The 230686-nt window shown below is 40.2% G+C and carries 190 protein-coding genes, 7 pseudogenes and 3 riboswitches (1 of these 200 running past the window's edge); of the genes and pseudogenes, 83 read left to right on the top strand and 114 right to left on the bottom strand.

Annotation, left to right across the window (positions count from 1 at the left end; genetic code table 11):
* From BQ5321_RS01975 to BQ5321_RS01935, 9 genes are all read right to left on the bottom strand, one after another.
* A protein-coding gene (locus BQ5321_RS01975; protein ID WP_071392946.1) for a TRAP transporter small permease crosses the window boundary here: on the bottom strand, positions 1-540 show its 5' portion. The gene continues 42 nt to the left of window position 1, outside the view; 540 of the gene's 582 nt are visible here — the first part of the coding sequence; it begins with the start codon at positions 538-540; its stop codon lies beyond the left edge, outside the window.
* 62 nt (positions 541-602) lie between these two features.
* A complete protein-coding gene (dctP, locus tag BQ5321_RS01970; protein WP_071392945.1) occupies positions 603-1628 on the bottom strand; it encodes a TRAP transporter substrate-binding protein DctP in 1026 nt (341 codons plus the stop codon).
* Between the two features lie 58 nt (positions 1629-1686).
* On the bottom strand, positions 1687-2961 hold the full coding sequence (locus BQ5321_RS01965) for a Rieske 2Fe-2S domain-containing protein (protein ID WP_071392944.1): 1275 nt from the start codon (positions 2959-2961) through the stop codon (positions 1687-1689).
* A gap of 192 nt (positions 2962-3153) precedes the next feature.
* Positions 3154-4389 (bottom strand): dipeptidase, encoded by a 1236-nt coding sequence (locus tag BQ5321_RS01960; RefSeq protein ID WP_234978344.1) that lies wholly within the window; start codon positions 4387-4389, stop codon positions 3154-3156.
* 251 nt (positions 4390-4640) lie between these two features.
* Complete coding sequence (locus BQ5321_RS01955; RefSeq protein WP_234978343.1) at positions 4641-6017, bottom strand: hypothetical protein; 1377 nt, start codon at positions 6015-6017, stop codon at positions 4641-4643.
* A 107-nt stretch (positions 6018-6124) separates the two neighbouring features.
* Positions 6125-7339 (bottom strand): CaiB/BaiF CoA transferase family protein, encoded by a 1215-nt coding sequence (locus tag BQ5321_RS01950; RefSeq protein WP_084786603.1) that lies wholly within the window; start codon positions 7337-7339, stop codon positions 6125-6127.
* A gap of 15 nt (positions 7340-7354) precedes the next feature.
* Entirely contained in the window at positions 7355-8683 is a 1329-nt protein-coding gene (locus BQ5321_RS01945) for a CaiB/BaiF CoA transferase family protein (RefSeq protein WP_071392942.1), read from the bottom strand.
* A gap of 1 nt (position 8684) precedes the next feature.
* On the bottom strand, positions 8685-9137 hold the full coding sequence (locus BQ5321_RS01940) for a Zn-ribbon domain-containing OB-fold protein (RefSeq protein ID WP_071392941.1): 453 nt from the start codon (positions 9135-9137) through the stop codon (positions 8685-8687).
* Between the two features lie 33 nt (positions 9138-9170).
* Complete coding sequence (locus BQ5321_RS01935) at positions 9171-10349, bottom strand: thiolase family protein (RefSeq protein ID WP_071392940.1); 1179 nt, start codon at positions 10347-10349, stop codon at positions 9171-9173.
* Between the two features lie 251 nt (positions 10350-10600).
* Between BQ5321_RS01935 and BQ5321_RS01930 the strand changes: the two genes are divergently transcribed.
* The gene (locus BQ5321_RS01930; RefSeq protein ID WP_071392939.1) at positions 10601-12562 is read left to right on the top strand and encodes a XylR N-terminal domain-containing protein; all 1962 of its coding nucleotides are present in this window, start codon (positions 10601-10603) and stop codon (positions 12560-12562) included.
* An 82-nt stretch (positions 12563-12644) separates the two neighbouring features.
* On the opposite strand, the gene BQ5321_RS01925 is transcribed toward BQ5321_RS01930, so the two are convergent.
* Positions 12645-13997: an MFS transporter gene (locus BQ5321_RS01925; protein ID WP_071392938.1), complete on the bottom strand. Its 1353-nt coding sequence runs from the start codon at positions 13995-13997 to the stop codon at positions 12645-12647.
* A gap of 704 nt (positions 13998-14701) precedes the next feature.
* On the opposite strand from BQ5321_RS01925, the gene BQ5321_RS01920 reads away from it, so the two are divergent.
* Both BQ5321_RS01920 and BQ5321_RS01915 read left to right on the top strand, forming a co-directional pair.
* Positions 14702-15289, top strand: a complete 588-nt coding sequence (locus tag BQ5321_RS01920; protein WP_071392937.1) for a competence protein ComK — start codon at positions 14702-14704, stop codon at positions 15287-15289.
* 269 nt (positions 15290-15558) lie between these two features.
* Positions 15559-16455 (top strand): oxidoreductase, encoded by an 897-nt coding sequence (locus BQ5321_RS01915; protein ID WP_139187745.1) that lies wholly within the window; start codon positions 15559-15561, stop codon positions 16453-16455.
* A 192-nt stretch (positions 16456-16647) separates the two neighbouring features.
* Here BQ5321_RS01915 and BQ5321_RS01910 read toward each other — a convergent pair whose 3' ends face one another.
* The 5 genes from BQ5321_RS01910 to BQ5321_RS01890 all read right to left on the bottom strand — a co-directional run bounded on the left by BQ5321_RS01910 (position 16648) and on the right by BQ5321_RS01890 (position 19966).
* Positions 16648-16959 (bottom strand): BC1872 family protein, encoded by a 312-nt coding sequence (locus tag BQ5321_RS01910; protein ID WP_071392935.1) that lies wholly within the window; start codon positions 16957-16959, stop codon positions 16648-16650.
* 292 nt (positions 16960-17251) lie between these two features.
* On the bottom strand, positions 17252-17431 hold the full coding sequence (locus BQ5321_RS01905) for an aspartyl-phosphate phosphatase Spo0E family protein (protein ID WP_071392934.1): 180 nt from the start codon (positions 17429-17431) through the stop codon (positions 17252-17254).
* Between the two features lie 305 nt (positions 17432-17736).
* On the bottom strand, positions 17737-18921 hold the full coding sequence (locus BQ5321_RS01900; protein ID WP_071392933.1) for an MFS transporter: 1185 nt from the start codon (positions 18919-18921) through the stop codon (positions 17737-17739).
* Entirely contained in the window at positions 18908-19345 is a 438-nt protein-coding gene (locus BQ5321_RS01895; RefSeq protein WP_071392932.1) for a MarR family winged helix-turn-helix transcriptional regulator, read from the bottom strand. The genes BQ5321_RS01900 and BQ5321_RS01895 overlap by 14 nt, the downstream gene beginning before the upstream one ends.
* Positions 19346-19726: 381 nt before the next feature.
* Positions 19727-19966, bottom strand: coding sequence for a glutaredoxin family protein (locus tag BQ5321_RS01890; protein ID WP_071392931.1), 240 nt, complete (start codon positions 19964-19966; stop codon positions 19727-19729).
* A gap of 86 nt (positions 19967-20052) precedes the next feature.
* On the opposite strand from BQ5321_RS01890, the gene BQ5321_RS01885 reads away from it, so the two are divergent.
* Positions 20053-21000, top strand: a complete 948-nt coding sequence (locus BQ5321_RS01885) for a hypothetical protein (RefSeq protein WP_084786600.1) — start codon at positions 20053-20055, stop codon at positions 20998-21000.
* A gap of 63 nt (positions 21001-21063) precedes the next feature.
* Here BQ5321_RS01885 and BQ5321_RS01880 read toward each other — a convergent pair whose 3' ends face one another.
* The 4 genes from BQ5321_RS01880 to BQ5321_RS01865 all read right to left on the bottom strand — a co-directional run bounded on the left by BQ5321_RS01880 (position 21064) and on the right by BQ5321_RS01865 (position 26348).
* Positions 21064-23295, bottom strand: coding sequence for an FAD-binding protein (locus BQ5321_RS01880; RefSeq protein WP_084786599.1), 2232 nt, complete (start codon positions 23293-23295; stop codon positions 21064-21066).
* Positions 23296-23945: 650 nt separating this feature from the next.
* A complete protein-coding gene (locus tag BQ5321_RS01875) occupies positions 23946-24440 on the bottom strand; it encodes a spore coat protein (RefSeq protein WP_071392929.1) in 495 nt (164 codons plus the stop codon).
* A 2-nt stretch (positions 24441-24442) separates the two neighbouring features.
* Positions 24443-24676 carry a hypothetical protein gene (locus tag BQ5321_RS01870; protein ID WP_071392928.1) on the bottom strand — a complete coding sequence of 78 codons (234 nt, stop codon included), beginning with the start codon at positions 24674-24676 and terminating at the stop codon, positions 24443-24445.
* 442 nt (positions 24677-25118) lie between these two features.
* Positions 25119-26348 carry a CynX/NimT family MFS transporter gene (locus tag BQ5321_RS01865; RefSeq protein ID WP_071392927.1) on the bottom strand — a complete coding sequence of 410 codons (1230 nt, stop codon included), beginning with the start codon at positions 26346-26348 and terminating at the stop codon, positions 25119-25121.
* A gap of 254 nt (positions 26349-26602) precedes the next feature.
* Here BQ5321_RS01865 and BQ5321_RS01860 point away from each other — a divergent pair, with 254 nt between their 5' ends.
* A complete protein-coding gene (locus BQ5321_RS01860) occupies positions 26603-26962 on the top strand; it encodes a Lin0512 family protein (protein ID WP_071392926.1) in 360 nt (119 codons plus the stop codon).
* Positions 26963-27130: 168 nt separating this feature from the next.
* Here BQ5321_RS01860 and BQ5321_RS01855 read toward each other — a convergent pair whose 3' ends face one another.
* The 6 genes from BQ5321_RS01855 to BQ5321_RS01830 all read right to left on the bottom strand — a co-directional run bounded on the left by BQ5321_RS01855 (position 27131) and on the right by BQ5321_RS01830 (position 33140).
* Positions 27131-28183: a two-component system sensor histidine kinase NtrB gene (locus tag BQ5321_RS01855; RefSeq protein WP_071392925.1), complete on the bottom strand. Its 1053-nt coding sequence runs from the start codon at positions 28181-28183 to the stop codon at positions 27131-27133.
* A gap of 336 nt (positions 28184-28519) precedes the next feature.
* The gene (locus tag BQ5321_RS01850; RefSeq protein WP_071392924.1) at positions 28520-29203 is read right to left on the bottom strand and encodes a phosphoribosylaminoimidazolesuccinocarboxamide synthase; all 684 of its coding nucleotides are present in this window, start codon (positions 29201-29203) and stop codon (positions 28520-28522) included.
* 168 nt (positions 29204-29371) lie between these two features.
* On the bottom strand, positions 29372-30112 hold the full coding sequence (locus tag BQ5321_RS01845) for a rhodanese-like domain-containing protein (protein ID WP_071392923.1): 741 nt from the start codon (positions 30110-30112) through the stop codon (positions 29372-29374).
* 217 nt (positions 30113-30329) lie between these two features.
* Positions 30330-31103, bottom strand: coding sequence for a YibE/F family protein (locus tag BQ5321_RS01840; protein WP_071392922.1), 774 nt, complete (start codon positions 31101-31103; stop codon positions 30330-30332).
* Positions 31100-32230, bottom strand: coding sequence for a YibE/F family protein (locus BQ5321_RS01835; protein ID WP_071392921.1), 1131 nt, complete (start codon positions 32228-32230; stop codon positions 31100-31102). The genes BQ5321_RS01840 and BQ5321_RS01835 overlap by 4 nt, the downstream gene beginning before the upstream one ends.
* A gap of 235 nt (positions 32231-32465) precedes the next feature.
* Positions 32466-33140 (bottom strand): metal-dependent hydrolase, encoded by a 675-nt coding sequence (locus BQ5321_RS01830; RefSeq protein WP_071392920.1) that lies wholly within the window; start codon positions 33138-33140, stop codon positions 32466-32468.
* Positions 33141-33563: 423 nt separating this feature from the next.
* Here BQ5321_RS01830 and glsA point away from each other — a divergent pair, with 423 nt between their 5' ends.
* Positions 33564-34493, top strand: a complete 930-nt coding sequence (glsA, locus tag BQ5321_RS01825) for a glutaminase A (protein WP_071392919.1) — start codon at positions 33564-33566, stop codon at positions 34491-34493.
* 94 nt (positions 34494-34587) lie between these two features.
* Here the strand turns inward: glsA and BQ5321_RS01820 are convergent, their stop codons facing one another.
* Entirely contained in the window at positions 34588-35073 is a 486-nt protein-coding gene (locus tag BQ5321_RS01820; protein ID WP_071392918.1) for a nitroreductase family protein, read from the bottom strand.
* A gap of 430 nt (positions 35074-35503) precedes the next feature.
* Between BQ5321_RS01820 and BQ5321_RS01815 the strand changes: the two genes are divergently transcribed.
* Complete coding sequence (locus tag BQ5321_RS01815) at positions 35504-36523, top strand: ornithine cyclodeaminase family protein (protein ID WP_071392917.1); 1020 nt, start codon at positions 35504-35506, stop codon at positions 36521-36523.
* Positions 36524-36610: 87 nt separating this feature from the next.
* On the opposite strand, the gene brnQ is transcribed toward BQ5321_RS01815, so the two are convergent.
* Positions 36611-37954, bottom strand: a complete 1344-nt coding sequence (brnQ, locus tag BQ5321_RS01810; RefSeq protein WP_315970070.1) for a branched-chain amino acid transport system II carrier protein — start codon at positions 37952-37954, stop codon at positions 36611-36613.
* Between the two features lie 540 nt (positions 37955-38494).
* Here brnQ and BQ5321_RS01805 point away from each other — a divergent pair.
* Positions 38495-39715: a hemolysin family protein gene (locus tag BQ5321_RS01805; protein WP_071392916.1), complete on the top strand. Its 1221-nt coding sequence runs from the start codon at positions 38495-38497 to the stop codon at positions 39713-39715.
* 108 nt (positions 39716-39823) lie between these two features.
* On the opposite strand, the gene BQ5321_RS01800 is transcribed toward BQ5321_RS01805, so the two are convergent.
* Together BQ5321_RS01800 and BQ5321_RS23920 are read right to left on the bottom strand one after the other, a co-directional pair.
* On the bottom strand, positions 39824-40054 hold the full coding sequence (locus tag BQ5321_RS01800; protein WP_071392915.1) for a glutaredoxin family protein: 231 nt from the start codon (positions 40052-40054) through the stop codon (positions 39824-39826).
* Positions 40055-40266: 212 nt separating this feature from the next.
* Positions 40267-41007 (bottom strand): hypothetical protein, encoded by a 741-nt coding sequence (locus BQ5321_RS23920; protein ID WP_071392913.1) that lies wholly within the window; start codon positions 41005-41007, stop codon positions 40267-40269.
* A 235-nt stretch (positions 41008-41242) separates the two neighbouring features.
* Here BQ5321_RS23920 and BQ5321_RS01785 point away from each other — a divergent pair, with 235 nt between their 5' ends.
* The 8 genes and pseudogenes from BQ5321_RS01785 to BQ5321_RS01750 all read left to right on the top strand — a co-directional run bounded on the left by BQ5321_RS01785 (position 41243) and on the right by BQ5321_RS01750 (position 51263).
* Positions 41243-43990, top strand: coding sequence for a hybrid sensor histidine kinase/response regulator (locus BQ5321_RS01785; RefSeq protein ID WP_071392912.1), 2748 nt, complete (start codon positions 41243-41245; stop codon positions 43988-43990).
* A 25-nt stretch (positions 43991-44015) separates the two neighbouring features.
* A pseudogene (locus BQ5321_RS01780) lies at positions 44016-45551 on the top strand (response regulator); the annotation flags it as partial.
* A gap of 310 nt (positions 45552-45861) precedes the next feature.
* The gene (locus BQ5321_RS01775; RefSeq protein WP_071392910.1) at positions 45862-46236 is read left to right on the top strand and encodes a GntR family transcriptional regulator; all 375 of its coding nucleotides are present in this window, start codon (positions 45862-45864) and stop codon (positions 46234-46236) included.
* Positions 46237-46249: 13 nt separating this feature from the next.
* Complete coding sequence (locus BQ5321_RS01770; protein WP_071392909.1) at positions 46250-46939, top strand: ABC transporter ATP-binding protein; 690 nt, start codon at positions 46250-46252, stop codon at positions 46937-46939.
* The gene (locus BQ5321_RS01765; protein WP_071392908.1) at positions 46936-47766 is read left to right on the top strand and encodes a hypothetical protein; all 831 of its coding nucleotides are present in this window, start codon (positions 46936-46938) and stop codon (positions 47764-47766) included. Before BQ5321_RS01770 ends, BQ5321_RS01765 begins: the two co-directional genes overlap by 4 nt.
* Positions 47767-47783: 17 nt before the next feature.
* The gene (locus BQ5321_RS01760) at positions 47784-48989 is read left to right on the top strand and encodes a hypothetical protein (RefSeq protein WP_071392907.1); all 1206 of its coding nucleotides are present in this window, start codon (positions 47784-47786) and stop codon (positions 48987-48989) included.
* A 477-nt stretch (positions 48990-49466) separates the two neighbouring features.
* Entirely contained in the window at positions 49467-50750 is a 1284-nt protein-coding gene (locus tag BQ5321_RS01755) for an aromatic ring-hydroxylating oxygenase subunit alpha (protein ID WP_071392906.1), read from the top strand.
* Positions 50751-50768: 18 nt separating this feature from the next.
* A complete protein-coding gene (locus BQ5321_RS01750) occupies positions 50769-51263 on the top strand; it encodes an aromatic-ring-hydroxylating dioxygenase subunit beta (RefSeq protein ID WP_071392905.1) in 495 nt (164 codons plus the stop codon).
* A 124-nt stretch (positions 51264-51387) separates the two neighbouring features.
* Here the strand turns inward: BQ5321_RS01750 and BQ5321_RS01745 are convergent, their stop codons facing one another.
* From BQ5321_RS01745 to BQ5321_RS01735, 3 genes are all read right to left on the bottom strand, one after another.
* The gene (locus BQ5321_RS01745; protein WP_071392904.1) at positions 51388-52554 is read right to left on the bottom strand and encodes a macrolide family glycosyltransferase; all 1167 of its coding nucleotides are present in this window, start codon (positions 52552-52554) and stop codon (positions 51388-51390) included.
* Positions 52551-52991, bottom strand: coding sequence for a helix-turn-helix domain-containing protein (locus BQ5321_RS01740; RefSeq protein WP_071392903.1), 441 nt, complete (start codon positions 52989-52991; stop codon positions 52551-52553). The genes BQ5321_RS01745 and BQ5321_RS01740 overlap by 4 nt, the downstream gene beginning before the upstream one ends.
* Before the next feature lie 200 nt (positions 52992-53191).
* Positions 53192-55741 (bottom strand): S-layer homology domain-containing protein, encoded by a 2550-nt coding sequence (locus BQ5321_RS01735; RefSeq protein ID WP_084786598.1) that lies wholly within the window; start codon positions 55739-55741, stop codon positions 53192-53194.
* Between the two features lie 453 nt (positions 55742-56194).
* Between BQ5321_RS01735 and BQ5321_RS01730 the strand changes: the two genes are divergently transcribed.
* The gene (locus BQ5321_RS01730) at positions 56195-57430 is read left to right on the top strand and encodes an extracellular catalytic domain type 1 short-chain-length polyhydroxyalkanoate depolymerase (protein WP_071392901.1); all 1236 of its coding nucleotides are present in this window, start codon (positions 56195-56197) and stop codon (positions 57428-57430) included.
* 55 nt (positions 57431-57485) lie between these two features.
* Here BQ5321_RS01730 and BQ5321_RS01725 read toward each other — a convergent pair whose 3' ends face one another.
* Positions 57486-58403: an L-lactate dehydrogenase gene (locus tag BQ5321_RS01725; protein ID WP_071392900.1), complete on the bottom strand. Its 918-nt coding sequence runs from the start codon at positions 58401-58403 to the stop codon at positions 57486-57488.
* Positions 58404-58431: 28 nt separating this feature from the next.
* Positions 58432-59211, bottom strand: coding sequence for a formate/nitrite transporter family protein (locus BQ5321_RS01720; RefSeq protein ID WP_071392899.1), 780 nt, complete (start codon positions 59209-59211; stop codon positions 58432-58434).
* Between the two features lie 210 nt (positions 59212-59421).
* Between BQ5321_RS01720 and BQ5321_RS01715 the strand changes: the two genes are divergently transcribed.
* The gene (locus BQ5321_RS01715) at positions 59422-59889 is read left to right on the top strand and encodes a CinA family protein (protein ID WP_071392898.1); all 468 of its coding nucleotides are present in this window, start codon (positions 59422-59424) and stop codon (positions 59887-59889) included.
* Positions 59890-60109: 220 nt separating this feature from the next.
* On the opposite strand, the gene BQ5321_RS01710 is transcribed toward BQ5321_RS01715, so the two are convergent.
* Both BQ5321_RS01710 and BQ5321_RS01705 read right to left on the bottom strand, forming a co-directional pair.
* Entirely contained in the window at positions 60110-60604 is a 495-nt protein-coding gene (locus tag BQ5321_RS01710) for a PTS sugar transporter subunit IIA (protein WP_071392897.1), read from the bottom strand.
* A 185-nt stretch (positions 60605-60789) separates the two neighbouring features.
* Complete coding sequence (locus BQ5321_RS01705; RefSeq protein WP_071392896.1) at positions 60790-61551, bottom strand: MurR/RpiR family transcriptional regulator; 762 nt, start codon at positions 61549-61551, stop codon at positions 60790-60792.
* A gap of 555 nt (positions 61552-62106) precedes the next feature.
* On the opposite strand from BQ5321_RS01705, the gene BQ5321_RS01700 reads away from it, so the two are divergent.
* The 3 genes from BQ5321_RS01700 (at position 62107) to BQ5321_RS01690 (ending at position 66008) form a co-directional block, all read left to right on the top strand.
* A complete protein-coding gene (locus BQ5321_RS01700) occupies positions 62107-63465 on the top strand; it encodes a 6-phospho-alpha-glucosidase (RefSeq protein ID WP_071392895.1) in 1359 nt (452 codons plus the stop codon).
* A 502-nt stretch (positions 63466-63967) separates the two neighbouring features.
* Positions 63968-64939 (top strand): carbohydrate kinase family protein, encoded by a 972-nt coding sequence (locus BQ5321_RS01695; protein WP_071392894.1) that lies wholly within the window; start codon positions 63968-63970, stop codon positions 64937-64939.
* 73 nt (positions 64940-65012) lie between these two features.
* Positions 65013-66008 carry a zinc-dependent alcohol dehydrogenase family protein gene (locus BQ5321_RS01690; RefSeq protein ID WP_071392893.1) on the top strand — a complete coding sequence of 332 codons (996 nt, stop codon included), beginning with the start codon at positions 65013-65015 and terminating at the stop codon, positions 66006-66008.
* A 185-nt stretch (positions 66009-66193) separates the two neighbouring features.
* Here the strand turns inward: BQ5321_RS01690 and BQ5321_RS01685 are convergent, their stop codons facing one another.
* Entirely contained in the window at positions 66194-66685 is a 492-nt protein-coding gene (locus tag BQ5321_RS01685) for a hypothetical protein (RefSeq protein WP_071392892.1), read from the bottom strand.
* A gap of 102 nt (positions 66686-66787) precedes the next feature.
* The gene (locus BQ5321_RS01680) at positions 66788-68386 is read right to left on the bottom strand and encodes an alpha-glucoside-specific PTS transporter subunit IIBC (protein WP_071393032.1); all 1599 of its coding nucleotides are present in this window, start codon (positions 68384-68386) and stop codon (positions 66788-66790) included.
* 681 nt (positions 68387-69067) lie between these two features.
* Between BQ5321_RS01680 and BQ5321_RS01675 the strand changes: the two genes are divergently transcribed.
* Positions 69068-69520, top strand: coding sequence for a DUF2269 family protein (locus BQ5321_RS01675; protein ID WP_071392891.1), 453 nt, complete (start codon positions 69068-69070; stop codon positions 69518-69520).
* Positions 69521-69600: 80 nt separating this feature from the next.
* Here BQ5321_RS01675 and BQ5321_RS01670 read toward each other — a convergent pair whose 3' ends face one another.
* A complete protein-coding gene (locus BQ5321_RS01670; RefSeq protein ID WP_071392890.1) occupies positions 69601-70338 on the bottom strand; it encodes a DUF2161 domain-containing phosphodiesterase in 738 nt (245 codons plus the stop codon).
* A 618-nt stretch (positions 70339-70956) separates the two neighbouring features.
* On the opposite strand from BQ5321_RS01670, the gene BQ5321_RS01665 reads away from it, so the two are divergent.
* Entirely contained in the window at positions 70957-71157 is a 201-nt protein-coding gene (locus BQ5321_RS01665) for a Fur-regulated basic protein FbpA (RefSeq protein WP_071392889.1), read from the top strand.
* A 128-nt stretch (positions 71158-71285) separates the two neighbouring features.
* Here the strand turns inward: BQ5321_RS01665 and BQ5321_RS01660 are convergent, their stop codons facing one another.
* From BQ5321_RS01660 to BQ5321_RS01645, 4 genes are all read right to left on the bottom strand, one after another.
* Positions 71286-72404 carry a GerAB/ArcD/ProY family transporter gene (locus BQ5321_RS01660; protein ID WP_071392888.1) on the bottom strand — a complete coding sequence of 373 codons (1119 nt, stop codon included), beginning with the start codon at positions 72402-72404 and terminating at the stop codon, positions 71286-71288.
* A 19-nt stretch (positions 72405-72423) separates the two neighbouring features.
* Positions 72424-73515: a Ger(x)C family spore germination protein gene (locus tag BQ5321_RS01655; protein WP_084786595.1), complete on the bottom strand. Its 1092-nt coding sequence runs from the start codon at positions 73513-73515 to the stop codon at positions 72424-72426.
* A gap of 29 nt (positions 73516-73544) precedes the next feature.
* A complete protein-coding gene (locus BQ5321_RS01650) occupies positions 73545-75071 on the bottom strand; it encodes a spore germination protein (protein WP_084786594.1) in 1527 nt (508 codons plus the stop codon).
* A 545-nt stretch (positions 75072-75616) separates the two neighbouring features.
* Positions 75617-76495 carry a LysR family transcriptional regulator gene (locus tag BQ5321_RS01645; RefSeq protein WP_071392885.1) on the bottom strand — a complete coding sequence of 293 codons (879 nt, stop codon included), beginning with the start codon at positions 76493-76495 and terminating at the stop codon, positions 75617-75619.
* A gap of 142 nt (positions 76496-76637) precedes the next feature.
* Between BQ5321_RS01645 and BQ5321_RS01640 the strand changes: the two genes are divergently transcribed.
* Entirely contained in the window at positions 76638-77606 is a 969-nt protein-coding gene (locus BQ5321_RS01640; protein WP_071392884.1) for a DMT family transporter, read from the top strand.
* Positions 77607-77822: 216 nt separating this feature from the next.
* Here BQ5321_RS01640 and BQ5321_RS01635 read toward each other — a convergent pair whose 3' ends face one another.
* The 3 genes from BQ5321_RS01635 to BQ5321_RS01625 form a co-directional block, all read right to left on the bottom strand.
* Positions 77823-78584, bottom strand: a complete 762-nt coding sequence (locus BQ5321_RS01635) for an isoprenyl transferase (RefSeq protein ID WP_071392883.1) — start codon at positions 78582-78584, stop codon at positions 77823-77825.
* 142 nt (positions 78585-78726) lie between these two features.
* A complete protein-coding gene (locus BQ5321_RS01630; RefSeq protein ID WP_071392882.1) occupies positions 78727-78942 on the bottom strand; it encodes a helix-turn-helix domain-containing protein in 216 nt (71 codons plus the stop codon).
* A 10-nt stretch (positions 78943-78952) separates the two neighbouring features.
* Positions 78953-79444 (bottom strand): DUF2975 domain-containing protein, encoded by a 492-nt coding sequence (locus tag BQ5321_RS01625; protein WP_071392881.1) that lies wholly within the window; start codon positions 79442-79444, stop codon positions 78953-78955.
* 443 nt (positions 79445-79887) lie between these two features.
* Between BQ5321_RS01625 and vanR the strand changes: the two genes are divergently transcribed.
* From vanR to BQ5321_RS01605, 4 genes are all read left to right on the top strand, one after another.
* Positions 79888-80589: a vancomycin resistance response regulator transcription factor, VanR-F/VanR-M family gene (gene vanR / locus BQ5321_RS01620; RefSeq protein ID WP_071392880.1), complete on the top strand. Its 702-nt coding sequence runs from the start codon at positions 79888-79890 to the stop codon at positions 80587-80589.
* Complete coding sequence (locus BQ5321_RS01615; RefSeq protein ID WP_071392879.1) at positions 80582-81685, top strand: sensor histidine kinase; 1104 nt, start codon at positions 80582-80584, stop codon at positions 81683-81685. Before vanR ends, BQ5321_RS01615 begins: the two co-directional genes overlap by 8 nt.
* A gap of 97 nt (positions 81686-81782) precedes the next feature.
* Complete coding sequence (gene vanY, locus BQ5321_RS01610; RefSeq protein WP_071392878.1) at positions 81783-82637, top strand: VanY-A/VanY-F/VanY-M family D-Ala-D-Ala carboxypeptidase; 855 nt, start codon at positions 81783-81785, stop codon at positions 82635-82637.
* Between the two features lie 479 nt (positions 82638-83116).
* Complete coding sequence (locus tag BQ5321_RS01605) at positions 83117-84193, top strand: YkvI family membrane protein (RefSeq protein ID WP_071392877.1); 1077 nt, start codon at positions 83117-83119, stop codon at positions 84191-84193.
* A gap of 195 nt (positions 84194-84388) precedes the next feature.
* Here the strand turns inward: BQ5321_RS01605 and BQ5321_RS23570 are convergent, their stop codons facing one another.
* The gene (locus tag BQ5321_RS23570) at positions 84389-85540 is read right to left on the bottom strand and encodes a TcaA second domain-containing protein (RefSeq protein ID WP_084786593.1); all 1152 of its coding nucleotides are present in this window, start codon (positions 85538-85540) and stop codon (positions 84389-84391) included.
* Positions 85541-85552: 12 nt separating this feature from the next.
* On the bottom strand, positions 85553-86611 hold the full coding sequence (locus BQ5321_RS01595) for a DUF5105 domain-containing protein (protein WP_071393030.1): 1059 nt from the start codon (positions 86609-86611) through the stop codon (positions 85553-85555).
* Between the two features lie 957 nt (positions 86612-87568).
* Between BQ5321_RS01595 and BQ5321_RS01590 the strand changes: the two genes are divergently transcribed.
* The 8 genes and pseudogenes from BQ5321_RS01590 to BQ5321_RS01560 all read left to right on the top strand — a co-directional run bounded on the left by BQ5321_RS01590 (position 87569) and on the right by BQ5321_RS01560 (position 93495).
* Positions 87569-87811 carry a hypothetical protein gene (locus BQ5321_RS01590; RefSeq protein WP_071392876.1) on the top strand — a complete coding sequence of 81 codons (243 nt, stop codon included), beginning with the start codon at positions 87569-87571 and terminating at the stop codon, positions 87809-87811.
* Positions 87812-88021: 210 nt separating this feature from the next.
* The gene (locus BQ5321_RS01585; RefSeq protein WP_071392875.1) at positions 88022-88768 is read left to right on the top strand and encodes a DUF2087 domain-containing protein; all 747 of its coding nucleotides are present in this window, start codon (positions 88022-88024) and stop codon (positions 88766-88768) included.
* 24 nt (positions 88769-88792) lie between these two features.
* Positions 88793-89143: a GIY-YIG nuclease family protein gene (locus tag BQ5321_RS01580; protein ID WP_071392874.1), complete on the top strand. Its 351-nt coding sequence runs from the start codon at positions 88793-88795 to the stop codon at positions 89141-89143.
* A 548-nt stretch (positions 89144-89691) separates the two neighbouring features.
* Complete coding sequence (locus BQ5321_RS01575) at positions 89692-90261, top strand: TetR/AcrR family transcriptional regulator (RefSeq protein WP_071392873.1); 570 nt, start codon at positions 89692-89694, stop codon at positions 90259-90261.
* A gap of 68 nt (positions 90262-90329) precedes the next feature.
* Entirely contained in the window at positions 90330-91742 is a 1413-nt protein-coding gene (locus BQ5321_RS01570; protein WP_071392872.1) for a serine hydrolase domain-containing protein, read from the top strand.
* 149 nt (positions 91743-91891) lie between these two features.
* Complete coding sequence (locus BQ5321_RS01565; protein ID WP_071392871.1) at positions 91892-92578, top strand: MBL fold metallo-hydrolase; 687 nt, start codon at positions 91892-91894, stop codon at positions 92576-92578.
* A 94-nt stretch (positions 92579-92672) separates the two neighbouring features.
* A pseudogene (locus BQ5321_RS24575) lies at positions 92673-92837 on the top strand (streptogramin B lyase Vgb(A)); the annotation flags it as partial.
* Between the two features lie 13 nt (positions 92838-92850).
* Positions 92851-93495 carry a Vat family streptogramin A O-acetyltransferase gene (locus BQ5321_RS01560; RefSeq protein WP_071392870.1) on the top strand — a complete coding sequence of 215 codons (645 nt, stop codon included), beginning with the start codon at positions 92851-92853 and terminating at the stop codon, positions 93493-93495.
* A gap of 242 nt (positions 93496-93737) precedes the next feature.
* Here the strand turns inward: BQ5321_RS01560 and BQ5321_RS01555 are convergent, their stop codons facing one another.
* Positions 93738-94790 (bottom strand): alpha/beta fold hydrolase, encoded by a 1053-nt coding sequence (locus BQ5321_RS01555; protein ID WP_071392869.1) that lies wholly within the window; start codon positions 94788-94790, stop codon positions 93738-93740.
* 352 nt (positions 94791-95142) lie between these two features.
* Here BQ5321_RS01555 and BQ5321_RS01550 point away from each other — a divergent pair, with 352 nt between their 5' ends.
* Positions 95143-96363, top strand: coding sequence for an MFS transporter (locus tag BQ5321_RS01550; protein ID WP_071392868.1), 1221 nt, complete (start codon positions 95143-95145; stop codon positions 96361-96363).
* Between the two features lie 13 nt (positions 96364-96376).
* On the opposite strand, the gene BQ5321_RS01545 is transcribed toward BQ5321_RS01550, so the two are convergent.
* The 4 genes from BQ5321_RS01545 to BQ5321_RS01530 all read right to left on the bottom strand — a co-directional run bounded on the left by BQ5321_RS01545 (position 96377) and on the right by BQ5321_RS01530 (position 101056).
* Positions 96377-96958 (bottom strand): ArsR/SmtB family transcription factor, encoded by a 582-nt coding sequence (locus BQ5321_RS01545; RefSeq protein WP_071392867.1) that lies wholly within the window; start codon positions 96956-96958, stop codon positions 96377-96379.
* Between the two features lie 210 nt (positions 96959-97168).
* Complete coding sequence (locus BQ5321_RS01540; protein WP_071392866.1) at positions 97169-98494, bottom strand: 6-phospho-alpha-glucosidase; 1326 nt, start codon at positions 98492-98494, stop codon at positions 97169-97171.
* Between the two features lie 69 nt (positions 98495-98563).
* Positions 98564-100165, bottom strand: a complete 1602-nt coding sequence (locus BQ5321_RS01535; RefSeq protein ID WP_071392865.1) for a PTS transporter subunit EIIC — start codon at positions 100163-100165, stop codon at positions 98564-98566.
* A gap of 120 nt (positions 100166-100285) precedes the next feature.
* Entirely contained in the window at positions 100286-101056 is a 771-nt protein-coding gene (locus BQ5321_RS01530; RefSeq protein ID WP_084786590.1) for a MurR/RpiR family transcriptional regulator, read from the bottom strand.
* 1171 nt (positions 101057-102227) lie between these two features.
* Between BQ5321_RS01530 and BQ5321_RS01525 the strand changes: the two genes are divergently transcribed.
* From BQ5321_RS01525 to BQ5321_RS01490, 9 genes and pseudogenes are all read left to right on the top strand, one after another.
* Complete coding sequence (locus tag BQ5321_RS01525) at positions 102228-102605, top strand: GntR family transcriptional regulator (protein ID WP_071392864.1); 378 nt, start codon at positions 102228-102230, stop codon at positions 102603-102605.
* Positions 102602-103468 carry an ATP-binding cassette domain-containing protein gene (locus BQ5321_RS01520; RefSeq protein ID WP_187143709.1) on the top strand — a complete coding sequence of 289 codons (867 nt, stop codon included), beginning with the start codon at positions 102602-102604 and terminating at the stop codon, positions 103466-103468. The genes BQ5321_RS01525 and BQ5321_RS01520 overlap by 4 nt, the downstream gene beginning before the upstream one ends.
* A 1-nt stretch (position 103469) precedes the next feature.
* Positions 103470-104246, top strand: a complete 777-nt coding sequence (locus tag BQ5321_RS01515; RefSeq protein WP_071392862.1) for a hypothetical protein — start codon at positions 103470-103472, stop codon at positions 104244-104246.
* Between the two features lie 754 nt (positions 104247-105000).
* A complete protein-coding gene (locus BQ5321_RS01510; RefSeq protein WP_071392861.1) occupies positions 105001-107052 on the top strand; it encodes a chemotaxis protein CheA in 2052 nt (683 codons plus the stop codon).
* A 517-nt stretch (positions 107053-107569) separates the two neighbouring features.
* Positions 107570-108055, top strand: a complete 486-nt coding sequence (locus BQ5321_RS01505; protein ID WP_071392860.1) for a chemotaxis protein CheW — start codon at positions 107570-107572, stop codon at positions 108053-108055.
* A pseudogene (locus tag BQ5321_RS25045) lies at positions 108018-109475 on the top strand (HAMP domain-containing protein); the annotation flags it as partial. The gene BQ5321_RS01505 and the pseudogene BQ5321_RS25045, both read left to right, overlap by 38 nt.
* Positions 109476-109490: 15 nt before the next feature.
* Positions 109491-110441 carry a methyl-accepting chemotaxis protein gene (locus tag BQ5321_RS25040; RefSeq protein ID WP_390622129.1) on the top strand — a complete coding sequence of 317 codons (951 nt, stop codon included), beginning with the start codon at positions 109491-109493 and terminating at the stop codon, positions 110439-110441.
* A gap of 70 nt (positions 110442-110511) precedes the next feature.
* Positions 110512-111327: a CheR family methyltransferase gene (locus BQ5321_RS01495; RefSeq protein ID WP_071392858.1), complete on the top strand. Its 816-nt coding sequence runs from the start codon at positions 110512-110514 to the stop codon at positions 111325-111327.
* Positions 111327-112376: a protein-glutamate methylesterase/protein-glutamine glutaminase gene (locus tag BQ5321_RS01490; protein WP_234978342.1), complete on the top strand. Its 1050-nt coding sequence runs from the start codon at positions 111327-111329 to the stop codon at positions 112374-112376. Before BQ5321_RS01495 ends, BQ5321_RS01490 begins: the two co-directional genes overlap by 1 nt.
* A 65-nt stretch (positions 112377-112441) precedes the next feature.
* On the opposite strand, the gene BQ5321_RS01485 is transcribed toward BQ5321_RS01490, so the two are convergent.
* From BQ5321_RS01485 to BQ5321_RS01465, 4 genes are all read right to left on the bottom strand, one after another.
* The gene (locus BQ5321_RS01485; protein ID WP_071392857.1) at positions 112442-112996 is read right to left on the bottom strand and encodes a transposase; all 555 of its coding nucleotides are present in this window, start codon (positions 112994-112996) and stop codon (positions 112442-112444) included.
* Positions 112997-113538: 542 nt separating this feature from the next.
* A complete protein-coding gene (locus tag BQ5321_RS01475; RefSeq protein WP_071393027.1) occupies positions 113539-113925 on the bottom strand; it encodes a YkvA family protein in 387 nt (128 codons plus the stop codon).
* Between the two features lie 355 nt (positions 113926-114280).
* The gene (locus BQ5321_RS01470; RefSeq protein WP_071392855.1) at positions 114281-115480 is read right to left on the bottom strand and encodes a glycosyltransferase; all 1200 of its coding nucleotides are present in this window, start codon (positions 115478-115480) and stop codon (positions 114281-114283) included.
* Between the two features lie 172 nt (positions 115481-115652).
* The gene (locus BQ5321_RS01465; protein ID WP_084786589.1) at positions 115653-116111 is read right to left on the bottom strand and encodes a KdsC family phosphatase; all 459 of its coding nucleotides are present in this window, start codon (positions 116109-116111) and stop codon (positions 115653-115655) included.
* 334 nt (positions 116112-116445) lie between these two features.
* Here BQ5321_RS01465 and BQ5321_RS01460 point away from each other — a divergent pair, with 334 nt between their 5' ends.
* The 8 genes from BQ5321_RS01460 (at position 116446) to BQ5321_RS01425 (ending at position 125174) form a co-directional block, all read left to right on the top strand.
* Positions 116446-117528 carry a GerAB/ArcD/ProY family transporter gene (locus BQ5321_RS01460; RefSeq protein WP_071392853.1) on the top strand — a complete coding sequence of 361 codons (1083 nt, stop codon included), beginning with the start codon at positions 116446-116448 and terminating at the stop codon, positions 117526-117528.
* A gap of 150 nt (positions 117529-117678) precedes the next feature.
* Positions 117679-119115 carry a spore germination protein gene (locus BQ5321_RS01455; protein ID WP_071392852.1) on the top strand — a complete coding sequence of 479 codons (1437 nt, stop codon included), beginning with the start codon at positions 117679-117681 and terminating at the stop codon, positions 119113-119115.
* A 1-nt stretch (position 119116) separates the two neighbouring features.
* Positions 119117-120292 carry a Ger(x)C family spore germination protein gene (locus BQ5321_RS01450; RefSeq protein ID WP_071392851.1) on the top strand — a complete coding sequence of 392 codons (1176 nt, stop codon included), beginning with the start codon at positions 119117-119119 and terminating at the stop codon, positions 120290-120292.
* A 199-nt stretch (positions 120293-120491) separates the two neighbouring features.
* Positions 120492-122030, top strand: a complete 1539-nt coding sequence (locus tag BQ5321_RS01445; protein WP_071392850.1) for a spore germination protein — start codon at positions 120492-120494, stop codon at positions 122028-122030.
* A 7-nt stretch (positions 122031-122037) separates the two neighbouring features.
* A complete protein-coding gene (locus BQ5321_RS01440; RefSeq protein WP_071392849.1) occupies positions 122038-123171 on the top strand; it encodes a Ger(x)C family spore germination protein in 1134 nt (377 codons plus the stop codon).
* Position 123172: 1 nt separating this feature from the next.
* Positions 123173-123376 (top strand): hypothetical protein, encoded by a 204-nt coding sequence (locus tag BQ5321_RS01435; RefSeq protein WP_071392848.1) that lies wholly within the window; start codon positions 123173-123175, stop codon positions 123374-123376.
* Between the two features lie 15 nt (positions 123377-123391).
* Complete coding sequence (locus BQ5321_RS01430; RefSeq protein WP_071392847.1) at positions 123392-124471, top strand: GerAB/ArcD/ProY family transporter; 1080 nt, start codon at positions 123392-123394, stop codon at positions 124469-124471.
* Between the two features lie 235 nt (positions 124472-124706).
* Positions 124707-125174 carry a GNAT family N-acetyltransferase gene (locus tag BQ5321_RS01425; RefSeq protein WP_071392846.1) on the top strand — a complete coding sequence of 156 codons (468 nt, stop codon included), beginning with the start codon at positions 124707-124709 and terminating at the stop codon, positions 125172-125174.
* A gap of 133 nt (positions 125175-125307) precedes the next feature.
* Here the strand turns inward: BQ5321_RS01425 and BQ5321_RS01420 are convergent, their stop codons facing one another.
* The 4 genes from BQ5321_RS01420 to BQ5321_RS01405 all read right to left on the bottom strand — a co-directional run bounded on the left by BQ5321_RS01420 (position 125308) and on the right by BQ5321_RS01405 (position 128452).
* A complete protein-coding gene (locus tag BQ5321_RS01420; RefSeq protein WP_071392845.1) occupies positions 125308-125949 on the bottom strand; it encodes an S-layer homology domain-containing protein in 642 nt (213 codons plus the stop codon).
* Positions 125950-125967: 18 nt separating this feature from the next.
* Positions 125968-126606 carry an Ig-like domain-containing domain gene (locus BQ5321_RS01415; RefSeq protein ID WP_071392844.1) on the bottom strand — a complete coding sequence of 213 codons (639 nt, stop codon included), beginning with the start codon at positions 126604-126606 and terminating at the stop codon, positions 125968-125970.
* Positions 126603-127691 (bottom strand): hypothetical protein, encoded by a 1089-nt coding sequence (locus tag BQ5321_RS01410; RefSeq protein WP_071392843.1) that lies wholly within the window; start codon positions 127689-127691, stop codon positions 126603-126605. Before BQ5321_RS01410 ends, BQ5321_RS01415 begins: the two co-directional genes overlap by 4 nt.
* A gap of 422 nt (positions 127692-128113) precedes the next feature.
* On the bottom strand, positions 128114-128452 hold the full coding sequence (locus tag BQ5321_RS01405; protein ID WP_071392842.1) for a DsrE family protein: 339 nt from the start codon (positions 128450-128452) through the stop codon (positions 128114-128116).
* 340 nt (positions 128453-128792) lie between these two features.
* Here BQ5321_RS01405 and psiE point away from each other — a divergent pair, with 340 nt between their 5' ends.
* Positions 128793-129248, top strand: a complete 456-nt coding sequence (gene psiE, locus BQ5321_RS01400; protein ID WP_071392841.1) for a phosphate-starvation-inducible protein PsiE — start codon at positions 128793-128795, stop codon at positions 129246-129248.
* A gap of 227 nt (positions 129249-129475) precedes the next feature.
* Here the strand turns inward: psiE and BQ5321_RS01395 are convergent, their stop codons facing one another.
* The 3 genes from BQ5321_RS01395 to BQ5321_RS01385 all read right to left on the bottom strand — a co-directional run bounded on the left by BQ5321_RS01395 (position 129476) and on the right by BQ5321_RS01385 (position 132466).
* A complete protein-coding gene (locus tag BQ5321_RS01395) occupies positions 129476-129631 on the bottom strand; it encodes a DUF1540 domain-containing protein (RefSeq protein ID WP_071392840.1) in 156 nt (51 codons plus the stop codon).
* Between the two features lie 155 nt (positions 129632-129786).
* Positions 129787-131712 (bottom strand): ABC transporter permease, encoded by a 1926-nt coding sequence (locus BQ5321_RS01390; RefSeq protein ID WP_071392839.1) that lies wholly within the window; start codon positions 131710-131712, stop codon positions 129787-129789.
* On the bottom strand, positions 131699-132466 hold the full coding sequence (locus BQ5321_RS01385; protein WP_071392838.1) for an ABC transporter ATP-binding protein: 768 nt from the start codon (positions 132464-132466) through the stop codon (positions 131699-131701). Before BQ5321_RS01385 ends, BQ5321_RS01390 begins: the two co-directional genes overlap by 14 nt.
* 200 nt (positions 132467-132666) lie before the next feature.
* Here BQ5321_RS01385 and BQ5321_RS01380 point away from each other — a divergent pair, with 200 nt between their 5' ends.
* Positions 132667-133338 carry a response regulator transcription factor gene (locus BQ5321_RS01380; protein WP_071392837.1) on the top strand — a complete coding sequence of 224 codons (672 nt, stop codon included), beginning with the start codon at positions 132667-132669 and terminating at the stop codon, positions 133336-133338.
* The gene (locus BQ5321_RS01375; RefSeq protein ID WP_071392836.1) at positions 133335-134363 is read left to right on the top strand and encodes a sensor histidine kinase; all 1029 of its coding nucleotides are present in this window, start codon (positions 133335-133337) and stop codon (positions 134361-134363) included. The genes BQ5321_RS01380 and BQ5321_RS01375 overlap by 4 nt, the downstream gene beginning before the upstream one ends.
* Positions 134364-134549: 186 nt before the next feature.
* Here BQ5321_RS01375 and BQ5321_RS25035 read toward each other — a convergent pair.
* Both BQ5321_RS25035 and codY read right to left on the bottom strand, forming a co-directional pair.
* A pseudogene (locus tag BQ5321_RS25035) lies at positions 134550-134879 on the bottom strand (methyl-accepting chemotaxis protein); the annotation flags it as partial.
* 691 nt (positions 134880-135570) lie between these two features.
* Positions 135571-136380, bottom strand: coding sequence for a GTP-sensing pleiotropic transcriptional regulator CodY (codY, locus tag BQ5321_RS01365; RefSeq protein WP_071392834.1), 810 nt, complete (start codon positions 136378-136380; stop codon positions 135571-135573).
* Between the two features lie 654 nt (positions 136381-137034).
* Positions 137035-137120: riboswitch (cyclic di-GMP riboswitch) on the top strand.
* 97 nt (positions 137121-137217) lie between these two features.
* Between codY and BQ5321_RS01360 the strand changes: the two genes are divergently transcribed.
* Positions 137218-139086, top strand: a complete 1869-nt coding sequence (locus BQ5321_RS01360) for a diguanylate cyclase domain-containing protein (protein WP_071392833.1) — start codon at positions 137218-137220, stop codon at positions 139084-139086.
* 50 nt (positions 139087-139136) lie between these two features.
* Here BQ5321_RS01360 and BQ5321_RS01355 read toward each other — a convergent pair whose 3' ends face one another.
* Positions 139137-140372 (bottom strand): IS110 family RNA-guided transposase, encoded by a 1236-nt coding sequence (locus BQ5321_RS01355; RefSeq protein WP_071392731.1) that lies wholly within the window; start codon positions 140370-140372, stop codon positions 139137-139139.
* 209 nt (positions 140373-140581) lie between these two features.
* Here BQ5321_RS01355 and BQ5321_RS01350 point away from each other — a divergent pair, with 209 nt between their 5' ends.
* The gene (locus BQ5321_RS01350) at positions 140582-141769 is read left to right on the top strand and encodes an EAL domain-containing protein (RefSeq protein WP_315970073.1); all 1188 of its coding nucleotides are present in this window, start codon (positions 140582-140584) and stop codon (positions 141767-141769) included.
* Between the two features lie 314 nt (positions 141770-142083).
* On the top strand, positions 142084-143310 hold the full coding sequence (locus BQ5321_RS01345; RefSeq protein ID WP_071392831.1) for a sensor domain-containing diguanylate cyclase: 1227 nt from the start codon (positions 142084-142086) through the stop codon (positions 143308-143310).
* A gap of 125 nt (positions 143311-143435) precedes the next feature.
* On the opposite strand, the gene BQ5321_RS01340 is transcribed toward BQ5321_RS01345, so the two are convergent.
* The 3 genes from BQ5321_RS01340 to BQ5321_RS01330 all read right to left on the bottom strand — a co-directional run bounded on the left by BQ5321_RS01340 (position 143436) and on the right by BQ5321_RS01330 (position 147404).
* Positions 143436-144659 carry an L-lactate MFS transporter gene (locus BQ5321_RS01340; RefSeq protein WP_071392830.1) on the bottom strand — a complete coding sequence of 408 codons (1224 nt, stop codon included), beginning with the start codon at positions 144657-144659 and terminating at the stop codon, positions 143436-143438.
* A gap of 334 nt (positions 144660-144993) precedes the next feature.
* Entirely contained in the window at positions 144994-145764 is a 771-nt protein-coding gene (locus tag BQ5321_RS01335; RefSeq protein WP_071392829.1) for a LytR/AlgR family response regulator transcription factor, read from the bottom strand.
* Positions 145761-147404: a sensor histidine kinase gene (locus tag BQ5321_RS01330; RefSeq protein WP_084786586.1), complete on the bottom strand. Its 1644-nt coding sequence runs from the start codon at positions 147402-147404 to the stop codon at positions 145761-145763. The genes BQ5321_RS01335 and BQ5321_RS01330 overlap by 4 nt, the downstream gene beginning before the upstream one ends.
* A 218-nt stretch (positions 147405-147622) precedes the next feature.
* Between BQ5321_RS01330 and BQ5321_RS01325 the strand changes: the two genes are divergently transcribed.
* Positions 147623-147979, top strand: a complete 357-nt coding sequence (locus tag BQ5321_RS01325) for a DUF6773 family protein (protein ID WP_315970072.1) — start codon at positions 147623-147625, stop codon at positions 147977-147979.
* Positions 147980-148376: 397 nt separating this feature from the next.
* On the opposite strand, the gene BQ5321_RS25030 is transcribed toward BQ5321_RS01325, so the two are convergent.
* From BQ5321_RS25030 to rluF, 4 genes and pseudogenes are all read right to left on the bottom strand, one after another.
* Positions 148377-149324, bottom strand: a complete 948-nt coding sequence (locus BQ5321_RS25030; RefSeq protein WP_390622128.1) for a methyl-accepting chemotaxis protein — start codon at positions 149322-149324, stop codon at positions 148377-148379.
* Positions 149319-150218 (bottom strand): annotated as a pseudogene (locus tag BQ5321_RS25025) (HAMP domain-containing protein); the annotation flags it as partial. The gene BQ5321_RS25030 and the pseudogene BQ5321_RS25025, both read right to left, overlap by 6 nt.
* Before the next feature lie 205 nt (positions 150219-150423).
* Entirely contained in the window at positions 150424-150768 is a 345-nt protein-coding gene (locus tag BQ5321_RS01315; protein ID WP_071392827.1) for a hypothetical protein, read from the bottom strand.
* Between the two features lie 297 nt (positions 150769-151065).
* Positions 151066-151773 carry a 23S rRNA pseudouridine(2604) synthase RluF gene (gene rluF, locus BQ5321_RS01310; protein ID WP_071392826.1) on the bottom strand — a complete coding sequence of 236 codons (708 nt, stop codon included), beginning with the start codon at positions 151771-151773 and terminating at the stop codon, positions 151066-151068.
* Between the two features lie 311 nt (positions 151774-152084).
* On the opposite strand from rluF, the gene BQ5321_RS01305 reads away from it, so the two are divergent.
* Complete coding sequence (locus BQ5321_RS01305; protein ID WP_071392825.1) at positions 152085-153470, top strand: L-cystine transporter; 1386 nt, start codon at positions 152085-152087, stop codon at positions 153468-153470.
* 156 nt (positions 153471-153626) lie between these two features.
* Here BQ5321_RS01305 and BQ5321_RS01300 read toward each other — a convergent pair whose 3' ends face one another.
* The 5 genes from BQ5321_RS01300 to BQ5321_RS01280 all read right to left on the bottom strand — a co-directional run bounded on the left by BQ5321_RS01300 (position 153627) and on the right by BQ5321_RS01280 (position 157897).
* Positions 153627-153920, bottom strand: coding sequence for an alpha-helical endospore appendage domain-containing protein (locus tag BQ5321_RS01300; RefSeq protein ID WP_071392824.1), 294 nt, complete (start codon positions 153918-153920; stop codon positions 153627-153629).
* Between the two features lie 114 nt (positions 153921-154034).
* Entirely contained in the window at positions 154035-155111 is a 1077-nt protein-coding gene (locus BQ5321_RS01295) for a glycosyltransferase (RefSeq protein WP_071392823.1), read from the bottom strand.
* 12 nt (positions 155112-155123) lie between these two features.
* Positions 155124-155615: a hypothetical protein gene (locus BQ5321_RS01290; RefSeq protein ID WP_071392822.1), complete on the bottom strand. Its 492-nt coding sequence runs from the start codon at positions 155613-155615 to the stop codon at positions 155124-155126.
* Between the two features lie 98 nt (positions 155616-155713).
* Positions 155714-156058, bottom strand: a complete 345-nt coding sequence (locus BQ5321_RS01285; protein WP_139187740.1) for a hypothetical protein — start codon at positions 156056-156058, stop codon at positions 155714-155716.
* 513 nt (positions 156059-156571) lie between these two features.
* Positions 156572-157897 (bottom strand): exosporium glycoprotein BclB-related protein, encoded by a 1326-nt coding sequence (locus BQ5321_RS01280; protein ID WP_071392820.1) that lies wholly within the window; start codon positions 157895-157897, stop codon positions 156572-156574.
* A 701-nt stretch (positions 157898-158598) separates the two neighbouring features.
* Here BQ5321_RS01280 and BQ5321_RS01275 point away from each other — a divergent pair.
* The 3 genes from BQ5321_RS01275 to BQ5321_RS01265 all read left to right on the top strand — a co-directional run bounded on the left by BQ5321_RS01275 (position 158599) and on the right by BQ5321_RS01265 (position 161318).
* On the top strand, positions 158599-159942 hold the full coding sequence (locus BQ5321_RS01275) for an MFS transporter (RefSeq protein ID WP_071392819.1): 1344 nt from the start codon (positions 158599-158601) through the stop codon (positions 159940-159942).
* Positions 159943-160189: 247 nt separating this feature from the next.
* Entirely contained in the window at positions 160190-160801 is a 612-nt protein-coding gene (locus BQ5321_RS01270) for a TetR/AcrR family transcriptional regulator (RefSeq protein WP_071392818.1), read from the top strand.
* Positions 160794-161318: a hypothetical protein gene (locus BQ5321_RS01265; protein ID WP_071392817.1), complete on the top strand. Its 525-nt coding sequence runs from the start codon at positions 160794-160796 to the stop codon at positions 161316-161318. Before BQ5321_RS01270 ends, BQ5321_RS01265 begins: the two co-directional genes overlap by 8 nt.
* A 310-nt stretch (positions 161319-161628) precedes the next feature.
* Here BQ5321_RS01265 and BQ5321_RS01260 read toward each other — a convergent pair whose 3' ends face one another.
* Positions 161629-162123, bottom strand: coding sequence for a GyrI-like domain-containing protein (locus BQ5321_RS01260; protein ID WP_071392816.1), 495 nt, complete (start codon positions 162121-162123; stop codon positions 161629-161631).
* Between the two features lie 80 nt (positions 162124-162203).
* On the opposite strand from BQ5321_RS01260, the gene BQ5321_RS01255 reads away from it, so the two are divergent.
* Positions 162204-163121 carry a helix-turn-helix transcriptional regulator gene (locus tag BQ5321_RS01255; RefSeq protein WP_071392815.1) on the top strand — a complete coding sequence of 306 codons (918 nt, stop codon included), beginning with the start codon at positions 162204-162206 and terminating at the stop codon, positions 163119-163121.
* Positions 163122-163462: 341 nt separating this feature from the next.
* On the opposite strand, the gene BQ5321_RS01250 is transcribed toward BQ5321_RS01255, so the two are convergent.
* From BQ5321_RS01250 to BQ5321_RS25015, 5 genes and pseudogenes are all read right to left on the bottom strand, one after another.
* Positions 163463-166813 (bottom strand): S-layer homology domain-containing protein, encoded by a 3351-nt coding sequence (locus BQ5321_RS01250; protein WP_071392814.1) that lies wholly within the window; start codon positions 166811-166813, stop codon positions 163463-163465.
* 421 nt (positions 166814-167234) lie between these two features.
* Positions 167235-168059 (bottom strand): cell division site-positioning protein MapZ family protein, encoded by an 825-nt coding sequence (locus BQ5321_RS01245; protein WP_071392813.1) that lies wholly within the window; start codon positions 168057-168059, stop codon positions 167235-167237.
* Between the two features lie 56 nt (positions 168060-168115).
* Positions 168116-169039, bottom strand: a complete 924-nt coding sequence (locus BQ5321_RS01240; protein WP_071392812.1) for an outer membrane protein assembly factor BamD — start codon at positions 169037-169039, stop codon at positions 168116-168118.
* A gap of 406 nt (positions 169040-169445) precedes the next feature.
* Positions 169446-170393, bottom strand: a complete 948-nt coding sequence (locus BQ5321_RS25020) for a methyl-accepting chemotaxis protein (protein WP_390622125.1) — start codon at positions 170391-170393, stop codon at positions 169446-169448.
* Positions 170388-171407 (bottom strand): annotated as a pseudogene (locus tag BQ5321_RS25015) (HAMP domain-containing protein); the annotation flags it as partial. The pseudogene BQ5321_RS25015 and the gene BQ5321_RS25020, both read right to left, overlap by 6 nt.
* Positions 171408-172186: 779 nt before the next feature.
* On the opposite strand from BQ5321_RS25015, the gene BQ5321_RS01230 reads away from it, so the two are divergent.
* Positions 172187-174274 carry an FAD-dependent oxidoreductase gene (locus tag BQ5321_RS01230; protein ID WP_315970069.1) on the top strand — a complete coding sequence of 696 codons (2088 nt, stop codon included), beginning with the start codon at positions 172187-172189 and terminating at the stop codon, positions 174272-174274.
* Positions 174275-174515: 241 nt separating this feature from the next.
* Here the strand turns inward: BQ5321_RS01230 and BQ5321_RS01225 are convergent, their stop codons facing one another.
* From BQ5321_RS01225 to BQ5321_RS01190, 8 genes are all read right to left on the bottom strand, one after another.
* A complete protein-coding gene (locus tag BQ5321_RS01225; RefSeq protein ID WP_084786583.1) occupies positions 174516-176324 on the bottom strand; it encodes a flavocytochrome c in 1809 nt (602 codons plus the stop codon).
* A gap of 260 nt (positions 176325-176584) precedes the next feature.
* Entirely contained in the window at positions 176585-177736 is a 1152-nt protein-coding gene (locus tag BQ5321_RS01220; protein WP_187143713.1) for an iron-containing alcohol dehydrogenase, read from the bottom strand.
* A 113-nt stretch (positions 177737-177849) separates the two neighbouring features.
* Entirely contained in the window at positions 177850-178686 is an 837-nt protein-coding gene (gene rhaD / locus BQ5321_RS01215; RefSeq protein ID WP_071392809.1) for a rhamnulose-1-phosphate aldolase, read from the bottom strand.
* A 134-nt stretch (positions 178687-178820) separates the two neighbouring features.
* Positions 178821-180146: an MFS transporter gene (locus tag BQ5321_RS01210; RefSeq protein ID WP_071392808.1), complete on the bottom strand. Its 1326-nt coding sequence runs from the start codon at positions 180144-180146 to the stop codon at positions 178821-178823.
* Positions 180147-180171: 25 nt separating this feature from the next.
* Positions 180172-180486: an L-rhamnose mutarotase gene (gene rhaM, locus BQ5321_RS01205; protein ID WP_071392807.1), complete on the bottom strand. Its 315-nt coding sequence runs from the start codon at positions 180484-180486 to the stop codon at positions 180172-180174.
* Between the two features lie 121 nt (positions 180487-180607).
* The gene (gene rhaA, locus BQ5321_RS01200) at positions 180608-181891 is read right to left on the bottom strand and encodes an L-rhamnose isomerase (RefSeq protein WP_071392806.1); all 1284 of its coding nucleotides are present in this window, start codon (positions 181889-181891) and stop codon (positions 180608-180610) included.
* 17 nt (positions 181892-181908) lie between these two features.
* A complete protein-coding gene (gene rhaB, locus BQ5321_RS01195; RefSeq protein ID WP_071392805.1) occupies positions 181909-183327 on the bottom strand; it encodes a rhamnulokinase in 1419 nt (472 codons plus the stop codon).
* Positions 183328-183637: 310 nt separating this feature from the next.
* A complete protein-coding gene (locus BQ5321_RS01190) occupies positions 183638-184609 on the bottom strand; it encodes an AraC family transcriptional regulator (RefSeq protein WP_071393022.1) in 972 nt (323 codons plus the stop codon).
* A gap of 224 nt (positions 184610-184833) precedes the next feature.
* Between BQ5321_RS01190 and BQ5321_RS01185 the strand changes: the two genes are divergently transcribed.
* Positions 184834-185136, top strand: a complete 303-nt coding sequence (locus BQ5321_RS01185; protein ID WP_071392804.1) for a helix-turn-helix domain-containing protein — start codon at positions 184834-184836, stop codon at positions 185134-185136.
* Between the two features lie 26 nt (positions 185137-185162).
* Positions 185163-186008, top strand: a complete 846-nt coding sequence (locus tag BQ5321_RS01180) for an IS3 family transposase (protein WP_084786582.1) — start codon at positions 185163-185165, stop codon at positions 186006-186008.
* 43 nt (positions 186009-186051) lie between these two features.
* On the opposite strand, the gene BQ5321_RS01175 is transcribed toward BQ5321_RS01180, so the two are convergent.
* The 3 genes from BQ5321_RS01175 to BQ5321_RS01160 form a co-directional block, all read right to left on the bottom strand.
* Positions 186052-190623 (bottom strand): S-layer homology domain-containing protein, encoded by a 4572-nt coding sequence (locus BQ5321_RS01175; protein WP_071392802.1) that lies wholly within the window; start codon positions 190621-190623, stop codon positions 186052-186054.
* A gap of 332 nt (positions 190624-190955) precedes the next feature.
* The gene (locus BQ5321_RS01170; protein WP_084786580.1) at positions 190956-191369 is read right to left on the bottom strand and encodes a DUF4183 domain-containing protein; all 414 of its coding nucleotides are present in this window, start codon (positions 191367-191369) and stop codon (positions 190956-190958) included.
* Positions 191370-191609: 240 nt separating this feature from the next.
* A complete protein-coding gene (locus BQ5321_RS01160) occupies positions 191610-191993 on the bottom strand; it encodes a DUF4183 domain-containing protein (protein WP_071392799.1) in 384 nt (127 codons plus the stop codon).
* A gap of 202 nt (positions 191994-192195) precedes the next feature.
* Positions 192196-192310, top strand: a riboswitch (TPP riboswitch).
* A gap of 151 nt (positions 192311-192461) precedes the next feature.
* Between BQ5321_RS01160 and thiC the strand changes: the two genes are divergently transcribed.
* Together thiC and arcC are read left to right on the top strand one after the other, a co-directional pair.
* Positions 192462-194246: a phosphomethylpyrimidine synthase ThiC gene (gene thiC / locus BQ5321_RS01155; RefSeq protein WP_071393021.1), complete on the top strand. Its 1785-nt coding sequence runs from the start codon at positions 192462-192464 to the stop codon at positions 194244-194246.
* Between the two features lie 269 nt (positions 194247-194515).
* Positions 194516-195487, top strand: coding sequence for a carbamate kinase (gene arcC, locus BQ5321_RS01150; RefSeq protein ID WP_071392798.1), 972 nt, complete (start codon positions 194516-194518; stop codon positions 195485-195487).
* A gap of 52 nt (positions 195488-195539) precedes the next feature.
* Here the strand turns inward: arcC and BQ5321_RS01145 are convergent, their stop codons facing one another.
* Together BQ5321_RS01145 and BQ5321_RS01140 are read right to left on the bottom strand one after the other, a co-directional pair.
* Positions 195540-197165: a PucR family transcriptional regulator gene (locus BQ5321_RS01145; protein ID WP_071392797.1), complete on the bottom strand. Its 1626-nt coding sequence runs from the start codon at positions 197163-197165 to the stop codon at positions 195540-195542.
* A gap of 86 nt (positions 197166-197251) precedes the next feature.
* A complete protein-coding gene (locus BQ5321_RS01140; RefSeq protein WP_084786579.1) occupies positions 197252-198643 on the bottom strand; it encodes a YjiH family protein in 1392 nt (463 codons plus the stop codon).
* Positions 198644-198875: 232 nt separating this feature from the next.
* Here BQ5321_RS01140 and argF point away from each other — a divergent pair, with 232 nt between their 5' ends.
* The 4 genes from argF to BQ5321_RS01120 all read left to right on the top strand — a co-directional run bounded on the left by argF (position 198876) and on the right by BQ5321_RS01120 (position 203439).
* Positions 198876-199889, top strand: coding sequence for an ornithine carbamoyltransferase (gene argF, locus BQ5321_RS01135; RefSeq protein WP_071392796.1), 1014 nt, complete (start codon positions 198876-198878; stop codon positions 199887-199889).
* A 54-nt stretch (positions 199890-199943) separates the two neighbouring features.
* Entirely contained in the window at positions 199944-201488 is a 1545-nt protein-coding gene (locus BQ5321_RS01130) for a YfcC family protein (RefSeq protein WP_071392795.1), read from the top strand.
* A 99-nt stretch (positions 201489-201587) separates the two neighbouring features.
* Positions 201588-202442 (top strand): dimethylarginine dimethylaminohydrolase family protein, encoded by an 855-nt coding sequence (locus BQ5321_RS01125; protein WP_071392794.1) that lies wholly within the window; start codon positions 201588-201590, stop codon positions 202440-202442.
* Between the two features lie 13 nt (positions 202443-202455).
* The gene (locus BQ5321_RS01120; RefSeq protein WP_071392793.1) at positions 202456-203439 is read left to right on the top strand and encodes an NAD(P)-dependent oxidoreductase; all 984 of its coding nucleotides are present in this window, start codon (positions 202456-202458) and stop codon (positions 203437-203439) included.
* 185 nt (positions 203440-203624) lie between these two features.
* Here the strand turns inward: BQ5321_RS01120 and BQ5321_RS01115 are convergent, their stop codons facing one another.
* From BQ5321_RS01115 to sdaAB, 4 genes are all read right to left on the bottom strand, one after another.
* Positions 203625-205106 carry an L-serine ammonia-lyase, iron-sulfur-dependent, subunit alpha gene (locus BQ5321_RS01115; protein WP_071392792.1) on the bottom strand — a complete coding sequence of 494 codons (1482 nt, stop codon included), beginning with the start codon at positions 205104-205106 and terminating at the stop codon, positions 203625-203627.
* Positions 205107-205832: 726 nt separating this feature from the next.
* Positions 205833-207143 (bottom strand): aromatic amino acid transport family protein, encoded by a 1311-nt coding sequence (locus BQ5321_RS01110; RefSeq protein WP_071392791.1) that lies wholly within the window; start codon positions 207141-207143, stop codon positions 205833-205835.
* Positions 207144-207384: 241 nt separating this feature from the next.
* Complete coding sequence (gene sdaAA, locus BQ5321_RS01105; protein WP_071392790.1) at positions 207385-208281, bottom strand: L-serine ammonia-lyase, iron-sulfur-dependent, subunit alpha; 897 nt, start codon at positions 208279-208281, stop codon at positions 207385-207387.
* 209 nt (positions 208282-208490) lie between these two features.
* Entirely contained in the window at positions 208491-209189 is a 699-nt protein-coding gene (sdaAB, locus tag BQ5321_RS01100; protein WP_071392789.1) for an L-serine ammonia-lyase, iron-sulfur-dependent subunit beta, read from the bottom strand.
* 694 nt (positions 209190-209883) lie between these two features.
* Between sdaAB and BQ5321_RS01095 the strand changes: the two genes are divergently transcribed.
* Positions 209884-210561, top strand: coding sequence for a helix-turn-helix transcriptional regulator (locus BQ5321_RS01095; RefSeq protein WP_071392788.1), 678 nt, complete (start codon positions 209884-209886; stop codon positions 210559-210561).
* 200 nt (positions 210562-210761) lie between these two features.
* Here the strand turns inward: BQ5321_RS01095 and BQ5321_RS01085 are convergent, their stop codons facing one another.
* The 8 genes from BQ5321_RS01085 to BQ5321_RS01050 all read right to left on the bottom strand — a co-directional run bounded on the left by BQ5321_RS01085 (position 210762) and on the right by BQ5321_RS01050 (position 219173).
* Positions 210762-211919, bottom strand: a complete 1158-nt coding sequence (locus BQ5321_RS01085; RefSeq protein WP_071392786.1) for an iron-containing alcohol dehydrogenase — start codon at positions 211917-211919, stop codon at positions 210762-210764.
* 27 nt (positions 211920-211946) lie between these two features.
* Positions 211947-212372 (bottom strand): GlcG/HbpS family heme-binding protein, encoded by a 426-nt coding sequence (locus BQ5321_RS01080; RefSeq protein WP_071392785.1) that lies wholly within the window; start codon positions 212370-212372, stop codon positions 211947-211949.
* Between the two features lie 170 nt (positions 212373-212542).
* A complete protein-coding gene (locus BQ5321_RS01075) occupies positions 212543-212893 on the bottom strand; it encodes a glycerol dehydratase reactivase beta/small subunit family protein (protein ID WP_071392784.1) in 351 nt (116 codons plus the stop codon).
* Positions 212894-213059: 166 nt separating this feature from the next.
* Complete coding sequence (locus tag BQ5321_RS01070) at positions 213060-214919, bottom strand: diol dehydratase reactivase subunit alpha (RefSeq protein ID WP_071392783.1); 1860 nt, start codon at positions 214917-214919, stop codon at positions 213060-213062.
* 25 nt (positions 214920-214944) lie between these two features.
* Entirely contained in the window at positions 214945-215367 is a 423-nt protein-coding gene (locus tag BQ5321_RS01065) for a diol dehydratase small subunit (RefSeq protein ID WP_071392782.1), read from the bottom strand.
* A gap of 19 nt (positions 215368-215386) precedes the next feature.
* Positions 215387-215962 carry a propanediol/glycerol family dehydratase medium subunit gene (locus tag BQ5321_RS01060; RefSeq protein WP_071392781.1) on the bottom strand — a complete coding sequence of 192 codons (576 nt, stop codon included), beginning with the start codon at positions 215960-215962 and terminating at the stop codon, positions 215387-215389.
* 19 nt (positions 215963-215981) lie between these two features.
* Positions 215982-217646, bottom strand: a complete 1665-nt coding sequence (locus BQ5321_RS01055) for a propanediol/glycerol family dehydratase large subunit (protein ID WP_071392780.1) — start codon at positions 217644-217646, stop codon at positions 215982-215984.
* A 486-nt stretch (positions 217647-218132) separates the two neighbouring features.
* Complete coding sequence (locus BQ5321_RS01050) at positions 218133-219173, bottom strand: PocR ligand-binding domain-containing protein (protein ID WP_071392779.1); 1041 nt, start codon at positions 219171-219173, stop codon at positions 218133-218135.
* A gap of 359 nt (positions 219174-219532) precedes the next feature.
* On the opposite strand from BQ5321_RS01050, the gene BQ5321_RS01045 reads away from it, so the two are divergent.
* From BQ5321_RS01045 to BQ5321_RS01035, 3 genes are all read left to right on the top strand, one after another.
* Positions 219533-220669, top strand: coding sequence for a glycerol dehydrogenase (locus BQ5321_RS01045; protein WP_071392778.1), 1137 nt, complete (start codon positions 219533-219535; stop codon positions 220667-220669).
* Entirely contained in the window at positions 220666-222432 is a 1767-nt protein-coding gene (dhaK, locus tag BQ5321_RS01040; RefSeq protein ID WP_071392777.1) for a dihydroxyacetone kinase subunit DhaK, read from the top strand. The genes BQ5321_RS01045 and dhaK overlap by 4 nt, the downstream gene beginning before the upstream one ends.
* Before the next feature lie 152 nt (positions 222433-222584).
* Positions 222585-223424 carry an MIP/aquaporin family protein gene (locus BQ5321_RS01035; RefSeq protein ID WP_071392776.1) on the top strand — a complete coding sequence of 280 codons (840 nt, stop codon included), beginning with the start codon at positions 222585-222587 and terminating at the stop codon, positions 223422-223424.
* 219 nt (positions 223425-223643) lie between these two features.
* Here the strand turns inward: BQ5321_RS01035 and BQ5321_RS23560 are convergent, their stop codons facing one another.
* Complete coding sequence (locus tag BQ5321_RS23560) at positions 223644-223766, bottom strand: GapA-binding peptide SR1P (RefSeq protein WP_084786613.1); 123 nt, start codon at positions 223764-223766, stop codon at positions 223644-223646.
* A 413-nt stretch (positions 223767-224179) separates the two neighbouring features.
* On the opposite strand from BQ5321_RS23560, the gene BQ5321_RS01030 reads away from it, so the two are divergent.
* From BQ5321_RS01030 to BQ5321_RS01020, 3 genes and pseudogenes are all read left to right on the top strand, one after another.
* Complete coding sequence (locus BQ5321_RS01030; protein ID WP_071392775.1) at positions 224180-225535, top strand: rhodanese-like domain-containing protein; 1356 nt, start codon at positions 224180-224182, stop codon at positions 225533-225535.
* 85 nt (positions 225536-225620) lie between these two features.
* Entirely contained in the window at positions 225621-226040 is a 420-nt protein-coding gene (locus BQ5321_RS01025) for a hypothetical protein (protein ID WP_071392774.1), read from the top strand.
* Between the two features lie 98 nt (positions 226041-226138).
* Positions 226139-226989: pseudogene (locus tag BQ5321_RS01020) on the top strand (DegV family protein).
* 124 nt (positions 226990-227113) lie between these two features.
* Here BQ5321_RS01020 and BQ5321_RS01015 read toward each other — a convergent pair.
* Together BQ5321_RS01015 and BQ5321_RS01010 are read right to left on the bottom strand one after the other, a co-directional pair.
* Positions 227114-228181, bottom strand: a complete 1068-nt coding sequence (locus BQ5321_RS01015) for a WxL protein host-binding domain-containing protein (RefSeq protein ID WP_071392773.1) — start codon at positions 228179-228181, stop codon at positions 227114-227116.
* A 63-nt stretch (positions 228182-228244) separates the two neighbouring features.
* A complete protein-coding gene (locus BQ5321_RS01010; protein ID WP_071392772.1) occupies positions 228245-228898 on the bottom strand; it encodes a WxL domain-containing protein in 654 nt (217 codons plus the stop codon).
* Positions 228899-228980: 82 nt separating this feature from the next.
* A riboswitch (cyclic di-GMP riboswitch) is annotated at positions 228981-229069 on the bottom strand.
* A gap of 215 nt (positions 229070-229284) precedes the next feature.
* Here BQ5321_RS01010 and BQ5321_RS23915 point away from each other — a divergent pair.
* On the top strand, positions 229285-229452 hold the full coding sequence (locus BQ5321_RS23915) for a DUF4177 domain-containing protein (RefSeq protein ID WP_139187738.1): 168 nt from the start codon (positions 229285-229287) through the stop codon (positions 229450-229452).
* A gap of 46 nt (positions 229453-229498) precedes the next feature.
* Here the strand turns inward: BQ5321_RS23915 and BQ5321_RS01005 are convergent, their stop codons facing one another.
* Complete coding sequence (locus tag BQ5321_RS01005) at positions 229499-230530, bottom strand: acyltransferase (RefSeq protein ID WP_071392771.1); 1032 nt, start codon at positions 230528-230530, stop codon at positions 229499-229501.
* Positions 230531-230686 lie beyond the last annotated feature (156 nt).

Here is a 230686-nt window from a genome sequence, read left to right as displayed (position 1 = left end):
ATTAGTATTTGAATTGATATTGGCATTTGCTCTCACCTTATCTATATCTGCAGTCGGAACCTTAACGGTCACTAACAAATATCCTTTACGGAAAAATTCCAACAGCAATAACAGGCCCCCAATCGGAATAATCATTACTACATAGGCAAGCGGTGTTTTAACGACTGAGAGGCTCCTTGTATCGTTAATATACAAATCCCATGTAACTCCGATACCGTAATATACTAAGACAAGACTTAATAGGATTCCGGAAATAACAATGATGTAATCTAGAAATTTAAGACTTTTTGCTGGCAGATATTCTTCGAGTATGTTTACCGAAACATGACCGCCCTCACGTAACAACCATGCAGCACCTAGAAAGGCAATATATAACAGCGCATAGCTTGTGTAATCTATTGACCAGCTAAAAGAATAATTGAATAAATTACGTATGATGACTTCAAAGACAACTAGACCCATCATGAAAGCAATCACCCACATCCCAATAGCGGCGAATACATTTTCAATCTTATCTAACCACTTAAAGAATGTTTTCAAACTACCGCCTCCTTTTTATCCATTGAAAAGGGATATTGAATATCCCTTTTCATAGAGAGATGTTATTTATTTAAAAGCCCTTTTAATTCTTTGACAGTATCTTTATCAATATTCTTTTCTAGCGATTTCCATGTTTGTTCATTGATATGTTTTTGTAATAAATCACGATCTTTCTGACTAATATCAATTACTTTTACCCCGTCTTCTTTAAGGGCCTTCCATTCCTCTTCATTCTTCTCTATAAAATAATTTGCCATTTCCGTTTCAAATTTTGCTGTAACTTCAATCATTTTCTTCTGTGCTTCGGCAGATAAGCCGTTAAATGAATTAGGATTAATCATGATCATTGTATTTTGATTTAAGAATGGTTCATCAATTACGTATTTCGTAATTTCAGTCCATCCACTCTCCCTTGGGCCCAGCAATGTAAAGCCAAACCCCTCGACGAGATTTCTTTCGAGCGATGTATATACATCAGATGGGTGTACATCAACCTGTACCATTCCCAATTGATCCATCGTTCCATGATAAATCGGATTTGAACGGAATTTAGCACCCTTTAATTCTGCCAAACTAGAAACTTCTTTATTACTCCAAAAGTAGAATGGCTCTTCACTTAACCAGCGACCTAAATAGACGACACCATTCTTTTCAAATAATTGGCCTAAATAATCAAAGTATCCATTTTCTCTTTCTTCACCTAGTGTAAAGGGTGACATTAACATTGAATCTGATTCAGGCATCAAGTTTGAAAATTGGGATGAGGCATTGAAATTAATATCGACCAGGCCATTTTTCACGGCATTAAATTGTTCCGTTGCAGGGATGGATTCCGGACCGCCAATCCATTCAATTTTCACTTCACCGTCTAATTCTTTTTCAACCATATCGATCCACATCGGAATAATGTCTTTTGTCAGCATGTGATCCACTGATAAAAAGGAAATTAGCTTCAATGTTTGTGTCTCACCAGATTTAGTATTTTCACCGCTACTGCTTGCTTCTTTACTTGAACTTGATGAACAACCTGCAAGAATTGAAAATGTAAGCAGTATGATAGTAAGTATTGATATGGACCATTTTTTCATATTCCTTCTCCCCTGACGATTAAGTTTTGGTTAAAACCGAGAAATTACTAATGGATATTCACTTCATTACTTTAGAACTTTTATCAAATCTTTCTTTTAACGGAAATGCTTCTTGCCATGACTTCTCCTTTGGTGCGTATAGTCCTTCGCTTAATAAGGTTTGCAGTGATTGGTTTTCAAGTGCCAATGGCTCTTTACCTTCTTGTAACTCTTTAACAGAATCCAATAGCATTTTTCTCATATGAATAATAGGAAGATCGCTTGTCCCTAAATGTTCCGTAGAACGATCTACAACGGTTCCCATACTCTCTGTCGCAGCGTGGTCCTGTGTCGCAATACCGCGAATTCCACTGAAGTTAAGTGTCTTCATTAAGGTTTGATCTTGTTCATAGTCATTTTCTACATTCCGTAACTTTCGATGGTTTTCATCTACTAATAAACCCCTTCGAATATGTTGTGTTTCGACATCAATTGGATTGTGGTGGGCAAATTGGATATCCCAGCTCCAGGTACTTTCATCGTCACGAGGGATAAACGCATGGAACATTCCATCTTCTCCTGCAAATCGTGGTGGATAAGAATAAAACGGGAAAATAAAATGGATTTCCATATAAGCGTTATTCACCTCATCCCCAATCCCTACTGCCACACAACGTTTTCCGTAATTGGTATCCTGTACGGCCTGCTTTACTGGAGGATTTTTCACTAACGGATGATCAGGATTAATCCCTAAATCTGTACACAAAACATTTTCTTGTATGTCTTGATTAATGAGGGCTTTATGAAGAAAGGCCGCATGTACAAAATCTAAATCATTTTCTATTACCTGGAGATAATTACAGTCCTGCCACACTCGTTCAGCCATTAAATTTTCCTGTGGAAGCTTCATCCAATAAAAGTTGGGTACAGGTGGCATCTTTTCTTTAGGACCCATGTAAGTCCAAATAATACCGTTTTGCTCATGGGTTGGATATGACTTTAATTTTATTGATTTCTTTAATTTATCAGTTGGTTCTGACGGAATATCTATACAGCTACCATTCGTATCAAATTTCCACCCATGATACATACAGGTCAAACCGCAGCCATCATTTATCCCGTAGTAAAGCGATGTACCTCTGTGAGGGCAAGCTTCATCTATTAATCCCACTTTTCCATTTGTGTCTCTGAAAGCTACTAGATTTTCACCTAATAATTTTACACGTTTGGGCTTTCCGTCCTGCTTCAGTTCATTTGAACAAAGGGCCGGAATCCAATAACGACGGAAAAGTTCACCTGTAGGTGTACCAGGTCCCGTACGTGTTAATAATTCATTATCCTTTTTTGCTAGCATAAGCCCTCTCCTTATTTTAAGATTATTTTAAAAATTCAAACTACTATTTTATATTAATAAATTAATAGTCTATTAAACAATGTATGTTTAGGTCGAAAAATTTGTTTTTTCTAGCCGAATCATATAGTATTTACCCACAATTCATTTCTCTATTTATAGGATTTATACTTACAACTGAAGCAGTGTTTACAATTAATCAAGAATATCCTTCAGTACCCTAAGCGCATTCCCACCAATGATTTTTTGAATATCTTGAAATGGATAGCCATGTTTAATCATCCATCGAATCATATTCTTTGTTGCTTCTGTCGGATTTTCTAACCCTTTTACATAGGAAGATTCCTCGAAATGTTCTCCATGTGATTCACTAAGGGATAACATGTCATCAAATGCATGCTGTAACCCAACATGATCGCCAAAAAACGTATCAGGACCCAACCCAACATGGTCGATTCCAACAAGTTCAATTAAATACTCTAAATGCTCCATAACGGATTTAATGGTATGTTCATTTGGGTTCTTTGCTGAAAGAGTCGTATTGGGTGCTGCACAAACCCCAATAACGCCGCCCTTTTCTGCACAAGCCTTTAATACCTCATCCGACTTCATTCTAGGAGAGTTCCAAACCGCTCGTGCACCTGCATGTGTAATAAAGACCGGTGCCTCGCTTGCTTCAATTACGTCCAGACTTGTCTGATCCCCACAATGCGAGATATCAATCACCATTCCCAAGCGATTCATCCTTTCCACTACCCTATGGCCGAATCTTGTTAACCCGCCGTCCTGTTTTTCCATTAGGCCTGAACCAAGAGTATTCGCTTCATTGTAGGTGATCCCCAGACATCGAATCCCTAGACCATATAAAACATCGACACGGTCCACTTCATTTTCTAAAATACTTGCGGCCTCCAATGATGGCAGAATGGCCATTTTATTTGACCCTTTTGCCTCCAATAAATCATGATAATTCCGAGCAATATAAACCGTATCTTGTTTTGCAATATCACAATAGCGAATTCCTAATGTTAAAATGACATCATCCCACTTTAAGCCATTTGATGAGGTCAAAAGAGAGATTCCATCCATAAAGTTTTCGAATAACACGTCTACTCCGGATAGGGCCAACCCTTCATAGTCAAATGCTGTATGGAGCTGGCGGCAGTAAGCAATAATATCCTCTTGGTTCTTAGGGACCACAAAACCATGATCTCTAAGAGATACAATAGGGTAATATTTTAATAGGGTCTCAAAAATCCTCTCCTGATCGTCTCTAAGCTCTATCTCTTCTGTCTGCCGATATTTCTCTGACTGTGGCAGCTGAAAAGGTTTATAATCCTTTCCAGGAGTTAAGTACTGAAAGGATTGATATCCATCAAATTTCTTTACAAGTCTATTTTTCACTTCACTTTTTTGCGACATCATAACCATTTTTCTACCTCCCAAAATTATCAAATTCGCCCGTCGAATTTGCGTCCGGATGTTTATCGAGCTCGCTCGATAAACTACCATTAAAAAATCCGTGACATCCGCCGGAGGCTTAACTTCATTCAGCCGGGGTTTGTACCCCCACTGAATCGAAGTACCATTTGCCTTCATCCCCCACTTGTAGAAGTGGAGGACTTCTGTACCTGTCGCAAGCTTTCGGTACAAAAAAGCATTTGCTGAATGAAGTTAAAAAGTCATAAAAGAAAATAGCCGATTGATATGCCGATGGCACCGAAAAGCAGGGAAAAAGGTAAATTATTTAACGTAATCCGGTAGGGGTTTTGCTGGGTTGCCACAGAAGTCATGGTAACCGTAACTCCATAAGCTCCAACTGTTGCAGTAGCCAATGCACTTGTGATGACCACGATCCCAATACTAAGTGGATTTATCATTCCGTATAAAGGCTGGATCACTTCAAATAAAACACCAATCGTGGCGATTGCATGTATACCAATTAATCCGCCTAATAAAAAAACAACCTGAATAAAAATTAAAATGATTATAGGATATTCACTAAAGGCAAGAAACGGCTCCTTTATCACATCATGAAAGGAAGTCTTGCTTATACTGTTGGAAAAAAGCGAAAGAGAAAGAAACAGGACAATAAAATTCTGCATTTTATTTGTACGCTCCCTCCAATTCCTCCAACCAATTACCTTAAAACTCTTCCATCTCTTCAAAAGAAGCGCCCAGCATAAAGAAAACACCGGAATTACAATGGCTACTGATAAAATAAAACTTAATTGCAAAAGGCTCCCTGCCAGCACAACAACGAATAAAAAAATGGCTAAAGCCATCACTAATTTGATGATTTGAATGATCATTTTCTTAGCATTTATCTTCTGATTTACTCCTTCATCGTGTTCAATAGTTATCGAACGAAAACTTCTTTTCCCGATGATCCAATCAAGAGAAATGACAATCAAGGAGCAAAGTAACAGCCATGGTAATAGAGATAAATAACTGATACCTGTTGAATCCACTGTTATAGCCACTATAATTTCTGTCGGGCTCCAGATTAAGGCAACAGCTAATGCTCGAAGTGTCGTTTTGCTAATAAATATTTTCCTTATTTTTTGCGGGATATTTTGTAGGGTTGATTGTAATACCTCCTGCGATAATGTTAAAGCCGATATATTAATAAATCCTGTTAATAGATAGGTTGTCATCGAACTCCTGACATATAGATTTCCTAAATCCCCTACTTTACCTTTCATTAATTCATTGAGTCTTCGATCAAATCTACCTGCATGTACAACACTTGTCATTAATGGAAGAACCGTTAACAATGTCAACAATGACATGTTTGAAGACATATAAAGCGGAAGATGATCAAAAGGCAGGCCCGCATCTATATAAAATAGGATTCCTGTAAAACTAAAAATCAGACATAAAATTTTAAATAGTTTACTTGCCCCTTTGAACGAGATCAAAATAAGCAGAATGGCCATAACGCCAATCCAATACTGGATGTTTTCATTCGGTACAAAAATAGTAAACATATATATGGTAAAGGTAAGGGAATACAGAATATATAAATGCCGATTCATCCATGAAATCGCTGTACCCATGTAGTTACACCTCTTTTTTTCAAACAACAAACATGAACAAAGACTCCCTTTTAACAGTAAAAGAGTTGACAGATTCATCAACTCATTTACTGAATAGAATTCCACTATTAGTTAGAAAGATTAGTAGTTTTTAGATTAATTGAGTATTCTTTATTGTGTTCCCCTAATAAAGGAGGTCTTTTACTGATACTCCAAGGAGTTTCATGGAATTTATACGGTGCGCCTGGATAGGTAAACGTTTCATTTACCTCAGGGTGATACACGGATGCAAAGACCTTTCGATCTTCACTTAAATGTTTATCATGAATCATATCTTCTGGTGCACGGACTGGTGCCCACGGCAGGCCGATACTTTGTGCCATATGGTAAATATATTCTGAGTCAAATTGAATGCAGAAACGTTCTAATACATCTGTTACATGCTCCATTCGTTGTGCACGGTATTTATCATCCACATATCTTTCGTCCGCCAAATCCTCTTCAAGCTGATAGGAGGATAGCCAAGAAACCAAACTCTTCCAACGCTTTGCGTCTAAATAAGTATTTAAAACGAGAATGTACTTGTCATCCTTACATTTAAGATTCCATCGTACAGAACGATTTGGTAAAGCATGCCGTCCGGTTTGGCGGATGACATGTTCCTTTTGATAAATCCAATATGGAAGAGACATCTCAGTAGAAACCGTCACACAATCATGAACGGATATATCAATGAATTGGCCTTCCTTTTTAAAATCACGATGCAAGAGGGCACTCACAATTCCCATCGCAGCAAAATAACCTGCTAGATGGTAGGATTGTCCACCGGTTGGGCCAATAGGAGGTGCGTCAGGAACATCATCATAACCGGTGACGGCCATAATACCGCCCAGAGCTAATTGGGCAATGTCAGATGATTGGTATTGACTCCATGGTCCATCCTGGCCGAAAGGTGTAATAGAACAATAGACGAGTGTTGAAAATCGCCTTGACAAAGTGACGTAATCCAAACCCCATTCCTTCATTTGACCTGGTTTATTTCCTTCAAGGATAACATCTGCTTTATTCAGCAGCTGGATGACTTTTTCCTGCCCCTCTATAGTCTCGATTTGTAGTGTGATTGATTTTTTAGATGTATTGTAATTCCAAAAATACAAGCTTTTATTTTTATCAGGTGTATCCTTGTAAAATGGACCTATACTTCTTGATGGTACACCTTCCTTAGGTTCAACCTTGATCACTTCTGCTCCCATATCCGCTAGTAATTTTCCAGCAAATTGGGTTAACTGATCTCCTATCTCAAGTACGGTTATTCCTTTTAAAGCTGCCTTATCCACCATCATTTCACTCCTTCCCTTTTACCATAATGGCCTGACTGCTTTAAACGTATCCTTTGGCATATCCAATGGCCAAAAAACACCATTCAGTTCTAATAAGTTAATTTCTTCATCTGTATAGCCCAATACATCCTTTAACACAAAATCATTGTCTTCTCCCATTAATGGAGCAGATTTATGAATAGATGGGGATGATTCTGACATTTGTATCGGAACCCCTTCCACAAGTCTTTCACCTAATAACGGGTGTTGAACCGTTTCAAACAGGCCCCTAAAGTATAATTGTGGGTCATTTTCTAAAATATCCTCATTCTGTTGGACGGCAGCAGCCACTAAACCATATTTCTGCAATGTTTCCATTACGTAATATTTACTAAACTTGCTTGTAAACTCTCCAATATGTTGATCTAACTCATCCTGATGTTGTATACGTCCTGTTAGACTTGAGAATTTCGAATCATTTGCCCAATCAGGCGTGCCGATTGCTTCCTTGAATCGTTCCCATTCATCATCATTGTATATAGCAATGACACAATAATCATTCGGGTCATCACCCGCACAACGATAGGTATTTTGCGGGCAGGCAATCGACCCTCTAAAATCTGTTTTGTTTCCATCAGCGGAAAAGGTAGAACGATTCCCGGTTGGAAAATCCGGCCTATTCGAGGAACGTCCGTTGACAAAATAATCTAATAAATTAGTACCGACCAACGGCAACGCTGTTTCAACCTGTGAAATATCAATATATTGACCTTCACCTGTCCGATTCTTATAGAGTAAGGCCGTTAAGACAGAATAGGCTCCCGTATAGCCAGCGACAATATCTAAAATTGAGTATCCCCAACCGCTAGGATGCTTATCTGGTAAGCCGGAAATATAGGTCATACCGGATAATGCTGCCGCTGTTGGACCCCATGTTCCATAATTTTTTTGTCTCCCCGTATGGCCTAATCCGGAGATACTCATATAGATAATTCCTTCATTTATTTCCTTCAAAGATTCATAATCCAAACCCCATTTTTCAAAAACACCGGCACTAAAGTTTTCTGTAATAATATCTGACTTACGGATTAGCTCTTTCACGATATTCATGCCTTCAGCAGATTTAATATTAACCGTAAAGCTTCTTTTTCCAACATTTAAGCTGTTAAAAAACGCACCGTTATCAAGGCCTGGTTCATCATCCTTGGCATACATGGAAAATCGCATCATATCAGGTGTCTTGGGCCATTCCACTTTAATTACCTCTGCCCCCATGGAAGCCAATATTCTTGTTGTTGTTGAACCGGAAACACTCCAAGTAAAATCAAGAACCCTGATACCCGTTAAGAGATCTTGTTGGACATTCATTCTAATTCCCTCCATTCACAGGCTTCCATTGAACCAATGTCACTTCTTCATCAACCTTTTCAAATACTGCTTCCATTTCCATGCCAACTTTTACTTGTGTTGGGTCCATTCCAACCGTATTGCCCAGGAATCTGACTCCGTCTCCAACATCCACCACAACAAGAGCATATGGAACTTGATCATTAAAATAGGGATAAAAGGACCGATGAACAATATTAAATGTGTAAATAACTCCTTTTGTCCCTACCTCAACCCACCTGACTTCAGAACCGGGTTCATACGGTGATATAAATCTTGGCGGCCAAATTTTCTTTCTGGTAGCGGTACATTCCTGGACAAACAACTTACCTTCTCTTGTTCCTTCCCAAAAAGGCTTATATAAGTTCCAATCACGTGACCAATCTGAGTCCCTATTTGGCAACGGTCTAATCACTTGCATTTCTACTTGACTCATATTTCATTCCCTCTTTCCGTTTTTATCCATCCTTTAATTGTGCAAAATGGCAATCGATCCATCACCCATATCACCATATCCAGTTACTAATCCTATTTTTGCATCTTGTACCTGTGCGGCACCTGCTTCGCCTCTTAATTGATGGACTGCTTCAACCACATGATTAATCCCTACGATATGCGCCTGTGATAATAAGCCGCCATGCGTATTAATCGGTAATTGTCCGCCATAGGTAATTCGACCATTTTTGACAAACTCAGGTGCTTCTCCTCTTTCACAAAAGCCCATTTCTTCAATTTGTCGTAATACGATAAACGTAAAACAGTCATAGATTTCAGCAAAATCAATCTCATCTCTTGAAATTCCAGCCATTTCAAAGGCCCTTGGTGCAGCATATTTAATCCCCATGTCCAATATATCCGGGCGAGTTGGCATATCATCAGGCTGATTCGCATGTCCTTCCGCAATTCCGGCAATAAAGATAGGCTTTTTGAAACGGTGGGCGTTGCGTTTAGACGTGACAATCACGGCTCCAGCTCCATCTACCTCTAAAGAGCAATCGAATAATCGAAAAGGATTCACCAGCATCGGAGAGTTTTGATAGTCTTCTTCTGTCATAACTCTGCCTTTCATATAGGCTTTGCTATTATTGTGAGCATGCTCTCGGCAGGTCATAGCTACAATTTGCATCCCAACTGGGTCTGGATTATATTCATGGAACCAGCGGTTAGCATGTAGGGAGAAATATTGCATTGGAACCATTAGCCCGTATGGATATTCCATATTATCGCGATACTCCGGATTTGGCATAATCGTATTATTAAAATCTAGTATTCTAGGATCTGTCCCTCCTAATCTCGGTCCAGAGAAACCTTTTTGACCAGTCGTGACAACCACGTATTCTGCTACACCATGCTCAACAGCAAGAGCAGCTTGCTGGATTGCTGCAACGGCACTTGCGCCCCCCATTTCGCTTCTACCGCTGAATTTAAGTTCTCTAATACCCAATCCAGCAACTAAATCTTCACAGCGGACATTATATCTCCATGGATTTATGACACCATCTATTTCAGAAGGATGAATTCCAGCATCCTGACATGCGTTTACAGCTGCTTCCGTTAATAATTGAGTTAATGACTTTTCTGTCCCTCTGACGTAGTCCGTTTCACCTACCCCGACTATGCAAACCTGATCACTTAATGAACGTCTCATCCTTCATTCCCCTTTACATTTAAATGAAATCTTTATATTAATGTTGTTACTAATCATTTCTGAAAATAATTCAGAAAATTAAATCTATATCTATATCTTATTAATATAAGGAACCTGAAACAATTTACGATTAGGTAGGGAAAATTCATATTTACAGCAGAAAAGTATAGTTTTTAAGGTATATTTTTAGAACATTCAATCTAATTATGATATTATTGTAATCAAACATTTAGAAGTTAGGAGGGTGGAAAATGGCGATAGAAGCAAACACCATTACCTTGATTGATCTATTTAAAGTAAAACCTGAGAAAGGAAACTTTCTTCAATCTCATCGAATGTTTTTTTCGAGCGCAGATGCTTGGGGATCGTTAATTAAAGATTTAGTTTTAGCCTTAGGAATAGAAAGAGCCAAGCTCTTTTTATTACGTTATGGATATCAATGCGGACGGCATGAAGCCTTAATGCTGAAGGAAATGTTTAATTGGAAAAACAAAAAGGAATGGATTATGGGTGGAGTGATGATGCACGCCCTTTCCGGACGAACAACTACCATTCCCATTAAAGTTGATATTGATCCTGAAAATCAAGTATTTGACGTGGAAGGATTATGGAAGAATTCTTATGAGGCACAACAATACTTACAGCATTTTCCTATCCACTCTGAATCTGTTTGCTATTTTCTTGCTGGATATGGTAGCGGCTACTGCAGCACAGCAGTGGGCAAAAAAGTAGTGTTTAAAGAAGTTGAATGTATCGGAAAAGGGGACCCGCATTGTCGTTTCATCGGAAAAACAATAGACCTTTGGGGAGATGAAATTCCACCTGAATTGGTTGATTATGAGCGAGAAGATATTAGGGATGAACTCGATCAAGCACATCAACGAATCGAAAGACAGAGTGAGATATTAAAAAGAGGAAATTTATTAAGTAACCAATTAACCGAAATTGTCTTACAGGGAAAAGGGTTTGACTCCATCACCCAGACACTAGGGCGCAGCTTGAAATGTGGAATTGTCATATCCAATAAGGATTTTGAAACTTTGTCAGAATATGGAGATTTACTAGATTACTCCTTAAAAAACATAATCAAGAACAAAGAAATTCTTCACCCATCAGACGAGAATAAAATCAATGAAATGTTAAAACAGCAAACCACTACTATACAATTGAATTATTTATCAGAACAGGGATTTTCCCATTATCCACTCATCACACCAATCATCGTTCAAAACCGTGTGTACGGTTATATTTCAATCATTAAAACCTCAAAAGAAATGGAAGAACTGGAGTCCTCTTTTGCCGAGCGCGCTGCAAATATTTGTGCCCTTCATATTTTAAATGAAAAAACCGCCATTGACACTGAGCAGCGAATGAAAGGTGAACTACTGGACGAAGTCTTATTGAGACCAAATTTAGATTCCAACATCACGAATAAACTATCCTTACTAGGCTATAAGATTAACAAGCCACATTATGTATTTATTTTCAACCTACAAAATCAATCCTTTGATTTGCATGTTGATGAATTTGTAAATGATGAAAAGGAAGTGATTATGAACATTCTTCGCAAATATTCATCATCTGTTGCCGAAGAGAATATATTAATATCACACTCGTTTGGTCAGATACAAGCACTTATTTCCGTTGATTTATTAAAAGCTTGTAAGTTGAGTGAAAAGAAATTTGGATTAACCATTTTAAGTGAAGTGAATAGAAAATTGCCTTCAGCACAGCTGCTTATTGGAATAAGCAATATTTGCCCAAGTATTCATAAAACACACGAAGGATATAAACAGGCTAAAAAGGCACTAGAAATTGCCCAAATTAATAAGTTAAAGAAGCAAGTATGCTTATTCTCGGCGATTGGACATATCTCTATTTTATTAGATGCCCGAAATCCAGAAGAATTAGAGAATTATGCTGATAATATTTTAGGCTCTATTTTTGAATACGACATACAGAAATCCTCTGAACTATTAAAGACCCTTTATTTTTATTTAAATAATGAATGTAATCTGCATAAAACCGCCCGCTACCTTAACTTATCTATTGGTGGAATGCGTTACCGGCTAGCGAATTTAAAAGAACGATTTAACATCGATATGATGGATTCTGCTACACGGCGTGAAGTACAAATGGCTTTAGATATATATGTCGCATTAGGAAAACTGCCTGACAGTTTATTAGAGCAAGTAGATACATTATACTCTTGAAATCTGTAAAAAAGGTCCTTCATCGATTTGATGAAGGACCTTTTTTAGGATTTATTAAGTAAATATTAAACTATAAACAAATTTATTGTAGTTTTACATCTTTCATAGAATCAATAATTATACCACTTTCGTTGTCTATAATTACTGACTCAGTATTTGAATAATTTTTTAGTTTGCTTGTACCGATAAAGCCAAGAATAGACACAATAGCAATATAAAACCCAATAGCCCAGATCGTCCCGGTTGCTTGTATCAAATAGGTGCAGACCATTGGGGCAATACCGCCTGCAAAGATAGCAGGGATTTGAGTCCCTAATGAAGCACCACTATAACGTAATCGAGATGGGAATGCCTGTGAAGCTAAAGCTGGTAGAGCGCCCGTCATCGTACAGAAAGGAATCATTGAAATGAGCATCGCTGCAACTATTAGAGAAGACACACCTGTATCAACTAAACCTACAAATACAAATCCCCAAACAAAAGTAGCGAAAATCCCTATCATATAAAGGCGTTTAATGCCAACTTTATCAGAGAGATAGCCAAATAGAGGAATAAATAGGCATAGTAGAAAACTCGCTACAGTATTGGCATTGACCATAAAGGACGAACTGACGTTATAATGATTGATACTGTAATTAATTAAGAATGTGGTATAGATAGCAAACGGCGTATGTTCAGCTAGTTTAGCTAACCCAGTATACAATACCTGTTTAGGATATTTTTTCATCACATCAACAATGGGAAATTTTGAAACGACCTCTCCCTCTTGAACCTTACGAAAAGATGGTGTTTCCGTAATTTTCGCACGAATAATGAGCCCTGCAACTAATAACAATAAACTTCCTAAGAAAGGAATTCTCCATCCCCATGTATAAAAACTGTCACCTGCAAGAGCCATACTTAATCCTACAACAGCGGATGAAAGAAGCATGCCAGCCCCGACTCCCGCATTTGGAATGCTTGCCATAAGTCCTTGCTGTTTTTTCTTTCCCCATTCCATTGATAATAAAATGGAGCCTGCCCATTCTCCTCCAACTCCTACTCCTTGTATTAATCTCATTAAAACGAGAAGAATTGGAGCCCATATTCCAATCGTATTGTAGCTCGGGATTAATCCCATTGCTGCGCTGCTCACCCCCATCATCCATAAAGTAACAATCAATGCATTCTTTCGTCCAATTTTATCACCAAAATGTCCGAAAATAATGGCACCAACTGGCCTTGCTAAGAAACCCGTTGCAAAGGTCGCAAATGATAGAATCGTTGCAATAAATGGATCGGAATTAGGAAAGAATAGTTTAGGAAACACTACAGCAGATGCTGTAGCATAAAGTGAAAAGTCATACCATTCAATAATCGCCCCAGATGTAGACCCAATTAAAGCCCTTCTGGCCATTTTCTTGTCTGAAATCTCATTAGTACTTACGCTAGACATAATTCGCACCTCCGTTGTATTCATACATTTGTAGACAAGGTTTCATGTTTTACTACACTTGAATGACTTTTTCATTTTTTATAAAAATATCCGATTAAGAGATATATTTACAACTTTCCTACTACAAAAATAGTAATAAGTAATTATACAGAATTTTAGGTATATTGTATCCAGCTGTTTCTGTAGGAAAAACTATATTTTTCTGTATTATTAAGTTAGAAAAGCTCGAATCTCCCACTTCAAAAAAATATTATGAACACTGTATACTTAACGAAATCATATTTTTTAATATTCCGAATACTTAATCGAAAATATTACTTGTTACTTGAGAATATATACCTTCGTTCTTTTATCGTTAATCTAAAATCCATCCCAAAACACCAAAGTGTGACAAACCTATGAAGATGCATCTTTCATTTCTTTAATTTCCTGTAATACTGATTGATTAACAGTTTGTTGGTTGATAAAATTATGATTGTGAAATATATAACAAAAGGATAGGAGGCTACCTTCAGAATCGGATATTGTTTTTTCATCGAATTCTATTTACGCAAATTGTGGTACTAACCTTATTTGTCAAGATTATGTAAGTCCTGATTTATTCTTCTTCCGCCAAACTAATATTTTTGTAGCAAAGGTATTATTGCCGTTCAATAATCTGTCTAGAAATTCCTATTAAATTTATATGGATGGAGCCATTTTGAATGATCACAAGACGACATTACATAATCAGCACAAAAACACAAGCCTTCTTTCCGCATTTTGAACACACCTTGGTTTTGCAGGATTGTGAACCCTTTATTGTTAAGCAATCTTCTGCTAAAATCATGAAGGCTTCTTTCCACTACTTTGGAATTAACCCCATAGATGCCATCCAAACAGCTCGAAAAATCCTAATGAAGAATGGTACAATCCCAATAGTCTTATCAGCAGAGCAAAACCTGATTTTCATCTGCTGCAAAGCATTAAATCATGACGGTCTTGTCTGGCTAAACAACTCACATATCCAAAAAGTCCAACCGTATAGAATCAATAAAGCTACTGTATTTTTGACGAACGGTTATTCCATTCACGTTGATAGTAAAGCTGATGCCCTTCAAGAGCAGCGAAGAATGGCGGTTAATCTTGGCAACTCATATATAAATCAATCCAGTAGACAAGAAGCTAAAACGAAGTATTACTTCTATGACCATAAGAATGAAATCGCTCTTGCATTGGAGGATGGTCAGCTGAAATATATCGTGAAATGGAATAAGAAGGATGATGAGGATTTGGATATGGTATTGGATTAATCGAAAAGGCAGTGAAGGATAACCTCTGACTACGTTATCCTTCACTGCCTTTATTTGTTGGTCGTTGATGGAAGGAAGCAAGAAAACATCCCCGCTTCCTCATTGTGCCCCTGCCAAGGAAGTTTATTTTATCATATAGTCTAATACGTGCTCAAGAGGCTTTGAACTTCTTATTACTACTTAATCTTTACAAAACTCAAACGGGAAGCCATGATAATGTACAATAATAAGAGAAGGAAAGGAGTCATGATATTGATATGGGGATGAATATGTCAGATCAGATTTTACAAGGAAAGACGGCGATTATTACAGGAGCAAACAGTGGAATTGGCTTTGAAGCTGCGAAGGATTTTGCTCGTAAAGGTGCTCGAGTGATGATGGCAGTCAGAAATATTGAAAAAGGAAATGGCGCTCGGGAACAAATCCTTCAGGAGGTTCCGCAAGCAATGATTGAAGTGCTGAAAATTGATATGGCAGACCTTGCGAGCATCAGGGATTTCGCTAATACAGTCAAAAATCACTTGGATTCTCTCGATTTATTAATCAATAATGCTGGCGTCATGATGCCTGCTTATGCCAAAACAAGGGATGGCTTCGAGCTGCAATTTGGTAGCAACCACCTCGGCCACTTTGCTTTAACAGGACAGCTGCTTCCATTACTAAAGCATACAGCAGATTCACGTGTCGTGACTGTCAGCAGTCTTGCCCATAAAGGCTCGAAAATTCTATTCAATAACCTGGACGGCTCTATGGGCTACAAGAAGTTTCAATTTTACGGGCAAAGCAAGCTAGCTAATCTGATGTTTGCCAGAGAATTAGACAAGCGCTTGAAGGCGGCCGGCTTGGAGACGAAAAGTCTCGCCTGTCATCCGGGCATTTCAGCGACCAATCTATTCAAGTTTGGAAAACAGGACGCCCCCCATTTTCTGATCGGCCTGGCGGGCAAGTTCCTACAGCCGGCTGATATGGGTGCACTTCCCACCATCTATGCTGCAACCCACCAAACACTTAAAGGTGGCGAATATATCGGGCCTAATGGTAAAGGCCGCCGCAGAGGCTATCCTGCCTTGGATACTCCCCATCCAGTTGCAAATGACGAAACGGTTATCACAAGGCTTTGGGACGTATCGGAAAAGCTGACTGGTGTTACTTACGATTTCTCGTAATAAAGGGGAAGACGGACCATTCTTTTCCCCCATTCTGAGGTGAATCCGTCTTACTATTTGATTGATACATTTCTTAAGCTTCAGACAGATTAATGCTAAAACCCCTGTTTTCTATGATACGAAACGGCGGTTCATGATATTTAGAGTAAAACTTCTTCGAATGATGTGTACCGCTCTGTCGATCGAATGGTATTAATTATATTGATTTTCATGAATGGTATAATAGCTTTTAATCAGGTTATACGCTGCATTCGTAATCGCTTCTGGCAAAGTGGCACCCATTCCACTTACATCATCAAAATAAACCTCCGATGCCCCGTTTGTCCGATAACTAACGCCGAACATTTCAAGCTTTTTCACAATTACCATGGCATGCTCAATGAATTTCTCTGGTTTATAGTAGGACTCATGAACAAAGGAATCCTTTTCAACATCATACCAGCTATTCTTTCCATACGGTTTCCAGCCTAGAATTTCACGTACGATTGTATCTTTTTTGTTCATCTCCACTTACCTCTTTTCTGTCATTTTGTTAGGATAATCTCTTTTTACCGTTGTTATATAACAATAAAATATTATGGTTCAATTATATAACAGAGTTGTGATGATTGACTACTATTTTCAAAAAATTTTTTCTATATTGGATGAGGCTCAAGTCGTTTGCTTCCCAAGACAAGTGGGACAACACTTTGCCATTACGCTAAATAGCAATTTCTCCTTTTCTATCCAATAGAATGAACGAACCAGTTAAGCGCAAAAAAAGAAGCAAAGGGATCTCCCCCCTGCTTCGTCCTTTTTATTTAGTTAGTTTGATGGCTTGATATTTTGTGATATATTCGTCAAGTGTTTGACTTAATGCTATCGTTCTCATGCTAGCAAGTCCTTCTTGCATGCCAGCTTGGATCATTTTTTCACGGATTGAATCAATAGTATTGATTAAATCTTTTTTTTCATCATGATTGAACTTAACTAACATGACACTAGCCCCTTTACAGAATTAGTTAGTAAGATAGTTTTTTCTCATATATAAGTTAAATATAAGTGCAATTTACATATATTCAAATCTCAAAGTACTTCGTTTCTATTAAATTATCATAAAATAGTTTCGAATGAAGGCGAATCTTGTATGCAAAAGAAATAAATATCCCAACAATTCCTGCAAATTATCTACAATTTTCTACATTTTTCACCAAACGTAGCATTTTATTAATAAAATAGTGTCAAGAACAACAAAAAGACAAATGTCTGCCATCTGTCTTTTTATTGTTCCTAACTTCCTTATCAAGCTAAGGCACTGATTTTTGAACGTTCTTTTTTACCGTGAAGGAAAAAGTAAAGGGCAGTAGAAGCTAACACAACAATACCGAGAATTTCGTATAAGGTTCCATAGCTTGTGTAAGGAATGAAGAACCCGAGCACATAAGGACCAAACCCAAGTCCTGCATCAAGAAAGATAAAGAAAGTGGATGTGGCCAAGCCCATACGATGTGGCGGGGTCAGCTTCACTGCAATAGCCTGCGTGCAAGACTGCATATTACCAAATCCAAGACCAATCAGAATACCGGACAGTAATAAGGTCAAGCTGTTATGGGCCGAACCTAAAAGAAGCATGCCAACTGTGAAAAGAATAAAGGCTGGATACATCACGTAGTTAGCACCCTTCACATCCATTAAACGGCCTGTGAATGGTCTTGAGATTAAGATAGCAATCGAATAGACAAGAAAAAAGAAGCTGGCTGCACTAACTAGATCAATTTCAATGGCATAGAAATTAATAAAGGACAGCACACTCGAATAGCAGAAGGAGACAACTAGCGTAATTAAGGCAATGGGAACAGCCTTGAGTTCAATAAAATTGGATAGCTTGAAGCCACTTTTTTCAGTGGTTTTTGTCATCTCCAAGGTAGGAACATATACAAAGAAGGCTGTTATTAAACCAATAATCCCCAGTGTTAGACAAAAACTGAATATCATTTGCATGCTTGTATTCTGACTCATATAAAGCCCAATGAATGGTCCGATGGCTGTTGCTAAGGTTGCACTCATGCTGAAATAGCCAATTCCTTCCCCTTTTCGCTCTGCCGGAATAATCTGAGCGACAATGGTTCCGGTTGCTGTGCTCGCGATTCCGAGCGTAATACCATGTAGTAAACGAGTAATAAGCAAAAAGGTAATCCCTATTTGGATAAAATAGAAGGCTATAGCCATAGTATATAAAATGAGACCCATGAATAGAATTCTCTTACGACCGACTGTATCAATGAAACGGCCGACAGCTAGGCGCCCGATTAAGGCTCCTACGATAAATATACCTGTTACAAGCCCTGCCTGACTCGCAGTTGCTTGATATTCATTGACCGCATAAATGCCAATAATGACGATTAATAAATAAAAAACCAAAGTTAACAAAAAGTTAATACTGGAGACGATGATAAAATCCTTCGTCCATAATTTAGGCTTCCCCACGTAGACTCTCCTCTCGTTTCATAAGATTCTCTTTTATTTTTGGCAGCGTCTGGAACGTGATGAGCTGTTCATCCTGTGCTACGCCATTCATCACCTCATGCTCCAAATCCGTTATTTTCACTCTCAAAGCTTGATAGACTTCTTCACCTTGCTCGGTTAATTGAATCAATTTTTCACGTCGGTCCTTACCAGGGATTTGCTTTATCATGTGTAGCTCCTCCAATCGGTGTACCCTTCTTGTAATAGTTGGCTTTTCGACATGATAATAAGCTGAAATATCCACTAATGTGGACGGACCATTATTTTTCAAATAGAACATAACCTGCCATAAAGAATGTGAAAGCTCATAGGAACTCATTAATTCGTTCAAAGCCGTGATAAGCGGCCGATAAAGACTTAAATATCGCTGTAGAAACCCCTGCATTTTCTTCACCTCTATAAAAGTTACCCTAGGTAATAGTTATTAAAGGTAACTATAATCCTTCTCTAATGGAATGTCAAAAGAAATGCCCTTCAGATGATTTTTCGCAGTATCCATTTTCTGATTTCAAGCCAATGTATTCAATCGTATAAAACGAAAAAACGAGCATGGATTAGTACCCTCGCTCGTTTTACCTTATTGTATTCTTAATGAATCAAATTCGCCCGTCGAATTTGCGTCCGGATTTTTATCGAGCTTGCTCGATAAACTACCTTAAGGAATCCGTGACATCCGCCGGAGGCTTAACTTCATTCAGCCGGGGTTTGTACCCCCACTGAATCGAAGTACCATTTGCATTCATCCCCACTTATAGAAGTGGAGGACTTACGCTGAATGAAGTTGAACTAGCTCGATTAGCTCTGGATTAAACCCCTTCACGGCTCGCTCACCCACAACCGTAACAGGAACTCCTAAGAAGCCGTATTTCTCCACTTCCCTTTTATATTCCTCATTTTCGGTAATATCCCTGGCCTCAAAAGGAATACCTTCCGCGGTCAGCATTTGTTTGACAATACTGCACTCGACACAATCATCCATTGTATAGACAATGACAGGTTGATTCATGTTTATTCTCCTCATCCTTCCCTCAACTATTACCTTCCTTATCACTATACCATTGCAGCTGCTGAATCCCACAATAATAAGGGAGCATGAAAATCGTCCATCTACATAAAAATGGAATGTTCGTACAGAATAATAAATCAACAGATATTATTGTAAGGATTGGTTTTATGCCCCAAACTTTTTGGAGTCATACAGTTTGGTTTATCCTATTAGGAATCGCAACTCTAATGCAATTAGGTTTTATTTTAAAAAAAGCATCAGATAAACGGCATGCGATGGCATTATTTTTGGTTACGTCTGGTGTGACGTTTACTGTGGAAGTCATAATCTATTGTTTTTTTCGGGTATATGATTATTACCCGATGATTTTTCCACATTCACCGATTGACGATGGACTAGCCGGAAATTTATTTTCTCAGTTTTCCCTATCCGCAACCGCAATGGTTATTTCCGTCTATAATCTTAAATATCGTTGGATGGTTGTGTTTGCAGGCATATACTTTCTTATTGAAGAATTATTTCTCCACCTTGGGATTTATAAGCAAAACTTCTACAGCACCTGGGTCACCAGCGCAGCACTATTGTCGTTATTATTTCCTGTAACGAAGGCAATCTATAAGCGCAAGACTGTTTATACAAAAAAAACATTGCTGCGATATTATTTTATGTTTCTTGGACTATACACTTTACATATGCCTACTGCACTATGGATTCAAATATTAACGGGGATTATGAAGCCTAATACGGAATTACTTTCGGGTGATTTGCAGAGCTATTCTCTGGTATCTCTCTTGAATTTGCTTATTCTTTCTGTTGTATGTACCTTCGTCTATTTTTCAAAGATTCATCTCCTATGGAAAATACTGCTTACCATTGCGCTTTATGCATTCCTTTATCTAGCTAAACAATACCAAATCATGTATATCAAAGAAGACTGGTTTATTCCCTTTGCTACAATTGATATTTTTGCGATGTATTTGTACATATATATCATGAACAGACTGATGACAAATCCTTATACGCTAGTTCATTGACGGAAGCTAAAAAATCCTGCTGTGTATTTTTGCGTCCACTGCAGGATTTTTTTAGCCTATTGATTAATCTTTATACATTTCAGCTGCCTGTTGACCCGCTAATCTTCCAGAGGTAATCGCCCAGCCTTGTGCAGCCCCACCATAAGAGACATACGGAACCTTGTTCGAGAAGAGAACACCCATAGAATCCTGTCCTACAGCATAGACGTTTTCCATGACAGAGCCGTCTGTTTTTAATACATTATAGTTTTCGTCGATATTTAATCCGGCTGCCGTTGCATAAGCATAAGGAGCTCCAAGTACAGCTGTGTACGGCCCCTGCTCCAAAGCTGTCATCATAGCAGGATCTTTTCCAAATGGATCTTGTGCTGTTCCGGCAGCATATGAATTATAGTCTGCAACTGCTTTTTTCAAATTAGCTCCATCAATGCCAAGCTTTTCTGCTAATTCATCTAATGTGTCCGCTGTCACAACAATTCCATAGTCACTTCCAACTGTTAGAATTTTATCTAGGTCAGCAATCGGTGTATTAGCCTCTGGAAGCTTGCCACCTTGGTTTAAGAACATTGGTGCAGTCGGCGACTTCATTCCGATTTCTTTAAAGCTATTTAACTGTGTGTCATTATAAATAGCGTAGTAGGTATCTCCGCCTTTATAGGAATCGAACGCAATATTTCCTGCTTCATTCATATATCGAGCGCCATCAGTTCCGACAATCATTGATTCTCCTGTTAATACTAACGAAGATAAGACTGCTTTTTGGTCAGCTGTTAATTCATCGCCCTTAATGATTGTCTTTGTCTGTGCAATATGAACCATGGCATCCATATCAATATTATAGGCGTCAGCCCCAATATCCATGGCCATGTTGATACCATCACCATCGTCGACTGTCCAAGCAATCGTGTTATAGTCATCATTTTCACCTAAGAATTTCTTCTTCATCTCAGAATTACCGATAAATCCGCCTGTGCCAATAATGACAGAGTCACCATATACTTCATATACAGTTCCATCATAGAATTTCGCGCGAACCCCTGTGACTTTATCTCCTTCTGTAATTAGCTCCTCTGCCGTTAGCTCAAGCATATAATCATTTTTGTCATTATAGGATTTGGCTTTATTGACAGCGTTTGTAAAGTAATCCGTCTTATTTCCGGCATAATAAGCCCAGACCGGCCACATTTTTGGATGGAAGAAAGGTTTGATTTCAAGGAATTCAAATCGATATTTATCCATCAGCCAGTCCATTGTTTCACCAGACTCGTAAACGAAATTACGGACAATTTCTTCCTTAGCATCTCCCTGCGTATAGGCAATCCAGTCCTCTAGCAGCTCTTCTTCTTCAACAAATTTGGCCCCGTTATTTTGCGACTGAACCTTGGACTCTGGGTTAATGGCCATGGCTCCTGATACTGTCGCAGATTGACCACCAATTTTTGCAGCCGTTTCGATTCCAAACACGGTTGCACCCTTTTCAGCAGCACTGACATATGCCATTGAACCAGATCCTCCCAAACCAACAACAATAACATCATAGCCTTCCAATTTCACTACATCCGTCTTTTTTTCAACTGGCGTATACCATTGGGAGGAGTCACCGCCATTTCTATCAATCGCCTGTGCAACAGCAGCCTTTATTCCATTTGAGGTAACCGTTGCCCCTGAGATGGCTTCAACAGCAAGCGATTGATTTTCTATGATTCGCGGAATAAGATTATCAAATGCAGTATCTGCAATATTGGTTGCACCGGATTGACCTGTTACTTCATCAGATTCGGCATGGTCTGCAACCTCAATCGCAGAAATTTTATTATCCTTTAATGTCACTTTGATGCTTAGTGGCTTTACAACACTCATGCCGGCAGCCTTATACACACCTTCAGAATCAGTAATTGCCTTTTTCTCATTTGGGTCAATGCCCCGAGCTTGATTAAAAACGTCACTGACGGCCGCTTTAATAGCAGTGGATGTAACAGTTGCTGATGAAACCACTTCAATTGAACCGGCATCCAAATCGTCAATACTTTCTCCGATAAGCTTATCTAATGCCAACTGTATTGCTTCAATGGCTTTGCTACCAATACCCTCTGTTTCACTGTCCCCTGTTACTGTTATTCTTTTTACAGCTCCATCCTTGATAGTCATTTCTACTTCAATATCACCCCCAAAGCCTGCTTTGGTTGCCTTGTATTGTTCGTCCTTATTCGATGAACCGCCACTTGACCCTGAGCAGGCTGCTGTTCCAAATAGAATGAGGACACTTAAACACAAGAATAGTAGTTTTTTCATCATCTTCACCTTCTTGCCCTAGTATTTTGGTATAAAAAAATGGAGTTTCAACTGTGAACAGCCAAGAAATGACAGATGTTTGTTTTTTTGACTCTCCCCCTTCAAAAAATCATAGACCTTCAATAATATGTATATTGATTCACAATATTATTTTAGCATGTCCCTATAGTCCCTTAACCGAACGAAATGTGAGCAATTTAAGAGGATATTTTGAATTATTTTATTAGAACGGTTAGTTTTATTACAGGCAAAAACAGCTGATTTTCAGAAAATAAAAACAGAGTATGATAAGACTGAACACAAGGATTATGAATCCTGGTTCTCCTATATGTAAGCAGGTCGTTCGAAAAATGAATAAGGCTGAATAAAACAAGTATGATGAACTTGCCTCACTCAGCCTAACTACTAAGTCTGGATCAAATTCGCCCGTCGAATTTGCGTCCGGATTACCTAAGCTCGCTCGGGTAAACTACCTTAAAAAAATCCGTGACATCCGCCGGAGGCTTAACTTCATTCAGCCGGGGTTTGTACCCCCACTGAATCGAAGGACCATTTGCATTCATCCCCCACTTATAGAAGTGGAGGACTTCTGCTGAATGAAGTTAACAAGCTCGTCTACCCATTATTATGGTTAGTAGAGAATTCCTGTTTCCTTATAAAATGTCAATTTTCGCTAGAAGTGCAATTAGTACTTGGATGAGTAGCTGAATGTTTACAACTAGGTCAGTGTCTGTTGTATGGATCCGTACACCTCTTGAATTTTCAATATAGGTTTGCTGGCGGTTAACCTGAGTTGTTTTTAGTTTACCTATTAGATCCTGAGTGATTTTTTCTGCTTTTGCACTATCTGCTACTGAAATACTGATAATTAACGCGATGGTTGCCTGTAGCGCTGCTTGAAGTGAAACAGCTGCTTTCGTATCAGTAGTAGTAACTTCCACATCTGCGGAGTCAATCACAACAATTTGTTCAAATGACTGCTGAATCGTTTCAATTGTTCCAGATAAATCGTTTACTAGATCACCATTATCCATAGGGTGACAGGAAGATGGATCTAATGCATTCCAAGTATGGTTCTTTCTTCTTTTTGTTAAATCGACACTTTCTACATCTGGGACTTGCCCTGCCCAAACTTTACTTTCTTTCATTATTAATTCCTCCTTGTTTTTTCTTGGGTATTCGTTTTGTTGCTTTCCATCGTTCTGGTAATTTGTTTAAAAGCAGATTGAAATTCCTTTACGAGTGAGCGAAGCTCTTTTTTATCCTGTTGACTCAAATTTGGCTTTTTCATTGAAACCTGATGCTTCTTTAATAAATCATTTACTAAATTATCCAAACTTTTCCTTGAGATAGCATTTAACTTACTTTGGATATTTCTATCCATTTTAAACCCACCTCCTCCTTACGAATTTACTTTAATTTATGAAAATAGTGAATTTATGCCTGTTCAACTGCCCCTATTTTGACAGCCCTTTTTGCAAATCAGGATAAAATGGATAGTGTGACTGCTTGAAGAGTTCGAATCTGATGCTAGGCGTAAGGACTTGTTCTATTTAAGAAGTATGTTTTTTTAAGCGGATGAAAAAGGCATGATTCTAATGCCTAACCGCTGTCTATTCCTAAAACAGGAAGTGGACAGCAGTTGCAAAAGCAATCATGCCTGTATCTTTTGTATAAAGGATTCTTTATTTTGTACTTTATAAGGCTTCTCCTTTCTTTCAAAAGTGCAAATAAGAAAGTGCGCCATTACAACTTTTTCAGAAAGGACTGGAACCTGTAGGCTCCCGCTTATATGAATCCAGCCTCCAGCTAGTTACTGCTAGTTACTATTCTCCCTCGCCGACGTATTGGTTTTTCCCTGCGCCCATTCCTACGAAGAGGATGAGAATGGATGCACCAACGAGGAGAAGCAACGGAGTGGTCCAGCTATTTGTCACATCGTGAAGATAGCCGAAAAGGGTTGGGCCTGTTGAGGCCAGCAAATAACCAAAGGCTTGTGCCATTCCGGATAGCTCTGCTGCCTGCTGGGCGTTTCTGGTCCGTAAACCGAAAAAAATCATTGCTAAACCAAAGGATAGACCCGCTCCAATTCCTAGAAATATAATCCACATAAGCGTCAATTGATAGCTGCCATAAAGCAGACCGATGTTTCCAATAAACAAACAGCATGCAGTAATCACCACTAATATTCGTTGATTGGTCATCCTTCCTGCAATAATCGGGGCAATAAAGGTGACCGGCAGGACGGTCATTTGCATAATAGAGAGCATCCAGCCTGCTTGACCTGCAGTCATTCCCTGTTGTTTTAACAGCTCTGGTAGCCATGTAACAAGCACATAAAACACCATCGATTGAAGGCCCATAAACAGCGTAACCTTCCAGGCAAGCGGGGAGCGCCAAAGATTCACAGGTTTCTCAGCTGCTTGATGAGCCATCGAAGCTCTAGCCACATCGGAACGACGTTTTATTTGTGGAAGCCAGAACAGGATAGAGACGAAGCTAAGTATTGCCCACATTCCCAGAGCTCCCTGCCAGCCAAAGCCTAAGCCAAGTGCTACAGGAACACTGATTCCAGACGCAATGGCGCCAAATAGATTCATTGAAATGGAATATACACCGGTCATGATGCCCATTTTTTCAGGAAATTCCCGCTTAATTAGACTTGGCAGCAGGACATTTCCTGCCGCTATGGCTAACCCAAGAACTGCGGTTCCAATATATAAGGTCGCAACACCGGATACCGAGCGCAGCCCAATTCCAATGGTGAGAAAAATAATGGCAACTAATAGGACACCTTCTGCACCAAATCTTCTTGCAAGCTTTGGTACAAACGGCGAGAAAAAGGCAAAGGCTAGTAAAGGGACAGTTGTGATCATCCCTGCTAAAGTATTGGATATATATAGATGATCGCGGATAGAATCTACTAAAGGTCCCACCGATGTTAATGGAGCTCGAAGATTGATGGCGATAAATATAATCCCGACGAGAATGAGCCACGCCGCCCGCGGTCTGGCAGTAGCCTTCGTCTCTTTTTTCATTTGGTTAACAGCTTCCATTTGTTTTTCCCCTCTTTGTTAGTAAGTTTTAAATTTTCTGATAAGTGCCGGTAAAAAAATAAGAGGGCAACTTCGCCTTCTTTCTAATCATCTATTTTACCTTGTTCTTAGCTATTTTGATAGAGAATCGCTCATAAGCCGTAAGTGGACCATGAGGAATTTAAGTAGAACAGTGACCAGGCCCCTTCCCGATTTCTATCATACTAGTTAAAATAGAGTAGAATGAATAGTCAAAAAAGAGAGGTGTTTTTTCAATGGAAAAAATCATGTTTATCGAAACCGGGATGGGGATTGATGTTCACGGTCAGGATATTACGAAGGCAGCGGTTCGTGCCGTTCAAAATGCCATTCATTTTAACTCGATGCCAGGACTTCGCTCTGTTTTGCCAGGAAACAGCTTAGACAATATGAAGGTAAATGTTAAATTGGCTGTTCCATGCGACAAAGAAAAGCTTGATCAGGCTGTGGTGAAGGATGCTTTGCCATATGGACAGGTGACGATTGAAGTAATGGATGGCGGCATGATGACAACAAGCGGTGTGGTCATTGAAGAAAAAGGCGACAAAAATGATTTGATGTATATTGTTGTGGCATCGGTTGAGGTCGGATATTAAGAGCTATATAACGGGCATGGCTTCCGATTAGACCATGCCTTTTCCTTTTCCTTCTTCGCTTTTATTCATCATAGAAGTTAACCTCAATACTAGCTTCCGATTAATCAAACGTTTGTTTAAGAGGAAAAGAGCATACTCTCCCTCTTAAACTATCATAATTATAAATAATTAAGAACCATGCTGAGGCTGAATACTATCTTTATTGATTCGAAAACGAATATAAAAGGTTGTGCCACCCGAGCTGGAATGATAGCTGATTTCAGCGTTATTTCGTTTGGCAATGGAAAAACAAATCGGCAGACCCAGACCTGTTCCGTTCGATTTTGAGGTGACAAAGGGTACTGATATTTTATCGATGATATCAGCAGGAATACCGGAGCCTTCATCCTTTATCGTTAGCAGGACATGGTCCTTTTTAGCAGATGTCTTGAGATAAACGGCTTTCCCTTTTTCCATTGCATCTAAGGAATTATTGACAAAGTTCAAGAGCAGCTGCCTCATTTCATTTTTATCGACATAAAGATTAGGTATAGACTCCAATTCTAGGTGAATAAACTTCCCTTCGTTGTTAGCTCTTGTCTCAAGTAAAGGATATAATGTTGAAATGATATTATTCAAATTACAAAAAACTAACTTATTGGGCGTATCCTTGGCCAAATCAAGGAAATTCGTAATAATGTCATTGATTCGATTCACCTCGTCAACCATCAAATTCATAATATCATTGTATTTCGATAGGTCCTCATCCTGCTGCATTAATTGGAGGAACCCTTTAATCGTCGTCATTGGATTTCTGATTTCATGAGCAACCCCCGCGGCCATCTCGGCAATTATTTTCAGCTGGTCATAATATTTTTGCCGCTGCTCCTCTTCCTTTTTCTTTGTAATATCGTTAAAAATAAGAAATAGTCCGTATTTATTTGGAAAAACCCTGATTTCAATTGGTGTGTTTGAATATTCGGTAACAAATTCAAAGTATTGAGGCTTTTGCTCTTGAAACGCCTGCGTATATTTCTCATAGACTATCGTTTCTCTATATTTAGGCAGAACCTCCCACTGGCACTTATTCAGAACCTCTTCCTTAGGTCGCTCCAGCAAGGCTTCACCTGCTTTGTTGATGTATTCAACCTCCATCCTTGCATTTAAAAAACAACAGCCCTCAGATATATCCTCCAATATCTCTAGCATGTTGCGGTTTGATTGGGTATCAATAATCCTCACCACTTTCCTTCCATCACATTTGGATTGTGTTTAGCATAGGGTCATTTTTACATAATATTCGACAAAGTCCCACAATTTCCCTCTCTTTATTTGTCTAATTTTTGAATAGACGGCAAAAACAACATGATATGCTGTCTTGATATATAAGACTACTCGATTCATACTAGCTTCCCAATCGCTTTACATAAAGAAACAATGAGGATACTATGACCAAATCTGCATCGAAAAAAAGCCTGTCCCATTTGTTATAGTAATAGGAACAGGCATAATCATGAAAAGGTAAACTTTATTCTTGTGATAAGATTACTGCGACGGAACGGTGTATCTCTGTTATGTTTAGGCTAGAAACATTTTCTCCAGCTCAAGCGGTTCAATATACTCTCCATTTTTATAGGCACGCATATTACCGCCAGAGATTTCGTCAATGAGAACAATTTCCTTCGTATCGCCAACACGGCCAAATTCAAATTTTATGTCATAGAGCTCAATGTCCTTTTTAGCCAGCTCGTCCTTGACAACATGGGCGATTTGCTGTGTTAGAGCCTTTAACACCTTGTATTCTTCGTTTGATAAAATGCCCAGCATGTCTAGCGCATCCTCACTGATTGGAGGATCCTCACGGCCATCATCCTTTAAGGTCACTTCCACAAAGGCATCAAGAGACTGTCCTTCTTCTGCGTATAAACCATATCGGCGAAGAAAGCTGCCGACCGCTCTAAAGCGACAGATAACCTCTAAGCCTTTTCCAAATACTTCAGCTGGCTTCACAGTCATCGTTGCTTGTTCAATATCCGCATCAATGTAGTGAGTTGGAATGCCCTTTTCCTTTAAAATTTCAAAAAAGTGCTTGGTTAAACGTAGCCCTGCGCGTCCTGCACCCTCGAGTGTCAGACCGACGGTGTTTGCACCTGGATCAAATACACCGTCAACCCCTGTAACATCATCCTTAAATTTCAATAAATAATTACCATCCTCTAGTGCATAAACATCCTTTGTTTTACCTGTGTACGTAAGCTTCATCGACGATCACCTCAATATATATTGTCAAAGCTATAAAACCATTTTTTTTAATTCTCCAAATAGTATTTTAATATAAAACGAGACACATGGACAGATTATCTATCTTAAAATTTTAACTTTTTTTACAAATAAAAAAACACTTACCGAAGCAAGTGTTTTCCATCCTTATTATTTTACTAAAGTAAAGGAATGCTCCTTTACCCCTTCAATTGAGTTGACAACCTGATTATAGCCTAGTTCCTCCAGCTGCTTTGCCACATCACTGCTCTTAGTACCTGTGTTGCAATAAAGGGCAATCGTTTTGTCCTTTGGAAGCTCCTTGAGATGGTCTTCGACACTATCAAATGGAACATTAATCGCGCCTTCAAGCATTCCTTCTTCTTTAACCTGCTTTTCTGGTCGGACGTCAACGAGAACGATATCCTGATTATCATCAATTAGAGCCTGAAAATCAGCACCGCGAACATCTTCATACTGAACTAAGTCATATTCAAAATCCTTTACACCTTCTGCGTTAGTAACATCCTGAAAGCCATTGTCGACAAGGATTTCCGCTGCTTTTCCGCTTTTATTCCCAGAATTGCAGTATAAGATGACCGGCATGTCCTTATGATCTGCAATTTCATCCAATCTGCTCTCGATTTCATCGACAAAAATATTAATCGCATTTGGAATATGGCCCGCCTTATACTCCTCCGGTGAACGAACATCCACAATCAATACCTTATCCTTTTCTTCAGGTGAATTTTGAGCAACTAAATCCTCACCTGACATGGCTTTAATTTCAGTGGTTTCATTAACTGTCGCAGAATCAGCTGGCTTTGTCCCATCCTGCGAACAAGCTACCGTTAACATCGTTGATAAAGCAATAACAGATAATAATGAAGTCCATTTTAAACGACTCTTCATGTAACATCCTCCTCATTATACTAGAATAGCAATCTCCCAAAACCAACTTATCATTTTGCATAGGGCGACCGCAATTCATAATATTAATCATTTAGATTATTATGTATCGATTTTTTAGATAGGATGATGTTTATAAGAATGAAGGCAGGCTTACCTACCATAGCTTCATTATAAACAGCCAATTACATTTCAATAAAAGAACGCAGGAGATTCGTCCTCATTGGTCCTCCTGCGTTGTCTTTTTTTTGACTAAAAAGGCAGCTGTAATCCAGGCGGTGATAGGGATATTGAGTGCAACGCCGATTCCTGCCCAAAGGATGGTAATCATTTCGGCGTTGAATATTTTCGAATTGACGATTTCACCGAGTGAGTAAGATAGGTCCTTGAACCAAATCAAGAGACCAAGGTAGCTGCCGAAGAAGGCGAAAAACAAGGTATTGGCACTCGTCCCAAGAATGTCCTTTCCAATGCTAATACCCGCCTTGTACAGATTTTTCCGGCTAATGGCTGGATTGTGCAGATAGATTTCCCTCATGGGTGAGGCAATCGAAATCGCCACATCGACAATGGCACCAATCGTACTCATAATGATTACAGAGGCACCAATTTTCACGAAATCAATGCCCATCTTGAGAGAATAGCTGCTCAACTCCTCAATTTCTTCTTCCCCAAAGCCCTGAATCATCGCTATATTGTTTACGATGACAATAAAAAAGAGCAAAATCACAATGGTAATCAGTGTGGATAGGAAGGCAATCGTCGTTTTGCTGTTGAACTCATTAATAAAAAAGAGCGTAATACAGCTAATCAGAATACAGGCGACCATGGTTAGGATCACCGGATCCAGATTCGGATCAGTCATAAGCAGGATAATTAAGAGCAGGACTGCGAAATTGAAAAAGATGGCCAAAAAGGACTTGGCACCCTTTTTTCCGCCGATTAGGGTCATCAATATAAATAATATGGCTGCTAAAACGACTAATAGATTCATCCTTTTGCCCTCTTTCGATTCACGAAAAATATGGCTGTATATAGGCCAATTGGAATCGTCAGGACAATTCCGATCCCACCTGCCAATGCTCGAGCCAATTCCAATGAAAGACTCATTGAAAGCGTGAAGCCCAATGGGTTAGCGTTTTTTAAATATAGAATTAGCATGGGGATGGAGCCGCTGATATAGGCAAAAAATAAAATATTGGTCATCGTCCCCATTATATCCTTGCCAATATCGAGTCCGGATTTTTTCAACGCTTTGACCGATATTCCGGGATTTTCTTCATACACCCCGAAAATAGAGGACGACATTGTAATCGCCACATCCATGACAGCACCAAGCGAGCCAATAAATAGCCCGGCCATAAATACCGCCTGGTACGGTCTTGTAATAAATTGTATTTCTTCATATTTCAGTCCCTTTTCATTTGTGAGCTCCATGGCCATATAGGTGATTAAGAGCGACAGAAAGGTCCCGAGTAGCGTCGCTATAATTGCAGCATAGGTTTTTTCATTAAAGCCATTCACAAGAAATAGCGATATAACGGTAAATAAGACCGCACTCACACTGCAGACGAAAAGCAAACTGAGTCCTGCGGTTTGGATATACACATCGAGTGCATAGGACAGCAGCACAGCGTTAACAGCCAAGCTGATAATCGAGTATAATCCTTGTTTTTGACCGACTAATAATAAGGTGAAAATAAATACCCAGGCCATCAGCAGCAGGTATTTATCCCTTTTCACTTCCTTGATCGTGCCCGTCAGCTCTCCCTTTTTCTTATCAACCGAAACAAATAATTCATCCCCTGGCTGAAATTCATGATCATAGGCACCGGATGTGGAAAACTCATTCGTTAATTGAAGCAGCTGCCCCTTTTCTTCACCGTTTTTCAGCTGTGCGGTGAGGTGCTGGGTTATCAACTGATCCTCATTATGGAAGCTGTCCACTGTATCTGTTGTCTCGACCGTGTTTGCTTCAATCACCTTAGCGATTGGTGTATCGTAAAAGGAGTAATTAAAGTTGACAAACAGGATGGAGGCTGTGAAGACAAGGGCAAGCAGGAGGTATAATCCTAGTTGCTTGCGTGTTAAATTACTTATTTTATATCGTATGCTATTCAAAAAAAACCCTCCTGTGGGCGCTTAGTATTCCCTATAAGAAAGCTCCTGGCTATAGATTTACATGTACAATCAGTCAAGACTAACATAGGTTAACAATGCTGATAGCATACAAGAATGCCTTTATACCGTCAAGAAACTTTCTATAATGGGAGCAATGAACAGGAAGGGTACTATTTACAAATTTGTAGTAGTACAATAGTAAAACTTGATAGTAGGTAGCCCTTTAAAGAGTTATCTACGCTCTAAACCGAAATACTTTATTAGAGATAGGTGCAAGAAATTTCACTCCTCTTTTCGTCAGCATATCTCCTGCAATATGGGAAAGATATGATATTGAGGAAACTAGCATTAACCCTTTAACACCCGTACTTGTCTCTAATAAATAGGACAGGTAAATCCAATACATTAGGGCCCATATGGTGTGTGTTAGACCCCGATGCGGAAACCAACCCGCTCCACCTATATAAATGGCAAGCATCACGAGCCACCAAATCTCATTTTCTGCACCATAATAGATTAAAGCCAAGCCTATAAAACTCATAAAAATATTTTTGACCGTTTCCAGCTTACGTAGAGAAAAACTGAATATGACTGCTCCTAGAACCAACAAAATGAGCTTGTTCTGAAGCGTAAACCATTTTTCATTTAAAAAAGGAAGGACGTTTCCATCAAAAAATAGAGAAACTACCGAAAGTATTATCAAAGCCAAGGCGATGATGAAACCAAATTCTTTAAAAAGCTTTGCTGTTTTCGTAATTCGTTTATTTAATAGATTATTCCCATCCAAATCAGCAGCCAGTGAAGCTACCCCTGATGTAATTAAAAGAATTGGTATAGAGACAGCGGGTTGATTAAATGAAGCCATCACTCCAATACCAAGACCAATTGCCAAATGCGTTTGTCCTTTCACATGATTACCCCTTTATGTATGTTCATCTGTAGTTAGATCCTATTCACCTTCGAATTGGCATGCGGATTTTTATTAAGCTATTATCGCTAGCATCTCATTAACAAGGAACATTTGTTCTATTTTTATTATAACATATTAAGGGTGAATTTGGCTAACACCAACTTCCACCTGCTTATTTGGTTTCTCTCACCTTCCATGAAGATGTTTTTTCTAAACACGAAAAAATAAGCGCCGAAATGCGAGCACCTTTGAAGCCACATCATTCAATCAACAGCCACTTATCCTTTGTTCCTAGATAATCCTGATCATAATTCTATCAATGTCAGGATACGAATGGAAATACCCTACTTTTTTCACAGATGAATCAACCACAACCATCGGATAAACGGATGCAGTTAGCTAATACTACGGAGGGTGATGAAAATGTATTGTCAATCAAATGATGAGTTACTAGAACTCGTGAATGAGGCGCGGAAGGTGGCAAAGGATGGGAAGGTGGCGGATTATATTCCTGCCCTTGGGAAGGCGAATCCCGGTGATTTAGCGGTTGCGATTCACTATCCTGATGGAACCTGCTTATCTGCCGGTGATATTGAACGAAAGATAACGTTGCAAAGTATTTCAAAGGTCATCAGCCTAGCGTTAGTGCTCATGGATCGAGGCTATGAACATGTATTTCACCATGTGGGAATGGAGCCGACAGGTGATCCGTTTAATTCGATTGCCAAGCTGGAAACGATGGATGTTGCTAAGCCGCTGAACCCGATGATTAACGCTGGGGCGCTGGCAGTGACTCATTTAATAATAGGAAGCAATGTGGCCGAGCGACTGCAGCGGCTGCTGAAGTTTATTCAGACGATGGCTGGTAATCCTGATATTGGTTATTGTCAGGAGGTGGCCCAATCAGAATTTGAGACAGCCTTCCTTAACCGTGCCTTATGCTATTTTTTAAAGGAGCACGGAATTATTAAGGAGGATGTAGAGCAGCTGCTCGATTTATATACAAAGCAATGTGCGATTGAAATGAATTGCCTTGATCTAGCGAGAATAGGCTTAGTTTTTGCTATGGATGGTGTGGATCCAGATAGCAAGGCACAGGTCATTCCAAAGGATGTTGCTCGGATTTGTAAAACTTTTATGGTTACCTGCGGTATGTATAATGCCTCCGGTGAGTTTGCGATTAAAATTGGCATTCCGGCTAAAAGCGGCGTATCAGGAGGGATTATGGGGGCTGTCCCAAGAAAGTTTGGCATTGGTGTGTTCGGACCCGCTTTGGATGAGAAGGGGAACAGTATTGCGGGAATTAAATTTTTGGAGCAGTTATCGAGGAATTATAGCTTGAGTATGTTTTGATATTGAGTATCGAGCTATGGACACTCACATGACAGAATACAAATACGTACAGGGACAGCTATTAGTTTTCTCATTTGCTGCCCCTTTGCTGTTATTATGGAAGAATTTTTATTTTCTCTTGAATCGGCTTTCTCTCTTTCGGCTGACTGATTTCCTCCGGGTAACCGACACCAAAGACTCCAATCACATCATAGCCGTCTGGAATTCCTAGAATATCACGTTTTTGCTGATTATTCCCCATCGATGACCAGAAGGTGCCGACCCCCTCTGCCCACGCAGCAAGATTGAAATTTTGCACAAAGCAGGCTGTAGCAAGAATATTTTCATACGTTTCAACCTCTGTCGCACCCTGCTTAGATAAAACAGCCAGCACTATTGGTGCATTCCAGAAGTTCGTTTTGTGGTTCAGCTTCTCTCTTGTCTCTGCACCAACAACATAAACCTCCCATGGCTCTGTCAGACGATGATTAGGAGCCATCGTACCAGCCTCCAGCCATTTGTTGATTTGCTCCATTGAGATAGGATTTGATTTAAAGCTCTTAATATTTCGTCGTGAATGAATAATATCTAGGATTTCCATGCTCATTATTCCCCCTTTTATGTATGCTCTCTCCAATAGCATTAGCGCCATACTCTAGAAGAACTTCCGGCACTTAACTGTATACATATATTATTAATACTGTATACAATCGTATACCAAAAGTCAAACCAATTGTCTGACTATTAGCAACACTAGCTACATCCCATTACTTTAATGCATTACCTTATCGGGGGACAGTCCCCCACCGCTTTAACGCAGCACTTCATTGGGGGACTGTCCCCCATCGCTTTAACGTGGCACCTCATTGGGGGGCTTCGCCGCAAATTTGTCATAGTTAGGTGTGTTTGTTCTATGGGAATCATCCATATTTAGGAATACAATAGTTAGCAAGAGGACTATTGTTTTATTTGTGAAATGGTATACAAGATAGGTAACAGGCTTTGTACATCACTGTAAGGGAGAGACAGCAATGCTACTTTTATCAAAAGAAGATATACAAAAGGTATTCACGATGAGGGACGCCATTGATGCGGATAAGCAGGCATTTATCCTTCATTCACAGGGCAAAAGTGAGGTTCCACTTCGTACAAAAATTCCCGCACCAAAGCATGAAGGCGTGTTTTTGTTTATGCCCTCCTATGTAGAGGATTTAGATATTGCCGCCTTAAAAATCATTAATATTTTTCCAAATAACATTGATCAAGGTATCCCTTCAGCACCGGCCCAGGTTCTATTGATTAATGGTTCAACAGGAGTGGTCGAGGCTGTCTTAGATGGTACATATGTAACGCAGCTTAGAACAGGGGCAGCAACTGGTGCCGCCTTCGATGTGCTGGCAAGACAGGATGCCCGAATCGGAGCCTTAATTGGTACTGGCGGTCAGGCGGCAACACAGCTAGAGGCGATGCTGGCAGCAAGAGCGCTGGAGGAGATACGGGTTTATGACTTAAATATTGAACGTACGAAGGAGTTCGCAAGGAGCATGCAGGAGGAATTATCCTCTTATGGAGCAAGAATTGTTGCTGTCGGATCCTCTGATGAAGCAATTGAAGATGCTGACCTCATTGTAACCGTAACCCCTTCCTGCCTACCCGTATTTGACGGCAATAAGGTAAAAGCAGGAGCAACCGTAAGCTGTGTAGGTGCTTACCAGCCTCATATGCAGGAAATGGATCCGGTCATTTTAACGAGAGCCAGCAAAATCTACTTTGATTCAAAGGAAGCCGTACTCTCTGAATCTGGCGATATATTAATTCCGCTTGCTGACGGTACCATTACCGAGGAGGATTTCACCGGCGACCTTGGTGACCTTCTATTAGGCAAAATTGTCGGCCGCGAAAACGAGGACGAAATCATTGTATTTGAAACGGTCGGCATCGGTACCCAGGACCTCGTCACAGCGAAAACCATTTATGACCGTGCAGTTGAAAAAGAAATCGGACTAAAATGGGGCGAAGCAGAGACTCCACGCCCAGCTATAATGGCTTAATCACCTATTCTATTAAAAAGAGGTCCCGCCAAATTGTATCGCGGAACCTCTCAAATTCTCTTCATCTATTTTTACACGATTTCCTTACTACGCAGCCCTCTTATCAACGAACTCCTCTTTCACCTGCATTTTTTCTAGCAGGCTGCCGATTGCGAAGGCGAGTAAGCCTGGGAGCACCCAGCCAAAGCCCATCGTTTGCAGTGGTACATTGGATAGCATTGCTGATAAAGCGCCATGTAAAAACGTCGTATTCACCATTTCCATCAGACTAAACAAACCAACGACCCCAATGCTCATGGCATATACAGGGCGCCCGCGAAATGGTAAGCGCTCATGTACCATGGCTAGGATAATTAACGTTATGGCCATTGGATACAATAAGCCAAGGATTGGAACGGATATTTTTAATATTTGCGCCAAGCCGAGATTGGCCACAAAGCCGCTGATGGCACATAATAGAACAGCCCACTGTTGATACGAGATTTTCGGAAAAATACCAGAAAAATATTGAGCGCAGGAGGTGATTAAGCCAATACATACACTCAAGCTTGCCAATGTAAAAATTAAGCCCAACACAATCGTTCCAAACGGTCCGAATAATTGATAGAGTACCGTACTTAAGACGACAGCCCCATTCTCAACCGTACCCGGTATGGCTGCAGAAGCACCTAAGTAGGCTATAATAACGTAGCAGATTGTTAACAGCAAACCACAGATCAAGCCAAATTGGATTAAATATTTCACCTGCAAGGATGGATGGCTAATCTTTTTCCTTTTAAAAATACCAGCAAAGACAATTCCGTATATCAACGCTCCAAGCGCATCCATTGTTTGGTAGCCATCAAGAAAGCCCTTTGCGAGCGGAATCGTTTGATAGTTAACGGCTGCCGCTTTAAAATCAGGCAAATCCGTGAATAAGGCTTTGATAAAGACAATAATGATTAAGGCTAATAAAGAAGGGGTTAAAATTTTTCCAAAACGCTCGACCAATTTTGATGGCGATTTGGCAAACCAAAAGACTATGCTGAAAAATACAATTGTATAAACCAATAGTCCTATTGGTGAAGCTTCTATTGAAGCAGGTAAAAATGGCTTTACGCCCATTTCATATGCAAGACTGCCTGCACGCGGAATCGCTAGCCCTGGACCGATAGAAAGATAAATGGCCATAGGGAAAAGCAAGGCAAACAGTGGATGCACACGATTGACTAGTTGATCTAATGTCCCTGACTTAGCAATCGCAATAATCGCAAGGACGGCCAGACCTGCGTCTGAAATAATAAAGCCTACCACCGCCTGCCAGACATTTTCACCAGCAGCCTGTCCTAAATAAGCTGGAAAAATTAAATTTCCTGCTCCAAACAACATCGAGAATAGCATAAAGCCAACAAACATAACGTCTCGATTGGTTAATTTATTCAACCCATTCACCCCAACTATTTTACTATATTAAAATATGATTTATTGTATCAAATTTCTCTATAATTTAATATTCATTAATTAAAACTACCAATATATTTCACGAAATTAGTAGAAGTTTCCTTTTCTATACGGACACTTCTCGATTTAGACATGGATAACTGCACTCAAATTCGGCCATTTACATTCATTTGTTATCGGACTTGAATAAATTACCTTTATCAAATTCGCCCGTCGAATTTGCGTCCGGATTTTTATCGAGCTGCTCGATAAATTACCTTTAAAAAATCCGTGACATCCGCCGGAGGCTTAACTTCATTCAGCCGGGGTTTGAACCTCCATTGAATCGAAGAACCATTTGCATTCATCCCCCACTTGTAGAAGTGGAGGATGAATGCTGAATGGAGTTAATTATCTCACAATAACTTTATCACCAAAATATTTACGGGCTATGAACCCTGCAAGAACGCTGTAGTCACACCAAAGTTGAAATCACTATAAAGTTCATGCATACTATTCTTATCTTTCACATAGTCAAGGAGGAAATGTTTTGTGATCATCGCGATCATTTTGTTATTATTTGTTTCGTTTTTCTTTTCCGGAAGTGAAACCGCTTTGACAGCAACGAACAAGATGCGACTGCAAACAATGGCGAGCAACGACGATAAAAAAGCAGAAAAGCTATTAGATTTAGTATCAAAACCAAGTGAATTTATTACCACGATACTAATCGGGAATAATATTGCTAATATCCTGCTTCCAACACTCGTCACAACACTTGCGATTCAATATGGATTCAACGTAGGTATTGCATCTGCGATTTTAACGATTGTGATTATTATTTTTTCGGAGGTCATCCCGAAATCGGTTGCGGCAGCCTTTCCAAACCGAATTGCGTTTCTTGTTTATCCTGCGATTCGTTTCTTTGTAATTGTTTTTAAGCCAATCACCTCAATCCTTAATTGGCTTACCGGAATGATTACAAGCGCCTTATCCAAGGACCAGCCTAACGATGTATCCATCTCAAAGGAAGAGCTTCGGACAATGGTGGATATTGCTGATGTTGAAGGGGCATTCAATAAGGCAGAATCCCACCGGATTAAGGGAGTTCTGGACTTTTACGAATTAGATGTAAAGGACGCCATGAAAACACCGCGGGTTTCCATTATTGCCCTTCCCTGCACGGCAACGTTTGATGAGGTACGGGATATCGTGATGCAAAACCAATTCACGAGATATCCTGTATATCGGGAGAATATTGATGATATTGTCGCTATCTTCCACTCAAGAAACCTGTTAATGTGGTCAAATGAGCCTGATAAGACACTGGAGGAATTCAGTGATACCAATCCGTTGTTTGTTTATGAATTCCATTCAATCGAATGGGTCTTAAATAAAATGACAAAGGAAAAAAAGCATATGGCTATTGTATTAGAGGAATATGGTGGTACAGAGGGAATTATTACGCATGAAGATGTGATTGAGGCCATGCTTGGATTTGAAATTGAGGATGAAACCGATTCAAATAGCGACGCCCTTGTTGAAAAACTGACGGACACCGAGATTATTTGTAATGGAAAAATAATGCTTCATCGTCTTAACACGATTTTCTATACCGAAATTCCTGAGGAAGAGGATGTTCTCGCTGGCTACCTCCTTAAGGAATTCAAGGATTTCCCAAAGGCAGGTGACATCATCGAACGCGAAAACCTCACCTTCAAAATACTAGAAGTTGACAATAGAGCCATTAAAAAGGTACAAATCATTAAATAAATAGCCGTTAAAAAAGCACGTGGACCGTTCATACTCTTCTTAGAAGAGCAGGACAGGCCTCGTGCTTCTTTTATTCTCAATCACTAAAAAAGCTTAGCACCGCTTCCCCTATTCTACATACTGCATCAGTGATTCTGGGTCAAAGCCGAGCACCCAGTGCCCATTTACCTTTGTCTGCGGTACCCCCATTTGCCCTGTTTCCTTAACAAGCCTTTGGGCTGCAATGGGATCTGTCTGCACATTTACTTCTTTGTAGGTTAGACCTTGCGAATCAAGGAATTGTTTCATCATTGTGCAATACGGACAAGTATTAGTTGAGTAAACAATAATTTCATTCATTTTAAATGCCTCCTTAAATATACCCCTACTAGTATTTTAGAGCAACCTAGTCATAGCTGTCAACGGAAACGCTGTGACCCTTTCAGGAGCAATATTATTATCATGATAAAAGGAGGCTTTTAATCTCCGAAGCATGGCTAAACCAATGTAATCATTCCCCGCTACAGCTAACACGAACAAGCTGCTATTTTGTTCCACCGCTCCGCTGGCTTCTAAAACCATCTCTTTCTAATCAGCCATACTAAAATTCCGGCTAGTAAGATACCGGCAATACAATAAAAGACTATCTGCTGCTTTTTGAATGGTTCAGGATTAGCCTGTGAGGTCTTGTCTTGTAATGTTTTCTTTTCATGATCATCCTCACTTGATTTTCGATCCTTATCAGGAAAAACCTCAGAAAGATCAACACTCTCGAACTCATTTGGAGCTGCTGGCTCTGTTTGCTCTTCTTCATCATTAGCATTTGTGTTATCACGTGCCTGACCCTTTACCTCAGGTGCTGTTTTTTCCGACTTTGGCTGTGATTTTGATTCTGGCTTTATGGCTGGTGCTTGATTGCCACCTGACTCTGTTTTAGGTGTAGACTCAGGTTTAGGGGCTGGATCTGGTGTTGGCTTTGGTTGTGGTGCTGGATCTGGTTGCGGTGTTGGTGTCGGCTTTGGATCTGGTACTGGCGTTGGAGCTGGTGCTGGCGTTGGCTCCGGTTCTGGCGTTGGCTCCGGTTCTGGCGTTGGCTCCGGTTCTGGTGTTGGAGCTGGATCTGGTTCTGGTGTTGGTTCCGGAGTAGGCTCTGGTGCTGGTGGGGTTTCTACCTCATCGGCTACTATCGGGGGTGCATCCTCTGCATTTACTTGTATAGTCCAACCATTGATCCCCATCAACCCAATCAGAAATATTATCACTGTCAGATTCAAACAAAAGCCCTTACTTTTAAACTGTATTCCTGATTTCATACGCATTCCCCCATTTACATGTTTACATGAAATCAACGATATATCTCACTTTTCTTAATGTTTTCTTCGTTATTTTACCAAAACAGCGACTAGTACACCACATGAAAGTACGTATACGGATCCAACACTTGATTCACACTTCACTCTTGCAAGAATTTACTATTTTCGACATAATAATTAGAATAGTATTTCTAGTAAAAATTTATACAAGTCTCGGGATTGGGGAAATTCAGAAATGGAAAAAAAAACAGGCTCTATCAGAGGAATGATAAGTATATCCTTTATCATCTTGATGATAGGTACGCTTCTGACTATAGGTTATATTATTTTTACTAGTTGGAAGGAATCGACTGAAAGTATTATTTTAAAAATGGAAAATGCTTCAAGCAGAGATATTCAAACGAAGATTGAAGAGCTGATGCACATTCCCTATACAATGAATGCCATGAATCACAATATTATTGAAAATGGAATTGTCGACATGAATCAGGCAGAGGAACGAGATGCATTTTTTGCCAGTATTCTCAAATCCAGTAACGAGAATATCTACAGTATTAGCTATGGCTTAGATAATGGTGAGCATTATGGCGCCCGTCGAAATGAAAATGGAGACATTCAAATCTATCGAAGCACTCCTGAAACAAATGGACATTCTCTCTATTATTCCGTTACAGAAGACTTGAAGGAAGGAGAGTTCATAGAAGACTTCGGTGAGTTTGACCCCCGTACACGTCCTTGGTTCAAAATGACTAAGGAGGCTGGAAAACCGATATTTTCTCCACTATATAAGCATTTTATTAAGGACGATCTTGTCCTTAGCTCTACGTTTCCAATTTATAATCAGGATGGGGAATTTCAAGGTGTACTCGGGACACGTATCACCCTTTCCAGCTTAAATGACTTTTTGAAGGAGGTTGTTGCCGATCGAGCGGCAACTGCCTATGTGATTGAAAAAGGCACGGGAGAATTGATAGCCAATTCACAGGATATCCAATCCTTTCAAAGCCTTTCCGATGGCAGCTATAAACGAATATCCATTGAAAGTCTTGATGACCAAGCCATTCTCGAGGCCTATGAAAATTACACAAAGACAAATAAAACCAAAATGATAAAAAAAACAGACGACGGGAATCTTCATATCAAGCTAACCGAATATCAGCACGATGGAGTGGATTGGCTCATCATTACCTCGATTCCTGATTATCAATTAACCTCTCAAATTAATAAAAATATTAAAACAGCCATCGGTTTATCGATCATAGCCATGCTTTTATCGATGGTTATCTATAAAAAAGTAACCGATGTGATCCTAAAACCCATTCACAACCTAATAGAGTCTGCTGAAATCTTCTCACAGGGGGACCTTTTACACCGAGCCAAAATCTATAAAAACGATGAGATTGGCAAGCTGACTCGCGTGTTTAATAACATGGCAGGTCAATTATATAAATATATCAATCACCTAGAAGAAAAGGTTAAAGAGCGGACGACCGCGATTGAACAAGCAAACCTGGAATTACAAATGGCCAAAATAGAGGCAGACAAAGCCAATAAGGCGAAAAGTGAATTTTTAGCCAATATGAGTCACGAAATCCGAACGCCGCTGCATGCAGTCATCGGGTTAAGCGATCTTCTTCATAATACAATTAAAGATGAACAGCAGCAAAACTATATCAAAACCATTAACAGCGCCGGGAACAGCCTGCTCTTAATTATTAACGACATTCTTGACCTTTCGAAGATTGAGGCCGGCAAAATGGAGGTACAGCAAAAACCAATCAAGCTTCAGACGATTGTGAACGAAATTGAAACGATTTTCATGCAAAAGGTCCATGAAAAAGGAATCCGTTTAATCATCGATTTGCCAGCTGATTTTCCTGAAACCATCCTGTTTGATGAGGTAAGAATTCGACAGATTCTCTTAAATCTTGTTGGAAATGCCGTAAAGTTTACAGACCATGGCTTTGTGAAGCTATCCATAAAGGCCACGCCTACAGAAAGGAGCATTAATAGGCTTTTCGACCTACAGCTTTCCGTTCAGGATACGGGGATTGGAATTCCCGCAGAAGAAAAGAAAAGAATTTTCGAAGCCTTCACGCAAATATCCAAGCAAAGCATTAAGAAATATGGCGGTACCGGTCTCGGACTTTCCATTACGAAAAAGCTAATCGAGCTAATGAATGGTAGTCTTTCCATTGAAAGTGAGGTTGGTAAAGGAAGTGTATTTCATATCAAATTTACCAATGTTGTAATTGTAGAGCATATACTGCTACCGGAGGAGACAACCAGTCCCTACACTCTGAAAAAACAGTATAAAGATACGACTATTCTTGTCGTTGATGATATCGAGAATAACCGCTTTTTGCTAAAAGAATACCTTTCAAGTGCAGGAATTCGAGTTCTGCTGGCTGAAAATGGCTTTGAAGCTCTTAAAATATGCGAGTATGAAACGCCTGATTTAATCTTGACTGATTTAGTGATGCCCGTTCTAGATGGTGCGGAACTCACGGTGAAGCTGCGGAAGAATCCACGTACCGCACATATTCCGATTATCGCCATTAGTGCGGATATTCCGGAAGATCATGTCTTTGACGGCTATCTTATGAAGCCTGTCACCATCACCCAGCTGTTTGGTCATATTTCTCCATTTATCCAGGAGAAAGCAGCCGATCATCCAGAGCCTGTAGCGGAGCTTAAGGAAATACCATACAGACAGGATCATATCGCACCTGAAATGCCTGCGGAGCTAAGAGAGCAATTGAATCCGTTGTTAAAAAAATTACAAACATCTGTTATTATCGGCACGGTTAAAAATCTTGCACAGCTGCTTAGCTCATTAGGGGAAAAACACCAGTTAGAGGTCCTTACCTCCGCAGGAAAAGAGCTCATGAGTCATGCAGAATGCTACGATATTACTCACATTAAGAAAACCTTAAAAAGGATTGAAAAAATACTAGCAAAGGATCAAACATATGGAAAATAGAGGGAATGAATTAGTCTTAATCGTTGATGATAACCCGAATAATATTAAATTGCTGGCCACCATCATAGCGGAATGCGGATACGAGCTTGGCATTGCCCAGAATGCACATGAAGTGTATCAATTTCTTGAAGAAAACACACCTGTGCTTATTTTACTAGATGTAGAAATGCCTGAGATAGACGGCTATGAGGTGTGCAGGACGATCAAAGCGGATGCAAAATATCAAGATATCCCTGTCATTTTTTTAACTGTCAAAAGTGAGCCGGAGGACATTATAAAAGGCTTTGAGCTGGGTGCCGTTGATTATATCACGAAGCCTTTTAATCGAAAGGAACTGACCTCGAGAGTCCGTACCCATATTTCATTGAAACAGTCTAAGGACGAATTAGCCAAGCGGAATCATGAGCTAGAAACTGTTCTAGAGGCGCGAAAAAGGCTTGAAAAGGAAAAAGACCTGTTAACAAAGAAGCTGCTTGAACACCATAACCTGCTGGAAAGAACGGTCCGGGAGCGAACAAAGGAGCTTGCCGCCGCAAATGAGAAAATCAGTAATATCGTGGATAGTGTAACAGACGGCTTCGCTGCCATGGACCAAAATTGGCGCTATGTGTACGTTAACAAGCATCATGTATTTCCAGAAGGTCAATCCGCCCATGAGATACTAGGAAAAAGCGTTTGGGATGTGTTCCCAAATGCCGTCAACACGGAGCTTTACAAGGAATTTCATCGAGCGATGAAGGAGAGAATCACAATCCATTTCGAAACACCCTCCACACATGACGATTCCTGGTTCTCTGTTCATGTCTATCCATTTGACGACGGTATTTGTTGCTTCTTTAAGGATATAACGGAAAAGAAAAAGTATGAAAAGGAAATGAAGCGGTTATCGGGTCTGAAGCTAATCGGGCAAATGGCTGCCGGTATTAGCCATGAAATTCGTAATCCGATGACGACTGTTCGCGGCTTTTTACAGTTTTTAAGTGAAAAGGAGGACTGCCAGCCTTATCAGGAATACTTTACGCTCATGATGGAAGAGCTGGACCGTGCGAATAATATTATTACTGAATTTCTCTCGATGGGAACGATCAAGACCACCCATTTGGAGGAACTGGATTTAAATTCCATTATCCTTGATCTTAGCCCACTGCTTCAGGCAAATGCAAATAACCAAAATAAGGAGATTATCATTAAAACATCCGAGATTCCTAGTTTGCAATTGAACGCAAATGAAATCCGGCAATTAATACTAAATCTCTATCGAAACGGCTTAGAAGCGATGGATCCTGGGAAGGCTTTGACCATTCGCACCTATATGGAAGAGAACCAAGTCGTACTGGCCGTTCAGGACCAGGGAAAAGGAATAAAACCAGAGGTATTGGAAAAGCTAGGTACCCCCTTCTTCTCAACGAAGGATAACGGAACAGGACTTGGCCTTGGCATTTGCTACGCCATCGCCACCCGTCACAACGCCAAAATAGATATCGATACAAACGAAAACGGCACCACCTTTTTGGTAAGGTTTCAATCAATTAACACAGGGAAAAATCGGATCTCCTCTTAATCAAGCCAGAGAAACTTAAAATAAAGAACTCCAAGCAGAGCCTTCATGGCCGCCGGGAGTTCTTTATTTTGGCTCTGACAATGGATTAAATCTCCTCCCCATTGACATATGCAGTGTATTAAGCATATAATACATTGCATAGAAGTGTATTAAACTCTTAATACACTCAATGTGCTGGGGTTGTGTCCAGTGCTGTTTTTTTACCTTTTGTGTATTAATCTCCTAATACACCAACGGAGAGGCATTCTTTTTTTGCTTTTACTATATTAACCACTTAGTACACAAGATGAACATTTTAGGAGTTGGGTCTATGGAAGCAAAGTTTAATAATCGAGATCCTGTATATGTGCAAGTCATTCGCCATTTTAAAGAGCAAATCGCAAAAGGTAGCTATGAACCTGGTCAGGAGATTCCATCACGACGAGAGCTGGCGAATCAACTAAAGATTAATCCAAATACGGCGCAGCGGGCGTACAAGGAAATGGAGGAAGAAGGATTGATTTTTACAGAAGGAAATATGCCAAGTCGGATTACAAGGGATGAGCAGCTGCTGACAAGGGTTCGGGAGGAACTGATATTAGAAGCGGTGGATACATTCATCCATTCCGTTCGCTCGATTAATGTCCCCTTACCGGAGGTCTTGAACCTCGTCAAGAATCAGTATGAAAAGGAACCGAAGCAATAGGGAGGGAATTTCCGTGATAGAACTGAAAAATGTAAAGAAAAAGTTTGGCAGAAAGACCGTATTGAACGGCGTTTCCTTCACAGCCGAAAAGGGTGAGATTACCTGTTTAATCGGAATCAATGGTGTAGGAAAAACGACAATAATGAAAGCCATCATGGCTCTTACCCCATTCGATAGCGGTGAGATCCTCATTGATGGTGGGAAAATCCGCAAAGAAAGCTATGAAAAAATAACCTTTATCCCGGACACCATCACGATGCCTCCGTCCATGAAAATACGTGACGCTTTTCTATTTATGGAGGACTTCTACGGAGGCTGGAATCAGCTCCGTGCCAATGAGCTGCTCCAATTTTTCCGTCTAAATGAAAATGACCGAATTTCTGAGCTGTCAAAGGGAAATACCGCCAAGGTCAATTTGATGTTGGGTCTCTCGCTTGATGTTGATTATATCCTAATGGATGAGCCCTTTTCAGGCATCGATATTTTCAGCCGTGAGCAAATTGCCGAGGTCTTTACGAGTCATCTCATTGAGGACCGTGGTGTGATTATTACAACGCATGAAATTAATGACATCGAGCATCTAATTGATAAAGCCGTCCTCATTGATAACGGCGTGGTTCTAAAGGAATTCAATACCGAGGAAGTCCGGGAGCAGGAGGGCAAATCGGTCGTTGATGTCATGAGAGAGGTGTATAGAGGATGAACCGGTTTTTAAAGCTAGTCCATTTTGAATTTCAACGATTTTTCAAGCTATATTTTGTTTTAATAGGAATGACAATCCTTTTACAAATGATTGGTGTTGTGGCCGAGTCGAAATCCTATGTAGGCCAGCTAAATGAATCCATTTACAAGGACCTTATGCCAAAGGAACAGTTTATTGACATTTATGGAACCTTTTCGTTCATTCAAATTGTCCACTCCTTTTGGTTTATGGCACCGATTGCCCTAAGCATTGCAGCGCTTTTGATGTACGTTTTCTTTATTTGGTATCGTGATTGGTTTGGAAAAAACACCTTTGCCTACCGCCTATTCATGCTGCCGACATCTCGTTTAAATATTTACCTGGCAAAGGCTGCCGTCATCTTCCTGTTCATAATCGGACTGTTGTCCGTTCAGCTCCTCTTGCTGCCACTCGAGAACCAGATGCTGAAAGGGTTGATTCCGAATGAATTCCTAACGCTGCTTTCCTTTAACAGCATCACAAATATTGATTATTTAACGATGCTTTTTCCACCTTCCTTTATGGAATTTATTCTTTATTATGGCGGCGGAATGACAGCCTTGTTTATCGTGTTTACCGCGATTTTATTTGAACGCTCGTATCGCATCAAAGGAATCTTCTATGGGATTCTCTATTGTGCGGTTTCCCTATTCATCTTTTTAGCACCGCTGTTAACGGATACTTTTATATTAAAAAACTACTTTTATCCAATGGAGTTGTTTTTCATGGAGCTTGTCACAGGCTTGATTGTTTTGGCCGGTGCAATATGGATTGGTCACTATTTATTAAAGAATAAAGTAAGGGTTTGATAGGAGGTCAGAAAATTATGAAGCGATATTGGAAAATCATCTTTCTTTGTTTCCTATCGATTATCGTGATTGGTGCTTTTTATATCCAATCCAGCTTCGCCAATCAGAACCAGATTCAAATTCAATTTGAAAAAGTGAAGGGCGATGAGAACGAGGTAAAGGATCTTCTTTTATACGGAGAATATACCGTTGGAAACCTATATCAGGGACTGCAAATCACTAGCGAGGAAACGATTCAACCGAATCAGAAATCGTTCCTGTACCAATTGACACCTGCACGATATGCTCCGCTTATTCGAAACCTAATCAAGGAGCACAAAAGCTTTATGCGTGGCAAGGATTTTTCACCTAGTCACTATTACGAGGACGAAAACATTCTTGCTTATGCCGCAGTGAAGGGGAATTTTAATGATACATCCTCACATTCCACTTTCGACATTGAGGTTTTAAATAAGAAAACGGAAGAAACAATCACCATTGAGTCTGATGTACCTGGCATGGAAAAATACAGCTGGATGCATGTCGCGGATGTCCAAGTCATAAAGAATACCTTAAAGGTATTTACCCGGGGCTTTGGGAAGGAAGGCGACGAGGCTTTATTCGTCTATACCTTTAACCTGAAGACAAAGAAGCTAGTGAGCGATGACACCATTACGGCTTCACATGCAAACGAAAACAGCTGGGTAGAAGCAAGATTGCTCACTGATGATAACTCAATCCAGCCGCAAGACTATCATCTCATGATGGTGAATACGTTTGAAGCTGAAAATGTAGAGAAGTATAGCGATGGAATGTCCTATGACGGTGTAGAGAAATTGGTCAAGCAAGAGGTATATATTTATAATATCCAGCAGAATCAGCTAGAAAAACTAACCTTTCCCGAAGAAGGTCTCGAATCGGATGCCTATTCGATTTTTCAATCGAGCATCTATGTACACGATCTTACGGCCGATGGCCTGAACGTCCATGTCTATGATATCAAAAAGGCAGAATGGACAGCCAAATGGACGTTTGATTTACCAGAGGATACAGATGGCAAAAGCCGGCCATATATAGAAATCATGGATGGGAAACTATACACACTATATGCAACCGGTCATGACCACACCCTCCTAATAGGAGACCTGGAAACTGGCGGCATCCTATACGAAGGAAAACTAAAAGTACAAAATCAGGAAAAGGATTCGGAAGAATACCAGCTCTATTTTCACGATATTGAGTGAACAGTTTACAAATCCCTGCAGCGTATGTACGCTTCAGGGATTTCTTCATTTTAGCTTTAAAAAGTGAAGTCTCACCTGCTTCTCTCCCTCAATTTAGCTATAAAAAGCGAAGTCTCATCTGCTTCTCTCCCTCAATTCCAGCTTTTTTTTTTGATTTCGCCCATTTACTCCAAATTTTTTCTATTAGACAAATATTTTGGAAAATTGTTAATATTATATACGAAGGCTAGTAATATTCAAATATTCGAATAAGCACATATTTAATTTGTAAAGAGACTGGGGGGTTTTCTTTATAGATTAGAAATGTAAGCGATTTCGAATGTGACGGTGGATTCGTCCCTTCGCTTCCATGAGAATATTTATTTTTGCATTTTATCCTGGGGGGGATTTGATGTAAGAGCTTTCGGAACCATTTATTGACGTGTAGAGGGACGCTAGACGAAGGGTTTCTATTAAATTAGTAAAGGGGAATCTGTAATGGGAAAAGAAACTACTACATTTATCATCGACAATAAGGCAGAAAACCAATTTTTGGTTAACCGTAAAACCTTTGTCGACCAAGAGATTTTTGAACAAGAGCGCGCAAACATTTTTGAGAAATGCTGGATTTATGTTGGACATGAATCTGAAATCAAAAACAATGGCGACTTCCACACAAGAACAGTTGCCGGCAAGCCCATTATTTTCACAAGAGATGCGGAGGGTCAGGTTCGCGTATTATTAAACACCTGTACACACCGAGGTTCACTTGTTTGCCGTGGCGAAAACGGAAACTGCAAAACCTTCTTATGTACGTACCACGCTTGGTCATTTAAAAACTCTGGAGAGCTTGTTGGTGTACCATTAGAAAAAGATGGCTACGCTCAAAACTTCAATAAAAAATCACTAGACCTACACCGTGTAAGAAACGAAAGCTACAAAGGATTTGTATTCTGTAACTTTGATGACAATGCGATCAGCCTAGAAGAATACTTAGGCGGAGCAAAGGAATATTTAGATTATGTCGCAGATCAATCCGTTGCAGGCATGGAAGTATTACCTGGAACACAAAAGTATGCTATTCGAGCAAACTGGAAACTATTAGGAGAAAACAGTATCGATGGTTACCATGTTGGCTATAACCATAAAACCTATCTTGATTTCATCGCTGAGGAAGGACAAGATATTTCTAAAGGACTTTACGGTCAAGGAAAAGCGCTTGAAGGCGGCCATGCCGTAATGGAATACGAAGCTCCTTGGGGTCGTCCGATTGCTAAAGCACAAGTTAACTGGGATGACGAAAAGAAAGCCCGCATTGCGAAAAAACGCGAAGAGCTTGTCGAGCGTTTTGGCGAAGATAAAGCTCGTATGATTGCCGATGTAAGCAGAAACGTATGGATTTTCCCTAACCTAATCATCAACGACATCGTATCTGTAACGATTCGTACTTGGGATCCTGTAAGCCCTGACTACATGGAAGTCAATGCTTGGGCATTAGGACCTGCTGATGAAGATAAGGCTGAAAAGGAATTGAGATTAGACAACTTCTTAACATTCTTAGGACCTGGTGGTTTCGCGACTCCAGATGATATCGAATCATTAGAAACAGCACAGCTTGGATTCAAGAACACAGTAAACCAAGTTAAATGGTCTGATATTTCAAGAGGAATGCACAGAGAGGTTTCTCCAACAACAGATGAAAAGCAAATGAGAGCATTCTGGAGAAAATATGATCAATTAATGAAAGCCGAAGAAAAAGCGGTCCAAGAGACTAACGCATAATTTTAGGGAGGGAAAATCATGAGTATCGTTAACGAAAAAATCACTGAAAGAGAAATTGAGCAATTTTTATATAAAGAAGCTGATTTACTGGATGAGTGGAAATTAGACGAATGGTTACAGCTATTCACAGAGGATGGAACATACTCTGTTCCAACAACTGACAATCCTGATGGTGACAGCAAAAACAGTTTATTCTTAATTGCTGATAACTATCACCGATTAACGGCACGTGTCAAACGTCTATCTGACAAATGGGCTCACGCTGAAAATCCACGTTCACGCACAAGAAGATTTATTTCAAATGTGCAAATTCAATACGACGCAGACGGCCAATTACAAGTCACAGCTAACTTCCTTGTCTACCGTATGAGATATGGCTTCACAGATACGTATGTCGGAAAATACCACTACACCTTTGTGAACCAAGAAGGTCAACTAAAAATTCAAGACCGCAAAGCGGTACTAGACTTAGAAGCATTAAGACCACATTCACGTATCAGTATCATCCTATAATCTAATCGCTATTGATAAAAGACCTTAATATCGTTTCCCCATTATAAATTTCAGGAGAGCCTTTCGTATGAGGGCTCTCCTTGCTGTTTAAAATTTGGCCACTTTCCCCATTAGCCTATTTCTCTTATAAACTCAAAATAAACTGAGCTGCTTCCACCGCACCACCTGCTTGACGGAAGCTTTCTGACAGCTTCTGGGCATTTTTCCTATAGGTCTGATCAGCGAGAACCTCAGCAACTGCACTGCGTAAATCCTTTGGCTTGCTTCCTTTTAGTTTGATTCCGGCGCGAAGCTCAGCAACCCGATTTGCTACCATCCCCTCTTCACTATGAAGCGGAAATAGAACCATCGGAACGCCAAAATACAGACTTTCGTTCACACTATTCATCCCACAATGGGTAATGAATACATCTGCTTTTTGCAGGACGGCAAGCTGGTCCACGTATTTTTTTACTATAAAATTCTCCGGTATTGGTCCGAGCGAGGAAATGTCTGTTTTTTCACCTACCGACATGACAACATCAAAGTCACTTTCCGCAAATGCCGTGAGACTATTTTGATAAAAATGCTTGTTCTGATTAAGGACTGTCCCTAGTGAAATATAGATGAGTTTTCTCTTCGCTTCTTTCTCATGAATGTCAGACGACTGCCGAATGGAAGGACCAACAAAGGCATAGCGGTCGGAAAAGGTCTCAGACAAGGGTTGGAAGTCCTTTGATGTATAGACAATCGTATTCGTCTCATTATCATTTTGGATAATCGAGATAAAATTTTCGACTTCATAGCCCTGCTTGCGGAGCAGCTTCATTTTTTTATTAATTCGTGGTATACCGGTAATCATTCGGAGCATTTCCTTTAGACGAGGTTTCATGAGCTTTGCCGTGTGCTGATTAAAGGCAAAGGTTGTCGTCGAGCAGATATAGGGGATTCCTAATTTCCTTGCAAATAACTTTCCCCAAAAGCAAACAGAATCCGAGACAATGCAATCAGGCTGAAAGGCTTGTAATTCTGTACAAACCTTATCATCTAAGGCAATCGTCGTATCGACAACCATTTCAATCAACGCCGCAAAATCCTTGCCAACCTTACGTTCCAATTCCTGTTGGGTAACCGGCGGAAGGTACTCATCACAGGGGATGAATTTGGCTCCAGCGTCTTCAATTTTCTCTTGGAATTCCTTAAAGGAGTAGTACCAAACCTCATGGCCCCTCTTCACGAGCTCGGCCACGACTGGGATGGTTGGATTCGTATGTCCGTGGGCTGGAATTGAAAAGAATACTATTTTCTTCAACCTGATTCCTCCTCTGCCTTCTCTGCTATACGGATCATTTCAGCAAATTCAAGGAAACCATCTGTCTTTAGAATCGCCATTCCTTTTGTTGTATCATCACCTAACACAACCAGCTTATCGCCTGCCTTAATCCCATACAGCTCCCGAGCCTGCTTCGGAATCACAATCTGTCCCCGCTCACCTACCTTTACCACACCAAAAAACTGCTTTCCCGGTGGCCCAATCTGCTTGGCCTCCTCCTCACTCATATCACGGGATAATTGATCTAAGCTGACATGAAATATATCCGCTAATAACTGGCACTTTTGTATATCAGGCAATGCTTCTTCATTCTCCCACTTCGCAATGGTCTGCCGTGACACATTTACCTTCTCAGCTAAAAGCTCCTGGCTCATTTTATTCCGTTTACGCAAAATTCGAATATTCATACCAATCATATTGTTCATCTCCTATATAGCTAACTATATAAAAGACAAAGGTTAAAATCCATCAACAATCCGCTACAATTCTTGTTAATAATAGTGGCATTTATTATTGAAGCGGCTCCTTATTGGAAGGCCTGGGTTTATTTGGGTTAATAAATATCTAGTTAGATTCTAACTGGTGTATACAGACAGTCCCCCGCCCCCCGTGCTTCCTACAACAGAAAATCAAGCAAACCGCCGAGCAGGCTGCCTAGTAAATTCCCGAGGCTGGATAATAAGCCTTTTGTTACGGTATAGGTGGCTGTCTCGCCTTCTGTAGTGTTAATTCCATCTGATAGCCCTGGGGTAATCGTAATCGTCCTGCCAGTTGTAATTCCACTTAATAACCGCTGAATGATATTAGAATCTGAAAAATAATACTCCACATAGCCTTTATCAATATCCTCTTGCGTGATGATGATTATGTCTGTTTCGATTTTACTCATGCTTTTTACCTGTAGCTTTAGCTCGAAGCCTGGTTCTATCCGCTCTAATCCATTTGCCGTGATATCGATCTGCAGCGGAACTTTCCCAGAGAAGATATAGGATAAATCGCCGAGTGCATTTTTCCCCATATCAATTACGGGGTCAACGAGCGGAAAGACTGGAAGCTTAATGGCTTGAGCTACACTGCCAAGGATGCTGCCGCCCTTCTCCACCGTTCCCACAAGATTCAGCGTTTCCCCGCCCTTTAACGTATTTAATATATCCCTGTTTATACCAAAATCAATATAGCCGCGAGTTATATCCTGAGAGGTTAGTTTATGTGATAAAAGATTCATATTGTTGTACGCCACTTTGACAACACTGCCTGCTGCGAGATTTTTATTAAGCAGCGTTGCACGTAATAGACCTGTATCACTAAGTAGCTTATTGAGCGAAATCGTACCGTCCTTTAACCCTCTATCCAAAAGATCTATTTTTAACAGATCACCAAATAAACTGCCTGTTAATTCATAGGTGACAGAATCACCAGCTGATGCGAGGGATTCGTAGGATAGTGCAGGAGTAAAGGTAACCTTACTTCCAATTACAAAATCTAACTCGCTGTCATTAAAATAAACTTCCAGATAACCTTTATTAATATCCCTTTGTGTAACAGTCTTGGTCATTATCTCCGTGCTGCTATCCTGCTGAATCGTCAGCTTCAGCACGCTGTCTGGATAGAGTCTCTCCAGGCCTTCTGTCATTAAATCAACCTTTAATGCTGCTGTGCCTTTCAAAATAGAAGGAAGCTGGGCTGCTGTATTTTGCGCTTGGTCTATTTGCGGTTTTCCAAGCGGAAAAATAGGAAGCTGAAGCGACACCTTTGCACTCCCGATAATGGAAGCATCCCTTTCAACAGCTGCAACGACATCTATAGTCTCACCACTAGCAAACATCTTTACATTCTCTATACCTATTCCAAATTCAACAAACCCTTTGTCAATGTCTTCCCCAGTTAATGTATGGGTAAGGATTGTATCTGAATCCCCTTCAACCTTTACGATATCACCAGCCAGTAGCCCGCTATCAGGTAAAAAAGTTAAGCGTAGCAAATCAGGATTCGTCAGAAGCTTTTCAACTGGAATGCTTCCATCCTTCAATCCCTCATCTAACACCTCTAAGCCCTTGATAACCTGTCCATCCGAAATATTTTTAAACACATGAGCAGGGTCTGTGGTAATCTCCCACAGTGTTCCATCCCATGTTGCATCTACCTTCACCTTCTTACCACCCAAATTGAGAGTAAAAGCTACATGATCACCCGCACCAGTCGTAGAGGTAAGAGTCAACACCGTTCCCTTATCTGATAATACTGCACTTCCATTACCTTCTGTGCCACTCACACTCTGACCAATCGATTTTGAAAAATGAAAGACAGCCTCAAATGGCTCTGATCCATTTTTAATAGAATAGTGAATGGGTTTCAGCTCGAGGGCCTTTATGGAATCTAGCAAGCTTTTTGTCGCTTGATGGATATCCTCTTGCGCGGCCTTTCCATTTTCTATTACCTGCTCAGCGGCTTTCAGTGCATCCTTTAGATGAGACCAGCTGCTAGCAGTGAAATAATCCTGGTTAAAGGAATCAATAGACTGTATCGAATTTTGCAGGTCATTCATTGAAAAATCCTGCTCTATTTTTGAAATTCGATGAAGAAAAAGGGCAAACTCCCCGCGGGTTAAATGGTCCCGGGTTCCAAAAGTAGTCGATGTTTTACCCTGTGTAACATGATGCTCCATTAAGGCTGCTACTGCTTTTTCATAAAGCTCCGTAACATCGGTAAAAGGGAGACGAATACTCTCAGAAGCTTTTAGTTGAAAGCCCCTTGCTAGTATTAATGCCATTTCTCCACGAGTGATGCTGTCATAGGCTGCAAAGGTCGTTTCCGTTTTTCCATTTACAATCCCAGCACCACGCAAGGCTGCAATAGAGGGCTCCCCCCGTTCAGGAACATCGGTGAAGCCTGATTTTTCCCCGCTTGTAAGGGGTAATTTCAACGCTTTTGCTAACAAAATTGCAGCATCAATCCGATTAATCGTGTGCTCCGTACCAAATTCCGTTTCACTATACCCTTGAGTAATTTCATAATCTACCAAATAATCGACCGCTTCTGTGTATCTAGCAGAAACATCCGTAAATGAGGTTGCTGCATCCACCGGCCTCTCTAGTACCATCGCTACTAGCAAAATAGCAGCAACGACTGATAATAGCAATCGATATCCCCTTGCTTGCAATAACATAATCTTCTTCCATTCCTTTCTATACAGATTTCCTATGAATAGGACAGATACTCCTCTCTATTTTCAAACACACATACCAAAGACATGGAAAATAGACGATAAAATAATGCAAAACACCTATACCAAAGAATAATGTTATATCTTAGCCAATATTCGCACAATACTTCTGACTCATTTGCCGATTTAGAAGTTTCTGAATATGAAATTTGAAAGCAACTAGGGACATTTTTCATGCATCATCATGTAGAATGGAGCTTACCCGTTTTGAAGTTTACTAGTGTCTGTGATGATATAATATTTTTACAGTTAATCCTAACTGAATAATGAGAGATTCGATGATGAAGTGGGTGTATTTCTTTAATGTAACCACGCTGACAACTTCAACTGTGCTTCATTTTTTAGCCTCTTCCGGAATAGAATGAATAATAGCTGATAAAACGGAGGGATTGTGAATTGGGAGAGTTTCTTGATTTTGTCTATGAAAATTTTAATTATAAGCTGTATATCCCTAGTATTTATCATGGAGATCAAGAACTTCCATTGCTGGTGATGCTGCATGGCTGTGGACAAAACCCAGATGATTTCGCTGCAGGGACAAGAATGAACGAGCTTGCCGAAAAGGAAGCTTTTCTTGTCCTTTATCCGGATATGAATCATCATTTAGATCCAAGAGAACCTTCCGCGTATAACCCATTTGGCTGCTGGAATTGGTTTTTGGATAAAAATCAGCACCGCGGGGAGGGACATCCGAAGCTTATTTATGGGATGATTCTGGAGGTAGGACGTACATATAGGATTGATTCCGTTAGAGTGTACGCTGCGGGCTTGTCGGCAGGCGGGTCAATGGCCTGTATTCTCGGTGTGACCTATCCAGATGTTTTTAACGGAATCGCCATTTGTTCAGGACTTGCCTATAGTGCTGCCAATGTATCAATTCTAAGCGACCCAAGAGCGGAGAAAGCGAAGAAAGCCATGGAGAACGGTGTAGCTGATCCCTATGAATGTGGGAACCGTGCGTTTCAAGAGATGGGAGATTTCAAGAAGAAAATGCCCGTGATTGTATTCCACGGGACCTGTGATACAACCGTCCATCCAATTAACGGGCTGCAGGTGATTACCCAATGGGCACAAACCCATTTCCTGATAGATGGCGGGGAAGGCCATGCGAATATTGTTCCTGCAAGGGTAAAATCAGGGATTATAAATGGAAACAGCTATACCCAGCATGTCTATCATGATGGGGATGACGAGCCACGATTAGAGCTTTGGACGATTGAGCAACTGGGTCATGCTTGGTCCGGTGGCAGTCCTAACGGCTCTTACACAGACCCCTTTGGTCCGAATGCTTCCGAAATGATATGGAAGTTTTTCAGTCAATCTCAACAACAGCCGAATAAAAACCAAATGGAGTCACAGGAAGCTGTCACTGCACTAACATCCTATGAATTACGGCAGCCCCCAATTTCATCTCAAGCTGAAGCACCTGTACAGCTGCCGGAAACGGAGCAACAACTATCTACTGACCATCCACAGGACCAAATCACCATAGAAACAACAGCCGAATTACCCCTAGACGCTTCAGAAAAACTCCCCGTTGAACTAACAAATCGGCATCACGGGAATGCAGGAGACGAAAAGACTAAAAAGAACTTTTTCAAAAAGCTCCTGACCATGCTAAAGAAAAGGTGACACGCACTAGGTTAGGTGCCAGGCACCTGCAAACTTGGAGGTGCCTGGCACCACATCATGCCGTTTCAATCGAGGTAATCAGTTCCTTCATTTTATTGGCTGAGCGCTGTAGAAGTTCTTCTTCTTCGGCTGTGAGGTCTAATGACAGTACTTCGCGGACGCCGGAGCGGTCGACGATGGACGGGACACCGAGGTAAACATCAGAAATGCCATGATAATCTGTCAGCAGTGTGGAGATATTCAGCACGGCCCCTTCATCCTTCAGAATCGCGGTGCAAATCCGATCAAGCGCTAAGGCGATGGCATAATAGGTAGACCCTTTTGTATTAATAATCTGATAGGCTGCATCCCTTGTGTTCGTGAAAATATATTCTTTTGTGTTCTCCGCCAGCTTTAGTTCAGAACCAGCAACATTGGCAAGACTCCACAAAGGGACCTCTGAGTCACCGTGCTCCCCCACAATATGGGCATGAACACTGCGAGGGTCAATATTTAAATTTTGTCCAATCAGGTAGCGGAATCGGGCACTATCCAATAATGTGCCTGACCCGATAATTCGTTCCACTGGCCAGCCGGATTTTTTCCAGGAAAAATAACTCATAATATCTACAGGGTTCGAGGCAATGAGTAGAATTCCATCGTTATTATACTTAAGGACCTCACTGATGATGCTGTCATAAATGCCAACATTCCGCTTCAGCAGCTCGACCCGGGACTCTCCTGGTCTCTGTGCAGAGCCTGCCGTAATAATGATAATATCGGCATCCTCACAGTCTTTATAGGAGCCTGCCCACACCTTCGACCGTTCAATAAATGGCATTCCATGATTCATATCCAATGCATCGCCAATCGCTTTATCCACATTGGCATCAATCAGAACTAGCTCATCCATTCGGTGCCTCAAAAGCAGCGTATAGGCCGTAGTAGATCCCACAGCCCCAACACCGATTACAACAATTTTATTTTTTTTCATACTTCAGTACACTCCTCGCTAAAAATATTCAATCCTCTAGGAACGGCATATTGACGTAGTAATACATCACTGCCATTAAAAATCCCCCACCGATTAGATTCCCAATCGTGACAGGGACTAAATTATGTATGACACCCGCCCATGAAATGGACTCCGGATGATGGACAACAAGGGCAATCGCGAACGTACACATATTGGCAATGCTATGCTCATAGCCAGAGATGAAAAAGCAAAACACAAACAGCATCATCGAAAACATTTTCGCGCCGTTCTCTTGAAAAAACATCGGAATAAAGAAGGCTAGGCACACAAGCCAGTTACATAAAATCCCCCGAAATAACAGCTCTATTGTGGGGACCTGCATTTTCTTTTCCACGACACTGAGGAGAAACCCGTTCACGGAATGGTCGGCAAACAGTCCCGTCATGAAAATAAACCCGGCAAATATGGCTGCCCCAAGCATATTTCCGAGATAACTGGACATCCAAAGCAGCGCCACCTGTACCCATTTCATCTTCCTTCTTAGCGCCGCATAGGTATAGTAGAAGGTATTTCCTGTGAATAGATCTCCACCACCATAAGAAATTAAGATGATTGCTGCCCCAAACGTGAGAGCGGCCATTGGGTAAGTAAAGGGGGAATGCTCCACATAAAAATAATTTCCCGTTTTAAATGCCACAATTACCCCAAAGCCAATAAACATACTGGCCAGCGCAGCTCTTGCGAGGTAACGAATGAAACTGTTTTGGAAGATCATCAGCTTCTTAAGTGCCAATTCCTCCATTTTGGATAAACCGCTAGTTTCCATACACTAATTCTCACCTTCTTAGATACTCCCTGTATGGTTTCCCATACCATTATGCCTTTTCTATTATTCTTCTCCCTATTTCCAATTATTCAAGAAAGAGGAAAAACAAAACTCTATTCGAAGAATTTCTAAATGAACTAGATGGTGCCTGTCACTCGAAGTGACTTTTATGGTATTTTAAGGGTGTTATTCTATTCGGGAGGTTATGCTATGAATCTAGAGGAGAAGCTTGTTGACCTGCTTATTAGGAGGGGGTACCATATTTCCTTTGCGGAATCCTGTACCGGTGGACTGATGTGTGCGCAAATTGTCAATGTGCCTAATGCTTCAAGGGTGCTTAACAGCAGCTTTATTACCTATTCTAATGAAGCCAAAACGAAATTGGTCTACGTGAACCCTATTACTTTGGAAAAATACGGTGCAGTGAGCGAAGAAGTCGCAAGGGAAATGGCCAGTGGAGCGGCGAAAGCGGCAAATTCAGAGGTTGGAGTTGGCATCACCGGAGTAGCCGGTCCATCAGGGGGCACAGAAGATAAGCCGGTTGGCATGGTTTGTTTCGGGTTTAACATCAACGGTGAAATTGATAGTTTTACCCAATACTTTGAAGGGCTGAATCGTAATGAGGTACGAAGATCAAGTGTGAATTTTGTTTTGGAGAAGCTATTAGATTTGATTTAGATTAGAGCCATGGTTCAAAAAGTTTTCCGTATGTGAGTAGGGGTGAAATGAGGGGAGATTTGTGAGCCCGCAAGACTCGCCGGAGGCTTCACTTCATTCAGCCGGGGTTTGAACCCCCACTGAATCGAAGGACCATTTGCATTCATCCCCCACTTGTAGAAGTGGAGGACTTCTGTACCTGTCGCAAGCTTTCGGTACAAAAGGCATTTGCTGAAAGAAGTTAACTTAAATGACATTTAAGAATCGAGTCTCCAACCGCAATGTTTCCATATTGAGGGAATTCCACCTGATTGGTTTTTTCCATATTGGTGATGAGGACAGGGGTGACAATTTCCTTATTCTGATTTTCAAGATACTCAAGGTCCACCTTCACCAGCGGGTCTCCTGCTTTTACCATTTGCTGTTCCTGAACGAGGAGCTCAAATCCCTTGCCATCTAACTCAACAGTATCTAAGCCAACGTGAATCAGAACCTCCAGCCCATTATCCGTACGAATTCCGATGGCATGCTTTGTCGGGAAAATACTCACGATTTGCCCATTAACAGGCGAAAAGAAGCTGCCGCTATTCGGAATAACAGCCATTCCATCCCCCATCATTTTTTCGGCAAAAACAGCGTCGGGTACCTCTGACAATGGAATCACCTCACCATTACATGGTGAGAAAACTTCCTCGATGATGGTCTTCGTTTTTTTACTAAATAATTTATTGAACATCTTCATAACCTGCTTTCTAGAGTTTATTAGAATCTAGTTCTTATCAACTATTTATCTATCAAAAGATGAGATTAGAATAGAATATTGACATACCTTTAGGAAAAAACGATTTAGTTACTTCTGTTCCAGGTACTCCATATACATTAGGAGACCGCAACAACAGCGCCCGGAACGATGCTCATGTCCTACTGTAATTCTCCATCCGACAGAAATGTAATATAGTTCCAAAATAGTGCTTCACAGACAATAAAAAAGGAGACAAAGGTTGGTGTTTGCGTTCCATCCTCTAGGATGTTATTCGAGCTGTTTGTATACAGATTATACGGTGTCATTCTGGCCAGACGATTATTTTTGAGATTCGTGATGGAAATAAACTGAATTCCTTTGGCGACTAAAGACTGTACCGCTGGAAAAATGGTCGGGGTATCACCCGATAATGAAATAATAATTACCAAATCCTTCTCGGTAAGACTCGGAAGGATGATTTCCAATTCATTCTGAGCCGGTATGGTGTGGAAATATTTATGTACAGGCAGGAAATGTCTTTTAAGCTCTTGAGCACAATTGACTTGTGCGGTACCCGTGCCGTAGACAAATACTCGATCCGCTTGATGGATGAGGGCGCACAGTTCACTAAAATCCTTTGATTGTACATATTTCATGGTTTCAAGAACATCATTATTCAAAACCTCTATTAAATTGGTTTCTTCCTTTACATCTTCCTGATCCTGCCACTTTAGAAAAACCCGGAATTCACTATAACCGCTAAACCCTAGCTTCTGAGCTAATCTTAATACCGAAGACCGTGAAACATTACACTTCTCCGCTAAAGCATTGATGCCAAGCTCATAACAAGATTTTTTATGATTAAGGACATATTTGAGAATGTGAAGGTCATTTTCATTCAATTGATTGTAATACTTATTAATTAATTCCTCGAGTGTCACAATAACCCCTCCTTATTGTATTATTGTACAAAAGTGAACACACCTATCACAAGGACGGGGTGAAGGATACCTTCCATACACATCATCAATACTGAAAGATCTACTATTAATGCCTGATGCCGATCCATTTCCTATTGGTGTGTAGGCAGCATTTCGATTCAGCATAAATTACTGACTAAAGGCCTGTCTTATAGTCAATCAAAGCATCATCATAGCTTTCTAATAGAGATTTTTTTCAAATAATCATTATATCCTTAAACATCGTAAGGGCTTTCATATTCCCTTTATAACAGCTCGACTACATTGAAACAATAGACTGCAGAGATTCTGGTTAATATCACCTATTCTGTTCCTTTTCCCTCCACCTAAGAAATTTCCCAGCTCGATAGGTGGTAAAAAGAGTCTCATAATGAAGCGGGAATTTTCTCGAGAAATGAGAATTGGAACAGAAACAGAGATTGGGCCCTTAATGCTTGTACTCTATTGTTGCTGTTTTTTTTGTGTGCTATAAATGGACATGTAAGCGATAACTTATTTGTTTGGGAGGAAATCGATATGAAGAAATATTCAATTGTTATTGCCGGCGGGGGCAGTACTTTCACACCTGGAATCGTATTAATGTTACTAGATAATTTAAATAAATTCCCTATTAGAAAGCTAAAGTTTTACGATAATGATGAAGAGCGTCAAAGCATTGTAGCTGGTGCTTGTGAAATCATTATAAAAGAAAAAGCTCCAGAGATTGAATTTGTGGCAACAACGGATCCGGAGGAAGCTTTTACAGATGTAGATTTTGTCATGGCTCACATTCGTGTCGGCAAATATGCGATGCGTGAATTAGATGAAAAAATTCCACTTAAGCATGGTGTTGTTGGTCAGGAAACCTGCGGCCCTGGTGGGATTGCGTATGGTATGCGTTCAATCGGCGGCGTATTAGAGCTTGTTGATTATATGGAGCAATATTCTCCAAATGCATGGATGCTTAACTATTCGAACCCAGCAGCGATTGTTGCAGAAGCCACTCGCCGCCTGCGTCCAAATTCAAAAATCCTGAACATTTGCGATATGCCTGTAGCGACTGAGGATTTAATGTCTAAAATCTTAGGTCTATCCTCTCGTAAGGAAATGAACGTTCGTTACTATGGCCTTAACCACTTTGGCTGGTGGACAGATATCCGCGATAATGATGGCAATGATTTAATGCCTAAGCTGAAGGAGCATGTACGTCAATACGGTTATGTAACAAATGCTGGACAAAATGAACAGCATATCGAAGCAAGCTGGAATGACACCTTCTTAAAGGTACGTGATACCTATGCAATGGACCCTGAGACATTGCCGAATACTTACCTTAAGTACTACCTATTCCCAGACTATGTGGTAGAGCATTCAAATTCAGAGTATACACGTGCTAATGAAGTAATGGATGGCCGCGAAAAGTTTGTCTTCGGTGAGTGCGAAAAGGTGATTAAGCAGCAATCAACGGAAGGCATTAAGCTTCATACCGATGACCATGCTTCCTACATCGTTGACCTTGCCCGTGCGATTGCTTATAACACACATGAAAGAATGCTTTTAATCGTTGAAAATAAAGGCGCAATTGAAAACTTTGACCCAACCGCTATGGTAGAAATTCCATGTATCGTTGGAAGCAATGGACCTGAGCCGCTATCAATCGGCACGATCCCACAATTCCAAAAAGGATTAATGGAGCAGCAGGTTTCTGTTGAAAAATTAGTCGTGGAAGCATGGGCAACTGGCTCTTATCAAAGGCTATGGCAGGCCCTAACACTGTCTAAAACCGTTCCAAGTGCAAAGGTTGCAAAGGACATTCTCGATGATTTAATCGAAGCAAACAAAGAATACTGGCCAGAGCTTAAGAAAGAAGCAGAGCTTGTGACAGCCAACGTTTAATAAGTAATCTGATTATGGTTCAAACCTACTTATCTATCATTGAACCTTAGCTTTGTAATTCCTATCATACGTGAAGAGACCTCTTGTCTCTTTATGTATGATAGGAATATTTATTTTCAAAAATTTTTTCAACTATATTTGAAACGCTTTCAAGGGAAGATTAATGGCTTAAGAACAATGTTTATTCTTTATTAGCAGGTTGATTGAAGTACCTGAAACGGAAACCAATATTCTAGATTAATTGATTTAACTTCATTCAGCAAATGCTTTTTGTACCGAAAGCTTGCGACAGGTACAGAAGTCCTCCACTTCTACAAGTGGGGGATGAATGCAAATGGTTCTTCGATTCAGTGGAGGTTCAAACCCCGGCTGAATGAAGTTAAGCCTCCGGCGGATGTCTCGGATTTTTTAAAGGTAGTTTATCGAGCGAGCTCGATAAAAATCCGGACGCAAATTCGACGGGCGAATTTGATAAATATTCAAATGAAATAAGAGGTGGAACATGTCGACTTTGTTTTCAATCGGCGAGGTATTAATTGATTTTATTCCGCTGGAAAAAGGAAGAGCCTTGAAGGATGTTGTTACGTTTGAGCGTGCTCCTGGTGGGGCCCCTGCCAATGTGGCAGCAGCGGTTGCCAAGTACGGTGGTCAAGCATCGATGATCACAAAACTAGGAGCAGACCCCTTCGGCCGCTTTCTTTTCGAGAAGCTGGAGGAAGCCGGAGTTCAGACGAATAAAATTCAAACCACAACAGAAGCCAATACAGGCTTAGCCTTTGTCTCGTTGCAAAGCAATGGTGAGAGGGATTTTACCTTTTACCGCAAGCCTTCTGCCGATTTATTGCTATCAGAAGCAGAAATTGAGGAGAATTGGTTTGCAGAAGGAGATATTCTTCATTTTGGCTCGGTTGATTTAGTCGAAAGCCCGATGAAGCAAGCCCATATGAAGGCGATTCAAAGTGCCAAATCAAACGGAGCGATCATCAGCTTCGACCCTAATGTGCGCCTGCCTCTTTGGGAAGACCCAGAGGAATGCCGAAACACGATATTATCCTTTATTCCAATGGCCCATATCGTGAAGATTTCCGATGAAGAGCTCGAGTTTGTTACCGGAATGAAGGATGAGGAAAAAGCCATTTCATCGTTATTCGTGGGCGATGTGAAGACCGTTATCTTCACAAAAGGCGCAAATGGAGCAGAGCTTTTTTTAAAGGATAAAAAATATGAATCTACCGGATTCCAGGTCGAGGTGTTCGATACAACCGGTGCAGGTGATGCCTTCGTTGGCGGATTCTTATACCAGCTGCTTAAAAAGAAAGCCACCCAGCAAAACCTGGAGGACATTCTTGCAGCCAATCATGAATCAATCCTTGCCTTTGCCAATGCCAGCGGAGCACTGACGACCACTGGAAAAGGAGCGATTTCTTCCTTGCCGAAAAAGGAAGAAATCCAGCTATTAATCTCGAAGCAATAATCGTTTGATCATGACCATGTGCATTTGTGCTTGAACTGTATCATCATTTTAAAAGAAAAGAAGGTAGAATAGAATGAAGGCACTTGTTTTAACAGATACAAAAAAACTAGAACTGTCAGAGGTGGCCATTCCAGAGCCAGCACCAAGTGAAGTCTTGGTCAGCGTAAAAAATTGCGGGATTTGCGGCACTGACCTCCATATTTACCATGGTGACCCCGGCTCTGCTGAAGTCACCCCTCCTGTTGTATTGGGACATGAATTAGCCGGCGAAGTGGTCGCAATTGGTGCTGAGGTGACTCAAGTAAAGGTTGGTGACAGAGTAGCGGTTGACCCTAATATCTATTGTGGGAAATGTAAGTATTGCCGCAGCGGCAAGGTTCATCTTTGTTCCGATTTATCAGCAGTAGGCGTGACCCGCAATGGAGGCATGGGCGAATACTGTACAGCTCCTGAGGCAAACTGCTATCCTCTGCCAGATTCAATGAGCTATGAGCAAGGCGCCATGGTTGAGCCTTTGAGCTGTGTGCTGCATGGATTTAAGAAGCTCACCTTCAGACCCAATGACCGAGTTTTCATTGTCGGAGGCGGCTTTATTGGCATGCTGTTCCTGCAACTTGTCCGAAATTACACAACAGGTTCGATTGTGGTTAGTGAAATTAATGCTTCGAAGCATGAGGTACTCACACAACTCGGGGCGACAGAGGTGGTTTCCCAAATTACTTCTGATTTATATAGCCAATTTGATGTGGTCATCGAATGTGTTGGGAAGAAAGTAACGATTGAAAATGCAGTGAAATGTGCTGGTAAAGGGGCACAGGTGCTTCTGTTTGGTGTTCCAGGTCCAAATGAAGTCGTTGAGATCGCTCCATATGAAATCTTTAGTAAAGAATTATCGATTTCAGGCTCCTTCATTAATCCATTCACGTTGGATGAGGCAGTGAAATTGTTGGACAAAGAAGTGGTGAATATTGAACCGCTAATCAGTCATAGAATTAGATTGGAAGAGGTTGAACATGTTCTAGAGAACTACCCGAAGCTACAGGTTTCAAAAGCGTTAATTACTTTATAGAGTATTTAATAGGCACAGTTAGTGAATCATGCTAACTGTGCCTTTTTCAATTCCAAGGTATGATAAATTCTCCTTCCATCTAATGATTGATTTCTCCCTTATACAAAGCTTTCTTATGGCAAAAAAAAGAACCCTGTTGCTCAGGGTTTTCGCTCGACTTCAACCACGTCCATCCTCCAAACGGACTACATTCCGACTCGTAATATAACAAAGCTACAGATAAAAGAAAAGAATAGCAGAAATAACATTAACAAGGAAATAAGCTTATTTTGCAGAATGATTTTCAGTTTCATCACTTGTGTGAATTTCACCTTCATTAAATATAAAGTGATGGCCACTACGATGGTAATTAAAAGATTACTAACAGCGATTTGCGAAATCAGCATGATCCATAAGGCAAAACCAATATAAGCCTTCCCTTCCTCTGTATCCATATTCTGATAGATAGAAAAAAGGATATAAGCCCATGTTAAACCCAGCATGGAAACAACCAATTGAATATTGCTCCAGACACTTTGGTTTAAATACTCTTCAAAATTAAGGCCTTGCGTACTCATCGTCATCATCATATAGATACCAAAGACCACAGGTATTAAAATGGTTAAACTCATTAATATTTTATAGGCCTTTTCAAAGGTTGAAAAAGGAAGCATGACATTCTTTAAAATTGCTTTCATTGTAATCCCTCGTTATTTCGTTATTTTCATTCTTACACATCATAATAGTAATCTACCCTGTTATGTTGATAACAGGGTATCTTTAATGGATATCTTCAAAACTTAACTAATTTTCAGTAATTTTTCAAACTCTTCTCTTACTTGTGGAACAGATAATCCAACAATGACCTGAATTGCTTTACCATTTCGAACGACACCGTGTGCTCCGCCCATTTTGAATTCTGCATCAGAGGCTAATAAAGTTTGATCATAGACGGTAACCCTTAATCTTGTTGCACAGTTGGTTACGTCCTCGATATTATCCCTGCCGCCAAGTGCCTCTAAATAATTAGCAGCCAAGTCAGTAAAGGTACCAGTGATTCCCACTTTAGCTCCTGCTGCCCCTTGCTTACTATTCTTATAATCCTCTTTTCGGATTAATTTTGTTTCTTCATGATCCGCTTCACGTCCAGGTGTTGCATAATTGAATTTGACGATTAAGAATTTAAATACCGCAAAGTAGATCACAACAAAGATTAAACCGATTACAATTTGGGTTAAATAGGTTTGCCAATGGTTTTGGAATAGTGGCAGCCAGTTTTGTGTTACCCAGTCAATCAAACCACTGTTAAAGTTTCCTGAAACACCCATTACATACATTAGAGTATTCATCGTTGCCGAAATGAGAGCATAAATCACAAACAAGATGGGAGCAACGAATAGGAATGTAAACTCAAAAGGCTCGGTAGTTCCGGTTAAAATAGCAGTAAGAACAACCGGGATTAAGATACTTAACACTCGTTTTTTCTTTTCAGGCTTAGCAGTCAGATAGAAGGCTGCCGCAATTCCGATTGGGGCAAACACTTTCTCTGTACCAAACATCATAAAGGCACCTTCAGGGAATAATTCCTTAAGCGGCTTCGTTGATGCAGCAAATTCGCTGAGATGGGTTAACCAGTACTTCACAAGGCCTTCATCCACTGCTGCTGGTCCATATAGGAAAGGCATCCAAATAAAATGATGCAAACCAGTTGGAATTAAGAGTCTATTCAAGAAGTTATAGACAAAAATACCGACGGTTCCGGAAGAAACCATAAAGCCTTGTAAGCTGGCAATTCCATTTTGTACTCCTGGCCATACAAAGCAAGTGACTAGAGCGAGAGGAAGCATAATCAAAAATCCCATTAGTCCTACTAAAGTAGAACCTTGGAAAACACCAAGCCAATCAGGCAATTTTTTATCAAAGAATTTATTATGTATCCAAACAGATACCGCTGCAATCGCAATAGCGCCTAGAATATTGGTGTCTAACGTCTTAATACCTGCAATCATGTCTAGGCCCGTTCCGTAGCCGCCACCGGAAATATCTACGGAATAATCGACACCAAAGGTTGGACCCCAGAATTGGAGGATACTGCCGACAAAATAATTGAAGGTTAGATATATTAATAGAGATTCGATTGCTGCACGTGCAGGTGCATTTTTAGCCAATCCAATTGGTAGTGCAACAACAAAGATTAATTCCATTTGGTTAAAAATCGTCCAGCCGCCATTTTGTACGGTCATCCAAAACTTATACCAAAAGGCATCCGGATCAGCCAGTCCACCTACAATCGCTGGATTGGTTAACATAATCGTAATGGCAATAATAAGACCAGAAAATGTAAAGAATAAAACCGGAGTAAACATAGCACCGCCAAAGCGCTGCATAACCTGCATCATTTTATCTTTCATAAAAAAAAACACCTCACTTTTTATAGTACAACTAAAAAATTATTTTAGAAAAGTACTTTTTGCTAAATTCCAGCAAATCACTTCCTTCCCTCCAATTGAGGTAACGCTTACACAATAAAATTAACCTCTTCGAGTACATTTCACAATACAGTTTGCCAACTCTGGGAAATTAACCAAAAGTAGTAATGGGTATCAGGAAGTGAGAATTTTCCCAACGAGGTAAAATGCATGAGGACGGTATTTATAGGAGCTTGCTGGAGTGAATTTCAGATATTTACTAGGATGGGTTCTTTGTCTTTCCCAAGCGATAATTGGGGTGGAAAACTCTACGATAAACAATTGAACTGACCTAAAAAACAGATAAACAACATTTTCAACATAAAAAATATGTAAATTCTATATTTTCGACATTTTTCAACAAACACCTACTAAAGTCCTGTGATATGATGACACAGATCAAATTCGCCCATCGAATTTGCGTCCGGATTACCTAAGCTCGCTCGGGTAAACTACCTTTAAAAAATCCGAGACATCCGCAGGAGGCTTAACTTCATTCAGCCGGGGTTTGTACCCCCGCTGAATCGAAGGACCATTTGCCTTCATCCCCCACTTGTAGAAGTGGAGGACTTCTGCTGAATGAAGGTAAAACTAATTTAGGAGGTAAGAATTATGTCTTTATATGGATTTATTGTGTTAATCCATGTTCTCGGTGCGATATGTGGCATTGGCGCATCCTTCGCATCACCCTTTCTATTAAACAGGGCTAAAACAGCCAAGCAAGCAGAGTTTGCTCTTCATGTAAATCATTCCATTGATAAGGTAGTCGTCATAGGGACTTTTACCCTACTTATTTCAGGTTTAATGATGGGAGCATTAAATACTAGTTTATTTACGCAGGGCTGGTATATCGCGTCACTCATTCTATTCGTGACTATTTTGCCCGTTGCCGGCTTTATCGTTCCTAAAAAAGTGGCTCAACAGGTGGAAATTCTTAAAAATCATCAGGGTCATGAGCTTCCTGATTCTTATCTAAATGTCAAAAAACAAGCAGCTCCGTTCAATCGCTATACATATATAGCAACAGTCATTATCATTATTTTCATGGTAACAAAGCCGTTCTAATAGGAATTAATCCCAATGCCTTCAAGCGGCAGAAAAAAAGAAAGCACGATGAGAGAGTTCACTTTCTCAAAGTGCTTTTCTTACTTATCGGGTAATTCCAGGGCTGGAAGCTGACTTAAATAATAGTCGACAATCTCGGGAAAATCTTCTATCTCTTTTTTCCCCTTCTCGCTGAGAACATAAATGCCTCGCTGTACTCTATCAAACCAGCCATAATAATTTTTCGTGAGGATGGAGGAGGTTTTTTCACCCGTCCCCTTTTCCCGTAATGCTTTTGGCGACAAAGCCCCTAAATGATTCAGGTAGCAGGCAATTTGAATACAATTCTCTTTATAGGCCGTCATAATTTTCGTTCGACTGCTGCCACCGATATTATAATCCGCACTTCGACCTGCCATCTCCTTCATTAAGGCCTCCCGCTTACGCTTGTTTTGCCTCTTGCTTTGGCGGCTAAGTGGGGCCGGATGAAACAAAACCTCTGCTTTGGTTCCTTTGCCCTGAAAGGAGACGAGGATGAGCCCCAGCTCCAACCGCTTGACTAAATGGCATTTATCTCGCCATTGCTTCGAGTTCAAGCGTCCCTTTGGCCTCGGAATCGCGATGTATACCTGATTGGTTAACTTTTGCCGCTTGGCTGCCTGGATAAGCAAATCAACGCTAAGCGTCAGCTTTAATTCAACAATCACCAACTCGTCATCCTTAACCGCGGCGATGTCACAATCGTTGACTTCCCCATAAACCTCATATTCCTCACGAACAAAATACCGTTGAATCGGTTTATATAAATCTACCTCTTGTAGTTTTCTTTTTTCACTCAAATGACCCTCACCACTTTATGACCAGTTTCCTCGAATACTGATATTACTTGCCTATCTATTATACGTTTAACACAGGTAATTTTTTATAGAAAAATGACGAATTCTATTAAAATGATTTATTCCAGATAAACCGACAACTATTTGAAATGGCCTAGTCTATAATGGCAACTACCGATGAAGGACAAAGATTTATCACTTGAAAGGGGGGAGCTGATGGCAAAACAGACTTGAGATTTCTTCATTTTTTCCCTTACGGATATCATTGAATAAGCATGTCATCCTTTATACACAGCAGCAGAAGAACCCGTTTACTCCACTAAGTCATTTCTCCATTCACTCTACTTACTATACATTGGAACCTTTCATACAGCAGCATTTTTATGAGTCCTTTTCCTAAAACCAATTTTTACAGGAATGGAGGAAATGAAAATGATCCTGGTCATGTTGATGCTAAGCTATCTCAGCACATACTTCCTGGTTTCGTTTACTATAGGTTGGTTGATTACATTGTTTCAGAATCAGTTTTTTAAATAAGGATGTGAAGTAAAGAAATTTCATCGAAGAGCCAGCATTCACAATCCTTTCTTACTTGTATCCAAGGAAAAGAGGGTTCGAAATATGGGAGACTTACTTCGGCATGCGGTTCAATCACAAAGACAAAGGTTAATTCATCTGTTAACGGAATCAGGTGTATATTACAAAAGCAAAAAACACCTTGATGATTGGACCTTGAGTGACCTTGAAAAAGAGTACCGATATTTAAAGGATAATGGACTTCTTTCCAATCGTAATGCGCGAAATCGTGATAGTGAAACCTAACCAAATCAAAACCACCCTGTCTTCACGGCGCGGGTGGTTTTCTTATTATTAAAAAGGGATGTTTCTGCCTCTTCCTGTAATGGACTGCGTAACATCTGAGCCAAATCACAGATCCTCTCTTGTTCATATCAGGATGCCTCGGGAGGTCGTTTTCTTTTCTTAGTCATCTTTTTTCTGATAATAGCAATCAAAAAAAGGAACGGTATGTAGCAAAAAAGCAGGATTAATCCGCTATACCCTATGTATTTTTCCATTACGCTGGAATAATGGATTTCGACTAATTGGCTGTTGACATAGTGAAAAATGAGAAGGAATCCCACTAATATATAGGTCGGTTTTAATTTCGGGATTGTTGCTTTCATACATCTAACAGCCGACCAGAGATAAGTACAGATAACAGGCATAACGACTAACAGCCAAGTGAATATAAAAATAAATTCAAACCGCTCTAAGAATGGCAAGCGGATAATTTTAATCATGGTTAAAGTAGGCCAGGTTAAATGTTGCAGCTTTCCTTGCGAAAAAAACAAAAAAGTAATAATGGTAATAATTGTATATAGTGACGTTGTATAGAGTAACCCTAAATGACCCCTCTTTTGAGCCTTTTCTTTATTTTTAATAAAAGGGAAAAAAACAAGCACGGTTTCAAATCCGAAATACATGGGGGCGATTTCCTTAGCAGAGATGAAATAGTCCTTCGCTCGATGCTCGAAGGGTGGAGAGAGATAGGAAACCTCTGCAAAGCCAAGCAGATAGAGTAAGGATAGCAACAGAAAAGTAGGAATCACAACGCCCCAGAAAGCGATACTTGTGATCACCCTAATTCCTCCTACCACAATATAATAAACCAAAAGGGATAAAAGCAAGGAGAATTCCCAGCTGGCGATGCCATCGAACACCCAAATCTGAAGAATATCGATATAGGTACGTATGGCAAATAGACTAACGATGGCCAAATAGCATGCTAGGATGATATTTAATGCACCACCAAAGATGTTTCCAAACACATCCCTGTGGAAAGAGAGGATATCCCCCGAGCTTGAAACTTTCATAATCAAAAGCATCATCAAAAAGACAACATGCAAAACGAGTCCAAAGGCTAAGACAGAGAGCCAGGCATCATGACCTGCCCCCCTAATGACATTGGATTGGAAGTTGAGAACACTCACCCCTGTTTGTGCCGAATGCATAAGAAAGAAGAGAAAGTAAGGAGAAACCATTTTATTTTCTTTCACCATTGAGGTCATCGTCATCCATCCTCATTAGCTAGTCTTCGAGACCAGTATGTATGATTTGTAAATTAATGTTAACGTTAATTGGCATCTCAGGATACTGCTGATAAAATGCTTCTTCCTTCCATGTTCGATCCTGTGACCGTACAATATTGCCAAGTCCAAGGGGATCTACTTCATTTTCTTTAAAAAGTGCTAATAAGTCCCTAATCTCCTTTTCTAGCTTCTCTACTATCATATTCTTCATTTCCCTTACATCTTTGTCTTTTTCAAGATTATATCGATTCGGATATTGCATCAGTGTCCACTCTAGCCGTAAACGAAGATTTAATTGCTTCTTCTTCTGGTTCCAATCCCAATGACTTTTACTTCGGAATGCTCGAACCGTTATTATTTCCTTCGAGTTCTTCTGATCGAGGTCCATTTTCAAGGTTGCTTCACTACGGTAATCCTTAAGAATCGAAAATAAGATGGACTGCTCTGGATTTAAGCGGAGCTTTAATTGATCATCCTTAAAGATCCCAAGACCCTCAATCTTCAACTTTTCATTTTCGTCTATCGCCAGCATCGGAACATAGGGATCCATACCTGCTCCGTAAAAGTGATTGAGGAAATAATGAAGGTTCATGTTTGGCAGGTTCTGCCCTTGCATATTATGCTCTAGCTGTTCAGCTAAGGTCAGTGATTTTTCCTTTTTAAAAGCATTCAGCGTTTCTTTCGCCGTATGCGTAGAGGCAACGATTTGAATATTGGTCCCAAGCTGTGGCGTAATCACAAAGCGATCGACCATATTCCTAATGCCTGCTTTAGCATAGCGATTCCCAATTATTAACACTCTAATTTTAGCTATTTCAATGGGAGTATTTGAATACGCCTCCATTTTTGGCACAATAAGTGCGCTCGTTTCCCCTTGTTCAGATAAATATTGAATTTGGTCACTTGCCTTGCTCTTCGTATATTCAGGGGATAACACCGTACCGATTAATTCCCCATTATCGGATTGGTCGAACCCAAATAAATGGACGATACTAATTTTGTCGATAATCCTCGTCCTATTACAACCTAAAAGACTCACAAGACACACCATTAATAAAAGAAACCTGTAATGCTTTCGCGATTTTTTCATAAGTTACTCAGCCTTTATGTCATCATTATTCATTCAGTATTCAGACCTTCCTCGGGGTCTTGATCAGAATCAGGTGAATATCTTTTTAAGCTTAAAGGCCTTAAATACCAAGGGCGATTATTGTACTTAAGATAATCAGGCCTGATAAAGGAAGTGGCAACCCCGCCTTTTCGATAAGGATAAATCGGAACTAAATAGGGAACACCGAGTGATTTTAGACGTGATAAATGGGCGATTAAAAAAATTAAGCCAACATAAATACCTAAGCCGCCCCAAATGCTTGCAAGCAGGATAAAAGGGTATCGTAATAAACGGACGGCATTTGACATTTTATAAATAGGGGTTGTAAAAGAAGACAATGCGGCAAGGGCAACAAAAATCAATAAAATATTACTGGTTAATGCTGCTTCAACCGTTGCTTGACCTATGACAATCCCGCCGACAATACCGAGCGTTTGGCCAATTTTTGTTGGCAGCCGTGCCCCCGCTTCCCTCAATAGGTCGATGGTAATCTCCAGGAATAAAACCTCTAATACAGGCGGAAAAGGGACATTCGCCCGCGAATGAATAATGGGACCTAACAAATCCTTCGGTACAACCTCATAATGAAATGTTAAAATCGCAACATAAAAGGCGGTGGCAAAAATCGAAAACAGCATCCCAAATACTCGGATTAATTTAAAAAACGACGCAATCATCGACGGAAGGTAAAAATCCTCCGGGTTTGAGAAAAAATCCATCAATGTGACCGGTCCAATAACTGCGTAGGAGGATTTATCACTTATAAGAACCACCTGCCCCTCTACAATGGCCCCTACTGCTCTGTCGACACGCTCTGTTGTGATATATAAGGGAAAGGGGGTCGAACTATGGTCCGAAATCATTTGTTCAAGCAGTGTATTATCAAAGGTGATATCCACATCAAGCTCTGTGAGCCGCTGTTTAATCGTGTTGACATATTCAGGATTGGTGACACCCTCTAGATAGGCCAAAGCCACCTTTATCCTCGACCTTGAACCAACCATTAGCTCTTCAAAAATAAGGTCGGTTGTGTGTAGATGGTCTCTTATTAAATGAAGATTGGTGACGATATCCTCAATAAAACCAACCTTTGGTCCAATGACACTAAACTCATTTTGCGTATCATTTGTTTCACGCTGCCCCAACCTGGAATTACTCACATTTATGAGAGCATATTCCTTCATGCTGTCTTTAAAATAAATGGCAATCATTCCATCATGAAGCGCGTGTCCAACCATAACCGGGTCAGTGATGATTTTGATATCCTCTATAGGAACAATCGCCATTAGGTCAGAAAGCTCTTTTATTTGCGAGGCCTTTTCCTTGAGTGATGGTAAAACAGATTGCTGTAGGATATCTGGATTAATCAAGGTTTGATAAAAACTAATCCGGATCGAAGACTCCTTTGCCAATGGTGAAATCGTGACAAAGTCACTGGACTTATTCGCCTTTTCAAATACTTCATCCTTTGTTATTTCCTCTGTCTCAACACTTCTTTCGGATGTTTGTCTCTGTCCTCTTTTCTTCCTAAACATTGCTCCACCCAATCCTACATAAAAAATACTATGGTATCTGTAGTATTTATCAACAAGATTGGAAATATGTTCAACCTAAGTGAAAAATGTAGAAAAACAGGTAAGGCTGGATTGGAAGCATGGGGGATGTTTTTTTTAAAAGTGGAAAAATAGTCTGAATAATGGATATGGGGGCGACTGCCGAAAAATGGTGATTATAACTTGTTAGGCGGAGAAATTCCGTTTAATGGCTCGAAATGAGACAAAAATCAAATTCGCCCGTCGAATTTGCGTCCGGATTACCTGAGCTCGCTCGGGTAATCTACCTTAAAACAATCGCAAGTCTCGCCGGAGGCTTAACTTCATTCATCCGGGGTTTGATCCCCACTAAATCGAAGGACCATTGCATACATCCCCCACTTGTAGAAGTGGAGACTGCTATACCTGTCGCAAGCTTTTGGTACAAAAAACATTTGCTGAATGAAGTTTAAAAAATTGGCCACAAAAGGAGAGCAAACATAATGCCTGCTCTCCCATCAATAATATCCCTGTGAAACATTGAATATCTATTGTGAAACAAGATTTTTCGGGCGGTGCCTGTCACCCAATATGACTTCGATGAATTTTTCAATTGTTGATGTCATATGGGTGTCGGCTCTTCTGATAAAGACGGTTTTGATTTTGCTGTATTCTTCTGGAAGTGTGTGGCATTGGATGTGGCCGCTTTGTTCTAGATGGGTGACGGCTAACCTTGGTACAAAGGTAATACCAAGTCCCATTGTTACACTTTGTAGGATGGTTTCTAATGTACCGAATTCCATTATTCTTTTGGGTGTGATGTTTTGGTCTTTATACCATGCTTTAAGACGCGCCCTATATCCACAGCCCTCGCTAAAACATAAAACAGGCTGCTCCTTTACCTCTTCCATTGTGGAGATGTGCCTATCGCAGATTAAAACAAGCTCCTCTTGGAACACCTCATGGGATACAAGGTCGGGATGAAAGTCTGCTTCCGTCACAAACGCTCCGTCCAGCTTATGATATAAGACCTTCTCCTCTAATGTTTCTGTGACACCTGAAAAGAGGGATAAATCAACATTTTTATATTTCTTAATATAGGTAGATAATATTTTGGGTAAATGGCTGACCGTCTCTACTGTGCCAATCTCCAGCTTGCCAGATGGCTCCTCGTTACTTTGAACTACTTTTTTCATTTCGGCTGTTAACATTAATATTTTTTTACAATACGCCAGAAGCTTTTTTCCTTCAGGTGTTAAACTCATCCCGCGACGATGTCGGTTAAATAAAGGAGTATTCAGCTCGGTTTCGAGCTTCTGTATTCTCGAGGTAATGTTTGATTGCACGTAACTTAGCTCTTTTGCCGCTTCTGTGATTGTGCCCTTTTCCGCCACTACCTGAAAGATTTCTAAGTCCTTAAATTCCACAATCTTCCCATCCTTTTTAAATTTTCATTATTATCACTATATTATCAATAAAAATGATATTAATCATCATTATTGTTCATTTTACAAGATAGTAAAAAAGATAGAAGATAAATATGTCAATTTTGTGAAGGAGGTAGAGGTTTTGAAGAACAGTGTCTGGCTAGGAGCTATTTTATGCTTTATTGCTGCGGTGTCCTGGGGAGCCATGTTTCCTGTAGCACATGCTGCTTTCAAATATATAGATCCTTTCTATTTTACAATCATCCGCTATGGGTCAGTTACGGTTATTTTGGTTTTAATTCTGTTATGGAAAGAAGGAAAACAGGCTTTTCGATTGGAAGGAAAAGGTCTGCCCTTATGGTTTTTCGGCACAATGGCGTTTACCGTCTATAATTTATTCATCTTTTGGGGCGAGGATTTATTAGGCGAACCAGGCGTGATGGTTGCATCGATTATGGAATCACTCATGCCGATGATTTCCATCGTCATTGTATGGTTGTTTTTTAAAAAAAGACCTCATCTCTTCACATTAATGTGTGTAGTCGTTTCCTTTATCGGTGCTGTACTCGTGATTACAAAAGGGGATATTAAAGCATTTCTTAGTGCGACAGATCATATAATCCCATCGGTGCTCATATTTATTGCCGTGGTTGGCTGGGTGATTTACACAATGGGCGGCAGTGAGTTTAGCAGCTGGTCTGCTTTAAGATATTCAACGTTAAGCTGTTTGCTTGGTACGGTGACGGCGGCTGTCATTGTAGCGGTGGCAACATTGTTTGGCACTATTTCCGTCCCATCAGGAAGTGCCATCAAAGCAGTCGGTCCGCATCTATTATTTATGATTCTATTCCCTGGCGTCATTGCACTCGTAGGCTGGAACATCGGCGTAAGTATGTTATCGCCATTAAATGGACTGCTGTTTATTAACTTTGTTCCTGTCACAACACTTTCCATTTCAATTATTCAAGGCAATCAGATCACAATGTTTGATCTAATCGGGACGGTATTTATCATCGTTTCACTTCTTTCTAATAATATTTTTATCAGAATTCTGCAAAAGAGAGAAGCGAAGCTGCCTGTTCGAACAAACCTGCGTGAGCAGATCTCTTAACTAAGAAGGAGGGACCGGTTAGGTGTGTCCCTCCTTTTAGCCATATATCCGCCAAACATGGCCCGTGGAACATTTTTTGAAGCAAGATGCAATTATTAAAGCTGATTGATCAATATCGAAAATACCTTCACCCTACTTTATTTAAAAATAACCTGCACGAGCATGGTGTCACGAGAAGCTGTCTTTCCAAGTTATTTCCGGATGGGTATATGGAATCTAGATTCCGCCATACCGTCTCTTTCGTTGCCTGTATTCTTCTAAGGCCTGCAGAAATTCCTTCTCTGAGAAATCCGGCCATAGGACATCCGTAAACCAAAACTCAGTGTAGGCCAGCTGCCAGAGCAGGAAATTACTTAGGCGTTTTTCCCCGCCGGTACGTATGAGCAGGTCAGGCTCTGGCATCCCTGCCGTATAAAGATATTGTGAAACATGCTGTTCGTCCAGTTCCTCCAATGATAATTTCTCGTTGTTGATATCGGCATACATTTCCTTCATGGCCTTTATTAACTCGTGTCTACTTCCATAGTTGAGCGCAAAATTCAGCCTGAGGCCGTCATTATTCCTGGTACGGTCAATCGCAAATTGTACCGCTTCCCGTGTATGAGCTGGTAGATTTTCCATATCACCGATTGCCCCAATTCGCACGTTGTTTGAGATAAGCTCTGGCAGATAGAGGTGCAGAAACTCCTTCGGAAGTTTCAAAATAAAGTCTACCTCAGGTCTTGGACGTTTCCAGTTTTCCGTGGAAAACGTATAAAGTGTCAGAGCCTTCACATTTAGCTTGACTGCGGCCTTGACCACTTTCATCACAGTAGAAATCCCTTCCTTATGCCCCGCCACTCGTGGCAAGCCTCGCTTCTGTGCCCAGCGTCCATTTCCGTCCATAATAATGGCAATATGCTCCGGTGCTGCTTCTTCTGGAAACTGATAGGATTCTTTTGATTGTTTATGATTGAAAAAAGGAACTTTCATTGACATGGTCTTTCCCCCGAAATATGGTTATTCTCTCAGCCCTCTCACCCGTAGGACACAGGGAGAGACTCCTTTAGGGAGGCAGTGCTCTGCCTTTTATCCCATGAGCTGAGTGTTTTTTCCCGACTGCAATGTCAGGTTATGAGCATTACATTTCTTCGCCACTTTTATATTCTAAAATATCACCAGGCTGACATTCTAACGCCTTGCAAATTGCGTCTAAGGTGGATAAACGGATGGCTTTTGCCTTTCCATTTTTCAAAATGGAAAGATTGGCCATTGTGATTCCAACTCGCTCAGAAAGCTCTGTGACGCTCATTTTCCGTTTCGCTAACATCACATCTATATTGATTATTATCGCCATTTTCCCCACCTCAGACCGTTAGATCATTTTCAGATTTAATATCAATCGCTTCTTTTAAAAGCCGTTGCAGAACCGCAGCAAAGACTGCGATTACCATCGAAGCACCAACAATGACCATTCCCATTAAGACGAGCCCTGGCGCATCATCCCATTCCGCTATGATAAAGACCAATGGCAGAGCTGATACGTACAAGCAGCTGATGGTGATGGCACAGTGTTTGATTTTCTTGAGTGCTGCTACGGATAATTCGGAAAAAGCCTGGTTCTTGTCAATATAGTTTAACAGTCTAAATGCCTGATACAAGGCATAATAAAACGGAATCGCTGATACATACATGATAGCTAAAATGCCGAATACGACATATGCCAATACATCCCCATCTTTGGCATGCTCAATGGCTACGCTGGCTATCTGTGGCAGCAGGAAGATGCACAAAGCAAGAACAGGAATGCCAATGCAGATAACCGCTGTCTTTAAAAATAACGTTGACCCTCGTTTCATGAAAAAGCACCTCACTTGGTTATTTACGAATTGATAGTAGCACAGGATTTATCGTTTTACAATAAATTTTTATCCTTTTTAGTTAGTTATTTATTGCGGTACGAGTTGGGGGAATGGGATTGTATGGAGGGGTTGAGGGGGATGAGACTGTATTGCAGACTGAATGGTATTTTGCTTCTGACAGACCTTCAGTTTATGGACCTATTTTTGTCCGAGTTCCCCCTCCTTCTGACAAACTTTCGATTTAATAACTGAATTTTGTCTGAGTTCCCCCTCCCTATTGACTTCTTCATGCTATATTAGCTCAGCTCTGTCAGAACCAGCCTCTTTTTCCCAAAGCAGTACAGTCACGGGAATTCGATTGCAAAAGGATAGGAAATAATAGACAATAAATACGACTTATTGTGAAACACATATATGTATTTTGGTTTGGGAGTGGAAGGATGAAGGATATAACGATATTAATTGCTGATGATGAGGAGGAAATTGCGGATCTGATTGGCATTCATTTAGAAACTGAAGGCTATCAGGTGTTGAAAGCGGGTGATGGGCTGGAGGCGCTTCGTGTCGTTGAGACGGAGCCTGTTGATTTGCTGATTTTAGATATTATGATGCCGAAAATGGATGGTTATGAAGTAACCCGCCGGATACGCGAGCAGCATAATATGCCGATCATTTTTTTAAGTGCCAAGACCTCCGATTTCGATAAGGTACAGGGCCTGGTCATTGGGGCCGACGATTATATGACAAAGCCATTCGCCCCCATTGAGCTGGTTGCCCGTGTCAATGCGCAGCTCCGCCGATTTATTAAGCTCAACCAGCCGAAAATCGAAACAGCTCACAAAACAAGCATGGAATTTGGTGGTTTAACGATTTCACCTGAGCAACGGACCGTGGCGTTATATGGCCAAAGCATCGAGCTGACACCAAAGGAATTTGATATTTTGTATTTACTAGCGAGTCACCCTAAGAAGGTATTCAGTGTGGAAAATATATTTCAGCAGGTGTGGGGTGAAGCCTATTTTGAAGGTGGAAATACGGTCATGGTTCATATACGAACGCTAAGAAAAAAGCTTGAAGAAGACAAACGGAAGGATAAATGGATTAAGACTGTGTGGGGAGTAGGGTATAAATTCGATGGCTAAAAGGATACATAGTTTTCGTGCCAAGATGGTATTATTATTTGGTTTAAGCATGCTTCTTTCCGGAATCACAACATACATCGTTTTTAAAGGACTGCAGTTATATTACCATATGAAGGTCCGTTTTGGGGATCCACTTGCCCTAGTTCGTCACATTATGGGGCTATTTGGAGACTTTACTATCTTTTTTATCGTGTTTATTTTGCTATCATTCCTATATTTCTTTTTCCTAACAAAGCCCTATTCCACCTATTTCAAGGAAATTTCTAACGGGATTCACAACCTTGCTCGTGGGGACTTTCAGCACAAGGTCCAGATTCCATCCAATGATGAATTTAGAGCGATTGCTCAGGACATTAATCTGGCGGGTGAAAAATTGCAGGAGGCGATTCAGCGGGGTGATTTCTCCGAAAGCAGTAAGGATCAACTGGTCGTCAATTTAGCGCATGATTTACGGACGCCGCTTACCTCGGTGCTAGGCTATTTGGATTTGCTCCTCAAGGATGAAGACCTGTCGAAAGAGCAGACAAGACATTTTTTGCAAATTGCCTTTACGAAATCGCAGCGGTTAGAAGGGCTGATTGATGAATTATTCGAGATAACGCGGATGAACTACGGGATGCTTCCGGTAGAAAAAAGGTCGATTAATTTAACAGACCTGCTCCATCAATTAACGGAGGAGATGTATCCTGTGCTCGAGAAAAATCATTTGCTTGTCCGGATGAATTGCCTGCCCCAATTAACGATTCATGCTGACGGTGCTTTGCTGGCCCGTGTGTTTGAAAATCTACTGACGAATGCGATTCGTTACGGATATGATGGTCAATTTGTCGATATCAACGGCTTTATTGAAGAGAACGAGGTCGTGGTACAGGTGATCAATTATGGTGATTCGATTCCACCGGAAGAGCTTCCACAGCTTTTTGATATGTTCTATACCGGCGACAAAGCACGAACGCATCGTGAGGATAGCACAGGTCTTGGCTTGTTCATTGCCAAGAATATTGTCGAACAGCACGACGGAACCATTACCGCGAAAAGTAATGTCATTCAAACATCATTTGAGGTTCGTCTGCCAAAGCAAAATGATGAACCATAAGTACCGATTTTAAGAAAAATTTAAGAAATACCCTACTCTTTATTTAAATAGTTTTTCCTATTCTTTTAAGTATGGAAGCTGAAGGAGGAACTAATAAATGAAGAAGTGGGGCTTTTTACTAATCATATTGAGTTTTGGGTTGACCTTTTTATATACTGAGCCTTTTTTTGAACCGAAAATTGAAATACATGATGATACTGAAAATAAAATTGATAGAGGAACCTCTGAAAATATCGAAATCGAAAAGGATCAAATCTATCAAGGAAACCTGCTGTTAGTAAACCAGGACCATCCCGTTCATCAGGAGAGTATCCTATCAGATATCGTCAACCTTTATGAGCATCAGGAATTAACAAAAGGATATGGGCTGATGGAAAATGAAATGTACTTATCAGAGGAAATCGCACGGGAGTTTTCCAAGATGATTCTGGCAGCAAATAACGAAGGTGTGCAAAATTTCTGTATCACGAGCGGCTTTCGCGGCTTTGAAGCTCAAAGTGTGCTGTATCAAGAGATGGGCTCAGACTATGCCTTGCCAGCAGGATATAGCGAGCATAATCTTGGATTGGCGCTTGATGTAGGGTCAACGCAAATGAAGATGGCCGATGCACCGGAGGGTAAGTGGATAGAAGAAAACGCTTGGAAATACGGCTTCATTCTACGCTATCCAAAGGATAAAACCGATATAACAGGGATTCAATATGAACCATGGCATATCCGCTATGTCGGCCTCCCTCACAGCGCCATTATGCAGGAAAAAAACTTCGTGCTAGAAGAGTATTTAGAATACCTTAAGGAAAAAAAACAAATATCGGCCAATTTGAATGGGGAAAGCTATAAGATTACCTATTTTCCTGTTTCTGAAAACGCGCTGATTGAAGTACCGATGAATCATGTTTATGAGATTTCAGGAAACAATACTGATGGGGTGATTGTGACGGTTCATTCCTAATCGCTGCTCTATTTGACAGATGGTACCAGACCTTTCATTGAAAAAAGCTTATCAGGACGATGAGCTTTTTCTCCTTTTTAATTCTCTTAAATAACAGCATCGTTTCTTTCTTATACTATTCTGATGCCCCTATCTCACTCACCCCCCTCCATTTTTCCATAAAGTCTTTCTATTAAACTCGTCTAATCCATCATTTTTCTCACTTTAAACAAAAAAATTTTCAGTTAATTTTTCTCATTTAAACCCTCATGTGGCGCGTTTTTGAACACTTTGTGAACTTTTGAATAAGAAAACGCTTACATTTTTTCCTTGACGTTACGATACCCTCGTTTTATTATATTAATATAGAAAGACATTCATGAATTTTCCTAAGATTAATATCATTCAATTGATATTATCTTTCCTTCTTTAATACAAAGTAAAACAATATTCTTACCTAGATTTATCAACTAAGTCGAAAAATATTGGGGGAAACTTTTATGAAGAAAGTATTGCAAATGGCCAGTGCCTTCATCGGAATCATTATTGGAGCGGGTTTTGCTTCAGGACAAGAAATTTTACAATACTTTACTAGTTTTGGATTGCTAGGGACAATCGCAATCATAATTGCAACTGCCCTATTTGCCTATGTAGGTATGATTTTAACGCGATTAGGAAGTCGCATGAGGGCAAATAACCACAGTGATGTAATATATAAAATTAGTGGAAAATTTATTGGTAGAATTATAGACTACATTCTTGTAGCGGTATTAATCGGTGTAGGAGTTGTCATGATCGCAGGTGGGGGATCTACCCTTAATCAACAATTTGGATTACCGTTTTGGGTAGGGGCCTTATTGATGGTCGTTCTCTTAAGCCTTGCTGCAGTAAATGATGTAAGTCGAGTGGTAAATATTATTGGAAGTATTACACCATTTTTAATCATTTCAGTTGTCCTTGTAGCTATTTATACACTATTTACAATGGATGGTTCATTCTCACAGCTAAGTGCGATTGCAGCGGAACAGCCAAAGGCGTTGCCAAACTGGGCATTATCAGCGGTTAACTATGTGTCCTTTAATATCGCGGTTGGTGCATCAATGTCAATCGTAATGGGTGGAGATGAAAAAGATGAAAAGACAGCCGCTTTAGGTGGATTATTTGGTGGACTCGGGATTGGCGTACTGATTTTATTAAGTCACTATGCGATTCTAGCAAACATCGAACTGGTTGCAGGTGTTGATATGCCAATGCTAAAAATCGTTGATGAGCTTTCACCAATCTTAGGCTTTCTTTATTCCTTAATTCTATTTGGAATGGTGTTCAATACAGGACTAAGTATGTTCTACTCATTTGGTGCTCGATTTGCCCATACAGGGACAAAGAAGTTCAAAATGATAACAATCGGTTCCATCGTAGCTGGTTTTGGATTAAGCTTTGTTGGTTTCACAAGTCTTGTATCGATCTTCTATCCACTATTCGGTTACCTTGGTTTAGTCCTTTGTGCAGTGCTTATTGTAGCATCCTTTAGAATTAAAAAATATAAAGCGCTTTCAGCAGAACAAAAGGCCGCTTAATAAAATCAAATTAGCCCGTCGAATATGCGTCCGGATTACCTGAGCTCGCTCGGGTAAGCAACCTTTAAAAAATCGCAAGACTCGCCGGAGGCTGAATGAAGTTAAAACAAGGAGAATGGATTTCAATCCATTCTCCTTGTTTTTTTATATGAGACAATTCTCGCGCTTCACTCTGAATCGCATACACTGCTTCTTTTACAGACTAGTTAATTGATTTTCGCTGTCTGTACGGCTCCATTTCAGTAGAGGTGGATTTTTCACTGTGAGTGTTTTCTTTTTCTTCCAGTATTCCTGCTCTGAGCCGGTGGCTTCCGTGTCTGTTAACCGATCGATCAGCCATTTTTTCTCTTTTTCATGATAGACAAGAGCATAGGTTCTTATAGATTGATAGGATAAATCCTCATAGGTTGGGACATCTGCAATTTTTATTTTACGATTATAGGTCACTAAGGCTTTAACGTTTGCTGACCAATGTCCATCAAAATAATCGATCCTTAATTGATCGAGGTTGACGACTGCGCCTAAATACTGTGATTGAATTTCATCGATATACTCCGCATAAAAGGAAAAGGCAGAGTCGATTAATTCCTGGGTATACTCACCACCCTTGAAATCATCATTCACATTCGTAAAAACATTTGTATTGTAGGCAGAGGTTTCAAAGGCTGAAAGGTCTCTGTTCAAAATCTCCACTGCTTCGATAATCTCATTCGTAATTCCTTGATCACCTTTAGCGAGTCTTTCGGTATCGACAACATAGGTAATCAGGTCATTCCCCCAAGCATCCACCTGCTTCTTTTCAGTAAGTGTGCCAAGTGAATTATGAATTGTTACACTAACGTCATGGCTTCCTGGCAAAATCGGACCATATACATGCTCATCACTTATTTTCAATGGCTTCTTCACGGCTTTGATGCTGAGCTGGACTTGGTCGTTCTCATTTTGCCCCGATACTTTAATCGAGGTCGTTTTGACCTTCAATTTATAATCGGTTAGAATTCCCCATTTTTTACCGTCTCTGATGATACTAATTTGTTGGTTTTTTGAGGAATAATCCTTTGCCTCGATTTGTTCATACAGACCATCCTTGATTGCATGGTAGCTGTGGTCATTGGCTCTCAAATAGGCAACAAGTGCACCAAGCGTCCCCTTATTCACAACCGCTTCCTTTTGATCAGGAAGGATTAGGTCCGTAAGCCATTCAGGCTTGTTTTGCTCGACAGCTGCTTCAAATGCTTCTACCAGCTTATCCGGTCTGTTCAGGTGCTGAATGGTAAAAAACGCCACGACAATCAGGATGACTAAAATGGAAAGAGAAGCAGCTACTCTCAAGCTTTTTCCTGGCATGTGCACGTCCCCTTAATATTCCTCACCGGCAGCAAAGGTGTCGATTAATTGTTCCTTCCCATAATCATCTGATAAATCAACGGTCCATTTCCCGTCTTTTTCGACCATTAGGATTTCTAATTTCTCTCTGCTTTCCTTTGCTTCGATGGAGCTGATGATTGTATCAAGCTTTGAAAGCGCGTACTCCTGGCCGCCTTCATAATCACCTGTATTTTGATAGTATTCTTCATCGTATTCATTCACATAATCATATAAATCCACTAATGGAACCGTAGAGTATTCTACTAAAACAGCCGCTTTTCCCTCTGCATTTCCAACTGTTACGGCATTAATTTTAGCCTTTTCCGCTAAGGCTGTTTTATAATTGATATATTGCTTGTCAATTTCCTCATCTGACACGGTTACATCAATGAACCCATCCTGAATAGCCTCTTTAAATGCCTTTTTAGCCTCTTCCTGAAGAGCGGCTTTATCGGCGGTTACATATTTTTCATAATCAGCGTTTTCCTTGTCCATGTAGATGGTTTCAATATAAGCGGTTAACGCCTTTCCTGGATCATTGAGCTTGTCAAAGCTTGCTGCATATTTTTTCGTATCAAGTTCAATTTTGATTTCCTTTGCTTCATCCTCTGAACCTTTGACAAATGGCTTGATACCAAGCTCATACTTTTTATCCTTTTCTACATTGACGATCACGGTGAAGTCCTTCACCTTGTCCGCACCAATATCCCCATTTTGGTAGTAGTCGATATCAAGGTCCGAAAAGTATACGTCAGTTTCAGGAGATAATTGCTTTTCTCCATCGTACATCCTGATGTCATCATAGGATGAAATGGAAATCTCTGAATCGGATTTATTTTTAATTTTTAACTGAACTGCTAGTAGACCTTTCTTTGTTTCCTTATCTTCAGAAACACCATCGTCCTTACCGGCTAAAATGTATGAAGCGTCTTTAATCGACACATCCATGATATTGCTGCTTCCGCCACCTGTTTTTTCACTAGTGGATGAACAAGCTGCTAATGCCATCATTAAGGCAATAAATAGAGTAAAAACACCTAGCTTTCTCACAATCATACTACCCCTTTGCATAATTTTTTTGATACATGCTTCTAATCAAATCCGCCCGTCGAATATGCGTCCGGATTACCTGAGCTCGCTCGGGTAAACTACCTTAAAAAATCGCAAGACTCGCCGGAGGCTTATCTTCATTCAGCCGGGGTTTGTACCCCCACTGAATCGAAGGACCATTTGCATTCATCCCCCACTTATAGAAGTGGAGGACTTCTGTACCTGTCGCAAGCTTTCGGTACAAAAAGCATTTGCTGAATGAAGTTAAACTTGAACGAAATGAATCTATTGGTAGTGCCTATTTCCCCATCACTCAACAAAAATATACATCTATCAACATATTTCTACTTGTTTATCATAGATAAATGGAAAAATGTGGTCAATATGTAATAAGTATGGGGGTTGTTATGTATTTCCCTGTTCTGGGGTATTAGTTAAAAGGAATGGGAGTACTAGAAATAGCTTAAGGATAAATCGTATAAAGTGGATTTGGGTCATGATTCCTTCTCTTTTAGTAGAAAATTTACTAAGATTAGGGGAAGAAATAGCCCTTCTTTTATTCGCTGCTAGAAACCCAGATTAATAGGGATAAAGGACTAATTACTGTCTATTGAAGCACGGGAAATAATACTGCTTGTGAGAGATTAGAAGTTTCATTATTTGAAACGATTGCATGTTTTGACAGGATTTCCAATATAAAAACGTTGTCATTATTTTTGGGTCTATACTGACAGACTCTACGAAAATAGCTTTTGCTTTGTCAGAGCTGACTTTCCCTATTCTTCAAACGCAACAAATGAATTGGCACGAATTTGTCACACAGAGAGCTGTTTCTTCATAGTAAGTCTAGGACTACCATTTTATAATGAGACTAAAAGATAATTCCAATAAGTGTCAGCTAAATGATTAGTTTTTTACTAGCTTTTCCGAAAAAAATACTTAAGGCGGCGATTTAGTTTGGAAGAATACCTTCCAGGAAATTACATCTCAAGAGAAGTCAAACAAATCATCAACGAGGTTGGGGATGAAATCGAATGTGAGATTATCCGCTACAAAAACCGCTACGCAGTCACCGTCACCATTTGCCAGGACGAACCGCCTTTTTTAGATTGCATCGGATTTGGTGAGGACCCCCGCAGGAAAAAGAAAGCTCTGAAAAAGGCACTAAAGCACCTTTATATACAGGCGTACGGCAAATGACAGGTACCTCTTGACTCAGTAGCGAAACATTGGAACCACACCCCGTGCTTTTTCAGTTATATTTACTCGTGAAACAATCTGTGAAACAAGATTATTCGGGTGGTGACAGGCACCCTCTTGACTCAACATAAACAATAATATAATATGTTTATATTAATTCAAACAAATATTAATTATGTTTGTTAAATGAAACTGGATGTGATGATACAAATGAAATTATCTGATCTTTTTTGGAGTGCTTCTTTGGAGGAGCTGAAAAGTGGGTATAGCCAGGATAGTCATGCTTTTACTTGCCTTTTGTGTGCGGAGAGAATAGAAAAGGGGCTTGTGTATCCATATGAAAATCGTTTTTATGAAGCTGAGCGGTATATGCGAATTCATATTGAAAGAACCCACCAATCTGTCTTTGATTATTTATTAAGTATGGACAAAAAACTGACGGGTCTTACCGATCATCAAAAGAATTTGTTAACTCTTTTTTACCAAGGAAAAAGTGACAAGGAAATACAAAAAGAGCTGGAAATTGGCAGTGCCTCTACAATTCGTCATCATCGTTTTGCTTTGAAAGAAAAGGAGCGCCAGGCGAAGACTTTTTTAGCGATGATGGAATTATTAAAGGAAAAAGATGAGCATGCACCAGCCTTTGTCCCCGTGCATCAAACCGCGACAATGGTTGATGACCGCTATAACATTACACATGAGGAACAGGAGCAAGCATTGAATAAGTACTTCTCCGAAGGTCGGTTGACGAAGTATCCGCAAAAGGAAAAACAGCGACTGATTGTCCTTAGGGAGATTGCGAATCATTTAAAGCATGACTACGAATATAGTGAACAAGAATTAAATGGCCTATTAAAAGGCTATTATGAGGATTATGTATTAATTAGAAGATATTTAGTTGATTATGGATTTTTAGACCGTAAACCGGATGGAACCAGTTATTGGTTGAAAAAGTAATTACAAAATAGTAGGTGAAAAATGATGGACCGCAAAAAAGCATTAAAACAACAATTTAAGGAAACAGCCGTTACTGCAGGAGTCTACCAGATAAAGAATACAATCAACCAGAAAATATTAGTCGGTAGTACGAAAAACGTAAAAATGCTAAACGGAATCCAATTCATGCTGGAAACCAATTCCTATACCACGAATAAAGAATTGCAAAAGGAATGGAACGAGTATGGTAAGGATGCCTTTGAAATAGAGATCCTCGAAACCTTGAAAAAGAAGGATGAGCCTTATTTTAACGAAAGAGAGGCCTTAGCCGAGCTGGAGGAGCAATGGTTGGAGAAGCTGAAGCCTTATGGGGAACGAGGGTATAACCAGAAATAGAAGTTTCGGTTGTTTATTGCATAATTGATTATGGCTATGATTAATTATGCTTTCATGCTTTCTGTCGATCACAGCCATGATCACCCCAGCAGTGGGAATGCAAATGGAAATCTATCAAGCTGCTATGGAAGATTTATTGACCTAACGATCGATATAAAAATAAAAGAGCAGTTATTTGCTGCTCTTTTATTTTCTATATCGGCAATGTTCATTTTCAATCAAAAAGATCTCTAAGCTAAAAATACCTCATCGTTTACTTTTTTCTATGTAAAGCTTCACGCCTCCAACAAACAGAAGACAAATTATTGTGATGAAAAAACAAATAACAGTGATAATGGATACATTCAAAAAGATTTCCTCCTTTATCGTGATGAACCACTACTTTGTACTTCTAAGACTACCTGTTTCTTTCACTACCCGCTCAAATGAAGTTATTATCCATTATACATAATTTTCCTAAACAGAACCATTATCAGGGAATGAATTGACAATTAGCTTGAATATAAATTAATATTTGGTTGGTTGACCAACTAATATGGAGTGATGGTATGAGTGCTGAGGATAAACGGCAAAAATTAATAGATGCAGCGTATAAGGTGTTCAGTAGGAATGGCTTTAACAACTCTTCGATAAAGGATGTGGCCAAGGAAGCTGGCATTACTCCAGGTCTTGTTCACTATTATTTTAAAAGTAAGGAAGAATTATTACTTTCTATACAGGGACATATTCAAAATCAATACCATCGTCAATATGATAGCCAAGATGAAACGACAACTAGTCCCATCGATGTTCTGCTTGAAATAAAATCAAGAGTGGAAAAGGATCCGGATTGGTATCGCTGGCGCTATGAGCTTTATTCGCTAGGAGTAAAGAATGATTCTATTAAGCAAGAGGTTGCAGCCATTTTACAAACTGGAAGAGAAAGTATCTCGAATCCAATTCAAGGCCTGGTTGGGAATGGAGAAAAGGCTGATGCGCTTGCAAGCATTTTATTGGCCTGCTTTGATGGACTGGCCTTGCAAAAAATGATTGATGATAACTATAACCATGAGCAAACGTATAGTCTATTAATTGATTTGTTACAGGTTTATTTTAAGGGCTCTGTTCATGACAAATAATAATCTGTGACTGTAACCGGGATTCAGCTTTTAAAGATAAGAAGTCTATAACATTCAAAGGAGATAAAATGAAAAAATTATTCGTTACCATTGGAGTTATCCTCCTTCTGTTCAGCCCATTTTCTGTTAGTGCTGAACAGGATGAGCGGATCCCCCTGATTAAGGAATATGTTGAGGAAGCCCTAGAGATCCACCAAATCCCTGGTGCCTCATTGGCGATTGTCGAAAACGGGGAAACCATTTATCAGGAGCAGTGGGGAAAAATCAGTGATGGTTCGGCGGTGAAGGCTGACACCTCGATGCTGATCGGCTCCATGAGCAAGCCTATTACTGCTTTGGCCGTCATGCTGTTAGTCGAAGACGGGAAAATTAAGCTGGATGAACCGATACAGACCTATCTCCCATCGTTTAAGTATCAAGCGGACAGCTCAACACCGATTACCGTATGGCATCTAGTAGAGCAAACAAGCGGGATTCGTCAATCGGATGGACTTAAGGTGACCGACGAGGAGCGGGAGAGCAAGGGCGCGATGATAGAGGCAGTCGGGGAGCTGAGCGGTGTAACGTTATCGCGTGAGCCTGGGGAGCATTATGAATATAACTCGGCAAACTATTTACTCCTAGGTGCCATTATTGAAAAAGTGTCGCAGCAAACCTTTTCAGCGTTTGTGGAGCAGCGCATTTTTACACCACTTGGGATGATACATGCTGCAGCCGACTATGAAACCTCCGTGGAAAATGGATTTGTTCCCGGCTTCGAGTCATGGTTTGGCAAACCCAAAAGTAGTGATGGTTTCTATGACCATGCCGGAGCACCCTACGGCTATATGACTTCAAGCGCGAGCGATTTGGCGAAGCTTTTAACCTTCATGCTTGAAGGCGGCGACTTACTTTCAGAAGCAAGTCTCGATTTAATAAAAGCATTGCCTGGGGACGGGAAAACCTACGGATATGGCTGGCATTTTTCAAAAGAAGAGCATTTTCCCTTCCATGGCGGCGCTACACCACATTTTCGTGGGGAAATGTTCTTTATACCGGAGAAGGATTATGGGGCCGTGCTTTTAACGAATAAATATCATTTTACAGAGGATGCCCAGGTTTCGCAGGTGATGAAGGGAATCCGCTCGATTATGGATGGTTCAGCGCCCACTCCCTTAACAGTGCAGAGTCCTGCTATCCAATGGAGCATAGTACTTGTGCTAGTCCTTCTTGCTCTTCTAACCCTGTTCCAATTTTTCAGGCTAAAACGGAAAAAGGAGCTAAACCAAAAGAGATGGTTTATAACAGGAAGCATCGTCCTACTTCTTTCGCTTGGGTTTATCCCAGTGTTTAGTTCTATCATGAGGACCCCTTGGAAGAGCGTCAAACTCTTTGCACCAGATATTGCCCTTCTCATCGATTGTCTAATTGTTATTTTGGCTTTAAATGGAGCAATGACTTTAGTTATTACTTGGAGGAAAGGTGTACGTGAGCGGGTTTAATGGTTTAGGGCGAACGCTGAATGGGCGGTACTGGCACCTGTACTATTTTATCAACTTCCTAATAAATGAATAAGCTGGTAAGGGTATTTCCCAAAAACTTTACCACCCCATAAGTAAAATTACTCTTTAAACCACTAAGGAGGAAAAGGATGGAGATTATCGAGTTACCCATTGAGTTTGAGTTCAATGGCGAAAAAAATGTTATTTATCCAAGCTTAATTAGAATGGAGAATGAACTAACCCTGGTCGATACAGGATATGCGAATTTCCTCCCTTTAATCGAAAAGGAAATTTTAAAGAATGGCTATGTCATGAAGCAACTTAAAAATATCATCATTACTCATTATGATGATGATCATATAGGTTCCTTGTATGATTTCAAGGAAAACTATCCTTGGACTCAAGTGATAGCGAGCGAGACAGAAGCAAAGTATATTAGTGGTGAAGCCAAGTCAGAAAGATTGGTTCAAGCTGAAGAAATGCAAGAGGACTTGCCAAAGGAAGAACAGGAATTTGGCAAATGGTTTATACAGCAGCTTAAGAATCTGAAGCCTGTTGCCATTGATGAAAAGGTTCAGGATGGAGATATGATTTTAAATAATCAATGCCAAGTAATCGCCACACCAGGGCATACCTCTGGGCATATTTCATTATTTTTTCCTAACCTAGAAAGTGTCATCACAGGCGATGCGGCTGTTCTTGAAAACCATGGACTAGCGATTGCCAACCCGCACTTTTGTTTAAATCTTGAAAAAGCAGAACAGTCCTTGAATAGGATTAAACAACTCAATGCTAAAAACTACTATTGTTATCATGGCGGTAAGATAACTAGATAGAAGCACTGCGACGGTACTGATGTTGCAGGTTTATTATAGAAAAGCAAGGCCATGACATAATCACAATCGCCCTATTCCGCTTTGCCAAGCTTAATGGGGCGCCAATAAGATTGGACGACTGACTGGTGATATAATCATCGAGGAATATCCGATTCAAACCGAAAACGCTGAACCACATGGGATTACTTTCGATGGCAAAGCAGTTTGGTTTGCATTGGAATGCAACGGGATTGGAAAGTTCATTTTAGCAAAGGAATAGGGGGATTGATTATATGCATTCTAGCAGCACTTTTGGGCCTAATCCGAATGACGCGTTTCCGATAAAAGGGAATCGAAACCTTCAATTCATCAAGCCAACGATAACAAGGCCAAATATAATCGTCGGAGACTATTCCTATTACGATAGTATGCAAGGAGAAGCCTTCGAGGATCAGGTTCTCTATCATTACGAAATCTTGGGGGACCGCTTGGTGATTGGGAGGTTTTGCTCGATTGGTCCTGGTACCACCTTTATTATGAATGGAGCCAATCATCGGATGGATGGCTCCACATACCCTTTTAATCTATTCGGGATGGGCTGGGAAAAATTTACCCCTACCCTGGAGGAGCTTCCCTTGAAGGGTGACACGGAAATCGGCAACGACGTTTGGATTGGTCGAAATGTAACCATTATGCCTGGGGTGAAAATTGGAGATGGCGCCATTATTGCTGCCGAGTCAGTCGTGACGAAACATGTGGACCCCTACTGTATCGTTGGTGGCAACCCGGCGAAATTGATTAGAAAAAGATACGCTGATAACGTGATTGAGGAATGGCTAGCCCTCCAATGGTGGAATTTAGATATGGAAAGCTTGAAGGATGTGCTTCCCTACATCCTGAATGGAGATATCGAGACGCTGAAAAGAAAGCTAACATAAGGCTAAGAACGGGGCTTGCGCATTGCAGGGATCGATTTTGTCCTATAGGGCATGCTTATATTAATTTGTGCCAGTCCTCGTGCTTTCCTTTGTGCACATAAAAAACCGCTGCACTGCTGAGTGTTTGGCAGCTTGCAGCGGTTTTACTTAATGGTTAGTCCTTGACTTGACCCCTGCTGTTTTTTTAATATTCACATGTTCGTGAAACATTCTGTGAAACAAGATTTTTCGGGCGGTGCCTGTCACCTATCGAGACTATCAAGGAATTCAATCATTATCTGAATAAATTCCTCTGGCTTATCGTAATGTATGTCATGGCCGGGAGTGTCAATATCTATCCTTTTGCCATTTTCTAATAATTGGACAACACGGTCTGCGTCCACATCAGATAACGCGGCTAGTAATAAATCACCATCATAATTCGTGTTTGCCTTAATAAACACGGTTGGCGTCTTAATTTTCGCTAATACTTCTGCTTGGTTATAATCCTTAAACCAGGTATTATCATAGAAGGCTTCTCCAAATCGATAATCGTATGGATAGGTTTTCGATTCAAACATTCGATTGATTTGCGGAGGTAAGTAAATCAAATGTACCGGCTCATCTGGATGTTTTTCATGATAGGCAATCGCATCCCTTGAAAACCAATTCCAGAGGAAATCTCCAAATATTCTTTTCCAGTAGCTATGCTCTAAATAATAGGCGAAATAATCGTCTACTTCATCCTGTTTTTTAAAGTCCTCAAATAATTGAAAACCATCTACCCACACGTACGTGTTTTCCCGTCTGCCAGGCTCGGTTGAAAAAAAAGGCGCATCTTCAATAACGGTACCGAGCACGAACTCTGGGGAATGCGCAGCCATCCAAGCGGCAATCATACCACCTGATGAATGTCCACTTATGACCGTTTTCTCCCCTATCACCACTTCAATAAATTCGCTGAAATCCTCTGCCATTGCTTTGGCCGTATATTTCTCCGGGTTCTTATCAGATTCTCCATGTCCATGACAATCGATAGCATATACATGATAATGCTTTGATAGCTCCGGTAATACCTTCGCATAATCCTCCCATGTCATCCCTTGACCATGGATGAATAAAAGAGGCGTTTTATCATTTTTCGGACCCTCTCCATAGTTTAATACCGTGCCATCAGATAACTTTATTTGTTTTTCCGTAAAACCAGCGCTGTACATTTTTTTCAGCGGCTTTTCTATATAAGTCATATTGGTATAAAAGTAAGAACCAATGATAAACACAAGCAATATGATGATGCCTAATTTGACTTTGCCCATCCTATATACTGTTCCCTCCTATCGAACTCGCTTAAGATTCATGTAAAAACGGTGCAAACCTCGCAGTTGCTTTATATTTTGGACGATTATGTTTTTCCTATTTTTCACGCCCATTTATTATTACTATATAGGATTATGCCAAATAATCTACCAACCAAAGTGAACATAAAATGTTACATAAAGATAACATTTTTATAGTTTATACAGGAATGAGGAGTCATATCGGTGCCTGTCACCTAAATTAGTTATTTCCCCCATCACAAATTAATGATATAATACGTATTAATAAATTAATACGTTAGGTAAAGTTAATTTGAGTTAAAAAAACTTCATTTGATTGGTTGTGGGTAAAATGGGGAAAAAAAGATGGGGATTGTTGGTCGATTGGAAAAAATGGTTGCTGTTAATGTTAGGAATTGGGCTTTCTCGGCTTGGTGATTTTATTTATCTTGTGGCGATAAACGTGTTGGTACTGCAGCTAACCGGTTCTCCTGCAGCAGTTGCCGGGCTTTGGATTATGGTACCGTTGGCATCGATTGTGACCAAGTTTTGGGCAGGAACACTGATTGACCGGCTTAATCAGCGAAATATCATGATTGGCGCGGCTGTGGCTCGGGCATTGATAATCGCTGTTATTCCGTTAACCTCCTCTGTTCTAGTTATTTACCTATTGTTATTTTGTCTTTCGATTGCCGGATCCTTTTTCGAACCCGCATCAACAACCTATACAACCAGAATGATTCCGAAAGAAAATCGCAAGAAATATAACTCCTACCTGAGTCTCGTGACATCGAGCGCTTTTATCATCGGACCAGCGATTGCGGGCGCACTACTGGTAATCACCAATGCCGCTGCAACCATGTGGTTAACCTCTGCCACCTTCATTCTATCAGCACTTTTGATGCAATTTTTACCGAGGTATCAGCTTCCACAAGCAGCTGTTTTTACATTGGATACCTTCAAAAATGACTGGAAGGAAGTGCTACATTTTAGTAAAAACTATCCGTATTTTATTGTGATTTTCCTAATGAATAGCCTCATCATGGTTCTTGCCATTGGGATGGATGCTCAGGAGGTCGTTTTTATTCAAAATGTCCTTGGTTTATCGGTCAAAGACTATGGACTGCTGACTAGCATTGCGGGGATTGGTTCGATTGTCGGTGCATTTATTTTATCTGCTTTTTCAAGGAGTCTTTCGCAAAGGCTGCTGATTGGAATCGGTTTTCTATGTATTTCGGTCGGATATTTGATTTATGCCTTCTCCTATTCGTTTTGGTCGTGTGCGGTTGGCTTCATTATAATTGGACTATTTAATACCTTCTCAAATGCAGGGATTCTGACTTTTTTTCAAAACAATGCACCCATCCACATGATTGGACGCCTTTCAAGTGCTATTGGGACATTACAGAGCCTGTTGCAGATTGCTTTTATTCTGGTGATTGGATTTTCCGGTGAGCTTTTCCCTTTGAGGCAGATCATCATCTTTTTCTCCTTTTTTACCTTTATGATCAGTCTTACTCTCGTCTTTCTAGTCATGAAACCCTCGCAAAAGCAATTATTTCTCGACAGCTAAAAGAACGAGACGCTTAGTTTCTGCGTCTCGTTTCTTTGCCCTGTTGCATCGGAAATCCAACAATATTAATATGATAAGCTTTTGCCGAGTCCTGCGGCAGCTGCTTTTCTTGAATAAATTGAGCAAGCTCAGTCACTTTTGATTTTAAAAGGTTGTAATCCTCTTCCTTTAAGGAGACAGATTCGTGCAGCTGGATGACATCCTCTCGGTCTAATTCATTCGCCTCTACTTTTTTTAGTAAAAATTGAGTCTGCTCCAAACTCTCTAGCGTGTTAACCAATAAAGCATCCTCGAAGATCTTTTCATCCTTATTAATATAGGGAGTGATTTTTTTTAACGAAATCCGCCTCGCAATTGGACGATAAAACTTCTGAACGATTCCATTCTTAATTTCGGTTCGTTCAATTTCAACAAGTCCAGCCTGCTCTAAAGTAGTGAGATGATAACGCATTTTTGACGCAGGTAATCCTAATTTTACCGACAGCATTTTTCCCGTTAAGGCCCCATGATCAAGCTCCCACAGGATTTTTACCCTCATTGGATCACTTAGTATCTTTAATTGCTCCAAATCCTCAACATAATAAATATCCTCCATGAGTAAATATTTCCTCTCATATGATTTATTTAATATGTATTTTAACATTTTTAACAGGGAAACGATAGAACACCACCCTGCTTCGCGCAAACAAAAACCGCTCTGCCAAGCGGTTAGACTCTGCAGAGCGGTTTTTTTATAATGGATAGGGCCTGACACCGTTCCGTGAAACATTCTGTGAAACAAGATTTTTCGGGCGGTGCCTGTCACCTATCGTAATTCAGGCCAATAGCCTTTGTTTGCTTCGATTAAGTCGTCTAGGATTTCCTTGGCAACTTTTGCACTTGGGACGGTTTTGGAAAGGGTTAGGGCCTGCCATAGCTTTTGGTAGCTGCCTTCGATATAGGCTTGGACGACTAATTTTTCCACTGTTACCTGCTGGTACATGAGCGCTCGTTGGAATTCAGGAATCTTGCCTTGGCTTAATGGCTCTGGGCCGTCGCTGCCAACGATACATGGAACTTCAACCATTGCGTCATCATCAAAGTTTGCAATCGTGCCATTATTTTCGACAATCAATAGCATTCTTTCATGTGTGTTGAAGGCAATCGCACGGGCTAGGTCAACAACAAATGTCGCATGTGCGCCCATTTCGAATTCGCAGCCTTCAGAGGTTCCATTTTCCACAATCGCTTTTGCCATGGAGAAGACGGTCTTTTCTCTGCCTTCGATTACCTCATTGGCTCTAGTGTGGTCTGGATTTGAATGCTCAACTACATAATCAGGATATAGATAGTATTTTAAATACGTGTTTGGTAAGAATCTTGGGTCTACTGCGATAAGATCCTTTGCTTTTTTATGTGTGTCCTGCCAGCTTGCATCTGTATGCTGTGTATCCACTTCCTTTTGCGTTAAATAGCCATGCTCAGCCACATAGTCGCGAATCGCTGGTAAATATTCATTGCCTTCTTTATCCTTAACGCTTGTCCACCAGCCAAAGTGATTTAATCCGAAGTAACGCACCTCTAAATCCTGTGGTTCTTTGTCAAGAATATGAGAGATTCTACGTAGTGTTCCAACAGGCATATCACAGATATTCAATACCTTTGAATTTGGACGAAGCACACGGCAAGCCTCCGCTACAATCGCTGCAGGGTTTGAATAGTTCAGCATCCAGCAGTCTGGTGAATATTTTTCCATTAGATCAATCATTTCGATCATATCGCCGATGCTTCTCATTCCATAAGCAATTCCGCCAGGTCCGCATGTTTCTTGGCCGACCACGCCATGCTTTAATGGAATTTTTTCATCCTTCTCACGCATTTCATATTTTCCTGTACGGATGTGAGCAAAGCAGAAGTCTACATCTGTGAAGGCTTCCTCAGGCTCTGTTGTAAAAGAAAACTCAATATCCGGTGCTTTTTCTTTTAACACAATGTCTAGTGCTTCCCCTAAAATCGCTTGTCTTTGGGCATCATTATCATATAGCTTTAACTTTCGAAGTGGAAAACGATCCAGGTTATCTAATAGCATCATAACAATCCCCGGTGTATAGGTGCTTCCTCCGCCTGCGATTACAACTGAAAATTTCTTCATGTATCTCCATTCCCTTCTATTTGTCTATTCTTGTTGCTCTTTTTCTACTTCCCCGAAACAATCTATGTTTTATTCGTCTGTTCGTAAGCCTAAATAGTTATCAACTGCTTTTCGAATGCTATTTACCTGTAAACCGTAAACAACCTGAACGTTTTTATCTTTTATAATGACACCGCTGGCACCTGTTTGACTTTTTAGAACAGCCTCGTCCACCATTTCCGGTGTGTCTAATGTTAAGCGAAGTCTTGTATAGCAATTCGTTACAGAGTTAATATTGTTCGCACCGCCTAATGCACTCACAATGACACCTGCAAGCCCTTCATCACCCTGTGCTGCCGGAGTTCCTGCCTTGTCTTTTTCCTTACTTTCCTTATAGTCCTTTTTCGAATATAATTTCGTTTCGTTTCCTTCATCTTCTCTTCCCACCGTCTTGAAGTTGAATTTCGAAATCAAGAAACGGAAGATTAAATAGTAAGCAGCGAAGAAGATTAAACCGACTAAAATGTACATTGGCCAGTGTGTTTTTTCGATGCCAAGCGGGATATTGAATAATAGGAAGTCAATCATTCCGTTTGGACCAATCGCTCTCACATCTAATAGATTCAATGTCACCATGCTCAAGCCACTTAATCCAGCGTGAACAACGAATAATAGTGGTGCAACGAACATGAATGAGAACTCAATTGGTTCTGTAACCCCTGCAATGAAAGATGTAAATGCAGCTGGAATTAGAATCGCTTTTACTTTTCCTTTATTTTCAGGCTTGGCAGTGTGGTACATCGCTAGACATGCCCCAAGCAAACCAAACATTTTCGAAATACCGCGTGCATCCCAAATGACACTTTCAGATAGAACTCTTACACTTGGATCAGCGATTTCCGCATAATAGATGTTTCTTGCTCCTTCAAGCAATTGTCCGCCAACCTCTGTTACACCGCCTAAAGAAGTGTATAGGAAAGGCGTATAAATTAAGTGGTGAAGACCTGTTGGAATCAATAGACGTTCCAACGCTCCGTATAGGAAGATACCAAAGCTTCCACTATGATTAATCAATGTTCCAAGACTGTTAATGCCGGATTGGAAAAACGGCCAAATAAACGTAAGCGCGATGGATAGTAAAACAACAATTGGAATAAGAACGATAAACACAAATCGTGAGCCACCGTAAATTTGAAACGCGCCGTTAAATTCCTTATCAACAAATTTGTTATGAACGATAGCGGTTACAATACCGAGAATAATGCCGAGAAACACACCCATATCAAGGATTTGAACGCCCATGACAAGGGTTTGTCCAGTACCTCTTAGAGATTCACCCTGGAATAAGACACCGCTTATTTCCATAAATTTATTCATAGCATTCACAAATACCAAATAGCCTAATAAAGCCGTAAAACCTGCGACCGCTTTTTCTTTATTAGCCAAACCGACCGCAATTCCCACACTGAATATGAGTCCGAGGTTACCAAGAATCGATACTAATGATCCGGTTAAGATCGAACCAAACCCCGTTGTAATTGGATTATCTAAAAAAGGAATCACTTCTAATAGCTTTGCATTCGTGAATAAGTTTCCAAATGCGATTAATATACCCGCAATCGGCAAAATAAGTACGGGAATGAACATGGCTTTCGAAAAGCGCTGCATCCCTTCCATCATTTTGGCTTTCATCTTGCCGTACCTCCTACATTTTATGATTATTTTGTCGACACGTTTAGAATACAATGTAAGCGCTTTTGAGTCGATAGCTTTGGCATGTTTAAAAACGTGTTTCACATCTTGAAACCCGTTTCATTGTTTTCGCTCCTTTGCACCTAGCTGGTCTAAATACTGTTTAAAGATAAACTCAAACAAGAGCAAGAGGCCTGGAAAGAAGCTGCTTGGCAGCATATTACGATCATCCAGCTTATTCGGATCGGTTATTTTAAAGTTTAAATCGGAAAGCTCAGCAATTCGGTTACTCGTTTCTTTTGTGAAAGAAGCTGTAAACACCAGATGCTCCTTGGCAGCCTGTAATTTTTCTATCACTACCTGCGTTTCGCCTGATTTGGAGATGACGACGAGCGCCCCAACATCCTCGAGATTATTTTCAAATACCCCAATGGAATCCGTCCCACTGGCAAAAATCGTTTTCCGCCCCAGCACAAGTAGCTTTTTATATAAATAATCGGCCGCAATCGCTGAAAACCCCGTCGCATATATGAAGATATATTTATGCTTAAGGTTCATGACCTGGCTGATAAATGTTTCAATATCCTCAAGCGAATTATAGCTTAAAAAGTCCTTTTGACTAATTTGTAAAAAGTCCTCCATCTCACCGACCTGCGGCCTTTCCACCTTTTTGATCATCGGCAAGAGCTGATAATACATATCCACAAACCCGGTATAGCCCAGTTTTTTCGATAGGCGAATCACCGTAGCCGGGGAAGTGTAGTTGTCCTTGGCAATTTCACGCACACCCTTATGTAAAACCGTGTCAATATGATCAACAATATACTGAATAATTTGTACATCTAACTCCGACAAATTCCGCCCTTGAATAATTTTACTAATATCAATCAAGTCTACTCACTCTCATTTCTACTGTCTCATTTCGATTTGGATTTTATTATATCGGAATAGAAAGTGGACCACAAACAAGCATGAACTCTCGTGGAGCCCATGTGAAATTGTTTATGCTTCAGCTGTGTCAAACTATATGTATTGAGTACCAAGCCCACGACCATAAGGGGCTTAAGAGCTGGAATACCTCCATAAAAAAAGCCAAGCGATTATTGAAATCACTCAGCCTTCTTTACTATCTGTTGGAATAAAGACGCTGGGGGGAACTAAATGATCACGCAAAAAAACAGTTCTAATACTTCATAATGAAATATTAGAACCGTTCTTATTATTCCTAGATATTCTGCTTTATCTAACAAATGAAGCTCTAAGCCCAACGACCCGCTTCTCTGTGAAACATCCTGTGAAACAAGATTTTTCGGGCGGTGCCTGTCACTCCATAAGTCAATTCGACACGCTTCGGGCGGTGCCTGTCACCTATCGGCCGGTGGGTATTCTACAATAAACCAAAGTCAATACTTTGGGGAGAGGTCCCCTATTTAATTGGCCCATTCTTAGCCATTTCGATGTGGCTTTTAAAATGGACATATAGCAATTTTATAAAGTTTATTGCCTATAACGGAGTCACAAATGCTCTATTTGCCTATCCATTCACCTTTTTTGCGAGCAAATTCAAGTACTACACATTGGTTAGATTGAATCACTTTCAATTTTTCCTTTATTTCTTTTCTAAAGCATTTTTATTGTACGGATTACAAAAGCTTTTTGAAAACCAAAGGGTTAGTGAACGCCTTAAGCTTAAGCTCGAGCCACATATCCCCATCCGTTTTTTCGATTGAATTGTGAAAAAATACACTTATAGAATAGGCTCGGCCCGGTTGTTTCCCAGTGAAATGATGGAGCCGAGCCAAGTTTCGTTAATGATCTGCTTTTAAATTTATTAACGCAAAACACATGCATCTCTTACCTCAACACTTCTACTCCACCCTTCATTGAATAACCCCAACACCATAACCATGCCACCCTGCTTCCGTGGAACATTATGTGAAACAAGATTATTCGGGTGGTGCCTGTCACTATTGACTAATCACACATCTGCCATTATAGTTATATACATAACTATATAACCATTTATGGATAGGACTTAAATTATGAATAGTGGGCGATGAAGATGAATAAATCATTTGTTCAGGATAAACCGATCTATTTGCAGGTTCGGGAAAAGATTGAAGACCAAATTTTGAATGATCAACTCAAGGAAGGCGATCAAGCACCATCCACGAATCAACTGGTTAATTTTTATAAAATCAACCATGTCACGGTTTCAAAGGGAGTTAATCAGCTGGTAGACGAAGGTATTCTTTTTAAAAAAAGGGGAATTGGTATGTTTGTCGCGGAGGGTGCGAAAGAAAAGCTCATTCAAAAGCGCAAGGAATCCTTTGTGGAGGATTATGTTGTTAAATTAGTTCACGAGGCGGATAAGCTGGGAATTTCTGAAAAGGAAATTGTTGAATTTATAAAAAATGTAAAAGGGCGTGAATCGAGATGAAGGTGAGAGCGGATAAGCTTCAATTAAATTATGGGAATCATGATGCACTTAAGGATATTACGTTTGAGCTAAGCGGCGATAAAATCTATGGGTTACTTGGCAGAAATGGTGCCGGGAAAACCTCTCTCCTCTCGATTTTGGCATCCTTCCGTGAACCGACTTCAGGCACCATGACGATAAACGGGGAAACTCCCTTTGAAAATGCGAAGCTGATGCAGCAGGTTGCCTTTTTGTATAACAAGGATTATAAGGATGAGTCAGACAATATCATGGCCATGCTGGACGGAATCCAGCGATATCGTCCCCATTTCGACAGGGAGTATGCTGATTACCTCGTCGATCGATTTAAGCTGGACAAGAAAAAGCCAATTAAGCAGTTTTCCAAGGGAATGCAATCGTCGTTGAATGTCGTGATTGGCCTAGCCTGTCGAGCTCCGATTACAATCTTTGATGAGGTGTATCTCGGAATGGATGCTCCCTCAAGAGATATTTTTTACAAGGAGCTGTTAGAGGGTCAGGAAAAACACCCAAGAATGATCATCCTTTCTACCCACCTCGTGTCGGAAATGGATTATTTATTTGATGAAGTGTTGATTTTACACGAAGGCCGCATTTTACTGCACGAGGAATTTGATTCCTTAATGACAAAGGGTGCTGCGATTACCGGGGATGCAGCGTTAGTAGATGAATTTGTTCGTTCGAAAAAGCAGATGAACGTCCAAAAGCTCGGAAATACAAAATCGGTTACGGTTTTCGGAGAGCTAAGTGAGGCTGAGCAGGAGAACGCTCTGGAAAAAGGACTTGAATTATCCCCCGTTTCCCTTCACGATTTGTTCGTCCATTTAACAGAGGAGGAGAATTAAGATGAAGCAAACAGCTATTTTTCGAAAAGTAGCCATCGATATGTTTTTTGCCCAATTAATGTGGGCAGGCGGATTTCTTGGCGTCATGCTCATCGTTAACATAGTCAAAATAATCCTTACAGGTATGGGAATCCAAGATGAAGTGGAGGGATATTTCAATTCCATTTATATCGCTGCTAACATATTTATGCTAATTGTTGGGATTCTGTCTATATACTTTCTCCCCCATTTTGTCGGAAATGGTGTAACAAGAAGGGATTGCTTCCTCGGGACAGCGCTAGCTTCCATTGGCCTATCCATCACGATTCCGATTATTACCCTGATCATTTCACTCTTGGAAAAAATGATCCTCGGACTAGTCGATTTACCTTATAAAATGCAAACGATTAATGACATCGAGCTTGATGGAAACCTTATTGGAGATATTGTCCAGTCCATCATTTTAACACCATATGTGAATCCCCTGGATCATTGGCTATTAGCGATTTGCGTTCTCAGTTTAAACCTTTTTATTTATTATTTACTCGGCTGGTTCATCAGTTCAAGCTTCTATCGTTTTGATTTTATTGCCGGGTTAGCGGCTATCCTCACTTCGATTGTGATAAAAATGTTGCTTGACACCTTATTACGTATTGCATTGGAATTACCTGTATTTGGTTGGTTTTCGAAATTAACTTTCCTCCCAATGAGTGTGGCGTTGTGCGGTATCTTGGTTGTGATTCTTTTGACGTTTTGGTCGGTTCGCCGCATAACGAAGAGGGTATCCATTAAAATGTAATCGGGCCGATAAGAAATTTATCGGCTTTTTCTTATGGGTTATCCTCTGACAGGGGTGGCGGATTTTTCGGGTGACTTGTCAGAGCTAGCCCCTTGTTCGGTCCTTTTTACTGTTTCCTAGTTTTGCTTGTCAGAATTCCCCCTCTGTTTTGACATAATTAATAGATTTCCCAGGAAATCTGTCAGAATGAAGTTCCTCTATTGACAACCTTAGTGACTATATCTATCAGAATAAGCAGCTTGTTTTGACAAAAATAGTAGAAAAGGATCTCCACTTGTTTATATGGTTGTCGTATCTTATCTTACACAGTTGATTTATTGCTATACCACCATTTGCCTCCTATCTACATCCCCAAACCCCCTTTTCTTGTGAAACATTCCTGTGAAACAAGATTTTTCGGGTGGTGCCTGTCACTATTTTTGAATGTTTCGAATTCGTCAAACAAATTCCATTTACTAGGTGAAATTTTATCGATATAATGTTCTTAAGTGATAGTAAATTAGTCCTTCGTTGTAAAGGGTCAATTAGAACTACACACACGACACTCCAACTACTTCAACCGTTTGCATTTAGGACAGGTCAATAGCATGATGGGATACAACCAGATGCATTACAATCTTATACAGTGAACGAAATCCCCCTACTGCACTTATTGCAACTTCATCCAAGTTATTTTATTTGTTCACATCTTCACAATAATATAATCCTTAAAACTAATCGGTTCGAATACCGCTCTCCAAGGGAGGCCATGGTGATGTCTGATACACCGAATGAATCATTATTGGATGTTTACATATTTGAAACCACGCAAAATCTTGAACAGATTGAAGAGGCGATCCTTTCCAGCGAGGAATCCAACGGTTATACCGAGGAAAATATTAATGAAATATTCCGCCATATGCACACCATCAAGGGATCCTCTGCCATGATGCTGTTTCATCATCTTTCCACTCTCGCCCATTCAATCGAGGATTTATTTTTCTATATTCGGGAAAATGGAATCAAGGATATGGACCAGTCAGACTTAGATGACTTGATTCTGGACGGAGTAGATTTTATTAAGGTTGAGCTAGAGAAAATTAAAAATGGTGATAAACCAGACGGTGATGCAGAGTCCCTTATCCAAACGATCAGGGATTTTTTGGAGATTCTAAAGCAAAACTCCACTGCTGAAAACCCAAAAATTGAGAAGGCTAGTTTGGACAGTCAGGTCGACGCCAATTCTCCTAATGATGCTTCTTCTGGGCTTCCGCAAAACATCCTGAAGGCGACCATTTTTTACAAGGAAGGCTGCGAAATGGAGAATATCCGGGCCTTCGGACTTCTAACTAACCTGCAGGAGCTTAGTCAGGAAATCTATCATCTTCCAAAGGATCTTATTAAAAACAATGATCGTGCTGTAAACGAAATCAGAGAAAACGGCTTTATCATTTATCTCAAAACAGATCATTCCTACGAGGAAGTCCATCAGCTTCTGTTGCAGACGATTTTTCTTAAAGAACTGCAGTTAGTTGAGTTGGAGGATGATCGGGAAATCCAAGAGCTTTTTTTCAAAAAAAATCAGCAAGTAACTACCGAGGGTTCGGCTATCAAGCAAAAGCCTACTCTATTAGAGGAAAAGGACATGCATCCTAATCACGCTCAAAGCATTATTAGCGTGAATGTGGCAAAGCTGGACAGCTTAATGGACCTCGTCGGGGAAATGGTCATTGCGGAAGCGATGGTCACGCAAAATCCGGATATAAAGGATTTGGAGATCGATAATTTTCAAAAAGCAGCCCGGCAGCTTCATAAAATTACCGTTGAGCTCCAAGACCTCGTCATGTCGATTCGGATGGTGCCGCTTGCCAATACCTTTCACAAAATGCACAGAGTGGTTCGCGATATGAGTAAGAAGCTTGGAAAGGAGGTCAAGCTTGAAATCATTGGCGAAGAGACGGAGGTTGATAAAAATATTATCGAGCATATTTCCGATCCTTTAATGCATTTGGTCCGCAATGCCGTCGATCATGGGATTGAGGCCACTAGTCAAATGCGGCTGGCGAAAAATAAACCAAAGGCCGGCACCGTGACAATAGAGGCGAAAAATGCCGGCAACGATGTTTTGATTTTAATCAAGGATGATGGTCAGGGCTTAAATAAAGACAAGATGCTTCAGAAGGCTATCGCTAAAGGCCTGCTAGTGAAGCCGGCCGAGGAAATGACAGATAAGGAGATTTATAATCTTGTCTTTATGCCAGGATTGTCGACCAATGAGAAAATTACCGAGTTTTCCGGGCGGGGCGTCGGAATGGATGTCGTCGTAAAAAATATCGAAGCCGTTGGCGGTACTGCTTCGATTGAAAGTGAGCCGGGCCTAGGGACGACCGTGACACTGAAAATCCCCCTAACACTGGCGATCATCGAAGGAATGAACGTACTCGTTGGGCGTTCGAGCTACACGATTCCGATTACAGCGATTAAGGAATCCTTCAAGGCAAAGACCAATGATTATTTCAGTGACCCTGACGGCAACGAAATGATTATGGTGCGCGGAGAATGCTATCCGATTCTCCGGCTGTATAAGTACTTTGGGGTACAATCTGACGTAACCGAAATCCATGAAGGAATTCTCATTATGGTCGAAGCTGAGGAAAAGGTCCTTTGTCTATTTGCAGATGAATTGGTCGGTCAACAGCAGGTGGTGGTCAAAACTCTGCCTGCCTATATTAAAAATCAACGAAATATTAAAGGTATTTCAGGTTGCACCCTATTAGGGGACGGCAGTATCAGTCTGATTTTAGATATTGCGGGTTTAGTTGACTGAGCTATGGAGGTTAACAACGCATGAGGAAAATGTGGAGATTGAGAGTTTATGGGCTTTAGGCGACCGGGTTTGAGGAAAATAGACTCAGCATGGGAGGCTATGGGGGCTTTAAGCGACTCTGCTTGAAGAAAATGGACTTGCTTGGGAGTTTACAGGGGCTCTACGCTACCCTGCTTGATAATAATTCACTTGTTCGGGTGCCTATAAGGGATCTATGCTACTGTGCTTGTTGAAAACTCACTCGGTCGGTAGCTTACAGGGGCTCTATGCTACCCTGCTTGATAATAATTCACTTGTTCGGGAGCTTATAACCTCTTTACGCTACTGTACACTATGTTTATTTGCTCGGTCGGTAGCCTATAAGCCCTTACGCAACCGAAACGAAAGGAATCCATATCTATTTTTTTCAAAAAGAGCCCCTGCCTACTTGAGTCCATTGCATTCAGTAGCTAGTGGCAGAAAGAGTAAGCTCGAGTAGTAGGCTACATAACGAATTTATCTAAAGGAGTTGATGAGCATGAATGAGGTCGTCTTGGATGTGCTGGAGGAGGATACGCAGAAGGACCGCTTTCTTACATTTGAAATTGGCGAGGAATCCTATGGAATTGAGATTAAGTTTGTGACAGAAATTATTGGTTTGCAGCCGATTACCGAAGTACCCGAGCTGCCGGAATATATCAGAGGAATTATTAATTTGCGGGGAAAAATTATTCCGGTAATGGATGTTAGGCTTCGCTTCAAGAAAGCCTTTCGTGAGTATAACGATCGAACCTGTGTGATTGTGATTGATATCGATGATATTTCCATCGGGCTGATCGTGGACCGTGTGTCAGAGGTATTAACCATCGTCGAGGAGGAAATCGTTCCCCCGCCCGAATTAAGCAAAAATAGCAATAAATATATTAAAGGAATTGGAAAGTCTGGAACCGACGTCAAACTGCTCATTGATTGCCATAAGCTGCTGAATGAGGAGGAAACGGAGAATCTATCAAATTTTAGTTAAGGAGGGTTTAAGCATGCAATGGTATAATCACATGAAAATGACCGGAAAACTGATTGTCAGTCATCTCTGGGTAGGTGTTTTGGTTGGAATCATTGCTATTTTCGGCGCATTCCAAGCCGATTTCATATCCACACCTTTAACCGGAAGTGCCAGCCTTTACATCATCGCAATCCTATTACTAACCATTTTGGTGTCAGTTATCTTTGGCATGACGACCGCCAGTACCATTAAGAAACCAATGGAAGTAATGATGGACAAATTTGAACAAGCGGCAAGCGGAGATTTCCATGTAAAAATGGAATACACAGCAGACAATGAAATAGGTGCTCTCTCAGCATCGTTCCAGAAAATACTGGATGAACTACAGCGTCAGGCATACATTGCGCATCAAATCGCAACCGGCGATCCAAAATTAGAAATAAAGGTCCGCTCTGATGATGATATTCTTTCTAAGAACTTACTAGAAATCAAGGGTAGGATTGATCAGATTATGGCAGAGATTAAGAAAATGTCTAACGAGCACAATGCTGGAGATATTGACGTTTTTCTTCCTATAGATAAGTTTCAGGGGGTTTACGGAACCTTAGCAGACAATATTAATGAAATGGTCAAGGGACATATTTCTGTTAAGAAAAAAGCGATGGCCTGTGTCGCTGAGTTTGCAAAAGGAAATTTTGATGCAGAGCTTGAACGATTCCCAGGTAAAAAAGCCTTTATTAACGATAATCTTGAAGAGCTTAGACGAAATGTAAAGTCGTTTATTTCCGATATGAATCATATGTCTGCTGAGCATGATGCAGGCGATATTGATGTTTTTGTTCCAGAGGACAGGTTCCAGGGTGACTTTAAGACCATGGCTCAGGGTGTTAACGGTATGGTCAGTGGGCATATTGCAGTTAAGAAAAAAGCCATGGCCTGTGTCGCTGAGTTTGCAAAGGGAAATTTTAATGCGCCACTTGAACGATTTCCGGGTAAAAAAGCGTTTATTAACGATAATCTCGAGGCTCTTCGCAAAAATTTAAAAGAGGTTAATGCTGAGGTTCAGCAGCTTATTCTCGCCTCTAACGAAGGAAAATTAACCGAAAGAGCCAATGCGGCGGCCTTCCAAGGGGATTGGGCCAAGCTGATGGAAGGATTAAATGGTCTGATTGATGCCATTCTTGAACCAATCCAGGAGGCAGCAGATGTCCTCGATGAATTGTCACGAGGCAATTTACAGGCCAGTGTGAAGGGTAACTACAAGGGCGATCATGCAAAAATCAAACATGCTTTAAATGATAGTATTGAAACACTCTTCTCCTATGTAAATGAGATTTCCTCCGTTCTAGGGGAAATGACAAACGGTAATTTAGATGTGGAAATTACGAGAGACTACCGAGGAGACTTCGAGCAAATCAAGCATTCGCTAAATAATATCAGTACCAAGCTGAATGACATGATGAATGAAATCAACATTGCCTCCGGCCAGGTCGCCTCTGGCTCTAGACAGCTGTCAGACTCCAGTATGGCACTATCGCAGGGAGCTACAGAGCAAGCAAGCTCGGTTGAAGAATTAACGGCTTCCCTTGAAGAAATATCAGCCCAAACGAAGCTGAACGCTGACAATGCGAATGATGCCAATAAACTAGCCGAAGATGCGAAATCCAATGCCGAGCAGGGCAACAGACAAATGCAGCAAATGCTTACTGCGATGGATGATATCAATGTCGCTTCAGGTAATATTTCAAAAATTATCAAGGTCATCGATGATATTGCCTTCCAAACTAATATCCTTGCCTTGAATGCAGCAGTAGAGGCAGCAAGGGCTGGGCAGCATGGAAAGGGCTTTGCGGTTGTAGCTGAAGAGGTAAGAAATTTAGCTGCCAGATCAGCAAATGCAGCGAAGGAAACAACGGATTTAATAGAGGGCTCGATTCATAAGGTAGAGGGCGGTACCAATATTGCCAACCAAACCGCTGTTGCCCTGAACCAGATTGTTGAGGGTGTGGCACAGGTAGCCAATATTGTCGGCGATATCACAACCGCTTCAAACGAGCAGGCCTCTGCCATCGAGCAAATCAATCAAGGAGTTATGCAAATTTCCAAGGTCGTTCAAACCAATTCGGCTACATCTGAGGAAAGCGCTGCAGCCAGTGAAGAGCTTGCCAGCCAGGCAGAGCTATTGCAAAATCAGGTTGCCAAATTTAAGCTCAGAAAAAGAAGCCAAACACAGGACAGCTATAAGGGTCTTGATGAATTAAACCCAGACGTATTGAAAAAATTAGAGCAAATGGGCAGTAAACCAGGCACTGCTTATTATAAGAATTCGAAAGCAAATGGTGCCGCCGCAAAGCCTGCCAGTATTGTCTTAAGTGATCAGGAGTTCGGCAAATATTCCCTTCAATAAACATAACACTGTCATGAGGATGGAGAGGACAGTCTCCCTCTCCATCTGTGCTAGGTAAGGAAGTGTAGGCATGATTAAGATAACAGAGAAAGAATTCAATCAGCTGTCAGCTTACATCCGTGATCATTATGGTATTTTTTTAAAAAAGGAGAAAAAGCTGCTTGTTACGGGAAGACTGCAAAATGTCCTGATGCAGGAGGGCTTTACTAATTTTACCGATTACTATCAATACGTTGTAACAGATAAAACAGGTCATGCCGTTGATATGCTGCTTGATAAAATTACTACCAACCACACCTTTTTCATGCGAGAGTCAAACCATTTCTTTTTTTTCCGTGATACCGTGCTTCCCCAACTGAAGCAGCAAATCAAGGATCATGACCTCAGGGTTTGGTGCGCAGGCTGCTCAACGGGTGAAGAGGCGTACACTATTGCGATGGTCATGGATGAATTTCTTGGGGAGGACAAAAAATATTGGGATGCCGTGATATTGGCGACAGATATTTCCGATAAGGTCCTCCGTATGGCTAATAGAGGAATCTATCAGGAGGAGGACGTTCGAAACCTGCCTGTCAGCTGGATACTCAAGCACTTCCTAAAACAAGGGCATCATCAGTACGCTGTACAGGATTCACTCAAAAAGGAAGTGATTTTTCGCCGATTTAATTTGATGGAGGCTCGCTTTCCTTTTAAAAAGAAATTCCACACCATTTTTTGCCGCAATGTCATGATTTATTTTGACCAACAGACAAAGCTTGAGCTGGTCAAGAAGTTTTACGACAGTCTCGAACCCGGCGGATACTTATTTATCGGCCATTCAGAATCATTGTTTGGCTTACAAACAGGGTTTAAGTATGTGATGCCGGCCATTTATCAGAAGCAATAATGAAAAATAAATCAGGTGAGAACATGAGCCAGCCTTCAGCAGGAAAAATACGGGTTATTATTGTCGATGATTCCATTGTTTTTAGAGAGGTTCTAGCCATGGGCGTTTCCATTGATCCAGCGATTGAGGTCGTGGCAAAGGCTGTCGATCCCTTCGATGCTAGGGACCAATTACTGCAATACCATCCAGATGTGATGATTTGTGATGTACAGATGCCAAGAATGAATGGGATTGAATTTATTAACAGGCTGCTTCCGCAATACCCCATACCTGTTATCGTCGTGACGCAAATCAGCTCGGCAGTCTTTGATGCGCTCAACGCTGGGGCGGTCGATTTTGTCACAAAGCCGAATGTGCAATCACCAGTTAGTGTAGAGGATTTTATTAATGATTTAATTTTTAAAATTAAAATTGCCGCCCAATCTAAGGTCTCCATTCCTGAGCCATCACCTGACAAAGCTCGTATAGCGGTAGGGAAATTGGACACAAATCGCCTCATAGCCATGGGGGCTTCAACAGGTGGAACAGAGGCTCTTTTTTCGATTATCAAAGCTTTGCCCTCCTCCATGCCTGGTATCTTAATCGTTCAGCATATTCCATCTGTATTCTCAAGGATGTTTGCAGAAAGGCTGAACAACCAAACAGCCCTCAATGTGAAGGAGGCGGAAGATGGCGATGTGATGAAGCAAGGCCAGGTGCTTGTCGCACCCGGCGGCAAGCATATGCGAATTAAAAGATGGCGCGATACATACAAGGTTGAAATTTTAGCGGAGGACAAAGTGAATGGACATTGTCCCTCCATCGATGTCCTGTTTGAATCGGTCGCCAAGGAAGCCGGCCGCCAAGCCATCGGCATCATCCTGACAGGTATGGGCTATGACGGAGCAAAGGGACTGCTGGCCATCAGACGAAAAGGCGGCCGAACCATCGGTCAGGACGAGGAAACCTCCGTTGTCTACGGCATGCCGAAAGCATCCTTTAATATCGGCGCCGTTGAAAAACAAGCCCCCCTCCACCAGATACCACAGATTTTGTTAGGGATGTTGTGAGGGTGACAGGCACCGCCCGAAAAATCTTGTTTCACAGAATCGCGAATTGTTTCACGGATAACGATTCAGCGCTCCTTAATTGGAACGTACTGACAAAACTGTCTCCTCTTCTCCCTCTCTGTCCCTTCATAAAAGTTTAGGAGACTGTTCAAATTAACAAACACCGGCGGCAGAGAATTGGGATTTTTGTAAAAACGATAGCTGCTCCACTGATAATGCTCGGGCTGCTTGACTATGTTGGCTTCAACTGGATTTTGATGAATATAACTACTCAACTCAAGCATCCCTTCCTGATCGACTATGATTTTGTCAAAAAAACGTTTCTCAAATACATGTCCGGTTAGACAATATTTTGTGTTGTAATACTTTGAATAACGTGTGTTGATGATCCCCATTAATTTTGAAATAGGAACCTCTGTCGAACGTAACTGGAGATGATAATGGTTGGTCATGAAACAAAAAGAGGCAACTTCAAAGGGGATTTTTTCATGAAGCTGATGCAGGATATGGAGAAAAGCTTGAAAGTCCTCCGTGCTATGAAACAGAGTGTCCTTTCGGTTTCCCCGACACGTGATATGGTAATAGTGGTCGAAAACCCAGATTCTTCTCTTACGCGGCATAGGTCGGTTCCTCGCAGTCGAATGTTATTTTTTTAGCTAGAACTACTTTCATTGAAAAAAAGGAAGTGGATAAATCACGGGTAAAATATGTGCTACTAAAAGTTCCCCTGATAGCAGCCCTGAATAAATCGAAGGTTATGATAAGATGTTGATTATAGAGGGATTTCATTATTATATTTCGATAACAATCCCTATAATCCTTTAAATAAGGATAAATATTTTTAAAAAAAAATCAAATTCGCCCGTCGAATTTGCGACCAGATTTTATCGAGCTCGCTCGATAAACTACCTTAAAAAAATCCGAGACATCCGCCGGAGGCTTAACTTCATTTTCCCCGGGGTTTGACCTCCACTGAATCAAAGTACCATTTGCATTCATCCCCCACTTGTAGAAGTTGCGGACTTCTGTACCTGTCGCAAGCTTTCGGTACAAAAAGCATTTGCTGAATGAAGTTAAACAGACCTGAAAAGCGCTCCTCTCCAGGTCCCGGTAATCCGTGGAACATCATGTGAAACAAGATTTTTCGGGCGGTGCCTGTCACCTACACCAATTTATCATCAATTTCCGAGGTATCTACATGGTCGCCAAACCAACTTTTGAGTCTATCTCTTGCTTGCTGCTTTACGTCGGCATCAATGTACATGGATACCTGCCATAGAGCGGCAACGAGTGCCCCGATGTCATCGGTAAAGCCAATTCCGGCAGCGATATCCGGAATAAAGTCTAAAGGTAAAATAAAATATCCTAAGGCGCCAAGGATGACCGCTTTGCTTTTCTTTGGTACCTCTTTCTTTTGTAATACATAATAAAGGAGCAGCACCGCGTATACAGCAGAGGAACCAGCCTTTTTAGAGTATTTTTTTATTTTTTCCCAAAGCCCATTTTCCGAGTAATGTTTGCTATGCTCCTGAAGTGCTTTTTCATCCATCGTTTCAGCTTTACTTCTTAAATCCTCTACCTCTTCATTGCTGAGATGAAGCTCTTGTCCTTCAACGACTTGAAGTGGATCCTTTTGTTTCTTCTTTCTAAATTTGTCAAACATTGAAATCCTCCTAGGCTCAACATATTATTACATCAAGTTCACCTAATATTTTAACAATATTCCCCGTAATGAGCCATAGGTACAGTTAACAGCCGCACTCCATTCTTTATAATGCCTATTTTCTGTGTGAAATCACCGAGAAATTAGGCTTTTTTTAATTGACTAGCTAAATTAAGAACGAGACACTGCCTCACGCGTGAAACATTCTGTGAAACAAGATTTTTCGGGCGGTGCCTGTCACCTACCCCAACAACGGCTGGATAAACTCTGCTGCCTTTACCGCTCCGTTTATCTTAACCTCTTGATGCTCAACCTTCTTACCTAAGTGGTCCAGCACAGCTTTTGCCAGTGTCCCTTCATCCGTTTCGGAAAAGTTCATTTTAACCCCGGCTCCAAGCCTTGTCAGTTTATCAGACACCAGTTTTTGCTCAAAGTGCTCTTCTAAAGGGAAATAAAGGAAGTTCTTTCTCATGGAAGCGAGCTCTATCGTGGTCGTCCCACCACCCTGGACAATCGCCAGGTCACTTGCGGCTAAATGCTTATATAATTCAGGTACATAGCCATTGATCTCGATTCCTTCCGTCACCGTAACAGAATCCGGATCGATTCGCGGCCCGCAGACGAGCACCATCTGTAGGTCAGGCACTTTAGCTTTTAACAAGCCGTAGGTACGTGAACATAGATTTAATAGGTCGACCCCAATCGCCGTTCCGCCAACCGCACATATAATCAAAGGCCCTTTTCCATAACCAAGCTGGCTTTTCAGCTCTACCGAATCGCGATAATTCTGTGGGTCAAAGGCAAGAATGTTCCCCAGGAAGTTATAATGCTTTTCCGCATGCTTTCTTGCACTTGGTAAAAATAACCCATAGGATTTATCCGCAATATCGTCTGCTTCTCCGACAAACAGTGACAGATCCTCCACCCAGGGAATACGATTGCCTGTAATCCAAGCGAAATTCCAAAGGTAGGTACCCAATTTTTCAATGGGATTTTTAGTGGTCGCATCAAAGCCAAAAAAGTCATAAATCATCACAAAAGGAGCCTTCCGCTTGATACCTGGAAACAGTAAAAAGGCTAAAATTAATTCATATGCCTCATCCGCAATGATTAGGTCGAATTGATTTTCCTTTGTAATCTTATTGATGACCGCAATACTTTTTCGCCATTCCAATAGCACCCGAAATAAATAGGTATTAACATTTAATCCGTAGCCATTCGACACCTGCTCAGCCAATAAGCTATCCTCTCCGAGCAGCTGGCATTCTGGCAGCAAATACTCGCCCGCTTCCTCAATCACTCTTCGGGCAGGGTCACCCGCCAGCCAGGAAATTTCAATATCAGGGTTCCGCTTCTTCATTTCCTTCGCAATCGCCAAATCCCTCGCCGCATGCCCAAGACCAATGGAGCTGCTGATAAATAACACTTTCTTGTTCATCATCTAATTCCTCTTTCTATGTAAAAAAATTCTATCGTTGTCTGGTGAATTATAGCATAAGAAAGGTTCCATTGTGTTGAGGGAGGGCATAGCTGTTAGATTGGTTGAAGAAAAGGAAAGGAAAGACAGACCCTGTGAAACATTCTGTGAAACAAGATTTTTCGGGCGGTGCCTGTCACTCAAGCAGATATTCAATGAATTCCCTAACGGCACCCTTTCCACCTTTTCGTTTGCATACATAATCCGCAATCTCTATTACAGAATCTACTGCATCTGCTGGGCAGCCTACTACTCCACATAGCTTCATAGATTCAATATCATTCTCATCATCACCGATATAGGCTACTTCCTCAAGCTGATATTGATACCGATCAGCGATTTGTCTTAATACCTTCACCTTGTCTTTTATCCCTTGATGGATCTCGGTTATTCCTAGCTCCTTGGCCCTTTGCTCTACTATCTCGGATACACGCCCTGTCATAATAACAGGAACAATCCCTTGAGCTTGAAGCTTAACAATGCCAAATCCATCTTTCACATTAAAAGCCTTCATCATTTCCCCATGTGAACCCATATAGATTTTACCGTCCGTAAGCGTTCCATCGACATCTAACACAAGCATTTTTATATTCATCACACAATCCCCACATTTATATTTCTCTTTATCTACTCATTTTGACTATTTCTCTATTATAAAAAAATCCTAGGCTACCCGTCTATACATCTCCCTAAGACCGCTAACAAGGGCGGACAATCATTTTGTAAAAAAAGGAGAAATTCCCGTAACAAACTCATTCTCTTTCTGGAAATTTCCGTCACATTTAATTTGATGCAACGAGCTGTGAAACATCCTGTGAAACAAGATTTTTCGGGTGGTGCCTGTCACTCTGTATAGTCACCCTGTATAATTCTGCAGGATTATCCAAAAAATACTTTGTATTGAGTGAACAATGGTGGTGTTGGTTGGGATGAAATTTTCGCGGCTGCAGATGTTTTTTGTGCTGCTTTTGTTTATCGGTATTTCGAATCATGTATTAATCATGCCCCACCTGTTAACAACGGGACAGCGTGATGCATGGATAAGTGCATTGGTTGCTTACTTGTTCTTACTTTTTTGGGGCTTCCTTATTTATCTGATTATGAAACGGAACCAAGAAAGACTCCGATTGGAGGATTGGGTCAAGGCACGTGCTGGCGGGATGGTTTCACGGTTCATCATGGCCTTTTTCATCATTTATGTCCTGACCATTAGCGCCGTTTCTTTTTATGATTTAATTCAATCGGTGAATATTTATTTTCTCCCAGAAACCCCGTCCTTTGTTGTCATGCTGCCCTTTCTCATCATCTGTGCGTGGGCGGCCTATAGCGGGATGAAATCGATTATTTACACTTCTACCATTATATTGCCAATTGTATGGATATTAGGCTTTTTTGTTGCCTTTTTTACAATGGAAGAAAAGGATTATTCCTATATTTTCCCCGTTCTAACAAATGGCTATGAACCGGTTCTTAAAGGGGTCATCATCATCCTTGGCGGCAGCGCTGATTTACTAATCCTTTTACTCATCCAGCATCATATGCAGAATACCTTTAGCTATAAAAATCTTTTTACCCTTATCACGATTCTAGTTTGGTTAATCCTCGGTCCAACGCTCGGAGTCCTTTCTTCATTTGGACCAAGCATTGCAGCAGATATGCGCTTTCCTGCCTTTGAGCAGTGGAGGCTTGTCACACTGGGGGAATATGTTTCACATGTTGACTTTTTAGCCGTTTATCAATTGCTAAGCGGAGTGTTTATCCGCGTCTCATTAGGATTATTCCTTCTATTAGATTCCATTAAGACACAATCTAAGCGTACAAAATTCACTCTACTTGTGGTTTTTTCTCTCATATTAACCATCGTTACAACGGTGCCTACCAGCGATGTGCAGGTCCAAATCGCGATTGGAAAGGTTTTTTACCCGATTTCTTTTATCTGCAGTATGTTCTTTACGTTCTCCCTGTTTTTGATTAGTTATTTACCAATGAAGCGAGGCATACAAGACCAATGAACCAACTAGAAGAACTGGATTTTCTGTTAAAAAAAGGGGAGCTTTCTTTGGAAAGGTTTTTTACCCGATTTCTTTTATCTGCAGTATGTTCTTTACGTTCTCCCTGTTTTTGATTAGTTATTTACCAATGAAGCGAGGCATACAAGACCAATGAACCAACTAGAAGAACTGGATTTTCTGTTAAAAAAAGGGGAGCTTTCTAATGAGGAAATCAATGATTTTTTCAAAAATTATAGTGATATTCAATTTATGTCGATTGAGAGTGATTTAAACATTCAAGTCTACTATTGTAAAGGCATGCTGGATACCACTCAGTTAAATGAATATTTTAATCCCATTCTGCTGAGCATCAGTACAGATGATCATACTCGATATCAATCCGAGGAGCTTCCACCTGTAAAGCATGTGCACACGATGAAAGAGATGCTGCAACATGTCTTTTCAGGATTTCTCATCCTCTTTCGGGAAGGGACGCCTTTTTTCCATGTATATAATATTGCCAAGGTCCCGCAGCGCAATCCGGAGGAATCTAGTACAGAGGTTTCGATTAAAGGACCAAAGGATAGTTTTACAGAAGAGATTTATACCAATATCTCCTTGATTCGAAAAAGAATGAAATCCGAACAGCTCTATTGTGAAGCCTTTGAACTTGGTTCCCTTAGTAAAACGGAGGTCTCGCTTCTCTATTTGAAAAATAAAGCCAAACCGGAGGTCATTGCAGAGATAAGAAAGCGTTTGGATGAATTTGACTCAGAAAGTGTGATTGGCAGCGGCCAATTGGAGCAATGGGTATCTGACCACACCTATTCCCTCTTTCCGTTAATCGATTATGTGACTCGTCCTGATTTTGCGATTGAAACCATGCTGCGGGGAAAGTTTATCCTAATTGTAAATGGGTCACCGTCTGTTTTGGTTGGTCCGATTACTCTTATCGAGTTAATCAAATCCCCTGAGGATATTCATTTCCCTTATTATTTTGTCATCTTTGGACGGATGCTTCGCATTATCGGCTTAATGATTTCCATCTTTCTGCCCGGGTTTTGGATCGCCTTATCCAATATTAATATGGATCAGCTTCCTTTTGCTCTTCTGGCTACAGTTATCGTTTCCCGAGAAGGGCTGCCGTTACCGATTGGGCTAGAGGCCCTGTTAATTCTTGGGCTTTTTGAGCTTTTACGAGAAGCTGGCGTTCGAATGCCTGCAGTGGTTGGACAAACCGTGTCCATTGTCGGGGGGTTGATTATTGGAGATGCCGCCATCCGGGCAGGCTTAGCTTCACCGACAATGATTGTCGTCATCGCCTTGACAGCAGTTTCTAGCTACACGCTTGTCAATCAGTCCCTAGTTGGAACAGTTACCCTTTTACGGATTTACATCTTGATTCTTTCCATCTTTCTAGGCGTATACGGGCTATTGATAGGTTATTTCAGTACACTTGTTTATTTATCCAAGCTGGAATCCTTTAAACTGCCATATCTTGAGCCTTTTATCTCCTTGAATATGAAGAAAATAGCAGATGCGTTTGTTGTGAATTCGATTAACCGAAAAACAGGGAAAACTTCTTTTTTACAGAGACGGAGAAAATGATATGATCGGACACACATTCAAATCTTTGACTATCACGGTTTGCTTATGTTTACTGGTGGTTACCTCATGTAGTAATGATATCGGTGAAATTGAACAACAAAACTATGCAACCGCCATCGGGGTGGACTATGAGAATGGAGAATACGTGATTTATATTCAAATGATTGGTTTAGAGTCGATTGCGAAAAGTGAGGGTGGTGATAAAAGTTCTCCTAAGGTATACGTTTCGAAAACAACGGGAAAAACCTTTATCGATGGTTTTTTTAAAGCGTATCATACGGCACAGGAACGGATAATATGGGCACATGTGACAGCAATTCTTATTTCTCAATCCGCCTTAGAGCAGGGCTTAGAAAATATTTTCGATGGAATCACCCGATATTATGAGTTTCGTCCGACTCCATGGGTGTTTGGTACAAAGGATTCCATCGAAGACATCTTGACTAACACTGGATTTTTTCAGCAAAGCTCTCTATATACGATTTTGCATAATCCTGATAGCTCCTATGAACAAAGCTCGACGATTATGCCACTGAAATTAAACCAGTTTGGCAGAGAAGTCTTCGAGCCGGGTCGAACCACGGCTTTGCCTTCCCTTTCTATTAATAAGAAGCAGTGGAAGGTCAACAAGAAGAAAGAGCCAAAATTAGAAATAGATGGCGCCTTTTTTCTTAAGGAGGAAAAGTTTAAGGGCTTCTTCTCTTGGGAGCAGATTAAAGGAATACGTTGGATTACGCCCGGAACGGAACGTACTGCCTTGCTCGTGCCAAAAAGGAATAAACCAGAATTCCTGGCTGTCCTTAAAAAGCAGCGGTTTCATATTCAGCCGGTTAAAAGCGGCGATCACTTTCAGTTTAATTTAACCTATCAGGCGACCGGTATAATCAGTAATCGGATGGAAAATAATGTGGTCAACATTGAGACAATGGAAGACTACACCCAAGAAACCATCCTAGCGGAAATCAGAGACCTATACAGATTAGGACTAAAGCATAATATCGATTTTCTGAACCTCGAGCATCAGCTATACCGAAAGCGGAATTCTGACTGGGAAAGATTGAAGAAGCAGAATCAGGACACCTTTATACGGGACAATAGCATTAAAGACATGAATGCTTCGATTACCATAGAACATTCTGGCTCGTTTAAGAACCGGAAGATCAAGATTAAAGAATAGGTAAGAATAGGTGACAGGCACCGCCCGAAATTTGTCGAAGGAGAGCGCATTGGCTCTCCTTAATCTATTAAGTACTCTCTCCAAGTCCGTGAAACATTCTGTGAAACAAGATTTTTCGGGTGGTGCCTGTCACCCCCTACTCATTTTTATTCTAAAATTGGTCATACTAATTTTACCAACTACGAGTGAGTGATGCTTGATGATTTTTAACAAGGGCTCTGAAAAAGATCGTCCTAGTAATAAAGAAACAGAGGATAAAGACTTCGGTACTTTAGCGAGATCACTGGAAGCCAATGTGGAGACGTTGAAGGAGATTTTCAAGGGCGATGAAACATTAAAATTGAGGAAGCTGCGTAATCGAGTGTTATCGGAAACTAGGTTTTGTGCGCTTTATTTTGACGGGATGGTAAATACTGAGTTAGTGAATGAAAATATCATTCAGCCTATTATGAACCATCCGTTTGCAGGTGGACATTCTTCCCTTCCACTATTAGAGGAGCTGCATAATAATGTCATTGTTTCGAATGAGGTTGTAAAAGAAAACAAGATCAGCAGTATTATCAACTCCTTAATACGTGGTCATACAGTAGTATTGGTGAATGGCTATGACCATTGCCTAGTAGTCAATTCAAAGGTATCTCTGTCTAGAGCGATCACAGAGCCGGAGTCTTCGAGACTTGTGCGTGGTCCTCGAGAAGGCTTCACAGAAGCTATCATGACCAATCTTAGTTTAATTAGGAAAATCATCAATAATCAGGATTTAAAGATGAAATTTAAAGAAATTGGCGAAAGAACCCACACAAAGGTTTGTGTTTGTTATATCGAAGGCTTGGCCCTCGAGGAAATCCTGCAGGAGCTGGACAAGCGTTTAGATGACATTACGCTTGATGGGATTCTTGACTCCGGGTATATACAGGAAATGATTAGCGATGCGCCCTTTTCCTTATTTGAGACCGTCGGCTATAGTGAGAGGCCTGATGTGGTTGCTGCAAAGCTGTTGGAGGGAAGGGTGGCCATCATTGTCGACGGAAGTCCATTTGTGCTGACCGTTCCCTATGTCTTAATTGAAGGGCTACAAGCTAATGAGGATTATTATAGTAAATATATTTATTCAACCTTTTATCGATTACTTCGTCTCGTTGGTGTTTTTTTAGCAATGGGATTACCTGCCATCTATTTATCACTTGCCTGCTTTCACCAGGAATTACTGCCGACTCGCCTATTAATTAGTGTGTCAGCATCGCGACAGGGCGTTCCTTTTCCAACGGTGATTACACTGAGTGGGATGCTCCTAGTCTTTGATGTGATTCGCGAGGCGGGGATTCGCATGCCATCCCCTATCGGTCAGGCGGTTAACATTGTGGGTACGCTAGTCTTAGGACAGGCCGCTGTTGAAGCAAAGCTGGTCAGTGCCCCGGTGGTCATTGTCACCGCCTTATCAGGGATGCTGACGATGCTGAGTCCGGTCACAATTGGGATGGTTGTGTTAGTCCGTTATCTATTGATCATAGCTGCATCCTTTTTAGGAATATATGGATATATCTTTGGCATGATTTTAGTCGTGCTTCATATGCTGAATCTCCGCTCCTTTGGAATTCCATATGTGCTTGGCTTAACCTCTGTGAAAAATCATAATGGACAGGATATCTGGGTGCGTGCTCCCTGGTGGTCGATGACACTAAGACCCAAATTAATCGGGGCAAAAAATCTTGTTAGGCAGAGCCGAAAAAACAGGTAGGGATCCTATGAACAAGAAAATGTGCTTACTATGCTCTTTTACCATGACTATTTGCCTAGTTCTGACGGCATGCTGGAATTACTGGGAAATAGAAGATTTATTGGTTGTGGGTGGAGTCGCGATTGATAAAGGAGAACAGGACCAATACCTCATCACCGTGGAAACGATTCAAATTGAGGGTGGAACTGATGCGAAGGTCGCCTCTAAATCTTTTTCCATGAATGGAAAAACGATGTTTGATGCGGTCCGGAACGAAATTTCCTTAACCGGAAAAAGATTATATTGGAGTCATGCAAAGTCCGTCATCATTAGCGAAGAGTTAGCAAAGGAAGGAATCATAAAATTTCTCGATTGGTTTCATCGTGATTCTGAAACAAGAGACGATATCAAGATTTTTATTTCCAAAGGAAAATCGGCCAAGGAAATCCTGCTGGCAAAAAAAGCACAAAACAGAATAAAAGGTTTAGAGCTAGCCGAAATGCTGACAAGTCAGGATGCATTGAGTAAGGCACCCGATATCGAAATTTGGAAGGTCATAAATGAAATAGCGACTTCCGGGATTTCTGCCATTTTACCAGTGATTCAATTAAATAAAGACCTGGCGCAAAACACGGGTACTGCTATTTTAAAGCAAGACAAGCTGGCAGGCTTTCTTAATAGCCAAGAAACTCAAACGCTTCTTTTTACAAAAGATGAAATAAAAGGTGGGATTCTTGTCATCGAAGCAAATGAATCCCATCCTCCGCTTTCAATGGAAATCTTTACGACCAACACAAAGACGCAGCCTTTGATTGAAAAAAACGGCATTAAAATGGAAATAAACATCGATACCAAGCTTGGATTAGGTGAAATAGCTGGAAATGATATCGAAACGGATGAACAAAGCCTCCTGGAATTAAAGAAGGAAGTCGAAGAGCTGTTAAGTAAGCGTGTAGAAAAGCTCATTTCATTCATCCAAAACGAGTATGGGACAGATATATTTGGTTTTGGCGCCAAAATACATGCCAATGAACCGAAAACCTGGAAAAAGGTCGAGAAGAATTGGGAAGAGTATTTTAAAGAGTTAAACGTACAGGTAACGGCAAATGTAAGGATCATCAACAGCGGAATGATTGCTGAACCGTTAAAAATGGGTGATTAATATGATTTTTATTCCAGTCTTTGTCTATTTTATATTAGTGATTTATGAGTTTGTCCCATTGTATAAACAAAAGCTTTGGCGCGACCTTTGGGTCAATTCGGTTATAGGGCTCGCCTCCTTCTCGTTTGCTGTCATGCTTGCACTTAGATGGAAGGTACCGAGCCCGGCAAAGCTCATTCAAAGAATGATTGAATACTTTTTTTGAAGGTAGGCTTTTATCATGCAGAAGGAAAGAATCACGGATAAACAGGCAACCCACCTATTAATTATTTTCTATATTGGGAGTACGTTTATTATAGGTGCTGGAGCAGGGGCCAAAAATGATACTTGGATCAGCGTTATTCTGGGGGTCATCTTAGCTACACCGATGTTATTTGTCTATGCGAGGCTCTTAGCCCTTTTTCCCGAAAAAGGCTTATTTGATATTCTTGAATTGGTTTTTGGTAAAATCATCGGAAAATGTGTGGCATTTTTATATATTTGGTATACCTTCCACCTTGGGGCGTTGGTGATTCAAAACTTTGGACAATACATTAATACGACTACGATGCCGGAAACTCCTCTATTGATACCGATGCTTTGCCTAGGGTTGGTCTGCATTGCGGCTGTAAGGTCGGGAATTGAAGTGATTGGCAGAATTAGTGTCTATAGTCTCCCTTTAATATTTTTTATCATCTTCATTGTTCAAATTATGGGTCTGCCCAATTGGAATTTGGAGAATGTTAAACCCATACTTGCTAATGGGTTTCTCCCCGTTCTGAAGGGAGGCTTTTCGGTTTTTTCCTTTCCCTTTGCAGAATCGGTTGTCTTATTGGGCGCTTTTTTTTCGTTAAAAACAAACCATTCCGCTTATAAAATTTTCCTAAAAGGAACGGCGATTGCTGGGTTTTTCTTGCTCATTATTACGCTCAGGAATATTTTTATATTGGGAGGAATGCTACCCAATTTATATTTTCCGTCACATGTGGCAGTATCTCGAATCAGCATCGGCCATTTCCTGCAAAGAATTGAAGTCACGGTAGCGGTTGTCCTAATATTTGGCGTTTTCATCAAAGCCAGCATTTGTTTGTTAGTATCCAGCATGGGAATAGCCAAGGTATTTAAATTACATGACTATCGTTCAGTCGTCATTCAAACCGGTTTATTAATGGTATACTTCTCCTATACCTTATACGACAGCATCTTTGAAATGAGAGCCTGGGCATTTGAAATCTACTCCTACTACGCCTTCCCCTTTCAAGTCATTCTCCCCCTCGTCATGCTCGGAATCGGGGAGCTCAAACGATTGAAAGGTAGCTGAAAAAAGTGACAGGCACCACCCGAATTTTCTTGTTTCACAAAATGTTTCACGGAGCATGATTCAGTGATTCTAGTTCCGTGATGGACCCTTCTGAAAGAATTCTCCCACACTTCATCAGAATCATGAATCCTGTTCGTATCCAAAGCTCGGCGGGTTGATATAGGGATTTTTGTAAAAATAGCTGCTCCTGGGCAAGGAATTATGCGGTTTAACTACTTTTATTAAGGTGATGGATATGTTAATTAGACAAGCTACCAGCGATGAGATGCTAGCACTTTGGTTTAAATTTCACACCTCCGATTACTTTGCAGCGCAAATGCAGAGTGGGAATGCGGAGTTTTGGGCAATTGAGCATCACGCGAGATTGATTGGGGAATTATATTTTTTCAAATCACTGGAGGATCCTGATTTTGCAGATGGGAAGACCACCGCCTATCTTTATGGCTTCCAAACCGAAGAAATCATGCGCGGAAAAGGGCTCGGAACCAGGCTGATGAACACAGTTTTTGAGAGATTAACTGAGCTGGGCATCAGCTACGCAACCATTGGCGTGGAGCCTGACCAAGAGGCTAATGTTCGATTATATACGAGATTGGGCTTTACAGAAAAAGTTAAAATGGTAAGTGAAAATCCCTGTGATGTTGACGAAAGCTTCCAGCCTACTTTCGGGCCGGAATACCTGTTATTGCGGAAAAAGCTGTAAGCAATGCCAATGTGCAACCGCAAAAAATGACCTGGAATGCTCTGATTCCAGGTCTACTTCATATATTCACTTCGATTATCTAACCCTGTGAAACATTTTGTGAAACAAGATTTTTCGGGTGGTGCCTGTCACCCTAATAGATATCGATGACCTCAAAGCTTTGGTCGTTATCGCTATTTTGTAAGACACGGGACATAAAAACAGAGAACTCTGCTCTTGTGATGGTTTGATTTGGTTTAAAGCTGTTATCCTGATATCCGGTTGTAATGCTATTGGCCGCTAAAGCCTGGATATGAGAATAGGCCCAATGGTTCGAATCAATATCCGTAAAGGAAATGGTGGTACTTTCTTCTGCTAAAGAGAAGGCGCGGTTGATGACAGCAGCCATTTCCGCTCTCGTTAACGTTTTGTCAGGGTAGAAATAGCCGCCATTACCTTGAAAAATGCCTTCATCGATAACCGTTGCCATCGTATCATATCCGTAGGATTCCTTGCTGGCATCCTGAAGCTTAGGGTCCGGACGATTGGTCGTTTCTAAGCCGAGCGCTCTTACAATCATCGTCGCCGCGTCTACCCGTTTAATGGTTGCATTCGGTCCAAAGCTTCCATCTTTGTATCCATTAATAACCTTCTTGCCTGACAAATATTCTATATCTCCCTTTGCCCAATACTGGTCTGGGATATCATGAAATGTTGTCTGCGCTGTAACGGTAAACCCAAGAACAATAGAACCCGCACAGACAGCCGCAAGCATTAAAAGCCAAACTTTCTTCATTGCCTAGAACCTCCAGTGTTATTGAACCTGATAATCCTTTGTAAATATGACTTTATTATTTTGATCATAGGCTTTAATTGTAATAGAATCGCCGGAGGTTAACCCAGTTAAGCCCAAGCTGTAAGTATTATTGCCTTCATAATGCATTTCCTTGTTATTTGCAGTCATCTTGATAACGGAGTTGTTGCCGCTAGCAGTGATGGATGTTACATAGGTATTGTGTTTGAGTGATACATGATTAATCGGCTCATTTGCATCAGGAATGGCATCTAAAGTAAATGGCTGCACAATACCCTTTGCTAGCTTTTCCCCATCAGCAGATGTTACTTTGCTGGAAATATTCAATGTATAGGATTTATTTTCCTCATAAGCTGATTTCGGTGTGACAATGATTGCTTTCTTGTCGCTCGAAAGCGTAACCTCTGTTGAGATGGTACGATTATTTTCATCCTTAACCTTTATGTTCGTTTTCGTCACAGATGATTCCTTTAAAGGCTGACTGAATGCAACCGTCCATACTTTATTGCTGTCAGTGATGGTCTTAGACTTCCAAGTGCTCACATTCTCTTCAGCGCTTGAGACTGAGTTAGGAACGACCATAAAGAGTGTGATTATACATAAAATGGAGAGAATCCCCCATTTTTTTATTTTCATCATGGGTGCACCACCTGTACTTTCAGTTCATCCATGCTGTTTTGCTCGAGTAGTGTTTGAAGATTTTTAGGCTTCTCCATTAAATCATAAAGTGAATAGCTCTTACCTGCGCTAGAGAAGCGCTTTTTATTCACAACAGGTTTATCTTTATTGACAGGTACTTGAACCACTCGTTTTTCCAATTCGTAATCATTTTCACCATAAAGAATGACTTCAACATCATATTTTTCATGATCCGGTAGCTTTGTAAAGCCAACATCATATAATTTATTGTCAGCGCTTAAAGTTTCAAATGATTTTGTATCTATAAGCGTCGCTGCATCGTCAGCTGTTTCTCCTGGCTTGAATACATTCACGACTATTCTATCAATCTCGCCATTTTCAATACCTTTTGTATCAATAATCGTATCAACATTGGTGATGGAAGATGAAATGGTCGTATCATCTGTCACCTCTTCGACCTTGTGAATAACCTCAACCTCTTTTATATAACGTAATGGTGCAGTTACTTTAATATTTCTTGGTGAAAAATCTTCGATAAGCTCCTCAACCTTTGTTTTCGTATCATCACTATCTGGATGATCTGCCTCGATTTCCGCAAACATTAATTCTGTAAAAGATAGACTGTATGTACCGAAACCATAGCTTTCATGTGTAAAAACTTCATTATCCGATAGGTCTAATACAATCGGTTCGGTAATTGAGAGTGTATAGTATCGATTACTTTTCCAATGCTCCCCTTCATCAGGAGTAATGATTAACTTATATGGATTGTCAGAATCAATTTCCATGCTAATGGAAACAAGCTCTCCTGTATCATCTTCTATTAATGAAATACCTGGATGATTCTTCATCGATTCATTCGGAGCGGCAGGATAAAGGTCCTCATCTGGGTTCCATTTAATAGGTGTATCAAACTCTAAAACAATCGGTGATTTAACATCTAGGTAATCGGTCTCAAGCGCAAATTCATTCGCCAAATCAGCACTAGAAGGCGTGGGAATGGCAAATACGGCAATAAGCATGAATATGATAGCAAGCTTAACCGTCTGCGCTAAAAGGTTGAATTTTTTTGCTGAATACATCATTTTGTCACATCCTTAAATTACATATCTTGGCACTATATTCCTATAATAAAATATAACATTATTAATCTTTGTTCTCAATACTGATAAGTTGTGGTTAAATTTTCCATTTGCGATTTAATGTCGATATTTCCAGGGAAATCTAGATTATAAATAGGTAACTTCATTGATTTCAAAATGGCTCTAATCAACTATTCTTTCATTTTATTACTATATTTTTTGTGGATTTTTAAAAAAAGTAGAGGAAGTCCAAATAGAAACGATGACAAAGAGTTTGTAATCACTAGGAGTATAAAAAAATAGACCTGGAATGCTCTGATTCCAGGTCTACTTCATATATTCACTTCGAATAGCTAACCATGTGAAACATTCTGTGAAACAAGATTTTTCGGGCGGTGCCTGTCACCACTTTTTACGTTTTCCGCTTATGATATGGTTAACACTTCATATTTTGAGGCTAATTCTACAAATTGCGCCATCCCGCTGATTTGACCGGCTACAAGCTTCTCACCTAACTCATAGTAGTCGACACATGTTTTACAAGCAAGAATGTCAACGCCTTTTTCCTCCAGTTCTTTTAATTGAAGAGAGACAAATGATTCGCCCGTTAAGCTATAGACACCTCTATTCATGCAAAAAACAGCCACAGGCAGCTCTTCTTGTTGCTTAAGAACAGTAAAGAAGGTTTCTAATATCCCTTCTCCCAGTTCCTTTTCTCCTGCACCAAGCTGGTCGGACGAAAGTAAAATCACTTTATTTTTCAATTTTTCCACCTCACTGGTTTACTCAAGCTAGTTTAATTTTTCAATAGACAGCACAATTCCTTGCAGTAGCACCATGTTCTTTTTTTCACATACACATAAAATTTTATCATTACACTTACTACCTATTCCATTCATTCTTTAGATTGAAACTAGGGATAACCTATCTATTTTTTTGCAATAGATTGATACGAGGCTTTTTTATAAAACTAGCAGGCGTATGTTGTGGCAGCAGTGTTGAAGTTCCCTCGCCAGAATGAATGGAGATTTTCCGAGTACATATCTACCGCCAGAGCATTACGGTATAATAATAAGTAAATAAGGAAACGGAGGAACTAATTATATGTCTGGAATAAAAAAAGTGACGTCCGATTTATCTCATGTCATCCCCAAGGTGCTTCAATGGGTGCTAAATCTTTCATTAATATTATTAGCTATTGTTTTATCCTTCCTATTATTCAAGGAACTTGTGTCGTTTGTACTCTTATTAATCAAGAATGAAAATAATAATTTTAAAATATTCCTAGAGAACATTCTGATCTTCTTTCTCTACTTCGAGTTTATCACGATGATTGTGAAATATTTCAAAGAGCATTACCATTTTCCGCTTCGCTATTTTATTTATATTGGCATCACGGCCATGATACGCCTCATCATTGTTGATCACAAGGACCCATTAAATACATTATTATATTCTATCGTTATATTAGTCTTAATCATTGGATACTTCATTATGAATCTAACGCCTAGAGAAAGACCAGAGAGTAAGTGGTTTTTTAATAGGAAGTCGCAGGAGTGAGTGACGTTCTTATTTCATATGGACAAGTCACCGGCTTCACCTTAATATCGTTCTGTATCATCACAATGTTTCATAATCCATTTGGTATTTCTTACCCTATGGGCTGTGAAACATTTTTGTGAAACAAGATTTTTCGGGTGGTGCCTGTCACTTTTCGTGATAATAATTCTCATTCTCGGTTATACTATAAAAAGAGAAGGCAACTTAAATAGTTGCCTTTCGAGGTATTACACTTTAGGTTCAAATGTTTTACAGTCGGTTTCTTCAGAAGTAGATGCATGTTCTGATGTACGATTCACCACATAAATCGAAGAGGCATGACATTGGTTTCCTGCTCCCCAGTAATTACAGCTATTCACTTCACATTTTACATCCTTTGCCACTTTAAACACACCTCCCTTATGAGCTAATATTCTCAAAAGAGGGTCATTTCATACTGGATGAACGGCGCATGGAAGCATTCACCATGTTCACTAAAAGCGAGGTGTAGCCGAATCCGAGTATTTCACCAAAATACTAGACAACAGCTACCTTCCCCTTATTTATTCACAATGCTTGTATAGGTCTTCACGGTCATGATGTAATAGATGGCATAAATGATGATAAACGCAAGCATCGCGGAGAATAGCGGGATAAACATATTCGCGCCAATCAAGCTGGAGATAAAGTTACTGATAAAGTAGAGAATTGTACCTCCATGCAATAAGCCGACAATTAATGGTAAACCGAACACAAAGAGTGTTTGTTTCCTGATCGATTTCCGTAGCTCCCTTTGACTGACACCGACTTTCCGTAATATTTCATAATTTGGCTTCATTTCATTGGCCTCTGTCAGCTGCTTAAAATAAATAATGCTCCCGGTGGCAGCTAAAAAGACTAACCCTAAAAATCCGAAAATAAAGAGGTTGAGCGCGTTACCTTCCTTCCCCTTCTTATAGGCAATATAATAGGAGGAAGAAACCTGGAAGTCCTCTCCAATATAGGGCTCAAGCTTTAACGCCGTAGCCTCAGTCGTTTTCTCGTCCTCCACTTCATAGGCCTGATAGATGAACGGCTCCATTTTTTCAGAAACGATAGAAAAAAGTTCATCTGATACGACAACAAAGAAATCCGGATAATCAAACGGCAGAATACTTCCTTCAACCATCCCCACAATCGAAAGGGATTGATGTTCATTTGCCATTTGCAGCGTCAGGCTCTCCCCCGCAAAATCAGAATCAGTAAACTCCGTCAGTCGCGGCTTAATGATAACCACCTCATTCTCCGAAAGAGTAAGCTGGTTCGCTCGATCTAACGCCGTTGCGGCTTGATTATAAGCACTCTCCGGAACAAGCTTCATGGACTCTGTTACATAATCCAGTTCAAAGGACAGCTCTCCTGTCATATGGAGCACAGGAATTTCAACCTGTTCACGAATCGGATGTTCGTGGTCCTCGACAATCATCGAGTGTATTTTTGTATCAAAATCATCGCCCTTTGATAAATGGGTGTAGCTAAACGGCACATCCTGCAGCGTCTGTCTCTCACTTCCATAATAGGTGCTATAGGTTGCCCCAAAAAAACTAATCGTGGCGGCACTTAATAACGCAATCAGTGTAAATGTATTGGTGTTCCCTTTCATTCGGTAAAAAAGCTGCGTGATTTCAATCAGATTCGTTCCTTTGTAATAACGCGGCTTATTCTTTTGTAGCAGCTTTAATAGGTACACCGTTACAGAGCGGAAAAATAAATACGTACCAGCCATCATAAGAATCAGCGCAATCCCGTAATTGGTAAAAATATAAGAGGTCGTTAGCTCCTCGGGAAATGGCCTCATAATCATCCAATAACTCACAGCCAGCAGTACGACCCCAAGCATCGAGGAGATGACAGAAACCTTTGGCTTCTCTTCCCCCTTTTTCTCTGCATGGAATAATTCAATTAACTTAAAACGATAGATTAGCCGGTAGCCTTGAAGCGAAGTAAACAAGGTAATCATCAGAAATACGATGACCGTTTGCAGCACCGCTTCGATGGAGATAGTAAAATCAACCCCTGTCGTGGACCCCATTAGGCGAATCAGAATCATCGTAAACAGCTTGCTAAGAAAGGTTCCCAGCACCATTCCAACCACTAATGAGATGAGACCCATGCATAGATTTTCATAAAAGAGCATCTTTCCAATCGTCTTTTTTCGTAGGCCAAGCATCGAATACAAGCCGACTTCCTTTTTTCTTTTTCTTGTAAAAAAAGCATTGGAATATAAAATAAATATGCCCACGAATAAAATTAAGAGAAGAGACGATGCCATAAACATAAAATTCATCGTATCAGACACTAAAATGCTTTCTTTAATATTCTCGTTATATTGTAAGGAAACAAAGGTATAGTAAATGACAATGCTAAAAACGAATGAAATAAAATAGACCAAATAATGACTAAAATTCCCCTTCATATTTTTCCAGGCTAGGTTAAATAGCGTCATGCACTCCACCCCCAAGCGCAGCTAATACATCCAGTATCTTGTTGAAAAATTCCTTTCGAGACTGCTTCCCTTTGACAAGCTCTGTAAACAGCTTGCCATCCTTGATAAATAAGACTCTTTCGCTATAGCTGGCAGCATAGGCATCATGCGTCACCATCAGAATAGTCGCTTTGTCATGCTCACTCAGCTGCTTCATGCTTTCCAATAAATCAGTTGCCGATTTGGAATCAAGCGCCCCTGTCGGCTCGTCAGCCAGAATCAGGCTTGGCCCTGCTACAATCGCCCGTGCGGCTGCCGTTCGCTGCTTTTGACCGCCTGAAATTTGATATGGATACTTTTCCAAAATCGAGCGAATCCCAAACTTTTCTGCCACCTCAGCTACGCGCCGCTCCAGCTCCTTTATATTCATTTTCGCCAAGGCTAACGGAAGCAGAATATTTTCCTTAACCGTTAACGTATCCAGCAGGTTATAATCTTGAAAAATAAACCCTAATTGTTCGCGGCGAAAATTTGATAGCTGCTCTTCGTTCATATTCAGGATACTCTGCCCATCGATTCTAACCTCCCCTGAGCTAGGTGTATCGATGGTAGCTAATATATTTAACAAGGTGGATTTCCCTGCACCGGACGGTCCCATAATCCCGACAAACTCACCTTCTGCAACCGTTAAGTTAATTTCCTCCAGTGCGGTAAAAACATGACCCTTCGAACCATATATTTTTTTCAATCGCTTTGCTTCTACAATTGCTTTCATTCTATAATTTCCCCCATTTGTTATGAATCTTGAATAACTGATACTTTTATTCTAAACGAATGAATCATGATTCAAACTTACAGTTCCGGGGTTCAACCTTACAGTATTGTCACCATGATGCAATTCTTCTCTATTTTAGATAAGATGGAGGCAAGAAATCTATCTACTATATAGCACACTTGGTTTCTGGAGGGACTTCTATGAAAATGATGATTGTCGAAGATGACATTACGATTCGAGATATGCTAGGGGAATCGATTGCGAAATGGGGGTTTGAGATTGTGAAGGTAGAGGATTTTAACCAGATCCTTCACGTATTGACGACAGAAAATCCTCAATTGGTGCTATTGGATATTAACCTGCCGGCCTATGACGGCTTTTACTGGTGCAATAAGATTAGAGAAATCTCGAAGGTGCCGATTATCTTTATTTCTTCCCGCACCACCCCAATGGATATGATCATGGCCATGAACATGGGCGGCGACGATTATATTCAAAAGCCGTTTGATACAAATGTTCTGATGGCTAAGATCAATGCGCTGTTACGTCGCTCCTATTCGTACATCCAAGCTCCATCCAATGTGCTGGAGCATGATGGAATCATCTTAAACCAGAATGACTGGGAGGTATACTATGGAGATGAAAAAATCAATCTATCCAAAACCGAATTTATCATCCTCCATCTCCTCATGCAGCAGAAAGGAACCATTGTTAGTCGGAACAAAATCATGCGAAGGCTTTGGAAGGACGAAAGCTTTATCGATGACAACACATTAACAGTCAATATTAATCGTCTGCGCAAAAAACTCGCTGAAATCGGCAAGGAACATTTCATTACAACGAAGAAAGGCGAGGGGTATGTGATTCAATGAGCTTTCATCATTACTTAAAGGATAAAAGATTCTTCTTCCTCTTCTATTTGGTTTTGATGGCCTTTATTTCCATAATGACAGTGGTCAGTGTGGAAGAGCCGTATGCGTTTGCCAATGTTTTATATATCAATTTGAGCGGCTTTTTGCTGGTGCTTCTCTATATCACCATCGGTTATTTTTATCATCGTACATTTTATCGCGAATTAATGGAGTGGACTGAAAGTGAACAGGACGGAGTGCTTGTGAGTATACTGCAGCCCTCCAGCCAGGAGCAAAGACTGTTTCTACGTTTTTTAGAAAAAAGGCAAAAGGACCATTTTCACAAGCTGCAGCAGCTATATGATGAAAAGCTTGATCATCAGGAATTCATCCTCTCCTGGATACATGAAGTGAAGCTGCCGATTGCCGCGGGCCGGCTCCTGATAGAAAACAGTGAAGGCCGCTCCGCAGAATGGCTTGCCGATAAATTGGAGGATGAACTGAACAAAATTGACCAATATGTGGAGCAGGCCCTTTACTATTCAAGGGTCGACTCCTTCTCAAAGGACTATTTCATTACCGAGGTGCATCTGAATCAGATTGTGAATAGCAGCGTGAAGAAATACGCTAAGCTGTTTATTAATAAAGGAATCCAGTTTGAAATGGACCTTGCGGATCAATATGTTCAAAGTGATAGCAAATGGCTTGGCTTTGTGATTGACCAAATTCTAGCCAATTCCCTCAAATATACAAACGAAGGTGGGAAGATTACTATCCAGCTTGAGGAAGATTCTCTGGAAAAAAGAGTCTATATTCTTGATAATGGAATTGGAATTAAAGCGGAAGACATCCACCGAGTCTTTGAAAAGGGATTTACCGGCACCATCGGCAGAAGCCACGCTAAATCGACAGGCATCGGGCTCTATCTTGCCAAGCAGCTTGCCAACAAACTTGGTCATGACATCACTATCGAATCAGAAGAAAACAGCTATACAAAAGTAGCAATTCACTTTCCAAAGATTAGGAATTATTATCATTTGAGTTAGATGGAGAGGTAGGAAGTCCATTTTTCCATTTATTTTTCAAGCATACAGTTACTGCCGATAGTCAGCACTCCCGTTTGAACACGCACGAGACCACTAACGAATATGTACTAACCTACTACAGGTGGTACCGTGCCTATCATCAAATCGACAAAATCCGATAAACTTCGGGGCGTGCCTGTCACTCCCCTATAATTTATTAGCAAACTCGTTTAGTTTTTTAGATAATTCTCCAATCTCTACAATAACAGTTAATATTTGTTGAATGGAGGCAGCTTGTTCTTGACCTACAGAAGTGATTTGTTCAATGGAAGCTCCCATTTCTTTCGTAACAGATTGGATTTGCGACATTTTATCACGTATATCCTGTGTTGAAGTAGCGGTTTCCTTTGAAAACCTGCGAATTTCTTTTGCAACCACTTCAAAGCCTCTCCCTTTTTCACCTGCCCGGGCTGCCTCAATCGCTGCATTGAGTCCTAGCAAATTCGTCTGATCCGCCATTCTTTTGATTACCGTTAATACTTCATCTGTATTTTTTACATCCTCCCCTGCTTGATGAGATTGTACTAGAAGCTCTTGAGAAAAATCGGCAAGTGAATTGGAGCCATTGGCCACATAGCTAAGTTGTTCATTTGCTAATGATAAGGATTCGACAATCTGATTGGAAATGGCTCTTAATTCGCTTTGCCTACGTATCTGAATCGCCATTCCACCAATGACTTGACCCTTTTGGTTATGAAGAGGAAGTGCGGTTCCCGTAAATTCAAAGCCATAGAATTCAGCCGGCACTTCAGCCTGCAGACGTCTATTTTGCTTAAGTGCCAGTGCGAGTGGCTCTTCGGAATGTAATGGCTGTCCCACATGAATCTTTAAATCAATAGTCTCTCCGGGAAAATAAGCAATAAATTTTTCTAAATCACATAAAGCGATTGATAAATCAGCTGGTACGGCCGCTTTTAATATAGGAATCATAGCAACAACGTGCTCTAAAGAATCTACTTTGTTAAACATTAACAATAACTCTCCATTTCTTGGGAAAACTGTAGTAATGACCCTTGGTCTATAAACTAAACATATAAAGACTACACTGTTATGAAAAATCTGAGGAAAATGAAAAGGATTGGCCCCTGTATAAACCAGAGAACAATCCTTTTTTGCTGAAAAAAATGACTAACATTTAGGTTCAACTAGATACATATCCTGCCCCAGATTAGGCCCTCATTTTTAGGTTACTTATCCTACTGGTTGACCTTACCTGTTCAATTTCATGATAAAATTTATCATTTAGTACTTTTATATAGGTTCCTTTCATTCCTAATGAACGCGATTCGAGAACCCCGGCACTCTCAAGTTTACGAAGACCATTTACAATCACTGAACGAGTAATTCCGGCACGATCGGCAATTTTTGAAGCGACCACTAACCCTTCCTCTTCGTTAAGCTCATCGAATATATGAACGATAGCCTCCATCTCACTGTACGATAATGAATGAATAGCCATTTGTACAACGGCTTTTTTACGTACCTCCTCATTCCTTTCCTCCGTTTTTGCATGAAGGATTTCCATGCCAACCACTGTTGAGCTATATTCTGCTAGAATGAGGTCATCATCATGAAATGGCTTATCTAATCTTGCCAGAATTAACGTTCCTAAGCGTTCACCCGCCCCAATAATGGGAACAATCGTGGTTAGACCTGTTTTAAACAAATCTCTATTTTCCACTGGAAAGGCTGTATATTCACTGTTCACATCCAGATTGGAAGACGTCTCCTCGATCGTAAATAAATGCTTCGTATATTCCTCAGGAAATTGACGCGCCTCAATCAATTTATTCATCCGCTCATTTTCAATTTGTTGGCATACAGCAAAACCAAGCAGCTTGCCCGTCCGGCTTACGATAAAGATATTGGCGTCAATAATTCCACTTAGTGTTTCTGACATTTCATTAAAATTCACAGATTTACCTGCAGCTTTTTGTAATAGAGCATTAATTTTTCTTGTTTTTAATAATAAGTTCATGATTATACCCTCCTGTAAAAAAATATAGTTACCATGCTATGAACCCGTATCAAGTCCATCTAAAAAGTAAAAAGCTTTGGTCAGTTCAGAACAAAAATCTCATTCAAAAAATAATATTAATTAGAATAAGCTCGTAAAAATTAGTTGTTTTATTCACATGATGTATGTAAAAACATAAGTCATAAAGTCCATTATTGAACCTTGAAAAACGAAGGAAGTACGTTTCTATAGATATTTCTCTTTCGAAGAGTGTTTAGGAGTTATCCTACAGAGGCTTCGGGTTGAGTCCATTTTTATGTGAATAGTCATAAGTGGCTGAAGAAATTCACAAAAAGTAATCTAAGTCCTTTTTCTACTATCACTACAGTAGTAACCAAATCCAGATAACATAGTACCATATACTCAATCTGATTTGTATATTTAAACGCTCAAATAATATAATTCGCGCATTTCTAATAATTCAGGTTAATCGAATGGGGTGACAGGCACCATCCATTACTCAGCGTGGAACATTTTGTGAAACAAGATTTTTCGGGTGGTGCCTGTCACTCTAATTGTAATTGTATGAATTTTATACCATCAATTGACAGAATTTAGTATTTTTATATAATATATTAGATGATAATCAATATCACGAGAAAATTACATATGTTTTATACGAAATGGCAAACCATTGGAAATGATGGGACGCAAAACTAGAGGGGCTACGTCTGTATGGATATGCCAGCCAGGTTACCGAAAATAAATGCTTTTTGGCTCACTTTCGGTATGAATGTGAGTTTTCTTTTTTTCAAGATGGAGAACAAATATGCGGAAATGAAGAGTAGGTGGACTTTAATGTTTTTTTGGGACAAATGGACAAATAGCAAAACATCTACAGCTGGTAATTTTTTGGAAAACACATCCTTATTTTTAGACTACCCTGACGCCATTTTTACGATGAATGTAAATGAACAAATACTATCAATCAATAAGGCTTTCACCCATCTATTAGGACATTCGCTTAAGGATGTCTTGGAAGATATAGATAAATGGATATCCCCACATGACTTTGAGAAATTTCAATACCATATCCACAAAGCCTTTCATAACCTCCCTTCTTCTTTTGACTGTCAGTTAATCCATAAAAAAGGGTATAGAATCCCTGTGGAGATATCAGTCATTCCAAGCGTGCAGAAGGATAAAAGTATACTCACCTATTGTGTCTGTAAGGATTTGCGAACCACCCAATTATACGAAAAAGGGATTCTAATCCTAACCGATCATCTACAGCAATCCCAAAAAAGAACAAACATCGGCAGCTTTGATTATGATTTAATCGAAAATGAAGCCTTTTGGTCACAGCAAACCTATCAAATTTTCGGAATCGAGGATCCAGACTTTATCCCTGCTAATGAATCGATAGCAAAATTAATCCATCCGGATGATTTAGAGAAGGTTGAAAAAACACTAGGTAGAGCCAAGCATTTCGGCGAAGGCTATGAGCTTGAAACGAGAATTCTTAAAAATAGCGGGGAACAAAGGACCCTTTATCAACGCGCTGAAATCATGCTTGATGAGACAGGAAAGGCGATTCGGATAATAGGGACCGTTCAGGATGTCACTTCACAAAGGGAAATTGAAAATCAGTTAAACAAAAATGAACAGATGCTACAATCGATTACCGATCGTTTACAGGTTGGGATTTGGTCCTATAGTTTAAACGAAAATCGACATATATTCTGCTCCAAGGGCTTAGAGGACATATATGGGTTAAATCAAGCTGAACTAATGATGAAGCCTTTATTATGGACCGACAGCATTCACGAAGATGATTTACCCTCTGTTATTGAAAACATAGACAAGGCAATCAATGGAAAAGAAGTGACCCATAAGTATCGGATTCGAAATGTAAAAGGAATTGAAAAATGCCTTCGCGTCCAAATGATTCCCTATTTTGAGCACACCGGAAAAGTGATGCAAATAGATGGATTTGTCGAGGATTTTACCGAGGAAAAAGTGTATATTGATGCTCTTTCGTTTCTCGCAGACCACGATTCTTTAACTAGACTTCCGAATCGTCGTTACTTTAAAAGGGTCTTAACCGAGCATATTCAGTCGCAAAGCCATGCAGAGAAATTTGCTGTTTTATATCTAGGCATTGACCGCTTAAAATCGATTAACGATACCTTTTCATATCAATTAGGCGATGAGCTGCTTATTAGTATTGCTGAAAGGTTAAATCGTGTCCTCGTGGGCGAGGATACGTTTCTTGCCCGTATTGCAGGAGATGAATTTGCCATCTATGTCAGAAATATTATCGAAGCAGAGGATGCCATCCAAGTGGCAAAAAAGATTATTCAGGAATTTGAGAAGCCTTTTTACCTCGAGGAGGAGGAAATCTATTCAACCACAAGCGTTGGGATTTGTTATTACCCTTTTGATGGCGAGGATTCTCATACTCTTTTAAAAAAAGCCGCAATTGCCTTACACAATATAAAGGAAATCGGACAAAGTCATTGGCAAGTCTATTCATCCTTAATGAACATTGAATCGTTTAAAAAGTTTCAATTAGAAAAGGATTTGCGAAAAGCCTTGATGAATAACGAAATGTATCTGGAATACCAGCCAAAGGTCAATACACTAAACCAGCTAATAGATTGTCAAGAAAAATCTTTTAAATCGAAAACAACTTCATGCTATACTAAAAATGCGCAACTCAAATAACCCTCCGAACTTAATTTGGAAGGTTTTTGCTTTATTTGAAAATGCTGTTATTAAATAGTTTCTTGGAATGGTGTTTTCGTTTTTAACATCGCATAAATCCAGTGTAAAAGTTTATTAGCACATGCAATAATGGCTACTTTATAAGGCTTACCTTCTTCACGTTTTAAATCGTAGAAGGCACGTAATCGCTTATTTCGTGCAATGGTTTCATCAGTTGTTTTCTTTTTACGACTATCTCGAATGGAACACCGAACTGCTGTAAAAAGCATGTGGCGAAGCCTTGCAGAGCCTCGTTTAGTAATATGATTCTTCGTACCTTTAAAGCGACCTGATTCAAAAACACTAGGGTCAAGTCCTGCAAAGGCAACTAACTTTTTGGGATGACTAAACCGATCAATTTCTCCGATTTCAGAAATAATCGTGGCAGCGATTTTTTCACCTACACCGGGAATTGTTTGGAGTAGTTCATATTCTTCAAGTTGTACCGCCAACTTATCAATCTCACGCTCCAACGTAGAAAGTTGTTGGTGGTACGCTTGAAGTAAATCAATATACATATTCAGACTGACTAGAAGGCTTTGATATAGCGTTGACTGAAATGGATTGCGTTCTGCAGCTGCGATTAATCCTTCTGCTTTTTTATGCGCCCAATTAAATGAACGTGCTTTACAATGCCTATCAATAAATTGTGCAATTTCCTCCACACCAGCTTTTAAGACGGACTCCGAGGTAGGGAAGGTTTGTAAAGTTTTTAATGAAACCTCGGCATACAAATCGCCAAAAACACCTTTATACTCTGGAAATACTTGATCTAACACAGCTTGAAATTGAAGCTTTGTTTGAACCATAATTCCCGTCATATTTTCATGTTGTCTTGTCAGATGCCGAAGATTTAATAACTGAACACCACGCTTTTTCTGAGGCTCTAAATCCTCCTTGTAATACAGTTCGCCTAAGTGATAAGCATCAATGGCATCTGTTTTGGTTTTTCGTAAGCTAGAACTTTTTGCCCGGTAGGATACCAATGGATTTACGATAATCACAATGTACTCTCTTGCTTCTAAAAACTGTACAACTGGGGCATGATAGTGACCTGTTGACTCCAAAACGACAGGTGGTTTCATCCCTGCTTGACGCTCTAAATCGAGTAAATAAGAGTGTAACTCTTTTAGACCTTCCACCGTATGTTCAACCTTCACACTGTTTTTATAGGGCATCTTTTTATCCAAGAACATTTGAATCTGACTTTCACCTTTAGCGACATCCAGACCAACAACTGGATTCATAGTTTATCTCCTCCTAGTGTAGTGGATTGACCGGTAACCTCTATCTAGCTTGTCATTCATATATTCGCTTGTTATACGGGATCTCAATGTCCCAACCAGCCTAATCATGTGTTAACAAGTAGAGGGCGAACAGTTTAGTTGTCGGGATCAAGTCCCACGGGTGCGTCCGTTCTACCCCGGCTACTATCAATCTATAAATTGAATAAAAAATAGTCAACCAGATTTCTCTGGCTGACCTTATAATACGAACGGGTAAGATAGAAGGAGCCGAGGCCCTGATTCGTTGGAAGCATTCAGAATGGGGAATTGTCTCACCGGGTGAATTTATCCCTTTAGCAGAAGAAAATGGATATATTTGTACTCTTGGCGACTGGGTATTTAAGGAAGTTTGCAAAATGATTGCAAACTGGAAGGAGCAGGGCTTACCCATCGTTCCGATTGCCGTCAATGTTTCTCCCAAAAGATTGATGAAGACAGACTTCACCCAGTTTGTAAAAGACACCATTGAAGAAGCGGGAATTGAACCAGAATTAATCGAGCTAGAGTTAACGGAGCAATCGATTATTCAACAGTCTGAGACGACCAAAAACATCATAACTGATTTGCATCACTATGGTGTTTCCATTGCCCTTGATGATTTTGGCACAGGCTTTTCCTCGTTATTTGACTTAATCAATTTTGACATTCAAATCCTTAAAATCGATAAATCCTTTATTGATGGGATTTCGATTAATCCAGTGAATGAAAGTGTGATAAAAAGTCTTATCATTCTTTCCAAGGACTTAGGCATTAAAGTCGTTGCCGAGGGTGTCGAGGTTCAAGAGCAATTAAGCTTTCTTCAGCAGCAGGAATGCCATCAAATTCAAGGCTATATTTTTAGTAAGCCGGTTAAGGCCAACCAGCTGATTAAGCTGATGAAAAAAGAAATCCTAAAGCCTGTACAAGTACGCAGACCAAAATCGATTGTGGAAAACCGACGCAAATATTATCGTCTAGCCTTTCAGAATCCTTTATGTGCAGACATGACGATTATTAAATTTAAGGACAAGGATACAAACCTAGGCTATTCCAATGCCTTAATTGAAAACATAAGCCTTGGTGGTTTACGCTTTCTAACAAATATTAACTTACCCGTTCAAAAGGATATTCTGCTACAATTTACAACGACCATATTAAATGAGTCGGTTACATTTATCGGTGTCATTGTCTGGAAAATGGAAGTCGATAATCTCTTTCAATATGGACTTGAATTTCAAATTAGCAGAATCGATAGAGATAAATTAGCCCCTCTTTTTAATCGATTGAGCATTCAAGTCAATAAAAAACAATTTTTACCGAACAGTGATTTTCTTCAGGAATCGAAGCAGCAATATTTCTCTGTTAACCCTCAGAATTAGGGTTGATAAGCCGGGACTTTTGATATATCATTCGTTTTATGTCATAAAAACGGATACCATTTCAAATAGTTCCGGCGTTTTATATACTGTCAAAGTTAGTCGAATAGCCTTTATTGATAACAGAAAAGGCTACTATTTTTTTCAATCGTTTAACCGTTTTTTACTTCGTTAGTCACGCTCACGGAAAATTCATTACCCCACATGCAGAACATATTCAATCACAAGCAGAACAAAAATTTTTATAAAAGCATGAAGTCTATCTATCATGAATTTGGTTTACTTGCATTCAAGCAGCAGGATGGAAGGAGAATACAATGGCTTTTACCAGAAAAAATGTCCTCATTCTAACATATGTGCTTTTTACACTAGCGTTCGCTACCCATAGCTATTTATTGATTGGCAAAATATCCATCACAACAATGATTATCTACATTTTCATCCTGACTTTTCTATGGCTATTATGGAAAAAACAGGAATTAGTCTATCAAGAAGAAGAAAAGCAAAGGGAAGAAATACAGAGATTAGAAATAGAAGCGTACAGACAACGAATGGACGTATTAGAGAAAGAAAACGAAAAACTATCGCAAAATATCAGGTTGATTGAACAAAACCTTGATAACATAACTGATATTGCAATTTTTTCCTTTGACGTGACTACAAATAAAATTTATATATCAAAGGGTGCTGAACATATTTTTGGCTATACACATCAAGAACTCATGAGTAATCCTCACCTTTGGAGACATGCCGTACATCATGAGGATATCGCTGGTAGAGATGAAAAAGATCAGCGGTTACTTTCAGGTGAAATGATCACCTCCGAATATCGAGTTGTGCTTTCTAACGGTGACACACGCTGGGTCATTCAAAGAGAAATCCCGATAAAAAATGAATTGGGCGAAGTGATTAGGGTTCAGGGAAATGTGATTGATATTTCCGATCGTAAGAAGCTTGAGTTTCAATTAAAGCAGATGGCTTATTATGATGATTTAACGAATTTGGCCAATCGCTCCTTAATGGAACGACAGCTTAAAAAGTCATTAGCCCGCTCCAAGCGGCAGAAAAATACGTTAGGAATCATGTTTGTGGATTTAGATGGATTTAAGAAGGTCAATGATACAATGGGACATGAAATCGGTGATCTGTTATTAAAAGAAGTCGCAAACAGGCTGAATGATTCGGTTCGCGAGGAAGATTTCATTGCCCGTCTTGGCGGGGACGAGTTTTTGATTGTATTTGAAGCAACCAATCAAAGAAATATCGAAAAGACCGCTGAGCGACTTTTAGATGAAATCTCGCAGTCTTATCAATTAAATGGAAAACTAGCGACTGTCACACCAAGTATCGGCATTAGCTTATATCCAAAAGACGGAAAAGATCAAGACACACTCATCAATAACGCTGACAAGGCGATGTACTACGCGAAAAGCCAAGGAAAAGCCAATTTCCAATTCTATCGACCAGAGCTTGAGGAGTTGCTGGCTAAGAAACCTAATGTTTTTCAAAAAATAGTAACTCAACTGTTTGACTCTAGACGTTGAGATAGCTAACAATAGACGAAAAAGCAATCCCTGTGGAAGGTTCGCCTTACAGGGATTGCTTTTTATTATGGATTTAAATGGCAGGATGTGCCCTCATTCGACATACTTCGGGCGGTGCCTGTCACTCAGCTAGCTTTATGCTGTAATTTTTTGAGGACGACTTTTCCTTTTTCTTGCTTAGCCCTTGGTGCTTTAAGTGTCAAGGCGATGATGACTGACATAATACTTAACACCATGATCAGTTTAAACGTTGATGCGAATCCTCCAAGCAGGATGGAGATGAAGGAGGCGCTTAAGGCACCTAATCCGAAACCTTGATAAATGATTCCGTAGTTTTGACCGGAATTTTTCAAGCCAAAGAAATCAGCAACGATGGCAGGGAAAATCGTTATATTTCCGCCAAAGCTGAAAGCGATGATGGCGACACTGGCGATATAGAAGCCGTAATTTAAGTCGAGGTAGCTTAGAGCGGCAACAGCAAGCGTCATGGCGATAATTGAGCCTGATACGACAGTCATACGGCCCAATTTATCTGATAGCGATCCAAGAACAATCCGACCAAGTGTATTAAAGATGGCGACGATAGCGACTGCGTTTGCTGCTGAAGCTGCGCTCAAGCCGACCATACTTACCCCAATATCGGCTACAATGCCAATTACAAATAATCCGCTCATACAAGTTGTAAATAACACAATAAACAAGAGATAGGCTTCTTTTGTACGAAGCATTTCTTTTACAGAGTAATTCCTTGCAACAGGCAATTGGGCAGCCGACGCTCCAGCTTTTACCGTTGCCTCTCTAATAAAGAAGGAGCCGACAGCCATCATCACGATGACAATGATGCCCCAGAATAAGAAGGTTTGCGTAATCCCCACTGCTTCAAGAATGGCGCCGTTTATATATTTGAAAAATAGACTTCCCATACCGTACGAACCAACAGAAATTCCTGAAATTAACCCTTTTCTCTCTGGAAACCACTTCAGTGCATTGGATAGGGTGGTCATATAGGCAAGTCCATCTGCGCCCCCAACAACGATTCCAGCGAATAAGTATAATCCCCATAAAGATGACATTTGCGAGCTAATGATCAATCCTAATCCCATCGCGAAACCAGAAAACAGGATTAACCGTCTAAGACCGATTTTTTCCTGAAGCTTACTTGAAAACAAAGTGGCAACAGCCAATGATAAACTCATAATCGAAAAGGTCGTCGAAACAGAACTTAACTCCCAGCCGAAACGATCAACTAGTGATTGATTATATAAACTCCATGTATAAATGGTCCCTAATGCCATCATGACGATAATGGTTCCTAACACGATGAGCCAGCGATTCTTGCTATCTCTCATATCGATTCCTCTTTTCATCTATATTTTGTAGTTTGTTATTTCTTACTAGTAAGTAGCTTATGGACAAAGTATAGCACCGCAAAAAAAGTGTGAAATCGGTTTCAACATGAGATGACTAAAATCGGGAATGAATGACCTTCTAGGTAGAATGATTTTCGGAGTAGCTTTCTATTATGCTGGCTAAGTTAAAGTACAGTAATTGATTGTAAGCAGGTCGATAACCCTACGCTTGAAAAATAAACACAAGCTTTCGGTACAAGAAACATTTGCTGAATGAAGTTAAAAAAGGCAGCGCCCTTCAAAACTCAGATGGGTCCACTGCCTCTTAAATAATCTATAGCTTCATAATCTGCTTAAACACTTTGACCTTGCTTCGGCTTACTGGGATTTCCGCTTTCAAATCCGTTAATCTCAAGATATAGGTTTGATTAAACCACGGGACAATTTCACGGATTTTAGATAGATTGACAATATAAGAACGATGACTTTGGTAAAAAAGGCTAGGAGGCAGTTTAGAATAAAACGCCGATATACTCATAGGCATCGTGTACATATCCTCGATGGTATACACAAGCGTGTTCTTCTCGCTCGCCTCAGCATAATAGATATCATTGGCATCAACCACAATAATTGTTTCGTCCTTCTGCAGGTTGATACGTTGGGACATTCCAAACTGGTCGTCCTCTTGAGCCTGTGACTCCTTTACGTTCGCAGCTGGCAGCTGCGTTTTTTCCAATTGCTTACGACGGTAAACGTCTTCAAGCTTGTGTAGCATCGCAGCAATCCGCTTTTCATCATAGGGTTTCAGAATATAATCAAAGGCCTCCAGCTCAAAGGCCTCGACTGCATGTTCTTTATATGCAGTTGTAAAAATAATAAAGGGCTTTTTTTCAAACAGGCTGATGTTATTCGCCAGCAGCATTCCATTAAAGGAAGGAATATTGATATCTAAGAAAATAGCATCCGTTTCATGTTCCTGTAAAAACTTCAACACATCGAGGCCGTCTTCAAAATAGTCCGTCACCTCAATTTCACTATAGGTTTCGATTAAATACTGAAGTTCCTCGCGAGCTGGTAATTCATCTTCAACGATTATCGCTTTCATGAAATCTCCCTCTCTATATCAAAATAAACCTCGGTCCCTGGATTCAAACGATGGATGACAAGTTCCTTTCCATAGATAAGCTTCACTCGCTGGTAGACGTTAAAAAGACCGATTTTATTCGCGGGGACATTTTGCTGGTAGAGATTCTCAATGACCTCCTCCGCTATTCCAACCCCAGTATCTTTCACGCTTATTCGGATGACCCCTCCGTTGTCCTTGACCGAAATGGTCACAACTCCCGGTTCCTTCGTTTTTAACACCCCATGCTTAATCGCATTTTCGACGAGAGGCTGGATCAGTAGACTCGGAATCTTCAAGTCTACCTCATCAATATCATATTCAACCTGCAATCGTGAGCCAAAACGAGCTTTTTCAATCACGACATAATCCTTTACCTGCTGTAATTCTTTTTCCATATCAATCATGTCATCCGTTAATTCTAGGTTATAGCGCATATAGCTCGAAAGACTAATTATCAATTCCCTCGCTTTTTGCGGGTCCTTACGTGTGGTTGACGCAATGGCATTCAAGGCATTGAATAGAAAATGGGGATTGATTTTGGTCTGTAAGGCGTTTAATTCGGCTTTTTTCGCTTCTGCTTTAATCTGTTCAACCCGTGAAACCTCCATGAGTGTAGAAATAATTTGTGATAAACCAATCGCCATAATTTGTAACGGATACGTCATCTTGTATTCCTTCAGATAATAAATTTTCAACGTACCTGTCACTTCATCATGAATTTTTAAAGGAATAATCAGATTGTACAAGTTCGAAGGATTTTTTGAAAAAGTTATTTCTCCATTTTTAATCGCCGATATCGTTCTTTCACTAATAATTTCTCCGCCAATTTTATAGCGTTCCCTACCCACTCCCGCATAGGCGAGTACATTGTTTGTGTCGGTGATAGCTACCGCATCCGCTTTTATTTCATCCTTGATAATCAGACAAATTTTTTCCAACGATACACTATTAATCGAACGAAAATATGGCAGTGTTTTATTGGCAATATTAAGCGCTAATTTGGCTTGCTTGGCAGCAACGATTGCTTTATCACTTTCTACCTTCATGATCATGAGCACAATAAAGCCAATATTTACTTCTCCCATAATCATCGGAAAAGCAATTTTTGACACAATGCTCATTCCCACTTCATAGGAGTCTGCCATGACAATAATCAGCAGCATCGTGAGAACTTCCGAAAGCACCCCTGCTAAAATGCCATACATCCAACGCAGGGACTTCTTCGTTTTTTGATGAATATAGCCAGAGAGAACGCCTGCCAGAATAGTGGTGATTAAACAGGGGATGGAGGTTACTCCCCCAATATCAATTAAATATCGGTGGAGACCGGAAACAATTCCCGTCGTAATCCCCACCCATGGACCAAATAAGACCCCGCCGGAAACCACCGCAATAATTCGCGTGTTCACGAGCGAGCCCTCTACCTCGATTCCTGAGTACGTTCCAAAAATGGCAAATAAAATGAAGAATAAAGTGATGATAAATAGTTCAAATGGTGAATACTTGTCCCTTTGAAGCGTGGCCCGAAACCGGGGTATCCTCAGCAAAAAGAATAAGCATATTAAGATTAATGTCGCCCGTTCAAACAAACGAATCAACATTTCAATAGAAGTATCCATATTGGTTTCCCCCTCAAACGCGGGGATGGTTCATTCACGCGTTTTTTATTATCTTAAAATAATATTAGAGCAAGACAAGCATCGCTTGCAAGAGGGGGCGAGACTGTAAACTAATTCAAACGAAAAAACAAGACAAGTGTGACTACTTAACGAGCGGCACTAGGCAACAGATATGCCCTTATTCGACAAACTTCGGGCGGTGACAGGCACCGAAATTAATCAAACAATTTGTGTTAGAGGCACCTTTTGAAGACTATATGATTGAATTTCTTGGCTTCTTCGGAACAACCTTTTATATTATTTTCCGAAATACCTTTCAAGGAAATCATTATGTGCAAGACAGTAAAAAAACCAATAAGCAACATCTCGTTACAAGCCTCATCAACAGTATCGTCATTACGATTGTTTTAACCATATTACAAATCATAAATGGTGAAGAATATATATTTGGACTTGAAATATTTATTGTATGGATTGTGTCGTTTTCAGGATCCTTCGGCTTATTAAAACTCATAGATTATATAAACAACAAAAGAATCCAGCAAATTAATAATAGATTGGATAAACTAGAATAATATTAGCAAATATTGAGGGGAAAATCGGGGATGAAAGCACATTAATTTAGTACGAGGGAGTTCCTAAAAAATATAAAGATTGGATGATGGAATAATGAGTTTTGGAGGCTGGTCAGCTTGGAGTATCTTAACGATGATAATCTGTATTGCCGTAGCTTTTGATTTGTTTAAAAGAAAAAGGAAATAAAAGAATCAAATTCGCCCGTCGAATTTGCGTCCGGATTACCTGAGCTCGCTCGGATAAACTACCTTTAAAAAAATGTACCCTCTAGAGTAGACACCTAAACAATTCTACCTATAGGGTACATTTTTTGTCTCACCGTAGATTCATTTAAGTTAATAAATAACCCGTGTGAAACAATCTGTGAAACAAGATTTTTCGGGGGGTGCCTGTCACTCAGTATTTAAACTGAGAAACCAGCCCATTTAATTCCTCTGCCATGCTTGAAAGATACTTAGAGGAGCTGGAGATTTCCTCCATTGAAGCCAGCTGTTCTTCGGTTGAAGCCGCAACCTCTTCTGATGTGGCTGCATTTTCTTGAGCAATGGCCGCTAATTCATTGGAGGATTCGGTCACCTCTTGGATTGCTGCTATCATTTGTTGCGCTGCAGCAGACACTTCCCCCATTTGCGGTGTCATCTCTTTTGTCGACTGAATGATATTATTAAATTTATCGATGGCATCATTGGAAACCTTTACCCCATTCTGAACATCCTCCATAACACGAGCCATGATGGTGACAGAGTTGCCTGTATCAATTTGAATTCTGTCGATAATCTCATAGATTTCCTTCGCTGACTGCTGTGATTGCTCAGCTAGTTTTCGTACCTCTTCAGCCACGACGGAAAAGCCTTTGCCATGTTCCCCTGCACGAGCTGCTTCAATCGCAGCATTTAAAGCTAATAGATTCGTTTGGTCGGCAATATTGGTAATGACAGACAAGATGGAATTGACTTCCTTTGAACGCTCATTTAATAATTTGATTACTTGATTCGATTCCGTAACAGAATCATAGATCGATTGCATTTGTGCTACGGTATTCTGCACCGCTTGACCGCCATCCTCTGCATACTGCATGGCGTGATGAGAAAGCGCTGATACCTTGGTAGAGCTTTTGGCAATCTGGGACACACCCGCTGTCACTCTTTCCAAGGAATGAGCATTTTCCTCTACTTTATGTGTTTGTGTTTCAGCACTGCTTGCTATCTCCTGAATCGCCAAGGTCACCTGTTCGGTGGCTAAGCTTGTCTGTTCAGCATTCGCCGACAATTCCTCAGAAGCATCCGTCACCTGCTTAGCGCTATTTTCTAGTCTTTGAACAAGATTTCGAAGACTATCCTGCATTTCATTGAAGGCCCTTCCCAGCTGCCCAATCTCATCGTTCGTTTTGATTTCAATCGGCTCGGTTAAATCACCCTGACTAATTGTAATCGCTTTTTCCTTAATTTTATTAAGAGGCGTAATAATCGATTTAATAATAAAGAAGACAGCTATGGATCCAATGAAAACAGAAAGCAGCATAACAATAATCGTAGTTTTTAGTATGGTTGCAGTATGGGAACTAATCTCAGCAGTGACAAGGTTCCCCGCTAATTTCCACCCTGTTAAATCATTGGTGATGAAATTCATAATCCTTTGTTCACCTTTGTATTCGTAGGTGAATTCACCTTGATTCTGTTCATACATTTTATTATAAAAATCTAAGCTCGCTTCACTTCCTGCTTCGTTCAGCGGGTGTGCGATGTATGTTTTATTTTCATCTAAAAGAAATGCATAACCCCCATCGCCTACCTTCACTTGATTGGTTAGTTTTTGCAGATAGGCTAAATCAATATCGACGGCCATTACCCCTTTACCGTCCTTCGTTGTTTGTGAAATAGCCAACACCATGCTGTCGGTGCTGACGGATACATAAGGGTCCGAAATCACGGCTTCCCCGTTCTTTTCCTTAGCCTCCTTATACCAGGCACGCTCTCTCGCATCGAAATCAGCACTTACCTCCACATTAGGCTCTTGGATAAATACTCCTTCATCTGTTGCGACATAAATCGTTGCGATCTCAGGATGGTGTTTAACATATTGATCAAACTGTTTCCGTAATTCTGTTACATTATTCTCATCCATCAAATCAGACGGAATCGTTTGAGCATAATAATCCACGTTTTGAATTTTTGATTCTATTTCATTGTTAATCGATGAATTTAACAGGTTTAAATTTTGATTAATACCAGCTAGCATTTCCTGCTCCACTGTATTTTTAGCTGTTAAAAAAGATAAAGCACCCACAATCACAATCGGAATGATTAAGATGAGGGCAAAGGCTGATATTAATTTTGTTCTAATGTGACTGAATCTAATACTGCTTCCACTTCTAAGGAATTTTTTCACAGGACTAACCTCTTTTTTTGTAAAATTTTTCTTCCATTATTGATTCCGCTTTCATTTACAATTCAGTCCATAGAGGATGATTTCTTAAAGACAAATCAACCTTAGGTATACATTGTTTCATTTGCTTATCATTTTCGAGGAATGAAAGATAATTTTTAATATCCTTCATCACCTGTGAAAAACTAATCTCTATAAAATGATTCTTTCTATGATAGTTCATATAACCATAGAGTATTTCTTCATCGATAAATTGAATATAGACAATATCAGTATTTAGATATACATAATTTAAAATTCGATGAAGCGATTGATACGTTTCGGTTTGAAAAATATGATATGCATCTAGTTGAAACTGTTTCTTTAGCAGCTGTAAACGCCGATCTATTTTTAACACTTCCACAAAAATGCTCCTTTCAATGTGTTAATAGTTTACGTGTTTATGATGATAGGTAGTGATGGAAAAATCTTAAAAGCCAACAAGAATAGGCTATTTCATTTTCATAAAATAGCCTATTCTTATTGAAACCTACTAATTGGTAACCTTCCGAACATAGTTCATAGTTTTTATAACCTTATCACAATTAATAATTGTAGGTTAAATGCTGCTATTATTCCTATGATTTTTATCACACATAACATAGGAATACAAAGAAAAATCTACAAAAACCGACAAACTTCGGGTGGTGACAGGCACCAATTACCATTCTTTTGGCTCATAGTTTAATTCTCTAAATAATTGTGTTCGCTCTTTCTTGGATAAGTCTCTCCATTGTCCAGGTGGAAGATTGCCTAAATGAATATTCATGATTCGGGTTCTTTGCAATCGATATACTTCGTACCCTAATTCAGCGCACATACGGCGAATTTGACGATTTAGCCCCTGGGTTAAAATGATTTGAAAATCAAATTTTGATAATTGAACTACCTCACAAGGAAGTGTTTTGGTACCTAGGATTTTGACGCCCTCAGACATCCTCTTCAAAAAGTCAGGTGTAATTGGTTTGTCTACTGAAACAATATATTCCTTTTCATGCTTATTTTCAGAACGCAGGATTTCGTTAACAATGTCACCATCGTTCGTAAGAAGTATTAAGCCCTCTGAATCCTTATCCAGGCGCCCAATATTAAAGATTCTTAAGGGATGATTGACCAAATCAACAATATTTCCCTTTACACCTTTTTCTGTTGTACTAGTAATGCCGACAGGTTTATTTAAGGCAATATAAACATGATTCCTCGCCACTCGGATGGATTCCCCATTGACCCGAACGTCATCTCCCGGCTCAACTTGACAGCCTAATGTTGCACGTTTGCCATTTATCGTAACTCTTCCATCGACAATTAACTTATCCACACCCCGCCTAGATGCTTTTCCAGACTCACTAATATATTTATTAATACGCATATTGACACAACCTTAATGAAATAATTGTTCTATTCTTTTTGACTATACTTTATTTAGTATGAATAATAAATTGTTATTTTAGACAGGTATCGTTTAATTTGTATTCTCTTCAAAAAAACCTCTCCCTCTGGTCCTTCTTATCAATAAAACCTGAGCATCAAACTATTTGTTTCCTTTTCCCATTTTTATGACACAAACCATTATCCATTTATTATTTCAATATACTTACTTTTTAATCCTTACTTGACAAGTCGGAATTGGTTATGTACTCTTTTAATCGTGCTTACTACTATAATTGGAGGACAAAAGTAATGGATTCAGTACTTATTATCATTAATATTGCTATTTTTTTACTATTAACCTTTGCTTTGTTTAAGATGCAAAAAAAGCATGTCTCTTTTTCAAAGCGTGTATTCACTGGTTTGGGCTTAGGAATTGTATTCGGCTATATCCTTCACCTAATCTATGGAATGGAGTCGACTGTTACATCTGAGACAATTAGTTGGTTGAATATTGTCGGTAGCGGCTATGTGAAGCTGTTGCAAATGGTGGTTATGCCGCTCGTCTTTATTTCAATTGTGGGAGCTTTTACGAAATTAAAAGTGACTAAAAACCTTGGGAAAATCAGTTTCCTTGTTATCGGAATCCTTCTGGCAACAACGGGGATTTCGGCAGTCATTGGAATCGGCTCAACACTTGGATTCGGCTTGGATAAATTTGAGTTAACAGAGGGGGAAGCCGAGGCAGCTCGTAATGCAGAGCTTGTGGACAGAGTGGATACGGCTGCAAACCTGACCATCCCGCAGCAGCTTCTTGAGATGATTCCGAGCAATCCGTTTGCTGATCTAACAGGTGCCCGTCCAACTTCGACGATTGCTGTGGTCATCTTCGCGGCATTCATCGGTGTTGCTTTCATCGGCATTAAGCGCAAGCAGCCGGCAGAGGCAGAGCTTTTTGCCAAAATCGTCAACTCTCTTTATGCGATTATCATGAGGGTCGTGACACTCGTTCTTCGTCTAACTCCGTACGGAATTATGGCGTTAATTACAAAAGTGGCCGCAACGAGCAATTATGAAGCGGTCGTCAGCTTAGGGAAGTTCGTGGTGGCTTCCTATGTCGCCTTGATTCTCATGTTCGTTGTCCATTTACTATTATTAATGCTGGCAAAATTAAACCCGGGTCTTTATCTTAAAAAAGGATTACCAACCTTGACGTTTGCCTTTACGTCACGCTCAAGCGCGGGAGCATTGCCATTAAATATAAAAACTCAGGTCAATGATTTCGGTGTATCAGAAGGGATTGCCAACTTTGCGGGTCCTTTCAGTCTTTCGATCGGTCAAAACGGCTGTGCCGGAATTTACCCAGCCATGCTTGCCGTCATGGCAGCACCAGCGGCAGGGATTGACCCGACAAGTATTTCTTTTATCCTTACACTAATTGTCGTCGTGATGATTAGTTCATTCGGTGTTGCCGGTGTCGGCGGCGGCGCAACGTTCGCTTCCTTAATCGTGCTATCTGTCATGGACCTACCCGTTGCCATCGTCGGTCTATTAATCTCAGTTGAACCCTTAATCGACATGGGCCGTACAGCCCTAAACGTTAGCGGCAGTATGACAACTGGAATCCTAACAAGTAAAATCACAGGTGACTTCGAAGGAAAAGTATACCAGCAACCAGAAATCTCTGAAGCATCATAAATGGAGTAAAGGGATGCAGTAATGCTCTATGTGGCAGAATGGAAATGCAGGGACGATTTGTCCCTGCATTTTTATTTGATTCGGTGGAGCCATAAAAAATATTATAAAACGACAAATACCAACAAATCTCGGGGCGTGCCTGTCACTTCTCTTATCTTAAATGGAATTCATAATTTGTCTTAATTTATTATCTAATAGCAGTTCTTTTTTTATGACTAGGTCTAGCATATCTTGGACGCTTTCGTTTACCTGTAGAAGGTCTTGTAGGGTGGCGGCTGGAGATAACCCTGGCAAGGTACCAAGAGCATATTGAATTTTTTCCGCTTCTGCATTCACAAGATGCGCAAGCCCAAGTTCCTCCAGGGCGATGGACGCTAAAAGCAGGTTGACCACATCTTCTCGATTAATCGATATCTCCGGTGTAATATTAGGGATATTCGCTTGGGACATATAACCTCACTCACTCTTTCTTTCTGTATTAGAACCCTCAATCATTTAACCCATTTCATCGGTTCTTCTCTTAACAGTCTATTCAAGCAGCTCACCAACGGTTAGTTAAATCCCTTACTTTTTGTTCGCTTCCTCTCTTGCTTGTTTTTCATATTGAAACGCCTCTTGCGCTTCCGCCATTTTCCCCAAGCGCTCGAGACATAATCCCTTATAATGCCAGGCCTTGAAGCTTCCCACTCCCTGTAAAATAAGATATTTTGTATGATGGTCACCTAATTCCAGACATTTATGAAAGGCCTGCAACGCTTCTGAAAAGCGCTTCAATTCGTATAGTATATACCCTTTATAAAAATACAAATCGACATAATCCGGATAAAGTAGAATGGCCTTTTCAATACTCGGCCATGCCCCCTCAAGACTATTGGTTTCAATGAGTATCGCATATTTTAGTTTATAGAGAAACGAAGGTGGCAGCTGCTTTTGCTGTAAAAAAAGAACGATTGATTGATTGACATACTGGAAGGCTTGTTCATAATTTTTCAGCCGATAATATTCACTAGCTAAATGATATTCCATCCACGGACTATGGTCAGCGGTTGCTACACTTTCCTCCAGAATCTGAATATTTCGTTGGCCCTTTTGCTTCACTTTCACGAATTCATCTAAATAGCCGTAATGATGAATCACAACGGGAATATTCGCAAGCCTATCCTCTGATACATCACCTGGTAAATGGGGCGTTTCATGAATCGGCTGCTGAAACCTTATCTGTTGATGATGACGAAACAACCGGGGCTGATACAGTAAATAGGCATGCTGTCGATCGAATGATTCTCCATAATAATTCATGACAGGCAAAGACAGAAAATCGGCAGTTGTATTCGCTAATAATGTTGGGAGCTTATCTATTCCCTCTGCGTCCATTTCTTCATCAGCGTCCAACCATAAAATCCAATCACCTGACGCAAAGGATAAACCATAATTTCGTGCGGCCGCGAAATCATTCTTCCATTCATAAGCAAAGACCTTTGCCCCGCTAGCTTCACATAAAGAAATCGTTGCATCTGTTGAACCCGTGTCAACGATGATCATCTCATCAACTAGCTCTTTCACGCTTTCTAAGCATGTCTGGATACAGTGTGCTTCATCCTTCACAATCATACAAAGGGTAATCGTCGGAAAAACACTCATTGAATCACTTCCTTACTGTCGGGGGTTGAAATACAATGACTTAGCCAGCCATGGAGGGGCAGAGTGTTCTGGTTCTACACTAATCGGACTGGAGGAAGAACGGAAATCATAATATTGAGAAATCTGCTCTAGCATGCTTTGACACTGAATTTGATCCGTTTCAAGCAGAAACGAATAGTTTCCCACCACATTTTTTAACTGTAAAAAGAACGGCTGAAGCTCCTTTGACTGCTCGTAATTGAAATAAAAGCTTTCCCGTTTCCGCAAAGTGCGGTCTATTTGAATATACAACCTTTTTTTTGAAAAAATCGATACATGTACTTTCCATAAAATCGATATAGAGGTCATGATATTGTGTTCCATTTGTATTCTCATTTTCCGTGAAAGCGGTTCGTGGGCATCCAGAAGCTGAAATAACTGAAGTAAAAATACGATAAAGGAATAGGTAAAATGGATAAATTCCTGTTCTTTCCTTTTCTGATCTTCTCTATGATTCACTCTCATCTCTGGAAAATTTCCTTTCGCAATATTGCACCTGTAAAAAAATGAAATACCCCTGCAGCAGGACCCGGCGAGAATGACTGACAGAAACTCATTTAGTGTTATTTTTTCGTCATGTATAAATACATGTATGGTTTATCAGAATAGTTCTTCATCACAATAATTGCAGCGGTCTGCTGCCTTGTTTTTTTTACAATAAACACATTCGTCATCAGCATTGTTTTCTTTACAATCATTGCAGTCGTCGTCAAAATTGTTTTCTTCACAATCATTACATCCGTCATCAGCATTGTTTTCTTCACAATCATTACATCCGTCATCAGCATTGTTTTCTTCACAATCATTACATCCGTCATCAGCATTGTTTTCTTCACAATCATTACATCCGTCATCAGCATTGTTTTCTTCACAATCATGGTGACCGTGACAACGACAATTCTCATCACAGGATGTACATTTAGTTAACTCCACTACATCCTCAAGCTTCATTTCCAATAAGATTTGTGATTTCACCACCGTGCGCAGTGTTTTATTGACACTTTCGTTCATCTGTAAATAGTCATTCAATCCTTTAGGCGAGGTTTGGATAAATTTCTGCAGTTTTTCTCCTTCTGCATTTAATAGATGAGACAACCCCATCTCCTCTAACGCGATTGAGGATAAAAGCAGATTAATGGTGTCACAACGATTTAAAGAGATTAAAGGTGTAATATTGGGGATATTTGGCATCGACATGCTCATCACCGCTTTCTCTTCAAAGTGCAAGACTTGTTTTTCAATAAAAACATCAAGCAATCCTAATTATCTATTCGCTAATATATTCAAGCCTATACAATAGGTGCTAGTACGCCCAAAAAGCAATCTACTGATGGTTATGGAGGCTTATTTTTCTTAATGGTTTCCAATCCAAACGAAAAGAAAGACCCCAACAGGAGTCTTTCTTTTTCCAAAATATCTCATTAACTAATAGCTACACCACCACTTGCGTACCCTGCAATCGTACTAACGACAGCCAGACCGCTAGTAGTAGCGGAGAATACCAATAATAAACGATCTTCAGGTGATACAGGGATATTTAGTCCAGATATATTCCCATTCACAATATCCCCTAATGAGATTAAACCAGTTAAATTTGGACTTAACACAACTTCGGCACCAGGAATGGGCGTGAAAAGATTATTTGGTGTAGTGGATCGATATAGTTGAGCTCTAATTGTCATCGAACCTAATGCAAGGGAAAGTCCTGCTGTTACGCTGAAATAAGCGGCTATTGAAGTAATCGTTCCCTCTCGTGGTACTGAAAATGCAAAGTTGAGCAGGGTCCCTGCTGCACCTGTAAGGTCGATCGTACCTCCAGCTAGATTAATAGCTGCAACTGAACTTCCAAATCCAATAAGGCCTCCCGTACCCGCTAAGCCATTTAAAAGTGTGGTAAGTGTAACAGGAGTCCCCGAAGCAAACGGAATGATGGCACCGGCTCCTGGAGGACCCTCTGGGCCGGCTGGACCCTCCGGACCGGCTGGACCTTCTGGGCCGGCTGGACCCTCTGGGCCGGCTGGACCTTCTGGACCGACTGGACCCTCTGGGCCGGCTGGACCCTCTGGACCGGCTGGACCCTCTGGACCGGCTGGACCCTCTGGGCCGGCTGGACCCTCTGGACCGGCTGGACCCTCTGGACCGGCTGGACCCTCTGGACCGGCTGGACCCTCTGGACCAGCTGGACCAGCTGGACCGGCTGGACCCTCTGGACCGGCTGGACCCTCTGGACCAGCTGGACCAGCTGGACCGGCTGGACCCTCTGGACCCTCTGGACCGGCTGGACCCTCTGGACCCTCTGGACCGGCTGGACCCTCTGGACCGGCTGGACCCTCTGGACCAGCTGGACCAGCTGGACCGGCTGGACCCTCTGGACCCTCTGGACCGGCTGGACCCTCTGGACCCTCTGGACCGGCTGGACCCTCTGGACCAGGCGGCCCGGGAATACCACTATTATTTGTAATACCTGCAACTTGTTTCAATTTATTATCAAGCAGCAATTCCTTTTTCATTGCCATCTCAAGCATGTCCTTCACACTTTCATTGACTTCTAAAATCTCTTCCAATGAAGCAGGCAATGTTAATCCTGGCAATGTTCCCAAAACATATTGAAGTTTTTCTCCCTCAGCATTAATGATATGGGCAAGCCCTAACTCTTCCATTGCAATAGATGCAAGCAATAAATTAATCACATCGTCCCGAGTAATTGTGATATTAGGCGAAATATTAGGAATATTCGGTTGAGACACTCCACATTCTCCTTTTAAATATTTTGAATGATCTTATCCCAAAACCAAAACAAACAAATCTCCCATCCCTATAGGTTATTCAGTATAAAAAAAGGTGAATAATATAAGTGCCCTATTATATTGAACTATCCGCCAAATTAATGTGACTAAGATTAGAGCAATAGGGATTACCCAGGATTTCGATGCCAGCTACCACCTCGATCCGCAGTCCACACCACTTGTCTTTCTGGTTTCCATATTTCCATTTTATGCTAGTTTTTACATTTCCATTTTATGCCAGTTTTCACCACCCTAATTTTTTTTTGGTTTTTAGCGATTTATACAAGATAATATTTATTAGACATTTTGCCAGAAAAACATTAAATTATATTTACATTTAAATTATTTTATTTATCTAAAAAATTTTTTATTTTTCCTAATATAAAATGGACTGCTAGCCACACTTCTAGTCTAGTAAGTTGCCATTTTCATAGCGATAATTTTTCTTACCTATGAAAGCGCATACTACTAAACTGAACCCAGACAACATATTAACCCCAAGAATAATAGAAATACTGTCGCCACACTTTCAAAAGGCGCAACATAGTATTTCTCATTTTTTTATTCAATAAACACTATATGCATAGTGGTTATGATATTAATGTATTTTTTATCAGCATTTGCACTTATAAAGGAAATGACATCGAAGGAGGAAAAAGACAATGCAAGTAACAACGAATGCTGAACAAATCGTTCAGAAGACAAAATTTAACAAGTTTCATGGTGTGTTACTATTTTGGGGTGCCATATTAATGCTATTTGATGGGTTTGATTTAACCATCTATGGTGCAGTTGTCCCTACGTTAATGGAAGAATGGGGAATTTCTGCTGTTCAAGCAGGGATGTATGGGAGCTATGCCTTATTCGGCATGATGTTTGGTGCCTTAATCTTTGGAACATTGGCAGATAAACTAGGCCGTAAAAAGATTATCTTGATTTGTGTTTTTATCTTCAGTCTCTTTATGCTTCTTTCAGGATTAGCCCCAACTCCAGAAATGTTTGGAGTGTTCCGATTCATTACTGGCTTAGGCTTAGGTGGTATGATGCCAAATGTAATTGGATTAGTTAGTGAGTATTCCCCGGAAGGATTGCGCAGCCGGATGATTGCGACGATTATGGCCGGATATTCCATTGGCGGCGTTGTCGCTGCATTACTAAGTATGGTTCTGATTACTAATTTTGGTTGGGAGTCCGTCTTTTTCTTTGGTGCCCTTCCTATTTTATTCCTGCCGTTCCTCGTAAAGTCATTACCAGACTCAGTCGGAACATTAGTTTCTAAAAATGACTACAAAGGAATACAGAAGATTCTTGTAAAATTAAATTCCACTTATCAACCAACAGAAAATGAAAGATTTATTTTAAATAAACAAAAGGAAGATTCATCTCCTGTTAAGAATTTATTTACTGAAAACAGAGCCCTTTTAACCGTAATGATTTGGGTCACCTACTTTATGTCCCTATTGATGATCTATGGATTAAATACATGGCTGCCGAAATTCATGACCGAAGCTGGATTCCCGCTTGGTTCAAGCTTAAGCTTCCTTTTAGCGTTAAATGTCGGCGCGACTGTCGGTGCCATTCTGATGGGATGGGTAGCGGACCGTTGGGGTGTTGGGAAAGCACTTATTCTGTTCTTTGTCATTGCCGCTATTTCGATTACAAGCTTAGGATATGCAACCAATATGGTTCTATTGTATATTTTGGTAGCGATTGCAGGTGCCGCAACCGTTGGAACACAAAACCTTACACATTCCTACACTTCTCAATTCTACCCAATCACGATGCGCTCAACCGCTTTAGGATGGGCATTAGCCGTAGGACGTATTGGCGGAATCCTTGGACCAACCATTGGCGGTATTTTACTCGCTTCACAATTAACTTTACAGGTAAACTTTTTAGTATTTGCTCTTCCAGGAGTCATTGCCGCATTAGCTGTTTTCTTGGCCAATCAGCAAGGAGCGAAGGTTTTAAATACTAAAAAACAGGTGGACACATCTGCTAGTTAAGAATACGAACCATGCTTCAAAAATTTTATACGCTAGTTCAGGTGGATGAATGAAGATTATTCAAAGTTAGCCCTATCCAATTGGAGGATAGGGCTTTTTCGTGCGGTAGATAATATTGGGATGGCGCCGGTCACTTCGCACTTTTGGATACTGCCTGTCACCCGGCCTGTTTTTACAATATAATTGTATTGCCAAAATACTTTTTATACAATATAATCATATTGTTAAAAGAGAGGAGTGTTATTGCATGCCAAAAAAAGTGGATCTTGTTGAAAGAAAAAATCAAATTGCTGCTGCTACTTGGCGAGTGATTTTAAATAAAGGAATTGATAAAGCATCAATACAAAACATTGCAGAGGAAGCCCAAATGTCAGTTGGCTTAATACAGCATAATTTTTCATCGAAAGAGAAAATTATACATTATGCGATGAATTTAGTATTAAATCGGATGGAGGAACGGGCAAAGGCAAGGTCCCAAACATTTACTGGAACAAAGGAAGAAACTTTAAGAGGGTTAATGAATTTCCTTATTCCAACTGATGATGAGGAATTAATGGAAGCAAGAGTATGGATCTCATTCTTAGGGCGTTCCTTCAGTGATCCGACACTTTTCGAATTACAGCAAAGGATGGATCGTTATTCAAGGAATATGGTGCAGATGATGTTGAACCTGATGATAGATTTAGGATATGTGGATGAAAAAGCCGAGGTAGAATTAGAGCTTGAAACTCTTTATGCTTTTATCGATGGCATGGTCATCCATGTACTTCAAAGTCCGGCATTCTATACGGAAAGCAAGGTAGACCGATTAATCGAATACTATTTAAGTAATAAAAAGGGGACAGTACCGAATGGATAAAATCTCGCTCATTATACTCATTGCCATCGGCCTATTGATATTTCGGCAATTTATCCCGAAGGAAGTTAATCGCTTTGATTTTATCGGACTGCCTATTTTGGCATTATATAAAACCTATTCCAGTTTGCCGAATACATTGAGCACGACCATGCTGTTCGAGTTAATCATTCTTCTCGCATTAGGTGCGGTCATTGGCAACATTCAGGCACGGAAAACAAGAGTCATGTATCATGAGCATAAATTAAGTACGGTCGGAGGAATTAATTATATCATCGGGTTGCTTCTGCTGATTATCGGTCGGTTTATCGTTATATTTATTTTTAACTTTTCTACTATCATCTCTGGTTTTAAAAATGGTGGTGAATCCATAATGGTTGAACTTGCTCATTTCCTGACTGGTTCAGGAGATTGGATTCTTTGGTCTACCATAGCGGCCTCGACGATTCTTTATAGTATTACCTTATACACAAACCACTCGGAAATAAGAGGTTATATAAAGGAGCAATTGAAAAACTGAGGATGGTGATGAGGGCGGGACGTTTTTGAAAAAGGAGGGGGAGATTTCAATAGTGATTTACTCCATTTTATATAGTAATTATAAAATTGTAGGAGGGGAAGAAAGCCTAATTGATGAATATTTACTTCCATATAGTGAAACCGATGATGACTTATAGGGAATCAGAATCATAATTTCATGAGTATTGCTGAAATCCAGATAAGCAAGATGAATTTGACTTAATAGAAGTGACAAGTACCTGAATCCAAAAAGCAGGGAAACATGTACTTGTCACTGTATTTATTCTTAATTTACAAAGGTCGACATAATTCTACAAACTTCGGGCGGTGCCTGTCACCGGGACGGCTAATTCAACAACCGCATCCATTGGATTTCCGTTTACTAACATTTCAATGACATACGTATCTTCATACTCAAGCTCTGGATGATTGGGTAATATTTCTCCAAAAAATTGGCGGATTAATTGGTCGAATAATTTTCGGCTTTGACCTCCTTCTGCCGTAAGCACGACATAATCATTAGCCGGCAGAATTAATTGCTCCGCATCTTCCACAACGGTCGTCGTATTTGCTCCTGCGAAATAGGATAAGCTATCACTGCTGGTTGTCCCAACCGCATAACCGATTTTATCTCTGCTGCCAGCCATTAGCGCACCAAATTTGCCACTTTTGGCAAGGGACCCGAAGTGTGCGGTCTTTTGTTTCGATACTTCCTCCACATTTTCCATTGTTGGGAGTGGCACGCTCGTACTATAGCCAGTTAATTGTAATTCATCGATATGCTTGATTGTTAATTTTGTCATCATTCATTCCTCTTTTCTTCATTTGTATTTATACTATAACCAACAAACCTTGACAGCAGTCTGTCATATATACGGAGATATTTATGAAAATCGAGCGATTAATTTCTATCATTATGATTCTATTAAAGCGGGAGTTAGTTTCGGCCACTGAACTAGCAGAAACGTTTGAGGTGACAACACGGACGATTTATCGCGATGTCGAAACGCTTAGCATGGCGAATATTCCCATTTATACGGTTCCGGGTCGAGATGGTGGAATTGGACTCATGTCTACCTATAAGGTGGATAAAAAGCTGTTAACCTCAAAGGATTTACAAAATATATTAACGGCCTTACATGGTGTGGAGCAGTTGATTCAAAGTCCGGAAATCAAATCAACCATCACGAAAATCCGTGCTATGCAAACGGAACAACAAAACGATGAGCTGGATTTTTCTTTGCATTTTACCGGGTGGCCAGGAACAGAGGAATTGAAGGCGGTCGCTGAGTCTTTACAAGAGGCCATTCGCGATCAGATTATCGTCCAATTTGACTACTATGATGTAAATGGCACACACTCCTCTCGCAAAGTTGAACCCTATCACTTGATGTATAAAGGGGAGCGCTGGTACTTACAGGGCTATAGCTATGAACGAGAGGATTTTCGCACCTTTCGCTTGGCGCGCATGTCGAATTTGCAATTTACAAACGAAACTTTTCAGGCACGAGATTATAGCGTCATCGACAAAATTCCAAAGGATAAGCTCCCTCCAGTTTATCCGGTTCGGTTGAAAGCGAATATGCGGGTCCGCGATATCATTATTGAACGCTTTGGCATCTCAGTGATTACACCGTGTGATGATGACACCTACTATGCAGACTTGAAGCTTCCAAATGTGGAGAACGCCTATCGTTTTATTTTACAGTTAGGAGCAAATGCCCAAATTGTAGACGGCGGTATTTTCAAACAGGAGTTTCATCGTTATTTGGAAAAAGTGATTAACAACTATCGACCACAGTGAAACACCAATAAACGGTGTGAGCTACTAATGAAATCTACTTCTTATATTTATCAAATTCGCCCGTCGAATTTGCGTCCGGATTACCTGAGTTCGCTCGATAAACTACCTTAAAAAAATCCGTAACATCCACCGGAGTCTTAACTTCATTCAGCCGGGGTTTGAACCCCCACTGAATGAAGTTAAATAAAAGAACCCTATCTCTCAAATTTAGAGGATAGGGCTTAGATTATATTTAATTTCTAATATTTAGACTACTGAGCTTCTCTTATTCCTTAATGTCGACAAATAACGCCAAACTTCGGGCGGTGACAGGCACCCAAAAATGGGCACCCAAAAATGACCTAAAACTGAATGGCCATCGTTTTGGTTCCACCTACGTACACGACTCCATTTTCTCCTATTGTTGGACGGTTATCGATCCGTCCATCACCTGTATACTCAAAGACCTGTTTTTCATTATGATTCTGGTCATATTTAATCACTTTTGATACGTTAAAATAGCTTGTCACAACGTACACATTTCCTGATGAATCAAATGAAACAGGTGCTGTCCAATATTCTACAAAGTAGGTGGCGATTAATTGCCCTTCTGCACTAATCACATAAATTTTATCTGCTCCGTTCACATAGAGGTGTCCCTCTGGAGAAACTGTGACTTCTGAGTCACCAGCAAATAAATAATCGGTTTTTATCTCCCACTTTTTATCACCTGTAGTTTGATCAAAGGCCAATACCTTAGATAAGGTAGGCGAGACAACGTAGACAGATCCATCTTCACCGAAGGATGGTTTTCCCCATAAATAAAGGTCCTCTGACTTCCAAACCTGATTCCCTTGTAGGTCAAATGAGTATAAACTTCCTCCAGACGTTAAATATAAATTTCCTTGATAGATACTAAGGGCTGAATGGATATAATCATCGGAGACTTGCTTTTCCCATAATCGTTCCCCAGTATTTGTAAAGGCAGCAATCCAAGTTCCATGCGTTAAGGAAGAAACTGGAACATACAGCTTATCTTCGAAAAGAATCGGGTTTCCGACATCTCCTTTTTCTGACTGAAAAGGAATCTGCCCCATTTCTTCACCGTTTAAGTTATACGTATATAGATCGTTAAAGCTTTTCGCATAGATAATGCCGTCCTCAGAGATAACAGGGTCACCCAGGATAGTTGGTGTACTAAACTGCCAACGTTTCTCTCCTTGTGGAGTCAAGGAAACTAATGAACCACCCGATTCATTAACATAAATATTGTGATCAGGGCCGATTACCGGTACACCTGAAGTACCGATGAAGTTTTTTTCCCAAAGAAGAAAGGGTGTTTCTTCAACAGGATCTGGTTCTGGCTCAGGTTCTGGGTCCGGCGAGACATCGTCCCCTGTACAGGATGAACTTTCAGATACTAGTTCACGGTATGGGATAAGCGGTATGGTTTCATAAGTTAGGAAACCCCAGGTTAAGTCGGTTGTCACAAACTTATAAACCTCAGTCTGTATACAGGCTTCTCCGCTATCTCCATTCGCCTCAATCGAACCCTCTACTCCCGCGCTAGTTTCAACTCCGGCAATATTTATTTGCTTAAAACCAACACTTAATTCTGCTACAGGTCCCGCTTCAGCCTTAATTTTTCCAGAAAGCTCGGCTGTTTCCACATTGATTTCTGCCGTAGGATAACTATAGGTATTCGTTTCATAATGAACGAATCCAATTTCATCTCTTACACCCGTCACCTCAACCCCTGCCTTAAAGCCTAATTCTTCATGAATGTTTAGTTCAAGGTGCGCTTCACCCTCTATGGAAACAACGAAATCTATTGTGCCATTCGCAGTGAAGGCCCCATACACAGGGATTGAAATTTGGGCAAGCGGTATTTTGTATTCATTCTTTACATCTACAGAGCCCTCTAATAAGAAGTTTGCTTCCTGACTTGCTGAAAAAGAGACTACACCATTTTCCAAAAATAGGCCATCATATTTCAGCCTTGCATATACTGTTGGTGCATGAAGCCTTAAATCACCGGTTAAGTCTAAGGAAGAGGTTCCTGAACTAGTATCCCGTTCAAATAGCTTCTTATTAAACTTAAAAATGATATCCTGACCAAACTTCACCTCATCTTCTATAGTAGAAGCAATCCGAAAACTAGACTGTGGTTCCGCTTCTGCTTCTGCTACTTCTACCTCTACCCCTTCAAGCGGGAGAATATGATCAATCGTAACAGGGACCGTCTTATCAATATCCAGCTCCACTACAACCTCTTCAAGTTTTGGATTCGTATAGCTCCATACCTGAAAACCGTCCTTCGTGCTCAATTCACCTAATTTTGCCGCTAGTCCATTAGGAAATTCTTCTGATGGTGGCAACAACAGAATATCTCCACTTTGATAGGCAGAGAGGTCAGCCTCATTTGAGAAGTAGAGCTCATCACCTGACGTTACAGCTTCTAATGAGGAGAGAAGTTCATCCGTTATTTCGGAAACATTTTCTTCATACGTAACCTCTTTTGAAGAATCCGCATCATCCCCTGTATCCTCTGGATGCTCATCATCCCCTGAGTCTTCTGAATCGTCAGGATTTCCTGTATCTTCCGGATTGTCAGGATTTCCTGTATCCCCTGAATCGTCAGGATTTCCTGTATCCTCCGAACCGTCATTCTCATCTGTCTCTTCCTCAGATGGATCTGTTATGACCTCTGTATCATCACCTTCTGGAGCAGGGCTTCCCCCACCGCCTGAACTTCCACCTGTATTAGTGGTCGAGATGACAATCGTTTTGTCAAAAGTAATCGTTTCCCCTGACTTTAAGGTAGCCTCAATGGTTACTGTAACGGTGTAATCCTTTGTACTATTAGGTTCCGCTTCCCATGTAGCACTCCTACCATCATCAGCCACAGTTAATTTTCCAGCTGTTGCTTTCCAAGACGTCTTATAATTTGCCTCAGCGTGTTGACTCACTTGAAGGTTTAGTGAAACCGTCTGCCCATTGGAAACCTTCGTTTGATCGGCTTTGAGCTCAAATTGTTGCTTTAATTGTTCAACCTCTGCATCTTGTTGTTCACTCTTTACTTCATTAATATAGCGTGAGAGGAAAAGAGAAAAATGCAGTCTGGTTAACTTTCCTGTAGGGTCAAATGTACCATCTGTATGCCCTAGAGTGACACCATTAGAAGCTAATATATTTATAAACTCATATCCCCAATAGGTCGCTGGTACATCTTTGAAACTGTTAGTCTCTGACTCTTTCAGCTGTAAATGATATGCACCTACTAGGATTTTAGCCATTTGACTTCGAGTCATTTCTTCATTAGGTCTAAATGTACCATCGGGATAACCATCAATGATGCCCTTTTGTACTGCAGTTGCTATTTCAGCGTAAAATCGATAGCCTGGATCCATATCCTTAAAGTGTGGATCTTGACGATTTGATGTATCCAGCTTCATTTCACGAATAATCATTGCTACACCCTGCGCTCTAGTAATCGACTTATCCGGTTTAAATGTCTGGTCTGGATATCCTTGGATAATGCCTAGCTGAACTAATTGATTAATCTCTCGGTTATATTTGACGAAATCTTCTGCATCTTTAAACCCTTCATCATCCTGAGTTCCTTCTGCAGCTATGTATAGCGGTACAGCCTGTAATACTAATAGCAGACTCAGAAATATAGAAGAAACCCTTCTTAAGACCGTCTTTTTCATAAAAAATTTTCTTCCCTCCTATACGACTGTTTAGTTCGGTAAAGCCCTCTAATAATACCTCCTTTCTCGGATTTTAATCGGTATAATTGTACCATATATTCGCGATAATATATTTATTAATATAAGAATACTATTAATTATGTTTACGAGAGGGGTGCCTGTGGACCTGGATTTTCTAGATTGAATGTAGGTCTAATAAAAGCAGGGAGGAATGGAGATTTCTGTTTACGGGCCATGCCTTAATAGGACTCCGGGACATCGCTGTTCCTGAGTTTTAGCTAAAAAATATAACCCTACCTCTCTATGAGACAGGGCATACATCCTGTTCTTCTCGGTTATTTCTCCTTTGGAACACCGTGAAACAGATTTTTCGGGAGCCACCTATACAATAGGAAACGTCTAGCTGCATCGAAGTTACCCCTTATCCGTGATACCATCCTGTCTTACAATTCACATAAACAACATAGACTTCTTCACCGTCCATCATCGTATATACCGCATAAAAACCTTCATTGTTGTCATTAACGGAATCCTTTTTATAAATAATATTATCTCGTGAATCGATATAACCATTTTCGTCCACAACAGACCGTTCAAACTCCTCTTTTATACCAGGAGCCCATTCAAATGGGTCAGCTGCTTTCGCTTCCGCAGCCTGCCTGTCGGCTTCCTCCTTCGCTTTTGCAATCTCAGCATTTTTAATCGATTCATGGTTTGAATCCTTTAGCTTCATCGCTTCATCCTGAAGGGCTACAAACGTTGATAAATCATTTTGAAGTAATTCATCCAGCTTTTCATTAGATTGTGAAAAATCACCCGATTGGTTTAAGTTTTTTGCTTCAGTTAACAGAGCGTTATAACTCTTCTCATTCTCCTGAAACTGGACTAGCGCTTCCTTTTTGGCTTCCGCCTTAGCTGAAATTACCTTTGAACCCTCTTTTACTTTTATTGACTGATCTAGCACTTGTACAGCTTCATTTATTTGATTTTGATTCATGAAATCCTCCGCTTCCAAAATCAATTGAACTTGTTTCGTATACGCCTTTGCCGTCACATCATCTTCCTTCGCTTCCAACGCCATCTCGAATAGTCCCTCAGCCTTACTGAAATCATCCTCTGCAATCGCATCGAGTCCTTTTTGGATTGAATCTTGATACAATTCATCTGTCTTTGAACTGCAGCCTGCAAGAACCATGATTATTACACTAAAGACAATCATGAGCATTTTTAAATTTTGTAATGTCACTTTACCTCTCTCCTAGTCTGTTTCTTATCGTTACTTCTAGTGATTACAGGTTGTTATTAATTAATCACAGTTACTTCTATTACTTTAGATTTATCCCAGTCCTCACCAGGAATAATAGTAATGTCTGTGGTTCCAGGGGCTACTGCAATCATCCCCTTCGTATTATCAAAGATGTCAATGGTACCATTTGCACTAAATAATGTACGTTCGCTTACATTGCTGTTATCATCCCTTGTAAGGATTAATCTTTGCCCAACTTTCAGTATGATAGAGCGTATAAGGAGCTCTAATTCACCATCATTAGAAATCGAGTAGTGTATCACTACATCGTCAGCTGAAAGAGTATTGGGTTTTGAATTTTTCTGTGCTTCCTGTTCCACTGCTGCAACCTTCTCCTGAGCTTCTTGTTGCGCTTGTGCAATTTCGGCATTCCTAATAGCTGCATTATTAGATTCCTTTAGTTTCACAGCTTCATCTTTCATTGCGGTAAACGGGGTTAAATCTACCTTCAGTAATTCGTCAAGCTTATTGTTAGATTCTTGATATTGGCCGGATTCGTTTAGACCTTTGGCATCATTGAGTAGTGAAAGATATGTATTTTGATTTTCCTGGTACGTAAGAATTATTTCCTTTTTTGCCTGTGATTTAGCGGCAATTACCTTTGATCCCTCCTTGACCGTTATCGCCTTATCTAGCGAATGTACGGCATCATCTATGTTATTTTGTTTAATAAAATCATCCGCCTGTAAAAATAATTGGACCTGGCTCAAATACGCCTTTGCCGTCACATCATCTTCCTTCGCTTCCAACGCCATCTCGAATAGTCCCTCAGCCTTGCTGAAATCATCCTCTGCAATCGCATCGAGTCCTTTTTGGATCGATTCCTGATAGATGGCGTCCGTTTTCGAACTACATCCCCCTAAAAGCAGAAATACCCCTATTAAGACTACCATTCTGATCTTCACATGATATGTTTTCATATACAGTCGACCGTCCATTTCTGATTTTTTATTGTAAGCCCTACTTAAAGAATATAGTAAAAAGTTCATTTTCCATATGAAAATTTTACTCTATTAATCAAATTCGCCCGTCGAATTTGCGTCCGGAGGCTTAACTTCATTCAGGCGGGGTTTGAACCCCCACTGAAACGAAGACCATTTGCATTCATCCCCCACTTATAGAAGTGGAGGACTTCTGTTCCTGTCGCAAGCTTTCGGTACAAAAGGCATTTGCTGAATGAAGTTAAAAGTAATAAAAAACCCTATCTCACCGAATGACAAGATAGGGTTAATACATATTCTCTTCCAGTGCTTATCAATGGGACTGTGTAGACCTGGTCCTCTGGACTTCATTCGACAAATACCAACAAACTTCGGGCGGTGCCTGTCACCACTTAAACTGCGCTACCAATCCATTCAACTCCTCAGCCATATCTGAAAGAGTGTTCGAGGAAGTGGTGATTTCCTCCATGGCGGCTAGCTGTTCTTCTGTAGAGGCGGCAACCTCCTCTGATGTGGCGGCATTTTCTTGTGCGATGGCGGATAGCTCAGTTGAAATCGTCGTCGCCGCTTGGATGGCAACGGCCATTTGCTGAGCGGCCATGGATACCTCATCCATTTGCGGTGTCATTTCCTTCGTCGACTGAATGATGTCATTAAACTTTTCAATGGCATCATTGGATACGTTGACCCCACTCTGGACATCCTCCATAACACGGCCCATAATCGCAACAGAGTTGCCGGTATCTACTTGAATTCTCTCAATAATATTATAGATTTCCTTCGCTGACTGCTGAGATTGCTCCGCAAGCTTCCGCACCTCTTCCGCTACGACGGAGAAGCCTTTGCCATGCTCACCTGCACGGGCTGCCTCGATCGCGGCATTTAAAGCTAGCAGGTTCGTTTGATCCGCAATGCTCGTAATGACGGATAAGATAGAATTGACTTCCTTTGAACGCTCATTTAATAATTTAATCACTTGGTTCGATTCTGTAACAGAATCATAGATCGATTGCATTTGCGCTACCGTATCCTGCACCGCTTGCCCGCCATCCTCCGCATATCGCATCGCATGATGGGAAAGGTCATAGACTTTCGTCGAGCTCTCGGCAATCCGTATCACACCCTCTGTCACCTTCTCAAGTGCTAGCGCATTTTCGTCTACCTTTTGTGTTTGTTTTTCCGCACTTCCTGCCACTTCTTGAATCGCCAGCGTCACCTGCTTCGTTGTCGTGCTTGTCTGCACCGCATTGGTTGATAGCTCCTCAGATGCATCTGTCACTTGCTTAGCGCTTCGTTCGATTTTCTGGACAAGGTTTCGCAGGCTGTCCTGCATTTCATTAAATGCCCTGCCCAGCTGCCCAATCTCATCATTCGTCTTAATGTCAATCGGCTCCGTTAAATCCCCCTGGCTAATCGTAATCGCTTTTTCCTTAATCCTATTTAGCGGCTTAATAATAAATTGAATAATAAAGTATATGGCTAAAGAACCAATGAAAACAGAAAGCAGCATGACGATAACGGTTACCTTAAGGATGGAAGCAGTGTGTGAACTAATCTCTGCGGTGACGATATTCCCGCCTAATTTCCAGCCGGTTATGTCATTGGTGATATACTTCATAATTTTCTGTTCACCGCCGAACTCATAGGTTAATTCTCCTCGATCTTTTACGTACATTTTATCGAAAAACTCTTCACTTGCCTCGCTTCCTTCGGGGTTCACGGGATGTGCAAGGTACTTCTTATTGGCATCTAATAAAAAGGCGTATCCTCCCTCACCCACCTTAATCTGGTTAATTAATTTTTTCAGGTAAGCCAAATCAATATCGATACCGATAACCGCTTTTCCATCAGCTGTTGTTTGGGAAAGCGTGACCACCATTTCATCTAGTCCTGCTGAAAGATAGGGTTCAGAAAGCACCACCTGACCCTTTTGTGCCATCGATTCCTTATACCAATCTCTTTCCCTTGCATCATAATCCGGGTCCAAATCGGTAATAGGCTGCTCAAGAAATGCTCCATCTTCCGTACCAATATAAATATTCGTTACTTCATCATTGAGTTTATAATATTGTTCAAACCTTTGCAGTAAATCGGTTGCCGTGCTTTCTTCATCAAACGAAGTCGGAGCATTTTCGGCAAAGTACTCTACGTTTTTCGCCTTCGCTTCTATCACTTGATTAATAGATGAATTGACTAAATTTAGATTTTCATCGATTCCTGCCAAAATTTCATCCTGGACCGTATTTTTGGCAGTTACATAAGACAACCCACCGACAATAAGAATAGGAATAATTAAAATAAGGCTAAAGGCTGAAGTTAATTTTGTTCTAATATGACTGATTCTCATACGGCTTATACGACTGAAGATTTTTTTCACACGAATAACCTCTTTATAATAGTTTTTGAATGAGCACCTTTTTTGTAAATATTTTGTCTTTTTGTAACTCTTCTATCCATAACCATAGCTACATATTTATTAATTTTAGGTTAAAAGGCTTATTATTTCTATGATTTATATCACCTGGGACAAGGGTCAGTCCCTCATCCCAGTTCATTATTTTACAAAAAATAGCCCTATCTCTCTGATTTAGAGATAGGGCATACTTCTCATTCTCTTCAACTATTTCCTTCGGGACAACGGACCTCCCTTCCGAACTTCATTCGACAAATAAAGACAACCCTCGGGGCGTGCCTGTCACTGAACCTGAATAGAGCCATAGGCTGCCACCGAAATAAAATATCGCAATTGCAAAATATCCATCACCCAATCCCCCTTATATAACTTACATATTATTAAAATTTGAAAATTTCATCTTATTATTATTATTATACAATAGTAATATTTGTGATTTATTAAGCATTTTGAGAACTTATTTAGGGAGAGGACTTTGCAGGAATAAATATTGGTTTTGATTAAGAAACATTTGATTCCAATCTTCAATACTCAGCAGGAATTCCACCCCCTAAGGCTACAACCTTAGTTCAATCACGCTTCCTTACACAAAATCGAACAATTTAATTCAATTAAGAATTATTTGTGAAATATCGAACATATGCAATGATTCCATTTTTGGAAATATTTATAATAGAGAGGTAAGTGCTTCTACTACCTATCTAGTGAAAGGGATGTTTAAGATGGCTAACTGTTATCCAGCTTTGTTCTCTCCTATTAAAATTGGAAGTATGGAAGTGAAGAATCGTATTGCGATGATGCCGATGGGGGTTTTTAGTCCGCGGTTGATGGGCCCGAACGGAGCGTACACGAAAGAAGGCGCTGACTATTACATTGAAAGAGCCAAGGGCGGCACCGGGTTAATTATTACTGGATTGCTTCCTGTCGGCTGGTTTCCAAAGGGCCATGGACCCGGCGACCGAGGGGAAGGGTTTAATAAATATATTGAGCAGCAAAAGTATTTAGCAGATGGCATACATAAATATGGTTCAAAGGTCATCGTTCAAATCACTGCCCTATCCGGCCGCTCAAGCACCAATCCAGAGGACCCGGCTCCAAGTGTATTGCCAAATGTATGGGATCCGACGAAGAAGAACCGGGAAATGACGAAGGAGGAAATCCACAGTTATATAGAACAATTTGCAAATGCAGCGTTAGCATGTAAAATGGCTGGAATTGACGGCGTCGAGGTTCATGCCGTTCATGAAGGCTATTTATTAGATCAATTTACAATGGCCTACGCCAATCATCGAACCGATGAATACGGCGGCAGTTTGGAAAATCGCTTGCGTTTCCCGGTTGAAATTGTCCAAGCGATTAAGGAGGCCTGCGGGGATGATTACCCAGTCACATTGCGTTACAGTATAAAAAGCTATATGAAAGGCTATAACAGAGGCGCACTCCCAGGGGAAAAATTTGAAGAGTTTGGCCGGGATTATGAGGAAAGCTTCCTTGTGGCGCAAAAACTGGTCGAGGCTGGGTATGATGCATTGAACTGCGATAACGGAAGCTACGACTCTTGGTTTTGGCCGCATCCACCCGTTTATATGCCAAAGGCCTGCAATTTAGAGGATGTTAAAATGCTGAAAAAACATGTAAACGTTCCTGTCATTTGCGCTGGTAAATTTGATGACCCTGAGTTAGCGAATGAAGCAATTGCGAATGGTGATATCGATATGATGGGCATGGGTCGTCCATTATTGGCTGATGCAGAAATTGCCAACAAGTTTGCTGCCGGCGCTTTGGATGATATCCGTCCATGTATCGGCTGCCACAACGGCTGCTTGTCTGCCATTTTTCAAGGAAAAGACATCTCATGTGCCGTGAATCCAGCCTGTGCCAGAGAATATACGTATGATATTGGAGTAGCCGAGCGTTCAAGACGGGTCTTAGTTGTCGGCGGCGGACTCGGGGGAATGGAGGCTGCCCGTGTCTGTGCACTCAAAGGGCATCAGGTTGATTTAGTGGAAAAAACAGATCAGCTCGGCGGCGCCTTTATTGCTGCAGCTGCTTTTGACTATAAAGAAGATGACCGCCGCTTACTCAAATGGTATATCAAACAAATGAATGATTTAGGCGTCAATATTCATTTCCACACTGAGGTGACAAAGGAATGGATTGCGGAAAATGATTATGAGGATATCTTCATTGCGACCGGCGCTAAGGAACGAAAGCTATCTATCACTGGCTTCGATTCTAATCTGGTAACCTATGCAGTCGATACCTTGCTGCATAATCCAATCGATGGAGAAGATATCGTTGTCGTAGGCGGCGGTTTAACAGGAATTGAACTGGCCTGTGAGTTGGGTAAAAAGGGCAAAAACGTGACGGTCGTTGAAGCACAGGATACGATTCTGAATTCATTTGGCTTATCCGCGGCCAACTATAATATGCTTATGGAAATGCTGGATTACTATGACGTCAATGTCTTGAAATCCTCGAACGTTACAAAATATGAAGATGGAATCGCCTATGTAACGACGACGGTGAAAAATTATCCAAATGCTGCCAACCGGGCAAAAAGGCCGTTTACCATCGGATCCGCCGGCATGCCACAGCCATCACAAATTAAAGCTGACCACATTGTTGTTTCTGCAGGATATGAGAGCGACAACCGACTATACGAAGAAGTGAATGCTGAAAACGTGTATCTGATTGGCGATGCCGACAGGCCTGAAAGTGTGATGAAGGCCATTTGGGATGCCTATGACGCAGCCCGCAGCATTGAACAACGCGAAAGCCGAGTTTTACAGCCGGTGTAAAATGACTAGGACAGAAGCTGAATGCATGAAAGGAGAAACGCGGGGACGGTTCTTCTGATGCTTCAAAATAATTGTAAAAAAATAACATAAGAAAAATGTGCCATTATGGTGATGTTTGATTTCGTAGTAAATCAATACATCAATGGCACACTTTTTTTGCTTTTATATTTGTTTAGGTGAGAGTTTTTTGGCTATAACTTCGGGCGGTCACAATGACCTGTTCTGTGTTCTGTGTTCTGAATTACTGAGCTAACGCTGCATTTTTACCAGCAATTCTACCAAATGTATTAATGTCAGCTAACGCGTTTCCGCCAAGACGGTTGGCACCGTGGATTCCGCCTGTTACTTCGCCGGCAGCAAATAATCCAGGAATGACATTGCCTTCTTTGTTTAATACTTCGGCATTTGTATTAATTTGGATTCCACCCATTGTGTGGTGGACTGTTGGTACCCTTTTACCAGCATAGAATGGAGCGGTATCAATTTTTTGGTCGTATAACGAACGGCCAAATGCATCTTCTCCTGTTTCAACCGCTTTGTTGAAGTCTTCAACAGCCTTCACAAAGTTTTCCGGATTTACTCCCATTTGTTTAGCCAAATCTTCTAATGTATCCGCTTGATAAGCTCGGCCTGCAGCCACTAGTTCATCAATAGATTCATTGAAGTTATTCTTTGTATCTCCAGTTGGATATGAATGCTTGTCAACAATTGTCCACATAAATTGTTCTGGCTGTTCCATAAGAGCCTTTGTCATCACGTCACGTCTTTCGCCTTCATCGACAAAGCGGTTACCGTCTTTATTAACGAAGATACGGTTTTCTACCCCTTGCTCGATGTTACCGCTAAGACTTCCTGTTTCCGGATCACCCATTGGTAATAATTGAATTTGTCCCATATCAACTAGGTTCGCACCAATTGCTTCTGCCATTACCATACCGTCACCTGTGGCTCCAGTGTGGTTAGTTGTTTTTAAGCTTGATAGATCAGGCCATGTTTCATTATATTTGTTTCTCATTTCAACATTCGCACCGAAACCACCGGCTGCAATAATGACACCTTTTGTTGCAGTTACTTTTACATTACCATTCTTTCCTTCTGCTTGAACACCGACTACGCGATCGCCATCCATGATTAATTCTTTTACTTCTGTTTCAACTAGTACTTCTACTTCACCATTTGTTCCGTCAATGTAATTCATGAAAGTATCAATATAACCAGTTCCTAGTGGTTTCACTGGTTTATGGGCACGTGGCCATAAGCCACCAAGAACGGTAAAGACTTCATCTTTAAATTCCATTCCATTGCCTTCTAACCATTGAAGAGTTGGATAGGCATTTTCAACTAACGTACGGATTAGTTCAGGATTTCCTAATTTGTCTCCGCCTTCATAGGTTTGTTGGAAGTGCAGGTCCACAGAGTCTTCAATTCCCTGTGCTTCCTGTCTGCTAGGGTCCACTGCGTTATAAGCAGATCCTGATAGAATCGTATTTCCGCCTACTTGGGACATTTTTTCAAGAACAACTACTTTCGCGCCATTTTCATGTGCTGAAACGGCTGCTGAAAGTCCGGCACCACCTGCACCAATTACCACAACATCTGTTGTATACTCTTTATCTTCTTTCTTAGCTGTTGCTTGTTTTTTGCTTAGTTCATCGATATTTCCACCAGCTGCCTTTATGGCTTCTGTAATCGCAGCGATTAAACCTTTAGAAGAGTTTGTTGCACCTGAAACGATGTCAACGGCCAATGTTTGACCGTCAAGGACGGATTGTGGAATATTTTTGATGGCTGCATCGGAAATGCCTTCACTTTCTTTATGTTCCAATACGTTGATTGCCAATATCTTTTCACGGTCTACTTCGACTTCTACTTTGATTTCACCGTTATTTCCTTTGCCAACACCGGTATACGTACCAGGCGTAAAGCCTTCTGCTTCAGATTTTGATGTGTCTGCTGTGTCAGTTGATTCTGATTTTCCGCATGCCGCTAAAAACATCGCTAGAATCAACATGAGGGACAACAATAAAATACTGACTTTTCTCTTCTGCATTGGTTTTTCCTCCTAAGTTGTTATTCATGTGATAAGACCCACCCTTCCTTCGTAAAAGTGCGAAAAGTGAAAAGTCTCATGTGAAATAAATCACAACTTAATTCTATCATTCTAAGCGTTTACATGGTTTATTCACATATGTACAGATAATGACCAAACTGGTAATAATCAATGAAAAAAATCTATTTATTTTTCTTTTTAGTAATGTCGTATTTTAAAAATGTCTATTTATTGGGGGCTTGATCACAGTGACCGCTAAATTATAAAATCTCCTCAAACATACTAATAACTTCTTCTTTGGTAGGCTCGAATGGGTTGCCTGGAGCACAGGCATCCTTTAGGGCATTGTCAGCCAGCTTATCTAAATCAACCTCCGTTACGCCAAGTTCGCATAGTGTATTTGGAATTCCTACTTCCTTGGATAGTGATTTAATGGCTTCTATAACTTCTTCTGCACATTCTTTATCTGATTTTCCATCCACATCAATGCCTGCTGCTTTGGCAATGGCACGGAATTTTCTTGGGTCGCGTTTGGCATTTTCCCTTTCTACAATTGGCAGAAGCATCGCGTTGCATACACCGTGCGGCAGGTCATAAAGGCCGCCTAGCTGGTGTGCCATCGCATGGACAAAGCCAAGGCCTGCATTATTGAACGCAATTCCACCTAAGAACATGACATAGGTCATTTGTTCACGCGCTTCAATATCATATCCGTCCTTTACAGCACGAGGCAGATAGTTGAAGACAATTTCAACAGCAGCAAGGGCAGTGGCATCCGTTACGGTATAAGCTCCCGGTGTGACAATCGCTTCAATGGCATGCGTGAGTGCATCCATTCCCGTTGCAGCCGTTAATGCCGCTGGTTTGTTTACCATTAGCTCTGGATCGTTTACAGAAATGGTTACTAAAGAATTTTTATCAACCATCACCATTTTCACTTCGCGCTCTTTATCCGTAATCACATAGTTAATCGTGAATTCACTTGACGTTCCTGCAGTTGTGTTCACCGCTACAATCGGTACCGCTTTGTTTTTTGTTTTACCCACACCTTCATAATCCCTTAGGTCCCCGCCATTTGTGACATACAGACCAATCGCTTTTGCTGTATCCTGCGGTGACCCGCCGCCAATGGACACAAGTACATCGCAGTTATTAGTTTTAAATACATCGACGCCGGCATAAACATTTTCAGTCGTTGGATTTGGCCTTACATCATCATAGACGATGTAATCTAGATTAATAGAATCCAACTGAGCTGTTACTTTTCCCGCTACTCCAGATTGATTTAAAAACTTATCAGTTACAACAAGAGCCTTTTTAAATCCAAATTCCTTCATTTGTGAACCTAATTCCTTTAGACAGCCTCTTCCCATTAAATTAATGCTTGGCACATAAAATACATGACTCATTATTTTTCCTCCTTACAAATTGTTCAGATTTTCACAACCATATGTTTAAATAAAGGGACAAAAGCGTCCCTTAAATACTCTCTATTAATTACTAATCTATTAATATATTTCTAGTCTTACAGCTTCAAAATCCCTTCCCGAGGAACCACGTTGAATGCATCCGCAAGGTCTTGCAACTGCTGATCTGTGATGGTCTGCTTTTTCCCGCCTTGAGCACAAACAATGGTATATACCTCTGCAGCTTTTTCAGCTGTTTCAATCAAACCAAAGGTTTCATCCATGGTTGTACCAGCGCCGAACACACCATGATGCGGCCAAAGAGCAAGACGGACATCCTTCATTCTTTTAGCCGTTGCTTCACCAATTTCATTGGTGCCCGGAACAATCCATGGAACCACGCCAACACCTTCGGGGAATACAACAAGACATTCTGTACACATTTCCCATAGGGTCTTTGTCATCTCTTCCTCCTTTAGGCTATGCGTAAAGGTCATGGCAATTAGATGGGTCGCATGGCAATGCATGATCACTCGATGATTTGGGTCTACAGACAAGCGCACCATATGGTTCATTAAATGGGTTGGCAGCTCGCTTGTCGCCACTCCGCCATCCTCAAAACCCCAAAGGATTTCATAGCTTTTTCCATCCATCGAAATCCGAATGACTCCCAAGCATGTACTCGGATCCTTCTCAACATTTTTAAAATATTTCCCAGAACCTGTCACAATAAAATATTTCCCTGCAAGCTCAGAAGCATCAAAATTCATCGGTATAGTTCGAACCGCTTGGTTAACATCTAGGAACGGACGAACTTCTTCCTCTTTTAATAGATAGCTAATATTTCCGCCGTTTCTTTCATCCCAGCCTAAGCGGTAAAGATTAGACGTTGTTTCAACCATTTCTTGTAAAAATGGAGCTGTATAAATAAATTGTCTTTCAATTGTTGGGATCATGTTTCATGCACTCCTTACTGTATTTAATGGAAAGACTCTATCATCCACAGTCTAAATGATAGAGTCGGATTTTTTTTTAATAATGCTAATAAGTACCTTATAATCTCTTAAAAAATGTAATGATGCCTGACACCTTAACTATTACTTGCCTTGCTAATCTTGTATTCTTCTAAATCCCCATAACGTTCTTTTTCAATCTGCTGTAGTGTTTTACCTTGCGTATTTGGTGCCATAGCAATACCGATGATTGCGTGGATGACTAAGAACGCAATCATGACAATTCCAGCCACCTTAAATCCTAGCGTCAGCATTAATGTTGGCAGGATGAAGGACCAAATCGCGATACCGGTACGAACGATAAAGTACATGGCGCCCTGTGCGCTGGCACGATAGCGAGTAGGGAATAGCTCACTTGTCCATAATGCATAGAAGGCTTGTGCTCCGATACCTGCAGCAGAACCCCATAGGATAACAAATGCAATTAATGTCGGCCAAGTCATTGGCATGAACGTTAGGATAATCCATGCAACGACACCCATCACAGCTCCGATACCGAATAGAAGACTGCGACTCACTTTATCTGCTAATTTCATAAATCCAACATACGTAGTCACTACTGTTAACATCCATAGGAAGGCCTGCAGCATGTTTGCCTGACCTGTTGTCAAACCGCCGACATTTTCATAAATATAAGGCATGAAATAACCCATTGCTCCTGCTGTTAAATTCCAGAACATGTAGATTCCAATCAGCATAAATAATGCTTGACGATTTACTTTTAGTGAAAACAATTCTTTAAAAGAACTCTTTTGTACAATCCCACGAGCTTCATTTTTAATGTCTTGTGCTTTTTGCTCTTCCCAAAGTTTTGATTCGTCTAAGCCTTGTCTCATATACCAAGTGACAGCGGCGACAACTAAGAGGTGAAAGAAGATAATTCTAGATCCAAGTAATCCAAGTGGCGCTAACGCAACCGCTAAAGCAAAGGTAATCATCGGTCCTATTGACCAAGCAAGCTGCGCGGCACCTACGTGGGCTGCACGTTTATCTGTTGGAGATTCTTCAGCAATATAGGTCCATGCAACCGGTACCCCGCCGCCGACCGCAATACCTGTAATGACGGTACCGATTAAGAGCATTGGGAAATTCACGGAAACCGCAATGAGTAGAATACCTACCATGTACATTAACAAGTCATAGGTAAAAATAAACTTTCTTCCATACTTATCTGTTAAAGGCCCGCCAATTAAAGCACCAATTGCGGCACCAAACGCATTCGCACTCAATGCACTTAATAAACCGACTGCTATACTATCGATACCAAGATAAGCCTGCCAAAGTGTTAAACTGCTTGCTGCTGCAATAATCGAACCTGCTTCAATATAGTTAGCCATCGCAACGGAGATGGTGGCTTTCCAGCCCGTTGTCTTCTTGGCTCCTAGCTTTGATACATTGGCCATGATGTTTCCTCCTATGAATAATAAATTAGTCCATATGAAAAACTTCTTTTAAATCTAATGAAACCGGGCTTTTATCCGGATTTGTTTCCATTACCGGTTCCATGTATTCCCACCATTTTTGATTGATGCTAGTAGCGGCCATTTGACTCCATATTTCTTCATCTTCAATTTCCAGATAACCAAACAGCTTACTTGTTTCCTTATCTAAAAAAATCGAATAATTCTTGGCTCCATGCTTATGCAGCTCGTCAACCATTTCAGGCCAAATCTCGTTGTGACGCTGCTCATATTCTTCATGTTTGTCCGGGTACACGGTCATGATGAAGGCTTTTCTAATCATGCTGGTTCTCCTTTCTTTTGTTGTAATCGCATTCATTTTATTTATATAAAATATTTTTCCTGCTCTTTTAGGGGAGATACCCTGGAGGCATTGAACCCTTGGGTATCCCGCTCTTATGCTATTAAACTAGTTCAGCGACACACTCTTCTGTAGTACGCTGTGCTAATACTTCCTTTTCGTAGGACTTTACATCCTCAAGCCAGTTTTCCTTTGTTGGAACTCCCATTTTTTCACAATAGTAATCCCACACGGCGCCAAATGGATAAGTTTTGAATTCCTCCATCAACGCTAATCTTTCAGTAAAATTTCCCTCTTCCTGGAGCTGCTTCAAGTACTCATTTGGTGTTAATAGAGCATATAGCAGGGCTTTAATCATATTGCGTGTCCCAATCGTCCACGCTGCCACACGATTAATGCTTGCATCAAAGAAATCAAGTCCAATAATGGTGCGGTCTAGTGCATCATTGCGAACAATTTCGAGAGCAATTTCACGCAGCTCATCATCCAGGATGACAACATGGTCGCTGTCCCAACGAACCGGTCTTGAAACATGCAGCGCCAGCTTTTCGCTGAATAGCAGCATCGAAGAAATTTTATTTGAAACTGTTTCCGTTGGATGGAAGTGACCTGTATCCAATAGACATAATTTATTGTTTTTCAATGCATAGCCCATATAAAATTCGTGAGATCCCACAACATAGGATTCAGAGCCGATGCCAAAAACCTTACTTTCCACAGCATCGAGGTTATAGTTTTCATCGACTTCGACGTCAAAAATTCTGTCTAGAGAATCCTTTAATCTTTGCCTAGGTGTCAGACGATCGCTCGGAACGTCCTTATAACCATCTGGAATCCAAATATTTGTCAGTGCAGGTGTACCAAGCTCTTTCCCGAAATATTCACCGATTTTACGGCTGCCGATACAATGCTCGATCCAAAACTCACGGATTTCTTCATCCGGATGTGAAAGAGTAAGACCGTCTGCTGCCTTTGGATGCGAGAATAGGGTTGGATTGTAATCTAGACCAAGGCCGTTTTCCTTTGCCCACTTCACCCAGTTTTCAAAATGCTTCGGCTCCAGCTGATCACGTTCAACAGCTTCTCCATTTGTTTCTGCATAGATGGCATGCAGGTTCACACGATGCTTACCTGGAATGAGTGACAAGGCTTTTTCCAGGTCCTGGCGCAGTTCCTCAGGTGTTCTTGCTTTTCCTGGATAGTTTCCTGTTACATCAATTCCGCCGGATAATTCACTTGGATTTACCTCAAACCCTCCTACATCATCGCCCTGCCAGCAATGAATCGAAATCGGTACATTTTTTAGTTTTTCTAATACTTCATCTACATGAATTCCCCATTTTTCATAGGCTTGCTTTGCTGATTGAAAGTTTGCTAGAATAGACATTTTTTTCTTCCTCTCTATTAGTTCATTAAGGCTGCTAGAGGCATATATTTTTTCACGTCAAAAGATTTCCTAATGACTGAACGCGCTTCCATAATATCGTTCATCTCACCGAGCGCCATCAGTTGAGCAGCAATATTGCCAATCGCTGTCGCTTCAACAGGTCCGGCATACACTTCCTTCTGCGTGACTTCCGCAATCAGCCTGTTCAGCATTTCATTCTGGCAGCCTCCGCCAATCACATTAATTCGCTCGAATTTCTTTTCAAAAATCATCTCAATTTCTGCAACTGTCGCCTGGTAGCTTGCCGCTAAACTATCATAGACACATTTAGCGACTTCGCCCGGTGTGCTAGGTATAGGCTGGTTATTTTCCCTGCAATAGTTCCGTATTTCTTCTATCATGTTGTCAGGCTTTAGAAAACGATCGTCATTTACATTGACAATGGCCTTAAAACCCTTAGCTTCTTCGGCCAATGCGACAAAGTCAGCAAAGGAATACTCATCATGGTAGTTCCGTTTTACCTCTTGGATCATCCAAAGCCCCATAATATTTTTCAAGAACCGGAAACGGTGGTCCATTCCACCTTCATTCGTGAAGTTGTATTCCATCGCTTGCGGAACACAAATCGGAAAATGGTTCTCTACACCAATCAATGACCAAGTGCCCGAACTGATATAAATGGTTTCATCCTCTTCAGGCACCGAGATAATCGCTGAACCTGTATCATGTGTTGCCGGAAGCACCACCTTCATATCAAACCCAAGCTCAGAAACTAGTTCCTCTGATAGATTCCCGAGAATTGTCTTCGGTAATTGAACCTCCTGAAACATTTCTTTATTAATCCCTAATGTATCCAGCAATTCTTCGTTCCACTTTTTTGTAAAAGCATTCACGAGCTGTGTTGAGCTGGCATTTGTGTATTCGTTTGCTTTTTTTCCTGTTAATAAGAAATTGAAGTAATCAGGTATCATTAAAAAGGATTTGGCTTTTTGCAGGATTTCAGGATGATTCTTTTTAATCGAATATAATTGATAGATGGTATTAAATTTCTGGAATTGGATTCCGGTTTCGAAATAGAGATCTTCTTTTGGAATCAGCTTAAAAACCTCTTCCATCATGCCATCTGTCCGTGGATCGCGATATGAAACGGCGTCCGTTAATCGTTGATCCTGTTCATCTAATAGCACAAAATCAACGGCCCACGTATCAATCCCAATACTATCCGGCTGAATCCCCATTCTTTTGCACTTTTTTAATCCGTTTTTTATTTCTTGAAAAAGCGCATCCACATCCCAGCAGAAGAACTCGCTTTTTTTGATTATTTTATTTTCAAAGCGATGAATCTCTTTTAAGTGCAATAAACCGCTTTCAAGATAGCCTAAAATAAGTCTTCCGCTGGAAGCTCCGATATCGACGGCGATGCTGTACTTTGTCATTTAACTCTCACCTCTCAGTTGCAGCCGCTTTTTGAATTATTACGAAATAGTTATGGATGTACTATGATAGGTTTTCATAAAAATTATCCTTATTTGCAAAATTGTGGCTGTCGGCTACTTTCATCACAAGAGGACATCATTCTGTAAAAACCCCATGTAAAAAATCTGAATATCCGTAATATACTTCTTTTATCTAGTGGATATAATCGCTTTCCACATCTCTATAATACTTGATTTTGACAAACTTCCTATGTCGGCATTTAGAAGAATTATTGTCCTTATTTGCAAAAAAGGAGAACACAGTAAATGGTTAATCTACCTTGTTCTCCCTGAATTTTTTAGGCGTTACACCAAATTTATTTTTAAAAATACGATAAAAATAGCTGATATTATCATAGCCGACACGCTCTACAATTTCTGTAATAGGCATCTCAGTCCCTAGTAATAATTGCTTTGCTTGACTCAGCCGTTTTTCTTGAATCAGCTCTTTAAATGTATAGCTTGTAGAACTTTTAATTTGTTTACTTAGCGCATAATGAGGCTGGTGCAGCTTTTCAGCCAGCTCATACAACGACGCAGTCTGGTAATGGACATCAATGTACTTCATGGTTTCCACCATAATATATTGATGGGCAGGATTCTCTTCATTCTGTTTGAGCTTATTGGAATGCTTGATTAGTTCAACGACAAGTAAGCCTGTATACAGCTTAATAAAGGAATCAGATAGCAGCGAAGAATTCCTGATTTCCTCGATCATTTTAATAATAATGTCTTGTATTTCTTTAACTTCAGAAATGGCAAAGTAGAGATATTGCCCATTTTGTGTATGATTATAGATGCTGTTAATGAGGAAATTACTAATCATGTTATCTGATGATAGGAAAGTAAAGATAAACTCAAAAAATTGCGGCTGAATAATAAAGTTGATGATAATGTCCTCTTCTGCACTGGCCTCAATTTCGTGGTAAATATGCTGATTTAACAGGATGAGCTCTCCCTGCTGCAAACAAATCCTTTCATTACCAACCTTTTGCTTGAGCTTTCCATTTAAAACATAATTGATTTCAATATAGTTATGACGATGCATAGGAAAGTCAATAAATCGCGTGTGTTTACGTATCTCAATCATTTTGTCCTTGCCCAGGAACTTTTCACCCTCAATCACAAAGGCAGACTGAGTGGTATAGAGGTCTTTCTTAACCTCTTTTTTCTTTTTCTGATTGACAATCAATTTTTCTTCCTCATTCAATTGCATTAATTCCAACAAAAGATCATTCGTCATCTCATCACCCGGATGGTTTTTTTTTGGCAGACTCACCTTAGTCATTGCCTTGGTGATTTTTATTATGCCATTTCCTGAATGAGCATAGCTATGATATTTGTCTACATAATAACCATGCTAATTCATCGACAAATTCCGGGGCGTCACTGTGGTTGACCCCCTTATAATGGACATATAGTATAGATAGAAACACGACATACCAACATTTCGGGGGGACAACTAGAATGGCTAAAAAACACACAAGTGTCGAAGTTAAGTTAGAAGCTGTACTTCAGGTATTAGACGGTAAAAAGTCAGTTATAGAAGCTGCGGACGATTTAGGTGTACACCGTGATACAGTAAATAACTGGGTCAATGCATATAAAAGGAAAGGTGAAGATGGCCTTAAAAATCCAAGTTCCCACAGGTCCCCTCAAACCAAAAATAATAATCAAAAAGTACGAGAGTTAGAGAAAAAATTAAAAGAAAAAGAATTGGAAAATGAAATATTAAAAAAGTTCCAGGCCTTTCTCAAGGAGAACGAATAAGCAAGAAATTTGAAGCTATTTCGTACTTGAGGAAGGATTATTCAGTTATCCTTCCTTGTACTGTATTAGGTGTATCTACTAGTGGTTATTATGCCTATCTAAATCGACCAAAATCACAAGTGTCTACTAAAGATCGTAAGTTACTAACCAAGATAAAACGTGCTTATTCTCACCACAAAGGAACCTATGGAGCCAAAAGAATCGCAATATATATATCTTCCAAAGGAACACTGGTTAACCATAAAAAAGTAGCTCGTATCATGAGAGAAGCAAATATTAAAGCAACAGTACGACGTCCCAAAACTACAAAAGAAGCCAAGGGGAAGGCTGTTGGTTATGTCTATGAAAACCTTCTTAATAGAGATTTTGAGGCCATTCATCCAAATCAAAAATGGGTAACAGATATGACTGAGGTCTTAGTTGAGGGTAAGAAGTTTTATATTTCAGCATTAATGGATTTATTTAACCGAGAAATACTTGCCTTACAAATTAGCTCCAGTCCAAATCAGGAGCTTATTAAAGCTACTATTGAAGCTGCTCAAAAAAGAAGAAAATTAAAGTCATTAGAGGGCGTTGTGATCCATAGTGATCAGGGCAGCGTTTACCGCTCTTTCGAGCATAATAAACTGGCTAAAACACTAAAGTTCACTCCAAGTATGTCTCGTAAAGCTAACTGCTGGGATAATGCCGTTATTAAAAGCTTTTTTTCTCAACTGAAAACAGAATTCCCTTGTTTCTATACGGTAAATCTTCATTCTTTTCAGCAGGATTTAAAGAGCTTTATTCGCTATTACAATGAGAAACGAATCCAAGATAAACTCGGATTCATTTCTCCTAAAGATTACTATTTAAATTACCAAAAATTAGCATAATGTCGAATTTATTAGTGTCTATTTATTGGGGGCTTGACCACTGTCACCGACAAAATCTTAAAAAGCCGTTTTCTACTATGAAAGCATCTTCCATGGTTAATGTTGAGGAGAATGTTACTTTTTCTTCTGATTCATTGACTTGAGTGTCCGCTGCTTTGTCACCAAACGTGATATCAGTACCGGAAAAAGGAGTGAGGCGTGAAATGGACTGCGGGTCCCCTTCTCCAATGGCTATTACTCGGACCTGATATTTGCCAGACTTTAGACCCTCAATATTTGATAAATCAAGGAAGGTTTCATTCACTTGCTCATCGATTGTAAAAATAACATCCCTGTAGTCATCCAGCTTGTTCTTCTGATAGATGATCACTTCATATCCTGTTGCAAGATCAACTGGATCCCAAGAAATTTTGGTACCATTTGTGACAAGGTTTGCAGGGGATGCTAGTTGTACAAAACTAGATAGTTTTTCCTGAGCAGGAAGCAAGTTTGCATACCCTGAAAAACTCTCAATCTCTGCTTGAGTCCAGCCAGCCTCTAGCGCCCGATTCAACTCTTCTTCTGCATATGTGACAGATTCTGCTAACATACTTGGGCTATCATCTAAGGCAAATTTCAACGACCCTAGTCGGCCTTCCAGTCTGCTCTTCATCTCTTCTTTTATATTTGAAGAATGATCCCCGTTTTGAACGACTTCACCATTCAAAATAGGACGAACAAAATAATAATAATTCTCACCAGGTTTTGGATTCTTATCAATGAAAGATTCTGTCCCTGTGCTAATTACATCTGAAATAAGCTCAGCATTTTCAAAGTGATCATTTAACCCTCTATAAACCTTGTACCCTGTTACCTCGGACACACGACTATCCTGCCAATGAATCACATTTCCCGCTTCAATTCGATGCGTTTCTAATCCAGTCGCTTCAGGATAAAAATGAATTTTGAACTCTTCACTTAAGCTTCCGTGCTCATTTGCTGCCGTAACCTTTACTAGAATCGGTTCTAAACGGTATGAATCCATCTCTTCCTGATTAAATAGCGGTTCAAGCTCTATCGTATGGCCATTAAGCTCAGCACGAATTAAATCCTCACGCTCTACCGATATTTCATATTGCAGGTTCTCTCCCTCAAAATACTGATCTAATGAAATACCTGCTGAGGTCAACCATTCTGAGTAAGACTGATCCTCCACTTTCATTTCCTCATTAACGAACTTTGGCGCACCTTGGTCATCAGGATTTTCACCCGAACCAGGCACTCCCTCATCATTGCTTGAAATCGTGATGGTTTCACTGTATGGTTGAATCGCAATCGGTGAATCCTCTACAGAAAAGATGATTTCAGCTTCACCTGAAATGGGCTCACCATTGGTAATATCACTGATTGTGAAGTTCCTAAAATTAAATCGATCCACTACCTTGGAAAATTCCTTATCCGCTGTTTTAACGGTTATTTTTCCATTAACATACTCAGAAGTATGGATTAAATTTTCCCATTCATCCAATGCTGCCTTTTCAATTGAATCAACTTCCTGACCAGTTGAATCTTTTACGGAAACATCATAATAATAATCGAACGGAGTATTCACATCCATTGAAGTACCCTCAAACTCTGAATTCTTCCATTCAACATCAAACTTAAGCTTATCGTCAACTTTTAAGGTTTGATTATTTTGTATATCGATTGATTTTATATCAAAAGCAATTCTCCAATATTCTTCGCCTTTTTCAATGGAATAGATTGGCCTGATGCTCTCATATTCCCCCTTCGTCAAATAAAGAGAAGTAATTCCTTCTGGCATTCTAGGGTGATAGATTACATTATATTTATCTCCTAAAGAATATAATGGAGCGGCCCCATCAAACTTGTAATTGACTGGCTGACTTTGCTCTATTTCAAATGTAACAAGAGCCAATTCCTCTTCAGTGAACTGGATTTTATTGTTCGTTTCAGAAACAGTAAAGTTGTCTTTAAATAAGCTGTAGGACGCATCCGTTCCAACTGTATTATATTGAATATTATAGGTCCCGACAGGTACATAGGATCCTGTTGAAACATAAGCAGATAAAATTCCTTTTCCGCTATCATTTGTTAAATTAAGCGCTAGATTATTATGTTCTTTTGTTTCGTCAGAGAATGGTACCTCTGCTTGTAAAAGAACATGATTTTCAGTCGTTAATGGCTTAATGGTTCCACCTTCGAGCTCTTTTTTCGTTAATTTTTCAATAAAAAGATATCGATTCGTTTTGATAACGGCGTAATAGGTATCTGCTAACGAAACATCAATATTGGTCACGTTAATCCTATATCCATTCTCCTCTTGAACCTTTTCTGGTGTCGAAAATTGAGCGGTATTGGAACCCATATTTTCCCGATAAGCGATAATTTCAACATCTACAGATGGAAGGTTAGTAAAATGCTCACCTTGAAGTGTAAAGGTAATACTTCCATCTATAATGGAATCCTCACCTTTGCCATCCTCTACCTTTGTTGTTAAAAAGTAGGTAATAAAGCGTTGTAATTCCGCTGTCTTTTCATCTATTTCCTGCTGGCTGTAGCCATATCCCTCATGCATTTCCTCTGCCTCTGCAATCAGAGCCTGAAGGGCTTGAAAATCTTCCGCAGGATATTGACCTGGTTGTGTACCAATCGTTACTTGATTAGCAAGGCGCTGCGCCCGATGCCATTCATATTCAAGTTCTTTTCGGTCGACATGAACGATATTGTTTCTAAATTCTGTGATAGAAGCTTGGAGACGGCTTACTTCAGAATCGATCATATCTTGTGTTTCTTCATCCACACTTGTATTTTCATCATAGATTTTTTGGGCTTGATCCATTGCTGACTTTAGCTGGTCCAATGCTTCTTGAGTCACATTGCCTTCTTTGTCCCCAATGGCTGCCTTTTCACGTAAATTCTCAGCTGTCAAAAGCAATCGTTGCAATTCGAAATTATCGAGTATCTCAGTGAATTCAATCGGGTGGCCTTCCTCCGCTACTACAGTAACACCGACTCGTTTTACAGCCTTTTCGATATGGGCATTATCACCATATTTAATAGTTGCATCGCTGCGGATAATCAATTGCTCTATATTACTATTAATTTGGATATTTTCATTTCCTTTATCAATAATCACATTTGTAACCGGTGCTGAAATAATCGTATTCGCTTCAGATTCAATCCAAACGGTTCCATTGATAGCTGCGTCTTCACTTTCTGCTCTTACCTGGATAGCTGAACCTGAAGTAATTTTAATATCACCCTTGAAGGTTGTATTACCGATTAGGACAATGGATTGATCCCCACCACCATCAAAGGTATGCATGGATTCCTCTGCATCCTTAACATTTAATAGGGTTAAATCATATACGGTGTCCGCGATAAGCAGATTATGAATCGTTGCGTTTTCTATTGTAATATCATCGCCATATACAGATAGATTCTGTACAATTGAATGATTGAAATTTATCGTTTCTTTTTCAATTTCCTCAGGTATGATTATTTCCTGTTTGATTATTCCCCTAAAATTGGAGGTAAATCCTGCAGTTATTTCAATCTTTTCTACGCCTGATTGTCCGACAGCATAGTTAAACGCTTCATTTGTTGTGACTTTTGCTGTTTTTCCATCATCCTTTAGCACATATCCTTCAGGAATGAATTGATCGGATAATTCATTTATTTTAGCAATTACTTCTATTAACTTCGTTTGAAGTTCTGTGCTTACTAGCTCTCTCTGTGAAGGTGTCAAGGCATTCCATGCTGTTTTTGCCTCATTTACAGCCGTTTCATCTGACAATGAGAGTGCATCCACAGCCGGTAAAGCTGTAATTTTCTCTATTACTGCATTGGCAACTGTTTGATCTGGTGCTGGTGTGGTTGGAACGCCACCTCCTCCAGAACCTCCACCGGTTGATGGACCTGGTGCTGGTGTAGTATCCGGATTGGTTGATTCATCCTCTTTGTTTTCCTGCTGGGATTGCTGTGCCCGAAAGATAAAGGTAGCCAGCTGCGCGCGGCTAACTGGATCATGCGGGGCAAAGGTTGACTTTGTTTTCCCTTCGGTTACTCCATTATCATAGAGTGCCTCTACAAATTCCCCATACCAGCTATTTTCTGGTACATCTGTGAAAGTAGTTTTTGAGTCCTGCTTGTCCTTCAGCTGAAAGGCATGGGAAATCATCTTCGCCATTTCCGCACGAGTGATTCCTTTTTCAGGTGCGAATGTATCCTTCGTCACCCCTTGGACAATTCCCGCTTTTACTAAAGCCGCAATTGCACTGTAGAAGCGATAATCTGTCGTAACATCTACAAATCCTGGATTTTTTACATTTTCCACTTCCAGCTGTAGAGCCTGAGCCAATATGGATGCTGCTTGACCACGAGTGATGGCCTGGTATGGTCTGAACGTCCCATCCTCATACCCCTTAATCGCACCCTTTTCTGTTAGGTGAAGAACAGCCTCATAATAATATGTACCACTCTCTATATCTGTAAAACTAGCAGCTTCTACATTTAACGTATTACCTGGTAAAACCGCAGCAACCGATGAAGCCATAACCGTTGTTGCCATTGTTGCTGAGATAAATTTCTTATAGTTTTTTGACCTAGCCAATGAAAGACCTCCATTATTCATTCTCTAATTTGAAATAACCTTTATTCACTTTCCCTGAATATGAGTCGTTTATATGTCTGGTCTTTCAGCGAAAAACCCCATTATTCAAAATTTTCCATATAGAGACGCAATTCACGTTTTATCATATAGTAATATTTTACTAGCAGTCAACCACTATGAACTGGGACAGGAGGACAGGTCCTTCGTCCCACCAAATATTCCCAAAAATTTCTCTACTTGCAGCGTTTCCTCTAACTAATAACCGAAGAACTCAGGAGCAAATCTATCCCAGAATAAGTAATAAAAAAAGCCATATCACTATAAGATATGACTTACTTCCTACCCTTTTCCATGATCACTTTTGGGTTCAGTTCAGACCTGTCCCTGTATCCCAATCGAAATTCGACTATTTCAATTACTATAGGAGTTCCAGCATAGATGGTTCCTCCTATGTTTTTAATCATTAATTTTTTCTTTTTGATTTTATAAGCCTTTCCCTCCTGCATGATTCCATTAATGTAGAGATTACTATATTTGCTTTTCCCTTTATAAGGGAATTTTTTTATGGATTTTCCAGCATCATTGATGAATTGGTATGCAGGAATCACCTGGTATTTCTCCAGGCAGATATTATGTTTTGCTTGATAAAAGAATCTAGTTACTCTGGGCTGAATGTATATATTTTTTATCAAAAGTGAAAAATCACGAAGAAATTTTTTATGCGGACGTGATGATTTACGAGCCATAAAAAACTGTCCTTTCTTCTATCAAATTCGCTCGTCGAATTTGCGTCCGGATTACCTGAGCTCACTCGATAAACTACCTTTAAAAAATCCGTGACATCCGCCGGAGGCTTAACTTCATTCAGCCAGGGTTTGAACCCCCACTGAATCGAAGCACCCTTTGCATTCATCTCCCACTTGTAGAAGTGGAGAACTTCTGATGAATGAAGTTAAGGAGCCTGCAAGACTCCTTTTTCTTTTTCATTAGGTTGTAACCGTTGTAGAAGAAGACGGAGCATAATTTAGAACCTCAACAACAATTGGTGTATCTGCTGGAATGTCTCCTCCTCCTGCTGGAACATCAATAGCCAATGAACCGACACCGGTTGCACCAGGTGTATAGGTTGAGATACCTTCCATTTGTAATACACCATTCACGTAAACATTAAAGTAGCTATTATTGGCGGCTAATGTCGGAAGCGATGTAACTTCTGCACCTGCATCGTCAAAAAAACTTGCCGCATCAATGGTTAAAGTAGAACCGGCCGCTGTTAAAGCGTTTGTGACATGAAAAAATCTTGTATCCGCAGGAACAATTTCAGTGGTGGTTGTAGCAGTAACAAGAAGCTTCATCAATTGGAGTGCCATATTGTGTCACCTCCTTTTTCAATGATTAGTATTATTCTATTAAGGAATTGGACAAGTTGATTGTTTGTTAGCTGATTTTTGAGGGACAAAGGTCCCTTGCCCCAGCATAGGATAACGGACCTGTCCCTATGTCCCCATTCCTATTTTCCATTTTTTTCTTTTATTTTAAAAAAGCCTCCTGTATACTAATCTCGAATCGAATAGAAATAACTAGGGGAGTCCAATGAGTTGGGCTGAGAAAGGAACGCGTTGAAGTTTCTTGACTCTTGGGACCTGATCTGGTTCATACCAGCGTGGGGAAGTTAGCATAATTGTAGCCATACTACTTCTGCATACAGATTAGCCGGGTCCAACCTTTGATTGGATACCGGCTTTTTTATGTACTTCATAAGCGTTATCAGCTTTCCACTTGTTGTGATCGGTATCTTGTCCTTTATTTTTCAAAAAAAGGAGAGATTTATGATGTCCATGTCCAACCATTCTGCAAACGAACAAAGAATTTCCATCAAGGCAAATTTTTCAGGTAGCAAGAAGGTTTATGTCACTGGTTCTCGGCCTGACATGAAGGTTCCGATGCGGGAAATCGAGTTAAGCCCGACCAGTGGTTCTTTCGGAGAATCCGAGAATCCACCTGTTCGTGTATATGACACGAGTGGACCTTATACAGATCCAGATTATTCCGTTGATATTACGAAAGGTCTTCCTGCCCTTCGCAGCCCATGGATTCATGAGCGTGGCGACGTGGAGGAGTATCTGGGTCGGGGTATCAAGCCTGAGGATAATGGCTATCTAAAGGCAAACGATCCACGCGCCAATCGTAACGTGTTCCCTGGGTTAAAGCGGAAACCATTACGTGCGAAAAAAGGCCAAAATGTTACGCAGCTTCATTATGCCAGAAAGGGAATCATCACGCCTGAAATGGAATTCATCGCGATTAGGGAAAAGATGAAGCCTGAATTCGTACGGGATGAGGTGGCAAAGGGTCGGGCGATTATTCCGTCTAATATCAACCATCCGGAAGCCGAGCCCATGATCATCGGTCGCAGCTTTCATGTGAAAATTAATGCGAATATTGGCAACTCTGCTGTTTCATCCTCGATTGAGGAGGAGGTTGAAAAAATGACCTGGGCAACGCGCTGGGGCGCTGATAATATTATGGATTTATCTACCGGAAAAAACATCCATACGACACGGGAATGGATTATTCGTAACGCAGCGGTGCCTGTGGGAACGGTCCCACTCTATCAGGCGCTGGAAAAAGTAAACGGGGTTGCGGAGGATCTGACCTGGGAGGTTTACCGTGATACTTTAATCGAACAAGCCGAGCAGGGCGTGGATTACTTCACGATTCATGCGGGAGTTCTTTTACGATATGTCCCGTTAACCGCCAAGCGTGTAACGGGGATTGTCTCTCGCGGTGGTTCGATCATGGCACAATGGTGCTTACACCACCATAAAGAAAACTTTTTATATACACACTTCGAGGACATCTGTGAAATCATGAAATCGTATGATATTGCCTTTTCATTAGGAGATGGCTTGCGTCCTGGCTCAATTGCCGATGCAAATGACGAAGCACAGTTTGCCGAATTAGAGACTCTTGGAGAGTTAACGAAAATCGCTTGGAAGCATGATGTCCAGGTCATGGTCGAAGGGCCGGGGCATGTTCCCATGCATCTGATTAAGGAGAATATGGATAAACAGATAGAAGCATGTCAAGAAGCCCCTTTTTATACACTGGGACCTCTGACAACCGATATCGCTCCTGGCTATGATCACATCACATCGGCGATTGGAGCAGCGATGATTGGCTGGTATGGTACTGCGATGCTATGTTATGTCACGCCAAAAGAACATTTGGGGTTACCGAATCGGGATGACGTTCGTGAAGGGGTTATCACGTATAAAATCGCAGCCCATGCGGCTGATTTAGCAAAAGGACATCCGGGAGCACGCCTTCGCGATGATGCCCTATCGAAAGCTCGTTTTGAATTCCGCTGGAGAGACCAGTTTCATTTAGCCTTAGACCCTGAACGCGCCATCGAATATCATGATGAAACCTTACCTGCAGAAGGAGCCAAAACCGCCCACTTCTGCTCCATGTGCGGGCCCAAATTTTGCAGCATGAGAATTTCCCAAGATATTCGTCAATACGCAAAAGAAAACAAACTTGATACGAACGAAGCGATTGAAATAGGTATGAAGACCAAAGCTCAAGAATTTAAGCAATCCGGCGGAAACCTCTATCAATGAAAAACGCGGGGACTGATTGTCCCCGCATTCGGATTATCGACAAATAGCGGGTGGTGCCTGTCACTTTCTTCCAAATACCGACAAATAACGGGTGGTGCCTGTCACTTATATACGTTCTCCCCCTCCCTTTCATTTATTCCGCATTCATAATAGACCATTGTACAATTTAATGAGTGTTGGTTTGTGCTTTTGGATAATTCAAATGGGTAATTATTATCTATATAATTTGTTTATAGAATCATTATTTGCATTTGGAAAGGAGAAATACCATGCAGCGTCAAAAATTGGTTATTGCATTAGGAGGCAATGCATTAGGGAAAAACCCTCAAGAACAAATTAGTTTAGTTAAGAAAACCGCAAAGACGATTGCAGAATTTGCAAAAGACGATTATGACATAATTATTGGACATGGAAATGGTCCTCAGGTAGGAATGATAAATCTGGCATTTGATTTTGCTAGTCTTAATGATAAATCAGTTCCATCCATGCCATTTGCTGAATGCGGGGCTATGAGCCAGGGCTATATTGGTTACCATCTGCAACAAGCAATTCAAAATGAATTGGCTAAACAACGTATTTTTCGACCTGTGTGCACAGTAGTAACTCAAGTAGTTGTAAATCAATGGGATTCCGCCTTTTTAACCCCCACAAAACCTGTAGGTATTTTTTATAGTAAAGATCAGGCTGATAGGTTTGCAAAAGAAAAAGGCTTTGTATTTGTTGAAGATGCCGGTCGGGGCTATCGTAGAGTGGTACCTAGTCCATTACCAGAGAGAATTGTCGAATTAGGCTTGATAAAGGAATTAGCAGATAGAGGTGAAATCGTTATAACAGTTGGCGGTGGCGGTATCCCTATTATCGAGGGAATAGACGGGTATCAAGGAGTTGCAGCTGTTATTGACAAAGATCTTTCATGTGCTAAATTGGCAACTGATATCCAAGCAGATATGTTGTTAATTTTGACAGCGGTAGATCAAGTCTGTGTAAATTACAATACAGTAAGCCAAAGAGGCCTAAGTTATCTTAGCACTGAAGAAGCAAAGAAGTATATTATGGAAGGACAGTTTGCAAAGGGGAGTATGCTTCCGAAGGTTGAAGCCTGCTTAACCTATTTGGAAGCATGTCCACAGGGTAAGGCAATGATAACGTCCTTGGAAAATGCACCCGCCGCACTAGCAGGAAAAACTGGTACTGTAATTGCGACATCCAAGGTGTTGGAAGAATATTTAGTGTTAGCTTAAAAGTAGTAGTAAAAAGCCAGGAGAATCAGCCTGGCTTTTTCATAGATATATTTCACTTCATTGTTTCATATATTTTCAATGCAATTTGTAAATTTAACGTATCGTCATTATCTGTAAAATTGATTGATAATACTTCCTCTATTCGCTGAATTCTTGCTCTTAGTGTGTTTTTGTGAATAAAGAGACTTTCGCTGGTTTCTTTATTAGAAAAATTATTTTTAAAGTAAATTTGAATGGTATTTAATAGTTGTGTATTGTACTTACTATCATAATCTATGATTGGCTTGATAAAGCTATTAAGTAATTCCTCAAAATAGATATTTTCAATATCCCCCTTTTTGTCTGTGAGAAGTCTTAAGAAACCTAAGTCTTTATAAAATTGATACTTTTTTGAGGAGTTATTTTTTAAGATAAAATTCAGTGCGTGCTTTGCCTCCTTTAATCCTAAAGCTGCTTGTTCTAACCTTCTTAATTGGCTAATTCCAGCATAAATATCATTACTAGAAAAGTAATATTGGAAGAGAGAAAGTAGATTCCCAATCGACTTTACTGAATTACGTATCGATTCCCCAATAAAAATAATTAATTGTTCTTCCTTAATAAAAACTAGTATTTTTGAATAATCATAATAATATTTCTTGAGAAAGTCTATAATATTGTGTTTTTCAGCCATACTCCATAGTTGTTTTTGCTGATTATCAAGTAATTGGAAAATACAAATATAGTAGTTATTCTCAATCGGATGTCCAATCGATAACTCAAATCTAATTTTTTGTGTACTTGTAAGTTCTGTGAGATTAAGAATCTCATCTAGTATTAGTTCCCGATAATAAAGATTAGCTTGATATAAATCTTTATAAATCATATTTTTTAAAACGAGGATTTGGGCGAAGCTTTGAATTTTTAGCATCAAACTATTTTCAATGATGTTTAAGTTTTTGTCTATTTTTATAACGATATAACCTATATGGATAGTTGAGTCCTGTATGGGATAGATAGCAAATTGAAATGAACTCGAACTATTATGTAAGCCCAACTGGATATATCCATTTATTGGATCTCCTTGTAAATCATAACCAATCGTAAATTTAGAATTTACGTTAATTTCGAAGTCCTTCAATTCATTGTGCCAATCGAAGTCCGAAGATGCGTCAATAATTTCATCGTATGTATTTATTATAGCAAGAGAGTGTCCAATTGCTTTAGAAATGCTTGTACACATATTATCAAAGGAATGGTTTTTCAGTACCGAATTTATTATCGCACTTTGAAATTGATCTGATTCAATAATTATTTTCTGCTGCAACTTAATAATTTGTTGTGTTATAGGTGTAATTAACTCACTCCAGCTATATTCATCAGATACAATTATTATTGGGAAATTAATCATCTCAGAAAGAGTTAATATTTCAGATGATATGTATTTTATGAATTTATTTTTCGTAATGATTCCAGAACATTTTTTCTCACTTAGTCTTTTAATAAATTCAGCATCGATTACAGTTTCGAAAAAATTACCTGCTATTAATAACTCGTAAGGCTTTATCCATTCATCAATATTGGCGATATCCATGATTGTTATGCTTGTAACTTTTCTAGATATGTTCCCGTTGCCTGTAAGGAAATATGAATTGTTAAACTCCTTAAGTTTCATAATTTCATTAATTGTAAGAATCATATTCTTATCACCTTTCCAATCTTGATGCGTATATAGGTGTGTAGAAAATTACCTTCCTCTAGATGACACCATTTATTGCGAGAATATTATCCCGAAATTCCAAATAGCTTCATAAGTAGTATAATGAGCGGAACAGCAATAAGGGTTTTTTCAATAAAAAGTACTAACAATCCAAAGAAACGAATTGGCATTTTTGATGTAATAATTAATGTGCCTACTTCTGTCATATAAATAATCTGTACTAAAGATAAAGCTCCAATGATGAATCGGGTTTCAAATGATTCAATGTTTGCTGCAAGAACTGCGGGAATAATCATATCCGCAAAGCCGGCAATTGTTGCAGGTGCTGCTGCAAAAGCCTCCTGAACACCGAAAAAGTCCAAATAATATCCAAATGGAAGAGATATCAAATTAAAAATCGGTGTGTATGTTGCAAGAATTAATGCAATAGTTCCATAACACATAACTATTGGTGTAAGGATAAAAATAATACCCAAAAACATATCTAATCCTTCGTATAAAATACCAGTGAAAGAAGCAGCTGATTTTGCTTTATTCACGCCTTGTTTCAGAGCCCATTCAGACTTTTTGATTCCCGCCGGAACCTGTTCGTTTACCTGCTTTCCAACATTGGGAAGATATTCATCTGGGTACTTACATAGCGGTGGAATCCTTGTCATGATAATAATACTGGCAATACCAGTAATACACACTATTGCATAGAATGGAAAAAAGAGAGAGTCTACATCTAACATTGCTGCTATAACAAGACAAAATGGTAGAGAAACAGCAGAAAAACAAGTAGAAATAATAATCGCTTCTTTTGCTGTATAATAGCCTTTTTCATATTGAGATGTTGTTAATACAACTCCAACGTTACAGTTTCCAACCCAAGAAGCTAATAAATCGACCGCAGACCTTCCAGGTATCTTAAAAAGAGGACGTGTATAATCACTAACAAAAGTTCCAACATATTCCATTATTCCAAAGTTCATTAGTAAGGGTATTAAAAAAGAGGCCGTAAAAAACCAGGCAATTAAGGTTCCTGAAAGATTTAACATTGTTAATCCTGTATCCGGAGCAATCACCAAAGCCGGGCCAAATCCAAAGTAACACATGACTGTGATAATCGATCCTAATACCCTTACACTTACATAATAAGGAGTTGTATAAAATAATTTAGCTAGTAATGCTTTCTCAAGTATGAATCTTGGTTTAAATAATATTGTGACAGTAGAAATGAAAGCGTTTAAACAAATTAGGATCGCAATTAATAAGGGTGCGATGGGTTTGATGAATTCTGCTAGACTTTCAGAAATAATTCCAATTGGGACATTTATTTCTCCACCCCATGGAAATGGAAACAAAAAGATAAGCACTCCACATAAAGATGGAATTAGAAATTGCAATACCTCTTTTTTTGTTGGCTTTGATTCATGAGATGTTCTTGAAGCAGGAACAGCATTGTTGGGTATCATATCTCAGATCATCCTTTCAAAATCCCTTAATTTTGTAGTTTCATATTCTGTTATTATTACGACCTTTTCAAAAAACCACCTACATATATTATAGCTAGTACAAAAACGTGCATCTATGTGACAAAGTACAATTCATTTACAGAGATATTGTACCTTTGAATAATTCAAACAGCATTTGAACTAAAATATAATTCGATTGTAATCAACTTATACAACCGAGAGGAGAATAATAATGACATCAGTATTTCAACAAAGAAGTCTATTATCAACTAAAGATTATTCTAAAGAGGAATTAATCTATTTAATTGAGTTCTCAGAACACTTAAAAGAGATGAAAAAGAGGGGAATTCCACATCGATATCTTGATGGTAAGAATATTGCTTTATTATTTGAAAAGACATCAACGAGAACTCGCGCTGCGTTTACTGTAGCAGCATTGGATTTAGGTGCACATCCAGAATTTCTAGGGAAAGATGATATTCAATTAGGTAAAAAGGAAAGTGTGAGAGATACTGCTCTCGTATTGGGATCTATGTTTGATGGTATTGAATTTAGAGGCTTTAAACAATCAGTGGTTGAAGACTTAGCAAAATATGCGGGGGTTCCAGTTTGGAATGGTTTAACAGATAAAGAACATCCAACACAAATGCTGGCTGACTACATGACAGTAAAGGAAGAATTCGGAAAGTTGGAAGGGCTTAAGCTTGTTTACTGTGGTACAGGACGGAATAACGTTGCAAACAGCTTGCTGATTACCGGTGCCATCCTCGGTGTCAATGTTACAATTGCCACACCTGAGGAGTTATTCCCAACAGAAGAGATCCAAGTAATTGCAAGAGAATTTGCTAAAAAGAGCGGCTCTGTTATTGAAGTAACATCTGATGTAAAAGCTGCTGTAAAAGGAGCAAACGTTATTTATACCAATGTATGGGCAGCGATGGGTGAAGAAGGACAATTTGAAGAAAGAGTGAAACTGTTAAACCCATATCAGGTTAATAAAGAACTTTTACAATATGTAGGAAATGATGATTATATTCTGCTACATTGCCTACCTGCCTTCCATAATACAGATACCATCATTGGAATGGAAATGTATCAAAAATTTGGTGTTGCCGAAATGGAAATGACTGATGAAGTCTTCTATTCTAAAAATGCCCGACAATTCCAACAGGCCGAAAACCGTATGCATACAATTAAAGCAATTATGGCAGCAACTTTAGGTGATTTATTTATTCCTAGAGTATAAAAAGGGATATAAGTGCTTATATACTTTTCAAAATAGGAGAGGAGCACGCAGGAAATGGAAGCAGCAAAAGTTCTAGAAGAAGATGTTGGTACAAAAAAACTAAGTAAGAAAAAAACCTTCAAATCTCCAAATGTTTATGTAACATTGTTTTCGATTATCGTTGTTATTGCCATTTTGACGTGGATTATTCCTGGTGGAGAATATCAATTGAATGAAGATGGGCAAGCAATTGCGGGAACCTATCAACAGGTCGAATCAAATCCACAAGGTATTTGGCAGGTATTAATGGCACCGATTGTTGGTATGATTGGTGGTGAAGGATTTTCGGGTGCGATTGGAATTTCATTATTTGTTATGTTATTTGGTAGTTTATTAGAGATGATGGATCGGTCAGGTGCTATAAAAATTGCCTTAAGAAATATAACAATGAAAAATCAACATAATTCCTATAAGCTAATTTCTATACTAGTAATAATTATGGGGATTTTAGGCACCGTCGAAGGCGCTTATGAAGAAGGCTTTGTTTATATGCTGATGATTATGCCCGTAATCCTCGGTATGGGCATGGATCCACTTGTAGCTCTAGCAATTGTTGTGCTTGGTACCCAAGCAGGCTGTTTAGCTTCAACAATTAATCCATTTGCGATAGGAGTAGCTTCTGAGATTGCAGGAATCAGCCCCGGTGATGGCTTACTCATGAGAGCAATCATGCTTGTTGTATTTTTGGCTGTAACTATTATTTTTATTTGCAGATATGCTGATAAAGTGAAGAAAAACCCAAAATTATCACCACAGTTTTTTAGGAGACAAGAGGATTTAAAGGAATTTCCTGTATCCCAAGATGAAAATACTGTGATGAGTAAAGAGCAAAAGCGAGTATTACAATTGTTTATTGCCTTATTTACCATTATGATTATTGCATTAATTCCATGGGATTCATTGAATTCAAATTGGACATTCTTTATCGATTTTAACAATTGGTTAATTGGTATTCCAATAATTGGAACTATACTTGGTACTGAAATGGTTCCATTCGGTCAATGGTACTTTAACGAGCTTTCGATGTTAATACTGGTTGTTACTTTCCTATGCGGTGTAGCCATGCACATGAAGGCCGGACAAATTATTGATGTAATATTGAAGGGTGCAGGAAGCCTTGTAGGCACAGCTCTAATTATTCCGTTAGCACGTGGTATACAAGTTGTTATGAATGAAGGAATGATCACACCTACGATTTTACATTTTGGAGAAACTGCACTTGGTAATTTATCTCCAGCAACCTTTGCTGTTGTGAGTTTATTATTCTATCTTCCATTAGCTGCTTTAATACCAAGCTCTACCGGATTAGCCGCTGCGACGATGTCTATTATGGCTTCACTATCTAGATTTGCATTATTACCAGAAAGCCTTGTTATTACTGCTTATGCGGCAGCTTTAGGAATAGCGAAAATGATTGCGCCTACATCCATCGTTGTTATGACTGGATGTCAATTAGCCCATGTAAGCTATACAACATGGATAAAATACTCCTGGAAATTTGTTCTGGGGACGTTAGTGTTAAGTGGTATTTTCCTATACATCGGAACATTACTAGCTTGATAGTTTTAAATATGATTTTCTAATAGATATTTAAATGAACATAATTAATAGTAGTCTGATTATCTATGTTAAAAAGGCATATGAAGGGAGATTTTTAATATGGCAGAAAAATTTTATGTGAAAAATGCAACAAATAAATTAGAACAAGTTCTAGTATGTTCGCCATTATATTATAAGTTTAATGCCATCAATGAAATAACTAAGAGTTGGATGGAAAAAGGAGATACAGAGAAAAATAATGTAATGGTTGAAGAATGGGAGGCCTTTCTCGATATCTATCGGGAAAATGGAGTCGAGGTAATCAAAATGAAACCAGATCCGAAGCTGGAAGTAATGACTTTTGCCAGAGATTTCGGAGGTATGATTAAGGAAGGTGCCATTATAGGTCATTTTCGTCATCCTGCTCGACAAAAAGAAACAGAAATCTATGAAGCAAAATTACAAGAGTTAGGAATTCCTATAGTTGCACGTGTAAATGCAGGCTGCTTTGAAGGCGGAGACATTTGGATGCTAGATGAGCATACAATTGCTTTAGGTCTGGTTGATCGTACCGATGAAGCAGGTGTTGCTAATTTAAGAGATCAACTATCAAAATACGGATATACTGTTGTAGGTGTTCCTGTACCTCCAGCAAACCTCCATTTAGATATGGTTTTTAATATTGTAACTGAAAGTGTATGCTTAGCTGCAACTAGAGAGCTTCCTTATCATTTCTTAGAAATGGTAAAGCGTCGCGGGTTTACTATTATTGATGTACCATCCGAAGATGTATTTAAGCATGGCTGTAATGTACAAGCAATAGGCGATAATAAGGTTATAGCCATTAAGAATAATAAGGCAATCAATGATAAGATGAGAGCAGCAGGAGTTGAAGTTATTGAGGTTCCTTTCGATCAGGTGTTACATGGTGGTGGAGGACCACATTGTTTAACCTTCCCAATTAAACGTGCTTAGAGGGAGTGAGGTAATGAAAATCCTTATTAGTGATTATCCTGAATGTATGATGCCAACACATGAGTTAGAAATAGAATTACTAAAAAAAGGCTTGGGAAATCATATTGAGGTTGATGTGTTTTCGTATTATGAAAATAATAAGGAAGAGTTTTATGAACATTTAAGAGATGCTGATGCACTGCTGACTGCGTTTATCCAGTTTGACAAAGAGGCATTTAATCACGCTCCAAATTTAAAAGTAATCTCACTAAATTCTACAGGGTATGACGCAGTAGATATTGAAGAGGCTACGTTTCGCGGAATTGGTGTTTGTCCTGTTGGAGAATACTGCACTCAAGACGTTGCCGAAGGAACACTTGCATTCATGCTAGCACTTAACAAAGGACATAAGCATTATATTACAGATGTTGACCAGCGTGCACGGTGGGATTTCGCAAGCTTTAAACCCTCTCCTAGAATGGAAACTCAAACACTTGGCATTTTTGGGTTTGGAAAAATCGGGAGATGTGTAGCATCTAAAGCTAAACATTTATGCAAAAAAGTCATAGCATATGATCCTTACGTAGATAAATCTTTAGCTGCAGATTTAGGTGTTGAACTTGTATCCCCTGAAGAAATCTATAAAGAAGCAGATATGATAACCAATCATATGAATTTAAATAATAGTAATATTCGTTTTTTTGATAAGAAGGCATTTAATTCAATGGAGAAGAAGCCTATTTTCATTAATATGGGACGTGGGTTAAGTGTTGACGAAGATGCCCTGGTTGATGCGTTGGATAAAGGAAAAGTGCGTGCTGCAGGCCTGGATATCCTAATAAACGAAACGCCTGATTTAAATAACCATCCGCTTGCACACCGTGAAAACGTCATTATCACACCACACGCTTCCTTTTACTCAACAACGTCATTCGAAGCGTTGCAAGAAATCTCCTGTTGGAATATTATTCATTATTTAAATGGAGAGAAGGATAAACTTTTTAAACTTGTGAACTGATTTGAAGGCCAGTCCGCTGACTCATATGGAGGACAAAGTCACATATGTAAGTAAATAATGAATGATGAAAGCCCTATCCATCAGCTAACATCTGGATAGGGCTTTGCTTATTTAAGGTATAAGACAACGGACCTGTCCCTGCATCCCGTTATCGACAAATAGTGACAAAACTCGGGTGGTGCCTGTCACTTCTGCACTAACAAAATCTCATCGATGATCGGTATTTCCCTCTTTAGCATGGCTAGGAGACTTTCGTCGACGGGATTGTCGACTTCGCAAATGGTCAGGGCGGGGCCGTTGAGGGTGGAGCGTTCATTTCCCATGCGGGCGATGTTACAGCCTTTTTCCTGAATAATCCACGATAAATCGGCGATGACGCCTTTGCGGTCAGAGTGGCGGATGATTAAGGTTGGTCGTTCACCACTAAATTTCAATGGAAAGCCATCAAACTCCTGAACCTCCACTTTACCGCCACCTAAAGAGCTGGCCAATACCTTTACTTTATGTAATTCTCCCGCTAACTCAATCAAAACGGTGTTTGGATGGTGGCTTCCGAGAGCTTGTTTGGTAAACTCAACAACTACTCCATTTCTTTCGGCCACTTCCTTCGCATTCACCTTATCATCATCCGTTGCGGATAACCCGAGAACGCCAGCTAAAAGGGCTAAATCAATCCCGTCCCCCTCCTGGGCTTCGGCAAAAGACCCCATCAAGGTGAACTTAGCTGATAGAGGCTTTTCATTTAAAAGCTGGTAAGCAATCTGACCAATCCGAGCCGCTCCGGCTTTATGAGCACTCAAAGGCTCCCCCATGACGGGTTCATGGATGCTTTGTTCACGCTGGGACCCTTCCAGCCCCCCTGCACCAAATAATTCAGTCAGTGGTTTTCTGCCTTCACGCATTAATTGAATGATTTCATCGGCAGGGATGTGGCAAACCACCCCTGCTAATGCCATATCTGCCGCAGCAAGTGCGGTAATGGCCGGTAGCCCGGTGTGATAGATACACGAAATTTCCGCCTTTCTCTCAAAAGGAGCATAAACCAATCCCAATGAATGTTTTAAAGCAATCCCAACCGCATGCCCTACCTGCTCCGGTGTTCCGCCGGCTAATTCGACTAGCGTACCGGCAGCCATGGCCGTCGCCGATCCAATTTCAACCTGACAATCGCCCTCCGTCCTTGAAATCGAGGCTCGATTGGCGATTACTAGGCCCAATGCAGAAGCTGTAAACGTCGATAACACAATCTGGTCACGAGTAAATCTTCCGCTGTCAAGGGCATGTACAAGGACAGCCGGTAAAATCCCCGTCGAGCCTACCGTTGGGGTTGCGGCAATCCTGCCAATCGCCTCATTCACCTCTGATACGGCAAGTGCATTGGCTGCAGCCTGCAGAGTGCTAGAGTGGACAAAGGTGTTCCCTTCATTCGCATACACATAAAGTCGGTTGCCATCTCCCCCTGTTTGGCATGCACGAGACACGACCGGACTCTCTGTTCCTCTGCGAACAGCCTCCTCAATGACGGTAAACAGCTCGGATTTTTTCTCGATAATCGCCGCTCTCGATAAACCCTTCTCTGCCTCTTCGGTTTTTATCATTAATTCTGCAATGGTTGTATTCTCGCGCGCAGCCGTTTCCACTAACTCCTGCAAATTTTTAAAAGACATAGTATCACTCCTTCAAACTAAGGCATTGATCAAATTTGCCCGTCGAATTTGCGTCCGGATTTTTATCGAGCTCGCTCGATAAACTACCTATAAAAATCGCAAGACTCGCCGGAGGCTTAACTTCATTCAGCCGGGGTTTGAATCCCCACTTGTAGAAGTGGAGGCTCTCTGTACCTGTCGCAAGCTCTCGGTACAAAAAGCATTGGCTGAATGAAGTTAAGCACTAATGATGCGGCTCTGAATGCTACAGGGCATGAATTCAGCCGTTTTTCATTTTGAAAAAATGGCTCCCCGCATCCTGATAACCCTTTTTCAAGCTAAACAGAGCCTAAACGAATAGGGACTGTTCGAACGTGCTATTCCTCTTTTACCAAATCAAAAGTATTATTTTCTTATCTTTCACTATGGCATGGGATTCATGCGAATAGGATACTAATAAAAAGAGAGCTTTATCAGATGCCTATAACAAGCAATCTGATCAAGCTCAGGAAAAAAGGAATCAAATTCGCTCGTCGAATTTGCGTCCGGATTTTTATCGAGCTCGCTCGATAAATTACCCCTAAAAAATCCATGACATCCGCCGGAGGCTTAACTTCATTCAGCCGGGGTTTGAACCCCCACTGAATCGAAGTACGATTTGCATTCATCCCCCACTTGTAGAAATGGAGGACTTCTGTACCTGTCGCAAGCTTTCGGTACAAAAAGCATTTGCTGAATGAAGTTAAATTAGAATAATGATTTCACACTTGCTAAGACCGTTAGGACACCTACAATAATAACAAATACATTGCTAAATTTCCCTCTGTATTTTGCTAACGCAGGAACTTTACGGATGGCATACATTGGTAGCACACATAAAATAGCAGCTACTAGCGGTCCGCTAAGTGAATCAATCAGCCCAAGAATACTTGGGTTGGCATAAGCAACATACCAGCATGTTAAGACAACAAATGTAAGAATAATCATCTTAACTGTTTTTTCTTGAATGTTTTTTCCGCGTGCTTTACCCGTCTCGATAATCATGTCACGCATAACCTCGTATGCCCCTACATAATGACCAAGGAAAGACTTTGTAATCGCGACAAAAGCAATAATCGGAGCGGCAATCGCGATTAAGGGTGAATTCAGCTCATTCGCAAGATAAGAAAGAATCGTCAAGTTCTGTTCTTTTGCCATCATCAAATCATTTGGCGTTAAGCTCAAGACACTGCTCCATACGAAGAACATAACAACAGCGAACGTCATGATATAACATACCTTTTGAATTTGAGCACATTTCGCGTCAACAGCCGCTAATCCATAGGTTTCCCTTTGCTTCATAACAAAGGAGGAGATAATAGGTGAATGGTTAAACGAGAATACGATAATCGGTAAAATCAACCATACCATATTGAAATATCCTGCACCTGTTGTCGCAGTCGAAACACTTGAAAAACTAAGCATCGACGTATTCCACTTTGGAATTAAAGAAATGGCGATAAAAAGCAGAGAAATGATAAAAGGATAGACAAGCATACTCATCACTTTTACCGTAATATCTTGACCAAAGTTTAGGATAGCAATAAGACCAAGTACTAATACAAGTGATAAAATCGCTCTTGGCGGCTCTGGTAGGTGCAATTGATGCACGATAAAACTACTTGCCGTATTGGTTAGGGCAACTGAATACATCAGGACAATCGTATAAATCGAGATGAAGAATACGAGGTTAAAAACCTTACTGGCTCCATTTCCAAAATACTCTCTAATAGTCCCTGTGATCCCCTCTTCAGCCGAATTGGAGCCATAAATCATTTTGGCAAGCGCTCTATGTGAGTAATACATAACCGGAAAGGCAAGCACGGTAATTAATAAGAGTGAAAATAAACCACCTGATCCTGCATTAATCGGTAGAAAGAGAACGCCGGCACCAATGGCTGTTCCAAAAAGGCTCAATGCCCAGGTCGTATCTTGTTTGTGCCACTTTTTGGGGTCTGGTAATTTTTTTTCTTCAACTTGCTCTTGATATTCTAGTTGTCTCGCTGTATTCCCATACATAACTATGATATCCTCCTTAAGATTTCATCCAATTGAGTTGTTTGCGTTTACATAAAAACTAATAAGCTATGCTTATATGAATAATCATGATAGACAGGACACGAAATCGATTCCCGATAACCCCTGGTAAGCCTAGGTGAATCATCCACATGGATGATCACAAGGAAATAGCGAAATCGTTCTTGATGTCTATCATTCTTACCTATCAATGAAAATTATTTTCTAGCATTACTTTTTCTCATTACCGATCTTTTTTAATAAACTTGTCTCCAAAAATTTTACTTTTAATCGCAATTCCTGTAGGTGTGGCAGCCACTCCGCCTAGACCGGTTTCTCTTAATTCTCGAGGCATCTGTCTTCCTACTCTAAACATCGCTTCAACCACCTCGTCGGCATTGATAACATTCGTTACGCCGGCAAGCGCAATATCCGCGGCGACTAAGGCATTAGCTGTTCCGACTGCATTTCGCTTCACACATGGAATTTCGACCAAGCCCGCAACCGGATCACATACTAAACCAAGTAAATTTTGAAGCGCGGTTGAGAAGGCTTCAGAGGATTGCTGCGGTGTTCCACCGGCGGCTTCTACTGCTGCGGCCGCTGCCATGGCTGAGGCACTTCCTACTTCGGCCTGACATCCACCAAAAGCCCCGGAAATACAGGCGTTATTCGCGACAACCATTCCTAATAAAGCGGTAGTGAATAGAAAATGGACCTTATCCTCATGTGTTAGCTGTAATTGATCTTGAATACTAAAGAGTACTCCAGGGATTGTCCCACTTGCACCTGCTGTTGGAGTCGCACAAATGACTCCCATCGCTGCATTGACCTCGTTGACACCGAAAGCGTTCTGGACTCCGAACATCATTGAATCTCCAGAAAGAGTTTTTCCTGCTTCACGATATTTTTTTATTTTTACAGCATCTCCTCCAGTTAAACCGGTTGGAGAAAAAACTCCGTCGCCCTCGATGCTTCTCTTTACGGCATTTTCCATTGTCACGAGATTTTTTTCCATTTTGCTCCAAATCTCTTCGTATGAAGCTTTCGTTTGCTCGATTTCCTGCTCGATTGCTAATGCATAAATCGGTTTTTGTTTCTCATTAGCCGCATCCACAATTTCCTTTATGGACATGTACATAAGCTTTCACATCCTTATCTTAATCAAATTCGCCCGTCGAATTTGCGTCCGGATTTTTATCGAGCTCGCTCGATAAACTACCTATAAAAATCCAAGACTCGCCGGAGACTTAACTTCATTCAGCCGGGGTTTGAATCCCCACTTGTAGAAGTGGTGGACTTCTGTACCTGTCGCAAGCTTTCGGTACAAAAAGCATTGGCTGAATGAAGTTAAAGAATAATGATATTAGCTGAAGTGCTAATTGTTTTCAATTCCTGCTGAACTTCACTATTTAGTTGAGAGTCTAATGCAATTGCATATAAATGTTTCCCATCATTTTCTAACGTGTTAAAGTGGTTAATTTCCACATGATGTTGTTTAAGGATTCTGCGTAAGACGAATTCTAGGTCTTCTTTTTCAGAAATGGCCAGCATAATGGGCAATGGACCTTGAAGGCTTAAGCTAAATCCGTCCACTTCAATGTGCTTGACTTCAATTAATCCGCCACCGACTGAAGTCCCCAATACTCGAATGCTTCGATTCTCACCCTCGAGATAAACATCGGCTGTATTAGGGTGACCAGCAGGACTATCACCTGCTTCTTCTATAAAAGTAATCTCAATCCCCTGAGATTCTGCTATTTTAATAGCGTCAGGCACTCGACTATCATCGGTAGCAAAGCCTAATATACCAGCGATAATTGCAAAATCCGTTCCATGTCCTTTATGCGTTTCTGCAAAGGATTCATAATACTTTACCACCACTTTTTCCGGAACACCCTGTAATAATTTATTCGCAACGGCTCCAATCTCTAATGCACCTGCCGTATGTGAGCTGGAGGGTCCGATCATAACCGGGCCAATGACATCAAAACAGCTTTTATAATTAACAACTTTTTTCTTCTTAATAGGTACTACATTCATGTTCATATTCGATTCCTCCTCGTAGTTGCCATACCAGTTACTAGAATGAGCCATCCATATGGGTTGTCATTATCCCTGCAAAAATACTACTTCCCAATCGTGGCCGTATGACCTGCTATTATCAGCTTGAGTATGCGGGTAATGGCAACAACAGCAACCGCTATGTAAAGGTTTTCAACGATAGTCAAAAAAAAATAAACAATCAATTGTTATTCGTACTGATTTTGAACTTTAGATGAAGTAATTTGTTTAATAAGCGATTATGATTCTAGTTTTTTCTTAGGAAATGTAATAAAAAATTATTACAATAATTATTTTTTATTACTACATGCATAAATTATCACATAGGTGACCATACTGTCAATTCATTAATGAGAAATTATTATTATTAGAATTTATTATCAACGTTACGGTAGTCTGTTATAATTTTAGTAAGAAAATGACGATAACTTCTCTTCATTTTGATTTATTTTTCAGAATTATTATTCTTCATTTTTAACTTCCTAAAATAAGTAATCCGGATTCGTGACAGACCATTCGTTTTTCCCCTGTTAAAATTCGGAAACCTTGTTATAATTACGGTACTAATCTGAAGTCGATCAAAAAGCGTTTGTATTGCTCTTCCCACGAGCTTGAAGGAATTTCACTCCTTAAATAAATCCAGGAATCATTGATTACTCTTTAAAGGAGGGATACTTACTTGGATCAGGAACTCTTTCGACACTATCAAAAGATTATGAATTATTTCGGAGAGATTTTGGGCGCTAACTATGAATTAGTCTTACATGTTTTGAATCCTGATGGAGGTTCTCAGATTGGTCACATCGTTAACGGAGACTTAAGTGGAAGAACCTTAGGAGGTCCCTTAACCGACTATGCCAAAAAACTAATCAATGAAAAGGTATATTTGGAGAAGGATCATGTTGTGGCCTATGTTGGAGAAGGACCAAGAGGTAAAAAATATCGTTCCTCCACCCTGTTTATTAAGGACCAGGAAGGCCAATTACAGGGTCTTTTATGTATAAATTTCGATGCGGATGTCTATAAGAAAGTCGCAATGGATGTCCTAAAATTGGCTAATTTAAGCTTAGATATCGAGCAGATCGAACAGAAAACCGATCAAGAACAGCCAGTGGAAAAACTGACCGATAGTATTAGTCATATTATTTACTCCGTCATCGATAAAGAGATCATCGAATCGGGTGCTCAATTATCTCCAGAACAAAAAAGACAGGCTATTTCCAAATTAAAAGAAAATGGTGTCTTTGAAATTAAAGGGACGATCAATGAAGTAGCCGATATCATGGGAATGTCCGAATCAAGCGTCTACCGCTACCTGCAAATGATATCACGCAACGAAAAGTATCTTGGGACATAGGGCTGGCCTTGTCCCTGGGACGAAGGGACAGGTCCCCTGCAAAGCAACAGTACCTGGTTTACAGCAAGGAACTAAAAAGCATTCGAGCACGGATTGAAGAGGAAGAATATGAAAAAGACGAGAAAGGGAATGCCCCAAAATCATTGTTATTGATTTTAGGACATTCCCTGATTAATTTTCTGCTGATATTAAAGCTTCAATTAAAATGCTGACTTAAATATATTAATGATATCCTTTTCGCTTCCTTTTCTAGGGTTACTGAAGGCATTTCCATCCTTTAATGCCATTTCTGCCATATATTCAAAATCCTCTTCTTTCACGCCCATCTCTTTTAAACTGGCTGGAATTCCAACATCTTTAGAAAGTCTGAACATCGCATCGATAGCCTTTTCAGCGGCATCCATGACTGATAATCCAGTAATATTTTCTCCAAGGAATTCAGCAATATCAGCAAACTTATTAGGATTTGAGATGAGATTAAATCTTTCAACATGTGGAAGAAGCATAGCATTAGCTACTCCGTGAGGCATATCATATAATCCCCCTAATTGATGTGCCATCGCATGAACATATCCTAAGTTTGCATTGTTAAATGCCATACCAGCTAATAAGGAAGCATAGGCCATATTTTCTCTTGCCACTAGATTATCTCCAAGTGCAACTGCCTGTCTTAAATTTTGCGCTATTAATTTAATAGCTTGTATGGCAGCTGCATCAGTTACTGGATTTGCATCCTTTGAAACATAAGCTTCAATCGCATGGGTCAATGCATCCATTCCTGTAGCGGCAGTCAATCCAGCTGGCTTCTTTACCATTAACATTGGATCGTTGAAGGATACTAGTGGTAGATTTCTCCAGCTAACTATTACATATTTAACTTTAGTTTGCGTATTTGTTATAACACAATGTCTTGTAACTTCACTTGCCGTTCCCGCTGTCGTATTTACTGAAACTAACGGAGGAAGTGCATTTGTTAACGTTTCGATCCCAGCATAGTCATATAAATCTCCATCATGTGTTGCAACTATTCCGATACCTTTTCCACAATCGTGAGAACTTCCTCCTCCAACTGTCACTATCATGTCACAGCCTTCTCTTTGGTATATCTTAAGGCCGTCTTTTACATTTGTATCCTTTGGATTTGGTTCTACTTCATCATAAATAGCAAATTCTATTCCTGCCTCTGTTAAATACTTCACAGTTAAATCAACTGCTCCACCTTCCATGCCTCTTAAAAATTTATCTGTAACAATAAGTGCTTTTTTTCCCCCTAGAATTTTACACCTTTCTCCGATAACGCTTAGGCACCCTGCTCCCATAAAATTAACACTTGGTACTAAATAATCATACATTCTCATATCATATTTCTCCTTTTCTCACCTTAACTATTCTCCAAAAATTTCTAATGCGGCTTTCGCTATAGTCATATCTTCCTCAACAGTTCCTCCACTTACGCCGATTGCTCCAACAACTTGTCCATCCGTTATTACCGGTAACCCACCGCCAAAAGGCACTATTCTACAGTTATTAGTTAACTGTAATCCGTAAAGGCTCTCTCCCGGCTGAATGTTGGGAGTGACTTCATGTGTTCCTATTTTTAATGCTGCTGAAGTAAAGGCTTTGTTCACAGCTATATCTACACTTGTAATAAATGCATTTTCCATTCTGTACATAAGCATTAAGTTTGCTCCTGCATCCACTGCAGCGAAGACTACTGGCACATTCATTTCAACAGCCTTTGCTTCAGCTGCGGCAGCCATTTTCTTTACGATATCTAAGCTTAATTGTTTGATTTCATTTACCTTCTGCAAGATTCTTATCTCCCTTCGAAAATCTCTTTCTAGTTCATCTCTTCAAACCTGTCCATTGCGAACAAAGCATTTGTATAGTTATTCACATATTTTCTAATTTCTTCTCTTACCTTTTCTTTTCTACCTAGACTTATTATTACGCTCTCCGAACTTCTAACCACACCTAGAATTTACTTGAATGCTATTCCCTTAACCAACCTACCTGCATTTGTCCCTAAATTTCTAAGAATGGTTTTATCCCAACATGAGTCGACAATAAATAAAGGTTCATTTTTCTTTAGCTTATTAAAAGTCAGTGTGACTTCTCCATCTGCCTTTATCCCTATGCCTACAGCTAAGTTGGACCGCTGGGCAGCCTTATAACATAACTCTAAAGAGTTCAAGTTCATTTCTTCCTTAACTGCATAGGGAATGCCTTCTTCTTCTATGCCAAAAAGCACATCTTCGAAAATAGATATATCCTCTATTTCAGGAGTGTAATATACATGTATTCTTGGTTTTCTAGTTTCATCATGTTTCATCAGTAATCTTCCTTATTTCTGATCAAATTCGCCCGTCGAATTTGCGTCCGGATTTTTATCAAGCTCGCTCGATAAACTACCTTAAAAAAATCCGAGATATCCGCCGGAGGCTTAACTACATTCAGCCGGGGTTTGAACCCCCACTGAATCAAAGTACCCTTTGCATTCATCCCCCACTTATAGAAGTGGAGGCCTTCTGCTGAATGAAGTTAAAGCCAAGTAGGAGTCCAGTAGCTACGGCATTTCTCGGTCCTTCTATCCCTCGTACATTTCCTCTTCCCGCCACTACACCATAATGAGAAAGGGCATCAGTAACCAGCTGTGGTATCTCAAAGTCCAACGAGGAACCTCCTACTAATACCACAAACTCTATATCTCTTATATTTCCAGTTGGAGATACTATGCTTAAGGCTCGAAGACAATTAGTAACAAATACCTTCTCTTTTGCTGTTTTTCTTACCATCTTGATTTTTTCCAGAGAGTTCTGACCATCTATCGGAATCAGCATTCCATCCTTAAGTATTACTACTTTAGCAAATACAGAGGAATCCAGAGGGTTGTCAAAAAACTCTACTGTACTATCTTCATGTCTAATATGGAATAAGCTTTCAACCTTAGCCAGTGGGTATTTCTTAATGTCTTCTGCCAGATTCAAATCTTCCAACCCTAGTTCGGATTTGATTAACATGGTTACCATATTTCCAGCGCCAGCCAGGTGTATGGAACATATTTTTCCTTCTTTATTTATTATGGATGCATCTGTGGAGCCTGCTCCCATATCAAGTATTGCAAGAGGAGTACTGCTTCCAGGAGTTGTGAGGGCACCTCTTATAGCCATATCCGCTTCTACTCCGCCAACTTCTACGTCAACCTTTAATTTCTCCTGAAGCTTATGGGCAATCATCTGCATCTGAAGCTTGTCCGCCTTAACCATAGCGGCTATGCCTACAGCATTATCCATTGAGAATTCTTGTGCTAAACCACCCTTTACTTTCTGTGGCACGAAAGTATCAACAGCTAATAGATCCTGAATCTTTATATCAGCTAGCTTCTGATTCGTTAGCTTTGCCATTACCTGCCTAACTCTCTCTAGCATTCCACCAGCATTAGTTCCAGACTCACCTCTGATGTCCTGAATGGGAATGGAAAGTTTGACCGCTTCCATTATTTTTGCTGCGCCAGCTTCAACCTCTACCGTTTCCTTGTGCTTTAATCCATCTATCTGAATGTTCCCTGCAGGAATTTTCTTTTCCTGAACATCTCCTTTTGGAGTCCTTATAACAACTGCGGATCTGTTTCCTATAAGTGCTCTTGCTACAGGCACTATAAGCTTTGTTTCTTCTGATGTCAGTCCAAACACTGTAGCGATGCCATATGGATTTGATAAAGTGGTTACGACTCCGCCTTGTTCAGCTACCTCAACTACAGCTCGCATTCCTACTGGCACTTTTTCCAGCAACAATACTTCATCAACAATAGGTATTTTTTGTTCCAATCTATTATTAATTAAAACCCCATCATCTTTTTGAACCATCGCTGCTGTAATATTTATTCCCCTTTTGACTGCAGCATTTATTCTTACAGCGGCCTCAAGAAAACTGATACTGCTCAGGATTAGGACGATAAACTGGTTATCCTTCATATTTTCTGTATTCAATGAGTCTAAATCTTCTATATAGATAGTCTTTCCGATTCCAAGTCCTATTCCTCCTGGAGTAGAAGGGTTGTGCCCTATCATAGTAGATTCGGTAATGATCGTTTCAGTTATAGTCTCCATAGCTACATCCCCTATAACGGGTGCAGCTTCATTTATCCTCACCATATCAAGATGATCCAGTTCCATAGAAACTTTAAATAATGCCTGCTTTAATGAGGAAAACACTCCCTGGATATTTTCTTCAGTACCTTTAATTCCTGAAGTTGGAACTATACCACTTGAAAGAAACTCTATTCTGCCATTATTCAATCTACCTAGTGCAACTTCTGTTGTCGCGTTTCCAATATCAACTCCTGCAATAATTTTCATTTACTTCCTTCTCCTTAAAGCTTGACTAGTCTTGTCGTAGTTTTCCTCTTTTTTCATATACTTCTGCTGCTTCTCTTACGAAGTATGCATTCACTTTTGCGTTATACTGTTTCTCAAGTTCTTCTGCTGTAACTAAAAGTTCGTCTTTTGTAGCACGATAAGGTCTCAGCAGGTTGTATATCTCTAGTATTCTTTCATCTGGAACTGCTATTAGTTCTGCGGCTCTTCTTAAGTTTCTTGCAATAGCATCTCTGTTCATAGATTCAGCTATCTGAGCCTGCATTTCCAATGTTTCCGGTGATATTCTCACATCTTCCGGTTTAATGACACCATTTAAAACATTTTCCAAAGTGACATCTTCTAGTCTCTTTCCTGTAGGTGTTTTAATATACTGAGGTCTTTTGGTAGCTAAAGGATAGTCTTTTGAATTCAACTTTCTTTGTTCCATTAGATTCCCTCCTTTCAAATTAAAATTTAACTTCTATTTCTATAGGTTTTGCAGCTACTTGAACATGCTTCGTTTCTTTTATATGAAGCAGCGCTGCCTTTGCCATGAACTTAGGTCTTGCCATTTGGTCGTTCTTCATTGGAACTGGCGTTGGCGACTCTCCTTTAGCATACTTCACAGCATTTTTCCCGATTAATCTATAAACCTCAAGTGTCATTAACGGTGCCTGAGGAAATAGCTCAAGGTTATTTAAAGGAAGCAGGTCTTTCTGATGAATAACGGTTGTTCCTTTTGACTGAATTCCTATGCCTATCCCTGATCCGCTTATTTTGGCTGCATCGTTAGCTATGAATGAAACGTCTGACGTTCTTACTATTCTTACTACACGAGCCTCCAATCCACCTTCTTCTATACCCGCAATCAGTTCTCTTAAAACATCACTGTGAGGAACATTTCCTATCGTTTTATTCTGGGACTTATGAAAGGCTGGCCCTATCCCTATAACAACCTCATTTGCTCTGGTTCCAATCTTTGCTTCTCCGCCTTCTGTTAGTTGAAGCTCAGGAACAGCATATTGTTTTGTAGTATTAATCATATTTATTCACACCCTTCTATTACCCAATATCCTCAGGTTTGATTACATTCGGAATATTCTTAATTTCTTCCCATCTCTCTTTGCTGATTCTATAACCGGTCCCCGGCCCCTTGTAATCGTTAACATCATTAACTGCACTTATAACATCAAAGTTCTTATCCAATATCGCGGATGTCTGTAGGTAGTCTCCCGTTACTCTCTGCTTAAGCATATTTAATACGTTATTTGCAACATCAGAAAAACCACTCTTGCTTAATGCTTTAACTATATCGATACCGGTTATTCTCTTTTTTAGCATCTCTTCAGCTGCTTTCAGATCTTCCACTACATTCCTTGCCGGCATATCTTTGCTGCCATGTGCATATGTTGCCGCTTCTACTTCTTCATTGGTGATAGGGGGGAAACCTAATTCCCTAAAAACAGCCTGAACTGCTTTTGCCGCTTTATTTCTAATGGCTATCGTCTCTTCTTCGGAAACTGGCCTTAAGCCTCCATCTACCATTAAATCTCTTTGAAGAATATTGTAGTCATCAAAATCCTCCGCATCGAAGTTTGAACCGGCGAACATGTTGTCATAATTTGGTACAGCACTGTATCCTGAGAATATAAAGTCTGTTCCAGGGAGCATCTGCATAAGAGTTCTTGCAGTTCTTCTTATATCTGAATGTGAGAAGGTCTGGTCATTTGCAGATGCAACTTCTATATCCAACATGGTAGTGATTAGGTTTTCAGCTAGCACCGCCCTTATTCCAGATGGAACTGCACCTATCATTCCTATACAGCTTACTGCTCCATTTTGAAGTCCCTGAGCGCCAGCACCTTTTGTTATATAGATACATCTCGCTTCCAGGTAAAGCATTGACTTTCCTTCTGAGTATCCCATCAAGGCTTCTGAACCTGTGCCTGATGTAAATCTCATTTTTAATCCTCTTGAAGCATATGCTGATGCCAAAAATGCTTTTGACCATGGAGTATCATCTCCATCAGTAAATACTGATTCAGTTCCATATACCGAAACTGTTTCTGCATAACTGGTAAGTCCTCTCATACCAAGGTCAAGCTCTGTCGCTTCTTCTACTGAACATTGAGTTAGCACACCTCCGCGTCCTACCTGGGAACCAATAAGAAGTGCCAATGCATTAAATGGTGCATATCTTACAATACCAACAGTAGTTTCCTGCTCTGAAAACCCTCTGATGCCTGCTTCTGCTGCATCTGCCGCAATCTGCACTGGATTATCTGCTAAATTTGTTATATGGCACTGATTTGAAGGCGTTTTTCTTGCTCTCATCTTTTGAAGTGCCATCATCATTTCAACTACATTCATATGTGAGACAACTTCAACGATCTTAGCAGGAGTGATCGACATAGTAATTTTTATAATCTCTTCTCTGCTCACGTTTATATCAACTAGCATTTGTGATATTTTCAACGAGTCTAAACCCATGGATTTCTCACAATCTTTTGTATTTATTGCATAGTCTGCTATAAATCTATCTATCGTATCAAAATCTTCTCTTTTCTTTCCATCAAGCTCTATGACTATTCCATCTTTAACTTTTATTGATGGCTTAGGATCATTGGGGCTATTCATGGCAATTAAGCCTTCATCTGGCCATTCACTTATAAGACCGTCCTGATTAACAGGTCTTTGCTCTAATACTTGAAAACGCTTTGATCTCATCATTAATTCTCCTTTGTTTATGATCAATAGACTAAGTTTGTTAAACATTTCACATTATTAGCTATAAAGCAGAAAGGTCCTGTCTCAACCAAGGATTTTTCAATCATTTCCTTGAGTATCACCAATTGCAGTAGCTCCGGTCGGCATCAGAGAAGTTAATCCTCCTTTCAACACCTTTTCACATGTAAAAGTTACCATTTAAAACTTAGTATTACATTATAATCAAATGACGTCTTTTTATAATTTTTCATTGTATTATTTTGCACTTTTTATTAAAAATAGAAAATTTTTTACCCTTAGCAGGAGAAAATACATGAATGAAACCATTCAATTATTACTGTATATCTACTATCAAAAAAAAAAGCTTCTCATTGAATAAAAAGTACCCTATAGAGTAGACCTGTAAATAATCTACCTATAGGGTACTTTACTGTATAATGAAGAATGCTAAAGGATTTGCTGAATGAAGTTAAAAAAACTATTTTCCTACAACATCTCTTGAAAGTATTTACGATAAAGGTTCGGGGTTACATTCTCGTATTTTTTAAAAGTCTTAATATAGTATCCGGGTTCATTGAAGCCTAATTCATCACTGATTTGGGCGATGGAAAGATCCGTTTTTTCCAATAACTGTTTTGACCATTCTATTTTTTGGATGGAAATATAGGTCGAAAAGTTCATACCGGTTTCTTTTACAAATAATCGGCTGAAATAACCCGTACTAATGTGACAAATTTCAGCCATCTCTCTTTGGGATACTTTTTCTCCCTTATTATGAAAGATATAGTCGAAGGCTGGCTGCAAAATGAGGTTTTTACACATATGACGTTCGCTTGAAGAAGTTTTTACATACGCATTTGTTACCGTATTTGCCAGGTCCCTCTTGATTTGCTGAATATTATCTAATGAATAGCCTTCAGAAAAATCACTTGGAATAGGCTCTTCTTTCAGTGGCAGCATTTTTTCATACACTTCTAGAATTAAGTTTTTGTTCATCGCTTCCTCTACTATATAATGACAGAGGTTATAGAGCATTTGAGCAGAGGCCTCTAATTCCGAGTAGGATAAGGTGGGAATCGAGTCGTATAAATGCTGAATTTCCTCCTTAGTATATGCTTGACCATGTTCTTTCATGGGAGCTGAAAGCATTTGTTCTAGAAAATACTGATTCTCTTCTTCAGGAAGTCTTACCTCCCCCGCCATGATAGCCCCTACATATTTCCCATCAATGATAATCGGAATGGCAATATCAATAATATTCCAATGACAGCGATAGATATAAGGCGCATCAGACCTTACCGCCTCGAGGCCTCCCCTTGAATCACATTTCTCACAGAACCTTGCCATTTCTGAATCATTACGCATCTTGTGACAGAAGGGGCGAACCTGACTGTGACGAGTAATAGGGACTCCTTTATAATCCACCGTTAAAATAGCTAATTTGGTCACAAGTGAAAGGGAATCCTGGAGGTCCTGCCACTTTCTTAAATCTAGTATTTTATTTAAATTCATGTAACTCGTTTTCATCGGAACTTCACTCCATTTTGAGCAAATAAGAATCTTACGTAGATGAATATACGACTGAGTTTCCAATCGATTAATGCAAATTTTATCTTGGTTCTTTCCCTGTATTGGTTAAATCTTAGAAACTAACAACTACTATATCACAGAAAACATAAATAACTATCTGAAAAAAATTACAATCAAGTGGACGTAGTTAATATGATTATGGATGTCAAAAAAGTATCATTTTCATGGAACAGAGCAAAAAAATACAATAAATAATTGTAAAAATACATCATTTTATTCTAATGGATTATCGGTTCTTCCATAGTAGACTTGTATACATGAAAGGGTTTACAACCAAAAACTAGGAGGAATCATCTATGAGAAAAGCATTTATCAGTCCAACAAAATATGTTCAAGGCGAGGATGAGATTCTGAATTTAGGCTATTTCGTAAAAACATTCGGTACCTCAGCGCTATTAATCGCCCATCCGGATGATGTGAAACGAGTAAAAGATAAATTAGAGGCCACAATAAATAAATTTGGAATTACCTTAGTTGAAAGTGGATTTCATGGTGAATGTTCAAGACAAGAGGTTGCCAGACTTCAAGAATTAGCAAAAGAAAACAACTGTGATTGTACGATTGGATTAGGCGGTGGAAAGGCCATAGATACAGCAAAATGTGTCGCTGCAGGAGATTCTTTAATTATTATCCCAACGATTGCTGCAACAGATGCCCCGACAAGCCATTCAGCCGTTTTGTATACACCAGACGGAGCTTTTGATGACTACGCTTACTTTAAGCAAAGTCCAAGTGTGGTTTTAATTGACACAACCGTCATTGCTCAAGCTCCTACTAGATTCCTAGTATCTGGCATGGGTGATGCCTTATCGACTTATTTTGAAGCAAGAGCAACCGCCAATTCCTACTCAAACGTAAATGCCGGTTTACCTTGCGGGGTTCGTGAAGGGTTATGCGGGCCGGCAAAAGGAACGAATGCAGCATTAGCCTTAGCCACTCACTGTTATCAGACATTATTAGAGGACGGAGTAAAGGCGAAAGTGGCTAGCGATTGCAATCTAGTAACTCCTGCTTTAGAAAATATCATTGAAGCCAATATTTTATTATCAGGTCTAGGTTTTGAAAGTGCCGGATTAGCAGGTGCACATGCCATTCATGATGGATTAACCATATTAGAAGGGGCACATCATTATTTCCATGGTGAAAAAGTAGCTTTTGGTACTATAGCACAATTAGTGCTTGAAAACGCACCAACAGAGGAGATTGAGGAAGTATTGGATTTCTGTCTTGCCGTTGGACTTCCTGTCTGTCTTTCTGATATTGGAGTAGATAGTATTACTCAGGAGGAATTAATGGAAGTAGCAAGAAAGTCATGTATTCCTGAAGAATCTGTTCACTCTATGCCATTCCCTGTTACACCAGAGGCCGTAGCAGCAGCAATCATCACAGCTGATAAACTAGGTAGTGATTATAAGAAGGGTGTTATCCAATGAAAAAAATAATCAATAAACCAGAAGATGTTGTAAGGGAAATGTGCAAGGGTATTGTCCTTGCACATCCTGAACTCGAGCTACTAGATAAGTATAAAGTCATTAAACGGAAGAATTCGAACAAGGATAAGGTCAGTCTAATCAGCGGCGGTGGTAGTGGTCACGAACCAGCTCATGCTGGATTTGTTGGAAAAGGGATGCTGGATGCCGCTGTATGCGGAGATGTCTTTGCTTCCCCTTCACAAATTCAAATCTATCAGGCGATTCGTGAAACAGCTGGCCAAAAAGGGACCTTATTAATCATCAAAAACTACAGTGGCGATATGATGAACTTTAAGAATGCTGCACATCTTGCTGAAGAAGATGGAATCGTGGTTGATTATGTGAGAGTGGATGATGATATTTCCGTTCAAGACAGCCTTTATACAGTAGGAAGACGCGGGGTTGCCGGAACGGTCTTTGTTCATAAAATTGCCGGTGCTGCTTCTGAAAGAGGCTATGACCTTCCAAAGGTTAAGGCAGCAGCTGAAAAAGCCAATAAAAACGTGAAAAGCATCGGCTTTGCCCTTACATCCTGTACGGTTCCGGCAAAAGGAACTCCAACCTTTGAAATAGCAGAGGACGAGATGGAGTATGGTGTCGGAATTCATGGTGAACCAGGAATCCGAAGAGAGAGTATGATTTCAGCCGATGAATTAGCTGAAAGAATGGTCTCCTCTCTTCTAAAAGAATTAAAGATTGAAAATGGTTCTGAAGAAGTAGCCGTTCTTGTGAATGGATTCGGTGGAACACCCATTCAAGAGCTCTATTTGTTGAATCACTCTGTTATTCGTGAATTGTCTAAGCGAAATGTGACCGTCGTAAGAACGCTAGTAGGAAACTATATGACAAGCATTGATATGGCTGGTGCTTCCTTATCAATTCTGAAACTAGATGATGAACTGAAGGGTCTTTTGTCAGATGACTGTGATACCCCTGCACTTAAAATAAACGGTGAGGTTCCACCTGTCACCTATCATAATGTGATAGATACTGAAAAAGAAAACAAACCGGTTTCTTATGAAGTGGAAACCCATCCTGATGCTGCAATCATTAAAGACAATACGATTACGTTAGATAATGTCATTTTCATGGTCGATCAAATGAGTGAATGTATTATTAGAAATGAAGTGCCATTCTGTGAATTGGATTCCCATGCGGGTGATGGAGATTTCGGCATGAGTGTTGCGAAAGGATTCAAACAACTAAAATCAGAATGGCATGAAATAATGGAGCATAAAACAAGTGATATAGGAACCTTCCTGGATGCCTGTTCGATTATCATTATGGAGCATTGCGGAGGGGCATCCGGCCCTATTTGGGGATCAGCCTTCCGGGCAGCTGGAAAGAATGTTGGAACGAAAACCTCTCTGATTCCGGCTGAATTCGCGGAAATGATGCAAGCAACCGTAAAGGGGATTCAAGCAACTGGTGAACGTTCCTTTGGTCGCGGTGCCGTTGTTGGTGATAAAACACTAATCGATGCCTTAGTGCCTTATGCAGATACGTTGACAAATAGTTCACATGATACTTTCACCAACGCTCTTAAGCTAGCAGCGGAAGCAGCTGTACAGGGGGCAAAAGCAACCGAACAGATTGTTGCACGCATGGGACGTGCAGGTACGGTTGGAGAACGAAGCCTTGGTTATCCAGATGCAGGTGCTCACGGGTTAGGAGTTATCTTTACTGAAGTTGCTCAAGTGATGAAGGAAGCTTCATCATCATAATTGTGAGATGAATACAGAACCATGAATCAAATTCGCCCGTCGAATTTGCGTCCGGATTACCTTGATTGCTGCTTATCCTAGCTTTGTTAGATATGTCAAACATTTTTTAGTGAATAAATCGATAAAGTGATTTTATAATAGGGAGATTTCAAATGACAACTTTCCTTGGAGAATTAATTGGGACGATGATATTAATGATTTTTGGTACCGGAATTGGGGCGGGAGCTGCTTTAAAGAAGTCATATGCCCAGAACGCAGGATGGGTTGTGATCACCTTTACCTGGGGAATTGCTGTTACAATGGGAATTTTTGCTGTAGGTTCAATTAGTGGAGCTCATTTAAATCCCGCTGTTACCATCGCCTTTGCAATCAATGGCGTTTTTCCCTGGTCACAGGTTCCTAGCTATATTCTTGCGCAAATGCTTGGCGGCATTTTAGGTGCAGCTATTATTTACTTGCAATATCTACCACATTGGAAACTGACAGAAGACCCGGCGGTAAAACTAGGCGTTTTTGCCACTAGTCCAGCCATTCCTAATACCTTTGCAAATTTATTAAGTGAAATCATCGGCACTTTTGTCCTTGTACTTGGTTTATTTTTTATTGGTGCAAATACGTTTACAGAGGGTTTAAATCCTCTGGCAGTTGGTCTTCTCATCACTGTGATTGGCATGTCTCTCGGTGGATCTACGGGTTATGCAATCAACCCAGCTCGTGACCTTGGACCTCGAATTGCCCATTTCCTCCTGCCGATACCAGGTAAGGGAAATTCTAATTGGGGTTATTCTTGGATTCCTGTTCTTGGCCCGATTGTGGGAGGTTCATTAGGTGCCGTATTCTATAAAACTTTTTTCTTAGGCACAGTATCCATTTCTCTTTGGATCGTCCTGCTTACTAGTTTCAGCATTCTAGGCTTCATCTTCTTATATGATAAAAAGAATAGGACAGAGGGACAGGTTCCTCAACCTGCCGAATATTCCCAAATACTCTAGCCCTTCGCCGTTCCCTAGAGCTAGTGGTCTAAGGGACTCGAGGATAGGTCTACTACCCTCGATTTTTAAAAGCCATATCTCACTAATCCATGAGATATGGCTTACTGTGTATTCGGGGACAACGGACCCTACTCCCCAAATAGAGGGTGAGACCGCCCAAAACGAAAAACCGTCCTCAACATGCGAGGACGGTTTTTATCTTATGAATGGATGCTTGGATTATTTAGAATTCTTCTTATGGTTTTCACCACAGCAGGTGCATTGTCCGTACAAAGTTGTCACTTTCTCAGTCTCAAATTGCTCAATTGTGTTATCACAAACTTGACAAACGATAGTTCCCATTAGTAAAAACCCCTCTTTTTTGAATTTTAGTAGTTGCATAATTCTCATTCTTCAAAATGTAAACGGTTATTTATTTGTTAATACTATAATAGTATGTAACATTTGGTTTGTCAAACATAAATTGTATAACACATTGGGACAAAAGGTGCACGCATGGCCGAGTTTTGTCCCGCTTTGGGACAGAGGAATAGGGCTCTCTTCGAATTCTCTTTCATTTTTACTTTTGGGACGAGGGACCTGTCCCCTCATCCCATTCAAAATATCGATTGATTACCATTTGAAAGCAACGATTTTTTGAATTTCTTTATTAGAATTACTTCATCTATAATCGTTATGTGGTGATTGTGCATTTAGTAACATAATCAAACACTTCAATAATTATTAGGCCAACACAATAAATAGGGGAGAAACCAATGAAAATAAACCGTAAAATGTTCCTGATAGCCTTCTTATTCATTTGCAGTCTTTTTATAGCTGCATGCTCCAATAAAGAAGAGGCTAGAAAAACTGACGCAGCAGCAAATGAGATTCAAATGATTCCTTTAGCTGACCTACAAGAAAACCTAGGAAAAGATGACTGGGTTGTGGTGGATACACGGTCAAATGACGCGTGGAACGGCTGGGCTTTAGATGGAGTCGAAAGAGGCGGCCATATTAAAGGGGCAGTTGATTTCTCTGCTGCATGGTTAAACGTAGAGATTAAGAATAAGGATGAGCAAGTTAAGAATGCATTAGAAACAAAAGGCATTACCTCTGATAAAAACGTTGTACTTTATGATGCGAATGGAAAAGACGCAAAGGCAGTAGCCGATTACCTCATGGATCAAGGATTTGAGAAACTTTATACCTTTGATGTAAAAGAATGGGCCGCAAATACTGAACTGGCTATGGAAAGTTATCCAAACCACGAAATGGTTGTCCCGGCTTCATGGGTCAACGATTTAATTGAAAATAAGAACGATGGCAAGGCCTATAAAATTTTTGAAGTAAGCTGGGGCGATGAAGCCGAGGATTATAAAAAAGGCCATATCCCTGGAGCGATTCACATTAATACAGATGATGTGGAAGAAGGACCTCTATGGAATCGTTTAGCAGACAAGAAGCTTGAACAATTTGCTTTGAACTATGGCATTACGTCAGATACAACCGTTGCGCTTTATGGCGCGGACCCGACAGCCGCATACCGTGTTGCGGTTATCCTTAAATACATGGGTGTTGAGGACGTTCGTGTATTAAACGGCGGCTGGACTGCTTGGAGCAATTCCGGCTATGAGGTCGAGAAAAAGGTTAACACAAAAACACCTGTTGAAGCCTTCGGCGTTACAGTCCCTGCTAATCCTGACTATATTGTTGACTTAGAAGAAGCGAAGCAATTTTTAGCTGATAAGGAAAATGGTACACTTGTAGATATTCGGAGCTGGGATGAATTTATCGGAAAAACCTCAGGCTATGATTATATTGAACCAAAGGGTCGTCCAGAAGGATCCATATGGGGACATGCCGGTTCTGACGCATCCCATCTTGAAGATTACCGAAATTTAGATAACACGATGCGCAGTGGTGCAGAAATCATTTCAATGTGGGAGGAAGAAGGGATATCTCCTGACAATCAGCTGGCCTTTTACTGTGGAACAGGCTGGAGAGCAGCGGAAGTATTATTCTATGCGGATGTCTTAGGCATAGATAAAATTGCCCTATATGACGGCGGCTGGAATGAATGGAGCATGGATTCTTCAAACCCAGTTGAAACCGGCGAGCCAACTAAATAAGATAGAATAGACGAAAAGACAATACGGCTCCATGTATTGTCTTTTCATCTATATGAATATATTCGTATGATTGGAGGTTTTTTACATGAGGAAATTCCTAAGGTGGCTAATCTTTTTCATTCTTCCATTGGTCATCATTGGCGGTGTGGCCATACTTGAAAGCTTATCCACATCCAAAATGGGTGTTAATCGATACTTGCTATATAAAAAAATCCACTATGCCGAAACGATATTCACTCCTGAAAAGCTGAAATGGTATCTCATTCTTCTAATCATTGGGATACTCATCTGTTTGTTTCTTTTTATAAAAAAATCGTCAAAACGGTTGGCAAAAAGGGTTTTACTATATTTAACGATTTATCAGGCAGCAGGGATTGCACTGCTATCAAGCCAAAGCCTAAATGCCTACCCCCTCTTCGCCATCGGCATCCTCAGTATCATATTATTACAATATAGTTGGCTGATCTGGGACAGGGGTCACTCGTCCCATTTCAGGAAGCAGTAGTTCTTAAGGTAGCTTATCTGTATAGTTAGAATAGGTTAGTCATCATAATAAGCCTAGAGCAATATTGGTTTGGCTTTGTTATGGAAAGGGGACATTTAATGAAAAGAATTATTTTATCTACGGAGAGTGGAGCGGATTTACCAGGAGATTTAGCTGAGAAATATGGTGTTCAAGTAGTCCCGATGCACGTAATTATGGATGGCCAGGATTATTTGGATGGTTTTCTGCCTGTAAAGGATATCTATGATTATTATGAGCGTACCAAAAAAATACCGTCAACAACCGCTACAAATGTCCATGAGTATCAGGAATTTTTTTCGAAAATAAAAGCTGACTTTCCTGATTGCGTGATCATTCATATTGGCTATACGTCAAGGGCATCTTCTTCCTTTCAAAATGCTGTTCTCGCGGCGGAGGATTTCGAGGACCTTTACCTCATCGATGCCCTGAACGTGACAGGTGGATTAGAGCGGTCGTTGTGTATGCGGCTCGCTTGTTAGAAGCGGAACCCGAGATTGAACCTGTTCACTTCATTGAAAAAATAGAATCAATGGTCCCTAAATCAAAACTAGCCTTCGTTCCAGGCAGCTTAGACTTTTTAAGAGCGGGTGGACGAGTAAGTAATGCAGCCTATCTCGGAGCGTCTTTATTAAAAATAAAGCCTTGCATTGAATTAATAGAAGGAAAGCTTGTTTCAACTAAGAAGTATCGTGGAAAAATGAGCGTTGTTGCAGAAAAACTCATGCATGATTATATAAATCAATATAACATCGATAAAGAACAAATTTATTTAATCTACTCAATTGGACTTGATGAAAACATCAAGCAGCAGATGGATAAAATGGCAAAAGAAGCTGGCTTTCAAAATGTAAAATGGATCCAAGCCGGTGCCATGATTTCTACTCATGCAGGCCCCGGAGGCTTTGGGATTGCAGGAATCGAAGTGTAGCGTGGAGTTCATGCACCCGATTTACTGATTCAAAAAAGCCCTATCACTCTAATCCATGTGATAAGGCTTCCTTTGTATCCTCTATTATTATTTTCTTTTGGGACGAGGAACCCCCTCGTCCCAGTTATTCTCCATTTGGATGTTGGCCGGGGTATTTACGGTCCTTTCTTTGGCTTTGTTTTTTAGGTCTTCTCATCATCAAGATTAAAATGATAATCACCACCACAAGGATACCGATAATGACCATAGTCCATGGGAATGTCTTGGGTGCAACCTCTATTTCGCCGCGTTCCTCCATTTTTTGTTGCGTTTCTTGTATTTCCTTATTTTTAATGCTAAGAGATTTTTCATAGGTTTGAGTGTTTCCATTCACATCAAGCGTTAATGTGACATGATATTCACCAGGCTCCAACGTTTCTCCAGACCATCTGATCGGATAGTGAAAGGCTGTCATCGGAGCCATTTTGAAGGCTGAAATATCACCTACAAGCGAAAACGATTCATCCTTACTCTTTGTTACCTGATAGCTCCCCGTAATATTCGGGACGATGACAGGATTTGCGTTGTCTAAAGGGACCATAATCGCCATTCGCTCGGGAGAATATTGCGGTTCCTTCAGGGTTAGAGCCGGTGTTTCGGAATAATCTGTTACGTCCACTTGTACACCAATGTTATAGGCTCTATATTGGTCAATCAATAGCTGGGAATTTTTCGCTTTCTGTGACAATTCTTCTGTTCCTTGAAAAACTCGAAACTCCATGCTCCCGAGAAGGGTACCTTGGATATCAGGAATTTTGATAGAAAAATCGACAACCTTTGATTCCGACGGAGCAAGCGTAATTTCAGAAGGAATCGTGGCTGCCTTCTGGAATTGATAGGTTTCATCAATAATAGCGCTTCCTTCTAAAATAGGCTCTTCTTGATAGAGAATGCCTTGATTTCCACTAAAGGCATTCAAACCTTGGATTTGAACCGTCAATTCGTTCTTACTATCATTGGTGACCCTTGCTTGTAAGGGAACGGTCTCATTTGGATTTCCTGTGAAGTGGTAATACCCTTTCTTTTCAACCTGCGTCTGAGGAAAAATGGGCTCGACTCGAAATTCAAAGTCGTTCTCTTCTGCAAAAACGATTGACGTTGGGAAAGATAAGATGATGAGGAGGAATATCCAAAGGGGCTTCCGGCATTTCATATAACCACTCCTAAAAAAAAGTCCCCCTTAGTATTGGAGGACTTTCAGTAATTTAACCGTTTTTTATGGAGCTTCACTTAAAGTAACTGTTGCCGTTGCTTTGTAAGTTTTTGCATAAGCGCTAGCAGGAACGGTTAATTTAACACGTAAAGGAGAGAATTCGTATGAACCCATGCCGCCACCTTCTCCTGCAGATAAAAGAATTACTGGGTCGCCACCATCTAGTTCTTGTTCTTCATCTACAGTTTTAATGGTTTCAAGCGGTGATGATGTATTATCAATGAAAGAAGCCTCTGGGGCTGTCAGTACTGTAAGTGATCCTGCCGTTAGTTTTTTACCCTTGTCCACGTAAGCCCCATTTTCTAAGCTATACTCTTGGAATTGAGATAAATCTAATGACAAGGTCCACCCATTCCCATTACCTGTAGCGTCTGTAATGGAACCAATTCCCCAATCTGCTTCATCAAACTTTTGAGTACCATCTAATGTTACTGAAAGAGGTGCAAAAGTCACTTTACCTCCAGAAAGAGTACCACCTGTTACCGCAGTTGAAGTTAATTCTGGTGTTTCTGTCTCATCCGCAAACGAGGTTGTGCTGAACGCTGTTGCAACAAGACCGAACGCCATAACCGAAGCTACTACCTTTTTAGAAAATAATTTATTCTTTTTGTTTCCATTGTCTAATTGATTAATAGAAACGCTCTTCTTTTTCCCCATAAAAAAACCCTCCAATACAAATTTGATTTGAATCGGAAGAATTTTGAATTTCAACCCCTATAACGAGTATCATTCTCCATTCTTCAGCAGCCCAGCCACCCTAGTTACCCTAATAACAGTAGGCCTGTAGCTTTGCGTCCCAGCTTTTCAACTGGTTTGCCTTTATTGCAGAATGAGAATGTGTTTTAACACTCAATACTTTGTCGTATTGTGTCGTTCATCACTCTCTGAAACTAATATTACTTCGGGAACCACCAAATGAATAGATATAAAGATTTTCCAGTTTGGGGACAGGGACAGTCCCTCGTCCCTCTGAAAACGAAACCATTGTTATTATGGTTCGTATTACAAGATAAGATTCTATTAATCAATAAGGAGGCTTTTAAGTGAATAAATTTGAATACAGAGTGGAAAACATTCAGATTCAATTAAAGAACGGTATTGATTTCAATACCGCAATGACTGAGAAGTTAAATTCTCTTGGCAAGGAAGGCTGGGAATTGTCAGGTGTTAATGGAACAGTTTTTTATTTTAAAAGAGAAATATCTTATTGAACTCACGAGTGCTCTATCGGGACAAGGGACCTGTACCCTCGTCCCACTAGGAAACTAGCTTTCTTAAGAGTGGAATTTTATTCAGTAGAAAGGTCAGGCCGCAGCTGAGTGTGACAAAGAGAATCACATTTAACGGGATAGCGAGAGCTGGATAGAAAAGTTCATTTATGACGACGATTGTTTTACTCGAAAGAATGGTCATGAGTAAAATATGAACGAGATAGATTCCATAGCTTAAGCCGCTTATTTGATTGAAGATAAATCCTAATTTTCTTTTAGCCAAAAGATTTTTACATAAGAGAAAAATCCCGATCGACGATAAAAGAACATTTGGCGCATGGTTTTCATACCAAAATTCCTGCAGGATTCCGCCCGCTGCTATGGTGTCATAATACGTCAGGACAAAGGTGATAAAGATTCCGATACCGCCGAACACGATCGCCGTTTTCTCCCATAGGCTTTTTAATGGAAAACTATGAAGATAATACCCTAACACAAAGTAGCCAATATAATTCGTTACCATGAATAACTCGATGGAAAAACTATAGCCCCAAATAAACTTCATCGCTTTTACAATCACAGACGCATAAATCCAAAGAAGTAAAAAATATTCAATGTCCCGTTTTTGGGCATGTCGAATAAAGATATTTATGATTGGTACCGTTAAATAGAGGCCAATCATCATGTACATGAACCAAAAGTGACCACTCACTCCGTTTGTGAGAAAAAGGACGATAAATTCTTTCAGTGAGAAAGATGGATACCAATCCGCAAACACTTGGTAGCCATAATAAATCATGCTCCAGCCGAGTAAGGGAATGAATAATTTACTCATTCTTTTTGTAAAAAATGGTTTGTATTGAAACTCCCGGTTATTACCAAGTAAAACGGCCCCGCTCATCATGACAAACAAGGAAACCGCACTCCTTGATATCGATTCATAGAAGTTCGCTGCTAGCCAGTTCGTTGGCACATCAAAATAATTAACTTGGACGATGCCACCAGAAATATGTATCGTAACCACCATTGTAATCGCCATCACTCGCAGCCAATCCAGATATAACACACGTTCATTCATTCGCTTTTTCTCTCCCTATTGGGACAGGTCCGTTGTCCCACCAAATGTTCCCTAGTTCCTCTAAACCTTCACCGTTCCCTAGAGCTAATAATCTAAGAAGGGATCACAGGAATAGTTCACTTCCTATTAATTATTAAATAAAAACAACCCTATCTC

Source organism: Bacillus tuaregi (assembly GCF_900104575.1).
Classification (GTDB): Bacteria; Bacillota; Bacilli; order Bacillales; family Cytobacillaceae; genus Bacillus_BD; species Bacillus_BD tuaregi.
Note: the sequence above shows the minus strand (reverse complement) of the source record. Positions and strands in the feature narration are given on the sequence as shown.

Excerpts from the sequence above, each read along its gene's own strand:
- dctP (WP_071392945.1), bottom strand. The coding sequence starts at position 1,628 with ATGAAAAAATGGTCCATATCAATACTTACTATCATACTGCTTACATTT.
- BQ5321_RS01965 (WP_071392944.1), bottom strand. The coding sequence starts at position 2,961 with ATGCTAGCAAAAAAGGATAATGAATTATTAACACGTACGGGACCTGGT.
- BQ5321_RS01960 (WP_234978344.1), bottom strand. The coding sequence starts at position 4,389 with ATGGTTATGATGTCGCAAAAAAGTGAAGTGAAAAATAGACTTGTAAAG.
- BQ5321_RS01955 (WP_234978343.1), bottom strand. The coding sequence starts at position 6,017 with ATGGGTACAGCGATTTCATGGATGAATCGGCATTTATATATTCTGTAT.
- BQ5321_RS01950 (WP_084786603.1), bottom strand. The coding sequence starts at position 7,339 with ATGATGGTGGATAAGGCAGCTTTAAAAGGAATAACCGTACTTGAGATA.
- BQ5321_RS01945 (WP_071392942.1), bottom strand. The coding sequence starts at position 8,683 with ATGAATGTCCAACAAGATCTCTTAACGGGTATCAGGGTTCTTGATTTT.
- BQ5321_RS01940 (WP_071392941.1), bottom strand. The coding sequence starts at position 9,137 with ATGAGTCAAGTAGAAATGCAAGTGATTAGACCGTTGCCAAATAGGGAC.
- BQ5321_RS01935 (WP_071392940.1), bottom strand. The coding sequence starts at position 10,349 with ATGAGACGTTCATTAAGTGATCAGGTTTGCATAGTCGGGGTAGGTGAA.
- BQ5321_RS01930 (WP_071392939.1), top strand. The coding sequence starts at position 10,601 with ATGGCGATAGAAGCAAACACCATTACCTTGATTGATCTATTTAAAGTA.
- BQ5321_RS01925 (WP_071392938.1), bottom strand. The coding sequence starts at position 13,997 with ATGTCTAGCGTAAGTACTAATGAGATTTCAGACAAGAAAATGGCCAGA.
- BQ5321_RS01920 (WP_071392937.1), top strand. The coding sequence starts at position 14,702 with ATGATCACAAGACGACATTACATAATCAGCACAAAAACACAAGCCTTC.
- BQ5321_RS01915 (WP_139187745.1), top strand. The coding sequence starts at position 15,559 with ATGTCAGATCAGATTTTACAAGGAAAGACGGCGATTATTACAGGAGCA.
- BQ5321_RS01910 (WP_071392935.1), bottom strand. The coding sequence starts at position 16,959 with ATGAACAAAAAAGATACAATCGTACGTGAAATTCTAGGCTGGAAACCG.
- BQ5321_RS01905 (WP_071392934.1), bottom strand. The coding sequence starts at position 17,431 with ATGTTAGTTAAGTTCAATCATGATGAAAAAAAAGATTTAATCAATACT.
- BQ5321_RS01895 (WP_071392932.1), bottom strand. The coding sequence starts at position 19,345 with ATGCAGGGGTTTCTACAGCGATATTTAAGTCTTTATCGGCCGCTTATC.
- BQ5321_RS01890 (WP_071392931.1), bottom strand. The coding sequence starts at position 19,966 with ATGAATCAACCTGTCATTGTCTATACAATGGATGATTGTGTCGAGTGC.
- BQ5321_RS01885 (WP_084786600.1), top strand. The coding sequence starts at position 20,053 with ATGAAAATCGTCCATCTACATAAAAATGGAATGTTCGTACAGAATAAT.
- BQ5321_RS01880 (WP_084786599.1), bottom strand. The coding sequence starts at position 23,295 with ATGATGAAAAAACTACTATTCTTGTGTTTAAGTGTCCTCATTCTATTT.
- BQ5321_RS01875 (WP_071392929.1), bottom strand. The coding sequence starts at position 24,440 with ATGAAAGAAAGTAAAGTTTGGGCAGGGCAAGTCCCAGATGTAGAAAGT.
- BQ5321_RS01870 (WP_071392928.1), bottom strand. The coding sequence starts at position 24,676 with ATGGATAGAAATATCCAAAGTAAGTTAAATGCTATCTCAAGGAAAAGT.
- BQ5321_RS01865 (WP_071392927.1), bottom strand. The coding sequence starts at position 26,348 with ATGGAAGCTGTTAACCAAATGAAAAAAGAGACGAAGGCTACTGCCAGA.
- BQ5321_RS01860 (WP_071392926.1), top strand. The coding sequence starts at position 26,603 with ATGGAAAAAATCATGTTTATCGAAACCGGGATGGGGATTGATGTTCAC.
- BQ5321_RS01850 (WP_071392924.1), bottom strand. The coding sequence starts at position 29,203 with ATGAAGCTTACGTACACAGGTAAAACAAAGGATGTTTATGCACTAGAG.
- BQ5321_RS01845 (WP_071392923.1), bottom strand. The coding sequence starts at position 30,112 with ATGAAGAGTCGTTTAAAATGGACTTCATTATTATCTGTTATTGCTTTA.
- BQ5321_RS01840 (WP_071392922.1), bottom strand. The coding sequence starts at position 31,103 with ATGAATCTATTAGTCGTTTTAGCAGCCATATTATTTATATTGATGACC.
- glsA (WP_071392919.1), top strand. The coding sequence starts at position 33,564 with ATGTATTGTCAATCAAATGATGAGTTACTAGAACTCGTGAATGAGGCG.
- BQ5321_RS01820 (WP_071392918.1), bottom strand. The coding sequence starts at position 35,073 with ATGGAAATCCTAGATATTATTCATTCACGACGAAATATTAAGAGCTTT.
- BQ5321_RS01815 (WP_071392917.1), top strand. The coding sequence starts at position 35,504 with ATGCTACTTTTATCAAAAGAAGATATACAAAAGGTATTCACGATGAGG.
- BQ5321_RS01800 (WP_071392915.1), bottom strand. The coding sequence starts at position 40,054 with ATGAATGAAATTATTGTTTACTCAACTAATACTTGTCCGTATTGCACA.
- BQ5321_RS23920 (WP_071392913.1), bottom strand. The coding sequence starts at position 41,007 with ATGAAATCAGGAATACAGTTTAAAAGTAAGGGCTTTTGTTTGAATCTG.
- BQ5321_RS01785 (WP_071392912.1), top strand. The coding sequence starts at position 41,243 with ATGGAAAAAAAAACAGGCTCTATCAGAGGAATGATAAGTATATCCTTT.
- BQ5321_RS01775 (WP_071392910.1), top strand. The coding sequence starts at position 45,862 with ATGGAAGCAAAGTTTAATAATCGAGATCCTGTATATGTGCAAGTCATT.
- BQ5321_RS01765 (WP_071392908.1), top strand. The coding sequence starts at position 46,936 with ATGAACCGGTTTTTAAAGCTAGTCCATTTTGAATTTCAACGATTTTTC.
- BQ5321_RS01760 (WP_071392907.1), top strand. The coding sequence starts at position 47,784 with ATGAAGCGATATTGGAAAATCATCTTTCTTTGTTTCCTATCGATTATC.
- BQ5321_RS01755 (WP_071392906.1), top strand. The coding sequence starts at position 49,467 with ATGGGAAAAGAAACTACTACATTTATCATCGACAATAAGGCAGAAAAC.
- BQ5321_RS01750 (WP_071392905.1), top strand. The coding sequence starts at position 50,769 with ATGAGTATCGTTAACGAAAAAATCACTGAAAGAGAAATTGAGCAATTT.
- BQ5321_RS01740 (WP_071392903.1), bottom strand. The coding sequence starts at position 52,991 with ATGATTGGTATGAATATTCGAATTTTGCGTAAACGGAATAAAATGAGC.
- BQ5321_RS01735 (WP_084786598.1), bottom strand. The coding sequence starts at position 55,741 with ATGTTATTGCAAGCAAGGGGATATCGATTGCTATTATCAGTCGTTGCT.
- BQ5321_RS01725 (WP_071392900.1), bottom strand. The coding sequence starts at position 58,403 with ATGAAAAAAAATAAAATTGTTGTAATCGGTGTTGGGGCTGTGGGATCT.
- BQ5321_RS01720 (WP_071392899.1), bottom strand. The coding sequence starts at position 59,211 with ATGGAAACTAGCGGTTTATCCAAAATGGAGGAATTGGCACTTAAGAAG.
- BQ5321_RS01715 (WP_071392898.1), top strand. The coding sequence starts at position 59,422 with ATGAATCTAGAGGAGAAGCTTGTTGACCTGCTTATTAGGAGGGGGTAC.
- BQ5321_RS01710 (WP_071392897.1), bottom strand. The coding sequence starts at position 60,604 with ATGTTCAATAAATTATTTAGTAAAAAAACGAAGACCATCATCGAGGAA.
- BQ5321_RS01700 (WP_071392895.1), top strand. The coding sequence starts at position 62,107 with ATGAAGAAATATTCAATTGTTATTGCCGGCGGGGGCAGTACTTTCACA.
- BQ5321_RS01695 (WP_071392894.1), top strand. The coding sequence starts at position 63,968 with ATGTCGACTTTGTTTTCAATCGGCGAGGTATTAATTGATTTTATTCCG.
- BQ5321_RS01690 (WP_071392893.1), top strand. The coding sequence starts at position 65,013 with ATGAAGGCACTTGTTTTAACAGATACAAAAAAACTAGAACTGTCAGAG.
- BQ5321_RS01685 (WP_071392892.1), bottom strand. The coding sequence starts at position 66,685 with ATGAAAGCAATTTTAAAGAATGTCATGCTTCCTTTTTCAACCTTTGAA.
- BQ5321_RS01680 (WP_071393032.1), bottom strand. The coding sequence starts at position 68,386 with ATGATGCAGGTTATGCAGCGCTTTGGCGGTGCTATGTTTACTCCGGTT.
- BQ5321_RS01675 (WP_071392891.1), top strand. The coding sequence starts at position 69,068 with ATGTCTTTATATGGATTTATTGTGTTAATCCATGTTCTCGGTGCGATA.
- BQ5321_RS01665 (WP_071392889.1), top strand. The coding sequence starts at position 70,957 with ATGGGAGACTTACTTCGGCATGCGGTTCAATCACAAAGACAAAGGTTA.
- BQ5321_RS01660 (WP_071392888.1), bottom strand. The coding sequence starts at position 72,404 with ATGACCTCAATGGTGAAAGAAAATAAAATGGTTTCTCCTTACTTTCTC.
- BQ5321_RS01655 (WP_084786595.1), bottom strand. The coding sequence starts at position 73,515 with ATGAAAAAATCGCGAAAGCATTACAGGTTTCTTTTATTAATGGTGTGT.
- BQ5321_RS01650 (WP_084786594.1), bottom strand. The coding sequence starts at position 75,071 with ATGTTTAGGAAGAAAAGAGGACAGAGACAAACATCCGAAAGAAGTGTT.
- BQ5321_RS01635 (WP_071392883.1), bottom strand. The coding sequence starts at position 78,584 with ATGTCAATGAAAGTTCCTTTTTTCAATCATAAACAATCAAAAGAATCC.
- BQ5321_RS01630 (WP_071392882.1), bottom strand. The coding sequence starts at position 78,942 with ATGGCGATAATAATCAATATAGATGTGATGTTAGCGAAACGGAAAATG.
- BQ5321_RS01625 (WP_071392881.1), bottom strand. The coding sequence starts at position 79,444 with ATGAAACGAGGGTCAACGTTATTTTTAAAGACAGCGGTTATCTGCATT.
- vanR (WP_071392880.1), top strand. The coding sequence starts at position 79,888 with ATGAAGGATATAACGATATTAATTGCTGATGATGAGGAGGAAATTGCG.
- BQ5321_RS01615 (WP_071392879.1), top strand. The coding sequence starts at position 80,582 with ATGGCTAAAAGGATACATAGTTTTCGTGCCAAGATGGTATTATTATTT.
- vanY (WP_071392878.1), top strand. The coding sequence starts at position 81,783 with ATGAAGAAGTGGGGCTTTTTACTAATCATATTGAGTTTTGGGTTGACC.
- BQ5321_RS01605 (WP_071392877.1), top strand. The coding sequence starts at position 83,117 with ATGAAGAAAGTATTGCAAATGGCCAGTGCCTTCATCGGAATCATTATT.
- BQ5321_RS23570 (WP_084786593.1), bottom strand. The coding sequence starts at position 85,540 with ATGCCAGGAAAAAGCTTGAGAGTAGCTGCTTCTCTTTCCATTTTAGTC.
- BQ5321_RS01585 (WP_071392875.1), top strand. The coding sequence starts at position 88,022 with ATGAAATTATCTGATCTTTTTTGGAGTGCTTCTTTGGAGGAGCTGAAA.
- BQ5321_RS01580 (WP_071392874.1), top strand. The coding sequence starts at position 88,793 with ATGGACCGCAAAAAAGCATTAAAACAACAATTTAAGGAAACAGCCGTT.
- BQ5321_RS01575 (WP_071392873.1), top strand. The coding sequence starts at position 89,692 with ATGAGTGCTGAGGATAAACGGCAAAAATTAATAGATGCAGCGTATAAG.
- BQ5321_RS01570 (WP_071392872.1), top strand. The coding sequence starts at position 90,330 with ATGAAAAAATTATTCGTTACCATTGGAGTTATCCTCCTTCTGTTCAGC.
- BQ5321_RS01565 (WP_071392871.1), top strand. The coding sequence starts at position 91,892 with ATGGAGATTATCGAGTTACCCATTGAGTTTGAGTTCAATGGCGAAAAA.
- BQ5321_RS01560 (WP_071392870.1), top strand. The coding sequence starts at position 92,851 with ATGCATTCTAGCAGCACTTTTGGGCCTAATCCGAATGACGCGTTTCCG.
- BQ5321_RS01555 (WP_071392869.1), bottom strand. The coding sequence starts at position 94,790 with ATGGGCAAAGTCAAATTAGGCATCATCATATTGCTTGTGTTTATCATT.
- BQ5321_RS01550 (WP_071392868.1), top strand. The coding sequence starts at position 95,143 with ATGGGGAAAAAAAGATGGGGATTGTTGGTCGATTGGAAAAAATGGTTG.
- BQ5321_RS01545 (WP_071392867.1), bottom strand. The coding sequence starts at position 96,958 with ATGGAGGATATTTATTATGTTGAGGATTTGGAGCAATTAAAGATACTA.
- BQ5321_RS01540 (WP_071392866.1), bottom strand. The coding sequence starts at position 98,494 with ATGAAGAAATTTTCAGTTGTAATCGCAGGCGGAGGAAGCACCTATACA.
- BQ5321_RS01535 (WP_071392865.1), bottom strand. The coding sequence starts at position 100,165 with ATGAAAGCCAAAATGATGGAAGGGATGCAGCGCTTTTCGAAAGCCATG.
- BQ5321_RS01525 (WP_071392864.1), top strand. The coding sequence starts at position 102,228 with ATGAATAAATCATTTGTTCAGGATAAACCGATCTATTTGCAGGTTCGG.
- BQ5321_RS01520 (WP_187143709.1), top strand. The coding sequence starts at position 102,602 with ATGAAGGTGAGAGCGGATAAGCTTCAATTAAATTATGGGAATCATGAT.
- BQ5321_RS01515 (WP_071392862.1), top strand. The coding sequence starts at position 103,470 with ATGAAGCAAACAGCTATTTTTCGAAAAGTAGCCATCGATATGTTTTTT.
- BQ5321_RS01510 (WP_071392861.1), top strand. The coding sequence starts at position 105,001 with ATGTCTGATACACCGAATGAATCATTATTGGATGTTTACATATTTGAA.
- BQ5321_RS01505 (WP_071392860.1), top strand. The coding sequence starts at position 107,570 with ATGAATGAGGTCGTCTTGGATGTGCTGGAGGAGGATACGCAGAAGGAC.
- BQ5321_RS25040 (WP_390622129.1), top strand. The coding sequence starts at position 109,491 with ATGATGAATGAAATCAACATTGCCTCCGGCCAGGTCGCCTCTGGCTCT.
- BQ5321_RS01495 (WP_071392858.1), top strand. The coding sequence starts at position 110,512 with ATGATTAAGATAACAGAGAAAGAATTCAATCAGCTGTCAGCTTACATC.
- BQ5321_RS01490 (WP_234978342.1), top strand. The coding sequence starts at position 111,327 with ATGAAAAATAAATCAGGTGAGAACATGAGCCAGCCTTCAGCAGGAAAA.
- BQ5321_RS01485 (WP_071392857.1), bottom strand. The coding sequence starts at position 112,996 with ATGCCGCGTAAGAGAAGAATCTGGGTTTTCGACCACTATTACCATATC.
- BQ5321_RS01475 (WP_071393027.1), bottom strand. The coding sequence starts at position 113,925 with ATGGATGAAAAAGCACTTCAGGAGCATAGCAAACATTACTCGGAAAAT.
- BQ5321_RS01470 (WP_071392855.1), bottom strand. The coding sequence starts at position 115,480 with ATGATGAACAAGAAAGTGTTATTTATCAGCAGCTCCATTGGTCTTGGG.
- BQ5321_RS01465 (WP_084786589.1), bottom strand. The coding sequence starts at position 116,111 with ATGAATATAAAAATGCTTGTGTTAGATGTCGATGGAACGCTTACGGAC.
- BQ5321_RS01460 (WP_071392853.1), top strand. The coding sequence starts at position 116,446 with ATGAAATTTTCGCGGCTGCAGATGTTTTTTGTGCTGCTTTTGTTTATC.
- BQ5321_RS01455 (WP_071392852.1), top strand. The coding sequence starts at position 117,679 with ATGAACCAACTAGAAGAACTGGATTTTCTGTTAAAAAAAGGGGAGCTT.
- BQ5321_RS01450 (WP_071392851.1), top strand. The coding sequence starts at position 119,117 with ATGATCGGACACACATTCAAATCTTTGACTATCACGGTTTGCTTATGT.
- BQ5321_RS01445 (WP_071392850.1), top strand. The coding sequence starts at position 120,492 with ATGATTTTTAACAAGGGCTCTGAAAAAGATCGTCCTAGTAATAAAGAA.
- BQ5321_RS01440 (WP_071392849.1), top strand. The coding sequence starts at position 122,038 with ATGAACAAGAAAATGTGCTTACTATGCTCTTTTACCATGACTATTTGC.
- BQ5321_RS01435 (WP_071392848.1), top strand. The coding sequence starts at position 123,173 with ATGATTTTTATTCCAGTCTTTGTCTATTTTATATTAGTGATTTATGAG.
- BQ5321_RS01430 (WP_071392847.1), top strand. The coding sequence starts at position 123,392 with ATGCAGAAGGAAAGAATCACGGATAAACAGGCAACCCACCTATTAATT.
- BQ5321_RS01425 (WP_071392846.1), top strand. The coding sequence starts at position 124,707 with ATGTTAATTAGACAAGCTACCAGCGATGAGATGCTAGCACTTTGGTTT.
- BQ5321_RS01420 (WP_071392845.1), bottom strand. The coding sequence starts at position 125,949 with ATGAAGAAAGTTTGGCTTTTAATGCTTGCGGCTGTCTGTGCGGGTTCT.
- BQ5321_RS01415 (WP_071392844.1), bottom strand. The coding sequence starts at position 126,606 with ATGATGAAAATAAAAAAATGGGGGATTCTCTCCATTTTATGTATAATC.
- BQ5321_RS01410 (WP_071392843.1), bottom strand. The coding sequence starts at position 127,691 with ATGATGTATTCAGCAAAAAAATTCAACCTTTTAGCGCAGACGGTTAAG.
- psiE (WP_071392841.1), top strand. The coding sequence starts at position 128,793 with ATGTCTGGAATAAAAAAAGTGACGTCCGATTTATCTCATGTCATCCCC.
- BQ5321_RS01390 (WP_071392839.1), bottom strand. The coding sequence starts at position 131,712 with ATGACGCTATTTAACCTAGCCTGGAAAAATATGAAGGGGAATTTTAGT.
- BQ5321_RS01385 (WP_071392838.1), bottom strand. The coding sequence starts at position 132,466 with ATGAAAGCAATTGTAGAAGCAAAGCGATTGAAAAAAATATATGGTTCG.
- BQ5321_RS01380 (WP_071392837.1), top strand. The coding sequence starts at position 132,667 with ATGAAAATGATGATTGTCGAAGATGACATTACGATTCGAGATATGCTA.
- BQ5321_RS01375 (WP_071392836.1), top strand. The coding sequence starts at position 133,335 with ATGAGCTTTCATCATTACTTAAAGGATAAAAGATTCTTCTTCCTCTTC.
- codY (WP_071392834.1), bottom strand. The coding sequence starts at position 136,380 with ATGAACTTATTATTAAAAACAAGAAAAATTAATGCTCTATTACAAAAA.
- BQ5321_RS01360 (WP_071392833.1), top strand. The coding sequence starts at position 137,218 with ATGTTTTTTTGGGACAAATGGACAAATAGCAAAACATCTACAGCTGGT.
- BQ5321_RS01355 (WP_071392731.1), bottom strand. The coding sequence starts at position 140,372 with ATGAATCCAGTTGTTGGTCTGGATGTCGCTAAAGGTGAAAGTCAGATT.
- BQ5321_RS01345 (WP_071392831.1), top strand. The coding sequence starts at position 142,084 with ATGGCTTTTACCAGAAAAAATGTCCTCATTCTAACATATGTGCTTTTT.
- BQ5321_RS01340 (WP_071392830.1), bottom strand. The coding sequence starts at position 144,659 with ATGAGAGATAGCAAGAATCGCTGGCTCATCGTGTTAGGAACCATTATC.
- BQ5321_RS01335 (WP_071392829.1), bottom strand. The coding sequence starts at position 145,764 with ATGAAAGCGATAATCGTTGAAGATGAATTACCAGCTCGCGAGGAACTT.
- BQ5321_RS01330 (WP_084786586.1), bottom strand. The coding sequence starts at position 147,404 with ATGGATACTTCTATTGAAATGTTGATTCGTTTGTTTGAACGGGCGACA.
- BQ5321_RS25030 (WP_390622128.1), bottom strand. The coding sequence starts at position 149,324 with ATGCAGGATAGTCTTCGAAATCTTGTTCAAAGACTAGAAAATAGCGCT.
- rluF (WP_071392826.1), bottom strand. The coding sequence starts at position 151,773 with ATGCGTATTAATAAATATATTAGTGAGTCTGGAAAAGCATCTAGGCGG.
- BQ5321_RS01305 (WP_071392825.1), top strand. The coding sequence starts at position 152,085 with ATGGATTCAGTACTTATTATCATTAATATTGCTATTTTTTTACTATTA.
- BQ5321_RS01300 (WP_071392824.1), bottom strand. The coding sequence starts at position 153,920 with ATGTCCCAAGCGAATATCCCTAATATTACACCGGAGATATCGATTAAT.
- BQ5321_RS01295 (WP_071392823.1), bottom strand. The coding sequence starts at position 155,111 with ATGAGTGTTTTTCCGACGATTACCCTTTGTATGATTGTGAAGGATGAA.
- BQ5321_RS01290 (WP_071392822.1), bottom strand. The coding sequence starts at position 155,615 with ATGAGAGTGAATCATAGAGAAGATCAGAAAAGGAAAGAACAGGAATTT.
- BQ5321_RS01275 (WP_071392819.1), top strand. The coding sequence starts at position 158,599 with ATGCAAGTAACAACGAATGCTGAACAAATCGTTCAGAAGACAAAATTT.
- BQ5321_RS01270 (WP_071392818.1), top strand. The coding sequence starts at position 160,190 with ATGCCAAAAAAAGTGGATCTTGTTGAAAGAAAAAATCAAATTGCTGCT.
- BQ5321_RS01265 (WP_071392817.1), top strand. The coding sequence starts at position 160,794 with ATGGATAAAATCTCGCTCATTATACTCATTGCCATCGGCCTATTGATA.
- BQ5321_RS01260 (WP_071392816.1), bottom strand. The coding sequence starts at position 162,123 with ATGATGACAAAATTAACAATCAAGCATATCGATGAATTACAATTAACT.
- BQ5321_RS01255 (WP_071392815.1), top strand. The coding sequence starts at position 162,204 with ATGAAAATCGAGCGATTAATTTCTATCATTATGATTCTATTAAAGCGG.
- BQ5321_RS01250 (WP_071392814.1), bottom strand. The coding sequence starts at position 166,813 with ATGAAAAAGACGGTCTTAAGAAGGGTTTCTTCTATATTTCTGAGTCTG.
- BQ5321_RS01240 (WP_071392812.1), bottom strand. The coding sequence starts at position 169,039 with ATGAAAACATATCATGTGAAGATCAGAATGGTAGTCTTAATAGGGGTA.
- BQ5321_RS25020 (WP_390622125.1), bottom strand. The coding sequence starts at position 170,393 with ATGCAGGACAGCCTGCGAAACCTTGTCCAGAAAATCGAACGAAGCGCT.
- BQ5321_RS01230 (WP_315970069.1), top strand. The coding sequence starts at position 172,187 with ATGTTTAAGATGGCTAACTGTTATCCAGCTTTGTTCTCTCCTATTAAA.
- BQ5321_RS01225 (WP_084786583.1), bottom strand. The coding sequence starts at position 176,324 with ATGCAGAAGAGAAAAGTCAGTATTTTATTGTTGTCCCTCATGTTGATT.
- rhaD (WP_071392809.1), bottom strand. The coding sequence starts at position 178,686 with ATGATCCCAACAATTGAAAGACAATTTATTTATACAGCTCCATTTTTA.
- BQ5321_RS01210 (WP_071392808.1), bottom strand. The coding sequence starts at position 180,146 with ATGGCCAATGTATCAAAGCTAGGAGCCAAGAAGACAACGGGCTGGAAA.
- rhaM (WP_071392807.1), bottom strand. The coding sequence starts at position 180,486 with ATGATTAGAAAAGCCTTCATCATGACCGTGTACCCGGACAAACATGAA.
- rhaA (WP_071392806.1), bottom strand. The coding sequence starts at position 181,891 with ATGTCTATTCTAGCAAACTTTCAATCAGCAAAGCAAGCCTATGAAAAA.
- rhaB (WP_071392805.1), bottom strand. The coding sequence starts at position 183,327 with ATGACAAAGTACAGCATCGCCGTCGATATCGGAGCTTCCAGCGGAAGA.
- BQ5321_RS01190 (WP_071393022.1), bottom strand. The coding sequence starts at position 184,609 with ATGACGAATGATCTTTTGTTGGAATTAATGCAATTGAATGAGGAAGAA.
- BQ5321_RS01185 (WP_071392804.1), top strand. The coding sequence starts at position 184,834 with ATGGCTAAAAAACACACAAGTGTCGAAGTTAAGTTAGAAGCTGTACTT.
- BQ5321_RS01170 (WP_084786580.1), bottom strand. The coding sequence starts at position 191,369 with ATGGCTCGTAAATCATCACGTCCGCATAAAAAATTTCTTCGTGATTTT.
- BQ5321_RS01160 (WP_071392799.1), bottom strand. The coding sequence starts at position 191,993 with ATGGCACTCCAATTGATGAAGCTTCTTGTTACTGCTACAACCACCACT.
- thiC (WP_071393021.1), top strand. The coding sequence starts at position 192,462 with ATGTCCAACCATTCTGCAAACGAACAAAGAATTTCCATCAAGGCAAAT.
- arcC (WP_071392798.1), top strand. The coding sequence starts at position 194,516 with ATGCAGCGTCAAAAATTGGTTATTGCATTAGGAGGCAATGCATTAGGG.
- BQ5321_RS01145 (WP_071392797.1), bottom strand. The coding sequence starts at position 197,165 with ATGATTCTTACAATTAATGAAATTATGAAACTTAAGGAGTTTAACAAT.
- BQ5321_RS01140 (WP_084786579.1), bottom strand. The coding sequence starts at position 198,643 with ATGATACCCAACAATGCTGTTCCTGCTTCAAGAACATCTCATGAATCA.
- argF (WP_071392796.1), top strand. The coding sequence starts at position 198,876 with ATGACATCAGTATTTCAACAAAGAAGTCTATTATCAACTAAAGATTAT.
- BQ5321_RS01130 (WP_071392795.1), top strand. The coding sequence starts at position 199,944 with ATGGAAGCAGCAAAAGTTCTAGAAGAAGATGTTGGTACAAAAAAACTA.
- BQ5321_RS01125 (WP_071392794.1), top strand. The coding sequence starts at position 201,588 with ATGGCAGAAAAATTTTATGTGAAAAATGCAACAAATAAATTAGAACAA.
- BQ5321_RS01120 (WP_071392793.1), top strand. The coding sequence starts at position 202,456 with ATGAAAATCCTTATTAGTGATTATCCTGAATGTATGATGCCAACACAT.
- BQ5321_RS01115 (WP_071392792.1), bottom strand. The coding sequence starts at position 205,106 with ATGTCTTTTAAAAATTTGCAGGAGTTAGTGGAAACGGCTGCGCGCGAG.
- BQ5321_RS01110 (WP_071392791.1), bottom strand. The coding sequence starts at position 207,143 with ATGTATGGGAATACAGCGAGACAACTAGAATATCAAGAGCAAGTTGAA.
- sdaAA (WP_071392790.1), bottom strand. The coding sequence starts at position 208,281 with ATGTACATGTCCATAAAGGAAATTGTGGATGCGGCTAATGAGAAACAA.
- sdaAB (WP_071392789.1), bottom strand. The coding sequence starts at position 209,189 with ATGAACATGAATGTAGTACCTATTAAGAAGAAAAAAGTTGTTAATTAT.
- BQ5321_RS01085 (WP_071392786.1), bottom strand. The coding sequence starts at position 211,919 with ATGAGAATGTATGATTATTTAGTACCAAGTGTTAATTTTATGGGAGCA.
- BQ5321_RS01075 (WP_071392784.1), bottom strand. The coding sequence starts at position 212,893 with ATGAAACATGATGAAACTAGAAAACCAAGAATACATGTATATTACACT.
- BQ5321_RS01070 (WP_071392783.1), bottom strand. The coding sequence starts at position 214,919 with ATGAAAATTATTGCAGGAGTTGATATTGGAAACGCGACAACAGAAGTT.
- BQ5321_RS01065 (WP_071392782.1), bottom strand. The coding sequence starts at position 215,367 with ATGGAACAAAGAAAGTTGAATTCAAAAGACTATCCTTTAGCTACCAAA.
- BQ5321_RS01060 (WP_071392781.1), bottom strand. The coding sequence starts at position 215,962 with ATGATTAATACTACAAAACAATATGCTGTTCCTGAGCTTCAACTAACA.
- BQ5321_RS01055 (WP_071392780.1), bottom strand. The coding sequence starts at position 217,646 with ATGAGATCAAAGCGTTTTCAAGTATTAGAGCAAAGACCTGTTAATCAG.
- BQ5321_RS01050 (WP_071392779.1), bottom strand. The coding sequence starts at position 219,173 with ATGAAAACGAGTTACATGAATTTAAATAAAATACTAGATTTAAGAAAG.
- BQ5321_RS01045 (WP_071392778.1), top strand. The coding sequence starts at position 219,533 with ATGAGAAAAGCATTTATCAGTCCAACAAAATATGTTCAAGGCGAGGAT.
- dhaK (WP_071392777.1), top strand. The coding sequence starts at position 220,666 with ATGAAAAAAATAATCAATAAACCAGAAGATGTTGTAAGGGAAATGTGC.
- BQ5321_RS01035 (WP_071392776.1), top strand. The coding sequence starts at position 222,585 with ATGACAACTTTCCTTGGAGAATTAATTGGGACGATGATATTAATGATT.
- BQ5321_RS23560 (WP_084786613.1), bottom strand. The coding sequence starts at position 223,766 with ATGGGAACTATCGTTTGTCAAGTTTGTGATAACACAATTGAGCAATTT.
- BQ5321_RS01030 (WP_071392775.1), top strand. The coding sequence starts at position 224,180 with ATGAAAATAAACCGTAAAATGTTCCTGATAGCCTTCTTATTCATTTGC.
- BQ5321_RS01025 (WP_071392774.1), top strand. The coding sequence starts at position 225,621 with ATGAGGAAATTCCTAAGGTGGCTAATCTTTTTCATTCTTCCATTGGTC.
- BQ5321_RS01015 (WP_071392773.1), bottom strand. The coding sequence starts at position 228,181 with ATGAAATGCCGGAAGCCCCTTTGGATATTCCTCCTCATCATCTTATCT.
- BQ5321_RS01010 (WP_071392772.1), bottom strand. The coding sequence starts at position 228,898 with ATGGGGAAAAAGAAGAGCGTTTCTATTAATCAATTAGACAATGGAAAC.
- BQ5321_RS01005 (WP_071392771.1), bottom strand. The coding sequence starts at position 230,530 with ATGAATGAACGTGTGTTATATCTGGATTGGCTGCGAGTGATGGCGATT.